This window comes from uncultured Solobacterium sp. (genome assembly GCF_963517755.1).
In the GTDB taxonomy this organism is placed as follows: domain Bacteria; phylum Bacillota_I; class Bacilli_A; order Erysipelotrichales; family Erysipelotrichaceae; genus Bulleidia.
Window position 1 is genome coordinate 1 of the sequence record NZ_CAUQGG010000003.1, and the last position, 177,658, is coordinate 177,658.

The following is a 177,658-nucleotide window of genomic DNA, read 5'->3' on the forward strand; positions in this document are numbered from 1 at the left end:
CTAAAATTGAAGATTTAAGTGCGGTATTACCACTAGAATCTGCAGGAGTATTAATTTTGATTAGTATCATAATTACTGTGATTGGAGGATTAATTCCTTCTCGTAGTGCGGCGAAAAAAGATCCAGTAGAAGCGTTACGTACCGAATAAACAAAGTCACCATATGAAAGTATGGTGATTTTTAGGTATTTTCTATGAAGGAATGAGGGGTTAATAGTATAATCTTTACGAAGAAATGGAGATCATCACATATGAAAAAAGGTTATATCAATTGTAATATCTGGCAAAATCCAGCAACTGCTTTTGCGACGAGTGATGAATATATTATTAAAGTTGGCACAAATCAAGAGATTGAAGAATTACTCTGTGGGGAAGGTGCTGAAATCGTTGACTTAAAGGGTATGTTCGTTGTCCCGGGTTTTGTGGATAGTCATATGCATCTGGCAGAACTTGGTATGTACTTATCCAATGTTGTATTGGATGATTGTCATTCCAATGAAGAAGTTATCGAAAAGGTGAAAGAAAAGCTTTCGACTACAAAAGTGGGTGAGTGGATTATTGGCCGTGGCTATAATGAAGAATCCTTCCCAGACCGCCAAAAGCCAACAAGACAAATGCTTGATGAAATTAGTACAGAAGTTCCAATTGCTTTAACACGTGCGTGTGGCCATGTTTTATCTGCTAATACGGCTGCCCTGAAAGCTGCTGGTATTACAGAACACACAAAGATTGAAGGCGGAAATATTGACTATGAAAATGGTTTTGTGGAAGAGAACGCTTTAAATAATATTCATAATGCATACCCACAACCAGATGCAGAAAAGATTCAAGAATACATCCACATCGGTGCAAGTTATGCAAACCAATTTGGTGTTACAACAGTTGGTAGTGATGATTTCTTGGCAGTTGCGCATGACTATAAACCTGTATTGAGTGCTTTTGAATCGCTGGCGTACAAACAAGATATGACGGTACGTGTCAATGAACAATGTGAGTTTAATAATCCAAAGGAATTCTCAAAGTTCTTGGATGATGGTTATACCTTTGATGTAGGTGATGACTATTTCCGTATTGGCCCATTAAAGTTAATTACAGATGGTTCATTAGGTGCTAGAACAGCATATATGAAGAATGCATATGCGGATGATCCAACGACGAAGGGAATTGCATCTTTGGAAGAAGATGTTATTGAAACTTACGTACGTTTAGCAAACCAATTTAATATGCCAACTATCGCTCATGCGATTGGAGATGCGGCACTAGATAATGTACTGCATGTATATAAAGATACTGTATTAGAAGGTAATCCTTTACACCATGGTATCGTACATTGCCAAATTATGAGACCTGATCAAATTAAACAGGTACTTAATCAGAAGTTGGCTTGTTATTTCCAATCTATCTTTATTGATTATGACGCACAGATTCTTGCTTCTAGAGTCGGTAGGGAACTTGCAAGTACTTCTTATCCATATAAGACGTTATTAGAAGGAACTTTAGCATCGAACGGTTCGGATGCACCAGTTGAAATGCCGAATGTTTTAAAGGGAATTGAATGTGCAGTCACAAGAAAATCAATCTCTTATGATGCATGCATGAATGAAGAGGAATGTCTAACAGTTGATGAGGCTATCGCTTCCTTTACAACAAATGGTGCCAAGATGTTATTTATGGATCATTGTATCGGTGCAATCCAAGAAGGATATTATGCAGATTTCGTTGTGCTAGAAAAAGATATTCGTACAATACCTGTTTCTGACATCCATCGTACAAAAGTTATGTTAACAGTGATGGATGGTAACACGGTGTACTCTAATGATTAGAAATATTGAAGAAAAAGATATACCAGTTATTCTGAATTGGTATAACTGGTATATCAAAAATAGTTCTGCAACATTTGAGACAGAAGAATTAACATTGGATGAATTTAAACAGCGAGTTTCATTTATCACAAAAAAATATCCATGGATTATTTTAGAAGAAGAGGATAAACCGGTTGGATATGCATATTATTCTGACTTTAATAGTCGTCAAGCATATGCATGTACGGTTGATTTAGCAATCTACTTGGATCCTAATGCATGTCATCGTGGCTATGGTAAAACTCTGATGAAAGAGATGATAGATATTGCTAGAAAATCTGGATATAAGAATATCGTTTCGCTTGTGACTGCAGGGAATATCGCAAGCGAAAAACTACATGAAAGATTTGACTTTGTCAAAAAGGCAACGTTTGAAGAAATTGGCTATAAACACAATCAATGGCTAGCAGTTAGTTATTATTACTTACAGTTAGAGAATCAATAAAAAGGAGGGCATGCATGCGGAAAATCATTCTTGCGGGTGTTTGTTTACAAGCAAATAGTAGTAGCTTTACAAGTGCAATGCAGGAATGTGTTGCACTCTGTGAAGCATGTAATCTAGAAGTACTTGGAACGATTACCCAACAATCAAAAAGTATGGACCCACATACCGCATTCCGTATGGGAAAATTAGAGACTTTGAAAGCGATGTGTGAAGAACTAGGGGCTGATGGTATCATCTTCTACAATCCCTTAAAGATACAGGTCAGTGAACGTATCTCTGCATATTGTGGTGTCAATGTGATTGATCGTACAGCGTTAATCTTAGATATTTTCTCCAAGCGTGCTCGTAGTCGTCAGGCAAAACTGCAGACAGAAGTGGCACGTTTACAGTATGATTTACCACGTGTACTACATGCAGATAATGACAACGAACGTTCACGTGGTGGTGCAGTCACAAACCGTGGTGCTGGTGAGATGCGATCATCCATCATTGCCGCAAGATACCAAAAGAAAATAAATGACTTAAAAGAAGAACTACGTAAGATTGAAGTACGTCGTTATCAGGATGAGCGAAGACGTCAAAAGACATTGTTGAAACGCGTAGCCTTAGTTGGGTATACCAATGCCGGTAAGAGTTCCTTGATGAATGCAATTCTTTCCATGCAGGATGCTGGGGGACAAGAAGTTCTAGAACAAGACATGTTATTTGCAACTTTGGATACAAGTGTTCGCATGGTCCAAAGTAAACATAAGAAATTCTTGTTGTATGATACGGTTGGCTTTGTATCAGATTTACCACATGGACTGATTGAAGCGTTCAAGAGTACTTTGGATGCCGCAAGAGATGCAGAATTGTTAATTCATGTGATTGATGTGGCAGATCCTAGTTGGCAAGAAAAGAGTGCTATTACCCAAGAAACTTTAAAAGAGATACATGCAGATGAGATTCCACAGATTCATGTATTCAATAAGATAGACAAGCTAGCACATCCAGAAAGAGTAGATGGTCTTACCATCTCTTGTTATACAAAAGAAGGCTTAGATACATTGCTGGAAGAAATCATTGAAATGATTTATCCAGCAGAAGAAAGCATTGTATGTAAACTAGGCTATGATAAAATAAGCATGTTCGATACATATAAAGCAATCCTAGATATGGATATTCTAGAGTACCACCAAGATGGTTTAATCGTTCGAATCACAGGTGAGAAAAAGATGTTACATGTCTTTGCAAAGTATCAGATAAAAGGAGAATAAAAATGGGAAACACAGTTTGGGAAAAACTCAATAAAACAGAGTTAAAAAAACTACATGCATTTAACGAAGATTACCGTGTATTCTTGAGCAACTCAAAGACAGAACGTACATTTGTGACTAATTCTGTTGCGTTTGCGGAAGCACATGGATTCAAACCAGTAGAAACAGCGAAGAAGCTAAAGGCTGGTGATCGTTATTACGCTGTAAACAAGGGTAAGAATGTTATCTTATTTGTAATGGGTAAAAAGCCATTAACAGAAGGTATGAATATCTTAGGTGCACATATCGATTCACCTCGTATGGACCTTAAGCAAAAGCCAATCTATGAAAAGGATGGCTTAGTATTAATGGATACACACTACTATGGTGGTATCAAGAAGTACCAATGGGTAGCACGTGCGATGGCACTTGTAGGTGTTGTATGCAAGAAGGATGGTACAACAGTTGAAATTAACATTGGTGATAAGCCTGGTGATCCAGTTGTGGGTATCTCAGACTTATTGATTCACTTAGCTGCTCAACAATTACAAAAACCAGCAGCGACTGTCGTAGAAGGTGAAAAGTTAGACCTATTAGTAGGTTCTATTCCTAAGAAGGGTGTTGAAAAGGATTCTGTTAAAGCATATCTTTTAGACCTCTTGAAGGAACAATATGATATTGAAGAAGATGACTTCCTCTCAGCAGAAATCGAAGTTGTACCTGCTGGTGAAGCGCGTGATTATGGTTTAGATCGTTCTATGATTTTAGGCTATGGTCATGATGATAAGGTGTGTGCGTACACATCACTTCGTGCTATTGCGGAAATTGATAAGCCAGAACGTACATCTGTATGTATCCTAGTTGATAAAGAAGAAATCGGTTCTGTAGGTGCTACTGGTGCACATAGTGACTTCTTCGAACATGTCGTTACAAAATTATTAGATAAGCAAGTTGGCGCAACACTTGTAAACTTACATGAGGCTCTTGAAAATAGTGCAATGTTATCAAGCGACGTATCTGTTGCGTATGATCCAAACTATCCAGAAGTATATGAACCAAAGAATTCTGCTTACTTTGGAAAGGGTATCTGCTTTAACAAGTATACAGGTTCTCGTGGTAAGTCTGGTTCTAATGACGCAAGTGCTGAATTTATGGCACAGATTCGTAAGTGCATGGATGATAACAACGTTATGTTCCAAACATGCGAATTAGGTAAGATTGACGTTGGCGGAGGCGGAACGATCGCTTATATTCTTGCCAATAAGAATATGAATGTTATCGATGCAGGTATCTGTGTTCAGAACATGCACGCTCCATTTGAAACAGTATCTAAAGCAGACGTATACGAAGCATATCGCGCATATGTTGCTTTCCTTAAAGATATGAAATAGTATTGATACAAGGGGGGTTGATTATGGAACTCAAAGAAACAGTATCATTAGATCAGTACCAAAACGTTGTAGTATTATATCGCGATGAAAACGGTGCGTTATTCATCGGTAATACATATGACTATCATGGACGTACTCCAGATAGCCGTTACCTCAGTATCATGTACCATGAAAGCCTAGATGAAACACTAGGTATCATGGGTGGTTGGAATTATTTGGATGATAATAGCCCAACAATTACACTTGTGCCTGTTCCAGAGATGTCACTTGGTGTAGATGACTTCTTAACTGCACACAATACAGGGTTAAAGTGGGATGAGATTGAATACCATGAGGTATCAAGCTATCCAAAGATTGAGACATATGTACGCTTATCACCTGTACGTCGCGGTACTGCAGTTGGCTTTGTAATGAAGTAATCCTTATTTAGACTAGAAGGACTAATTGTCCTTCTTTTTTATGCAAATTTGCGTAATACAATTACTATAATGAGTAGAAAATGATAGTATAAATGCGTTAGGAGAACAGACATGAAAATTACTTTTTATCTTGTTCGTCATGGAGAAACATTATTCAATCATTTAGGCCGTATGCAGGGAAGTTGTGATTCCCCATTAACAGAGCGTGGAATCGCACAGGCACATGAAACATCGAATCGACTCAAGGATGTTTGGTTTGATCATATTTATTCTTCCCCAAGTGAGCGTGCTTGGAATACTGCGGATATCATAGCGAAAGATAGAGAGATTCGACCAGTTCTACTTTCAGGATTGCATGAAATGAGCTTTGGTAGATTAGAAGCTGCTAGGCATACAGCACATGCTGAAGAAATCCGTCAATGCCGTGAAAGCTTAGATTATAGTTCGGCGGGTGGTGAATCCCCAGCGATGATGGAAACTCGTATTCGCAAGACGTTACAAATAATTATTGATGAGGCCGAAGATGGTGATCGTATTCTACTTGTGGGTCATGGCATGTATCAAATTTGTACCATGAAGTACCTATTAGGTGTTGACATTGATGCACTGCATCAAGAGTGTGATATGACAGGTCGCAGTATGATTCCAAATGGTGGAATTATGGTATTCACATACGAAGATGGTGAATATCAGATTCAACAGGTTCCAGTAGAGCCAAAGAACTTCGTATATAAGATGGAAGAAAAGACAGTATACCTCTACTATGTAAGACATGGAGAGACACTGTTTAATCACTATAATCGTATGCAGGGAAGAAGTGATAGCCCTTTAACTGCACAGGGAATTGAACAGGTAAAGTTATCGGGGAAAGCATTACATAATATTGATTTTGCGTTTGCGTATTGTTCGACTGCAGAAAGAGCACGTGATACAGCAGCGTATATCTTAGAGTCGCATGATATTGCGGCGATACCAAATCAAGATTTAAGAGAAATCAACTTTGGAACCTATGAAGCTAGAGTAAGAGAAGCTATCATGGATGAATTATATGAACGCTTTAACCCAAGTGTTGATTTTAGTGATGTCGGTGGGGAAAGCGAAGAACAGGTCATTGAACGTATTGATCGAATTTTAAAACTTGTAGTTTCACGAGCAAAAGATGGTGAGAATGTATTGCTTGTAGCACATGGCTCACTCTATATGACACTTCTCAAGCATTTATTTAATATCTATCGTGCAGATTTAACTGAACAAAAGAAGGCAGAAGGAAAACATATCATGCCAAATGGTGGGATTGCGAAGTTCACGTTTAGTCATGGCACATATCACTTAAACCAGCTCATGATAACACCAGAAGAATTCATGGAGGTGAAATAGTAAATGGGATTATTTGATATTTTTCGTCCAACGGACATCAATGAAGAACTAAAAAACATGAAGACGATTCCTGGTGCAGTATTGTTGGATGTCCGCGAAAAAGATGAATATGAAGAAGAACATATTCCTGATAGTGTAAATATTCCGCTCTCTGAGTTTGATCAAATTGAAAACATGCATTATGAAAAAGACACTCCACTATTTGTGTATTGCCATAGTGGTAGAAGATCTGGTTTGGCAGTCATGCGATTAAGAGAATTGGGTTATACAAACGCCAAGAATATTGGTGGTATTATTCATTATAAGAAAGCATAGAGGATAGAAATATGAAACCCTGTTTAATCATTGGTTCAACAGTTTGTGATGTGATTATTAACTTGCCAGCGATACCTGCATCTGCACAGGATGCGAATATCTATGGTCAAACATTACAGATTGGTGGTTGTGCATTTAATGTCGTATCAATATTACATCAGCTTTCCATACCATATACATTTCTTTCACCAGTAGGTACAGGTGTATATGGAAAATTTGTAGAATCAGAATTACAAAAAGCAGGTATTACTACCACAATTCGTACTGAGCAAGAAAATGGTTGTTGTTATTGCTTGGTTGAGGATAGTGGAGAAAGAACATTCCTTTCTTACCATGGTGCAGAGTATACATTCCAAAAGGAATGGGCGGATTCGCTTGATCTTTCTTCCTATGGATATATCTATGCTTGTGGAATAGAGATTGAAGACAAGGATGGTTCACGTATTGTAGATTGCCTAGCGGCATGTGATGGACAGGTCGTATTTGCGCCAGGTCCAAGATATGCACATATCTCTAAAGAAATCATGGAACGCATCTATGCACTCAAACCAGTCTTGCATGTCAATGAAATAGAATTGTTCGGTTTGAGTGGAAAGAACGATATCAACGAAGGATTACAGGAACTGCATACACGAACAGGGAATATTGTGATTGTTACGTTGGGTGAAAATGGGTCTACGAGTTATGATGGCTCAAATTTTGTGCATGTGCCATCAAAGAAAGTAACTGTAGCAGATACAATTGGTGCAGGAGATTCGCATGTAGGTGCTGTGATTGCAGGATTATGCATGCATGCGGATATGAAGGATATTCTGGGGTTCGCAAATGATATAGCGGGAGCGGTTGTATCTAAAAAAGGAGCAGGCTTAGAACCTGCAACCGCATTAGATATCTATTATCAATACTTTAAAAAAAGACCATAAGGTCTTTTTTACATTTTTGTTTTTTCGAAACGTTCTAGCGCAGAAGAGAATGTGCCATGCATTAGAATCGCAACTCGATCAACAATCTTTTGTGGATTTTCATGCATACCTTTTTCAATCCAGTCAAATATTACACCGGCAAAGCTAAATCGATAGAAGGATGCCATAAAATGAATTGTTTCATTAGAAACCTTATAATTTTTCGCAAGTTCACGAATTACATTTAATAGTAAGTACTCCGCCGCATCTTCTAGCATACGCATGATGTGGGATTGTGAACGAGAGTGAATTGTATTTAAGATAAAGTGTTTTTCTTTCTCAATAATCTTGAAGGCAGATAAAAGTCCATCTTGCCAACTATCATAACTACGTTGAGTTCCGATGGCCTCTTCGCCCTCCGCAAGATAAATCCAATCAATTAAATCATATATATCATGGAAGTGATAATAAAATGTTTGGCGGTTAACACCGCAATCATTTGTAAGGTCAGTAATCGTAATCTTTTCGAGAGGCTTCTGTAATAAAATCTTCTTTAGAGAAGCGCCTAATGCTTTCTTTGTCAAATCGCTCATTTTGTATAACCTCCAGTATGTTTATTTTACGTGGAAAGTTAAATTATTTCTACATTAATACTTTATTTTTTGAATAATAATTGGTATTATAATTCATGTCCTATGAAAACTTTGCAGGAATACCCAAGCGGTTGAAGGGGCAGGCTTGGAAAGCTTGTAGATCGGTAACACGGTGCCAGGGTTCAAATCCCTGTTCCTGCGCCATAGTTAAAAAACCCGCATAAATAGCGGGTTTTATTATGCAGTGGTCAATAATTGGTCAACTATTGAAATAGAATAAATACAGAGTAGGGGATACTCTGTATTTATATTTGTTATTTATTGTTGTTTTGCTCGCCTTGGTTAGGGAGAGTTTGTTGGTTGTTATTTTGGGATTGTGTTGTTTCTAGTGTGCCTGTAAGAGTAACTGTGACTTGGATCTGGTTACCATCTCTATCAATTGTTAAATCAATTGTATCACCAGGTTTCTTTGTCTTTAGAATTGCGGATAAATCTGGATAGCTAGAAACTTCCTTGCCATCTGCACCTACAATCTTATCATAAGCCTTTAAGCCAGCAGCTTGTGCACCACTACCGTCGATAACATTTGTGACATATACACCAGGAGTGTAGTTGCCTTGTTGGGTAGTAAGAGTCTGTAAGTAAACACCTAATGTTGCACGGTCTGTAACTTTACCGTTCTTAATTAATTGTTCCGCAACCTCCATTGCGTCATTTACTGGGATTGCAAAGCCGATACCTTCGATTGTTGCGCCAGATGAAGATGTACCAGAGTCTTTAGACTGTACGATACCAATCAAATTACCGTTACCATCAAATAATCCACCTCCTGAGTTACCAGAGTTGATCGTGGCATTTGTTTGGATAAGCTTCATAGATTCGTTGTTAACAACAAGTTCACGAGATGTTGCAGAGATGATACCATCTGTAACGGTTCCACCAAGTGTACCTAATGGGTTACCAATTGCGATTGCGGTATCACCTACAGAAATCTTGGATGAATCACCAAGTGTAGCAGGTGTTAAGTCATTTGCGTCAACCTTTAATACTGCAATATCGCTCTTTGCATCGGTACCAACAAGTTTTGCGTCATACTCTGTTCCATCACTAGTCTTAACTGTAATCTTTTGGGCACCATCAATTACATGGTTGTTTGTAACGATATAACCATCTTTACTGATGATGACACCAGAACCAGCAGCATTTGTTGTGTATGTACCACCGAACATGCCATACGATTGTTGTGTGATTTCTGTTTGAATTTCTACTGTAGAAGGAGCTGCTTTTGCGGCAGCTTCTGCAACTGTTAAACCGGAGCCATCTTTTTCGTTAGAAACGGAAGTTGTTTTACTGCTACCAGATTCTGTTGTTTGATAAACTACTGTTTTACCAGTACTTCCACTTTGTGCTGAATATAGCCAAGCACCACCAAATCCACACAGTACTGCGAGTGCACCTTTACCGATAGTCGCAATGACTTTTGAGCCGATAATATTTTGCTTTTTGGTTGGTGTTGTCATAACAGTTTGGTTAACTGTTTCTACTTTTGCTTGTTCGCTAGATTCTTTAGCATCTACATTAGCTGCTTGTTGAGTAGCTTCTGTTACATCTTCTGTATGTTGTTCTTCAACAGTTTCTGTTTTGTTTTCAACTGTTTCAGATTGATTTGATTCATTAATTTCGTTGTTTGTTTCATTTAAGTTATCTGACATATTTCAATCCTCCTTGTTACTACGTCTATTATCTTAGAGCACAAATGTGAAGAGAGTGTGAATGATAATCGAATTTCATGTGCAATTTCATAGAATATATACAAATTAAAAAGCTAGATTCCGTAGAATTCTAGCAATTTTAGAATTAAATTATCGACTCTTACGTAGTGTCATACCAAAGACGCCACCAATAATACCACCGATAATATGAGTTAACTGTGATACGTTATCGATATTGAATACACCTTCATAAATCTGTGTTCCAATATATAGTACTGCAACGATGATGAATGTAAGTGGGATACCTTCTTTAGAACCAGTTACTGCTGATAATAGAATGAAGGCAAATACAACACCACTAGCACCCAATAACATTGTATTTGGAGCGATAATGATATGTGCAATACCCGTTACAAGAGCGACCACCAAGATGACTATAAGTAAACGATTACTGCCGTACTTCTCCTCTAGCATTGGACCTACCAATAAGAATAACAACATGTTATTCATGTAATGTGATAAGTCTGCGTGTCCTAATACGTGTGTGAATAAACGCAGATAGAAAAGTGGATTGAGTAATGATCCTCCATATACAGAGAATATAAGATAGTTTGTAGTGCCGTTTGTTATAGTGTTCAGTCCTAATGCGATTAAGCTAATTAGGGCAAACGATAAGATGACAGGTGAATTCCAAGTTATTTTTTTCATATATGACTCCTTAAAATCTTCTCTATTATAATACGTTATGGTTTGATTTCTTCTTTAGATGAATGTGAGTTTTCCAAAAAAGGATTTACTAGTCTTATCCACTCTAAAGGTAAATAGATGGATAGGTATCCATGATTACAGCCTTTTGCTTCATATAGAGTGCAGTTTGGATGCATTTGTTTAAAGCGTTTTGCGGATTCCTTCACACAGCGCATTTCTTTTTCGCCATAAATATATAAGACCTCGGCATTGCTTTCAGAGATAGAACGTTTTAGTGTATATTCTCCCATATATGTTTGGTAGATAGTTACCAGTGTTTCAATAGGAAGCCTTGGCATATCTTCTATATAATAGTTATCAAGTACTTCTGGAAATGCCATGTTAGGATATATTTTTTTCATCAAGCTTAACTGCATCTTGCATATGGATTTGTTAAGCATGAGTTTGCCAAATACTTTTATAACTCCTACACAAATTTTAGCTAATTTAGGTTGAGGAATACAGATACTTCCATCGATAATCGCTTTTTGGGCAATATTACGATCTAGTGATAATAGTTCGATAACTATTTGACCACCCAATGATACACCACCTAGTGCAAATACCTTTCCGCCACAATTACTTTTTATGTACTCTAAAATCTTTTGTGCGGAAGCTTCAGTTGAAATATATTCTTTTTGGTATTCTTCGCCATGTCCATCAAGCGTTGGTAAAATAACGTGATATTTTTCAGATAACACTTGTGCTTGTCGAAGATAATTCCACCATGAATTACCACCACCGTGTATTAATATAATATGTGGTAAACATTTATCACCAAATTCATGAAAGATCATAGTTCAATACCTCTATCACTTCTGATTTACTGCAATGGATATGTATAATATTTAAATATTTGATTTTATGTTTGTCAAATCTCACTGTACATCATTCTTTCTGTGAATATGATGTAATCTAGTGAATGATAGCGAAAAAAAGGGTATAATTACTAAGAATGTAAAGGAGTACATCATGTCAGATAAGAAAGCAAAAATCCAGCAGGGAACGATTGCCCCTGTTACGAATCCAGAAGTAAAGAAAGCAATCAATGATTTAAAACAAGGAAGTACCCCTGAAAGACAAGAAGCATTATCAAATGCATTAAAGAAAGCAAGATTACTAGCACCTTGTAATTTTGATGTAGAACTAAAGCCAGATCATAATGGTGTTTTACCAACTGTAAATCCATCACAGATTAAGTTCTTCCTCATTAATACAAATGATGGGAAAGCTTTCTTCCCTGCATTTACAGATGTTGAAGAATCCACAAAATTTAAGGTGGCTGGTGAGAAGGATGATACGCCAAAGAATATCGTAAGAACAATTCAAGAATACGATGCATTATTATCCGATCCAAATACAAAGATTCAAGGTGTTATCATCAACCCAGGAACAGATAATATCGTTATTCCTAAGCCACTTATTGCAATCCTTGCAGGTAGAGAAAGACCAAAGCCTGTACAGCCAACAGCACCTATGAACATCACATATTCTGAACCAAATGTATATCCAACACGCTTGGTAAATGCTGTATATGACTATTGTGAAACAAATGATGCCATTAGCAGAGTTTGGTTAAAGGCAAAACTATATGGTCCAGCGATGGCATTCTTCTTAGTTGTAGAAGCTGAAAAGCCAGAACAGGATATCTTAACAAAGATTCATGATGCGGCTGTGCCATATGCAAAGGATTTACCAGTTGAAGTTGTATTCATCAATGATGAACTGCGTAAGAATGTTATCAAAGAGGCGGTTGCGATGTATGACCGTAACATCAGTTTCTAATGGATATTAGAATATTAACAGCAGCAGAACTTGATGAAGCAATTAGTCTTGCCAAAGAAGTGATTCTTTCTGAGATAGATGTTTCATGGAGTAAAGAAGCTGCTAAGAGTATTAGTGAATTTATGGCAGAACGCCTTAAACAATTTACAGTTTATGGCTTATACGAAGAAGGTTTAGAAAGCATCTTAGCTTATGATCTTGATAAGATGCATATTATTCTGTTACTAACAAAACAAGCCTCCCGTAAAAAGGGGTATGCAACGGCACTGTTAAATCGATTGAAAGAAGAGGCAGATGAGAATCGTCTTTCAAAGATTACCGCTAACGTTGTGGATTCAGCAGCGGACTTCTATCATCACTATGGATTTGAGAATGTTGGAATATCTACAGAAGCAGGTGGAATGAACTACACACCAATGGAATATCTTGTGGGTAGAGAATGGCTGGGTAAAACTGTAACAGTCATTATCGATCATGCATATGGAAGCTTCCATCCACATATCGCAGATTTAACGTATCCTGTAAATACAGGCTATGTTGAAGAACTATTCCAGAAGAATGGAGAGTTCCAAGATGCTTATGTCATTGGTCCAAAAGAGCCTTTAGATACATTCGATGGAGTTGTGAGTGGGATTATCTACCACAAGGATGATCATCGTTCGTATTTCATCGTCACTCGCGTTACAGAAAATATTGATGAAAACGAAATCATTCAAGCTGTTGGCTTTGAACAACAGTTCTATGAGACAAGAATCCTATGGAAATAACAAAGCAACAGTTTGCTAAACATCTTCTGATTGAAATTGCTGGTTTGATTCTTGTAGCGATAGGCGCTGCTGGAATTATGAAGGTGGCGTTAGGGACAGGGGCTTATGATGCCTTAGCACTTAGTATTAGTTCAATCACCGCAATTGAGGTAGGGACAGTTGGATTAATTGGTAACTGTATCTGTATTGCTATACAAATACTAATGTTACGAAAGAAATATCGTCTGATGTTTCTGTTACAGATTCCAGTTTCATTCCTGATGGGGATAACAATTAACTATTTTTATTACATCGTATTTGCAGGGATGAATTCAGATTTCTATATTGTGCGTCTTGTTTTGTTAATGGTATTTATCGTCATCTGTACTTTTGGAGATGCGATGATGACTGCAAGTGGGATGATAGGACTTGCAGTTGAAAGTACATGTGTACTTTTCGCAAAGAAATTCCAAATGGAGTTTGGCAAAGTAAGACAGCTAGCAGATGTAGTCTTTATAATACTGATATTAATTTGTTGTTTCTTCTTCCATGCAATATTCCCAATGCGTGAAGGAACAATCATCCTGGCATTTACATTTGGACCGTTATTAGGATACTTTACAAAGAAACTCCAGCCACGTATTCATAAATGGGTATATCAAACAACGAACTAACTCAGCCAAAATTGGTTGGGTTTTTCTTTTTGCATCTATTGACGAAAATATAATAACTGTATATATTGTATATATACAGATAGGTTGGAGGTTGATAATTATGAAACTAATTATTGACAACAGGAGTGGACAACCGATTTACGACCAAATTTATAATCAATTACGAGATCAAATCATTAATGGTACCTTAGCAGAAGATGAAAGTTTACCGTCTATTCGCACACTTGCTAAAGATCTACGTATCAGTGTCATTACCACAAAACGTTCATATGAAGAACTGGAGCGAGAAGGTTATATCTATACCATTCCAGGCAAAGGAAGTTTTGTGGCAGGAAAGAATGTCCAACTCATTCAAGAACAAAATCTTCGCATCATTGAAGAACATCTAGCAGAAATTAAAAAACTATCCACTTCTTGTAATCTAACACAAGAGGAAGTAACCAAAATGATGAAAGTCATTTGGGATGAAAATGAATAATTGGGGGGAATCTTTATGAATGCAATTGAAGTAAAAGATATTACAAAAAAGTATGGTAACTTTCGTTTGAATCATGTGTCTTTGCAGATTCCTGAAGGAACAATCTATGGCTTGATTGGTGAAAATGGTGCAGGTAAAACAACACTTATCAACTGTATCCTAGGACTTGTACAACCAAACTATGGGGATGTTGTAGTACTAGGAAGTAATAATTTCATCAATGAAGTAGAACTCAAAAATCAACTAGGTTTTGTAATTAATGATATGGGTATTCCTAATATCCTGACAGTAGATAAGATTGAAGAAATCTTTAGTAAAATCTATAGACATTGGGATCATACACAATTTGTAAAACTATTAAAACAGTTTGAAATTGATAAAGACGAAAAATATGAAACACTATCATTAGGTAATAAAATGCGTATCGCAATTGCGATTGCGTTAAGTCACAACGCAAAACTCTTAGTATTAGACGAACCGATGAATGCACTAGATCCTGCAATTCGTGCGGAGGTTGTAGAACTTCTCATTGAATATACACGTCAAGAAGATCATACAATTCTTATCTCTTCCCACATCGTTACAGATCTTGAAAAGATGTGTGATTACATTGGATTCATGCATGCAGGTGAATTAATAATTAATGATGAGAAAGATAATATCTTATCTAACTATGGAATATTGAACATAGCACCAGAAGAAATCACGAATATTCCAGAAGGCGCAATTGTCGCAAAGAAAGAGACACCATATCAAGTAAAACTTTTAATTGATCGTAAACACGCTCCAAATCTTGAAGGTCTACATCCAGCGACGTTAGAAGAAATTTTCGTTGGTATCGTAAAAGGAATTATTTAAAAATCATATAATATTAGAAAGGAATTTCTAAGCATATGAAAGCACTGTTAATAGCTGAGTATGAAAGACTTGTTAAAAATAAGAGATACATAGCATATATCATATATCTATTACTTTGTGTTATTAATGGGGTTTACGCGAGTAAAAGTTTGAATCCTCAGGATAAATTCCCATATTTGATATGCATATTTTTGTTTATTCCTGATTTTGAAAAAGGAAATTTGATCAATTCACAGAATATTAGATTATTACCAGTTAAACCACAATCCTATGTGAGAATTTTATTCCTGGAAGTAGGAATATATAATCTTATTATTATTCTAGGTTGGTTTATCTATTGCACAGTTCTTGGAAGATTAATTTTTCCAGATTTGATAGAGACTGGTTTTTTAATCTTTTTAGAAAGTTTGTTAATTCCGACCGTATTACCGAAGAAAAAGATGACCCAACCTTATTTTGAGCATACGTTAATGGTAGGACTTCTTACGTGCTTTTATTATGGAGTTATCCTAACTCAAACAACACTGGATAAGAATATCGGTTTTCTGTTCTTTATTGTTATCTTATTTGTAATGACATACTTTTCTTCCATTCGTATTCTCAAAGAAAAAGGATGATTTTTAACGAAGTGAACTCGTCAATTGTAAAGGGGGTGTTAAGAATATGAAAGTACTGTTGATAGCTGAGTATGAACAAATTATTAAGGATAAACGATATTATGCGTATATTATATGTTTTATAATAAGTTTTATTAGTGGAATAATTTCCCGCGTTAATCATGCCCAACCTAATAGTTACCCGCTTCTTCTGTACTCTTATGTTGTTATAAATGATTTTTCTAAAAATCATTTCATAAAGTCTAATAGTATAAGACTACTGCCAATTAAACCTCAATCTTGCTTACTAATAGTTTTCTTGGAATTGTGCATCAATAATTTGGTTCTTGCAATAGGCTGGTTGATCTACTGTGCAATGGCAGGCAATTTCTATATACCAGAAATGTTCTGGTTAGAGCTTATTCTTGTGTTTGAATGCATGTTTATTCCAAATGCTTTCCTGAGTTATAAATGGCCCAAACATTATCTTGAACATATTTTTATCATACTTACAGTTGCAGGAATTTATTGGACAGTTGTAAATAAGACAATGATAAATCACGAAGTGTGTTTTCTTATATTTATGGTTGCACTATTTGTAACAACCTATATCTCATCCATTCGTATACTAAAAACGAATAATAATTTTTAACAAAGCATAATAATCTATTTTAGAAAGGGATTTCTAAGAATATGAAAGCACTATTATTACTGGAGTTTGAGACATTCATAAAAAAGAAACAATACATCTTTCCGCTTTTATATATTGTATATTCAATCTGCTCATTAGTTTATACCGTGAAAGTAAAGGCAAACAATGAAAACATCCTTATGGTAATTCTTTCGATTCAGTTAATATGTGAATTTGCGAAACGCGAACAACCAATGAAGAGAATTGTAAGATTGTTTCCCGTTAGTGCGAAAGAAAGAATCAATACTCTTTTCGTAGAAACATTTATTTTAAATGCGATTGTACTTGTAGGACTATCTATTTCTTTTTTTCCATTTCATGGAATGGGTATGCTATGGGGTATTTTAAATATAGTCGTGTTTGTTGAGACTTTAGAAATTCCAGCTATTCTTTCAATAGTAATGTGGCATCGAAATTATTTTCAACATTTGTTGATGATGTTAATTGTGATTGGTATGAGTGTTCTTGTTTATATAAAAACAGATATTCATCCTGTCATTCAGTTTTTGGGATATGCAACTGTTCTTTATACACTAGCTTATATTTCATCGATTCGTATCTTAACTAATAAAGATTGGTAGAAGGGAAAAGATTATGCAAGGTCTATATACACTATATCGGCATCGTTTATTTAACTTCGAAAATGTCGCAATAAATTTTGTGATATTTCTTATATATATTTCATTCATGCAGATACCGATATATTCTTTTCAAGAAATACTTGGAATGATTTTCTTCTTCATTTTTCAAGTACAACTGATTACGATTTTGATTGATGAAAACTGGAATCCGATCTTACAAATTCTTCCAATTCGTAAGAAGGATTACTTCAATGCATATATGAAAATAACTTTTGTGTTCTACGTTCTATATGTGTTGTGTACGATTTGGTTTCATACTTTAATTTCAAAATTGAATGTACTATTTGTGGTAGCTCCCATTGGTTGTTTGTATTACTGTTTACGAAATTTCAAAACGATGACTACTGTAAAATCAAATCATATGATTATCCGATACGTTTTGTTTATAATTGCTGCACTTGTGTTTACATGGATTAGAAATAATACGGAAATTACTAATTCAATTGTTGTATTTGGAAATTTAATATGTCTTGCGATTGTTTCCATTCTTCTATTTGCATGTATGCATGAAATTCGCAAAGAGGAATCGATATGAAGAAATTATCATTTTATCAGACTTATACTTTAATTGGATTGATAGGATTTGTAATTGTTGTTCCGTGCTTATATTACTCTCTTGGTGCAGAACGTAGTTATAGTATCTTGATAGATTTATTTCCATACGGAACAGGATATGTAGCTGGATTATTGTATCAAATGCAGCTAGATTTAGAGAATATTTCTCTTTATCCACTGTCTATCAAAGAGAAAATATTACCACGCATCAAGCGTATCCTATTGGCATTGCTCAGCAGTAATATACTATATTCATTATTTTCTAACTTTCTTCATCGATTTAGTCCTGTTGACTTAGAAAACCTTGTAGTATCACTGCTGATATTATTTGTGTTAGAAGAAACATTTTTATATCAAATTGAAAAATATAAACTAGCATTGGTTCTGGGTATCTTATTCTCTGCGGTTGTCATTGGCTTAAGAGTAGTGATTCCTGAAATATTACAGCTTGTGATTATCTCTTTATTCATAACTTGTTTCTGTATCTTTTGGATGTATCATCAAAGTACCAGAAGAAAATCATGAGTGAAAGCTCCGCAAGGAGCTTTTTCTTTCTGAATATAGTAATTACAAGTATAATATGGGGTAGATAAAGGAGGTTTCTATGGATTTATTTGGGTACGCAAGCGAAGGGACAAAGAAAAATGAAGAGCCTTTAGCGGCACGTATGAGACCTTCTACTTTAGAGGAAGTTGTTGGTCAGGAACATATCATTGGTAAAGATAAATTGTTATATCGTGCAATTAAAGCGGATAAGCTTGGATCATTAATCTTTTATGGCCCTCCAGGAACTGGTAAGACTACACTAGCACAAGTGATTGCAAATAGTACCTCTGCTGATTTTCAACAAGTCAATGCGACAATTGCAGGTAAGAAAGATCTTGAAAAGGTAATTACACATGCGATGGATTTGATGTCGATGTATCAAAAGAAAACAATCTTATTTATCGATGAGATTCATCGATTTAATAAAGGACAACAGGATTATCTACTACCGTATGTGGAAGATGGCACAATTATCTTGATTGGTGCGACTACAGAGAATCCATATTTTGAAGTGAATCAAGCGTTGATTTCACGTTCTCGTATCTTCCAGTTAAAGTCACTTACAAAAGAGAATATTGTGACTCTTTTAAAGCGTGCTGCAGAAGATGCGATAAAGGGTATCGGCAAAGACAATGTTATCTTAGATGAGGAAGCTGCTGAATTTTTAGCAGAGATTTGTGATGGAGATGCACGTGCTGCGTTAAATGCGTTAGAACTTGCAGATCTTACAACAGATCGTAGTGATGATGGCTACATTCACATTACCTTGTCTGTTGTGGAGGAGTGTATTCAAAAGAAGGCAATTCGTTATGACAAGGATGGAGATAACCATTATGATACGATTTCTGCATTTATTAAATCGATGCGTGGTTCTGATCCAGATGCGACGCTATACTACCTTGCACGCATGTTGACGGCGGGAGAGGATGTTCGTTTCATCTCTCGTAGAATTATGATTGCGGCAGCAGAGGAATGTGGCAATGCAGATCCAAGAGCGTTACAGATTGCGGTTGATGCTGCGTTAGCCGTTGAAAGGGTAGGAATGCCAGAAGGAGCCATCATACTCGCAAATGCGGCTACTTATGTTGCCAATGCACCTAAATCTAATGCATCATCAAATGGTATTTTTATGGCAATGGATCTGGTTGAGAAAACAGGTAATCTTCCGATTCCGCCATATCTAAAGGATGCTCATTACGCAGGTTCAGAGAAGTTAGGCAATGGTGTAGGGTATCAATACGCACATGATTATCCAAATCACTATGTAAAACAACAGTATCTACCAGATGCGATTAAGAACGAAAGACTGTATCACTTCTCAGATGTGGCTTATGAAGCCAAGCTCCAACAATACTTCAATTCGATTGGTAAGACTGATTATCAAAAGGAGAAAAAATAATGCAAGGAAAATACAAAGTAATTACGCTTTGTGGTAGCACACGCTTTAAAGATGAATTCATGAAAGCGCAGAAAGATTTGACACTTGCTGGAAACATTGTAATTAACGTTGGATTATTTGGTCATAGTGGCGATAATGAAGTTTGGGAAAATATGGATGAGGGTACTTTAACAAAGACAAAAGAGATGTTGGATGATATGCATAAACGTAAAATTGACATGGCTGATGAAATTTTTGTTATCAATGTTGGTGGCTATATCGGCTCTAGTACAAAGTCTGAAATTGAGTACGCAAAGACAACTGGTAAAGCAGTCCGTTATCTTGAAACAATGGAATAAAATATCTGAGTGCTAAATATTAGCACTCTTTATTATTAAGTGCTAAAATACTTCTATACTCATGAGGAGGTATACAATAATGGCAATTATCGTTCCGATTTATAATACGGTATTATTACCAGACACAAATATTTATCTGACCAGTGATAGTTACAAAAACGCAACTGGACAGGAACCTGCTGTAGGTGATCGTATTATCTTTGCGATTGAAAAGAAGGCTTTATCTACAGATGAATTTCGTCCTGAAAACTTTTATCCATTAAGCGTATCAGGAACTATTACAGAAGTTAGTAATAGTGGTTTTGTGGTAATTAAGACAGAATCACGTATCAATATTGAAGATATCGTTGTACATAGTGATAAAACCCTAGAAGTTTTGTCTATCATCCGTAAACCGATGTCCAATGACTTAGATCCAATGGATGAAAAGAAGCGGGTTGAACAACTTAAGAGTGCACTTGTAAAGGCAACTGCGAACTATCAATGGGCTCTGGGTGCGCGTAATTTCATCTCTCAATTAAAGGGGATGGAGGATATCATCAGTGCCATGGCACAGTGGTTAAACATTACGGATGAAGAAAAGTATGCATTACTTGAAGAAAATCTTCGCTCAAATCTATTAAATAAGATTGAACAGTATATCTATGAATATACAGAGATGACGGATGTAACTAACGAAGCTTCTGCTGCACAAGAAAATGACAATAAGAAAGCCTATCGTGAGATGGCTATCAAGAAACAAATCGAATATCTTCAAAAGGAACTCGATGACATGCATCCAGAGAATGTTACAGATATTCGTAAGATGGAGATGAAGATTCAATCATCTGGCATGAATGAAACTGCTCGTCGTGAAGCGGATAAGGTTTTAAGCCGTCTAAAACAAGAAGGCAGTAACTCTCCAGAATATGGTAATCTTTACAACTATCTAGATTTTTTAACAAGTATCAGTTGGAAGAAAGAACGTACAAAGAAGATTGACTTCCAAGCTGCAGAGAAGATTTTGGATGAAGACCACTACGGTCTAAAGAAAGTAAAAGAGCGTATCTTACAACAGATTGCGGTAATGGATCTTAATAAGCGTCAGTCTGGTTCAATTCTTTTATTTGTCGGTGCTCCAGGTACTGGTAAGACAAGTATTGGTCGCTCCATCGCAAATGCACTCAAACGTAAATATGTACGTGTTGCGCTGGGTGGAGTACGTGATGAAGCAGATATTCGTGGTCATCGTCGTACTTATATCGGTGCAATGCCAGGAAGAATTATGGATGGTATTCAGAAAGCTGGCACATCTAATCCGGTAATGGTACTCGATGAAATCGATAAGTTGAGTATGTCTTACAATGGTGATCCTGCAAGTGCACTTTTAGAAGTTCTTGATCCTGAACAAAACAATACCTTTACGGACCATTACATGAATGTTCCATATGATCTTTCTGATGTACTCTTTATCTGTACCGCAAATACATTGGATTCTATCCCTGAACCTTTACTAAACCGTATGGAAGTGATTGACTTCCAAGGTTATACAGCAAGTGAAAAGTACCAGATTGCGCAAAGACATTTGATTCCAAAAGCAATTGAGAAGATGGGTATTCCAAATGAACAGTTAGAGTTTAGTGAAGATGCGGTACGTTCTATGATTGTGGACTATACGATGGAGGGTGGTGTACGTGGACTCAAGAAGAGAATTGATTCTGTATGCCGTGCTATCGCTGTGAAACTTGCAAGAGGTCATCAAGAAAAGATTGTGATTCAGGCAAGTGATTTCCCAACACTGCTAGATATGAAACCACTTCACCATGAAAAACTCATAGTTCAAAAGAATCCTGGTATCGTAACCGGTCTTGCATGGACTGCAAGTGGTGGAGAGATTTTGTTTATCGAAACCCTACTAACAAAGGGGAGTGGACAGTTAATTGTGACTGGACAGCTTGGGGATGTGATGAAGGAATCTGTACGGATTGCATTATCTCTTGTGAAGTCGAAATTCCCAGAAGCAGATAAGATTCTAAAGACGCATGATATTCATATCCATGTTCCACAAGGTGCTGTTAAAAAAGATGGACCTTCTGCAGGCATTACTTTAACAACTGCTTTGGCTTCACTGATTACCAAGAAGAAGGTTTCCCCATTAATTGCGATGACAGGAGAGGTATCCTTACGTGGTGGTGTGATGCCAATTGGTGGTTTGCCTGAAAAACTGATGGCGGCTGCTAGAGCTGGTGTTAAGACGGTTTATATTCCAAAAGAGAATGAAGATGACCTAAAGGATATCGCACCAGAAGTGAAAGAAAAGTTAACAATCATTCCAGTTGAGCAGGTAGATGAAGTCTTAAAGGCAGCTGGTATTCTGGCGAAAACAACAAGAAACTCAAAGCAGAAATAGGCTGAATCACCTCGTGATTTGTTACAAAAGTCGGTGAATTGTACCGACTTTTTTTCATTTGCGTGAAACATTCGTGAATTGCTTTGCGTAGAAAGAAATGAATATTTATAATGCATGTAGCTTAAAAAGCAGGAGGTCGCGATGAAGTATAGAATTGTATCAGATTCATCTTCAAATGTATTTCACATTGAAGATATTGACTATAGAACGGTTCCTCTAAAAGTTATTATGAATGAGGGAGAGTTCTTTGATGATGAACGCACGAATGTAGAGCGTTTCTTATCCGTACTCAAACATACGAAGGGAAAAACATCCACTTCATGTCCAAATGCCTATGAGTGGGCAAGTTCATTTGATGGTGCCGATACGATTTTTGCGGTAACAGTTACAGGTGGATTATCCGGTTGTTATTCTGCGGCGATGCAGGGTAGATCACTCTTCTTGGAAGAACATCCAGAAGCGAATATCTACGTCATTGACTCATTATCCGTAGGACCGGAAATTCTATTAATTATTGAAAAGTTAAAGGAGTTAATTACGCAGGGATTAAGTTTTAGTGAAATCTGTGATGCGATTAATGAATATAAGAAACATACACACTTATTATTTAATATCGCAAACTTAGACAATTTGGCGCGTAATGGTCGTGTGAGTCCAGCAATTGCCAAGTTATCTGGATTATTGGGTATTCGTTGTGTTGGTAAGGCATCTGATCAAGGTACACTTGAGATCTTGCATAAGTGTCGTGGTGAAAAGAAGGCCACAAATAAGATTTTTGAGGAGATGATTACACAGCGTTATAACGGAAAGAAAGTTCATATTGCTCACTGCAATAATGAATCTATGGCAAATGACCTTAAGAATTTAATCCTACAGTCTTTCCCAGAAGCGAAGGTTGATATGATTCCATGTACAATTGTGTGTTCATACTATGTATCAGACCAGGGTCTGATTGTTGGATTTGAAGATAGTGATTGTTAAACAAAAAGCCGCAATCTTAGTTGATTGTGGCTTTTTATGACTTTTTCTTTTTGTATAATTCTGGGAATAAGAATTCCAACATGATAGGGAAAATACCTTCCCAAGATTTTTCGCTGTGTGTACCATTTACTACAAGATTTGGATAAGTAACGCAACCACCTTGGGTAAAGAGATGATTGATATTCAATAACATATCTAACTCTCTTACAAGGCCTTTCTTTGTGCGTTCTTCATCAGATCCAAAATCAAGATAAATATGAGTTTCTTTAAACTTCATCTTTTGAATGTGATTACATAGCACATGGTAGTTAAAGATATTGGCAGGGGATACACAACCTGCTTTTGAGAAATAATCGTTATATTCGCTGATCATAAACTCAGACATGATTCCACCCATGGAAGAACCAGCGATACCTACGTGTTTACGATCTGTATGAATGCGATAACGTTTTTGACAGTATGGTAAGAGTTTTTCGATAAACCACTTACCAGTAATCTGTCCACAGGATTGAATTTGAATTCCTGTGAAAGTCTTTTCTGCGGTGAATGGGCAGTATTCATCGAGGCGCTCATCACCGATGTGATTACAATCTTGACCAATAATGACGATATCTAGTTTCTGCTTATCTAAATATTTCTTGATACCCCAACATTTACCATAAGTAGCTGTTTTATTATAGAAGAGGTTATGACCATCAAACATATATAAAACAGGATACTTCTTTTTACTTGTATCATAACTATCTGGTAGATATACCCAGACTTTACGAGGACTTTGGTGTAAAGGCTCAATTGGTAATGTGAATTTTTCTATTTTTCCCATAATGATTTACCCATCCATTTGATTTTACTCTCTGTACCATTTTTTATACGCTCGATATTTGCACGATGACGATATACCACAAATAGCCATAATACAAAGACGGAAAGTGTAATTGATAGTGGATTTCTAATAAAGAAACTAATGAGAATACTAGAACCTAAGCCAATCATGCTGGATAAGGAAACCATACGACAAAGATAGAGACTTACCAAGAATACAAGGAGTGGTAAGAAGAACTGAAAGAAGTATTGGTGATTGATAAATGTAGCGATACCTAAAAAGAAACCGAAGGAAGTCGCAACAGCTTTACCACCTTTAAACTGTGCAAAGATAGGGAAGCAGTGCCCAATACAACAAGCTAGTCCTGCGTAAATTATGGCATCCTTTGCGATGTAGCTAGCTAGTAACATTGAGAAGAATGCTTTGAGTGCATCTAGGACAATGACGATGATACCAACTTTCTTACCTAATACGCGACCTGCATTGGTACCACCAAGATTGCCTGAACCCTCGGTACGGATATCCTTATGGAAGAACACTTTTCCGATGACAAGTGACCATGGAATTGATCCAAATAAATAACTTAATATAATAACGCCAATGAAATTTAGCATAGATTAAATCCCCCTGTTGATATATTACCACATCAGTATTTTAGATATAAAATCAAATTGATTTAAAACCCTTTGGTTGTGACAAAATCAAGTAAAATGAACGTGTAGATTGTCGTAGGACAAGGATATTAAAGTGACCTAATTATGATATAATACATAGGTTATTAGGAGTTTTTGCATGGCGAATAGATATGATGATAACAGTATTCAAATTTTAGAAGGTTTAGAGGCAGTTAGAAAGCGTCCTGGTATGTATATCGGCTCTACCGATACAAGAGGATTGCACCATCTGATTTGGGAAATCGTTGACAATTCCATCGATGAAGCGTTAAACGGTTATGGTAAGAAAATCCAAATTACGTTAGAGGCAGATGGTAGTGTCACTGTTCAGGACGAAGGTCGTGGTATGCCTATCGGTCAACATGCCAGCGGTGTGAATACATTGCAGGTTATTTTTACCGTGCTCCATGCTGGTGGTAAGTTCTCTAGTGAAGGAGGCTATAAGACAGCGGGTGGTTTACATGGCGTAGGTGCCTCTGTTGTAAATGCGTTAAGTGAATGGCTAACTGTAGAGGTTGCACATGATGGGGAACTCGTCCGTATGGAATTTGCAGATGGTGGTAAGAAGATTGGTAAGCTAGAACATCTCGGTAAGACCAATCGTACTGGTTCTACGGTACGTTTCAAACCAGATCCACGTATCTTCTCTACAACTGAATACAAGTATGATGTTGTGTGTGAAAGAGCACGTGAAGAAGCTTTCTTGTTAAGTGGAATTGCGATGGTCGTTAGCGATAAACGCAATAAGAAAAATGAAACAGAAACATATCTATACGCAGATGGATTAACAGCTTTCTTAGAATACTTACATGAAGATCGCAATGTCTTAATGAACCCTGTGAAGTTTAGTGGGGAAGCCAATGGTATCCAGGTAGAAGCTGCTTTCCAATATACAGATGATTATCAAGAGAATACTTACAGTTTCGTTAACCTTGTTCGCACTGGTGATGGTGGTACACACGAAGCTGGTTTTAAAGGTGCTTTTACAAAAGCTATCAATGACTATGCAAGAAAATATGGTCTATTAAAGGTGAAGGATAAAAACCTAGAAGGTGGAGATGTACGTGAGGGTCTTACAACAATTCTCTCTGTATCTGTCCCTGAAGAATTATTACAGTTTGAAGGACAGACAAAGAGTAAGCTTGGAACTCCACAAGCCAAGACTGCAGTAGAAGCAGTTGTCTCGGAGAAGTTATCCTTCTGGTTGGAAGAAAATCGAAATCAATCTGACACGTTAGTACGTAAGATGTTAAAGGCATCCCTTGCCCGTATCGCTGCACGCAAGGCAAGAGATGAAATCCGTAAGGGTAAGCGTGTTGGTAAGGGTGAAAAGGTATTATCTGGTAAGCTAGCACCTGCACAGACAAAGGATGCTCGTGTGAAAGAGTTATTCTTAGTCGAAGGTGATTCTGCCGGAGGTTCCGCAAAACAAGGCAGGGATTCTCACTATCAAGCAATCTTGCCACTACGTGGTAAGGTATTAAATACGGAGAAATGTACACTCGCCGATATTGAAAAGAATGAAGAGTTAAATACACTCATTTATACATTAGGCGCAGGTGTTGGTCCTGACTTTGACTACAAGGAATCGAATTATGGCAAAGTTATCATTATGACCGATGCGGATGATGATGGATCTCATATTCAGATTTTATTACTAACATTCTTCTATCGCTATATGCGTCCACTGTTAGAGCAGGGAATGGTATATATCGCCTTACCTCCACTCTATAAAGTGACAAAGGGTAAGACGACAGAATATGTCTACAGTGATCAAGAATTAGATGCTTTACGTCGTAAACTTGGTAAAGTTGAAATTCAACGTTACAAAGGTTTAGGTGAAATGAACGCTACGCAGTTATGGGAGACAACAATGGATCCATCCCAACGTACACTGATTAAAGTGGGTATCAGTGATGGTGTAAAGGCTGAACGTCGTGTAACTGTACTGATGGGAGATAAAGCGGAATTACGTCGTAAGTGGATTGAAGATAACGTTTCATTTACATTAGAAGATACATTTGACTTGGAGGGCTAATGGTTAAGAAGAAGACAATCGTTGACAATACAAAATATAGACCAGAGCTACTCGAAGATATTATGGGAGCTGGCTTTGGTAGATATGCCAAATATATTATTCAAGAGCGTGCATTACCAGATGCGCGTGATGGTTTAAAGCCAGTACAGCGTAGAATTTTATATGCGATGTACCATGATGGAAATACATGGGACCATGCATACCGCAAGTCTGCTAAGACAGTCGGTCTTGTAATCGGTAACTATCACCCACATGGTGATACTTCTGTATATGATGCGATGGTACGTATGTCCCAAGATTGGAAAGTACGTCTACCACTGATTGACATGCATGGTAATAACGGTTCTATTGATGATGACCCAGCAGCTGCGATGCGTTATACCGAAGCTAGACTTGCCAAGGTTACACAAGTCATGGAAGAAGACTTGGATAAGAATACCGTTGAAATGGCACCTAACTTTGACGATACAGAACATGAGCCAACAGTACTTCCTGTACCGTTTCCTGTAATGCTAGTGAATGGTGCGACAGGTATTGCGGCAGGTTATGCGACAAACATGCCACCACATAACTTAAATGAAGTGGTGGATGCGACAATCTATCGTATTCAAAATCCAGAGAGTGCTTTGACAGACGTGATGGATATTTTAACTGGTCCTGACTTTCCAACTGGTGGTATCGTACAAGGTGAGGCAGGTATCCGTGATGCCTTTACAACAGGTAAGGGTAGAATTGTTGTGCGTTCTAAGTGTGAAATTCATGAGGAGAAATCTTGCCAACAAATCATTATCACAGAAATTCCTTATGAAGTTGTCAAAGGACAGCTTGTTAAGAAGATGGATGAAATTCGTGTTTCGAAAGATATCGATGGTATCTTAGATGTACGTGATGAATCTGACCGTGAAGGGTTACGTATTGTCGTTGATGTTCGTAAGGATATCGACGCCAATATGATTCTCAATTATTTCTATAAGAATACAGACTTACAGGTCTACTATAACTACAATAACGTCGCAATCATTGATAAGCGTCCTGTCCAGGTAGGTTTACTTGGACTATTAGATGCGTTTATCGCATTCCGTAAGGAAGTCGTATTGCGTCGTTCTCGCTATGAGTTAGATAAGATGGAAGCCCGTTGTCATATCATTGAAGGTTTGATGAAAGCTGTTTCAATCTTAGATGAAGTGATTCGTATTATTCGTGCTTCGCAAGATAAGGGTGATGCGAAACATAACTTGATGAATGAATTTGGCTTTGATGAACCACAGTCTGAAGCTATCGTTTCCTTACGTCTATATCGTTTATCCAATACGGATATTATTACATTACGCGAAGAGTTTGCGGAACTTGTCAATCAGATTGAAGAGACAAAAGCAATCATTGAAAATGAAAATGTATTGCACTCCGTAATTATCAAGGAATTACGAAATGTGAAGAAAGAGTATGGTCAAGAACGTCGTACACGTATTGAAGCTGAAGTTGAAGAAATCAACTATGATAAGACTGCGATGATTGCAAATGAGCGTGTTGTAGTGACTGTCAGTCGTGATGGTTATCTCAAGCGTGTATCTATGCGTAGCTATAATGCAGTAGGTGATCAAGAAACAACTATCAAAGATGGAGATGTACTGATTGGTACAACAGAGTGCGATACACTCGATACATTATTACTATTTACATCCAAAGGTAATTACGCATCTATTCCAGTTTGGCAAATTGAAGAAGGCAAATGGAAAGATGTCGGTATGCATCTAAATAAAGTTGTACGTATCGATGGTGAAGACAAGATCAAGAATGCAATTCTTATCAAGAGTTTCGATACGTATGCATGGATTGTGACAGTAAGTTCTGCTGGTCAAATCAAGAAGACTCCAGTGAATAGCTGGCAAGTAGAGCGTAACAATAAAGTTATGACTGCGATGAACCTTGGTAAGGATGCAGAGATGATCAATGCCTTTATCGCCTATAGTAACCAACAGATTTTGATGGTAAGTAAAGATGGTTATTCTTATCGCTTTGCGATTGAAGATATTCCAGCCACAGGTGTTAAGTCTAAGGGTGTTAAGGCAATGAACCTTGGTAAGGGGGATGCTCTTGCTTGGGGTTGTGTGATGAACGCAGAAGATCCAGCTGTGCTCTATATGACAAACGTTGGTCAGATGAAGCGTGTTCATACGGAAGAAATTGTCTTTGGTAATCGTCCGATGAAGGGTAATCTCATTTGTAAACGTCTAAAGACAAACCCAAGTATCGTAACACTTGCTAAAGCAGTTAGCGCAGGAGAAGAGTTAATCTTCAAGGATCCAGAAAGACAAGTATTGCGTGCATCTGAAGTGCCACTCAAACCACGTGAAAGTGGATTTGGTTCGCCACTTGTTTTGAAAGATGGATGGAATCTATACCGCGGTATCGATGAATGTCGTATCATTGATATACCAACAAACGCAGATAACGAAGTACATGAAGATGTAGAACGTTTGAGTTTATTTGATGAAAAGGAAGGCTGATCATGACAGTATGTAAAGGTTGCGGTGCAGTATTACAGACAACTGATTCAAAAGCGATTGGTTATAGTCCAAAAGCGGACGCAGAATATTGTCAAAGATGTTTTCGTTTGATTCACTATGATGATTTAACAATCTCTATGAAGACAGGTATCGATCCTGATGCGGTCATCGACCGTATCGCAAAGATGGATGCACTAATTCTTTGGGTAATTGATCTATATGATTTTGAAGCAGGAATTATTAATGGGATTAATCGCAAACTTGCCGATAAAGATATTGTAATGATTGCGACTAAGAGAGACTTATTGCCTGCATCTTGTGGAGAAGAGAAGATTGCACATTTTGTCTTTGGACGACTCAAAGATTTGGGTATTCGCATTGAACGGTTAATTCTTGCGTCCAAAGAAGAAAAGATGGGTGTCGAAGAAATTAAAGAATGCGTTGATGAACTTGCAAATGGTAGACAAATTGTTGTAATGGGTAAGGCTAACTCTGGTAAGAGTACTTTAATCAATAACTTGATGTCTACACAGGTTCTTACCGCTTCTAGATATCCGGGTACTACCCTAGATTTCAATGAGCTGGAAATTGATGGACATACCTACATCGATACACCAGGCATCGAAATTGGTAATAGTATGTTAATGGAAGTGAGCGAGGCAGATTTAAAGACAATCATGCCAAGCAAGAATGTGAAACCACAGGTATTCCAATTACGTGGTGAACAAAGCTTCTTTATAGGAGGCTTAGCACGCCTAGATTTATCTAGCTGTCATCATGCAAGCTGTGTATGGTATCTAAGTGATCGTCTCAACGTTCATCGTACCAACGGCAACTACGCAGATGAAAAATGGAATACACATGTTGGAACATTATTTGTGCCAACAGCCATTGAAACAGAAATGAAGAAATATACAATCCGTAAAGACATGCCAAAGGTAGACGTCGTAATTGATGGATTAGGATGGGCATGTGTGAGTGGAGAGGTCAGTACAATTACAGTACATGTACCAAAGAGTGTCAGTGTGACATTCAGAAAGGCAATGTTATGAGTTTAACAACAAAACAAAGAGCGTATCTAAGAGGACTAGCACAAACAGAACGTGCAATTTTCCAGATTGGAAAAGATGGCTTAAGTGATAATCTTGTAGAAACTGTCAATAACGGTTTACGTACAAGAGAGTTAATCAAGATTTCGGTATTGAAAACAGTTACGACAGATCTTAAGGAACTAGCATTCGATTTAAGCATGCATACAAAGTCTGAACTTGTACAAGTTATCGGAAGACAGATTGTTCTCTATAAGAAGGCAAAGGAACCAAAGATCGTTTTACCATGATCGTATATACAGCACCCTTTGATCCAATTACAGATGATGAACTACAACAGTTAAAAAATTATCACAAAGAGACTGGCAAGCAGATTGCGCTTGCGGTTGTGGGTGATGGTATCCTAAACTATGACAAGCGTAAAAAGTTATGTATGCGTGCATGTAATCCGTATCGCTATCTACATGTCGTAGATATCAAACAGGATGATACATGTATCGCGCTTCAATCTGAAACAGAAAGTGAAGTGCGAAAAGGATACTTTTACCTAAGCGCAAAAGGAATACGCAAGATACTACTAGAGTATGGTTACTACTTTGAAGAAGTAACGAAAGCGCAATGTAACCCTAAGCGTGCAGCACATTCTGTTCGTGTTGCGCATACTGCGTTTAAACTTGCAAAAATTCATCATTTGGATGAACAACTCGCATATCAAATGGGTTTATTACACGATGTCACAAAGAAAATGAGTGATGAAGAAGGAAATCAACTTCTATCACACTTTCGACCAGAAGTATTAAAACTCGATCCGGCAATCTGGCATAGCTATACTGCAGTCATCTGGTTAAAGCAGAATCTCTGTTGTTATAATAAGAAAATCTTACAAGCAATCCAACACCATACTCTTGGGGATGGAAACAGTGCATATGATCATATCTTATACATCGCAGATAAGATTGAACCGGGTCGTCAGTATGATGTGACCATGCATACAAAGATTGCAGAGAGAAATCTTAAGCAAGGAGCGGAGTATGTCCTTGTGGATGCGAAAAAATATATACTTGAAAAGGAGGGAAAACATGTCTGAATTACTGAATTTAGTACGTCATACATTAGATGGAAAATTGGCAGAGAATATCGTGACAATTGATATCCGCAATGTCAATGCTTATACAGACTATTATGTCATTTGTACTGCAAAGAATCCTAGACACGCAAATTCTCTTGTGGAATTTGTAGAAAAAGAAGTAACGAAGAATGGCTTTGATGTACGTCTTCGTGAAGGTGAAAGGGAATCGACTTGGGTACTCATTGATATGAATGAAGTGGTTGTACATATCTTTACAGAAGATGCTAGAAATACGTATCGCTTAGAAGCTTTATGGGCGGATCAACCACAAGAAACGCTCTAACAAACACGAAGATGTTTTCATAACATCTTCTTTTCAAACGAAAGGTGATAGACCAATATGATTAAGACAATTCTGTGGGATATCGATGGTACGATATTAAATTTTCAAAGCGCAGCAGAAAACTCATTGAAAAATACATTTAGAAAGTTTGGCTATGGTGAAATTACAGATGAGCTTTTACACATGTATGAAGGAATCAACGATGTATACTGGTGCAAGCTTGAAAAAGGGGAAATCACAAAAGAGAAACTACTCGTAGAACGTTTTGTGGAGTTCTTTACTAAGATTGGTGTTGAAACCACCCGTGTAAAAGAATTCAATCAAGCGTACTTAAATGGATTATTAGATACGGTAGTCTTTATGCCTGAAGCATATGAAACGGTGAAGAAACTACACCCACAGTACAAACAATACATCGTTACTAACGGTGTAAAACAACTACAACGACAGAAGATTGCTAAGGCAAAGATTGAAGAATTCTTTGATGGTATCTTTATCTCTGATGAAATTGGACATGAAAAACCACAGATTGAATTCTTTGACTATGTGTTTGATCGAATTGAAACACAAAATCGTGATGAAATAATGATTATTGGAGATTCTTTGACGAGTGATATTGCGGGTGGAATCCATGCAGGAATTCGTACCTGTTGGTATCATCCTAGCAATGAAGAAAATCACAGTGACATAAAACCGGAGTTTACAGTCACTTCTCATCTTGCGTTCCAAGAGTTATTAAAGCAGTTATAAGGGAGTAAACGTATGAAGTGGTATGAACAAAAATATGTAAATCATCGAGATTGGATACTTGATCAGATGGGCTTGCTTGGCATGGAGAGTGCAGAGTTAGTTGTTGTTTTACTGATTGATTTTATGAATCAAAATCATATTGAAATCACGATGGATGCTCTTAAAGAAAAGACGGGAATACAAGAAGAGGAATTGAACCGTGTGATATCCGCACTTTGTGCGAAGAAGTATTTAGATATTAAAGCTTCCGCAAGAGCGGTTGTCTTTGACTTGTCAGGACTCTTTGAAACGGATGTCGCAAGAGTTGAAAATATCCTAGATCGTTCACTAATTGATACTTTTGAGACTGAATTTGGTAGAACATTAAGCCAAAATGAAATGCAGAAAATTAGTGATTGGAATAAGGTAACAGATAAACGTTTGATTATTGCGGCACTACGTGAAGCAAGTGCGTACCAACATTTAAACCTAGGCTATATCGAAAAGATTTTATCTGATTGGAAACAGAAGAAGATTACTGCAGATTCTGTAGGAGTGGAGAAGAAATAATGGAGCGTTTATCAGTACCATTTATTTTGGAATATCTACAGAAATTACATCCAAATGCACATTGTGAATTGACACATCGTAATCCTTATGAATTATCTGTTGCGGTAATCCTTTCTGCACAGACAACAGACGTGTCCGTCAATCGTGTAACTCCTGCGCTATTTGAGGCTTATCCATCTCCATATGACTTGGCCAAGGCACCAACGAAAGATGTTGAGAAATATATCGCATCCCTTGGTTTATATCGCAATAAGGCAAGACAAATTGTTGGTTTTGCCAAAGGCGTTGTAGAACAGTTTAATGGGGAAGTGCCACATACGATGGAAGAGTTAACAACTCTACCGGGTATCGGTAGAAAGTGTGCGAATGTCATTATGGCTGAGTGTTTTAATATTCCAAGCATTGCGGTAGATACACACGTTGCACGTATTTCTAGAAGGCTTGGACTTTGTTACCAAAAGGATGATGTGGAAAAGATTGAACGTAAACTAATGCGGAAAATTCCACGTGATTGTTGGATTAAAACCCATCATCAGATGATATTCTTCGGCCGCTATCTGTGTCATGCGCGTAATCCTGAATGTTATCGTTGCCCATTCGTGAATGGATGTCATGAAAAACAAAAGAACTTAACACCACCTAAAACAAAATAAGAATCAATTGATATCATTAATGGAGGACCACAAACAATGAAATCATATGTTATATCAGCTTGTTCACCAGCTGATTTGAATAAAAAATATTTTGAAGAACGAAATATTCCATATTTATGTTTTGAATATGAACTGGCAGATACCACCTATACAGATGACTTATTTGAATCTGTATCTGCTAGTGACTTCTATCAAGCAATGGTAGATGGCGCAATGACACGTACTTCACAGATGAACCAGATTGGTTACGAAGAATTTTTTGAGAGTATTTTAAAAGAAGGAAATGATTTATTGCACTTTACATTATCTTCTGGAATCTCTGGTACTTATAACTCTGCACGCATGGCGGCAGAAGCAATGCGCGAAAAATATCCAGAACGTAAAATCTATGTTGTGGATTCTAAGAACGCTTCTTCAGGTTTTGGGTTACTTGTAGAAAAGGCTAGGGAACTTCAGGAATCTGGCATGGATATTGATACACTTCATGAGTGGATTGAAGCACATAAGTTAGAATGTCATGCATGGTTTTTCTCAGGTGATTTAACTTTCTTTATCCGTGGTGGAAGAATCTCAAAGACTGCAGGAACCATTGGTAATATGTTGCGAATTTGTCCTTTAATGCAGGTAGATTCAGAAGGGAAACTTGTTGTACGTCAGAAAGTTCATGGCAAGAAAAAAGTAATACGTGCCATCGTAGAAAAGATGGAAGAATACGCCGAGAACGGTCATGATTATCATTGGAAAGTCTTTATCTCTCACAGTAATTGTTTAGAGGATGCGAATGCAGTAAAAGAGTTGGTTGAAGAAAAGTTTCCAAATACAAAAGGAAAGATTACTATCTTTAATATTGGACCGGTTATTGGTGCACATACGGGTCCTGGAACAGTTACATTATTCTTCTGGGGTAAAGATCGTTCTGAGATTGAAAAAATTGCATAATACATTTTCAATGATAGGGAAACCTATCATTTTTTGAATTCAAACTTGTGAAAATGGGCCTTGTAAGGGTGGTTGTAACTGAAGCAGTGAAATGTTAAAATGGTATGGCTTATGAGGTATAACTCATAACAGGGAGGGAAAATGAAAAAGTTAACAGCATTATTAGCTAGTGCAACAATGGCTTTGTCACTTGTAGGATGCTCAGCAGGAAAAACATATACTGGTGAAGCATACGGACATGACAAGGAAAATCCAGTTAAAGTTACTTTAACAATCAAAGACAAGACAATCACTAAGGTAGAGGTTGATGCGTCTCATGAAACAAATGGTATTGGTTCAAAAGCAGCAGAGACAATGCCAGGTGCAATCGTCGCAGCTAACTCTTTAGATGTTGATGGAGTATCAGGTGCTACACAGACATCTAAGGCAATCATCGAAGCAGCTACAGCAGCTTTGAAACAAGCAGGACTAGAACCATCTGACTTAGTAAGTAAGAATACAAGCACAACAAAGGCAAAGGATATTGAAGAAACAGTAGACGTTGTTGTAGTTGGTGCAGGTGGAGCTGGTATGACAGCTGCTATTACCGCGACAGATGCAGGTAAGAAAGTTATCGTAGTAGAAAGCCAACCAATTGCTGGTGGTAACTCTGTACGCTCAACTGGTGGTATGAATGCGGCTAAGACACCATACCAAGATAAGAATGAATTTAAGGAAGCTGCAGGTGTTGAAAAGACATTAGCGACTGCTGCAGAGAAGTTCGCAGATAATGAAACAATTACAGCTTTAGCAGCTACAGTTAAATCACAATGGGATGCATACCAAGCAAACCCACAGGGCTATTTCGATTCTGTTGAATTAATGGAATTAGATACAATGATTGGTGGTAAGGGTAAGAATAACCCAGAGCTCGTAAAGGCCCTTGCAGAAAATTCTGCAGATGCTATCGAGTGGTTAGCATCTATCGGTGCTGAAGTTAAGAATGTTGGAGCGTTTGGTGGTGCTTCTGTTAAGAGAATCCACCGTCCAGTAAACGCTGATGGCAAGGTAACTGCTGTTGGTGCATACATTGTTCCTATTTTAGAAAAGAACCTACAAGATCGTAATGTACAATTCTTATTTGATACAACAGCGAACGAAATTATCATGAAGGATGGTAAGGCAGTTGGTATTAAGGGTACAGGTAAGGATGGTCATAAGGTCACAATTAATGCGAAGTCAGTTGTTATCGCAACTGGTGGATTCGGTGCTAACGCTGAAATGGTTGAAAAGTACAAGCCAGAATTAAAGGGCTTTGCGACAACAAATGCAGAAGGTGCACAGGGTCAAGGTATTGATATGGCTACAGCAGCAGGTGCTGCTACAGTGGATATGAATCAGATTCAGATTCACCCAACAGTACATATCGAAGAAGATGGTAATGCACACCTAATCACAGAAGGTCTTCGTGGAGATGGTGCTATCTTAGTTAACGCTGAAGGTAAGAGATTCTACGATGAAGTTTCTACACGTGATAAGGTATCTGCTGCAATCATCGAACAAACAGATAAGAGCGCATGGTTAGTTGTTGACCAGGCAATGGTTGATAAGTCCGCAGTTATCGCAGGTTATATCAAGTCTGGTTACACAGTAACAGGTGCTACATATGAAGAACTCGCAAAGGCTATGGGTGTTGATGAAGCTACATTTACAAGCACAATGAATACTTGGAACCAAGCAGTAGAAGCTAAGAGTGACGCAGAATTTGGTCGTACAAGTTTCGCAAATCCATTGACGACAGCTCCATACTATGCAATTAAGATTACACCAGCGGTTCACCATACAATGGGTGGTATCGTAATCAATCCTAAGGCAGAAGTATTAAACGAAAAGGGAGAAGCTATCTCTGGATTATACGCTGCTGGTGAAGTAACTGGTGGTGTTCATGGTGCTAACCGCTTAGGTGGTAATGCAGTAGCTGACTTTGTAGTATTCGGTAGAATTTCTGGACAAAGTGCAGCAGACAACGCTAAATAATCACATTTACATAAGGGATACCGATGAGGTATCCTTTTTGTATACATGGGAGAACATATGAAACTAAAAGACGTATTACGTCAGTACGACAAACAATCATTATATTTTTATGCTAGAGATTTAGGAATCCAAGCTGCAAATAAAATCGCAATGGAAGAACTATATGAAAAGATGGTCGAAACCATTCTCTTGCATCATCATATCGAAAATCGACTTTCTATATTAGATGATGAAACGTATCGGGTATTCATGCAAGTATTTAGAGATGAGGAAGTTAGAGAAGAAGATAATCTACGTTTAGAGCGCTTATTGGATTATGATTTGATTGCATTTGAAGGAGAAGAACTCTTTGTTGTGGAAGAAGTAAAAAATATCTTTTTGCGCTGCCAAAATGATTCAACCTTCCAACAACAACGTTTACAGAAAGTATGGTTATTACAGTGTCAACAGGTGTTAACGCACTATTGGGGCGAGTGTTCTATTGAACAGTTTTGTAAGGTACTCTTGTTAAAAGATTACTTTGTGGAAGATGTTGATATCCAAGCTCTTTTACAACAACTTCCAGTAGGAGAGGTACAGATCGCAATAAAGGAGAACCAAGTTTATTGGCGCTCACTTTTAAACTCCTCCATGTTGAAGGAGTATCGAAAGTCTCAACAACGCTTTGATTATTATCTTCCTACAGTTGATGAAATTAAGATGTTGTTTGAATATGATTACGATATACAACAAGAAGGCATACAAAGATTGAGAACAATACTATTATTGAAAGAGTTAGAGGAGAAAGATGTTGATCAACTTCTTCATGAGGTATGGAATGATCTTTCCTATGGCTTAGACTATGAGGGAATCTATGCACGTTGTTTAGAGAAGACGGGGTTAACATCTGCAGAATTACCGCTATCCTTCATGAAGGATATTGATAAAAATTGTCGTAAGTTTATCTATCGTGGACATACATATCTTGAAACAATCAATTGAACAATTGGGTATATGGATCACGTGGAATATTGATTGGTGTTATAATTCCGTATAATTTGAGGAAAGAGGATTATATGTTATTGAGTACAACAATCGGTATATTAATACCATTTGTCGGCACATCTTTAGGTGCCGCAATGGTATTTGTCTTAAAAGATAAAATGAGTGAGAAACTGCAGAAGGGGTTAACTGGATTTGCGGCAGGTGTCATGGTAGCTGCATCGTTTTGGAGTTTATTAGTTCCTGCTTTAGAACAATCTTCTTCACTTGGAAAGTTATCCTTTCTTCCTGCCGCAATCGGCTTTTTGGTAGGAGTAGGTTTCTTGTTATTCTTAGATGAGGCAACACCACATATGCATCTGGACAATACAGAAGAAGGTCCAAAAGAGAACCGTCTATCACGCTCGATGAAGTTAATTCTTGCGGTCACACTACATAATATTCCAGAAGGAATGGCAGTCGGTGTTGTCTATGCAGGTTGGTTAAATGGAAATAGTTCTATTACATACTTTGGCGCACTAGCCTTAGCACTTGGTATCGCTATTCAAAACTTCCCTGAAGGTGCGATTGTATCAATGCCACTTAGAGCTGAGGGAATGCCAAAGTGGAAGACCTTTGTGTATGGAGTCTTATCTGGGTTGGTAGAACCAATTGGTTCAATTATAACCATCTTATTTGCGACACAGGTCGTACCATTACTTCCATACTTCTTGAGTTTTGCGGCAGGTGCGATGATGTATGTTGTTGTAGAAGAGTTGATTCCTGAGATGTCGGAAGGAAAACATACAAACATTGGAACAGTTTTATTCTCATTAGGCTTTGTGACAATGATGATTTTAGATGTAGCGCTTGGATAAAAATAAAACGATTCTTCACAATGAAGAATCGCTTTTTATATTTGTCTCTTTTTTAGAGTATTTGTTTGGGTTAATTATGCAGAAACTTCTGCATAAGATTCATAGCGGTACTCATTAATAATATTGATTGTACCGGATTCAGCTTCACGGACTAGTTCAGCTTGTCTGCTGGCATCTGCGTATTCAATGACTGTACTACCGTTGCTGTTTGCTGTGTATTCAATTCTATAGCTCAATATGAAAACCTCCTTTTCTTTCTCTTTGATAAATGAAATGTATTGTTACAACTTCTTTATCTGTGGAAGATTATAGGGCAGAATAAAAAATTTTGCAAATTGAATGCATAGAAAAAAGTCTTCCGAAGAAGACTTTTAGAAGTAAATGTAGACTGTAACAGTAGAGCCTTTCTTGACTTTCTTGCCAATTACGCTATTACCATTACTATCACGTACATCCTGAACTCTACCACTCATGGATGCGATAGTATCTCCGACAGCACGGTTGATTGTGATACCATTTGCGTTACCCCATTCAACATATTGACGAGGGTCACTGTAACTTGGTACTGCAACTTTCGCTACTGGTGTACGGAAGGTTACGCAGACTTCATTTGAAGCGACTGTATCATTCTTTTCGTATCCATAGTAGCCACATACTTGTGTATCTGTATCTGGCTGTAGACCATCGATAACTTTCGATAATTGATCAGCAGTGTAGTTGATTGTTGCGACTACGGCACTATTCTGTACGATACGAGCCTTGTATGTAATTGGACCAGTGATCCATGAGATATCGAAGGTCTTATCATCGTGACTTTCTTCGACAAGCTTCGATGCATCTGGATAAGGTGCCCAAGCAAAGTTTACAGTATCGTTATTATCATCATACGCTGCTGTAAAGGATGATAGGTTTTGAGGAGTCGTAATAAGGTTTGTATATGTACCAAGTTTTGCGTACTCCGTCTTTACAAGACCTGTTGCTACATAATCAGATGGGATTGTATCATCTGGTGCGACATATGGGTATAGGCCTTTGATATGGGTAATCTTACTAATACCTTCTGGCATTGCAAGTTCACCAGGAGTACCATAGGCACTTTCTAGTGTGTCTAGAACAGTACTGATAATAGCACCAGGGATATTCATATTTAACTTCCATCTTGAGAAGTATGTATCTGCACCAGCGATGGCCTTTTCATAACCAGACCATACCGCAATTGTGAACTTCGTTGTTTGACCAACCATCCATTCATCCTTAGCGGCTCCAACTGGAATGCCATACTCAAGACCTGCATCACCCCAGTCACTTGTACCTGTCTTACCATATACTGGATAACCCTTACGAATTGCGTACATGTAGTTACCCCAGTCTTGGTCAACTGCGTTACGCATCAAGTAAGAGGCGAGATAAGCAGCTTGAGGTGATAAAACGGATGTTCCGGTTGTAGGAGCAACATATGGGTCCTTTTGACCGTTACGGTAGAAGATTGTGTTAATTGTATGAGGCTTGATATAGTTACCACCATTGATGAGTACACCTGTAGCAGCTGCGAGTTCTTGTGCTGATACACGCATATTACCACCACCAATAGCGAAGCTAATATCAAATAACTCTGGTTTAAACTGACTAAATCCTAGAGAAGTTAAATAGTTTGTGACACGCTGTACACCAGATTTATCGATGACAGCTTGTAATGTGTTAATTGCGACAGTATTTAGAGAAAGACCAACAGCCTTAGATAGGTCAACAACACCCCATTTTGTATTGTCGAAGTTATTGAATGTCCAGTTACCATACGTAACAGGCTTATCGACAATGGTATGAGAAGTTGCCCAACCTAGATCTTCAAACGCTAATGCGTAATCAAGAACTGGTTTGATTGTGGAACCTGGCTGGTTGAACTGTTCGGTAGCGTGATCTAATAACATCGATCCGCCACTTGCCCAGTTTCTTCCACCCATGATACCAACGACTTCACCGGTTTGGTTATTGATAACGATAGAACCTAATTCATATAAATCATCAGGGAAATCGATACCACCTGTACCAGCCTGAATACTTTCAAGCTGTGCTTGTACAGTAGGGTTCATGTTTGTGTGAATTTCCATTGAAACGTTCATTGGATCAAGACCAGTCACTTCACGAGCCTCTTTGAGGGCTGCATCGATATATGCCTGATAAGTATAATCGGTATTGATTGTTGATTTGGCGTCAATCAATAAGTCTTCAACTTTGATAGATTTGGCAAGGTCACATTCTTCTTGGGTAATGTAGCCGTGATAAACCATCATATCCAATACAGTATTACGACGTGCAGTCGCTTTATCGAGGTAGTTATGTGGGTCAAATGTATATGGTGAGTTAATAACACCTGCTAGCATTGCACATTCCGCAAGATTCAACTCCCAAACATTCTTACCGAAATACTGTAAGGATGCTTTCTGTACACCACGGATATTACCAACACCACCGAAATTCATCTTATTTAGATACATTGTAAAGATATCTTCTTTGGAGGAATTTTTTTCAAGTTCCATCGCTAAAGCAATCTGTTGTACCTTATACTGGATGTTCTTGGTTTTAGAAGTTCCCGCTTCATCATCTACGAAGTAAGTTAGCTTAACTAGCTGCATCGTAAATGTAGAACCACCCTGCATAGAACCATGTAAGACAGTTTCAATAATGGACTTTGTAAAACGTGGGATATCAAATCCGTTATGACTAAAGTAACGGGAATCTTCAATAGATAAGAAGGCATCCACCATTGCTTCAGGAATCTGATTGTAAACAATGTTTTCACGCAATGTTTGTCCTACGTCCGCAATCTTTGTGCCATTTGCGTCTAATACAATCGTAGATTGGAAGTTTGTAAAGTCATCCAACTTGAACTGTGGGGTTCCTTTTAAAAGCGTACTAATTGCAATAGCTCCAACGGCAGTTCCAACGAATTCAAAGCCAACGATGATAGCCATAAATAACGTTAGAATTCTAAAACCATGTATCTTACGCTTTACGCCTGGTTTTTTAGTTTGTTTATTTGTCATTGTTTCCTCCTGAGTTGAAGTATAACTGATCGATAATCTTTAAATAATCAATCGGGGTTACGTATGTGCTGGGAATCAAGTGCCCATTGTCTTGAAACCATCGATAGGGAATAGAGTGACGCTTGCTTTCTTTCACGAAGCAAATCACATCCTCTGCCTTTACATAATAGGTTTCGTTAAACAATGTCCATTTTACAATTAAAAAGGCAATTGCACCATGGTTGATTACATTTTGTAGATGCTGAACCTGGTGAGCATGTAATGATTTTAAGGGAAATGAGGTATGTGAAGCACATTCCTTGGCCTCAAAATCAACGTATTTTCCACGATAAATACCGTTGTAGTCCGTCGTAGAAGGAAGTTTAAAATAGGCTTCCGTAATTTTAGCAGCACTTCGTGCTGGATAATCTACTTTTACAATCGTAACCGGTGTTGGTTTCTTATGAATGACAGCTTTATCAATACTGAGATAAAACATATTCGTTACGTTAATGTCTTTTTCAAGAACCATACCTCTACCACCGGCAGAAGTAGGGTTTGATGTATATGTTTTTTTCTTTCCGTTTGGATAATTGACCATACAAAAATTCCCATTTATATTATACAGATGTTCACATAAATAAGGAAGTTTTATTGCTTTTAGGATAGTGAAATGAGATAATAAATAAGCATTCATAGGAGGGTAGTTATGGCTGGTAAATTAAATCTAGATCCGCAGAAAATTGTTGATAAAGAACTTGATATTGATTTTAAGGGATATAATCCTGATCAAGTTGACCATCTTTTAGATGAAATCATTCAAGACTATCAGACATATGAAAATATGATTGCAGATTTGACAAAGAAGGCTGAAGAGTTGGAACGTACAAATGCTTCCTTACGTGCAAAGCTTATCGAAGTAGAAGGTAAGATCAAAGCACAAGAAGACTTAGATCCAATCTCACAAGGTGCTTCTAATGTTGATATTCTGAAACGTCTGAGTCGTCTTGAAAGACAGGTATTCTCAAACAATAACGAATAAGAAAATGATATACGTACATGAGGCAGTCGCTGGCACCTATGGTGTTAGAGGAAAGTCCATGCTCGCACCATCTGCGATGATGGTAGTGTTTGTGCCGGCCCAATCAATAAGACCGGGTATCGAAAGATAACGGCGGAGCGAGAACCTAAAACTTTGGTCATGGTTTAAGCCCTTAAGGTGTCACAGTGACGTAGCCGATGGGGAAACCTATCGGGTGGAACGAGATAAACCCCGCAAGCGAGAAACTCAAATTTGGTAGAGGAACTGCAGAAGGCGAACTGAAGCGTGATGCAGGTGTGAAAGCACAGATAAATGGCTGCCCCTGGAAACAGGACAGAACATGGCTTACTATTGTACGCATTTATGGAGGATGAATTTCCTCCTTTTTCTTACGTTCATACAGATATAAACAAATGATAGAATATGGTATACTAAAGGACAGTAAAGAGAGGGAAAATCATGAATCTTCCAAATCGATTGACATTATTCAGAATCGTACTGATTCCAGTTATTATTCTGGTTTACTTATTTCCATATAGTGCTTTTGGAATTACACCAATCAGCTTCTATGTACAGCATGTATCTATCTCTGTGATTGATATCGTTGCGTTATTAATTTATATCTTAGCCGCAATCACAGATGCGATTGATGGCCATATTGCTCGTAGTAGAAATATGATTACTACATTCGGCAAGTTTGCAGATCCTATCGCAGATAAACTACTTACAACGACAATGTTCCTATTGTTTATCTCTCGAGGTATTATTCCAGTTATCCCAGTCATCATTATGATTGCACGTGATACGGTCGTTGATGGCTGCCGTATGATGGCAAGTGCCAATGGTAAGGTTGTTGCGGCTGGTATGATGGGTAAGCTAAAAACAGTGTTACAGATGGTTACAGTTGCGTTAATTCTATTAAACAATCTGCCATTTGAACTATTAGGACTACCAGTGAGTATGATTATGTTGTGGTTCTCTGCACTAGTAAGTTTCATTTCTGGTGTACAGTACTTCATGCAGATGAAAGATGATATTTTAGAATCAAAATAATCGTGGAATTATTTTAAAACAAACATACATATAATCAGGAGGAGTAATTATGGCGGCAGAGAAAAAAGAAAAGACAGTTACCGCAGATAAGCGAGATCAACTACTTGCGGATGCACTCAAGGCAATTGAAAAAGAATATGGAAAAGGCAGTATTATGCGCCTTGGAGATCGTGCGGATGTTTCGGTAGACGCAATTCCATCCGGTTCTTTAGCACTAGATAGTGCGTTAGGTATCGGTGGTTATCCAAAGGGAAGAATCATTGAAATTTATGGACCAGAATCTTCTGGTAAGACAACACTTGCATTACATGCAATCGCAGAGTGTCAAAAACAAGGTGGTAGATGTGCATTTATCGATGCAGAAAACGCAATCGATCCACTCTATGCTAAAAAGTTAGGCGTAGATATTGATGAGCTCATATTATCGCAACCAGACTCTGGAGAACAGGCATTAGAAATTACAGAAGTATTGATTAAGTCAGGTGCGATTGACTTAGTGGTTATTGACTCTGTAGCTGCGCTTGTCCCACAGGCTGAATTAGATGGTGAAATGGGAGATGCATCTGTAGGTTTACAGGCACGTTTGATGTCAAAGGCTATGCGTAAGCTAGCAGGTGTTATGAACCGTTCCAATACAACCGCAATCTTCATCAACCAGCTACGTGAAAAGGTTGGTATCATGTTTGGTAACCCAGAAACAACACCAGGTGGGCGTGCGCTGAAGTTCTACTCATCCGTACGTTTAGATGTACGTAAGGGTGAAGCGCTCAAGGAAGGTAGCGAAGTAATCGGTTCTGCCACAAAGGTAAAGGTTGTTAAGAATAAGGTAGCTCCTCCATTTAAGGTGGCAGTAGTCAATATGATTTTTGGCCAAGGTATCTCTCATATCGATGAAGTTATCAGTTTAGCAGTAGAAAACGACATTATCGAAAAAGCAGGTGCTTGGTTCTCTTACAAGGGAGAAAAACTTGGACAAGGCTTCAACTCTGTACGTGAGTATATGAAGAACCATCCAGAATTTGATGCAGAGATTACAGAACTTGTAAAAGCAAAGTTATTCCCTACAGCAGAAGCTGATTCCACAGAAACAACAACAGAATAATCTAAGGTACTCTTACTGAAAACGTAAGGGTATCTTTTTTACTTAATAAGCATGATACAGAAAAGATATTGAATTTGTTGTATGATGTTACTGTATGAAAACAAATTATCTAAGGTTCTATGAAGAACTTTCAAAAAACTATCAAACAGACGTAAAACGAAATCAATTACGTCTGTGTAATAAAATTGTGACAAATATATATTATGTTGTATATCCGTTACTGTTGGTATATCTATTTGTAAAACAGAGTGAGACGTTATTACCGACAATTCTAATTCCACTATTTTCAATTGTCGCAATAACATTGTTACGGAAAGTTCTAGCACGTCCTCGTCCTTACGAAGAATATCCTATTGATCAAATCCTAGAAAAAGAAACACAACATAATGCAATGCCTAGTCGACATGTATTTTCAGCCACAATAATTGCAATGATGTGTTTCACGGTTTCTCCAATACTTGCATGCATACTACTAGTGCTAGCTGCACTAGAAGGATATATCCGTGTAGTAGGGGGAGTACATTATCCACGGGATGTAATTGTTGGATATCTTCTAGGAGTAGTATTCGGGCTATTTGTTTTATAAACTGTTTGTACTATGTAAGTTTTGTGATATAACTTACTAGAAAGGTCACATCATTTGATGTGTGGTGATTGAGAAGAACATGCGCCTTTAATCCGATTTTAAACATATGAAAAGAGAATATTTAATAAATATCTTTTCATGCGTAGAAACGGATTAAAACCTCTATACAGAGAATTTTTGTCTGCTTTTTTCGCGTGAAAAGAGCAGATTTTTTGTAGGAGGTCATCAAATGATAGAAATTCATAATTTAACAATATGTCATCGATATGATTTACGTAAGATTGTCGATAATCTTACACTTACAGTTAAACCAACTGATAAAATTGCCATCATTGGCGAAGAAGGAAATGGAAAATCTACATTACTCAAATGTATCGTAGACTCACAACTCATAGAAAGTTATTGTGAAGTGCAAGGGACAATACGTTCGAAGAACGAAAGAATAGGGTATTTACCCCAAGAGCTTGAACATAAGCATGTAGAGAAAACTGTATATGAATACTTCTGCGAAAGCGATGCTTTTTCACTTGCGACGCCATCACAGTTACATGACATTGCACAAGCATTAGGAAATGACGTGGAGATGTATTATCAAACACAGCCAATGTCTACACTTTCTTGTGGAGAAAAGATTAAGTATCAACTCGCGGCAATCCTTCTAGAACAGCCTAGTATTTTGCTGTTAGATGAGCCATCCAATGACTTAGATATCAGTACGCTTGCATGGTTAGAGAATTTTATCAAAGAGTCTAATATTCCAATCATTTATATCTCACATGATGAAACATTACTGGCTAATACTGCAAATTGTATTGTCCATTTAGAACTCGTCAAGCGAAAAACAGAAGCACGACATACAATCATGCATATTGGCTATGATACATATAAAGAACTGCGTGATAAACAATTTGATAAGCAGATGATGGATGCACAAAATGAGCGTCGTCAAGATAAGTTACGTATGGAAAAATACCAACAGGTTTATGAACGTGTCCAGCATGAATTGCGTGTTGTATCGCGCCAAGCACCGCAGACTGCCGCAAATCTCAAGAAAAAGATGAGAAGTGTCAAAGCGATGGGAAAGCGTTTTGAAAGAGAACGTGAGAATATGACGGAGATTCCACTTCGTGAGGATGCGATATTCTTTCACTTTGATGTGGAACCATTTCCCAGTGACAAACAGATTCTTGATTATCATTTAGATAAGTTGATGACAAAGGATGAATCAAAAATACTAGCGAGCGATATTACATTGCAAGTATTCGGTAATCAAAAGATATGTATCATCGGTAATAATGGCTGTGGCAAAACTACACTATTGCATAAGATTCATGACTCGATATCTGAAAGGGAGGATATTCATATTGGCTATATGCCACAAAATTATGACGAAATCCTAGATGCGTATGAATCACCAATCGATTTCTTGACAACCGTAGGGGATAAAGAGGATATTACACGTATTCGACAGTACCTTGGTTCAATGAAGTTTACATCTGATGAGATGGAACATTCTTTAACAGAACTATCAGGTGGACAGCGAGCCAAGGTATTCATGTTAAAGATGCATCTAGAGGGTGCCAATGTCTTATTGCTGGATGAGCCTACACGTAACTTCTCTCCATTATCCGCTCCAGTTGTAAGAGAAGAATTAAAAAACTTTGGTGGAGCAATCATCGCTGTATCTCATGATCGGAAGTTCATTGAGAAAGTTTTTGATGATATCTATTTGTTGAATTCGACAGGATTACATCGTGATACGATAGTAGCTAAGTAAAACGCTTTCATTGTTTTGTGTGTCTATTGTGAAAATGTGAAAAAAACCGTATAATACTAGAGAGAGAAATCTCTAAGAATAATGGAGGATTAAAAATGGGGTATATCATTCATGACCCTGTAATTCCTGTCATTTTAGCTCTTATTGTAGGTATCTTTGTCGGCATTGGTATTATGAAGGTTGCTGGCAAACACGGTCTTGATCGTGCGATTACAAAATCGCAAGATATTCTTGAAGAAGCAAATTCAAAAGCAGAAACAATTACGCGCCAAGCTACATTAGACGCGAAACAACAAACTTACGAATTAAAACTACAGGCAGAAAAAGAGATTAAGAATCAACAAAATAAATTATTACAAGTTGAAAATAAACTCATGCGCCAGCAGGATAGTTTGAATTTCCGTGAGGAGAATCTTGCCCGAAAAGAAAAGAAAATTGACGAAAAAGATCAGCAGATTACTGGAAAACTTGCAGATATCACTAAAATGGAAGAGGACTTGCAGGCTAAGATTGATCAGCAATTAGTTGAACTAGAACGTGTGGCAAATATGTCACAGGCAGACGCAAAGGTAGAATTGATGGAGGCTGTTGAAAAGAAGACAGAAGCCGAAATCGCTACTTACTTACGTGATAAACAAGAGGAAGCAGAAGCAGAAGCCTCTTCTGTTGCACGTAATATTATTTCTTTAGCGATTCATCGCTACTCACAAGAGGAAACAATCGAGCGTACCGTTAGTACGGTAACTCTTCCAAGTGAAGAGATGAAGGGGCGTATCATCGGTCGTGAGGGAAGAAATATCAAAGCAATCGAACAGGCTACAGGTGTTGATTTGATTATTGATGACACACCAGATATTATTACTGTTTCTTGCTTTAACCCAATTCGTCGTGAAATTGCACGTCAGTCATTAGAAATTCTGATGAAGGATGGACGTATTCAACCAGGACGTATTGAGGAAGTTGTTCAGAAGGTTACAGATGAACTTGAAGAGACAATCTTCAAGATTGGTAATGAAGCAGTATTCAAACTTGGTATCGGTAAGATGAATCGTGAACTCATCAAGTTGGTAGGACGTATGAGATTCCGTTATAGCTATGGCCAAAACGGTTTATCACACTCTGTAGAAGTTGCACACTTCGCTGGTATGATGGCTGCTGAATTAGGACTAAACCAAGCACTTGCGAAGCGTGCAGGTTTATTACACGATATTGGTAAAGCACTAGACTTTGAAACAGAAGGAACTCACGTTGAGTTAGGTTCCAAGGTTGCCAAGAAGTATGGTGAAAATCCTATCGTTATCAACTCGATTGAAGCTCACCATGGTGACACAGCGCCAACAGATATTATTTCTGTACTTGTCGCTGCAGCAGATACCATCAGTGCTGCTAGACCTGGTGCTCGTTATGAATCTATGGAAGGCTACATTCAACGTCTAGAAAATCTTGAGAAGATTGCATTAGACTTTGAAGGAGTTGAAAAAGCATTCGCAATCCAAGCTGGACGTGAACTACGTGTTATGGTACAGCCTGAGAAGATTGATGATGTACGTATGGTGAAGGTAGCTCATGATATTCGTGAACGAATTGAAAATGAGATGACTTATCCAGGACAAATCAAGGTAACATTGATTCGTGAAGTACGTGCACAAGAATTAGCGAAATAAGAACCGGTTCACGGTTCTTTTTTTGAAAAGAGGGAGATACACATGAGAGTACTATTTCTAGGAGATATCGTCGCAAAGAGTGGACGAGATGCAGTTTTATCTAAGTTAGACGCATTAAAAGAACAATATCAACCAGATTTCATCATTGTAAATGCAGAGAATTCTGCACATGGCAAAGGGATTACATTTAAAATCTATAATCAATTACTCCTAGCAGGTGTCGATGTTATTACACTTGGTAATCATGCCTTCTCCAAAACAGAGATTCTAAATCATCTTCCTTCAATGAATCATGCAGTACGACCTGCCAATATGGAACCCTTCCATATTGGAAAAAGTTATGTGATCAAAGAAGTGAATGGAAAACATATTGCGGTAGTAAATCTAGTTGGGAAAGTATTTATGGATGTTTGTCGTGAAGACCCTGTCATCACGATGGAAAAACTCTTGAAAGAAATTGATGCAGATATGATTTTTGTTGATTTACATGCAGAAGCGACTGCTGAAAAAATGACCTTCGCAAATTACTTTGCGCCAAGAGTGACTGCCGTTATTGGTACACATACGCATGTACAAACTGCGGATGAACAGATTATTAACGGTTGTGCATATATCACAGATGCAGGGATGTGTGGAGTATATGCATCGATATTAGGGAGAGATACTGAAGAAGTCATTGCTAGAAGTATTTACAATGAATCCACACGTTATACACCTGCGCAAGGTCCAGCAGTCATCTCTGGTGTCATCATCGATATCGATGAAAAAACAAATCGAGCAAATCGAATTGAGCGGATTCAAATTCGTCCGAAAGGTTAGCATTTACTAACAAAATAGTGGGGTGCTATACTTTAGGTGTTCATAAAGGAGGACTCGAATAATGCCAGTTACAGTTGATAAGGATACTTGTATCGGTTGTGGTGCTTGCGTAGGAGTTTGCCCAGTAGCAGCACTCGCTTTAGATGAAAATGGAAAGTCCGGATGCGATGAAGACACATGTATTTCATGCTTCTCATGCATTCCAGTTTGCCCAGTTTCAGCTATCACAGAAAAGAACTAAATATAAGAAAATCGGTGCCCACCGATTTTCTTATATTCATAGGTGATTGACAAGTTGTTCTGCTTTGCTATGATATGTATAACAAAAGCGTGTTACTGGAAAGCAGGCATTAGCTCATTGGAAAAACATTTTTTCTGATGGGCTTTTTTCGTGGGAGGTACTTATGTTCTTATTTCATAAAAAATCAATGATCTATTCACCATGCGATGGTACATTTAAACCATTAAGTGAAGTAAAGGATGAAGTATTCTCTAAAGAACTGATGGGAAAAGGTTTTGCGGTTGTCCCAACAAATGGAGATATTCACTCACCAGTTGATGGTAAGGTCACAATGGTATTTCCAACCAAACATGCGATTGGGATTACAGATAAAAACAAGATTGAATATATTTTGCATATTGGCATCGATACTGTACAGTTAAAAGGGGCAGGCTTTGAGGTATGCGTACAAGAAGGAGACAGTGTAAAGGCTGGAGACTTACTTGTAAATTGTGATTTAGCTATGCTAAAACAAGCGGGCTATCAAACAGATGTTCTTGTAATCGTTACTAGTCATAAGGATGTACGCATTAAACAAGCACGTACCCTAAAAGTAAAGGATGAGATAGCATATTGTGAAAACATATAATATTGCAAAAATACTAAATCATAACGTCGTTGTATGTCGTAGTGATGAAGATTCTAGAGAGTATATTATCTTTGGAAAGGGTATTGGTTTCCAAAGACGAGAAAACGATATTGTTCCTGCAGAACAGATTCAAAACGTATATGAACTTGTTGATTTAAAAGATCGTAGACGTTATGAAGAGTTAGTAAATAGTGCGGATGATGAAGTGGTAGAAGTTACAGAAGAAGTGATCAGTGAGATGACTAATAGCTTTGGTGCATATGATAAGCGAATTCACCTTGCACTGCTTGATCATATTCAGTTTAGTGTAAAGCGTTACCGTGAAAAGATTACGGTTAAGAATGTATTCACGGATGAAATTCGATTCTTATATCCAAAGGAATTTCAATTTGCAAAAGAAGTACTTGCGAAGATTAACGAACGTTTGGGTATTCATTTAGATGACAGCGAGATTGGTTTTATATGCATGCATATTCACGCTGCTTTACAGGGTGAAAGTGCCAGTCTTTCTACGATGATTGCACAGATATTGACAGAAACAATCGCAATCATCGAAAGAGAAATGCAAATCAACCTCAATGATTATGAAGTGGCGAAGCAGCGTTTGATAACACACTTGAAGTTTGCGATTAAACGCTCGTTAGATGGGGTTGAAATTAATAACCTAATTGGTGATCTTGTTCATGATAAGTATCGTAAATCGTATCAGATTGCATGCATGATAGGAGATCATATTGAAAATACATATGGCATCAATATCGGAGAAGGAGAAAGATGCTATCTAACGATACATTTACAAAATATTGTAATGTATCGCAAATAATGGTTCGTACATGTGTAGTAAGGGGTATTACATATGTGGAATATAAGGAGGATATTTATGTTTAAGATGCTTCAAAAGATTGGTAAAGCATTTATGTTACCTATCGCAATTTTACCAGCTGCTGGTTTATTGTTAGGTATTGGTGGTGCTTTATCCAACCCTACAACAGTGGCGACTTATCCTGTATTAAATAATCCAGTATTACAGGGTGTCTTCACAATTATGAGTGCTGCGGGAACAGTTGTTTTCGCAAATCTAGCAATGTTATTGTGCGTAGGTCTATGTATTGGACTTGCAAAGCGTGATAAAGGAACTGCTGCCTTAGCGGGTGTTGTTGGTTTCTTAGTTATGAACGCTACAATCACTTCTTTATTAGGTATATTTAATCCAGATGGTGCTTCCATTGATACTGGTGTTGTTGGTGCAATCGTTGTTGGTTTAGTTGCCGTAACATTACACAACAAATATCAAAATATTGAACTTCCACAGGTACTTGGATTCTTTGGTGGTTCACGTTTCGTGCCAATCGTTACTTCATTCGCAAGTATCTTCATTGGTGCAGTGTTCTTCTTAGTATGGCCACCATTCCAACAGTTATTAGTATCTACAGGTGCATTCATTGCACAAGCAGGTCCAGTTGGAACATTCTTCTATGGATTCTTAATGCGTTTATGTGGAGCGGTTGGTTTACACCACATGATTTATCCAATGTTCTGGTACACAGAGCTTGGTGGTGTTGAAACTGTTGCAGGTGTTGCTGTAGCAGGCGCACAGAAGATCTTCTTTGCACAGTTAGCAGATCCAAATCATGTAGGTCTATATACAGAAGGAACACGTTTCTTCGCTGGTCGTTTCTCAACAATGATGTTCGGCTTACCAGCCGCATGTCTTGCGATGTACCACTGCGTACCGAAGGAAAGAAGAAGCAAGTACAAGGGCTTATTCTTAAGTGTTGCCTTAACATCCTTTATCACAGGTATTACAGAACCAATCGAATTCATGTTCTTGTTCGTAAACCCAATTCTTTATGTTATTCACTCATTCTTTGATGGTGTAAGTTTCTTTATCGCAGATATTCTCAATATCTCTATTGGTAATACTTTCTCTGGTGGTGTGATTGACTTTACACTCTTTGGTATCCTACAAGGAAACGCAAAGACAAACTGGATTTTAGAAATTCCATTTGGTTTGGTATGGGCATGTCTATACTACACATTCTTCAGATGGTACATTACAAAGTTCAACGTTATGACTCCTGGTCGTGGCGAAGAAAGTGATGATGCTGAACCAGTTGTAGAGACAAAGTCTACACTGAAGGAAGATAGTCATAAGATCATCGCTGCTTTAGGTGGTAAGGAAAATATCGAAGACGTTGATGCGTGCATTACACGCTTACGTGTAAGTGTGAAGGATGTTAAGAAGGTTGATAAGGATGCACTAAAGAAGTTAGGTGCTACTGACGTTCTTGAAGTTGGTGGAGGAATCCAAGCTATCTATGGTGCAAAGGCTATCCTCTACAAGAATAACATCGTAGAAATCTTAGGTATTGATGAATAATCAAGAAGTTATCGCTGCCTTAAAGGGTAAACTTGTCATCTCTTGTCAAGCGCTGCCAGGAGAGCCGCTCTATACAGAAGCGGGTGGAATTATGCCGTTAATGGCATATGCGGCAGAACTAGCAGGAGCCAGTGGTATCCGTTGTAACTCAGTACGAGATATTAACGAAATTCGTGCGAAAGTAAAACTTCCAACAATTGGAATTATTAAGCAAGATTATTTGGACTCATCAATTTATATAACCCCTACATTTGAAGAGGTGAGTGCACTTGTACAAACAGGCACAGAGATTATTGCCTTAGACTACACAGATCGCATTCATCCAAATAACGTCAAGCGCGAAGAATTATTCCATCAAATCAAACAAGTATATCCAAATCAACTACTCATGGCAGATATCTCAAATTTTTCAGAGGCGAAAGCTGCAGTAGAAATTGGCTTTGACTTTGTAGGTACAACACTAAACGGTTACGTTGGCGATGAAAAGACAGAAGGGCCAAACTTTGATTTGGTATCTAGAATCGTCAATGAATTAGACTGTCGTTGTATTGCGGAAGGAAGAATCCATGAACCATCACAAGCTCGTAAAATGCTAGAGATTGGGGCCTTTGCGGTAGTGGTTGGTGGGGCGATTACACGTCCACTAGAAATTGCGACAAGATTTATTAAAGAAATCAAAAAGGACCGCTAAAGTGCGGTCTTTTTTCTTGTGCATAAGAGGTCAGTATTCTGTATAATAGTACCGATAGAGGTTGAAGATGAAAAGAGAAGATTTTATCCTTCCGGTTCATGCGGAAGAAAGAAAACGAACAAAGAAAAATACAGAGAGTACTTTTAGTAACTTTCAGATAAGCGACGATATCGTAAATCTTGGTTATGGTAAGAAGTACTTTATACATACTTATGGCTGTCAAGCCAATGTACGTGATGGGGAAGCACTTGCAGGGATGATGGAAATGATGGGCTATACAAGTACCAATGTTCCAGATGATGCGGATGTATTATTCTTTAATACTTGTGCTATCCGTAAAGCGGCAGAAGACCGTGTATTATCCGATGTAAATAAGTTACGTTACTTAAAGGATGAGCGTCCAACAACGGTATTCTGTATCTGTGGTTGTATGGCACAAGAAGAAGAGACAGTCAAACAGATTTTATCAGTATCTCCACATGTGGACTTGATTTTTGGTACCCATAACATTCACCGTATGCCAAATCTTTTAGCAGAGGTGATTGAAAGTAATGAGCGTAAAGTAGAAGTATTCTCCCAAGAAGGAGATGTCGTCGAAGATGTACCGGTAAAACGTTCTATGGACTCCAAGGGCTTTGTAAATATTATGTATGGTTGCGATAAGTTCTGCACGTATTGTATCGTCCCTTATACACGTGGCAGAGAGCGCTCACGTCGCATGGAGGATATCCTAAGAGAAGTCGAAGAACTAAAAGCCAGTGGACGCAAAGAAGTTGTTTTACTTGGGCAAAATGTTAATGCCTATGGCAAAGACTTAAAGATGGAAGATGGCTTTACACAACTGCTTGTGGCAGTTGCCAAAACTGGTATTGAACGTATTAGTTTCTATACGAGTCATCCAAGAGATTACAGTGAAACAACCATCGATGCGATGCGTGACTATCCAAACATCATGCCATTCTTACATCTACCAGTACAATCTGGATCAGATGAAGTATTACGTCGTATGGCACGTGGATATACAGTCGAAAGATACAAGCAGTTATATGATGATCTGAAGAAGAAAGTACCACACATTGCATTTACAACAGATTTGATTGTCGGTTTCCCAAATGAAACCGATGAAGAATTTGAAGCGACATTAGATCTTGTGCGTTATTGCCGATTCGATATGGCATATGCATTTATCTATTCTCCAAGAGCAGGCACACCAGCCGCAAATATGGAAGATAATATTCCGCTCGAAGTAAAGAAGGAAAGACTAGCAAGACTCAATGAATTACTCACTGAGATAGCGGAAGAAAATAATCGTCACTTCTTAGGAGAAACAGTCAGTGTTTTATGCATTGGCACTTCCAAGAGAAATAGTGAAGTCTATAGTGGATATAGTGCAGATAATAAACTAGTAAACTTCACAAGTGAAAAAGATTGTGTCAATCAAATCGTGAATGTCGAAATTACTGCAACACATAGCTACTATCTTGAGGGTAAAGTTCTGTAAAATCGCCAGTGTTTGTTCTATAATAAAATTGGATTAAAAGTATTACTGGAGGATATAATTTATGAGTAAAGTACGCATATTTGCACTCGGCGGCCTTGATGAAGACGGCAAAAACATGTATATCGTTGAAAACAACGAAGATATATTTGTCATGGAATGCGGATTGAAATATCCGGATGGTGATCAGTTAGGAATTGAAATGATCATTCCTGATTTCCGCTATTTACGTGAGAATCAATCACGCATTAAAGCAATCTTCATTACCCATGGTCATGAAGATGTCATGGCAGCACTACCAAACCTATTAAAAGAAATTCCGAATATTCCGGTGTATACAGCACCATTAACAGCGATGATGCTAGAACGTAAACTAAAGAAGGCAGGTATCAAAGAATTAAACTTACATCGCATTCGTCGTAATGCGAAGTTTAAGATTGGTAATACTGAGATTCGCACCTTTGGTACAATGCAATCAATCGCAGATGGCTTTGGTGTCGCAATTAAGACAGAAGATGGATATGTAGTATATTCATCAGAGTTTATCGTTGACTACGATACAAAGAATGCGGCATTCAAATTTGATATTACCAATATTACAGATCTAGGTAGTGAAGGAGTACTTGCGTTATTAAGCGAATCAGTAGGTTCTACACGTGCTGGTAGCAGTAGCCCACACCACCGTATCACCGAACAAATCGAACAGTACTTTGAAGATACGAAGAATCGTATGTTTATTACTGTGTTTAACCAGAACTTATATCGTGTCATTGAGATTATCGAACTTGCAACGAAGTATAATCGTAAAGTTGTCATTTTTGATGAAGAACTAAAGAGTTTAATGGCTGATATGGCAAAGCTTGGATACTATCATATTCCAGCAGGATTAGAGGTAGCACCATCTGCTTTCAGCAATGACATGGAAAATATCTTGGTTATTGTTTCAGGTACAGGTAAGTCCATCTTCCGTAAGATTCATAAGATGGCAACGAAAGAAAATGACAGAATTGAGTTACGCCCAACGGATACAGTGATTATCGCTTCTCCTGCCGTACCAGGTACGGAAAGAGAAGAGGCATCCATGGAAGATGACCTCTACAAAGAAGCAGGTCGTGTACTTATGATTGACTCACGTCGTGCTTATAGCATGCATGCAAGTATTGAAGATCTTAAGATGATGATCTACTTGATGAAGCCAAAGTACTACGTACCAATCAAGGGTGAATACCGTCAACTCATCGCCAATGCGAATATCGCATTAAACATGGGATATAACGCAGATAAGATTATCGTTATGGATAATGGTCAAGTAGCTGTGCTTAATGATGGTGTGATGGCGAAGTCTTTTGACAAGGTAGATGTGGATGATGTCATGGTAGATGGTAACGATAGCTTAGATGCTAGCGGTATGGTCTTAAAGGATAGAGAAATTTTAAGTACAGATGGTACAATTATCATCGGTGTCGTAATGAATCACGTCACAAAGGAAATCATTGGTGGACCAGATGTACAAAGCCGTGGTGTAATCTACCTTAAGGATGCAGATTACATTATTAAAGAAGTTGGCAACATCATGGAGAAGACTATTAATGATGCGGTCAAAGAAAAACGCTATGACAATATGTCTTGTCGTAGCGAAGCACGCGAGAAGATTAGTCGCTATGTCTTGAAAGAAACTGGCAAACGACCTATGATACTTCCAGCGATTATCGAAATTAACACAAAGGATTAGTGAGGGAATACGTGGCAAGAAAGACAAAAGCACAACAACAAGCAGAACAAAACCAGCTCATCGTTAGAGTGATCACGATTGTAATCCTCTTTGCTTTTGCCATTTTAGGCTTTACCAAAGCAGGCATCGTTGGTCTATTCATCTATAACTTATTAGGTTACCTAGCAGGTAACCTTTACTGGTTTGTGATAGCGATGGTAATTATTGTTCTACTAATCAATATCATCAGAAGAAAACAGAGTGAAGAAGAAATTAGTTGGATACCAATTATCCTGTTAATCTCTGCGCTATTACTCTTAGAAGCATACATTGCAGTACCAAATGTAACCGGTATGGATGCCTTGTATGACTATATCAATCACACAGTTGATTACTTTATGCCAGATTCAACTCTGAAATTCAGTGGAGGAATCTACGGTATCTTCCTATATGCAATTTCTTCGATGATGTTTAATCGTATTGGTACAGTGTTAGTCATCATCGTACTCTTTATGATAGCGATGTTATTACTTGTAGATATAGAAGTTTATAAAAGGGCATTCCGTTCTATCTTCGCATTCTTTAAAATGCCAGAAGTAGAAGAGACAAAGCAAAAGGAAGAACCTGAGGAGCCAAAAGAACCAGCAAACCTTTGGAAGATGATTGATAAAGGGAAAGAGAAAACGGGTTCCCTGTTTCAAAATATCAAGGTAGATGGTAAGACAGAAAGTCTGCCAGTTGTGCAAGAAGAACAGCCAAGAACAGCTAGGGTTATCAATCGTATTCATCCAGATGATCCAACCCAGGAAGTACCAATCATCGTACTACCAGGAGAGACAATCTCACAGAAGGATTCTGTATTCATCGATGTGGATGATTTAAGTGATGACCATGCTCGCATGGAAGAAAAGACAACGTTAATACAAGATACGGGGGTACATCAACCAGAACAATCACACTTTACGCCAATGACAGTCGATAGAGAAGAAGAGGGAGATTTATCCGCAACAGAAGAATATGAAACAGTTGTGGAAGACCATCCTGATCAAGAAAGCAATATCTATCCGCCATCCGAGGCACCAAAGCCAAAGAAACGTACACGTCCATATCAATTACCAAAGATTTCACTCTTAGATCCACTTCCTCCAAAGGGTAGTAATCCAGAAAATGAAGTGGCCGCAAGAGAGAAATCACAATTATTACTACAGATTCTAAATAACTTTGATATCGAAGCACAGTTATTAAATATACATATTGGACCATCTGTTACACAGTTTGAGATTCGTCCGGATGTAAATGTTAAGGTATCCAAGATCCTTGGCTTAACAGATAACATCAAGATGCAATTAGCCGCAAGAGATGTTCGTATAGAAGCACCAATTCCAGGCCGCAATGCGGTAGGTATTGAAATACCAAACGTGAAGAGTACGCCAGTTAAGATGCGTGAAATCATCAATGACGTAGGTAGTGATAAATCACAACCATTACTATTCTTCCTTGGTAAAGACTTGTTAGGAAAAACAGTAACATGTCGTTTAGATAAGATGCCACACATGTTGATTGCCGGAGCGACAGGTTCAGGTAAATCAGTATGTATGAACTCTATCATCTGTTCATTGTTGTTACGTACCAAACCAGATGAAGTAAAGATGTTACTAGTCGATCCAAAGAAGGTAGAATTTACACCATATCGTAATATTCCACACTTGATTGGACCAGTTATCAATGATCCAAACAAGGCAAGCAATGCCTTAAAGGTCATTGTACGAATTATGGATGAACGTTATAACATGTTCGCAGCTGCAGGTGTTAGAAACATTGAAGTCTACAATAACATGGTTGAACAACAGGGTGGAAGACCAAATCCAGATGGTTCACCAGCACCGAAGAAGATTCCATATATCGTTGTCATTATCGATGAGTTGGCAGACCTAATGGCAGTTGCTGGTAAAGAAGTTGAACAATCCATTCAACGTATTACACAGTTAGCACGTGCTGCAGGCATCCACTTAATTGTCGCAACTCAAAGACCTTCTGTAGACGTCATTACAGGTATTATTAAGGCAAATATCCCAAGCCGTATCGCGTTTGCGGTATCCAGTGGTATGGACTCACGTACAATCTTAGATCATGTAGGTGCAGAACGATTACTAGGTTATGGTGACATGCTTTACATGCCTATTGGACAAACAGGTTCAACCCGTGTGCAGGGTGTATTTGTGACAGATGATGAAGTACAAAGAATTACAAGCTTTGTATCCTCAGAAGCTTCTCCAGTTTATGATGATTCCTTCGTACAGTTGGATGGAATCGAATCCGGAGAAGGTGGTATCGTGACAGAAATCAGTGATGATCCACTCTTTAAGGAAATTAAAGAATACGTTATCGAAGCACAAAAAGCTTCTACATCCTTACTCCAAAGACGCTTCGGCATCGGTTATAACCGTGCCGCGAGAATGATTGATGCTCTCGAAGAACATGGCATCATCGGACCAGCACAAGGTAGTAAACCTAGAGAAGTATATATTAAAGAATAAAGACGCCTGATGGTGTCTTTTCTTTATGGATTGCAAATAGTTATATACTGTTATATAGTGTTATATGTAAGGAGACACAATGAAAATCATTCTAATAAACGGAAGTAGTACTCCACTATATGAGCAGATTAAAAATGCAATTAAAGAAAACATTGTTGGAAATACAGTATCATCAGATGCACAATTACCATCTGTACGACAACTATCCAAAGAACTAGGGGTAAGCATATTAACTGTCAAAAAAGCATATGATGAACTAGAGCGAGAAGGATTTATTATCATCAGGCAAGGATTAGGTACATTTGTTGCGACAATGAATCAAGACCTTTTAAAAGATGAAAAACAAAAAGAGATAGAGTCCCATTTACTAGAAGCATGCAAGATTGCAAAAACAATTAATCTGAACAAATCGGAACTAACAGAACTATTCAATTATATTTATGAAGAAGGTACAGAAGATGAATAATATTGAAATCAAAAATCTAAAGAGAGACTATCAAAACTTCTCATTAAAGGATGTAAATTTCTCTATTCCCGAAGGATTTGTTACGGGATTTATTGGAAGAAATGGTATGGGTAAAACGACAACCATCAAATCAATATTATCCTTGATTCAGTATCAAGGAGATATTTTATCCATACATGACGATAAGAAAACCAAGTTGGATAATCAAAAGATTGGTGTAATTATGGATGACTCATTTCTCGCAAAAGATTGGAATATGGAACTTGTCAATCAAGCAATGAAGGTCGGATATGAAGCATGGGATGAGTATGCGTATTGGAAGTTTCTAGAGAAATTTAATATCGATAGGAAACTGAAAGTAAAAGAATTATCACGTGGGATGAAGATTAAACTCATGTTATCGATTGCTTTATCCCATAACGCAGAACTCTTAATCTTGGATGAGCCAACGAGTGGATTAGATCCAAGTATGCGTGAAGAGTTTGTAGAAGTAATCTCTGACTACATGCAAGATGATAACCACACAGTATTATTCTCTACACATATTACACAAGACCTTGAAACAATCGCAGATTACATTGTCTTTATTGATAATGGGAAAATTGTACTATCGTTAGAAAAAGAAGAATTCATAAACTATTTCATGATTTTAAAGTGTGGTTTAGAAAGTCAAAATATACTTGATTCATCCGCAATCTTAGGAAAAAAGAAAACAAAATATAATATCGAATACTTAGTAAAGCGCGATGCGATTCAAAAGATACCAAATGAATATGTAGAAGATGAAATTACAATTGATAAGATTATGATTTTATATGGGAGGGAAAAATAATGAATGCAATCAAAGTATTGAAGTTAGATTTATTATCCATAAAACCATATTTAACAATTAAAAATTTAATAATCCTAATAGGACTTGGAACTCTCTATGGTGTACTATCAAAAAATCCAGCTTTTGTTTTAGCTACAGTACAAATGTTTGCAGTATTATTCTCTGGATATCCTTTTATGGTAGGTGAAGAGTCTGGGATTGATCCTTTATATAAACTGTTTAGTATCTCTTCAAAAGATGTAGTAAAAGGTAGATACTTACTAGCAACAGTATCTGTGGTAATCATGTTGGTGGCTGGTGTTGTTATGGCAATGCTTATCGGAATTGCATATCCTATGGAAGATTTATTCTATAGCTTACTACTAGCGGCACCATGTATAGGACTAATTTCGTTAATCATTATTTTCATTGAGTATCCAATCTATTTTAAATATGGATACAAAAAGGGAAAAACATTAACAGCAGTACCAATGTTATTACTTGCGATTGGTGCAGTATGTTCTACATACTTTCATGAATCTCTAAAATCTATATTACAATTTCTAATGATGAATCCATTTGTTGCTATGGGAATTATTTGTATCATTTTCTTTGTCATTGTAGTTGTTTCATTAAAACTCTCTAATAAACTATACGCAAAAAGAGATTTTTAAATGAATAAAAGTAATTGACAAAAGTAACTGACTATCATACTATTTCAACATAACAAACCGATGATTGGGAAATCAAACATACAAAAGCAACTTCTAGAGAGCGGGGATGGTGGAAACCTGCAGGCATGCGGTATGCAAATGGACCCATGAGGGCTTAAGGAACGCTTATGCAAGTATTTAAGACGCAATGTCAGCGTTAAAGGACAGAGAATGTGATTGCATTTTCAAAGAGAGAATAGTCAAAAGACTATTAAAAAAGGTGGTACCGCAGGTTAACGCTTGTCCTTTTGTGGGCAGGCGTTTTTGTATGTTATGACTGAAAATGCAGAGAGAAGGAGGATATATCACATGAAAAAGTTAGTACAGGTAATTTGTGTTTTATTATGCAGTATGATGATTGGGTGTTCTTTACCCTCTGCATCAAAAAAGGATGCGAAAAAGTATGTGATCGTAAAGCAATTAGATCACGCATCCATTGATGAAATTGCAGTCGCAATTGAAAATGAATTAAAAGAATTAGATAAAACAGCAGACGTAGAAATCTATTCTGGTCAAAATGATCAATCTACATTGATGCAAATTGGCAAGCAAGCAGTAACAGATGGGGCAGATGTGATTATTCCAATTGGTACACTAGCAGCACAAACAATGGTTGTGGCAAGTGAGGATACAGAGATACCGGTTGTTTACGCTACAATTAGTGATCCAGAAGCAGCTTCCTTAACGGGAATTGATAGAGTAACAGGTACATCTGATGCACTCAATACAAAACAGTTTGTTGATATGATGTTAAAACAAAATCCAAACTTACAGACAGTTGGTTTACTCTATTCAAATTCAGAAGCAAACTCACAAAAACCAATTGCAGAAGTAAAAAAGATCTTAGATGAAAAGAAAATTAAATATATTGAAGCAACCGCAAATACTAGTCAAGAAGTAATCGCTGCCGCATCATCTCTTATCGCAAGTAAAGTAGATGCAGTATTTACACCAACAGATAACGTGATTATGTCTTCTGAACTTGCTATCTATGAATCATTCATGAATGCAAATATCCCACATTATGCAGGAGCCGATTCCTTTGTTCGATCAGGTGCATTTGCGACTTGTGGAGTGAATTATACAGATGCTGGTGTAAAGACAGCTAAGCTTGCATATAAAGTCTTACAGCCAGGATTCAAAAAGACAGAAGATTTTATCACACTAGATGGTGGTATTATCACTGTAAATACAGAAGTAGCAAAGAAGCTAGGTGTAACCCCAGATATTTTCGCAGATTTTGGACAAGTAGTAACAGTTGAAACAACAGGAAAGTAAGGGATAGTATGCTAAGTATTTTGCAAACTACTTTAGAACTAGGTGCATTATATGCATTTGTATCAATCGCTTTATTTATTAGTTACCGTCTGTTAGATATCGCTGATTTAACAACGGATGGAAGCTTTGTCCTAGGCATGGCGATATCTGTATCTTGTGCATATGTAGGTCATCCAATTTTAGGTATCCTATTAGGCATGCTTGCAGGTGGTGCTGCAGGTTATGTTACAGCCTTTTTACAAACACGTATGGGTGTTCCATCTATTATTTCAGGAATCATTACAAGCACAGGACTATACACAGTTAATCTATTTGTCATGGGATGGTCAAGCCAAATATCACTTTTAAAACAAACAACAGTATTTACAATCCTAAAGAAAATAAATATTGGTGGCAGTTGGTATGCTAGCATATTTGTGATTGTCTTATTAGTTGTATGCATAATTCTCTTACGTTTATTTTTATCAACTAGACTAGGATTATCTTTACGTGCAACAGGAGATAACCGTGCGATGGTAACAGCGTCTAGTGTAAATGTTAAAAATATGATTACACTAGGACTAGTCATGGCTAATATGCTAGTTGGTTTAAGTGGAGCACTCGTTGGACAGTTCAATAAGACAAGCGATATCAATGCTGGTACTGGTATTGTAGTGGTTGGACTTGCTTGCTTGATTATTGGTGAATCACTAATACATGGTAGAAAATCATTATCAGGAAATTTAACAGCATGTTTTATAGGTAATGTTGTATATCGAATGATTTATGCGGTTATTTTACAGACAAAGATCATCAACGTACAATCATTAAAACTAGTGACAGCTTTGATTGTCGCACTTGCAGTAGCAGCACCGACAATCAAAAAAGAACTTTCTTTACATATGAGAAAGGGGAAATAACAAATGTTAGATATACAAAATCTTTCCGTTACATTCAATGCAGGAAGTATTGATGAAAAAAATGTACTTCATGATTTAAATTTACATGTTGAAACAGGTGAATTCATCTGTATCATTGGCTCAAATGGAGCAGGTAAATCCACTATTCTGAATACCATTGCCGGTAGTATCATCCCAGATAAAGGTAAAATTCTTTTGGATGATACTGATATCACTTATGTAAAAGAATATCAACGTGCTAGTTATATTGGACGCTTATTCCAAGACCCTCTAAAGGGAACTGCACCTAACATGACAATTGAAGAAAATCTAGCACTTGCATGTCTAAGTGCAAAGGAAAAGAAATCACCATTTTCTTGGATAACAAACAAAGAACGTGAACTATTCAAAGAACAGTTAAGAATGCTTGATATGGGACTTGAAGATCGCATGAATACACTGGTAGGAAATCTTTCTGGAGGTCAACGCCAGGCTCTAACATTATTAATGGCCACAATTGTACCACCAAAGTTATTACTACTAGATGAGCATACGGCAGCACTAGATCCAAAGGCAGCCGCAAAAATTATGCAACTTACTAAAGATATTGTTAAAAAGCATCATATTACATGCCTGATGGTAACTCACCAAATGCAGCAAGCTTTAGAAGTTGGTGATCGTACAATCATGATGAATGACGGACATATCGTAATAGACATCAAAGGTGAGCAAAGAGCGAATATGTCAGTATATGACCTAATGGAACGTTTCCATGCAAATACAGGAAGTAATCTAGCAGATGATCGTATCCTACTTGCAAAATAATGTAGATAGATAATAGTTAAAATAACGCAATAAGAAAAGACAGCAGGGAGATAATCTATGCTGTCTTTATGCTTAATGAGATTTAATATAGTAGGTTAGTTAAAAGAGAGTAGTATTACTATTTGATGCATGCATAAGCTGCTCCTGCCATATTTCGTATGTCAAATTATTATAGCGAGGGTCAATTTCCTCATTTTTTCTAAGGAAGAATTGAATATTTTTGCACAAGCTAGAGAATATCTGGACATTCTTTTTGGTGCAACAGGTGAAAAAAACTAATTTTACGTTTTGATTTTGCCAAGGAACTTCATTTTTTAATAGTATGATTGCACAAAAACTTTTTCCTGAAGGTTTTAGAATATGGGGTATAGCAGCTGATCTTCCAATATAAGTTGATGATGATAATTCACGCATATGGAATTGAGCCAAATCGTCAGTATGTAATAAGCCTAATTTAACAAATTCATTTCCATAATATTGAATAAATTCATTTTCGCTTTTATAACAGTTTTGGTCATTTATAAATAATTCTCTACTGAAGAATTTTTTAATTCGTTGATTTTGTTTTTCTGACAATAAGTCATCTATCTTTTTGATAGATTCTGTCGTAAAGAAATTTTCTATCAATATAGAATTCTTAATTGAAGGTAGTGGTATATTACAAATTACATAATCATACTTATTTGCTAATTCTGTTCTGAATGAATATAGACTTAATATATCAATATCTATTTCAGTTTTATATATACTGATAATTTTTTCCTTTAATAAATTAGCATAGCTAATTCCAACTTGACTTACTATTAAAAGGTCTAACTGGGATTTTTTTTGAATTCGTTGTAATGAACCACAGAAATGGATTGCAAGTAAAGTTATTTCTGAAGTTGGGACAAAAATATTGAATTTATTTTCGATCCGTAGTTTAGCAATATAAGCTAAACTATATGCAAGTATATAATTCTTTTTTAATTCTTCATCAAATTCATATTTGATTTCTATGCCACATAGTATTCTATTTACCATTGATATTAAGTGCATAGTCAAAGATTGAATCAATGTTGAATCATTTCTCAAATCAATATCAGTATTTAAAGCAATATCATTTAAAATTTCATTCGTTGTTATTTCGTATTCCCAATATTTCTCATAGTCTGTTTTAATTTCGAGAGAACCAGCATTACATATGAAATATTGCATAATTTCAATAACTTCATTTTCATCCAATTTATATTTTTTTAAAATCTTGCGATATATAGAAAGTGCTAAATCGTAGTTTGGATTATCTTCTTTAAATAATGTTGGATGTAATACATCAACCGTATGTCGCATAATAAGAATACATATATGAATGCATAAGTTATTTAGTATATCTTTGGTGATATAAAGATCATATTCCTTACATGATAGAGAGATACAATCTCTAATGAAATCTATATCGATTGAATCAATCAGAAAAGATGCTTCACCCTCAGTAGAAGAAGTTGCAGAATTGAATTTAATACGAGTAATAATAAAATTTCTAATATATTTTTCATCGCCTGTAATATGGTATGAGTTAGTTAACTTAGATATTGATAGGTTATAAAGTTCTAGTTCACTTGTTATTTTGCCAATATATTTATGGAAAGTGGCAGAAGATATATAACACTTTTTTATGCATTCAGCTTCGTAGAAGTGTGAGTCCTTTTTTAGTAATTTGGAGGCAATAAAATCTAAGATTGAATTAGAGATATCATTCATCTTTTTAAATTTAGACATATTATGTAATTGTTCTTCTAGTAATGCATGGTCTTCCTTACTGTTAAAGCATATATGATAACCATATCCTTTTTTAGACTTTATATTAAACATGTTTGATGTACTATTCATCTCTAGTATTTCGTTGCGAACAGTTTTCTCTGAAGATGAACATACATTTGCTAAAGTTAATGCAGTCATATATCCTGTAGCATGCATTAATGTTTTTAAAATTATTTGTTGTCGTTTCGAATAAGTCATAATTGTCTCCTACTAATAAATAGAAAAAATAATCTTATACGGAATACTATGTAAATATAGAATAACATTTATTTACTTTAATTATTTGTAGTGTAATTAAAAATAAAAATACTTTTACCATTGATAACGGTAAATCTGAAATAGGAATTTGTATTTTTGTATTGAAATTAAATATGCATGAAAATAATATTTGAATATAAAGTAATCGATTATTTTAAAAGAGAGAAAGGAATTGCACATGGAAGGTGTGTTTTATCGTGATCTTATATTGCATGATTTTAAAGTAGATAATAAAGATGATTGCTTTAAAAGACTTGCAGAGATCTTAAAAAAATTACAATACATAGACGATAAACGATTGTTTATAGAAAAGTTATACGAAAGAGAGGAAGAATATTCTACATCTGTCGGGAATTTTATTGCTATACCACACTGTGTATGTACTTCTGTAAATAAACCATTTATATCCTATGCACGCTTAGTATCTCCAATTGAGTGGAAGTCTAGTGTTTCAAATTGTAATGAAGTATTGCATGTATTCCTTATTGGTATTAATGAGAATAAAGAATCGGAACATTTACAAATGCTTGCATTTTTAGCCAGAAATTTAATGCATGAAGATTTTAGAGAAAAATTATTTGGAGCTAAAACAGAAGATGAAGTATTTGAGATGTTAAAAAAGATTCAGGAGGTTAAGTGAATGTATATCATAGGTATTTCTGCATGTCCAACAGGAATCGCTCATACATATATGGCAGCAGATGCAATTGAACATGCTGCTGCAAATATTGGAGCTGATTTTAAAGTTGAGACGCAAGGTAGCATTGGAATTGAAAATAGATTAAATGGTTCAGATATAGAAAAAGCAGATCTAATTGTAATTACTGCTGCAGTTGCTGTTAGAGAGTTTAATCGCTTTGAAAATGCAAAAAATAAAATTTTTGAAATATCATTAACAGATGTTATTACAAGTGGCGATGAACTTATTAAAAAAGAAATGGAAAAGAGAGGTATTCATTAATGAATAAGTCTAGTAAACTTCAGGAATTCCAAAAAAATTTAATGACAGGGATTTCATACATGATGCCAGTAATTGTTATTGCGGGTGTTACATTAGGTATAACCTCGCTATTAGGACAACAGATATTTGGTGTTAATATTGGAAGTAAAGAATTATTGGAAGAAGCAAAAGGTTTTCAACACCTTCTAGCATGGTTAAACCAAGTTGCTGGTAAAGGAATGATGAGTTTCATGTATCCTGTTATGGCAGGTTATATTGCTATGGCTATTGCAGATAGACCTGGACTTGCTCCTGGAATGCTCGGTGGGTATTTAGCTGTAACATTAAATGCTGGCTTTATTGGAGCAATTATTATGGGATTTACAGCTGGATATCTATGTTTATGGCTTAACAATATAATTAAGCTAAATAGAAAATATGTAGGTGTAAAATCATTATTTTTATTACCAGTTTTAGTAGGACTTGGATCAGCTATAGTAGCATATTTTATTGTCGGTCCGATTGGACAAGGTTTCTCTAATCTATCAAAACTATTTATTGATGCAATTGGAACAAGCGGAGGGGCTGCTCTATCTGCAGCACTAGGTGCAGCACGTGCATTTGATTTTGGTGGACCAGTTAATAAGATGGCGGGTACTATTGGTAAACAGCTATATTTTGATACAGGCTATTCATATATTGCGTTAATGCTAGGTGCTCTTATTCCACCAATTGGAATTGGATTATCTGCAGTAATAGCAAAGATGACCAAAAAAGGAAAAGAAGAATTTGATCAACAATTACTTGCTGGAGGTTTTTCAACATTAGTTCTTGGCTTGCTGGGAATTTCAGAAGGTGTATTACCATTCATTATCTCCGATCCAATGATCATTCCGATTAGTATGATTGGTGCAGGTATTGGAGGAGCGATAGGATTTAGTTTAAATGTAAATGTGTTCCCAGGTTCTTCATATGGATTCTTTATGTGGCCATTAGTAGAAAATTTTGGTGGATTTGTAATTGCACTTCTTGCGGGAATTATCGTAGTGATCTGTCTAATGTTTATCCATGAACATCGTAAATTCGTAAAAGGAAAGAAGGTTGAGGGATAAAATAATGTCATTCGTTAATCTGAAATCTGTATTAAAGAATACAACTAACAATAATTATTGTATTGGTGCATTTAATTTTAATAGCTTTGAAGATGCACAAGGAATTATCAATGCAGCAACAAAACTACATTCTCCGGTAATTCTGATGGCATCTAGTTCAGCAGTTAAATACCTAGGAATTAAACAATGTGTAGGAATGATTCGTGGAATGGCTGAATCAACTGATATACCTGTATGCTTACATTTAGATCATTCTAAATCGGTTGAATTATGCAAAGAAGCTGTTATTGCTGGATTTGGTTCTGTAATGATTGATGCATCATCATTTGATTATGATACAAATGTGAAGATGACAAAAGAAGTTGTCGATTTTGCACACCAATATGGTGTAAGTGTCGAAGGAGAAATTGGCCATGTTGGAGGAGTAGAAGATGATATTTCAGTTTCTGAAAAAGACGCCAATTATACAAGCGTAAAAGATGCGATACGTTTTTCCGAAGAAACAGGAATTGATGCAATGGCTGTTGCGATTGGAACAGCACATGGATTCTATAAGAGCGAACCAAAATTAGATTTTGAGCGATTATCGGAAATTCATAAAAAAGTTGTTCCATACCTCGTTCTACATGGAGGAACAGGTGTATCTGAAGAAGATTTACAAAAATGCATTACATGTGGAATTAGTAAAATTAATGTTGGTACACAACTGAAGAAGGTGTTCTCTGATACAATTAGAGAGCGTTGTAGCAATCTACCGGAAGATGTAGTGGACCCTAGAAAATATATTGAAAATGTTAAAATCAATATAGAATCTGCAGTATTAGAAAAGTTGAATGTTTTCAGAAGTGAAAATAAAGCATAATAAAGAATAATCGATTTTTATTACTAAACTTTATTCTTATTAAAAAATGTTCCTACACAGGAGCATTTTTTAGAATCATGATATAAAAAATAAGGATATCTTTGTCATAAAATTGATGACATTGATATCTTTTTATAATTTATTCAATTGTATTATGGTTTTTATTCGTTTAATGTATCAACTATTTATATAATGTTTTCACTCCGTTTTTAGTGCTTTTTTTTTGACAAACATAATCATGGTGATAAGTAATAGGATAGTTTTCAGCCATCTAGGGAATACTGTGCCAACGCGTGGAAATGCTATAAGTTTGTATATATCCGACAACAAGGACATATAGGATAAGTGTTATTTAGTTTAGTTTGAGACGTACATCTGTCATTTGATTAATAGGTTTCAAACGAAAAATCACTCTGCCACTTACATCATACAAAGTCAACAATAAAATTGTTAAAATAAGTTTAGAGACTCACATCAAAATATTCAATTATTTGCCAACGTTTGAAATAGTATATAAGTTTGAATATAGTAGCATACATCTATTTTTGGAGAGTATACTTATCATAAGTTAAAATGTGAGTAGTATATTCATGGAGTAGTGATAGAATGCTAATATAACTTCAAGAAAGGAAAAATATGGTTACGAATTTACCAAATATTTTATTTCAACATGAAGAATGGGTTAAACTTCTATCAACAGAATTATCTAGTTGGACAGAAATACCACTATCTCCTATTAGTGGATATGATAAGAATTCTGTTAGGCGATATGATGGAATAATTGGTACTCTACTTAGGGAAACTGAACTACTCCTTAAGAATTCGCCTAATAAAGTAAATAATAGCTTTTTTAACTCATGGATGTATAAAGGGAAATTATATAGAATTATTCATGAATCACCTGTTGAAGATGCAAGGGACAAGGATGATTTTAGATATGAACTTCCGAAAATTGATTATCATGGAATGATTGCACATTGGACAACCGATTATACCTTTAAAGGATTAATGTATAAGTTAAGTCCAGAAGTAGAAAGTATTATATTGGAAGCAGATACTGCTGAGCACATTGGTTTTGATATTAACAGGTTCAGAAAAACATATGGATTTGAAAATTCTTTTTTAACTAATGAGAATGAAGTTATTTTCCCAATGTACAAGAATTGTATAACGGAATATAAAATGTCAATAAATAATTTTATTCAAATAAAAAAGCAAAAATAATGCATAAATCAGTGGTGATAAAGCAAAAATGAAGTAGTCAAATTTTGCTAAAGTCGACAAGAACAATATTTAAAATATGATGTACTTAAAAATAGGCTTAATTAGCTTACCGTGGACTTGTAATTCATTCTTGTAATGAGAAACTAAATATATTGTGGTTTCGTAATGCTTTTGTAGTTATCACAAATGGATAACGTATCATCCATGCAAGCTTCTCATACAATTCATTAATGTTCATCTCCATAAACCTACGCATACATACAAATAATGCAGTATATCGGTTGATGTACTTCGTTACTACCCCTCGATACTGGGCTAGTTTATTTTTGATGATGGAGTGAATATGGTTTACAACGTTTAGATATTCTACTTGATTGTAACTTTGGTGTCCTTTTAGATGTACTACTTTACAATTCTTACATTCTGCCAAAGAGTTATAACAATCTGTTCAATCTGTGAAGGTGATAGAGTGTTGTGTAATGTTATTTTTGAAGGCTCGCCTCTATGGTGGGCTTTTCTGTGTTTCAAGGAAGAACCTTGGAAGATTCAAGAACGTATGTCTCATCATACTCTATCGTTCCAGATGGTTGTATCTTTTCTGATTCCAAATACTTTTCAAGCATACTAAGAAACTTATGACGATTTAGACGTGCTGCGGTCTTATGGATAGGAACCATCGTCAAAGTATCGATACAGATCTCCATAAACTCATCTAGATCGATCTTCAAAAAGGAAGTTATCGTATGAGAATCATAGGTAAACTTATGCTTGCACTCCATACAGAGATATCTCTATTTACCACGGGCAAAGCCTTTTTTGATCATCTTTGTCTTCTTGTGACAATCTATTACCACCCAAGCAATCATTTAGATTACAGAAATCGATGAATCCTCGTTAGATACGATCTTGTTGTGATTGTGTTAGTTTGTTAAAGTTAGTGATTAATTCTGTCTCATGCATAATAGATTTCTTCTTTATCATAAGACTAATCTATTATGTATTTTCAATATTGATATGCATATGAACGCTCATCAATGATATTAAGTCCACTATGAGTTTATTAAGCCAAGATAAATAAGATGATAAAAGAAATGGATGTTGATTTTGCAGGGGATTTATCAAATACTAGAGAATATAATTAATAGGATCAAGGTTAAAGAAATCCATGATGTTACTTTTTCATTTATTGATGGTAGCAAAGCAAAAAGCTATATATTTGAACTAGAAAAACAAGAGTAAAAGGTGTAAGACAAGATAATTAACATAACTATGGAAATAAAAGCATAAGACCAGAACCAAAGCATTTTGATGAATTTATTAAATAATTAAAAGAAGATAGTGGTCTATATGAATCGACTCAGAAAAGCATTAGAAAAAGATCTAGACTTGCTCATAGAATTTATAAGATAAATGATATTGAGGGATATATTGAGAAACTCGAAACTAAGGCAAAGTATAAGAAACTGGATGATGGTGTAAAGTCGAATGTGAAGTATGCGGTCAGAGTTCATTTTAGGTTTTTGGAGCAGAGAAAGTAATTTAAAATAAGGCTTTATAATGTTGAATTAGGCAACCAAATTTTTTTACATAGTCTTTCTTTTTATTAGCTTGAATACGAAAAATAAAACTATATAAAATCATATGAAATCATGCCAAATCATATGAAACTGATTGAATATTAAAGATATTAATGATAAAATTAGGTTAAACAGTTTTATGAGGGAGGTTACAAAGTGATAGATATAAACGATGATAGATGGATTAGCATAGAAGAAGCTGGTATTTACTTAGGAGTTAACAAAGATACTATCAGAAATTGGATAAAAAAAGAAAATGGCATTCCGGCTCATAAAATTGGTAAACTTTGGAAATTCAAGAAAAGTGAGTTAGATGCTTGGATAAAAAGTGGAGATAGTGCTGAATAAAAATGTGGAGGGTTTACTAATGAAAACTATTTTGCTGAGTTTGAATCCGGGAGTGTTTCAAAATGTACAGTCTGGTAAAAAGATATATGAGCATAGAAGGGTATTTCCTAATGAACCCGTTAAAGCATATATTTATATTAGTAGACCAATTCAGGCTTTATCAGGAATTATGTACTTAGGAAATAAAGTTTATATTGAGGAATGGAAAGAAAAGTATAAAGAAGATGCTGATGTACAAATTAGAATTGAAGATTATTTAAAGCATCATAAAGTTGCAATGGAAATACAAAGATTTCAAAACACATCGCTTATAGAACTTATGGACCTAAAAACCGATTTTCCAAATTTTCTTATTCCACAAATGTATTATTATTTAGATGACCATCCTTTATTGCAATATTTAGAGAATAATTTGGTGCCAATCGGAGAACCTATTACTCACACATTTGAAAATATTAAAAGTGAACAAATCTGTGTTTACTAATTTGAGGAGGCTAAAATATGAATGAAAAGAAAAAAGTTCTATCGCTGTTCAGCGGATGCGGTGGAATGGATATAGGATTTGAAGGTGGATTTAAATGCTTAAAGAGATCTATCAATACAGAAATCCATCCTAATTGGATAGAAGAAGACTATGGTGATTGGGTGAGAGTTGCTAAAACCGGCTTTGAAACTGTATTTGCAAATGATATCAGACCAGATGCAAAAGCAGCATGGGTATCTTACTTTTCTTCAATTTATAGCAATGCGAACGAAATATATCATATTGAAAGTATTGTAGATTTGGTGAAAAAAGCACATGCTGGTGAAAAAGTGTTTCCGGAGGACGTTGATATAGTTACTGGAGGATTTCCTTGCCAAGATTTTTCTGTATCAGGAAAAAGAAAAGGTTTCAATTCTGATAAGAGTCATAATGGCGGAAAACTTGAAGTTGATGAGCCAACAGTAGAAAGCAGAGGACAATTGTATATGTGGATGAAGGAAGTTGTTAGTTTAGTTCAACCATCCATTTTTGTTGCCGAGAATGTAAAAGGACTAACAACTCTTGAAGACGTAAAAGAAGTCATAGAACATGATTTTGCAACTGCTGCTGATGGTGGATATATTGTTATTCCGGCAAGGGTACTTCATGCTGCAAACTATGGGGTAGCTCAATCAAGAGAGCGTGTAATATTTTATGGATTTAAACGTAAAGCGCTGAAAGATAATGCTATTGGTGCGCTGTTAAATCTAGATAGTAATAAAGATTATGATCCATACCCAACACCAACACACTCCTTTAATATTGAAGGAGAAAGATTGTATCCGTTTGTAACTTGTAGGGAAGTTTTAGCGAACCTAGAAGAACCGGAAGTAACTAGTGATATTGCACAAACAAAATATTCTAAGGCTAAGTACATGCCTAAGGGACAAGGCAATATTGAAATAAAACTTGATTCAATATCTCCAACAATAAGATCGGAACATCATGGTAATATAGAGTTTAGAAGGCTCAGTAAAGAAAATGGAGGTACTCACCTAGAAGAACTCGAAAGTGGATTTGAGCAAAGACGATTAACCATCAGGGAGTGTGCAAGAATTCAAACTTTCCCAGACGACTATCAGTTTATTCTTGCAAAGACACCATATAATAAATCTGTTAGTGCTAGTGATGCATACAAAATTATTGGTAATGCAGTTCCGTGTGTATTAGGTTATAACATTGCAATGAGATTAACAGAAAATTGGGATAAATATTTTAAATAAAGATAATGGACACCTTATAGTAAAAATAAAGTGTCCATTTTATTTAGGTAGTCTCATAAATTACTAAGAGTGACCCACCGTTTTCATAATACATTTTTGCCTCTGGTGTACCATTAAATTGACCATGACTAAAACGGCATTCATTTCTTAAAACTAATTTTCTTCCGGTATTAGTATTTTTTATTGTTGTTAAAATATTAGCTTGTTTATCTGGGACTGAAGACTCTATAGATTCTATAATGATTGCGTTTCCAAAGGCTGATAATGCAGGAACTTTGAAAATATTTACACCAGATTTTGTGGTTTTTGCATAATAATATTCATCTTTATGAATCCTTAAAAATCGAGGAAGTCCCGCATTATAATTTAAATTATTTCTTAATTCATTTGCTAAGTTATTTGCTGCTATAATTGCACAATCTTTTTTAGCTTGGTTATATGTAGAGTTTGAATTAAGATTTTGATTTATGAATTTGGCAAAAACATGTTCTCTAATTTTTGAATCTGTATTTTTTTCATATTTGTCTAGCGTACAATCTATTGGTAAAGTTTTACTGGAAACCGTCTTACCATTAAATGAATACTCCAATATAATATTTGTTCCAATCAACTCAATGGTCGATTTCTTTTTCTTTTCTAAATTTATCAAATTCCATGTATTATTATGTGTAGTTAAATATTTAATTAGTTCTTTCCAAGTGATGGAGAACCAAGTTGAGTATTCACTACCAGCATAATCAGAAAAGATATGACGTTTTTTATAGTTAGATCCTGTATAGCAATTAAGCAATTTATATAATCCCATGTTTTCTAATATGAAACTTTCTTCTTTCAAAGAAAAACCGTATTTTCCTACGAAAATATCTACTGGGTCATCTTTTTGAGTATCATTGCCTAGCCATTGAATTTTATCGCTTTTTGAAATTGAAAAATAAGGATGATTAAATATTTCGATACCAAGCTTATATCCGTTATCAATAATATTTTTCAACTCGCCTGAAAAGAGGGAAATTGTATATAAATTATTAGCGTTTGATATGTCTCCAGAAATAACTTGCTTTGCTAATGATAGAAAAGTTGATGGGTTATAGAGATCTGAGCATGAGAAACTTATTCCATCTTTTAATAGGCCAATTGTTGCGGCTACACTAAGTTCTCTTAAGTGTGTTTTAATATCTGCCATTTATTTTTCCTCCTTTACTATCTCGGCAATATCACTTATATCATAGTCTAAAACTTTACATATTTAAATTAAAACTTCGATAGTGACATTTCCACAGCTGCCTAATTTTTGCCGCTGATGAAAAACTGATACCAGCTTCCTCACGCAATCTAGACTTATTCCAGCCTTTATCAATGAGCAACTTCCATAATTTGTTATAACTTAATTTCATAAGTAACCTTACATTAAAATAGGGGGGGGATTCAAAAAAATTATTTACTCACATGTGTCATATCATCTGAGTGTAGATGAGGTCAAAGAAAAAAATTGCAAAAAAAATTTGTATGAGAAAAGGTAAAAGGTGTAGTGTGAATTTAAATTAGACGTAAATGCGTAAAAACTATTATAAAAAACGAATAACGGCTCAAATTGTACGAATATAGGTTAATTTATAAGATATTATTGAAAATGATACGATTTAATGATAAAATAGGAACACCAAAAGGAGAGAGCTATGTACTATACAGAAATTACTAAAATTATTGAAGCTGGTATGAAAAAAGATACTGCTAAAGTTGCCAGTTATTCTAGATTACTTGCTCAAAAACTTACTGAGGATGGGAATAAGCGTGCTGGTAATCGTGTTTTAGCTGTTTTAGATAAAATAGGAAATGGATTATCAACTGCAGATGCATTTACTACACTTCCTGTCGATCAAGAAAGTAGACTTGATATCGCAGAAATTGATTATTCACCTACTACAGATAACATTATTTTACAAAGTTCGGTACAGAATACTTTGAATGATTTTATCGAAACAATAAAAAATAAAAGTGAAATGATGTCCGTAGGACTCGAAATAAGAACGACCCTGTTATTATATGGGCCTCCTGGATGTGGAAAAACCAGTGCAGCTAAATATCTTGCCTCGGAATTAAAAATGCCACTTATAACAGCTCGTTTTGATACTTTGATATCATCTCTATTAGGAAATACGGCGAAAAATATTCATAGGATATTTGATTTTGCAAAGCAGCAACCTTGTATTCTGTTTCTTGATGAATTTGATGCTATCGCTAAGGCTAGAGATGATGCTCATGAGCTGGGTGAATTAAAAAGAGTAGTAAATAGCTTATTACAAAATATTGATGACTTTTCACAGGACGGAATATTAATTGCAGCTACAAATCATCCACAAATGCTTGACTCAGCAGTTTGGAGAAGATTTCAAACTATAATAGAACTCCCAGCTCCTGAATCAGAGGAAATACGTAGATACCTGGAACAATTTCCAAAAGTGGCAGATTTAAATAGTATAACTGAATCTCAGTGGACCATGATTATAAACGAATTTAATGGAATGTCTTACTCCGATATAAAGGATGTAGTTCAAAATATTCTAAAAAAAGGTATCTTAAAAAGGAAGACTGAAATTGAGAGTTGTGATTATTTAGCGGAGATATACTTCTTCAAAAATCATGGAAACTATAGTCAAGAAGAAATTATTAAATATATTAATGAAAATGGAGTTTCTCAAAAACAAATCGCAAGATATTTCAACATATCTGAGAGACAGGTTAGAAATTATCTGGGAAAGGGTGTGATTAAATAATGGATAAGCTGCTTCCAATTAAGTTTTTTGAAAAAAGAAAAATTGATGAGCAATTAACAGAGCCTGGTGGTGGAAAGAATCTACCTAAATGGGTGTTAAAAGATGAAGAGCTAATTTCTCATTCAATGCACCTTATTGAAAATACCAATAGTATTTCTTCAAAATTTGAAAAATATAAGGAAGGAAATCATACTCTACCAATGGTTATTTCAACAGAGATGACAGAAGATGCGTTGGCAAAGAGCCATAGAAAACAAGTGGTTGATTTGTTAAATAGCGATAAGCATCTAAATGTAATTGGAATAGCTCCAAATCATAAAATAGAATATGTAGATGGAACTGAAAATGATAAATCTGAAATTAAGGAAACAAGAAAAATACTGTCTCTTGTAACAACAGATGAGCTTCTTGATAATCTTAATAAAGCTTTACAGGATACTGTTTCATCATCAAAGCTTATTTCTTCCATAGCTAATATAGAAGCATTCACATCTGCGTGTGTAGGATATAATCCAGAGAACACTTCATATAGAGTAACTTTAATTAATTATCAAAATGAAAATAACAACAAATTAGCACAAAAGTTATTTAAATATCAGTGTGGGTTAAATAATATTACAATCAATAGAGAAACTAGGTATTCAGAAGACATGAACTTATATCGTGTTACTCTTGATGGTATTGAACAAATGAAATTACTTCAGAGCTTTGAAGGAGTTTTTTCTATTGAAGAAGCAAAACCTATAACGGCAGATTTGGATTGCTTAAATAATAATTATATTCCTACTATAAAAGCTCCAATTGATGGAGAAAATTACCCTATTGTCGGTGTGTTAGATAGTGGAATTGAAAAGAATAGATATTTAGCACCTTGGATACTTCCCAAATCGGAGACTTATTATGAAAGTCATATGCTAGACAAAAGCCACGGTTCTATGGTCGCATCTGTTTTGGAATACAGCGATGAACTTAATGGTGAAAACAATACAGTTACTGAAGGTGTAATGATGCTTGAAGCAGCAATATTACCAGATTTAAGTAAAGAAAAAGTTTATCCAGAAGATATGTTAGATAACGTTAGAGATGCAATTGAACGTCATAAAGACATTAAAATATGGACAATGTCGGCAGGAACTTCGGAAGAGAGTGCTTTAGATACATTTTCTGAGTACGGTATGGCATTAGATAATATTGCAGATGAAAATAATGTTCTAATAATTAAATCTGCAGGAAATAGTGTTGCTTTTGTTAATTCCCAGAACGAAAGAATTGCTAAAATGGCAGATTCTGTGCGTTCACTTGTTGTAGGTTCTATAGCACAGGAAAAAGGAAAGTACGATTTAGCAGATGTTGGTATGCCTTCTCCTTTTACAAGAACCGGCCCTGGCCCGTCTCATATTATTAAGCCAGACTTAGTTGCTTATGGTGGAAACGCAGGATTATTACCTAATGGGAAAATAACGACAACAGGAGTAAAAACCTTTGACATTATGGGGAATCCTTCACAAGCCCCAGGGACAAGTTTTTCTACTCCTTGGATTGCTCGAATTGCAGCAGAACTAAACCACCTTTTAGATGGAGACTTTGATCCGCTATTAATAAAAGCACTTATGATTCATAACGCTGGCTATCCAGCTGGTGCAAATATGAAAATGGCAGATAAAAAGAAATTCATGGGATTTGGAATGCCTAATGGAACTAGTGATATATTATATAACTCAGAGGGTGAAATTACTCTCGTGTTACGTGATAAACTTCAAAGGGGAATGTTTATTGATGTATTAGATTTTCCTTTTCCAGATTGTTTAATAGGCGAGGATGGGAAATATCATGGGCAGATAACTTTAACAATGGTAAGTTCTCCTATTTTGAGAGCGGGAGAAGGACCAGAATATTGCCAATCAGATATTAATGTTGCGTTTGGAACAATGGATGGTATCCAAGAGAGAGATACTAATAAGAGGAATATTAGGAATCCTTATGGTGCTAAAAATGCAGAAAACCTAATGAAAGATAGTTTGTATAGCAAAAAGGTTTTTGATGTGCTTGAGGGTGTAAATTTTGGCACAGAAAGAACTTTGCTTAAGTTAGGACAGAAATTTTATCCAATAAAAAAATATGCTGTCGATTTAGATGAAATGACAGATGCAAACAAAAGAGATTATCTTGATAGTTCTAAGCAATGGTACATGAAAGTGGAAGGTCTGTTTAGAGAGGCCGTTGAGAGAGAAGCTAGAGATACTGGCGAAATACTAGAACAGGATTTTTGTATATTGATTACGATACGTGATCCAGATGGAAAAGCACCGATTTACAATGAAGTTACTCAACAACTTCAGCAAAAGGGATTTGTATATTATAATGTTCAGCTTAAGAATGAGATTAGAGAACATGTACGAATCGAGGGTGAAAATCAATTAAGTTAGATATTTGTTAAGGAAGGTGTAATATGAAAGGGAAAAATAGATTATTAATAAAATATAGGCTTAGTGATGGAGAAATTCTTGATGTGTATTATAAAGAACCTCGATTAGCTATTCTTTTAGATTTTGATGTTGTAAAAATAATTGATAATCATTTAGTTGCTAATTTGCCTAAATTTATTACGCCTAAAACAAATCATCTTACTAAATTAGCAAAAAGGAACTTGTCTTCGTGTTGCATTGGGGTGCAATACAAAGAAGAGTATACTTGTGATTCAGTTACAAATACTAGTATCTCTTGTAACCTAGATATACTTTTAAAGGCTTCGAGTTTTTTAGAGAGAGAGGATAGAGAAAATGGTGTGCAAAGTTTTGAAGAACAGAAAGAAGAATCCTCAATAATATTTAATGAAATTGAGCGCTTAAATAAAATTATAAATGAAATGCCAGGTAGTTTTTCGGGGTCATTAAAATACATTATGGAAAAGAAAGGATATACAGAAGAACTTCTTTCTGAAGTATCATGGATAAGTTTAAGCACAATCAAGCAATATAGACAAAAAGAGGAAAAAGAAAAAACATTAAAAACTGTTATAGCTCTTTGTATTGGACTTCATTTACATCCGTGGATTACAGAGGAACTCATTCGAAAAGCTGGAATAGTTCCAAAAGCAACAAAACAAGATGGAGCATATAAGTTTTTATACACTACCCATTATAAAGATTCTATAGAAGATTGTAATATTTACCTTCGCTCACAAAATCTACAGGAGTTTAAATTACGTGAAAAACTATCATAAACGAAAAAATAATATTGGTTTAGACTAGGGGAATTTCCTTGGTCTATTTTTTTACTTTTAGAGACATTTTTAATGTCCCTAAAAGTATTTGAGAACAAGCGGACTATAGAAAAAACTCGTTCATTGTTGATTTGGAAAATGTTGAAAACAAAGGATTTTATAACTAATAAGGGACATTTTTAATGTCTGTAGAGTAACAAACTTATAACTTATCATCTAAATATAAGGAGGTGATTTAAATGGCAAAGAATTCAAAACAGACTTCTAAACGAGTTGCTTCTAAAGCAAGTTCAATTCTTAGAGATGGTCGTTATGGAAGTAAATCAAAGTCTGTAGCTGGTAGTGCACTAGCACAAACCAAAAAAGGCAGGTAGGTGCCAAAAGTACTAGTAACTCTTTTATAAATTGTACTTTGCAAATTAGGGGGGTGGGTTTTAGAAAACTCACTTACTAAGCAGTGACTGATTAATAAATCGACCTGCACAACTAAATTATCACAGAGCCTTATTAGCTATAGGGCGATGGGATACATCATACGGCACTCACGGATTTATTCGTGGGGGGGCGCTATGTGAGGTGTCTCTATTTTCTATGGCTATTTTTAGGCAAGGAGTCGGTGATTCATATAGCATCGGCTCTTTTTGTATCCCTTCGTCCTAATGCAATCAGCAGAAAGGAAAGGGATTTTTATGAAAATCAAAATACGTTATGAAAAAGAGTTTACAACATTTGAACTAAATCTATCTGAAATCAAAGGTTGGCTAAATATTGACTTGCTGCCAGATGAATCTGAGGAGGAGTTTGAAAAGAGGGCACAGGAAGAGGTGAATAAAGAGTATATCCGTCTAGAATACAATGTCATGCATAAGCAAGAGCGTCATAAAGGATTTGCAGTTTCCACAAAGGATGAAGAAGGTGAAGAAACTGGAGATTTTGAATCAAGCAAGAGCGAAGTGGTGACTCCTTCTTTATTCCTTAAAGATGAAATTGATAAAGAAAGCAAAGAAAACTATGAAGCAGTTAAGGAGTTCATTTATTCAGTTTTGAAACCAGATGTTGCTGATTTATTCATGTCAGTACGAATTGATGGGGTGTCAATCAAAGAAAAAGCAGAATCAATGCTAAGCCGAGATGCCTTCGAAACAGTAGATGAAAATAACAAGGCAGTTTCAAGACTTGCCAACTCTATCACACAAAAATTAAAGAGAGCGAATAAAAATTTAGAAAAAGTTTTTCAAAAGCGTCAGATTTTGGACTCTCTCAAGGCTATAAAGTAGAAGGTAGTAGTTCCTTCAAAGAAAATTAAGGAGGTAGCTAATATGAAAGAGCTAATCAAAATTGACTACAACAGTGAACGCCCTACTGTAAATGTACGAGAATTACACGAGGCATTAAAAATAGGAATACCTTATAATGAATAGTTTCCTAGGGCGTGTGAGTATGGATTTTTTGAAGGAATAGACTTTTTGATATTTTTGTCTGAAGTACCGGAGGAAGACCAGCCACGAATCATCAGTTGACAATCGACATGGCTAAACAGTTATGTATGATTCAACGAACTGAGCTTGGCCAAATGTTTAGAAAGTATTTCATTCAAATTGAAGAGCAATGGAACTCTCCTGAAGCAGTAATGGCTAGAGCGTTACAATTTGCTAATGAGAAACTGGCTGTTGTTGAAAAGGAAAATTTGAAACTTCTAAATACAGTAGCACTTCAGTTGCAAAAAATTGCAGAGATGAAACCAAAGGTTAGTTATTACGATGTTGTCCTTAACTGTAAGGATCTTCTTTCCATGAGAGCAATAGCAAAAGACTATGGGAAATCTGCTCAATGGATGAATAATTTCTTACATGATTTGGGAGTTCAATTTAAGCAGTCAGATATTTGGCTATTGTATCAAAAGTATGCAGAGGAAGGTTATACCAGTACTAAGACTCATAACTATCTAGGAACTGACGGATCAAATCATTCTAAGGTTCATACTTACTGGACTCAAAAGGGCAGACTATTCATCTATGACCAAATGAAACAAAACGAAATCTATCCACTTGTTGAATAGGAGGCACAGGATGAGTAAGACATATAAAAAACACCTTGAAAATCCAAATTTCAGACCGCTTGCATATATCTGTGAGCCGTATAGTGGTGATAAAGATTTGAACATTAAAAGAGCCATTCACTATGCGGAACTTGCCTATAAGAATGGGGCAATTCCTGTTACACCACATCTCTTGTTTCCTTTTATGGATGATATAGATTTTGAACAAAGAAAGGATGCACTTTTTATGGACATCATACTTCTTAGCAAATGCTAGGAAATATGGGTGTTTGATAGTGAAATTACAGAAGGCATAAAAAGAGAAATTGAAGTCGCTGAAAAAAGAAAACAGGTGATTAAGTATTTTACTAGTGAGGGTTTGGAGGTTAAGACAAATACTAAATTTTAATTGTTATGATGCTACTTGCATAGGAAATAAGAATAACTGCCTTTATCCTAATATGGTCACAGTATATGATAGAGGCTGTAACGCATAACAGTCTAAAAAATAAACCTGTTATTCGCTTTTTCATTTCTGATGAAAACTAATCTATCCATTTGTCCAAAAAAGACAAATTGTAATCTTTTGTATTGTGATACTTTTATCAAGTAAACAAAGGGAGAGAACTATGAATAAACGTTTATTTGCAGCATGCTTAAGCGTAGGTATGCTACTGGCTGGATGCTCAGCCAAAAAGAGTACTACTGTAAAAGATGGTACTTATGAGGAAACAGTTGATGGACGTAACGGAAAGGTTACAGTTAGCACAACAATTTCTTCGGGAAAGATTACAAATGTAGAAGTTAAAGATAATAAAGAGACACCTGAGATTGCTGGTACTGCAATCACAGAGTTACCAAAGAAGATTGTTGAAAAGAACAGTCCTAATGTAGATGGGGTAACTGGTGCGACAATCACTTCTGATGCGATTAAGGAAGCAGTTAAGAATGCGATTAAGACTGCTGGTGGTGATCCTGATTCATTTGGTAGTGATAGTACACAAGCATCTGAATTAAAGACTGAGAAGTTAACTGCTGATGTAGTTGTTATTGGTGCGGGTGGCGCAGGTATTACTGCCGCATTAACAGCTCAACAAAATGGTGCAAAGGTTATCTTGCTTGAAAAGTCAGCGAATATTGGTGGTGTATCTGTTATTGCTGGTGGACCAATGGGTATTAACTCTAAGGAACAACAAGAAGCAGGTGTAGCTGGTACATTTACAACACAAGAAGTACTTGCATATTGGCAATCCTATAACTGTTGGATGGATGATGGACAGTTATTCTATAACATCGCTAATCGCTCAGGTGAAACAATTGACTGGTTAGAAGAGAATGGTATGGACCTTGTATATGTTGGTAACGAACAGAAAGCACATGCAAATGGCTTTCCAACATATCATGCATATGCAGACCAATCCAATAAGCTTGGCTACTATCAGGCTCTATTAAAGCAGTTTGAAAATGCTGGTGGTAAGATCTACTATCAAACTCCTGCAGTAGAACTAAAGTCAGAAGACAATAAGATTACTGGTGTTGTAGCGAAGTCTTCTGATACAACATATGAAATTTCATGTGATGCGGCAGTACTTGCGACAGGTGGTTTCGGTGCTAATGCAGATGTGATTGAAAAGGAAGTTGGTTTCCCACTCGTTACATTTACAACAGGTACACAAACAGGTGATGGCGCAACAATGTCACAAGCAATTGGTGCTGGTAAGGGTAAGACAATCCAACAGTACCATGGTGTAACATCCTACTCTGGAATCGAACCTGGTTCTGGTAAAGATGAAATCGCAAAGGCAATCTATCTTGCGACAAGTATCTGGGTTAACCAACGTGGTTCTAGATTTGCTCCAGAAGATTTAAACTATGATACAGCGCTATCTTCAAATGCTGCTGCGACACAAGGTGAATACTATTTCTCAATCATGTCAGATGATATGGTAAAGAAAGTAGAGCAGGGTGGTTCTAAGGAATTGAATGTAGATACAGCTGTTGGATACCAACCATCCTTACCACTATTTAGTGTGAATGAACCATGGACAGAGTTTAGATCCGCACTAGAAGATGGTGTTAAAAACGGTACCGTGTTCAAGGGCGATACAGTGGAAGATCTTGCAAAGGCAATGGGTGTTGATGCCAATGCATTAAAGAAGACAATTAGTGCATACAACGCAGATTGCGCAAATGGATTAGATGCAGTATACGGCAAAGATTCTAAGTATATGTTATCTCTAGGTGATGGTCCATACTATGCTGTTAAGGCAAGACCAGTATCCTTAGGTGGTATTGGTGGAGTACTTGTTAACTCTAACCTAGAAGTTATCAAGCAAGATGGAACAGTTATCGGTGGTCTATACGCTGCTGGTAATGAAATTGCAGAAATCTATAACAACTCATATCCACTCGTTGAAGGTGTTACATTAATGACAGCTCTAACAGGTGGAAGAATCTGTGGTGAAGCTGCAGCTGAATACGCAACAAAATAATCCCACTCGGGAGAAATCGTAAGATTTCTCCTTTTTCTTATGGGGAATAAAAGAAATCAATATGTATATACTCTTTAGAGTATCAAACTAAAAGATTCTTTAAGTAATATGTAATTGAAATATGCACCCAAAAGTATATAATTTTGGGTGCATGGAGGATGTGTGTATGATTTCGATTGTTAATCAAATAGAAAATTTATTCTCGAAAAATCCAGGTAAAATCTATTCAATAAATGATTTCTACTATTTGGGTACAAAGAATACGGTTAAATCAGCAATTTATCGATTAAATGAGCAAAATAAGATTACAAGAATACTTGATGGGTTATATACAAAACCTAAGTACAGCGAAGTCTTAAATGAGTATTCTTTTCCTGATAGTAATTTAATTGCGGATAAACTTGCCGATAAGTTTTCTTGGACAATAGCGCCTACAGGAGATACTGCATTAAATGTCACAGGATTATCCACACAGGTTCCAAATGAATATATTTATATTTCAGATGGTCCATACAGGGAATACTTATACAGAAATAAGAAGATTATTTTTAGACATACAACAAATAGGAATATCACATGCTATTCAAAGGAATTATCTATTTTAATTCAAGCAATTAAAGCACTTGGTAAAGATAATATTAGAGAGAATGAAATAAAAAGACTTTCCATATATTTGCGTGGAATTCAAGAGAACTTTAAGTTTGATATTTTAAAATTACCCTTTTGGATACAAGGGGTTTTAAAGAGAATAAAGGAAGTTCTAGATGAATAAATTACTTGAATTATCAAATGATCAGTTAGACCTAGTTATACAGAATACTGCGGATAAACTAGAAATTTCGAGAACTATTGTTGAGAAGGATTTTTGGGTTTGCATCATTCTAAACTATTTATTTAAAGAATTTAAATATAAAGATTCAATAATTTTCAAAGGAGGGACTAGTCTTTCTAAAGTATTTAACTTAATTCAAAGATTTTCAGAAGATGTTGACATTGCCTTGGATTGGAGAGTTTTAGGATATAAAGCTTTAGAGCCCTATAAAGAAAGAAGTATTACTCAGCAAAGTAACTTTAATAAAAAGATTAATGAAGATACTAAGGTATTTCTCAAAGATGTATTTCTACCTATTTTACAGTCAGATTTTGAAAAGATACTAAAAGATTGTACTCAGAGATTTTATATAGATGAAACAGATGGTAATACGATTTGTTTTGATTATCCTAAGTATCATAATTTTGATGGTGGTTTTATTTTACAAATAATTCGTTTGGAAATTGGTTGCTTGGCTGAACCAATTCCTAAAAATAGACATAGAATAAGAACATATATAGAAGAAGTGTATCCTGATATTTTTGATGAAAATATTTATGTAATTGCAGTGGATAGTTTAAGAACTTTCTATGAGAAGATTACGATACTTCACAGGGAGGCAAATAGAAAAAATGGTCATTATCCACTTCGATACTCAAGGCATTATTATGATGTTTATAAAATGATTCTTACAGATATTAAAGAGAAAAGTTTAACCCACTTAGAAATGCTGAAATCTGTTATACATTTTAAAAAGAAATTTTATCGTTGTAATTGGGCAAAATACGACGAAATTATGGAAGGTAAAGTAAAACTTGTTCCTTCTAACGAAGGAATGAATGTTTTCTTAAATGATTACCGAAGAATGGAAAATATGTTATTTGGTGATTTAGTTCCATTTGATAGGATTATTAGAAAAATTCAAGAGTATGAGTCAGAGTTAAATATGAGTATAAAAAAATATATCTGTAACTCTACAAAACAGTGCTACTAAAAACTATTGCATTATTCATGGTAAAATAAAACTATGAAAAAAGATGAATTATTTGATTTGGTTAGTGAGTGTGCAACACTTGAAATATTTGTGGCAAAGGCTGCGAAGTTAATTCAAAATCCGATTTGGATTATGGATGATGCATATCAATTAGTAGCCTGCTCTAAGGTACCAGATGCTTACGTATATTTATCGTTTTTACAAGACACAAAACTAAAACGCAGCTTTGTAAATCGATTGATAGAGCGAGGATTACTCAATGAGAATGGTATTCAAAAACCATTGCGTATATTCGATTCAGAGTATCAAAGAGATGTTTATGTAGTCGATATTTTTGCAAAGAAGAAGTCGATTGGAAAACTAACGGTTGCGGTGGAGAATGAAATTAGTGAAGAGAATGTTAAATTGCTTGCGGATGCTGCATCTATCTACTTACGTAATCAATTAACGAATCATGGTTCCAAACGTGAACAAGCATTTACCTTACTGCTACAAAAGGATGAAGAGAGTCAATCATTAGGACTTCAATTACTACAAGAGACTGGTTATCTTGTTAAAGGTACTTACATGCTTGCATATATCGATACTACGATTGCAAATCGTATTACTGTATTGCGTTCTTTCTTAAGTGAGATACAGAAAAGTGATGTAAACCTATTAGGTGGCATTGTGAATGAACAGTGTTATCTTTTATTGGCGAGCACGAAGCATATTGATTTGAAACAATATCCAAATATTCATGTTGGATATAGTATGCAGTTTGAAAAACTTTATCATCTTGATGGATATGCTAGACAGGCAGAATATGCAGCTAGTAAGGCAAAGGGAAAAGAGGCAAACTTCCAGAATCTAATTGATTCCTATTTGCATAGCCAGTTAGAAAAACAATTACCACTAGATACATTGGTTGACTTAAAAATACAAAAACTCATTGCGTATGATTGTAAGTATGAGACGAAGTATTACGAGACATTGTGTATGTATGTTAACTCACAATACTCAAAACAGAAGACTGCAGAAGGGCTCTATATTCATCTGAATACCGTTAAGTATCGTCTACAGCAGATTGAAAAATTATTTGATATCGATTTTGAAAAAGACGAGAAATTGATACGTTTGGCAATGTTAGTGCATCACGTTTAATTTCTTTTTGCGTTTGACTTTTCAAATTAGAAAAAAGAAGTATACTATTAATGTGTTAGTTATAGTTAACTAAAGGAGCGTTTATATGAATATTTCAACATTCTTAGTATTAATGGTCGTTGTTGTAATCGTTGCATTCGATATTCGTTATGTAATGAAGAACGGAGTAAGCTCCTGTAGTGGAGATTGTAGTTCTGGCTGCCATTCTTCCTGTAGATGGGTAGGAGACATCAAAAAGGCACAACGCAATATCCGTATTCAAAATAAGATTAAGTCCTTGTTAGGATTATCGAAGTAATCTATAAGTCACTAAGGTGGCTTTTTCTTTATATTTAATGTTGCAAATATACGTACTAAATAATATGATGTAAGCATATTTACAACATTAAATGGAGGTAAAAATGGATTATAAAAAGAAAATACTAGAAAAGATTGAAAAAATGGGTGGATTTATTACAAGTGGTGAACTTGTGAATTCTAATATCCCAACTATATATTTAACTAGAATGGTTGAAGCAGGAGAATTAGTTCGCGAAGAAAGAGGAGTATACCTTTCAACAAAAGGTGATTATGACGAATATTACTTCTTTCAAAATAAGTATAAAGTTGCAATCTTCTCGTATGTATCTGCTTTGTATCTATTTCAATTTACAGACATCATTCCTTCAGAATTAGAAGTAACAGTATACAAAGGATATAACGCAAGCCGTATTCAACGTGATAAAAGAGTGCATTATGTGAATAAAGATATATATGAACTAGGTATTACTCAATGTAAAACGATTTATGGAAACAAAGTAAATGTCTATGATCTAGAAAGAACGATTTGTGATTTTGTGAAAAATAGAAATAAAGTCGAGGCTGAGTTATTTTCGAAAATAATAACAAGATATGCTCGTTATCATAATAAAGATTTTAATAAGTTGTATACATACGCAAAAAAGATGAATATCTATGATAAAGTGAAAGATATTTTTGGTGTTATTTATGAATAAATATAAACTTAGATCGATTTGTAAGAAAATATCAGATGAAACAGGACTTAGCTATAATGTAATTCAAACACACTATTTTTTGGAAACAATTCTTGAAAAAATATCTAAGAGTGATGAAAATCAGAATTTTATTTTTAAGGGTGGATTTCTGCTTGCGAGTTTTATTGGAATTAAGCAACGTAGTACAGTTGATATTGACTTCCTAATTAGGAAGTTCACGCTGACAAAAGAAAATATTAGTCAAAAATTAGAAAAAATTCTTAAGCATGAGGTATACGAGGATATTAACTATGAGATAAAAAAGGTAGAGGAAATTCGAAAAGATGATGAGTATGGAGGATTTAGAATTGCCATTGAATGTAAATTAGATAATATTCGACAGATAATTCTGCTAGATATTGCAACAGGTGATCCGATAACTCCAAAAGAAATTATTTATAAATATAAGAGTACTTTTGATGATAAAATTTATGAAATTTATTCATATAATATTGAAACAATTTTGGCAGAAAAAATTCAAACAATCTATCAACGTGGAGTGTTTAATACTAGAAGTAAGGATTTTTATGATGTATATATTTTATTTCATCTAAAGAAAAAAGAGATTGATTATGAAAAACTAGGTGTTGCATGTCGTAATACGTTCAAACATAGAAGCAATAAATTTAATGTGGTAGATATTCTAAATGTTCTAGGTACATTGAAGGGTGAGAATGATATGTTGAAGTATTGGAGCAATTATCAGGATAGATTTAGATATGCAAAAAATATTAGTTTTCATGAAGTGATTGATACGATAGCTGAATTAATGATGAATCTGATTGAATATGATTGAGAATTATTATCCTCAGACAATGTGCTTTCTTGAAAGCTATCATAGATGGGTGTAGGCTATAAGTAGATGTTTCAACGACAATCATTACCAACCAATATTATTCATAATTTTTAGTGGGGAAGAAAATGAAACAGAATACAAAGTTATTGCACGGTTACACCGTATTAGACCAATATACTGGTGCTGCCAGCATACCAATTTATCAAACGTCCACGTTTCATAATACAGAGTTGTATTGTGATGAGCAGAAGTATTTGTACACCCGTTTCTCCAATCCAACGATTGATGCTTTAGAAGATGGTCTTCGTTGTATTGAGAATGCCAAATATGCATTGAGTTTTAGTTCTGGTATGAGTGCGATATCGAATGTTTTGATGTTGTTAAATGCTGGTGAACATGTCATCCTTCCAAAGGAAGTGTATGGTGGTACTTGTCAGTTTGCGACGAAGATTCTACCGCGTTATCAAATCTCAGCAAGTTTTGTAGATATGGCAAATCTTGATGAAGTGGAAAATGCGATTACGGATAGAACACGTATGATTTATATTGAGACACCATCCAATCCTTTGTTAAAGGTATGTGATGTTGGCGCAATCGTGTCCATTGCGAAAAAGAATGGATTGATTGCGGTAGCCGATAACACCTTTATGACAACATTATTCCAAGATACACTTGCATTAGGTGTTGATATCGTTGTAGAGAGCGCTACGAAGTTTATCAATGGTCATAGTGATGTAGTGGCTGGTGTTGTTGCGACAAATAATGAAGATTACTACAAGCAGTTAGTTCTATTCCGAAAGAACTTTGGTGGTATCTTAGGTGTTCAAGATGCGTGGTTAATTATGCGTGGTATGAAGACAATGGGCTTACGTATGAAACAGTCATCTGAAAATGCACAAGCAATCGCAGAATTCTTGTACAACCATCCAAAGATTAAACAAGTGTATTATCCAGGTTTAGATTCTCATCCTGGTCATGATATTCATATGTCACAAGCTAAATGTGGTGGTGCAGTATTATCCTTCTCTCTTGCGAGTAAAGATGATTTGATGTCTTTTACAAGGAAGGTAAAGATTCCAATTTTGGCAGTTAGTTTAGGTGGTGTGGAATCAATTTTATCTCACCCTGCAACGATGTCTCATGCTTGTTTAAGTGTAGAAGAGCGCTTAGAACAGGGAGTAACCGATGAACTGTTACGTTTGTCTTGTGGCATTGAGGATATTACAGATTTACTGGAAGACTTCAAGCAAGCATTAGAATAATGGAGAAATATACATCGTATTTTGTATGCGTGATAAGATGTAAATATCAACTTTTAAATCGTTGAATCATTCAACGATTTTTTTTCGTGGAATAGACAATAGAACAGTGTACATAGTGAATGGGGGGTGGATTATGTTAAATACATTTGTGCTATTAGGAAAGGTACATTCGTTACCTTTGATACAAGGGACGAATCTTTCAGAGAATCAATCGACGATAGAGATTGAGTGTCAACGTGCATTTACGGATAATGGAGTGATGTCGGATATTTTTACTGTGCGCTTGTGGCGTGGGATTGCAGAGTCTTGTAAGGCGGCGTGTAAGATTGGAACTGTCATTGCGATTAAGGGAAGGGTGGAAGTAAATCTACAGACAAAAGCGATGGAGCTAATTGCAGAAAAGGTTGAGTTTATTCGATAAGTAGAGAATTGGGATACTTCACTATATGTAAAGCAGAGATAACTATGATAAAATAAGGACGTTTGATAAAGTGAGGTATAAAACATGGCATTTGATTCCTTAAGTGACAGACTGAATAAAGCGTTGCGTAATGTGGCCGGTAAGGGTACGTTAACGGATAATAACATGGAAGATATGCTGAAAGAAGTGCGTTTAGCATTACTTGAAGCAGATGTAAACTATCGTATTGTCAAAGAATTCTTAGATGAGATTCGTACAAAGTCCAGAGGCGAAGAAGTACTACAGAGCGTAGAACCTGGACAACAGCTCGTTAAGATTGTTCATGATCAAATTATTGAATTACTTGGTACAGAAGAAGCTGGTCTCAACTTTGTAGAAGATGGCATTACTAAAATTATGCTTGTCGGTTTACAAGGTACAGGTAAAACAACCAGCGTAGCTAAGATTGCGCGTATCTGCAAAGAAAAGTTCAATAAGAAGGTATTGTTAATTGCGGCCGACGTCATTCGTCCTGCGGCGATTGATCAGTTACAGACATTAGGCAAGGAAATTGATACTGAAGTATTTACCTTAGGGGTTGAAACTCCAGCGGTTGAAACAGTTCGTCAGGGTATGGAATACGCTGAAAAGAATGGTTTCGATACAGTATTTATCGATACTGCTGGTCGTTTACATATCGATGAAGCGTTAATGAATGAGTTAAAGGATATCAATGAACTCGTTCATCCAAACGATATTCTCCTTACAGTCGATGCGATGACTGGTCAAGATATCGTAAACGTAGCGCAAGCCTTTAAGGATGCGTTACCATTAACTGGTTTAGTTGTAACGAAGTTTGATGGTGACTCTAGAGGTGGTGGTGTTCTTTCTGTTAAGAAGATCACAGGCGTTCCTATCAAGTTTGTCGGTGAAGGTGAAAAGATTGAGGATATGGATATCTTCCATCCTGATCGTATGGCTGACCGTATTCTTGGCATGGGTGACGTTGTTACTCTTGTAGAAAAGGCACAGGAGAAGTTAGACCTTGAAGAAGCCAATAAGATGGCTGAACGTATGCTTGCAGGTCAATTCACAATGGATGATATGTTAAAGCAGTTTGAACAGATTCAAAAGCTTGGTCCTCTTGGTGGCATTATGAAGATGATTCCAGGTATGAATCAATACGCTGGTATGTTAGATGAAGCCAAGGCAAGTGACTCGATGCGTCATATGAAGGCAATCATCCAATCCATGACATTTGAAGAGCGTGCACATCCAGAAAAGATGCGTGGCACAATGAAGAAGCGTGTAGCACGTGGATCTGGTCGTAGTGTAGATGAAGTGAATAAGCTCATCAACCAGTTTGGTAAGATGAAGAAGCTGATGGACTCCATGGGCAATATGCAAAGAAATGGCTCTTTAAACCAAGAAAGTCTTGAAAAGATGATGGGTAATGCACAAAAGCGTGCAGGCCAAAACTTCCCAAATGGCTTTGGTGGAAAGAATCCATTTAAATTTTAATGATGTAAAGGTTTTTTACTTGACAGTGAATTTCGAATCAGTATAATAAACATGTAAGAAATAGGAGGTATTTATACCATGGCAGTTAAATTACGTTTAAAGAGAATGGGTGCCAAGAAGGCTCCAAGATATCGTATCGTTGCGGCAGACTCACGTTTTGCTAGAGATGGACGTGAAATCGAAACAATCGGACATATCAATCCAACAACAGAACCTGAAACAGTAGTAGTAAATGAAGAAAAGGCTCTTAATTGGTTAAGAAACGGTGCTCAGCCTTCTGATACAGTTAGAAACATTCTTTCTCGTCAAGGTATCATGAAGAAGTTCCATGATGAGAAGGTAGCCGCTAAGAAGAAAGCGTAAGCATCATGGCAGAGCTGGATAAGGTACTTCTAAATCTAGTTAAGCCAATGGTTGAAGACAAAGAATCTTTGGATGTACGTCTGATGCCTAGCTTAGATGATAAAGAAGTTTTGTTACATGTTTATGCAAAAAATGATGATATTGCTCGTCTGATTGGCAGAAAGGGCAGTATGGCAAGCGCATTACGTCAAGTAATGTCCGTTGCTTCTCATAGTAATAACAAGAAAGTAACAATCAAGTTCGAACAGATTTAAGGATGCTATGGCATCCTTTTTTTGAAAACAAAGGAGAAGGAAGATGGCATATATTTGTATTGGCAAAATTATCAATACGCATGGTATCAAAGGAGAAGTAAAGATTGAAAGTTACTCTGACTTTGATGAAGAAAGATATACCAAGGGTAAACAAGTATATATTCGTGTCGATGAGAAGTATCTACCAGTTAGGGTAGCTTCCTATCGTAAGCATAAAGGCTTTCCACTTGTATCCTTTGTGGACTTGCAGAATATCAACTTTGTAGAGCAGTATAAGGGATGTGAAATCTACATTGATGAAGCAGATCGTAAACAACTCAAAAAGGGTGAATACTATCGCAAAGACCTCGTTGGTTTAACGGTTGTGGATGAAGAAGGCATTACATTAGGTACAATCATCAGTGTTGAAGAAACACTCGGTGCCCAAAATAATTTACGTCTTCGATTAGAAGACGAAAAAGAAGTGCTAATCCCATATATTCCAATGATTGTAAAGAACGTAGATTTAGAGAAAAAAGTGATGACGATTCATCGTATGGGAGGCCTACTATGAGGATTACCGTATTAACACTATTTCCAGAGATGTATCGTGACTTTGTCAGTACTTCAATCATTGGCCGTGCCATCGAAAGAGGACTAGTTACAGTAGACTTTGTTCAGATACGTGATTTTGCCCATGACAACTATCGCCATGTAGATGATAAGCCATTTGGTGGAGGACTTGGACAAGTAATGAAATGTCAACCAGTACTGGAAGCACTCAACTCTGTAAAGACTGAAAATAGCTACAGTATGATGATGTCACCAGCAGGTAATGTCTATAGCCAATCTAAGGCAAGAGAGTTATCTCAAAAAGACCACTTGATTCTATTATGTGGACATTACGAAGGTTTTGATGCACGTATTAACAAACATGTAGATGAACTTGTAAGTATTGGAGATTACGTCTTAACGGGTGGGGAAATGGCTTCTATGGTTATTATGGATAGCGTCATTCGTTTGCTGAATGGTGTGATTCGTGAAGGTTCTACTGATGATGAATCTCATGAAAATGGATTACTTGAATACCCACAATACACACAACCTGCAGATTACCAGGGAGATAAGGTACCAGATATATTACTGAGTGGTCATCATGCTAAGATCCAAGAGTGGCGTACACAACAATCATTACTACTTACAAAGAAAGTCAGACCAGACCTTTTTGAAAAACATCAATTTACAGAATATGAAAAAAAAGTCTGGAAAAAACTATGTGATCAAGAGAGCGAATAACGCTCTCTTTTTGTATATAATGAGTTTATATAATCGCTTGTGCACTCTTTTGGAAATATCAATCAAAACCCTATTGTAAAAGTAAAAAAGTTCAATTATAATATCGAAGATTTAAGTAGTTGGCTCTAGAAGGGGTTTCATATGAAAACAATCTTAAGAAACGCAACAGTCTTTACGCGAAAGGGTTTTGAGAGGATGGATATCGCTATCTCTGGTGATAGACTTCTTGTCCCATTTGATGTTTCAGACATTGTTCAAAGTGACGACGTTGTTTTTGACTTCAATCATAAATATATTTTACCGGGGTTCGTTGATGTACATGTACATTTCCGAGAGCCCGGTTTTTCTTATAAAGAAACGATCGGCACAGGTTCAATGGCGGCAGCACACGGAGGATTTACAACTGTATTTACGATGCCTAACTTAAATCCACCTCCTTGTGATTATGCAAGCCTTAAACAACAACTCGATATTATTGAAAAAGATGCAGTGATTAAAGTCGTACCATTTGGTGCTATCACAGAAAATCAAAAAGGTCGTGGAAAGCTTTCGAAGATGGATGAGATGGCTGCCTACGTAGCGGGTTTCTCTGATGATGGAGTTGGTGTACAAGCAGACTTTACGATGGAAGATGCGATGGTAAAAGTCGCAAGCTTAGGTAAAATCATTTCTGCCCATTGTGAAGATGAAAGTTTGAATACAATCCCATACACTGGCACAACTTCCGCAAGTGAAAGTGTACAAGCCGCAAGAGATATCGAACTATCTGCTAAAACAGGTTGTAAATATCATATTTGTCATGTCTCAGCGAAGGAAACCTTAGATGCGGTAAGAAAAGGAAAGGCAAGAGGAATCAATGTAACCTGCGAAACTGGACCACATTACATTGCCTTTAATTCCAATACAATCAAGCATGAAGGAAACTTCAGAATGAATCCTCCAATTAAGTCCCCAGTGGATCAAAAGGCAATCATAGAAGCCATCAAAGATGGAACGATAGATATGATTGCGACAGATCATGCACCACATAGCTTAGAAGAAAAATCGAAAGGTTTTGATAAGTCGTCCTTCGGAGTTGTAGGACTAGAAACATCCTTTGCGGTGTCATATACAGAACTTGTGAAGAAGAATGTGATTTCCTTTGAGCGACTTGTCGAATTAATGAGTGTTAATCCAAGAAAGCGATTTGGCTTACCAGGTGGTTATATTGAAAATGGAGAAGTCGCAGATATCTGTGTTGTTGATACGGAAACTACGTGGAAAGTTAATCCAGAAGAATTCTTAACCAAAGGAAGATCGACACCGTTTGATGGAATAAATCTTACGGGCAAAGTTATTGCAACTTTTGTGGATGGAAAACTCGTCTATCGTAACGAGCAAGAAATATAGATTGTTGTGGAGGGAAAAGAGTGAGAATCATTGAGAATGTAAAGATTGCGCTAGATACATACAAGATGGTATTACAACCAACTGGTCCAGAATCTAAGAAGTTAAAAACTTTAGTACCAGGGCAGTTTATTAATATCAAAATTGAAGACTTCTATTTACGAAGACCAATCTCCATTGCAGATTGGAATGATGAAAGTCTAACTATTATCTACAAGGTAGTGGGTAAAGGCACAAAGGCACTCAGTGAAATGGAAATAGGAATTGAATTAGATATTCTTTGGCCTTTGGGCAATGGATATAACCTAACATGGATTCCTACTTCCGCGATATTGATTGGTGGAGGTGTCGGTGTTCCACCGATGTATGGCTTAGCGAAAAAGCTAGTTGAAGTAGGAAAGAAGCCAAGAATTATTCTTGGGTTTCGAGAGAGAAATCAGGTTTTCTATGACGAAGAATTTAGAAAACTTGGTTTAGAAGTCACAGTGTATACAGAAGATGGCTCTTATGGAGAGAAGGGCTTTGTCACAGATGGGTTTCATCAAGCAGAATATGTTTGTGCCTGTGGTCCTGAACGCATGTTAGAAGCGATTTACCGCAAAGCACAGGATGGTCAATATAGCTTTGAGGCACGTATGGCGTGTGGCTTTGGAGGCTGTATGGGATGTTCATGCGAAACACTTGTAGGAAATAAGCGTATCTGTAAAGAAGGACCAGTTCTTGTACATAAGGAGTTGTTATGGAAGTAAATACAAAAGTAAATTTAAGTGGATTATCACTAGATAATCCAGTGATTCCAGCCAGTGGAACCTATGGGTTTGGTAAAGAATATGTAGACTTTTATGACATCAATATTTTAGGCTCAATTTCCATCAAGGGAACTACGGTTCAAAGACGTAAGGGAAACCCACAACCTAGAATTGCGGAATGTTATTCTGGATTGATCAACTCGGTAGGTCTTGAAAATCCAGGCATGGATAATGTCATTCAGAAAGAACTTAAAGATTTAGAGAAAATCTATCGAAAACCAGTTATCGCAAACATCAGTGGTTTTTCTGTAGAGGAATACGTCACGTTAGCTAGAGAAATGGATAAGGTTGATAACGTTGGTATCATTGAGGTCAATATCAGTTGTCCAAATGTAGATCATGGTGGACTCGCATTTGGCACAAATGCGGATAACGTTAGAGAACTAACAAAGAAAATCAAAGAAGTAACGACAAAACCTATCTATATGAAACTTAGTCCAAACGTAACAGACATCAAAGAAATTGCACATGCAGCTGAAGAAGGTGGTGCAGATGGTATTTCACTCATCAATACCCTGATGGGGATGCGTATCGATATCAATCGCAGAAAACCAGTCATCGCCAATAAAAAAGGTGGCTTCTCTGGTCCTGCAATCTTCCCGATTGCGTTAAGAATGGTATATGAAGTATATGAGGCAACAAATCTTCCAATCATTGGTATTGGTGGTATCTCAAGTGCAGAAGATGTCATTGAGATGATGATGGCAGGGGCTACTGCTGTACAGATCGGTGCCGCAAATCTCATCAATCCAATGGCATGTAAAGAAATCATTGAAGAATTACCACAGGTAATGGAAAAAATAGGAATTAATTCGCTTGATGAAATTATAGGGATTGCACATAAAGACTAAAGGGAAAGGAGAATTGTTCAACGATAAATCAGAATTGATAATAAGACGTTTGTTTGAAGATTTAGGAAACAACTGTAGTGATGAATCATTGATGAAAGGAAATCATAATGGAAATTAGAAATTTAATCAGCATCACAGATTTTTCGGTAGAAGAAATCGATAAAATGATAAAAGTTGCGGGAGATATCATGACAAACCCTGACAAATACATTGATATTTGTAAGGGCAAGAAACTGGCAACGCTATTCTTTGAACCAAGTACACGTACAAGACTCAGCTTTGAAGCAGCGATGTTAGAACTTGGTGGTTCTGTATTGGGCTTCTCTGAAGCTTCCTCAAGTTCCGCTTCAAAAGGGGAAAGTGTGAGTGATACGATTCGAACGGTAGGTTGTTATGCGGATATCATTGCCATGAGACATCCAAAGGAAGGCGCACCTATCGTAGCCGCAAGACGAACAACAGTACCTATCATCAATGGTGGTGATGGTGGACATCATCATCCAACCCAAACACTAACAGACCTTCTTACCATTACAAGAGAAAAGGGAAGACTCAATAACCTTACAGTAGGGTTATGTGGCGACTTAAAGTTTGGAAGAACCGTTCACTCCTTAATCGAAGCGATGTTACGGTATGAGAATGTAAAGTTTGTACTAATCGCTCCACCAGAATTACGAGTACCACAGTACATTATTGATATGCTTGAAAAGGCAGGGGCTGAATATAAGCAAGTAGAAACGATGGAAGCAGTTATGCCTGAGTTAGATATCTTATATATGACAAGAGTACAGCGTGAAAGATTCTTCAACGAAGAAGATTACATTCGCTTAAAGGATACTTATATCTTGAATATGGATAAACTTGCAAATGCAAAGAAAGATATGGCAATCTTACATCCACTTCCAAGAGTAAATGAAATATCAGTCGAAGTCGATGATGACCCACGCGCTGCCTACTTTAGACAAGCACTCTGTGGTAAATACATTCGCATGGCTCTAATCTTAAATCTTCTCAACATCGTTAAGGAGGTCCAATAATGAATATCGATGGTGTAAAAACAGGTATTGTACTAGATCATATCAAGGCTGGTAAATCAATGGAAATCTATAGCTTATTACAATTAGAAAAACTGGATTGTTCCGTTGCGATTATTCAAAATGTAGTATCTAGAAAATATGGTAAGAAGGATATTATCAAAATCGATTCTATGATTGATTTGGACTTAGATATTCTTGGCTTTATTGATCCAAACATCACAGTTAATAAAGTTGTCGATGGGGTTCTTTCTAGCAAGGATCATCTACAACTACCAAAAGAGCTTGTCAATGTAATCAAATGCCAAAACCCAAGATGTATTACATCTGTAGAACGTGAGATACCACATGTGTTCTATCTAGCAGATGAAACAAGTGGTAAATACCTCTGCAAGTATTGTGATGTAGAAAGTAAACAGAATAAATAATTGTTTCAATAAACAACGATAGTTCACACAGGAAGAGAGTAAATGCTACTCTCTTTTTTGGGGATTGACGTATAATAGATAAAAAGGGGACCATATATATGAAATATACTTCACGTAAAAAAACACCACTAAAGTGGCTGAATTTTCTAAAGTTTTTCATTTTACCAGTACAGATTCTATTTTATATTTTTATATTTGTTAGTATCTTGATGGAACTGTTTGGAACGGATATGTTACCGCATTTACTAGCACCTATTCTCAATATCTATGGCTATTCGGCAAATCATTTGGGTTCTGCTTTCTGGCCAATTCTTTCTGTTTTGTTAGCACTAATTATCTTAGTGTATTGGGTATTTGAAATTGAAAGAGGACTCATCAAGTGGGAAGGATTTTCCACAGTATTATGGAATCTTTACTTAGTTATCATGTATGTCATCTGCGGTGGTGTGATGGTTATGGCACTCATGTACCTACCACCAAGTACAGTATCAACGGTTGTATTGGGATACCTAGTAAACTTTGGAATTAAAGTTCCAGCAAGTTTTGTGTCCTACATTCCTTTACTTGTATTTGTGGTTGTATGGCTTATTGCAGTTATTATCTATATCTGTTTAAATATTATCTACTTCGTACGTCGTAAGGCACTTTTTGCGAAAGACTACACTGAAGAAGTGGAAAAGGAAACATCTACAGTCGAGGAAGTAAAGACAGAGGAAACAGTTCCTTCTGAAACTGGAGAAAAATCTGAAGCAGAAGCAACTCCAACTAATACAGTTGAAGAAACACAAGGCGAAGAAAGTTCAGAAGAAAAGGTGGAAGAAACAACTGAAGAAGAACCAGTTGAAACAGAACCTGTTCTAGAAGAAGCACCAAAGGTAGATCCTGTAGAAACAGAAGGATATACGCAAGTAATCTCAACTGCAATCGAAAATGATACCGCAGAAGTAAAAGAACCTGCTCATAAAGTTTGTAAGGAATGCGGTGCAGAAGTCTTAGAAGAAGACGCAATCTTCTGTACAAATTGTGGTAAAAAATTAGATGTATAAAAATATACATAGTGTGAAGTAGTATAATAATTTGGAGATAAAAAAGATAGTCATATCTTAACGTATGCAGTTAATAAAATAATTTGAGACTAAAAGAAGTCGTATGAGTTTTGATTTATGTAAATATAATTGAGAAATCAGCCATTGAACATAAAGTTAAAGAGGTGACGGTTTATGGAACTGATTGATATATTTAGAACTGTAAAAAAGAATGTAATCTACTGCATTATTCTAAATATGATCGCTGCAATATTTTCTGTTGCGGCTTCTTTGTCATTAACGCTATTTGTACAAAGAATAATAGATGGAAAGTATATAGAAGCGATGTATATGATTTTATTAAATTTGGGATTATATATAGTTGCATATTCTTTTAAATATATTTATTCAATCAAAAAAAACAAAGTAAAGATGCTTGGCACTTTAAAATATCGCGAATATATTACACAGATAATAAGAAATTCAGAATCTAGGATACAAGAAAGTGAATATATTTCAAAGCTAAATAACGATGGAAACCAAATTGAAAACGCAATAGAATTAATCTTTAACTTGATAGATGCAATTTTATATGTTATTTCAGCTTTTGTTGGACTAATGATATTACATTGGGGAATTGCAATAGCAAGTTTAGTGATTTTTTCCTTAAACCTTATTTTGCCTAGATTACTAAAGAAAAAATCAGAAGAAAATGAAAGGTTAAGATCGCAAAATTCAGAAAATTATTTAAGAAACTTAACTGACTTTTTAGAAGGATATTCTGTATGGAACTTATATAACAAAAAAGGAATTCTAACTAGGTTATTAGATAAAGAAAATCTTATATATGAACAGAAGAAAAATAAGATAAATAATACTACAAGTCTAATTGAGACTATCCCAAGTTTTGGTAGCTTAATAGGACAAGACTCGCTAATGCTTTTAGCAATAGTATTAATATATTTTAAGATTGTTATACCAGGTGTGATATTATCGGTGGGAAATTTATCTGGAATGTTATTTTCTCATTTATCAAAATTCATAAATAACATAGTAAAGGTCAAAGGGATTAATAGACTAGTAAAGGATAATTGTGTTCTATTTGAAAAGATTGATGAAAGTAATAAAGAAATAGAAAATTATGATATTAAAATAAAAAATCTTAGTTTTTCATATGGTGATAAAAAGGTATTAAACGATATTAATTTAGAATTTAAGTTTGGGGAGAAATATATCATAATTGGACCATCAGGAACAGGCAAAACAACTCTATTCAATTTGTTAAGCAAAAGTATAGAAAATTATTCTGGGGAGATTTATTTGGGTGACCATAACTATAAAAATTTAAATGCCTACACTATACATAAGTCTATTGGATATGTAACTCAAAAAACACATATATTTAATGCTAGTTTAAAAGATAATATTACATTATTTGATAATGAATACTCTGAACTACACTATAAGAAAGCAATTAAAAATAGCCAAGTTGACGAATTTATAATTGATGATGACCAAGTAATTGAAAAAAATGGAAATAATTTATCTGGAGGTCAAAATCAAAGAATAGCAATTGCCAGGGAGATTATCCATGGTCATAAAATTATCTTATTTGATGAATCTACAAATTCGTTAGATAAGGCAAAGAACCTAGAAATAATAAAATATTTAACATCTCTAGATCAAACGGTTATATTTATTGCGCATAATGTGAGTGAAGAGATAATTAATAATTTTGAACATGTCATTGATTTTGAAGATGGTGTTGTTCAGGTAAAATGATTATTACATTATTCGAAAAATAAACCTTCAAAGCTCAAGTGAACTTTGAAGGTTTATTTATGCATAGTAGACCATTAATTCTTTTTTAATGATGCGAAGTATCTTTCTAGATACATTTTATGTGCAACAGCGGTAATGATATTGTTTAACATTGGGTGCTTGTCATCATGAAGGATAGGTGTTTCACTTTGTTCATGATGATAGAAAGAGGATAATGTACTCATAAGAGATTCGCTACAGTACTGATATAGTTCTTCCATTGTATCATTTCCTTCATGGAAATCATGCAGTGCTAAACGAATATTTTCAATCGATAATACGGTTTTTGCACAAACAATAAATAGTAAGATTGAGATTTGATTGCGTGTATAAGTTTTCTTGTTAACACGGTCAAAGAGTTTTTGTTTTGCATAGTTAGAAATCATGGAAGGAGTAACTTGCATCTCAGGAAACTCTATGAAATAACTATTGATGAATTTTGCGACTTGCTCTAGATAAAGACCGACATCAGGTATTTCGTTATATGCTGGTAAACGAAATTCGTGAAGGGTGCTTTCAATATTTGTATTTGTTTTCATAATTTAAGTTTATATGTAAGTAAAGAACTCGTCAACGATATACTATAACTCTTGACGGGTTTTTGAATAACCGATAATATGTATATAGGTTAATGAAAAACCGATTATCAGTTTTTGAGAATGGAGGTGCTGATGTATGACATATAAAAATATGACAATCAGCCAGGAAAAAGAAATATTTGTATTTCGTATTAAGGATTTTTGGAGTGCAGTAACACACTTTATTGGAATGGTGGTTGCGATTATAGGCATGCCAATATTACTAATCAAAGCAGCATCCTATCAAGCATCATTTCTTTCGATGATCAGCTTCATGATTTTTATGTTAAGTATGATTTTATTGTATGGAGCCTCTGCCAGCTATCATAGTTTCCATGTATCAAATCATGTAGATATGATTCTAAAAAAGATTGATCACTCTTCCATTTTTATCTTAATTGCTGGAAGCTATACACCAATTTGTTTAACAGCCTTAAAGGATACGGTAGGGCCAATGTTATTGACGATGATTTGGATTATCGCAATTGCAGGGATTGTCTTTAAGGTATTCTGGGTAACTTGTCCGAAGTGGGTATCCTCAGTGATGTATTCGCTAATGGGTTGGCTTTGTATTATGTTTTTACCACAGATATTAAGTGCAGTATCTGCACATGCATTTGCGTGGTTACTAGCAGGTGGGATTGCCTATACGATAGGTGCAGTTATCTATGCGTTAAAACCAAAGCTTTTAGCTAGTAAGTCTTTTGGTAATCATGAGATTTTCCATTGTTTTGTATTACTGGGAAGTCTTTGTCACTATATCTTTGTTTTAAACTATCTGACAATGTTTCATTAAAGTGCATTTATGTACACAACAATAATCCTCCTGCCAGTTACGATAATGCCAGGAGGATTTCTTTATGAAACAGAAAACATTACACACTGCATTACGAGAGTTTGCCTATGAACAATATCACAGTGAGAAAAATAATCTAAGCCCAGAACAGTGGGTTGCGTTGTTAAATGGGTATTACTATAACAAGGAAGCCGCAATGCTAGCACAACAGATTGGATTAAATGAAGTCGATGTGCAAATTTGGTATTGCCGTTTTGCCTTAGCGGTGACTGCATATGCACTCAAGCTTTGTAACAAAGCAAAACAAAAAACATACTTCCGTTTATCACCACAGAAGAATGTCACAACATCTATTCCAGTATTTCTTGTAAATTGAGTATAATAGAACAAGAATAGGAGAACTTTATGGAAATTCGTTTTGAAGAAAATGGCGCAAAAGCCTATAACGATGAAGGCAAAGAAGTAGGTCTTTGCGAGTATTATGAAAAGGATGGGAAGTGGGTATTAAACCATACTGTTGTTGATCCATCTATGAAGGGGCAGGGTATTGCTGGTAAGCTTTTAGATTGTGTATTAGAACATGCAAGAGAAAAGAAGGTAAAGATTGTACCTGAATGTTCTTATGTGGCACATGCATTTGAAAAGAACCCTGCATTAAAAGAAGAATTTGAATAAAAAATAAGGTCCTAATACTAGGACCTTATCGCATTTTTGCGGCTAATTTTCTGGCTTCTTTTTCACCAAGCCAAGTTAATGAACCATCTTCTAAACGCTTCATGATAATCGCAACACCATGAGGGTCATCTTCCAAATGACCGAGAATTGTAATAAAATCGTCATGTCGTTGAGATGGAATTTCAGCTTCATTGTAAATGACACAATATCCTGGGCCAAGCTGTGGCATTGGCACTTCAACGAGTTCACGCTTACCGTTATATGGATCGTCTAAAGACTCTCGAATGACTTTATTTGTTTCGTAAAATACCGCATCCATTACGTACTCAGAAGTGTGATCAATATCAACATTTTTCTTCGTATCATCTGTATAATAAGTACGTAGAACTAGGTTGCCAACAACGACCAATGGGTTGTTGGTGCCATATAAGGCAACTGTCGCTACGCGATGATGTAGGTAATCAAATGGGTAAATGAGCTTTTGTTCGTTCATTTTGCCATCTCCTTTATTCAATATAATATCCTTGATAACTATATTTCGCAAGCACCAGCTAAAAGGATTGGAGGAAATTAAAATATGGAAATTCAAATCTTACCACTTGTAACAGGCGCACAGAAAGCTACTGGCTTAACTGTCATCATTGATGTCTTTCGTGCATTTAGTTTAGAAGCATACATGTACGCAAGTGGCGCAAAGAAAGTAATACCTGTTAAGACGGTGGAAGACGCATTAGCACTGAAGAAAGAGAATTCATCTTATATCCTTGTTGGGGAAAGAAAAGGTATTAAAGTTGAAGGTTTTGACTATGGTAATTCTCCAAGTGAGTTTGTAGGAGTAGACCTTAGTGGAAAGACCTTAATACATACAACCAGTGCTGGTGTTTTAGGACTCGCTTCCGCAGTGAATGCAAGCCAGATTGTAACAGGAGCTCTTGTTAATGCGAAGGCGACCGCAAAGTATATTTTTGAACAAAATCCAGAGGTGGTATCAATTGTACCGATGGGTTGGGAAGGAAAGATTGAGACGGAAGAGGATGCCTTGTGCGCCGACTATCTAAAGGCGTTATTAGAAAATCGTACGCTTGATGACTTACAAGAAAGAGTGGATCTTCTGAAACAACAAGAAGGTGCCAAGTTCTTTGATCCAAATAAACCGCAATTTCCAGAAGAGGATTTCTGGCTATGTACAAAGGTTGATATTATTGATGGTGTCAATGTTATTTCTAAAAATGAAAATCAAATTCAAAGTGAGTGGATAAAGTATGAGTAATCAAAAGAAATACTTCTTCTTTGATATCGATGGCACATTAACGGATGATGCAACACATCGCATTGTACCAAGTGCGAAGGTTGCACTACATCAATTAGAAAAGAACGGTCATTTTGTGTCAATCGCAACTGGTAGAGCACACTACAAGACAGTTTCGTTTACCAATCAGATAGGGATTCATAATATTGTATGTGCAGGTGGTGGATGCCTTGAATATCAACATAAAATCATAAAAAATGAGCCACTTCCGTTTGAAAAAGTACAGGAACTATTAAAACATGCGGACAAAGAGAATATCGGTTGGCTTTTGATGTTAGAGGATAGTGATAAAGTATACATGCGTGACTATCGTTTCCTTGAACAAGCAGGCTTACGAAAGGAACTTACAACCTATATCTATGAACCAAATTTGGATTATACAAAGATTCCAAATATCCTAAAGGTATACTTAGCATTTGATGATGCGTATGAACGAGAAAATCCATGGGTAGACGAGATTGGTCATTTACGTATGGCTAAAACATATTGTGTATTCCAGCATGATAAGAAAAAAGATGGAATCTTAGATATGATGCAGTATCTACATGCAGATCCAAGTGATGTTGTTGTGTTTGGAGATGGAAAAAATGATATAGTTATGTTTGATAAAAGATGGACTTCCATCGCTATGGGAAACGCATATCCGCCATTAAAGGAACTCGCGAATTATGTGACGGATTCAAATGTTAACGATGGAATCTATAAAGCATGTGTCCACTTTGGGTGGATAATGGAGGAAGAGCAATGAATTTAACGGTTCCTGATTTAACCATTGCATGCATGATTGTTTCATGTGTGATTGCATTTGGCTTACCAATTCTTTTGGTGTTGTATTTTCACAAGAAGAAGGGGGAGTTTATTCCGATGATTGTGGGTATTGCGGTGATGTTTGTGTTTGTATTTACACTAGAAGCAGCAGTCAATCAAACAATCTTTAAGAGCACAATTGGCGAAACTATTCGTAATAACAAGGTTTTATATGCAGTCTATGGAGGTTTAATGGCGGCTGTATTCGAAGAATGCGGAAGATGGATTGCATATCGTACGATATTGAAGAACCGTATGGGAAATGATTCTAATGCACTCATGTATGGTGTAGGTCATGGTGGATGTGAAGCAATCATGATTGTAGGTTTCATGATGTTAAACTACATTACAATTTCTATCATGATGAACAAAGGCACAATTGGTGATACACTTAGTCAATTGGATTCTACTACACTTGCAAAGATGCAGTTAGCGATGCAAACACTATCGACTACACCATCTTATGTATTCTTATTAAGTGGCGTAGAACGTATATCTGCCTTAATGGCACAAGTGTCTTTGTCTGTACTCGTTTGGTTTGCAGTGAAGTTTAAGCACAAGAGATATTTCTTTCTGGCATTACTCTTCCATTTTGTGATGGATGCAGGAACTGTTCTTTTACGTAGTCAAATTGAAAGTATTATTCTAGTAGAGGTATTTATCTTTATTGTGGCCGCAATCATCGTCTTTGTGGCATATAACGTTTGGTGTCATTTTCATACAACTTCTGTAAAGAAATAAAATCTTGCGAAGAATTGCAGCTTATGGTATCATTTAACGGCACATGTAGTGCGTCACTGTTCCGCTGATATGGTTTAGGTTCATGAGCAGCTGATCAATCGTAAAAGGAGAAAAGAAAATGAAGTTGAATTTAGTAGAAAAGATTACAAAGAGTCAGCTACGTACAGATGTTCCTGATTTCAAGTCAGGTGACACAGTTAAGGTTAACGTACGTATCAAGGAAGGTCAGAAGACACGTATTCAGGCTTATGAAGGTGTTGTAGTTGATCGTTCTAACGGTGGTATCGGCGCAACATTCACAGTTCGTAAGATTTCCAACGGTGTAGGTGTACAGAGAACATTCCCAGTTCATTCACCAATCATCGAAAAGATTGAAGTAGTTCGTTACGGTAAGGTTCGTAGAGCTAAGCTTGGCTACCTCAAGGGATTATCTGCTAAGAACGCTCGTATCAAGGAAGATCGTCGTAAGTAGTCTACAAAGAGAGAAATTATTCTCTCTTTTTTTGATATAATACTCAATAGTAGGTACATGATATGAATACGGATATGAATAAAGATCAAGAAATGCTTGATGAAACAAGAGTTATGGAACGATTGACAGATGAGACAACTGTCATCGATATGGAAAAAATCAGAAATGAACAAAACCAACCAAAGAAGAAAGATGATAAGGAAGAAAGTACACTTTTTTCATTCTTGAAAGAAGTATTTATTTCTTTTGCGGTGGTATTAATTGTTGTGAACTTTGTTGTAAGACCAATACAGGTAAAGGGAAGTTCCATGTATAACACGCTAGAAGATGGTTATTTTGGCTTCTCAGATTTACTTGGTTATCGCTTAACTGGATTAAAACGTTTTGATATTGTCATTGTTTATTTAGCAGAAAAGAAAGAATATCTCATCAAGCGTGTCATTGGCTTACCTGGTGAGACAGTCGAATATCGTAATAACCAACTATATATAAATGGAGAACCGGTAGAAGAACCGTTCTTAGATAAGTCTTATACGAGTACTTATCCTGGTACATTCACTAGTGATTTTAAGACAGAGAAACTTGGAGAGGATGAATATTTCTGTATGGGAGATAATCGTCCGCATTCTTCTGACTCTCGCTACTATGGCGCATTCCACAAATCTGACATTGTATCTAAGGGTGTGTTTGTAATCTATCCATTTAAGGCATTTGGAGTATACACATGGTAAAGATTCAGTGGTTGATTATAATTAATTTAAACCCCTTTAGAAAGCATTGCAAAATAAGGGAAAACTCAAAATGACATCTTACATGTTTTATATAAAAATATGTTAAAATAGATAAAAATTAATTAAAAATGACTATTTTTAGTGAAAAATAGTATAAGAATTAATAAGGCGGTTACAGAAGTTAACCCCCCCTAGAAATAAATGAGTTGAAAAAATGATATATGTTAATGATTTTGAAACAGGTAAGAAAGTAATAGTAGATAGGTATCCTGAATTAGTGAATAGTCAATTTAAAAGTGATAACTCTGGTTGGACTAATTTTGCAATTAAAGTTGATAATAAATATCTTTTTAGATTTCCAAGAAATGATGAAGCTTATAAAGCAGTTAATAAAGAATATAAAATATTAAAAATACTAAATAAAAAATTACCAATTAATATAAAAGTTCCAAAATATATCTATAGTAGTTTAAATGATGATTATCCTTTTGTTGGATATGAAATGATTCAAGGTAACTTTCTAACAGAAGATGTATTTAATTCATTAGATGAATCAAAAAAAGATAATATATTAAATAACATGGCTATATTTTTAAATGTATTACATAGTGTTGATTATAAAGAATTAGGATTAGAACCAGTTAATTCAATTGAGTGGTATAAAGATTTGTTTGATAGAGTACAAAAGATATGCTTTAAATATTTTGATCATAATTTGAAAGAGAAAACAATTCAATTATTCAACATTTTTTTCAATGATGAATCAATGCATAATTACGGACCAACATTAGTACATGGAGATTTGAGTGAAGATCATATAATTATTACAAGTGATGGAGTAGGAATAATTGATTTTGGAGATTTAATGGTATTTGATCCAGCATATGATTTAATTTGGGCTTATATATGCGATGTTGATTTTTATAATAAATTATTTAAAAAATATACAGGACATAAGGATAATTATTTTGAACATAGAATAAGAGATTTTCATATTATAAGACCACCTTATGATGGAATAATATATGCTGACGAAATACATGATAATGATATGATAAATGAACAAATAAAAAAATTAACGCAAATCTTTGATAAAAGAGGTGAATAATATGATTAGATATGCTAATGAAAATGATATTGAAATAATATCAAAATATGACAAACATATTTCTAAAGAAGAATTAGCGAATATAATTAAACTTAAAGAGTAATAGTAATGTATGAAGACGATAAATTTGTTGGATGGCTAAGATATAATTTGTTTTGGGATAATACACCATTCATGAATATGTTATATCTTCTTGATAATGAAAGAGGTAAAGGGACGGTAGTCGATTAGTTATATTTTGGTAAAATGAAATGAAACAAAAAAACTACGAATTTGTTCTTACTTCAACTCAATCAAACGAAGAAGCACAATTTTTTTTATAGAAAAATAGGATATGTTGATAGTGGTGCATTATTATTACCTAATGAACCATTAGAAATAATTTTATACAAGAAATTATAAAATAAAAATGATTGTAATGTTTTAATATTATGATTGGCCATATGACCTAGCGTTTATATAAAAAATTGATTACGTAGGATTTAAACCCCTAATAATTGACATAAATTTAGACAGATTAGTACAAAATCTGCCTTTTTTATGCCATAATTTTAATAATTTTAAAAAGGAGTTGATCCAAATGAACGAAGAAAAAGGGTTTAATAAAACAGTAATCAACTGGTATCCAGGACATATGGAGAAAGCTCGTCGTGAGATGACGGAGCGTTTGAAGTCAGTTGATATGTTGATAGAGTTGCGCGATGCTAGAATTCCTGAGGCATCTGTCAATCCGATGTTAAAGCAGATGGCACAGGGGAAACCTCGCTTAATTGTTCTATCAAAAATTGACATGGCAGACCCAGTTCAGACAAAAAAATGGGTAGAATATCTAAACCAAGGCGAAAATGCATGTCTAGCATTGGATTTAATGAAAGATTCACAGTGTGGTAAAAAGATTATCCGTGAAGCGATAAAATTAATGGAAGAAAAACGTCAGAAACAGATTGCGAGAGGAATACGCCCACGTGCAGTCCGTGCGATGGCTTGTGGTATTCCTAATGTTGGTAAGTCTACGATGATTAATCGTATCAATGGAAAGAACTCATTAAAGGCAGCAGATAAACCGGGTGTCACACGCTCCTTAACGTGGTTACACGCTGATCCAAACTTAGATTTATTAGATACACCAGGTGTACTATGGCCTAAGTTTGATGATGAAAAGACAGGTTCCTTGCTTGCGGCACTTGGTTCTATCAATGATGATATTTTAGACCGCAAGATGGTAGCCATGGATGCCATTCACTATATTCAAGATCTTTATCCAAATCTATTGGAAGATATTTATGAAAGTGGTGAAGTGAATCCAAATGGCATGTTAAAAGCGATCGCAAAAAAGAGGAACTTACGCAAAGCAGATAACGAATTGGATGTAAAGCGTGCTGCGGAGTTATTCTTAACAGAACTACGCCATGGAAAATTGGGTAGATTAACATTGGAGAGAGTAAATGAAGAGTCAGAAAGTCTGTCCGAATGAATATGAACATCAATATTGGCTGTTAGAAAAATTGATAGTTGGGATTGATGAAGCGGGAAGAGGCCCGCTTGCTGGACCGTTAACAGTTGCAGGTGTCATCTTTCCAATCGGATATGAAAATCCAGATATCTACGATTCCAAATCCATCAGTGAAAAGAAACGAGATACGTTATTTGAGCAGATTCAAGAGGATGCGCTTTGGTTTGAAATCATCCAGGTATCACCAGAAGATATTGATAAATACAATATATATCGTGCAGACCAACTCGCAATGGAACAAATTGCTATCCATTCTAACGCGGAAGTTGTTTTAACAGATGCGATGCCATTGCTGATTGAAGGAAGAGAAATCATTCCACTGGTAAAGGGCGATCAAAAATCTATCTCTATCGCAGCCGCAAGTATCCTTGCGAAGGTCACAAGAGATCGTGCAATGCAAGAGTACGATAAAGAATATCCAGAGTATGGCTTTGCTAAACACAAAGGCTATCCAACTAAGCAACATATGGAGGCCTTACATACTTATGGAGTAACCAAGATTCACCGCAAGAGTTTTGGCCCTGTTAGGGAAGAATACATGAAGATAAAATTGTTCTAGGGAACAATCAAGAAACTCTTCTATAAATAGGTAGGAGAGTTTTTGTATGGACAAAAGAAAAAAATTAGCTACACTATCAGTAATGTACCAAGGAGATTGGGATAAAATTGCGAAAGCTTTACAAGATGATGTACAAGCAATTGACATTCCAATCAAAGACTCGTATATTACAATTTACGACAGTGAGTATCCCGATAGTTTACGAAAATTACGCTTTCCTCCATGGGTTTTATTTTATTGTGGAAATATTTCGTTGTTGCGTAAACCTATGCTAACGATAATCGGTAGTCGTGAGATGAACAGTTACGCAAGGTGGTTAGTCGAAGAAAGTGTAACGCACTTAAAAGATCGTTTTGTGTTAGTTTCTGGACTTGCCAAAGGTGTCGATGGATATGTACATACTATGGCAATACAAGGTGGTCATACGATTGCGGTTATCGGTAGTGGCTTAGATATTCACTATCCATATGAAAATGAACATCTCTATCAGCAGTTACAGAAAACAGATTTAATATTAAGTGAATATCCATCTGGTACTGGTGTACGTAAGCATCACTTTCCATGGCGCAATCGCATTTTAGCAGCACTTGGGGAAAGTGTGATTGTGATTGCAGCTAAGATACGTTCTGGTACGATGTGCACTGTAAATGAAGCTATCTCATTAGATAAAGAGATCTATGTTTTTCCACATCTTTATCGCAGTGAACAAGGGATGGGTTGTAACAAATTAATTGCGGATGGAGCACAGATTTTATACGATACGATACAGATAAAAGAGATGATTCCGAAAAAAGATGATTGAAAAATCAGAATTTTTCGGCTATTCTTGGAAAAGAATTTTGCACAAGGAGGAACAAACATGAAAAACTTAGTGATTGTGGAGTCACCATCAAAGTCAAAGACAATTGGCAAATACCTAGGAAAAGACTATACCGTTATTTCTAGTAAAGGACATATTCGAGATCTTGCAACACGAGGAAAAGAAGGTCTTGGTGTTGACGTTGAAAATGATTTTGCGCCAACTTATGAGATATCAAAGGATAAAAAAGAAACCGTCAAAGAACTGCGCGCAGAAGCTGCCAAAGCAAAACGTGTCTATCTAGCAACCGACCCGGACCGTGAAGGAGAAGCTATCAGTTGGCATTTGGCTCAAGAGTTAGGACTAGATGAAGACGCAATCGATCGTGTTACGTTCCATGAAATCACAAAAAATGCAGTACAAGAAGCGTTCCAATCTCCACGTGCAATTGATATGGACCTTGTGCACTCCCAAGAAACAAGACGTATCTTAGACCGTATTATCGGTTTTAAGTTATCAAAACTATTACATAATAAGATTCGCTCTAAGTCTGCTGGTCGCGTACAATCAGTAGCTTTAAAGTTAGTTGTTGAACGCGAAAAAGAAATCCAAGCATTTGTTCCGGAAGAATACTGGACATTGGATGCGAAGTTTAACAAGGATAAAATTGATTTTTTCGCAAGCCTTGCGAAGATAAATGGTAAAAAAGCAGAATTAAAAACACAACAAGATGCCCAGAAAGCATATGATGCATGTCAGGGTAATTTCATTGTGTCGAATATCAAGTCTACTACACGTAAGCGTGAAGCACGTCCACCTTTTATTACAAGTACACTTCAACAAGAAGCTTCTACAAAACTTTCATTCTCCGCAAAGCGTACAATGTCAATTGCGCAAAGATTATATGAAGGTGTAGATGTAGGAAATGGTCAAGAAGGTTTAATCACTTATATGCGTACAGATAGTACACGTCTATCAGATGTATATGTAAATGGTGCAAGAGAACTGATTCAAAATGAATATGGGAAACAATATTTAGGTACCTACCATGTAAGTAATGACGCAAATTCTCAAGACGCTCACGAAGCAATTCGTCCAACCAATCTTGCCAATACCCCAGAAAAGTTAAAGGCACACTTAACAAGTGAACAATATAAGTTATATGCATTAATTTATGCGCGTGCTTTATCATCCTTGATGTCTGCAGCGAAGTATGATTCACTTACATTAACACTGAGTCAGAATGGTTATGACTTTACTGCGTCTGGAAGTACGATGAAGTTTGATGGTTACCTAAAGGTATATGGTGAATATGAATCTGGTAAGGATGTTGTGTTACCATCTTTTGAAGAACAAGAACAAATCGCTGCGAAGGAACTCAAAGCGAACCAACACTTTACAGAACCACCAGCAAGATATACAGAAGCCAAGTTAATCAAAGCACTGGAAGAAGATGGAATCGGTAGACCTTCTACATATGCGATGATCATCGATACAATTCAAGCAAGGGGCTATGTTACATTAGAGAAGACTTCTGAAAGCAGTCGTACAAAAGTATTTAAACCAACGGAACAGGGTATCCTAACAACAGAGAAACTGGATGAATTCTTCCAAGATATTATCAATGTTCGCTATACCGCAAAGATGGAATCTACACTAGATGAAATTGCGGATGGTACGGCAGAAGAAGTCACAACACTAAAAGAATTCTATAATCGTTTCCAACCACTCCTAGAACATGCATACGAAAACATGGAAAAGAAGGAGTTGGAAAAAGTTGGTGAAACTTGTCCAGATTGTGGGGGTGAACTTGTCTATCGTACCGGTAGATTTGGTAAGTTTATCTCTTGTTCAAACTTCCCTAAGTGTCGATATACAAGACAAATTGATAAACCAGAAAAAGAAAAGCCAGAACCAACAGGTAAGATGTGCCCTGATTGCGGTAGTGAACTACTAAAACGTAAGAGTCGTTATGGAACATACTTCCTAGGTTGTTCCAACTTCCCTAAGTGTCATTACATGGAGAATCTAGATGGGGAACGTATCGTTTCCAAGAAGGATAAAGTCAAGGCAGAAAAGGAAACAAAGACATCTGTTAAAAAGACGACAAAGAAGACGACTACAAAGAAAGCAGCCACTAAGAAAACGACTGCTAAGAAGACAACCAAAAAGACAACAACAAAACGTACAAAGAAAAACGAGGAATAACCAATGGATGTAACAGTGATCGGTGCAGGCTTAGCAGGATGTGAAGCCGCATATCAATTAGCCAAAAGAGGATTTCATGTTCGTCTCTATGAGATGAAGCCAGTGAAACATTCACCAGCGCATCACAGTGACGATTTTGCGGAATTAGTTTGTTCAAATTCATTACGCTCTGACGCACTTACAAATGCGGTCGGTGTTTTGAAAGAGGAAATGCGTCAGATTGGCTCATTGATTATGCAAGCAGCTGATAACAATAAGGTGCCAGCAGGTAGTGCTCTAGCAGTAGACCGTGAAAAGTTTGCTAGGGAGGTTACAGAGATTGTACGCAATCATCCAAATATTGAAGTGATTGCGGAAGAGGTAACGAAGATTCCTGATGGGCCAACTATTATCGCAACAGGACCATTAAGTTCAGAAGGAATGATGAAAGCCATCGGTACTTTAATTGATGATCGTTATTGTTATTTCTATGATGCGGCAGCCCCAATCGTAACAGCAGAATCTATCAACTTTGATAAAGCCTATAAGAAGTCACGTTACGATAAGGGTGAGGCAGATTATATCAACTGTCCTATGACACGCGAAGAATTCGATGCTTTCTATATGGAATTAATCCAAGCAGAAACAGCCGAAGTACACGCCTTTGAGAAAGAAGTATTCTTTGAAGGATGTATGCCATTTGAAGTCATGGCAAAACGTGGAAGAGATACCTTACTCTTTGGTCCAATGAAACCAGTAGGACTTGAACAAGAAGGTAAGAAGCGTCCTTACGCAGTTGTACAGTTACGTCAAGATAACGCACAAGCATCCTTGTACAATATTGTCGGTTTCCAAACACACCTAAAATGGGGAGAACAAAAACGTATTATTCAGATGATACCAGGACTTGAGAATGCAGAAATTGTACGCTATGGCGTTATGCATCGAAATACATATATCTGCTCACCAATCTATCTACGCGAAACTTATCAGTTCAAAGATAGAGATGACTTGTTCTTTGCAGGACAAATGACAGGTGTCGAAGGATATATAGAATCCGCTGCATCAGGAATGCTAGCAGGTATTAATATGGCCCATGTACTAAAGGGTGAAGAACCAGTGGTACTTGGTGTAAATACAATGATGGGCGCAATGGCACATTATATTACGCACGCAGATCCAAATCACTTCCAACCAATGAACGCAAACTTTGGTATTATGCATCTAGAAGGTGAAGTGAAGAAGAAAGATCGTAAAGCTGCCTACGCTCCACAGGCTTTAAAAATCATTCAGGAGTTAAAAGAGAAGAATGGACTTTGAGAAATCATTGGATCGTTTCTTGCGACAGATTGCCCGTGTTCGCACGGGATCGAAAGATACAGAAAATGCATATCGTCGTGATGTAGAGAGATTTCTAGAATATCTTCGCGAACATCACATCGATTCTTTTGAGCATGTCACAAAAACAGATGTCAGTGATTACTTTACACAATTAAGAGACGGCGAAATTGGTGGTAAGCCACTTTCCAATAGTAGCTATGCTCGAAATCTCTCTTCTCTAAAATCTTTTTATCGATACTTGAATCGCTTTGAAGGAATCAAAGCCAATCCAGTACGCATCTTTAAGGGAGGTTCTATCCGTCGTAAGCTACCTGAATTTTTAACGTTCGACCAAATGGAAACAATGTTAAATCAATTTGATTTACATAATCCTGTACAGATACGCAATCGATGTATCATCGAAGTCATGTATGCATGTGGTTTACGTGTCAGTGAATGTGCAGGTTTAAAAATATCATCCATCAATCTAGCGGAAGGTTTCTTAACGGTACTTGGTAAAGAGAGTAAAGAAAGAATGGTTCCATTCTATCCAAGATGTAAACAGCTCATCCAATACTATTTGAATAATGCAAGAGGGATATTCATGGAGAAGACTGCGGAACACGATATTCTCTTTGTGAATCAAAATGGTAGACCAATCTCTGCTAGAAGTATTCAGCTCATCTGTGAAAAAGCAGGGGAAGACGTAAATCTTTCGATTCATATCCATCCCCATATGATACGTCATAGCTTTGCGACACATATGTTGGATAATGGTGCAGATTTACGTATCGTACAAGAATTACTCGGTCATGAAAATCTTGGTACAACACAAATCTACACCCACGTAACACAAGATCGACTCCGCAAAGTTGTGGATGAAGCACATCCACACTCCAAGAGTGCAAAATAAGAAAGAGGTAAATATGATTACAGATTCATTTGATACTAGCGATGTATTCATTTCGCCAGAAAAATTGTTACCAAGAAGTTCGGTAACGTTAGATGTTTGTATCGGTATCTTCTCGCACAAGGTGATGAATGAATTAATCTCTTCTGGAGATTTAACTAAACTGCCTATGGAAAAGATGCCAGGATCTGCCAGTGGAAAGCATGCGGTATACCGTTATAAAGATACAACTATCGGTATCTATCAAAATGAAGTAGGTGCAGTTGGCGCTAGTGGACTCATTGAAGAAATTTCAGTTATCTTCGGTGTAAAGAAGTTTATTATCTTTGGCTCATGTGGTGCACTAGTACAAATCCCAGAGGGAGATTGTATTATTCCTACGCATGCCTATCGTGATGAAGGTGTCAGTTATCACTACGCTCCAGCAAGCGATTATATTAGTGTGAAGAATGCAAATGTAATTGCAAAACTATTCGATGAACTAGGTGTTGATTATATCTTTGGTAAAACATGGACAACAGATTGTTTCTATCGTGAGACAGTGAATCAGAAAAATAAGCGTGTTGAAGAAGGTTGTATCTGTGTAGAAATGGAATGTGCAGCGTTACAGGCGGTAACAGATTTTAGAGGATATGAGTTATATCAATTCCTCTATACTGCAGATGATCTAAGTAAGTTAGAGTGGGCACCACGTATCCTTGGAAATAACGAAAGTAATGCAAGATTCCTATATTTCGATATCGCAGTAAAACTAGCGAAGAGTTTGTTGTAAGAATATATTGTGATTCGATAGAGATGACTATAGAATACTGATACTAGTATTTAGGTATAGTCATCTTTTTTGTAATAAATTATAGGGTCTCACTATTCTTAAAAATATCAAATATCCTTCAAAATATATCGATAATAATGAAAATATTTTCAAATATTAAGTAAAAAATTTAATATTTTTAAAAATAATATTGGAAAATATATATATATATATATATAAGATTTGGTACTAAAATCTTTTATAAAGAAGGGTTGCTAGATAAAACTAATTTTGAATAGTGTTTAGGGGGAATATTTTTATGAAATTGAAAAATGTATTTCGGCTAATTAAGGATAATGGTAGATATGTTGGTGTAATTACAATTCTTGTTATTATTCAAGCCTTATTAGCATTCGTACTACCAATTACAGTTTCGAAGGTAATTGATGGCGATTTAGAAATCAAAAAATATCTGATTATTTTTGTGATTATCGTTGTTACACTGCTAATTAATCTACTAATCATTCAAATTAAGAAAAGTGCGATTATAAAATATAAGCAGAATATCAACATGGAAATTTTCAATGAATTAACAATGGTAGTATGTCAAAAATACAATGAAAAAGGTGCTGCATACTATATTGAGAGAATTGGTACAGCAGTATATCAGTTTGCTGATTTTATCCTTACGACAATTCCATATTATATTAAAACAATCTTAACGATTATTTTGTGCTTGGTATTGATTGGTAAAGATAGTTTATTATTAATCGGAATACTGGGATTGTTGCTAGTAATTCAGTATAACGGATACAAAGTTCTAAATATTCAGCTATCTAAGAAAAGTAAGATACTTCAAGATGTGTGTGCTTCACGCTTTGCAGATAATATTTCTATTTTTAATAACGTTGAATTTATTAAACATTTTGGTAGTTCGAGCAAAATACAAAGTATCCTAAATCAAAATGTACATGATATTCATCGTGTAACAACAGATATCAATACATATGCAGGAAATTTCTATTATGTTTTAAATAGTATTATTACAAATCTTCAGTATGTCATGTACTTGGTATTAGCAATCTTACTTGCGAATAATAGTATAGATATGTCAATGTTCCTGTTTGATATCATGATTATTGTTATTTGTTTTGAAGCATTTAATGATTTGATGTCATTAAATGTAAATATGAAAGATGTGAATGCTTCTTTTGAATTCTTGAAAAATGATATTGAAAATAATTTAGAGAGAATGGGTGGAGATGAAATTGATCATATTAAAAACATTGAATTTAAAGGAACAACAATTCAATACAAAAAGAATATCTTGATCCAAAATATAAATATGACATTTAACCAAGGAGATATTGTATTTATTTCTGGAGAAACTGGAACTGGAAAATCAAGCTTTGTAAAATCATTAATGGGTTTTGTGGATGCGGACAATATTTTCTTCAATGGTATTGAACAAAAGAAAATCCTTTTATCTTCACTGCGAAAGAGAGTGGCATATATATCACAAATGAATTCCATTTTTAATGGCACGGTAAAAGATAATATTGAATTAAATGGTGATGCAAATCAAGAATACGAAAAAATGTCATTTTTTGATAAATTTGTCGGCAAAGAAAATCTAAAACTCACGTCTGATGGAACAAATCTATCTGGTGGTGACAAGCAGAAAATTGTATTAGGAAGATTAATTTCTAATTGTAAAGATATGGATGTTATCATCTTGGATGAAGTAACAAGTTCGATGGACGCTGATACAGAGACGAAAGCTTTTGATGAAATTTTACCAGTACTCAAAAATAAAATAGTATTAATTATTTCACACAATAAAAATCTTCAACGTTATGCGAACAGAATAGTAAAGTTGAAAGATAAGACTATTGCGTTAGAGGAATAATTGAGGGAATAAGCAGGGATGCTGTTTATGATAGAAAAATTGTATAAAACCCTATACTTCTATAGGGTTTTATGCTAATATCATGAATGGCATCTTTTGTACTTTTGTTATGCAAAAGGAAGATGTACTTCTCACACAGTGAATTCATTATCCCGTGCATATGGGTTCGCTATGAACATGCCGTATGTTGATGATGTTCGAAATTGTGGTGGAAAACAACGGAAAGGTAGGTAAATAGAAAATATGACTGTTGTTTCAATGAGGAAAATGTTAGAGAACGGCGTACACTTTGGTCATCAGACACGCAAGTGGAACCCAAAGATGAAGCAGTTCATCTACACAGCTAAGAACGGTGTATACATCATCGACTTAGCAAAGACACAGGCTAAATTAGAAGTAGCCTATAACGCTTTAAAGAAGATTGCTGAAGATGGTGGAAAGATCTTATTCGTAGGAACTAAGAAGCAAGCTCAGGCAACAATTCTTGAAGAAGCATTAAGAAGTGGAAGCTTCTACATCAACCAGAGATGGTTAGGTGGAACAATGACTAACTTCCGTACAATCCAAAAGTCAATCAAGAAGTTATTAGAGATTGAAGAAATGGAAGCAAACGGACAGTTAGCAGTTTACACAAAGAAGGAACAAGCAGTTCTCTTACAGAAGAAGGAAAGACTTGAAAACTTCCTTGGCGGTATCAAGGGAATGAAGAAGTTACCAGATGCAATCTTCGTTGTAGATCCATTAGAAGAGCACAACGCAGTAGCTGAAGCACGTAAGTTAAACATTCCTGTATTCGCTTTAATCGATACAAATGCTGATCCAGATTTAGTAGACTTCCCAATTCCTTCAAATGACGATGCAGTACGTTCTATCAAGTTAATGGTAGGTGTAATTGCTGACGCTATCTTAGAAGCTAAGGGTGGTGTATTAGAAGTTGCTCACCAAGAAGATGAGACAGCTGAAGACATTACAATGAAGGATGTAATCATCAACGTTGAACAGCAGGCTGCTGAATATGAACGTAAGAGAAGACAGAAGTTCGAAGAACGTCGTGCTCAGATGGCTCAACGTCGTGGAAACTACAATGGCGAACGCCGTGTATTCCGTAGAGACGCTAACGGAAACCGTCAGACAACACGTCCAGCTGCTGAAGCAGAAGCTACAACAGCACCAGCTACTGAGGAGGCTAAGTAAAAATGGCAATCACAGCTGCTCAAGTAAAAGAATTGCGTGAATTAACAGGCGCAGGAATGATGGACTGTAAGAAGGCTCTTACAGAATGTGAAGGCGATACAAAGAAGGCTATTGACTGGCTTCGTGAAAAGGGTATTGCTAAGGCTGCTAAGAAGGAAGGCAGAATTGCTGCTGAAGGCTTAGCTAAGATCTTAATCGAAGGTAACAAGGCTGTTGTATTAGAAGTTAACTCTGAAACAGACTTCGTTGCTAAGAATGATCGTTTCTTAGCTTTATTAGATGAAGCTGCTAAGACAATCTTCAATTCTAACGCTAAGACTGTTGAAGAGGCATTAGCTCTTCCTACAGCAGAAGGCACATTGAATGATTCATTCATTGGTGCAGTTGCTGTTATCGGAGAAAAGATTACATTAAGAAGATTCGAAATCGTTGAAAAGAGCGATGATGAATTATTCGGTTCTTATACACACCAAGGTGGACGTATCGTTGCTGTTACAGTTGTTAAGGGTACTGCAGATGCTCAAGTTGCTAAGAATATGGCAATGCAGGTTGCTTCTATGAACCCAACATATGTATCACGTAATGAAATGCCACAGGATGTAGTAGCTCATGAACGTGAAGTTCAAGAAGGAATCATGGCAAATGATCCAAGCCTTGCAAATAAGCCTGAAAAGGTTAAGGCTGGAATCATCGAAGGTCGTGTATCTAAGTCATTACAGGATATGTGCTTAGTTGACCAGGAATACTTCTTAGACTCAAACCTCAAGTGCGGTCAGTACTTAAAGGAAAACAACGCTGAAGTTGTTAAGTTCGTTAAGTACATCGTAGGTGAAGGTATTGAAAAGAAGCAGGACGACTTCGCTGCTGAAGTAGCAGCAATGGCTAAGTAAGAATTGCTCAATTTGGGAGAACAACAAGAATGTTGTTCTCTTTTTGTATTTAAAATTGAATATAACAACTATTAATATTGTTTTAATATTGATAGAGTAAAACAAATTTAATTGTATACAATGATAAAATTATACACGTAAGAAACGAACTTTTTGTTAAAAAATGAAGTTTCATACATCAACAAATCAGTAATATTTATTACAAGAATCAACTTATTATAAGAAAATCTTAAGATTCAATTTTTACAGTGTACAGAGAAAATATTACAAAGTAGAATATTGAAGATAAATTATTGGGTATTATGTATGACTTTGTTTCTTTTACTGAATTGTAGGTATATTTAAGGGAATTATTTGTAAATATCAATTTGTAAATGGAATTAAGGGTGTATACACTCATTGATGAAAACAGGGGAGGATATATCGTATGAGTATGAGAAAACTTCAAAGGATATTTGTAATCTTATGCACTTTTATAATGTTATTGAGTGTTAACAATTCTGTTAATGCGATTGATACGACTACACCAGCACCTACAACAACTACAGCTGCTGGTACAATAACTCCTACAACACCAATCAATCTAAATGAAAAAATAGAGATATTATTTAGAAGTCGTTGGACTGGCAATGATAGGCTATCTGCTCGCGTGCATTTGTTCGCCAATGGTGAAGAATTAGATATTCAAACAACGAATCCATCTACTGGTCAACAAAGAGATGGAATCATATTAGATTATCAGAATGCTTGGGAATATAGACAAGCAAATTTACCAAGATACGATCAAGATGGAAATGAGATTACTTATACGGCTACACAAGAAATCATAGATGAAGATCTCTTTGCATTTCATGGTTTCAGATTTAAGACTGTTACTACCGGTTCTAGTGAAGAAAGATCTTTTATCTTTAATAATATTTCTATTATCAATATTAAAGTAGGAAAATCTTGGAATGAATATCCTAATATTGTTATTCCAGGAACGCCTAGTCCCGCATATCCACCAGTGATGTTGAATGTTAATACATTGGATTCAGAAGATTCAGTTTCCTATGATGAAGAGGAATTAAATGAGCTCGTCGCTGAATCTGATGCGTTAGATGCAGATAACTTGAACTATGTGACATATGCATCGGGTCTTGATGAAGTTGATACTTCTCTTGAAGAAGATGCTCAAGCTACTACAGTACAGCAATCATCAGTCGCAATACCGGATTCTATTACCGTAAATCTTTTGGCAGATGGAGTTGTTGTAGGTACAATTCAAGTTACAAAAGAACAGGATTGGGAAAGTGAATTTGTAGGTTATCCAAGATTTGATGAAAATGATGGACACGAGATTAACTATACGATTGAAGAAGTACCTGTAAATGGATATAAGACAGAATATGTTCATACAAGAGTCATTGATATGATTATCAACCGTTCCATTATTGATATTCCAGTTGTAAAGAAATGGGTAGGTAAGATGCAATCATCAGTACAAGTTACTTTACATCGGAAATATACAACTACATATTTTGACTATGCTACATCTAGAAATGTTACTGACAATCATGATGAAGTAGTAGAAACAGTTGAATTAAATGCAGCGAATAATTGGAAATATATATTTAGAGAACAATATGAATTTTATACTGTAGCAGGACAGGATCCTTCGAAGTATGAGTATTATATAACGGAAGATAGTGTTGCAAACTATGCTACAGATATTACTGGTAATCAAGATGAAGGTTTTACGATTATAAATACAAATACTACTGATTTAATTGATATTCCTGTCGAAAAGAATTGGGATGGGGATACTGCAAATAGTACAAAGATTACTCTATTTGCAAATGGTAATGAAGTAGAAACAGTTGAATTAAATGCGACAAATAATTGGAAACATACATTTGCACATCTACAAAAATACAACAATGATGGTTCTGACGTTGCTTATGCTATCAAAGAAGTAGGTGAAAATGGAAATATCATTGAATTAGATGGTAAAAAGTTTGATGTAGAGTATTCAGGTGACATAACCCAAGGCTTTAAAGTTACAAACAAAAAGCCACTGGATCCTCCAACACCAACACCTACACCAAAAACAACTGATAATAATCATGTGAAGTTATACGGATTATTAACACTATTATCTACAATATTGGTAGTAGTTGTCGCATCAAAGCGTATAAAATATTCAAATTAGTAAGATAAAAAACTCTTTACAGATTTCTGTAAGGAGTTTTTGTATGTGGATTACTTAATTCTCTAATTCCTTTTCTTCTAGTCGGATTTTAAGGAAACCTTCACGGATACCTGTTTTTGATATGAGTATGCGCTTTGCTTGATAGATTCTGGCAATCTCTAAAATCATGTGTAGACCTGGTAAGAAGACTGGCTGTCGACTAGGGTCAACATTTGCCTTCATAACTTCTTCAAAGATAGAATCATGCATGCATAGTTTATCGAAAATTTCTTGAAGTTTGGTAACTTCAATGATTAACTCTTCTTGAAAGAGAGCTTGATATACTTTGCCTGCTGCACGCATTGTTCCACCAATACCAATGAGTTCTTCACATGTAGTATTTAAAGATGGATATCGTGTGCGTGCAGAAAGAATTTCTTTTGCACATTCTGATGTATCGATTGGTAGATGCCTTAAACGTACACATCCAAGTGGGAAACTCATCGCATCGATTGGTTGTCCGTTTATAAATGAAATTAATTCAGTAGAACCGCCACCAACATCAAATGCGATGCCGTTTGTAAGATTTGGATATGAATACTTTGTACCTAAGAAATCGTAGAGTGCTTCTTCATTTCCGCTAAGTGGGTAGATGTCCCATCCTGTTGTTTGAAGAGATGCTACAAGTTCTTCTTTATTTTGGATACGGCATGGTTCTGTAATATCCGCAAAGCGGTATTGTACGTGCATTTCATCAAGCTTATCTGCATAGGATTGTAATACTTCGGTTGCTTTTAGAATACCTTCTTTTGACATGATTCGATTTCCATCAACATAGTCAATGAGATGTGCTGGAGTAGAAATATGTAGGATAGGTGTTGGGTAATGATTGACCATCTCATAAACTAATAAGACGATGGTATTAGAGCCGATATCGGCAATTGCGTACTGTGTCATAGAATAACCTCGCTGTTCTCATTTAAACATATATAAAAAGGAATGAAAACTCTTTCTAGCAATGCTATAATACTATAGAAATACATATGGAGGAAAAACATCATGTATAAACGAGTTCTGTTGAAACTAAGCGGAGAAGCTTTGGCAGGGAATGAAAAGAACTTTGATCCAAGCATTTTACAAAATCTTGCCTTGGAAATCAAAGAAGCACAGAAATTAGGAATTCAAATTGCTATCGTTGTTGGTGGAGGTAACTTCATCCGCGGTAAAGTAGTTGAAGGATTAGGAATTGATCGCGTACAAGGCGACAATATGGGCATGTTAGCAACCGTTATTAATGCTCTGGCAATACAATCATCTCTTGAAGGTATTGGTGTTGATACAAGAGTGATGACAAGTATCGAAATGTCTAAGGTTGCTGAACCATTTATTCAGCGTAGAGCGATTCGTCACTTGGAAAAGGGAAGAGTTGTTATTTTCGGTGGAGGAACTGGTAGCCCATACTTCTCAACCGACACGACCGCAGCTTTAAGAGCGAGTGAAATTAAAGCAGAAGTTATCTTAATGGCAAAGAATAGTGTAGATGGCGTATATAGTGCAGATCCTAAGAAGGATCCAAATGCGAAGAAGTATACACATTTAACATATATGGACCTATTAAATAAAGGATTACAGGTCATGGATTCCACTGCCACAAGTATGTGTATGGATAATGACATGGAACTCATGGTATTTAACATGAATGAGAAAGACAATATCGTCAAAGCAATGAAGGGCGAAAAGATTGGAACAATCATTAATAAGGAGGAGAAGTAATAATGGCATACGCAATCGTTGATTCCAGCGCAGTAAAGATGGACAAAGTTATCGAACATCTACAATCAGAATTAAATACAGTACGTACAGGGGCAGCTAACGTTAAGATGTTAGATCGTGTTGAAGTGGACTACTATGGTTCCCCAACACCACTCAACCAGATTGCGGCGTTATCCGTTTCTGAAGGTCGTACACTTGTTATCAAACCTTATGACCCAAGTAGCTTAAAGGCTATTGAACATGCATGTAATGAAGCAGACTTAGGTATTGCTCCATCTAACGATGGAACAGTTATACGTTTAACAGTTCCACAGTTAACAGGTGATACTCGTAAGGAAATGACAAAGAAGGTTGATAAGATGGGGGAAGAATGTAAGATTCAAATCCGTAATATCCGCCGTGACGCAATGTCTGTTGTAAAGAAGGATAAGACAATGGATGAAGATACTCAGAAGGATTGCGAAAACGAGATTCAGAAGCTTACTGATAAGTATGTTAAGAAGATCGATGATTTAGCAGCTGCTAAGAGTGCTGAAGTGTTAAAGGTTTAATCGCAAAGTTATACTTTATGATCAGTCTGTGTACAGGCTGATTTTTTTGTAGTAAAAAGGTATAATAAGATAGTTAGTGGAGAATTGATATGAATACATGTAAACACTTAGCAATTATCATGGATGGCAATGGTAGATGGGCCAAGGCACAGGGAAAACCTCGTACAGCAGGACATCTTGTTGGAAGTGATAATGTTCGTACCATCGCAATTGCAGCAGATGAGATGGGAATTGAATATCTTACACTCTATGCTTTCTCAACTGAGAACTGGAAACGAACAGCTGATGAAGTAAACTACATTATGAAATTACCAGCATTCTTCTTCAAGAAGTATATGCAGGAGTTCTTAGATAGGGGCTTCCGTATGCGTATTATTGGAGAATTGGATATGTTACCAAAGGCAACACAAAAGGTATTGCGTGATGCGGAGGAAGAATCAAAAGATAATCATGGCTTATCGCTTAATATCTGTATGAACTATGGTTCTAGAAGAGAAATCTTACTTGCGGCTAGAAAGTATGCCCAAGATGTTGTGGATGGAAAGGCTGCACTGGATATCGAAGAGGAAGATTTTGATCAATATATGATGACCAAAGATTTCCCACCTGTTGACCTTTTAATCCGTACAAGTGGCGAACAGCGGATTTCGAACTATTTATTATGGCAGATTGCGTATGCGGAGTTAGAGTTTGTACCAGAATCATGGCCAGAGTTTACACCAGATGTATTAAAGCGTTGTTTAGAGGAATATCAAAATCGTGATCGACGATTTGGAGGAGTTAAGAATGTCTAAAATGAAATTAAAAACAATCGTTGCGTTTGTGATTATTCTTGTTGTAGCACCACCGCTCTATTTTGGTGGAAACTTATTACAGGCACTTTTGATTCTTGTAAGTGCATTAGGTTCTCTTGAGATTGCGTCTTTAACGGATCAAAAGAAACATTGGTTTTTATCTTTTATGACATTAGCTGCTGTAATGGCAATGTACTATATCAACCGTTCAATGTTTCCAGCAATCCTTGCAATTTGGGTGATTGTGCTATTTGTTACAGAGTTATTACGCAAAAATGAAAGCAGCGATTTAACAGCGTATACATTATTGATGTCTATCTTGTTAGGCTTGGGTTTACGTTGTATTTCAGTCATTTATCAAGATGGTGCCAAAACAGGTTTCTTAACAATTATCTTTGTGTTAATTGGTTGTTTCTTCTGTGATACGGGTGCTTATCTTTCTGGTTCATTATTTGGAAAGCATAAGTTAATTCCGCATGTTTCACCAAATAAGACTGTGGAAGGTGCGATTGGTGGATATCTTGTTGGTGCGATTGGTGCCTTGTTATGGGGACTACTAGTAACTACATATCTACCAAAAGAACTTGTGATTACTGCTAGTTTGATTATTCCTGCAGTTGCACAGATTGGTGACTTAAGTTTCTCATCAATTAAACGTAGATTTGGTATTAAAGATTTCTCAAATATTTTGCCAGGACACGGTGGTATCTTTGATCGTATTGACTCACTGATTTTCTGCCTGATGGCTTTTAATGGTTTGATGATCTTATGGGGTATCTAAAATGAAGCATTTGATGTTATTGGGTGCCAGTGGTTCTATTGGTACCCAAACAATTGATGTTGTTTTACAACATCCAGATGAGTTTTCAATCGTTGGATTAAGTGTGGGTCATCGTATCGATACCTTAAAAGAAATTCTAAAGAAAATTCATGTGTCACACGTATGTGTATGTGAAGAAAAAGATATGAAGGAGTTAGCTGCTCAATATCCAGATATTCATTTCTACTACGGAGATGATGGCTTGATTACACTTGCTAAGATGAAAGAATATGATCTTTTAGTAAATGCACTTGTTGGATTTGTTGGTTTTTTACCAACGCTAAATGCAATCCAAGCAGGTCATCATATCGCACTTGCCAATAAGGAAACACTTGTTGTTGGTGGAGAATTAATCGAAAAGGCAATCAAGGAGTATGGCGTTTCTTTGTATCCAATTGATAGTGAACACTCTGCCATCTTCCAGGCCTTACAGGGAAATGAGCATAAAGAAGTAAAACGACTTCTGATTACTGCTTCAGGTGGTTCTTTCCGCAATAAGACAAGAGAAGAGTTAAAGGATGTTACGGTAGAACAAGCACTTGCGCATCCTAACTGGGCAATGGGTGCTAAAATTACAATCGATAGTGCAGATATGATGAATAAGGGATTTGAAGTGATTGAAGCACATTATTTATTTGATATTGATTATGACCATATTGATGTGGTGATGCATCCGGAGTCGGTCATTCATTCTATGGTGGAATATGTAGACCACAGTGTGATGGCACAACTTGGTGCACCTGATATGCGTTTGCCAATTCAGTATGCATTAACTTGGCCTCATCGTTATCCGCTTGATTTAGAAAAGCCATTAGATTTAACAGAGGTTGCGTGCTTACATTTCGCAAAGCCAGATTTAGAAAGGTTCCCATTACTAGCACTAGCGTATGAAGCTGGTAAAAAGGGAGGGAATCTTCCAGCTGTCATGAATGCCGCAAATGAAGTCACAAATGCTGCATTTAGAAAGAAACAGATCCCGTTTTTAGCGATTGAAGACATCGTTATCAATGCAGTGCATACTGTAACCTATCAACCGGTCAATACAGTACAAGATTTAATTGATGCGGATCGTTGGGGAAGAGACTTCGCATATCAACAAATACAAGGAGTAAACCAATGACAGCAGTTTTATTTATCGTATTACTTTCCATTATTGTAACGATTCATGAATTCGGACATTTCTTAGTTGCCAAAGCATTTGGTGTCTATTGTTTTGAATTCTCAATCGGTATGGGACCAGCTATCTTTACACGGAAAGGAAAAGAGACACAGTTCTCTATCCGTGCACTACCTATCGGTGGTTATGTTGCAATGGCAGGTGAAACCGAAGGAGATGAGGCGTATCCGAATGTAAAGGTTCCTGAGGGAAGAAGAATTACAGACCAAAAGCCATGGAAGAAGATTTGTATCATGCTTGCAGGTGTTGCAATGAACTTCCTACTTGCATGGGTAATCTTCTCTATGTTCTTGTTACACACTGGTACATTTACAAAATCAAGTGAACCGGTGATTGCGACGGTATTAGAAAATAGCCCAGCTGAACAGGCAGGTTTGCAGGCTGGAGACCGTATTATTAAAGTTGTTAAAGAAGATGGCTCATCCGTTGAACCAAAGACATTCCTAGAATTCCAAGCGTTCAACGGTGATAATAAGGGTACAGAAACTTTCACTATCTTGCGTGATGGAAAAATAGTAACAGTTGAGGTTACACCAACCTACAACAAAGAAACAGACAGCTATATGTTTGGCATCAGTGCAAAAGCAGGAGAACAGGTTAAGATTAATCTTCTAAACTGCTGGTATTATGGCTTAGTTGAGATGCAGGTTATTACATCAATGACCATACAGGCACTATTAAATCTTGTACGAGGTAAGGGCTTGAACCAATTATCTGGTCCTGTCGGAATTTATCAGGCTACAGCGACCTATGCAAGTCTTGGCTTTGGGGCATATATGATGTTAGTAGCACAAATTAGTTTGAATGTCGGTATTTTCAATCTATTACCACTACCAGTATTAGATGGTGGGCAGGTTGTTATTACAGTACTTGAATGGATTACAGGGCGGCAGTTTAATGAAAAATTAAAGACAGCTATCATGATTATTTGTTGGCTACTGTTAATCAGTGTTATGATATTTGCGACATGGAACGATATTTCCAAATTATTTATAAAGTAGAGGAGAATAAATAAAATGAAAACAATTCTTGTGACGGGAGGTACTGGCTTTATTGGTTCAAATACTTGTGTATCTTTAATGAATGCAGGTTATGACGTCGTTGTGTTAGATAATCTTTACAACTCAAAAGAAGTTGTATTAGACCGTATCGAAAAACTAACGGGTAAAAAGCCAAAGTTCTACAAGACAGATATCTTAGACCGTAAGGGATTAGATCAGATTTTTGCGGAGAATAAGATTGATGCGGTCATTCACTTTGCGGGTTATAAGGCAGTTGGTGAATCTGTAGAAATTCCACTAACATATTATGAAAATAATATTACTGGTTCTTTAAACCTATATATGGCAATGAAGGAAGCTGGATGTAAGACACTTGTATTCTCATCTAGTGCAACTGTTTATGGTTCACCAGAGTCTTGCCCAATTCGAGAAGATTTCCCAGTATCTACAACAAACCCTTATGGTTCTACAAAGTTAATGAATGAAATGATTTTACAGGATTTAAGTAAGTCAGATCCTGAATGGTCTATCATGTTATTACGTTACTTCAACCCAATTGGAGCACATCCAAGTGGATTATTGGGAGAGGTTCCAAATGGTATCCCTAATAACTTAGTACCTTATATCGCTCGTGTTGCGATTGGTACAAGCGAAAAGGTTCGTGTATTTGGAAATGACTATGATACAGTTGATGGAACAGGAGTTCGTGACTACATCCATGTATGTGATTTAGCAGATGGTCATATCGCAGCTGTTAAATATGCACTAGAGCATAAGGGTGTTGAAAAGGTAAACCTTGGTACAGGTAATGGATATAGTGTATTACAGGTTGTTCAAGCTTATAGCAAGGCATGTGGTAGAGAATTACCATATGAAATCTTGCCACGTAGAGCAGGAGATGTTGCGGAATGCTATGCTGATCCAACAAAGGCATTAGAATTATTAGGTTGGAAGGCACAGTATAATATTGATCAGATGTGCAGAGATTCATGGAATTTTACCCAAATGAATCCAAATGGAATCGAGTAGTACTATGATTGGACTGATCATTACTGGTAATGGTAAATTTCCAGAAGGTGTAAGTAGTGCAGTTGAGATCCTTTCTGGAAAGTTAGAAGACTATACCACCGTATCCTTTCTATTAGAAGAGACTGTAGATCAATTCATTAATAGACTACGTACTGCAATTGAATCTATGAAGCAAAGTGGCAATATCCTCATCATGGCTGATGTACAGGATAGTACAACTTATCGTGAAGCTTGCACACTTGCCAAAGAGTATGCGGCTGAATGTAATATCGATGTAGTTGCTGGATTGAATGTCGGAATGGTTCTACAAGCAAGTATGGCTAGAAGTTATATTCATAACGTTAATGACCTGGCTGCTTTAGCAGTAGAAGCTGGTCATAGCCAGATTGTAGACTTCGATGAAAAACTTCCAGACGAAGATATCGCTTAAATTAAATAATGAAAATCTTGTTTGTATATACAGACAAGATTTTTTCATTTGTCTCTTCAAAATATTTTATAAAACTTGTTTTCCTCAACAATTACTTAAAAATCATATAGTTATAGGCTATACTATATTTAGTAAATGATAAATATTTTACGTAATGGTAAATAGAACTACATCACAGAAGGGGGGATATCATGATTCTAGGAATGTTGAAGAAAAAATATCGGTGGTTCAAAGCTATTATGGTAGCACTTTTAGTGTTTTCAGTTGGTGCTTCATTACTATTAGTACATGCTGAGGATGAAGGTATAGAAGAAACATCAGATTCTTCAGAAATCACTCTTACATTACTGCGAGCACCATCAACAACTGAAATTTATCTAGATGGTGTTAGTGGAGATGACACAAACGATGGCAGTACTGCCACAAATGCAGTAAAGACATTTGAAAAGGCTAAGGAAATCGCAACTGCAAATCAAACCATTACCACAATCTGGGTAACTGGTACCGTTTCGGTTTCTGGAGAGATATCATTAGCTGGAACAAATGCAATCTTAAAGCGTGAGTCTGCATTTACAGATTATCTGTTAGAGACCCAAGCAGATACTATCTTCCATGATATTACAGTTGATGGAAATAAAGATAATATCACTGCAACTGGCCCCATCTATTCTTTAATTAGAGTAGCGAATGCGATTGCAACAATACAGGATGGAACGGTCCTAGAGAATAATGAAGTAAGACATTCCAATATCGGTACTGGTGGTGCGGTGACTATTGAAGCTGGTACTTTAAATATGACAGGTGGATACATCCACGATAATCAAGCAAACTGGGGTGGTGCGATTTACCTAGGTGGTAGAGCTAACTTTAATATGTCTGGTGGTGTGATTGAAAACAATCATGCAGTTAGTGATGGTAATAAGGTTGCGGCAGGTGGAGGTATCGCTTCTTGGTCTGCATATCTTGATGGCACAAATACTACAACGATTAGTGGTACAGCTATGATTCGTCATAATCGTTCTGATGAGATGGGTGGAGGGATTTCGCTTGGTACTAATTCCGCATCCAATGGAAAAGATAATCTTGTCATGACTGGTGGAACGATTGATGATAATCGCTCTGGTACTGGTGGCGGTGGAATCTTTGTACAAGCTGGTTTTATTGGAAAAAATGCAACTGCCACAATTTCTGGTGGATATATTACAAATAATATAATGACAGGAACAGGACAGGGTAATTTCGCTTTTGGCGGTGGTGGTATCTATGTCAATGGATTTAATAGTATGGTCCCATCATTTCAAAATGGTGAATTAAAGTTAACCAATGCCTTAATAACAAATAATACGGCAGAGATGGAGGGCGGTGGCTACGCTTCCTGCCCAATTTCAAAGACTAAGATTTATTTGAAGAATGGTGTTGCGTTATATGCAAATACGGCAGAAAGCGCAAATGAAATCTATATTCTGGCAAGTAACTATTATGGAGCACATAGTGGAGATCCTACTTATGAAATATCACCACTGATGCTTGGTGGTACAGCTTATAACTGGAAAGATGATGATGGAAATGAAGTTCCACTCAATCATTTATCTGGACAACTACTCGCAATCAATGACGAATACCTAGGTCTTCATACCGATGTGGTGCAAGATACAAATGCACAAACACTTGCTAGAGTTATTATTTCTGGTAACTACTCCTTAACAAGGGGTGGAGGTATTGGATCAAATGGTACAGTAGAAATGGGAGAAAGTGATTTAACTTCCATTAGTGTTAGAAAAGAGTGGAAAGATATTCGCTCAAGTGGACTTCCGGAGAGTATCGATATAGAACTTTACCGTGCTATTGCAGGTGAACTACCACAATACGTAGGATATGAGACTATCATTCCAGATTCTAGTGGCAACTGGGTGATAACATTTGAGAATCTCCCAAAGAATGATGCAAATGGTAATACATTTATATATACGGTAAAAGAACGCCCTGTAGAAGGATATATAGCACTGGTGACAGGTGATCAAGATAATGGATACATCATTACAAACTCCATTCCAAGAACACCTCCAACAGCTGATTATTTTCATGTATGGCCACTTATTGCAGTACTCTCAATCTCTCTAGTTACACTTTTGTTCTTAGGATTGTATAGAAGAAAAGAGTAAAACCGATACAAAAAATAACGAATAAAGGAAGTCTTATTGGACTTCCTTTATTCATGATTTTCCAAGAACTATATCGATTGATTGGAAGTGCAACTTATTTTTTGACGAAAAAATTGAAAATATGGGAAAAAGTAACAAATTTCACATTTTTTTACAGTTTTTGTAACAAAATCAAAAAAATTTTTAAAAATTAAAAATGCGGAAAAATAGCATAAAATAAGGATATTTAACACTTTTCGTAAATTTAAAACACGAAAAACACTTGAATATGATTGCAAATGAAATAGGAAAGTGGTTAGAATACAGCCATGATGAAAAATACTATCAAAAAACAAATGGGAATGATTGTGACTGGTGCATTATCTGCAGTATTAGTTGCAGGTTCTGTATCAATAACACATGTAAAGGCAGAAGAAGCTGCCAATCCGTTTACAAGTAATGCGTTACCAGTTATTACTGTAGACGCACAGGAAGAAGATCCTTATACAGCGATTAAGAACGAAGTTATCAAGCAACGTGCTTTACTCGGTGGATATGATTTGAACTATATCTCACTTGATAAGAGTGTAGCTGATATTACTGGTTTTGATCGAAACGCAACAGGTATTCAAACTGTTACAGTAAAAGTCAACTTAGCAAGTACAGGGGATAAGGAGGTTGAAAAGAGGCTTGGATACTCCTTTGTACAGAAGGTTGTTGTTAAACTGAAACAAGACAGTGCACCTGTAGTACAACTTAAGAGTGATGCCGTTACAGTAAATAACGGTGATACATTTAACGCTTCTAGTTATATTTCCTATATTAATGATGATTCTGGTATCTTACCTGTATTATCAGTAAGTGGTGAAGTAGATATGGATAAAGATGGTGAGTATCCAGTAACTTATACAGTTTCTGATACAGCTGGTCATACTTCATCTGCTGTATTAACTGTTACTGTAAAGACTCCTGTCGAAGTAGCAGTAGCGAAACAAGCTGAAGCAGAAACAAAAGCAGCTGAAGTTACAGCTCAACTTGAGGCTGTAAAGGCATTAACCGATTCATCAACAAGCACAACAACTGATGCAGCTACAACTGCTACTACAAATAGTTTGGAAACACAGTTAGCTGAACTTCAGAAGGAAATTGATTCCATTAAGGAAATTGGTAATAACGCAAATGCTGCAGTGGGTAATAACGAGACAATCGATGTTCCTGCTACACCAGCAGCTACTGAGACACCTGCAACTGTTGAAACACCTGCAGTAGAAACTCCAGCAGCTACAACAGTTACTGAGACACCTGAGCCTACACCCGCAGCACCAGCTGTAGTAGAGACTCCAGTAGCTACACCTACACCAGTTCCTACACCAACAAAGACAATGTATCCTAATGTACGTCTTAATGTTCGTACAGCTCCAAGTACATCAGGTTCAATTATTACAACATTAAATGTTAACGATCCTGTTTATTGTACAGATACAGTTTCTAACGGATGGCAAGAAATCGTAATCAACGGACAAGTTGGTTGGGTATATGCACAATATATTCAAAGTGAACAGTATGTAGCTCCAACTCCACAATATGGACAGTATGGTGCATATACTGATGCAATTAACCTTGCATTATCATTCGTAGGTAACACACCATATGTATGGGGTGGTGCATCTCCATCTGGATTTGACTGCTCAGGTCTTGTTAAGTACTGCTATGGTATTTCACAAAGAACTACATATACACAGCAGACATTAGGAACACACCGCTATGACGTATGGAATGCTCCAGCAGGTGCTCTATACTTCTGGGGTTCTGAATCTGCACCTTACCACGTAGCTATCGCTCTTGGTGGAGGTCAAACAGTACAGGCAATGAACGAAAATGATGGTATTCAGGTCATTGGTATTACATACTTCATGCCTTCCTACTATGTAATTATCGGACAATAAGACTCCTGAAAAGGAGTTTTATTTTTGCAAAAAATTGTGAAAAAATACCTAAAAATGCTATAGTTTTTTGAAAAACTTGTGAAATTGTGTGAAATGCAGTCTAAAAAGTTGCATAATTAGCACGAAAAAAAGTAAAATAGAATCATGGTAAAAAATAAATTTAACAAAAAACTCGGAAGAGTAGGTGCTGGATTATTATCCGCATTACTCATTGCCGGTACATATTCAACAAAAACAGTATATGCAGATGACAACAAAGTTACTACAGTTGAAAAGGAAAACACATTACCAGTTATTGAAGTAAGTCAGCAGGATTTAAATCCTCTTGATACTATCAAGAGCTTGGTAATCCAAGAAAGAGCTGCTTTTGACGGAACATATGATCTTACAAATATCTCAATCGAGAAGAGTGTTGCGGATATTGAAGGATTCAATCGTTCTGTAACAGGTATCCAAACAGTTACTGTTAAGGTTACACTTGCAAGTACTGGTGATATTGAAGCTCAAAAGACTTTAGGGTATTCCTTTATTCAGAAAGCCGTTGTAAATGTTGTCAATAGTACAGCACCTGTCATCAAGTTGAAGAATTCATCTGTTGTGGTAAACAATGGTGATACATTTAATGCATCTAGTTATATTTCTTATATCAATGATGATTCAGGTATTCTTCCTGTATTAACAGTGGAGGGTGCTGTAGATATGAATACAGATGGTGATTATCCAGTTACATATACAGTCGTTGATACTGCAGGTAATAAGTCTACAGCGACTATGATAGTTTCTGTTCGTACTCCTCAGGAAGTTGTTGACGCAAGAATTGCGGCTGAAGAACAACGTCAAAGAGAAGAAGCTGAAAGAGCGGCTGCTGAAGAAGCTGCTAGAGCTCAACAAGCTGCGAACACTGCTAGATCTGCTACTACATCTACATTTGATCCATCTAAGTATGATTCAAGTTTATATGCTGGTGGTATCGCTGCTGCGTTATCTCTTGTTGGTACTCCATATCAATGGGGTGGTACAACTCCAGCAGGATTTGACTGCTCTGGTTTAGTTCAATATTGTTATGGTTTAGGTGCTCGTACAACATATGCTCAACAAGCACTCGGTACTCACCAATATGATGTATGGAACGCTCCAGCTGGTGCACTCTACTTCTATGGTTCTGATTCAGCTCCATATCATGTCGGTATCGCACTTGGTAATGGAACAATGGTTCATGCCGCTACATATGGTATTGGTGTAACAGTTCAAGATATCTCTGGTTACTTACCATCCTATTACGTAGTGCCAGGACAATAAAATGATGTTTAAGACTCACTGATGTGAGTCTTTTTTGGCTTATTGGGAAAAGAAAAAGTCCTTTCGGACTTTACAGAATTTGGAATATGAAATACTTTAGATAACTTGTTTCGTCCATCGTCCAAAGGATAGGGTGGTCAGGATTTTGTTGAGTAACAGAAATCTGACGTAGTGTAACTCCACATTCCTTGGCACTTTCAAGTAACATTTGCTCAAAGAGTTTTGTTTCCATGAATCTTGAACATGAACAAGTAATCAAATAACCACCATTGCATAATACATTCATAGCTTTCATGTTAATGTTTTTATATCCATAGTAGGCACTGTTCACTGTCTTACGAGATTTTGTGAATGCTGGTGGGTCTAAGACGATAATATCAAACTCGTTATCTTTGAGATTTTCAAGATAGTCGAATACATCGGCTTGAACAAATTGGATTTTATCTTCAAGGTGATTAAGTTTGGCGTTTTGGTAGCCTTGTTGTAAGGCAACGTTTGAAACATCGACAGCAGTGACTGCTTTTGCGTTACCATAGGCTGCATTTAACGCAAAGCCACCGGTATGGCTAAAACAATCGAGTACACGTTTGCCACGTGCGATATTACGTAATAATACACGATTTGATTTTTGGTCTAAGAAGTAACCCGTTTTTTGACCATTTTCAATATCTACCTGGAGTTGAATGCCATTTTCATTGATAATCGTCTGTGTAGATACATGATTTGGATTGTAGAAAAAACCCTTGTAGGTTGTTAATCCTTCTTTTTCTCTGACTTTGATATCGTTGCGTTCATAGATTGCCTGGATGATGTGATCGTTTTCTTTGAATACTTCTAGTAAGATATCGTAAATCATTTGTTTGTGTTGTTCCATACCAGTATTCGAGATTTGTGTCACTAAGATATCGTTATAACAATCTACAACAAGACCAGGTAATAAATCAGCTTCACCAAATACATAACGACAATTGGACAAGTTATTTGGTTCTACTGTCTTACGATAGTCATACGCAAAGCGAATACGTTTTTCAAAGAATGCTTGATCAATGGTTTCTGATTCATCTTTGGTTAAGATACGACAAGTGATATGACTGATAGGAGAGTAGAAACCTGTACCGTAGTAAGTTCCATCGTTAGAGATGATATTAACGATACCACCATCAGGAATCTTTTCATTTGCTTGTACTAAGTTATTGCGATACATCCACATTTGACCTTTTTGAAGCCAAGTTTCTCCTTCGTTTGAAATTGTGATAGTAGGATAGTTATTTTTCATAGGAATACCTCGGGATAATGATAAACGATATTGCGTCAATTTACTAATCTTTCCATGGAATTTTTGGAATGATTTGTAATAAAGAGTAGGAGGTTTTGAGAAATGATTATTCGTGAAATGCCGAGTACAGAACGACCACGGGATAAGGGTCTAAGATATGGTGTAAGGTCTCTTAGCTCAAGAGAATTACTTGCATTAATATTACGCACTGGTTCACAAGGAGAGTCTGTTTTAACAATGGCAGATAATTTATTACAGATGTCGAAGGGGATTAAGGGGCTCGTACGTATGTCCAATGAAGAACTGTGTAAAATCAAAGGAATTAGTAAGGTAAAGGCTCTACAATTGCAAGCCATCTTTGAAATTAGTCGAAGAGCATCTTTAGAAACTGCTTATGAAGAGGAAATTATCGATAATCCAGAGCGTATTATCGATTGGCTAAGAAATGAAATTGGTACGGGTAGCCAAGAAAAGTTTTTGGTTGTTTATCTAAATACTGCACATCGCATTATCTCCGCAAAGACATTATTTGTAGGAACGATTAACGCAAGTGCGGTATATCCCCGTGAAATCTTTAAAGAAGCTTTACTGATTGGTAGTACGGATATTATGTTGGCACACAATCACCCTAGTGGTGTTTTGACACCAAGTACACAAGATTTAGTTGTAACGGGAAAGTTAATGGAATGTGGCAAACTGATGGGTGTAAGAGTGTTAGATCATCTTATTGTATCCCAAACAAATTTTCTCAGTTTTGCTAGAGAAGAACTCTTTGAAACTTGTATGGAAGCTTACCAATGTGCACATGGAATCACAACCTAATACATGATAAAATATTAAAGATACTTTGAAGGGTAAATAGGAGTCATATTGCGGTATGAAAACCAAAATAGACTATAATAAAAGAAAGTCTTTTACGACGATTGATAAGAAGAAATAAACCTGATTTTATACAGGCGGGAGAATATGAAATGAAGAAATTATTACTGACTGATGGTAACTCAATGTTATTTAGAGCGTATTACGCTACAGCGTATGGTAGACCGATGAATACATCTGATGGAACGCCAACAAACGCTGTATTTGGTTTTGCGTCTATGATACAAAAAGCAATTGATATTATTCAACCAGATGCAGTTTTAGTTGCCTTCGATGCCGGGAAGCATACTTTCCGCCATGAACTTTATGCAGACTATAAGGGTGGTCGTAAGCCGGCACCTGATGACTTGGTGCCACAGTTTAAACTCGTTCGAGATTTCTTGGATGCTTTTGCGATTACTTGGGTGGAGATGCAAGATATTGAAGCTGATGACTTAATTGGAACAATCTCCAAAAAAGCAAAGGACTATCAAACCTATGTACTAACAAGTGACCATGATATGTTACAGCTAGTGGATGATACGACTTCTGTATTACTGATGAAGAAAGGTATTACAGAGATGGATGTCATGACACCTGAAAGTCTAAAGGAACAGATGGGAATTGAACCACTACAAATTATTGATATGAAGGGTTTGATGGGAGATAAGTCAGATAATATTCCAGGTATTCCTGGGATTGGTGAAAAGACAGCTCTTAAGCTCTTAGAGGAATATGGCACAGTAGAAAATGTCCTAGCTAACGAAGATAAACTCAAGGGTGCTTTACAGAAGAAAGTGATAGAAGGACATGATTCTGCATTACTTTCTAAAAAACTTGCGACAATTCGTCGTGATGTAGATGTAGAGATGAGTGAGAAAGAGTTATCCTTTACACCAAATTATCCACAACTTGTAAAGTTTTTACAGATGTTAGAGATGAACACGCTCGCAAAACGCTTCTCAGATAAGATTGTAGCAGAAGAGAATACACCTGAAGAGACTATTGTGACACCAAGTGAAGATAAACGGGTTACAAAAGTACCTACAGAAATACTAAATGAAGCATGTGCTGTGTTTGTAGATGATAACCATGATGCATTCATGCATGCGACAATCAATGGCTTTGCACTATTCAATGGTAAGCAAGCAGTATACATTTCCTTAGCGGATGCGAAAAAAGATGAAGACTTGCTAGCATATCTTTCTAGTGACATGCCACATAAATATGGATTTGATGTAAAACGAAATTTACATCTAGCAGAAAATGAAGGGTTAACTCTCAATTTCCATGATGATATGATGCTTGCGGCTTCTTTAGTAGATTCATCTTTAACAACAACCACAAAAATTATTGAGCATTATGGCTTTGAAAATACAGTAAGTTATGAAGATGTATATGGTAAACCAACAAAGCCAAATCTAATTATTGATGAAGAAAAACAATGCATGTATGCATGCGCATTTGCGAGAAATATATTTAGCTTGTATGCAGAAATTACCCCAAAACTAAAAGAATATAAGATGGAAAAGCTCTACTATGAAATGGAGATGCCACTAACGAGCGTTCTCTATCATATGGAAAGAGAAGGAATTCGTTGTGATATCGATATTCTTGATCGCATTTCGACAGAAACAATGGCGAAGATTAGCGAAGCACAGAAAGAAATTTATGCGATTGCTGGAAAAGAGTTTAATATCAATTCTCCAAAGCAATTAGCAGAAGTGTTATTCGATGATTTAGGACTACCTACAGGGAAAAAGAGAAGTACAGCAGCTGGTGAGTTAGAAAAACTACAAGGAAAATCACCAATCATCGATTATATTTTGGATTACCGTAAGCTATCTAAGATTTATAGTACTTACGCTGAAGGCTTGAAAAAGTACATTCAAAAGGATGGTAAGATACATACAATCTATAACCAATCCGCAACGCAAACTGGAAGACTATCTTCAAGTGAACCAAACTTACAGAATATTAGTGTTCGTGATGAGCAAGGTAAAGAGATTCGTAAGGCATTCTTGCCAGAAGAGGGTTGTGTATTAGTCTCCAGTGACTATCATCAGATTGAGTTACGTATGCTAGCGCATATGGCAAATGAAACGAGTCTGATTGAAGCGTTTAAAGAAGGAATCGATATTCATACAAAGACGGCGATGGATGTCTTCCATAAGCCACAGGATGAAATTACACCTCAAGATAGACGTAGTGCGAAGACAGTTAATTTCGGTATTGTGTATGGTATCAGTGACTTTGGTTTAAGTGAGCAACTTGGTGTAAGTCGTTATGAGGCGCATGACTTTATTGAACGCTATTATGCGGCGTATCCAAAGATTCGCACCTATATGGATCAAATCGTTAAAGATTGCGAAGAGAAGGGTTATGTAGAAACTCTCTGTGGTAGACGTAGAGAGATTCCTGAGATTCATGATAAAAATCACGCAACACGTGAATTCGGTAAACGTGCGGCGATGAACGCTCCAATTCAGGGTTCTGCTGCAGATCTTATTAAACTTGCAATGATTCATATCGATCAGATGATGAAGGATGCGAAAGTAAAGAGTAAGATGATTCTACAGGTACACGATGAATTAATCTTTAATGTACCAAAGGAAGAGGTAGATGCCATGAAGAAGCTCATCAATGATGGTATGGTCAATGCGATGCATCTTCAGGTTCCTTTGACAGCTGAATGTTCTATCGGCAGCGATTGGTACGAGGCTAAGTAATATGCCAGAATTACCAGAAGTAGAAACTGTCCTACGTACACTAGAACATCAGATTCAAGGAAGAAGAATCTTAGATGTGGATGTACGCTATCCAAAGATGATTGAAAATGACGTAGAACAGTTTAAACAACAACTAAAGAATCAAACATTTCATACATTCATGCGTCGTGGTAAATACTTACTATTTGGTTTAGATGACTATATTCTCATGAGCCATTTGCGCATGGAAGGAAGATATTATATTCAAGATCCAACGGAACCGACCAACCGTCACATTCATGTGATATTTCATCTAGATAACGGCAAAGAGTTACGCTATATGGATACACGTAAATTTGGACGTATGGAAATCCTTCCGTTGGATACGGATTTTAGCCATTTTCATGGCTTAGGACCTGAACCTTTTGATGAAGCGTTCAATGCGTCCTACATTCATGCATATCGTAAAGGAAAACGTACACCACTGAAGAGTTTGTTATTGGACCAAAGTTTTGTGGCAGGGATTGGAAATATCTATGCGGATGAAATTCTTGCGGCTTGCAATCTTAGACCAGGTAGGTCTTGTGCGCGTATCACGCGCAAGGATGAAGAAAATCTTGTACTGCATACAAGACGAATCATGAAAGCTGCGATTGCGGCTGGTGGTACGACGATTAGAACGTATACATCTAGCTTAGGTGTCACTGGTAGATTTCAGACGGAGTGTACCGTGCATATGCAGAAAATTTGCCCTCGTTGTAAAGGGGAAATTCACGTAAAATATATCGGTGGACGGTCAAGTTATTATTGTCCACATTGTCAGAAATAGGAGTTTTATGAAGATTGCGATTACAGGAACGATTGCGGCAGGGAAAACAACTGTTGCGATTCTATTTAGAAGAAGAGGAATACCAGTATTTAATGCGGATCAATACGCAAAGCGTTCCTTGTATCAAGGTTCTGTTTGTTATGAAAAAATTAAAGAAGTATTTGGTGAAGATGTGATTGGCGCCAGTGGTGATATAGACCCAAAGAAACTTGCAGGGATTATCTTTCAAGATAATAGTAAACGTGAACAACTAAACGCAATCGTTCATCCCTTTGTATTAGAGGGGATGCAAAAATTCTTTACAACAAATTCACAACAACCAATTATTTGTGCAGAGATACCACTATTATTTGAAACAGGTTGGAACCAATACTTTGATCGTACGGTAGTCGTAACCTGTAGTGAAGATATTGCTATTCAAAGAATGATGGAAGAAAGAAACTACACATATCAAGAAGCAAAGGCAAGACTATCAATGCAGATATCAGCTGAAAAACAAATTACCTTGGCAGATAAAGTGATTTATAACGAAGGTGATTTAAAAGAATTGGATTCACAGATCAACCGATGGTTAGGAGAACTTAGAAAGGACATCAGAAATGGAAAGAATGCCAACTAGTACATATCGTATTGATTTTAGTAACGGTATCTCTGAGGAAACTTTACTTTCATTGATGATGTTATACCAACCACTAATCGGTAAAGATGCGACAGTTTTATACTTAACACTTATTGCGGAAGGCAAAACCCAAAAGGGTTTTGAAAAACATCAACGCTTACTAGTGCTAGCAGATTTAGATATCAATGCGTTAGATAAAGCATGTACAAAACTAGAAGAATACATGTTGATGAGAACATATGTAAAGACGACAGAACTATGCGACCAATACATCTATGTTCTAAACAGTCCAATTCATACAAAAGATTTCTTAAAATCAAATGTATTTATGAATCGTTATGAACGTACTGTTGGAAAAGATGAGACATCTACTACAATGACTCATTTAAACGCAAATAATACATCCTTACGTGGTTATAAAGAAATTACAAAGGCAGTCAAATTCTTGCCAGAAGATCTTTTAGACCGTCATATTGAATTTGATGCACTACAGCCACGTTATCAATTCGCAATGGATGATCAAACGATTAACTTTGATTATGAAAAGTTTATTGCGACCACAAGTACACTAGTATTCCCGGCTGAACTACGAACGCAAGAAAACTTAAGTTTAATTGGTAAACTTGCGACAATCTATGGTTTATCTGTAGATAAGATGCGTATCTTAGTCAACCGTTGTATCAATTTACAGACGATGACATTTGATGGTGCAAAGTTAAAGATATACGCATCACGTGCAGAATCTGATGTAAAACCAGGAAGTGATCCATATTCCTTGCCACCTGTATCTTTCTTACAGGCAAAGCAAGGTGGGGCAAAAGTTACACAGTTAGAAAAGAGTATCTTAGAACATCTAGCAATCGATATGCATTTCAGCAATGAAGTGATCAACGTGATGATTGAACATATCCTAAAGATTTCGCAAAATCGTTTGAATCGTAATTTTGTGGATATGGTTGCGGCAGAGTGGGCTAGAGATGGTGTTACTACCAAGCAACAAGCCCTACAACAACGTAAGAAAATCATACGGCAAACCCCACAGGTTAACAGTGGTGTTAAGATTGGCATGCCAGAATATATACGTCAACAAGAAGAAGGCACTCTACCAGAAGGTACAGTCGCATCCGCAGAACTATTAGAACGATTACAAAAACTACAGAAGGGAGAAGACTAATTCATGGAAGCACTAAATATCAAGGAAATTCCGATGACAGAACAGCAGAAACAAGAAACGCAATCGCTCCAAGATGAATTACGTAAAGATCCTGTGGTTGTCGAGTTGTTTCAAAGAAACAAACTCGATGAAAGATATCTGAATACATCTCCATGGAAGATTCATGCATGGAGAAAAAGTTTTGAACCATGCTTGCACTGTACGGGTTTAAATCAATGCAAGCAGAGAGTAAAGGGATACTATGATGACTTAGAGGATAATGGTATCCTTCAAAATGTACAAACACCATGTAAATTCCAACGAGCATATATGGAAAAAACAGCACATCTAGAGAAGTTTAGTGTAAATGATATGCCATCTAATATGTATACAGTATCTTTTGATAAAATCAATTTACTGAAAGAGATGGAAGAATACTTACTTGTTTGGGAAGCTTGTAGAAGTGCTAGTATTCATAATCAAGGACTTTATCTACACGGTACAATGGGAAGCGGAAAGACATATCTTTCTGCTTGTGCCACAAATGATCATGCCCGAAAAAATGAAACAGTAGCTTTTGTACATTATCCGACATACTGTACAAGAGCCATTGCAACAATGAAGACTTCGGAATATAAAATCGAGCTTGGTCGATTGATGCGTGCAAAGTTTCTTGTCTTAGATGATATTGGTGCAGAGAGTGTAAACGAATGGAATCGTGATCAATTATTGTTGCCACTATTAGAGAAGCGATATACAGAAGGGCTACCAACTTGGTTTACATCCAACTGTGATATTGAATCACTCAAAGAGCACTTCCGTTATGTTGGAAAAGGTAAGGATGATGAACTGAAAGCAGCTCGTATCATAGAGAGAATTACGAGTATGGCAAAGATAAAAACGCTTACAGGAAAAGATAGGCGAAAAACATTGTAAAATGCTTTAATAATACGCTTTAATGGTATAAAATGATTAGGATTTGGAGGCCTTTACATGGTTAGAAAAATTGGCGTTTTAACATCAGGTGGTGATGCGCCAGGAATGAATTCCGCAATTCGTGCCGTAACCAGAATTGCGCTTAGTAATGGAATTGAAGTTGTTGGTATTCGCGATGGATATCGAGGACTTCTAGAAGAGAAGTTTCAAGTACTAGAACGTACAGATGTATCGGATATTTTAAACCGTGGTGGTACGACACTTGGATCAGCTCGCTTACCTGAATTTAAAGAAGAAGAAGTTCAAGATCAGTGTGTTGCCAATTTGCGAAAAGCAGGCATTGATGCGCTGGTAGTCATTGGCGGAGATGGTTCCTATCGTGGAGCACTCGCACTTACAAATAAGGGAATTAATTGTATTGGGTTACCTGGTACAATTGATAACGATATCTCTGGTACTGATTTCACAATCGGTTTTGATACAGCGTTACAGACTTGTGTAGAAAACGTGGATAAATTACGTGATACATCAAGTTCACATCACCGCTGTTCCATCGTAGAAGTAATGGGAAATCACTGTGGAGATCTTGCGCTATATACAGCGATTGCGTGTGGTGCAGAAATCGTCATTACACCAGAAACAGGTTATGATGAAACGGAAATTCTAGAGAAGTTACGCTATCTTGGAGATGCAGTGAAGAAGAATCACGCAATCGTCATTATCTCTGAAAAGATTTGTGACGTAGATGGCTTAGCAAAGAAAGTTTCATTACATACAAATTTCAGCGGTCGTGCAACGATTTTGGGACACATTCAGCGTGGTGGTTCCCCAACTCCGGTTGACCGTATGCTTTCTAGCAGAATGGGTGAAAAAGCCATTGATTTATTGATGGAAGGTATTGGTGGACATTGTGTTGGTATTATCGACAACGAAATTTGTTCAATGCCAATTCAAGAAGCACTAGAGAAACCTCGTAAGAGTAGAAAGAAACTATATCGATTGTTTGATCGTTTAGTATAAGAAGGAGATGATTGCTGTGGAAAACAAACATTTATTTAAGAAAACAAAGGTAGTATGTACGATTGGTCCAGCTTCAGAAAATGAGAAGACACTTACAGAACTTGTAGGTGCAGGTATGAACATCGCTCGTTTAAACTTCAGCCATGGAACACACGAAGAGCACTTAGAAAGAATTAAATTGGTTCGTTCTGTAAGTGCAAAGACAGGTGTAAACCTAGCGATTGCGTTAGATACAAAGGGTCCTGAAATCCGTTTAGGTACTTTTAAGAACGATGTTGAAAACTACGAAATCGGTGAAATCGTTTATTTGACAAAGGCAGAAATTGAAGGAACACATGAACGTTTCCACATTCAATGCCCAGAATTATTCGATGACTTAAAGCAAGGAAATTATATCTTAATCAATGATGGTAAGATGAAGCTTACTGTACTTGAAAACTATGGTCACGAATTAAAGTGCCGTGTTGATGTTGCAGGTCCTATCAGCTCACGTAAGGGTTGTAACGTACCAGGCGTTAAACTAAGTATGCCATTCTTATCTGCTAAGGATGAGGCTGATATCCGTTTCGGTTGCCGTAATGATGTTGACTTTATCTTCGCTTCTTTTACAAGAAGACCAGAAGATGTAAATGCAATTCGTGCAATCTGTGTTGAAGAGGGTAAGCCACATATTAACATTATTCCTAAGATTGAAAACCAAGAAGGTTATGACAATATTGATTCTATTCTTGAAGCAGCTGATGGTGTCATGGTAGCTCGTGGTGACTTAGGTGTAGAAATTCCTACAATGTTAGTTCCTATTTATCAGAAGCATATTATTCGTCAGGCAAACATTATTGGTAAGCCAGCCATCACTGCTACACATATGCTAGACTCTATGACACACAACCCACGTTGTACACGTGCTGAAGCATCTGACGTATGTAACGCTGTATTAGATGGTTCTGATGGTGTTATGTTATCTGCTGAATCTGCAGCTGGTGATTATCCAGTAGAAGCTTGCGAAACAATGTCAGAAATCGCTGAAGAGGCAGAAAAGATCATCAACTACCGTACAAAGTTAGATTGGTTGAAGCAATCTACACGTAAGACAGTACAGGATGCAGTTTCTATCGCTATCAGTGATGCGACATTAACACTAGACAACATCGGTGCTATCGTTGTATTCACACAGGGTGGTACAACAGCTCGTCGTATTTCTAAGTTCCGTCCAAGCGTACCTGTATTAGCAGTTACATTTACTAAGGACATTCAACGTAAGTTATTAAGCTACTGGGGAGTATTACCAGTTTATTCTGAAGTACAGAACCAGTTAACAAACGATGACGAACTCGCATCAACAGTTGCTAAGAACTTTGGTGTGAAGAAGGGTCAATTAATCATCATTTCAGCAGGTTATCCAACAGGTGAAGGATCTGCGAACATGATGAAGATCGTAGAAGTTAAGTAATCATCTAGAAAAGACGGTTAGCCGTCTTTTCTTTTTGTATACATGCATAAAGAAAAGAGTCCTTAGGACTCTTGTGTTTTCTTGGTTGTTCTTGGAGTACGTGTTGCGTTTGCTTTCATCTTTGCTTGAATCTCTGCAATCGCTGCTTTCTGATTCAAGATAACCGGAATCACAATTGGATTACGATTTGTTTTCTGGAAGAGGAAAGGTTCTAAGCAAGAACGGATGCAGTTCTTTAACTCACCAAAGGTTGTACGTTGTTGCATCTTCTTCTTAAGAGAATCATATACAAGTAACTCAGCTTCTTTGAGAAGGGTTTGAGAATCTTTGATGTATACAAAGCCACGAGATACGATAGATGGACGGCAGAGAATCTTATTGTAGCGAGAATCGATTGTGACGATAACTGCTACTAGTCCATTTTCTGCTAAGATCTTACGGTCTTTAATAACGGATGTACTTAGACCAGAGATATCATTACCATCAACGTAGATATCATCTGTCTGTACGCGTTCATTAGCGATAAAGCACTTGCCATCACGTAATACAACGACATCACCATTCGAACAAATCAAGCAATGATCTTCAGGAATACCTGTTTCTTGCGCTGTTGCGGAATGTTGTTTTAACATCTTGTATTCACCATGGTTTGGCATGAACCATTCAGGCTTAATTAGATTTAACATTAACTTCTGTTCCTCTTGAGGAGCGTGTCCTGTTGTGTGGAAGGAAGTTAGTGGTGAATTTGTAATAACGTTAGCTCCAACACGTGTTAATTGGTTGATAACACTACCAACAGAAGTGCCATTACCAGGAATTGGGTTGGATGAGAAGAGCACAGTATCACCAGGGATAATCTTGATGAAACGGTGTGTACCATTCGCAATTCTACTCAAGGCAGCCATTGGTTCACCTTGAGAACCTGTACAAACAATACAGATACGATTTGATGGTAGGGTATTTAACTCATTACCAGAGATAAAGCTACTATCAGGAATCTGGATAACACCCATCTTCTTACCAATCTCGCATACATTCTCCATTGAGCGTCCAAATACTGCAACCTTACGATTACATGCGACAGCTGCTTCTAGAATCTGATTCAAACGTAATACGTTAGAAGCAAAAGTAGAAACAATCATACGGCCTGGTGTTTTACGCATCTGTTCCATGATAGCGCGAGCTACAGTCTTTTCGGATATAGAAGAACCAGGAACAGAGGAGTTTGTGGAATCACTCATCAGAAGGGAAACACCAACCTGACCAATGTACGCCATCTTCTGGAAGTCAGCATTTGTGCCGACTGGTGTCATATCAAACTTAAAGTCACCAGTTTCAACGATACGACCATTTGGTGTATTAATTAATACACCAAGTGCGTCTGGGATTGAGTGAACGACATTGAAGAATCCAATTGAGAAATGTTTTGTCTTAATACTGGATTCTGAATTGATTTCCGTAATCTTACATACACGAGTTAAGCGATGTTCTTCTAATTTCTTTTCGATTAACGCTTTCGCAAAACGTGGAGCGTAAATCTGCTTCAATCGAATTGTCTTTAAGAAGAATGGAATACCACCAATGTGGTCTTCGTGACCATGAGTGATTACCATTGCGGCTATTTTGTTTTGGTTTTTTACCAGATAAGAATAATCTGGGATAACATAATCGACACCAAGTAAGGCGTCTTCTGGGAAGAGTACACCACAGTCTACAATGATGATTTCATCATCATGTTCAACGCAGTACATATTCTTTCCAACTTCACCTAAGCCACCAAGTGCGTAGACCATCGTATCTGTCTTATGATTAATTGCTAAATCGCTTAAATCAGGTTCAGTAATACGAGTACGACGAAGTGGGCGAGTCGTTTTCTTACTGCTATTATTTTCAGTCATTATAAAAATTCCTTTCATTTATTTAATTATTGGTAAAGGTAGTAGTTTTATTCGCCTACATTATAGCATTCTTCAATGAAAAAGAAAGAAGTCTCACTATAAAACAAGGGCACCTTCAATTGGTTTGTTTGGTTCTTTTTTGTTGATGTGATCATAGAACAAAATGCCATCCATATGATCTAATTCATGTTGTAATACAATGGCGATATAACCACGTGCACGGATTTCTACATCTTGGTTTTGAACTAGGTCAAATGCTCTGATTGTTACACGTGCATTACGTACAACGTAGCCTTCATGTTCATTTTCAACAGAGAGGCAACCCTCACCACTTTCTAAATAAGCAGGTTGTACGGAACGAGAAATAATTTTAGGATTTACTAACATAAATTCATATTTTACAACATTGCCATCTTTATCTGTTTCATCGAAAGCAACAGCGCACATTCTCTTTTTTACACCGACTTGAATTGCACTGATTCCAACAGCTGGGCGAAGATTGAACTTCGCAGCTTTTTCTTCATCGGTGGAATCTTTTACGTATTGCAACATATCACGTAATAAAGTTTCATCTTCCTTTGATAGTGGCAATGAAACAAGCTCGGATTTTTCTCGAATTAACGGGTCAGTATCTTTAATGATTGTGTCATTATTTATTAACATAATTTTTACCTCAGCATACATTTTAACATTCTAAAAGCGTAATTCAACTAACACGCATCGATGTAAGCGTTTAGCATAAAAAAATTTATGAAAATTAATGATATTTGTGATGTTCGATGTTTGGATTTCGTGCAGTATGTTAAAATAATACTCGTATGCAAATAAAGAAAAAGAAAATGAAAAAAGTTGAGCCAATTCAGATGAATACGTCAGCGAAAAAGAGAAAGTTCTTGAATCTACGTATGCCAAAATCATCGGACCATTTCTTACATGCGGCGATGATTATTTTGATGTTGTTTGGCATTATCATGGTTGGCAGTGCATCCATGGGTGTTGCTGGTGGCAATAACCGTTTTCTAGTGATTACAATTGTAAAACAGGTTATCTATGCTGTTGCAGGTTATATTGCCATGACATTTTTAGCAAATCGTTTCCAACTCAAAAAATTGAAGTCTTCAACGACTTTCTTGGTGATACTTGCAACTATCGCAAGTTTGTTATTGTGTTTATTATTTACGGAAACCAACGGTGCTAGAGCATGGATTCGTATTCCGCTTGGTGTAACGGAAGTGACCTTACAGCCTTCGGAGTTTGCGAAGATTATTGCAATTTTAGTTGTTGCCCTATATTTAGGTGATAATGTACATAGTTATAGTAAGAGATTTGATTTAATCAAACGACCACTCTTTATTGACGGTGTAATCTTATTTATCGTTTGGATTCTACAGTCTGACTTTGGATCAATGGCAGTTATCTTTGTGATTATCTGTGTTTGTTTCTTGGTTCCAAATCATCCGCAATTAAGAGGATATCAAAGAATATTAACAATCTTATTCTATGGTGTAGTTCTCTTGGGATTCTATATCTTATCTCCATCGGGAGAACACCTCATCATGAAAATGACATTCTTAAAGACATATCAGATTAAGCGTTTCGTATCTGCAATCAATCCATTTATGGACCAGTATGGTACTGGTTATCAGTTGATTAGTGGTTTGATTTCCTTTGCGACTGGAGGCTGGTTTGGTAAGGGTCTTGGTAATTCTGTACGTAAATATACAAACTTTCCAGCAGCTAGTACGGACTATATCCTCGCAATTGTAGTTGAAGAGCTTGGTTTTGTAGGGTTTATTGGCTTACTTGCTATCTATGGATTTATAATCTTTGTTTTGTTACGCTATGCAATGAAGATGCGCAGCGAGAAGGGACGTATTATCCTTGTTGGTACAGCAATGTATTTCTTGGTACATATGTTCTTTAATATCGGTGGTGTTACAGGATTAATTCCTCTAACAGGTGTACCGCTGCTCATGGTATCTGCTGGTGGTTCCTCTACGATGTCTATCATGGCTTGTGTTGGTATTTCTCAAGCAGTGATTGCCTCCTATAGACGAGGTGAGATTCGATGAGAATTATCGCTGGTGAATATCGCTCACGCAAGATAGAAACACGTTCTGGGAATCAGACGAGACCTACATTAGATAAAGTTAGAGAAGCTGTTTTTTCATCCCTAGGAGGGATGTTTGATGGTGGCACAGTATTAGATTTATATGCTGGTAGTGGTGCCAATGGCTTAGAGGCACTATCTCGTGGGTATGATTATGCAGTGTTTGCGGATATCTCTAAAGACGCAATTCAGGTTATCCGTAAAAATATAGAGTCATTACGTTGTAAAGAGAAGACGAAAGTCTTACATATGCCTGATAAGAAAGCATTATCACTGTTAAAAACGGAAGGGATTCGTTTTGACTTAGTATATCTAGATCCGCCATATGCAGGACAACGCAATAACGAAATTCTAGAATACTTACAAGAAAACAATATGATTACGAATTATGGTGTAGTTGTTATTGAATCCGCAAAAGAAGATGAATTTAAAAAAGAGTTTGGCTCTTTAAAACCATATAAAGAAGCAACCTATGGTATTACACGTATTACCTATTATCGAAATGAGGTGGAAGGATGAAGGCTTGTTATCCAGGAACATTTGATCCAATTACAAACGGTCATTTAGACATTATTGAGCGTGCATCACGTTTGTTTGATGAAGTTGTGGTATTGATTATGGTTAATCCACGTAAGACATGCTTGTTCAATAGTGAAGAAAGAAAACAGATGGTTATCGATAGTTTGAAGTCCATTGGTAACCCAGAAAATGTAACTGTAATGATTGGTTCTGGTTTAACCGTAGAGTTTGCTCGTAAGATTGGGGCTGCTGTTATTATTCGTGGTATTCGTGCTGTTAGTGATTATGAATATGAACTTGGACAAGCAACCGCGAATATGATGTTGGCACATGAGATTGAAACGGCATTCCTCATCGCCAAACCACAATATTCATTTCTATCTTCTTCTGTATGTAAAGAGATTGCCCTTAACGGAGGAGACTTGTTAAATCTAGTACCTCCGCAGGTAGAGGGACCTCTAAAAGAAAAGATGGCTAAAGTAGCTGAAAACTTAAGGGCTGCACAGGGGCAGATATGATACGTTGGGGAATTATAGGCGCTGGGAAAATTGCCCAGCGTTTTGTAAAGAGTCTAGCACATGAATCAAATAGTGAACTTTATGCCGTTAGTTGTCGTACACTTGCAAAAGCACAACAGTTTGCGGATACATATCACGCTTTAAAAGCGTATGGATCCTATGAAGAACTTTTACAAGATCCAAACGTAGATGCAGTATATATTACCTTGCCACATGGCTATCATTATATATGGTCGATCAAAGCCATCAAAGCAGGCAAGGCAGTACTGGTTGAAAAACCAGCAGGTATAAACGCTTTTGAGATTGAGGGAATCATGGAAGTATTAAAACAACATCCAGTATTATGGATGGAAGCCATGAAGCCTCGTTTTACACCATTGTATCAAAAGATACATAAGCTGATTGAAAAAGGTACTATTGGAGATATTCAGGAAATTCATACCATACTCAATTCTAAACAACCACAAGAAGTCATTGAGAATAGTTACCTAAGTAATCCAGTATATGGAGGAGCTCTTCTAGACTGTGGCTGTTATTGTGCAACATGGATTACAGAATATACCAAAGGTAAACTGCGCATCGATTACATTGATGTAGACTTAGAGGATGGATATGACTTACATACAAAGGTACAGATGCATATAGGCAATACATTAGCCACTCTAGAAACTGCAATCAATCAACCAGAAAAAAAAGAAGTATTGATTAAGGGTACAAAGGGAGAAATCCGTATTCGAGATTTGCATAGACCTATAAGTGCAGAGCTAAAGATTGAAGACAAAGTAGAAGTTATTGATTGTCCATATAAAGTAGATGACTTCTATGGAGAAATATCTCACTTTGTAAACTTACTTGAAAATGGGAAACATAGCTCTCCAGTTATGCCTATCCAAAGTAGTTTAGAAACTGCTATGTTACTAGATCGCATCAAGGATGCGATGACACCAAATCCGATTGAAATATAAGAGGGAAAAATATGGAACTGAAAGAATATTTGCATCAATATGTACGAATCACTAACGATGAAGGATATTCTTTTGATGGATATGTAGCAGAGTTCTTTCGAGGCGAAGATAATGAAGATGGTATCGATAGTATCGGCATTTCAAAGGATGCTGAACATCTTGGAGGAATAGAGATTAGTGAGAATAATATAGTATCTATACAGATAATTAAATGATGAATATTCTTGTTTAGAGCACTAAAAAATAAGCTGATATATAAGGCCGAAAATTTTCGGTCTTTTTTGTTAAAAATTAGCACTAAACTGTTGACAGTGCTAAAGTGTTGGTATACTATATTAGCAGACATTGAAAAAGAGTGCTAAAAAGGAGGTGCTGGAGATGTTGACACCAAGACGAATAGAAATCTTCAAGGCAATTGTTGATGAGTATATTCGTACGGCGGAACCAGTTGGTTCGCGTACATTACAAGAACAGTATGACTTACCATATTCCAGTGCGACCATCCGTAATGATATGCAGGTCTTAGAGGAAATGGGCTATCTGGAAAAGACACATACTTCCAGTGGACGTATTCCTAGTACGATGGGATATAAGTTCTATTGTGAGAACTTATTGAACATGACTGCTGGCATTGATAAACGTATGGAACTCGCAATTCGTAGTGCATTTGATGTGTCTAGTATGAACATTGAGGAGGCGGTTCATCAAAGCTGTGAAATCCTCAGTGAAATGACAAATATGACAGCTGGTGCAATCGGACCAGATTCCAATACGCAATGTCTAGAACACATAAAATTGTTTCCGATTGACACGCGTAATGCGGTATGTGTATTTATCACAAATACAGGACATACCGAAACTAAGAACTTCCACTTTGAAGATGATGTACCATTCAAAGATTTGGAAGCTTGTACAGATATCTTAAACAAGAGATTACAGGGTGTTCCACTTGCGGAAGTACCTGGTCGTATGGAAGATATCAAACCTGATTTATGTAGCGTTGTACATCGCCACGATCTACTCTTTACAGCGTTTGTTAGAGCGTTCGTAAAGTTTGCGAGTGAGAGTGTATACTTCTCTGGAAAAGATCGTGTATTATATCAACCTGAATTTGAAGATATCAACAAGTTGAAACAATTGATGTTGATGTTTGATGATACAAAGGTATGGCGTGGATTAGATTCCAGCGAAAATGCTGTTGCGGTAACTACAACAAAAGGCGCACAGTTAACTTGGTATAACGATTTAGCAGTTGTACGTTCCAAGTTCCATGTTAATGATACGGAAAGTGGAGAGTTGATGGTTGTTGGACCAAGCAGAATGAATTATGAAAAAGTCGTAAATCTAATTGATTATGCGGCACGTTTGATTGAGAAGATGTATAACTCAGGAGGTGAAAGTGGCAATGAGTGAAGATATCAAAAAAACAGAATCTGAAGTTGAAGAAGTAGTTGAAACTGAAACTCCTGAAGTAGTAGAAGAAGTTGATGAAGTTACAACACTTCAAGCAAAGATTACAGAGTTAAGTGAACAGGTAAATGTTCTCAAGAATGAATATGCAAAAGCGTATGCAGATACAGAGAATACAAGAAAACGTCTACAGGCTGATTTTGATAGCCGTACAAAGTTTATGATGAAAAACTTTGCATTAGAGTTGTTACCTGTATTAGATAGTTGCGAAAGAGCGTTAGCGCAAGCAACATCCGATGAAGCATATCGTAAGGGTGTCGAAATGATTTATGGACAACTACAGAATGCTTTAAGTAAAGAAGGTATTACAGAAATTGATGCATTAAACCAACCATTTGATGGTAATTGGCATCAAGCATTGATGACAGAAGCAAGAGAAAATGTCGAACCTGGAACTGTAATTGAAGTATTACAGAAGGGTTATCGTATAAAGGACCGTCTGCTAAGAGCAGCAATGGTCAAGGTTAGTGAATAACTAGGAGGAAGATAAACATGAGCAAGATTATTGGTATTGACTTAGGAACAACAAATAGCTGCGTATCCGTTATGGAAGGTGGCGAAGCAAAAGTAATTGCGAATCCAGAAGGAAACCGCACAACACCATCCGTTGTAGCATTTAAAAATGGTGAACGTATTGTTGGTGATGCGGCTAAGCGTCAATTGATTACAAATAAAGACACAGTATATTCCATTAAGCGTTTGATGGGTACAAATCAAAAAGTAACATTAGAAGGTAAGGAATATACACCACAGGAAGTTTCAGCAATGATTCTTACATATTTGAAGAGTTATGCAGAAGCTTATTTAGGTGAGAAGGTAGAAAAGGCTGTTATTACAGTACCTGCATACTTCAACGATGCACAGCGTCAAGCAACAAAGGATGCTGGTAAGATTGCTGGTTTGGATGTAGTACGTATTATTAACGAGCCAACTGCTTCTGCACTTGCGTTTGGTTCTGACAAAGAAACATCTAAGGAACAAAAGATCTTAGTATATGACTTAGGTGGTGGTACATTCGATGTATCTATCTTGGATATTGCGGATGGTACATTTGAAGTATTATCTACAAATGGTGATACACACTTAGGTGGTGACGACTTCGATGAAGCTATCATCAATTGGTTAGCAGATAACTTCAAACGTGAAAATAACATCGATCTAAGACAAGATAAGATGGCTTTACAGAGATTAAAGGAAGCTGCTGAAAAGGCTAAGAAGGACTTATCTGGTATGGTACAGACACAGATTTCCTTACCATTTATTTCCGCTGGTCCTGCAGGTCCATTACACTTAGAAGCTACATTAACACGTGCACAGTTTAATGAAATGACAAAGGGACTTGTTGAAAGAACATTGATTCCAGTTCGTCAAGCATTAAAGGATGCAGGTTTAACAGCAAATGATATTCACCAGGTATTACTTGTAGGTGGTTCTACACGTATTCCAGCTGTTCAAGAAGCAATTAAGAATGAATTAGGTAAGGAACCTAACAAGTCTGTTAACCCAGATGAATGTGTATCTTTAGGTGCTGCTATTCAGGGTGGTGTTATCGCTGGTGATGTTAAGGACGTATTATTACTTGATGTTACTCCACTTTCATTAGGTATTGAAACAATGGGTGGTGTTATGACAGTTCTTATCCCACGTAACACAACAATCCCAACAAGTAAGTCTCAGATTTTCTCAACAGCTGCAGATAACCAGCCAGCTGTAGATATCCATGTATTACAGGGTGAAAGACCAATGGCACAGGATAACAAGACACTTGGTAACTTCCAGTTAGATGGTATTGCCCCAGCAAGACGTGGTGTTCCACAGATTGAAGTAACATTTGATATTGACGTAAATGGTATTGTACACGTTACTGCAGTTGACAAGGCAACAAGTAAGAAACAATCTATTACGATTACAAACTCTTCTGGTTTAAGTGAGGAGGAAATTGACCGCATGGTTAAGGAAGCTGAAGCTCATAAGGCAGAGGATGACAAACGTAAAGAAGAAATCGAGACAAAGAATCGTGCGGAAGCTTTCATTCACCAGATTGATGAAACATTGCAGAATGAAAATGCAAATGTGACTGAAGAACAGAAGGCTGAAGTGAAGAAGTTACGTGATGAATTACAAGAAGCTATCGATAAGAATGATACAGAAGGCTTAAAGACTAAGTTAGACGCTCTTGAAAAGGCAGCGAATGATATGGCTCAGGCAATGTATCAAAGTCAGGCAGGTCAGCAGGCTGCTGGTGATGCTGCAGGTAATTCAACAAGCGCAAACGACGATGTTGTTGACGCAGACTTCCAAGAAAAGAAGTAAAGTTTGAAAGGAATGCGGGGCTTGTTTCCGCATTCTTTTAAGAGAAGAAAGGGCTAAAAGATATGGCTGAAAAAAGAGATTACTATGAGGTGTTAGGAATATCCAAAGGGGCAAGCGATGCGGAAATTAAAAAAGCCTATCGTTCGTTAGCCAAAAAATATCACCCTGATGTAAATAAAGAAGCAGATGCAGAAGCCAAGTTTAAAGAAATCAATGAAGCTTACGAAGTATTAAGTGATCCACAAAAGCGTCAGACGTATGATCAGTTTGGCTTTGCGGGAATGAACGGTTCCCAAGCAGGTGGAGGCTTCGGTGGTTTTGGCGGTGGATTTAACGCTGGTGGATTTGATGATCTCAACGATATCTTCTCCTCATTCTTCGGTGGAGGTATGGGTGGATTCAGCACTGGATCACGTCGTTCCAGTAATGGACCACGCAAGGGTGAAGACCGCTACATGCGCATGAATATCTCATTTATGGACGCATGTTTTGGTAAGACTGAGACCATCTCATTAACAGTTGAAGAACAATGTGACCAATGTCATGGTACAGGTGCAGCTTCTCCAAGTGATGTAGAAACCTGTCCAACCTGTCATGGTTCTGGTAGCGTTGTAACACAACAACGTACAGCGTTTGGTGTATTCCAATCACAGAGCGTATGTCCTGACTGTCGTGGTACTGGTAAGAAGATTCGTAAAGTATGTCCAAAATGTGGTGGAACAGGTTACGAAAAGAAGCGTATTAGCGTAGATGTAAAGATACCTGCAGGTATCCAAACAGGACAGCAATTACGTGTATCCGGTAAGGGTGAACGTGGCTATAACGGTGGTCCAAATGGTGACTTATACCTAGAGATCAATGTATTACCACACGAGAGTTTTGAGCGTGATGGCAAAGATATCTACCTTGATATTCCAGTCAGTGCAGTTGATGCGACATTGGGTGTTAGTATAGATGTTCCTACGATCCATGGTGATGTTACGATGAAGATTCCAGCCGGAACCCAAGATGGCACAAGAATGCGTCTAAAGGGTAAGGGTACTGCAGATCTACATGGTGGAAGAGATGGCGATCAAATCGTTACAGTACGCATCACAGTAGAAAAATCACTTTCACGTAAAGAACGTGAACTATATGAACAGTTACAAGAGTTACAAAATTCCAGCAAAGGTGAAACAGCCTGGGAAAAGTTTAAGAAGAAATTCATGTAAGTAACAGGCATCACCTATCAAAGGAGGTGTTACGATGAACATTGAGCAGATGACAGAAATCCTGCAAAATATCATCATGCAAGCAGTACAGCTTGCACAAGAAAAACAAAGTCCTGATATAAAACCTGAGCATATCCTCTATGCAATGGTCAATGACGATAGCCTAGAGGGTATTTGGCAAAGGTTACATATCAGTCAAGAAGAATTAAGAAGTTTCATCGAACAAGCACTAACAAGAATTCCGACAGTCAGTGGATCTACACAACCACAGCTATCAAATGATGTCATGCAAGCATATAATTATGCATTCAAACGCATGCAGAAACAAAATGATAGTTACATGAGTACTGTTACATTCTTACTTGGCTTGTTTGATACAAAGGCTACAATTATCGAGCAAATCAAACAACAATTCCATATCACAACAAGTGATATCGAAAATGCAGAAGAAGAAAGAAGAGGAGGGATGACAATGGATGAAAAGACCAACGAAAGCCAACTCGATGCATTAAGCAAATATGGACATGATCTAGTCAAAGAAGTAAAAGACGGAAAGATTGATCCAGTTATCGGAAGAGATGAAGAGATTCGTAGAGTTATCGAGATTCTCTCTCGTAAGACAAAAAACAATCCAGTCCTCATTGGTGAACCTGGTGTAGGTAAGACCGCAATCGTAGAAGGTCTTGCATGGCGTATTATGCAAGGGGATGTACCACTTGGACTCAAAGATAAGAAGTTAATTGAACTTGATATGGGTGCACTGATTGCTGGTGCGAAATATCGTGGTGAATTTGAAGAGCGCTTAAAGGGTGTACTCAAACAGGTACAACAGGCTGATGGTGGAATTATCTTATTCATCGATGAGATTCATAATCTTGTTGGTGCAGGTAAGACAGAAGGCTCCATGGATGCCGCAAACCTATTAAAGCCAATGCTTGCAAGAGGTGAACTCAAGTGTATTGGTGCGACTACATTCGATGAATATCGTAAGTACATCGAAAAGGATAGAGCTTTAGAGCGTCGTTTCCAGAAGATTATGGTACAAGAGCCATCTGTTGAAGATACAATTAGTATCTTACGTGGACTCAAAGACCGCTTTGAATCACACCATGGTGTTCGTATCAAAGATGAAGCGATTATCGCTGCCGCAACACTATCCAATCGTTACATCACAGATCGTTTCTTACCAGATAAGGCAATCGATTTAATCGATGAAGCTTGTGCAACGATTCGTGTTGAAATGGATTCCATGCCTGCAGAGTTAGATGAACTCTCTAGACGTATTATGACTTTACAGATTGAGGAAACATCTCTCAAAGAAGAAACAGACCCTAAGGCCAAAGATCGTCTTGAAGAAATTCGTAAGGAACTTGCAGATCTTAAGGAAGAGCAGACTGCAAAACTCTCTAAGTGGCAAGCTGAAAAGAGTGAAGCAGATGCTATTAAGAACTACAAAGAAGAACTTGAGAAAGCTAAGCTTGCTTTAACGCAAGCAGAAAACGCAGCCAACTATGAAACAGCTGCGAAGCTAAAATACGAAACGATTCCAAATCTAGAAAAGAAGATTAATGAAGCGGATGTTGAAAAATCAGATGCGATGGTACATCAGATTGTCGATGAAGATATGATTGCAAAGATTGTATCGCAATGGACGCATATTGAAGTATCACGCTTGATGAGTACAGAAAGACAAAAGATTCTACATCTTCCAGAAGCACTCGCAAAACGTGTTATCGGACAACCAGAAGCTTTACGTCTTGTATCAGACGCAATTATGCGTTCAAAGGCAAATATCCAAGATGAAAATCGCCCATTAGGTTCATTTATGTTCCTAGGTCCAACAGGTGTTGGTAAGACAGAAGTTGCTAAGGCATTAGCACAACAACTATTTGATGATGAATCCAAGATTGTACGTATCGATATGTCTGAATATATGGAGAAGTTCTCCGTATCTAGACTAGTTGGTGCGCCTCCAGGATATGTTGGATATGAAGAAGGTGGACAGTTAACAGAAGCAGTACGTCGTTCTCCATACTCAATCGTGCTATTAGATGAAATCGAAAAAGCACATCCAGATGTATTCAATATCCTATTACAGATTTTGGATGATGGACGTATTACAGACTCTAAGGGTGTAACAGTAGACTTCAAGAATACGATTATCATTATGACAAGTAACTTAGGTAGTCAATACGCCTTCGATGATGATCCAGAACATCGTGAAGAGCACTACATGAGTGAAGTACACAAGTTCTTTAAACCAGAGTTTATCAACCGTGTTGATGAAATCATCGTCTTTAATGCATTGGGTAATGATGTATTAGCACAGATTGCTGAGAAGTTCTTAGCACAGCTACGCAATCGTTTGAAAGACCGTGATATTAATCTTACTGTTAGTGATAGCGCAATGAAGCGTATCATTGCTTGTGGTGTAGATCCACTTTACGGTGCTAGACCAATGAAGCGTCATATTCAACGTGAAATTGAGACAGCAGTTGCCAAGGTGATTCTAGAAAACCCAGATATTAATGGCAAGACAATTCACGTCGACGCAAACGATGAGAAGTATATCGTTACAGTGAAATAAGATTCACAATACAAATAGTAGAGAATACTAGTTTAGATTGACTGGTATTCTCTCTTTTTGTATTATCTTTAATCATAGGAATTATGATCTAACTGAACTAACCCATATATAGTAAATACTAGGAGTATTGTATATGAAAAAACTGATTAAGCTGATTAGTATTATTGTAGTTGTAATAGGATTGATAGTATTCATCAGTTTTGTAAATCATAAGATAAAACTAAAAGATGAGGATGCTTTATTCAAGACGAACGGAAAGATTGTTGAAGTTAATGGACATCATATGAATGTTTATCTTTCAGGTAATCCGAATAGTGATTTTACGCTAGTGTTTATGTCTGGGGCAGGGACGTGTTCACCAACTCTGGATTTTAAAACTTTATATTCGCTATTTGAAAAAGACTATCAAATAGCGGTTGTTGAAAAAGCTGGTTATGGCTTTAGTGATATCAGCGATATAAGTAGAGACATTGATACAATCTTATTTGAAACTAGAGAGTCACTGAATCAAGCAGGGGTGACAAATCATAAATACATTTTATTTCCACATTCTATGTCAGGTATTGAAGCACTCTATTGGGCAAACAAATATCCAAATGAAATAAAAGGAATTGTTGGATTGGATCTATCTGTCCCTGCAGCATATCAAAACACAAAAATAAATACGTTCTTGTTAAGTGCAGCAAAGTTTGGCGCGGATATAGGACTTACTAGATTTCTTCCATATCTAGTTGATTCCTCTTCCGCAATTAAAGATGGAAACTTAACAGAGGAAGAAAAAGAATTATATAGAGTAATCTTCTATCGAAGAACCGCTACAACTTCGATGATAAATGAAGCGAAAACTATTAAAGCAAACGCCAAGAAATTAGAACAAATTGATGAGACTAATGCGCCTATGTTATTCTTTATCTCAAATGGAGATGGTACTGGTTATTCAAAAGAAGAGTGGAGAAGTTTTGGTGTTGGTTATTTAGCGAACAAACAGAATGGCAAATATCAGTTCTTAGATTGTTCTCATTATGTTCATAATATTGCATACCAACAGATTTATGAAGAGAGTATCAAATTTATAAATCAATTAAAGTAAAAAGCAGTAAAACAAATTTGATTTACTGTTTTGAGTTGCTACGCTAATTACTTTTATTTAATTTTCTACTTCGATAAAGGTAAATTTATCAATTTGTAAATCTTAATAAATACCCATTGGGATCTTGTATTAAGAACTCGGTTTGCGTTTCTTCTGTACCATTAACTTTATATATGCTTCTGTTTAGTTCTCTGTATATTTCCAAATTTAAAGTTTTCACTAATTTATACAGCCCTTCAATATCATCAACGGCTATTGAAAAATTAATTCCTCTTCCCAAAGGATATATTAGCTCGCCTATATTCCAACCATTGTCATGAATTTGTTCAAACATAAATTGACTATCTTGAAAAGACATGAAAACGAATTTTTCTTCAGGACGTTCGTATTCAATCTTAAATCCTAAGTCATTATAAAACCTTTTGGTCTGTTCAATATCAAAAACCGATAACTCGGGAATCATCTTATTAAAATCCATATTCACTCCTTAACAAAAGTCTAATTTTTTTCTCTAATTATTAAGTAATTTTATACCATTTTCAAGGCATTTTTTCCACTGGCAGATTTCCCACTTACTCGCTACTATTCTCCCTAGATTGTATTACCTTAAACAGTTTATCTTGAAATGTTTCCTTGCTCTTTTTATCAAAATATATCTCTGTTACAAAGGTTTTTCCATTTATCTTCTTTGTAAGAATGCCATCAGGCTTTTGGTGTTGTGCTTGTTCTTCTGTCTGTATTTCTTTAATATCTGTTTTCTCGTGTCTATATATCCCTCCTGTTCAGTTAATATTATGTAACCCAAGAGAAGAGTGGAGGAGCTTTGGGGTTAGTTATTTAGCGAACAAACAGAATGGCGAATATCAGTTTTTGGATTGTTCTCATTATGTTCATAGTATTTTATACAAACAGATTTATGAAGAGAGTATCAATTTTATAAATCGACTAAAGTAAAAAAATGCACTATTGTGCATTTTTTAGTACGTTTAGAATCTTTTCTGTTTCATAGATTGCGTCATCAACCTGCTGGCTAGCATTGTTGATTTTGGATTGAACATAGATATCTGAGACGAAGTTATCGAGAAGGTAGTCTGTAACTTTTGCAAAAGTATCAATCTCAATATCAACTGTAATATAATCTCCTACATCTTGTAATTCACGGGTTAGATTCTCTAAAGCAACCTTCGCATATCTGATTTCGTCTTGTGCATTTTCAATATGTTTGTGCTTGATGATAGAGGTGATAAGACCACCTGCGAAGATATCAAATAAACCCCAGTTTCTTGCTTTCTTGAGGAATGTTTTTGCTTGATACAAGTGTTGTAGTGCATCTTCAGCTGCGAAGATGGCTTCTGTAATATCGTTTTCTAATGTACTCATAATTTTAGTTTACTCCTGTTTATCAGAAAGTGAATCTTTTCTATAGTAGATTCTTACGAATCCAGTTTGCACAGCCTTCTTGGAAGTAGTGTTCTGCATGGTCAGTCGCAATTTCTTTTAGACATGGCATTGCATTGCCCATTGCAACCTTTACACCCGCAACTTCTAACATGGATAAATCATTTTCACCGTCGCCAATAGCACAGACTTGTTCCGGTAAGATATTTTCACGTTCCATAATCATACGAAGACCATTGCCTTTATTAATTCCGTGTGGCTGAACCTCTAACCAGTTTGAATTGACAAAGAAGACGGAGTACTTATCCGTAGGAATTTCTTTGGCCAGTCTCTTGAGTGTACCTGCAGTACCTGAGAAACAAATCTTGATAATATATTTGTTTTCGAGATTTTCGAGATTAAAATCGATTTCGGCATGATGGAAATGATGATATTGTATAAAATCTCGTATTTGCGAGCAAAGACGGAATAACATCAATGCAATGTAATTCTTCTTTGAGCCAGTTGTTAAAAAGTCTTTATCTGTCGATGCCATTAGGATAACAGGGTATTTTTCCGCAAGCGGTAGTAAGTTATGGATTTCTTCTTTTGTTAGAACAGGGAATGATATATGTTCCTTCTTGTTTACAAAGTAGATATCTTGACCATTATTAGAGACTATATAGTCATAGATATCTTTTGGAAATCCATTGAGGATGCGTTCGTAATGACGGCCAGTACAGATTGCGATACGTGTTCCTTGTGCTCGTAATGTACGCAGTGTTTCTGCAGCGTATTTTGTTAAGTAACCAGGGCGAGCAAATAATGTTCCATCTAAATCTGTCGCAAAGAGTTTAATATCTTTTTTTGTCATAGATGTATTTTAGTTTGTTCAAAGAAGATTAGCAAGTAATACTAAACTTATGTAAAATTCAAAAAATTTGATGATATGCTTATTCAGATTTGCTATGGTATAATGAAAATTGTTATTAGTATGTGAGGAAATGAAAATGAATCAGCCATTATTCTACGGAAACTTATTAGTTACATTAGCATTCGGCGCATTTGCGGGTTTGATGTTTTATCGCTTAGCCAATACAAAGGGAAAGATTAAGTATGCAGGAAGACAATGGGATGCGACTAAGATTACGCTCATTGTGATTGTAGGTTTAACTCTTGTTTCTTTAATTGGTAATACCATTACTGTTTTTGATATCTTACGTGTTATCGTGATTATCGTTGCGATTGTTGCGTATTGGTTAGCGAAAGATGGTATTGGAGAAGAGGGTTATGTAACCAATGGTAAATTCCATGCATGGAAGGAACTCAGTGGTTATGATTATAAGGATGATAAGAAGTTCTTCAATCTATATCTAACATCATCTTCAAAGAAAGAAAGCACAAATGTAGAACTTGTAGAGTATGAGTTCGAACAAAAAGCAGATGTACTTGCTTTCATGAAGGAAAAAATTGGTAATAAATATAAGCGTATGAAGAAGTGATTGTAATCAAACACAATCACTTTTTTTGACAAACAAGAAAAGTAGATTATAATATATATAGTCAAAATGACTATAAGGAGAAGCCATGGAAGAAAGAAATGAACGTGGTGAAACACTAGAGGAATTCCTTGCCCGCTATGATGAAACACAATATCGAAGGCCGAGTAATACTGTTGATATGATTTTATTAACAGTATTCAAGGGGAAGTTAAAGGTGTTATTAGTCAAACGTAAGGATCATCCATTTATTCATGATTGGGCTATGCCTGGTGGTTTTGTGAACTTTGATGAGGATTTGGATGCCGCGATGAAACGAGAATTAGAAGAGGAAACCAATCTTTTTGATTCTACATACTTTAGACAATTATATACATTTGGAAATGCGGACCGTGATCCACGTACACGTGTGATTACGACAGTTTATTTGTCTATGACACCGGCTGAAAATATTAAGATGACATCTGCTGGTGATGATGCGATGGATACAGAGTGGTTTACCATTCAAAAGATTACAACGACATCGGATGGGTATGAGCGTAAGAGTGTATTAATGTTAGATGAAGAAGAAAAAGGCATTCATCTACGTTATGAGATTTACGATACTGCCTGTGATAACTATGTACAGACAAGATCCAAGTTACTAGATAGTTCAAACGCAAAACTAGCTGCTGATCACATCAAGGCAATCAATATGGCAATTGATGTTGTACGTAATCGTGCAGCTTCTACAGGTATTATGTTTAATTTATTACCGAAGGAATGTACACTACGTGAGATTCAGGAAGTCTATGAGGCTATTGTCAATCACCCAGTTGATACAGGTAACTTTCGACGGGATATTAAAAAGATGCTAGTAGCTACAGCTAGTACAACGATTGTAAACGGTAGAAAAGTCGCGACCTATAGCTTTAATCCATTACTACCATTTGTAAAGGAGACATTATAATGAAAACACTTATCGCAATCGATATTCAAAATGATTTTGTATCAGGGTCTCTTGGCACAACAGAAGCAGAAGCAGCTCTTGCAAAGATGGTTGATGAGATCAATTCACCAAAATATGATATGGTATTCGCAACACAGGATACACATGATACAAATTATCTCAACACTTTAGAGGGTAAATACTTACCAGTTGTACACTGTATCAAAGATACAGAGGGTTGGAGATTTCCAAAGAGTATCGAAGAAGCACTTCATAAGCGTGGTACCAAAATATTTGAGAAGGATACCTTTGGATCACTCAATCTAGCAGTTGAACTACAGAAACTAGCTCCAGAAGAAATTGTATTAATTGGTATCTGTACAGATATTTGTGTTGTGACAAATGCATTACTATTACGTACATACTTACCAAACACAAAGATAACTGTTTTATCGCAAGCATGTGCTGCGACAACGATAGATAAACAAAAGGAAGCGCTCGATGTAATGGCTTCTTGTCAGATTGAAATAGAAAAATGAGGAAATGATATGAACAACATTCAAGTAGAACCATATATCCCAGATGAAGATTATGACAATCCAGCGATGGTCACAGACTTCTATGAATTCTCCATGGCAAATTCATTATTCATGCATGGATATAAAGATACCATCATGGTATTTAACATGTTCTTTAGAGATAATCCAGATGATGGTGGATATGCAATTAGCTGTGGTCAACAGAAGTTATTACGTTTCTTAAAGAACTATCACTTTACAGAATTTGATATTCAGTGGTTATTAACCAAGGGTATGAGCCCAGAATTTTGCGAGTATCTACGTCACTATCAGTGGAAGGGTGATGTGTACATGTTGCGTGAGGGTACTGTATGTTATCCTCAGGTACCAATGGTACGTATTGAGTGTGATATGGTAGGTGCAGTCCTAATTGAAACCTATCTATTACAGACAATGAACTTCCATTCCTTAATCGCCACAAAGGCAACTCGTATTACAGGACTAAGTAATAAGACACCAAGAAATGTCATGGAATTTGGAACACGTCGTGCACAGGGTATGTCTGCAGGTAATGATGGCGCCTATGCGGCCATCTTAGGTGGCTGTATCGGTACTGCTAACTGCCTTGCGGAGATGAAGTATGGACCTGATGTGAAGGCTGTTGGTACAGTTGCACATAGTTATATTGAATTCTTCCCAACCGAGATGGATGCCTTCCGTGCCTATGCGGAAACTTATCCTGAAAATGTCTCATTGTTACTAGATACTTACAGTATCTTTGATTCAGGACTTCCTCATTTAATTCAATTAGATGATGAGTTGATTGCGAAGTATCCAAATGATCCAAATAAGCGTGTTAAGAGTGCGCGTATTGACTCAGGTGACTTAGCTCGTGGTTATAAGCGTCTACGTCGTGCTTTGGATGAAGCAGGTAAGTCATATATTAAGCTTGTCGCATCTAACTCATTAGATGAAAAGAAGATGGCAAACATGGAACTCTATGAACATGCGAAGTTTGATTTCTATGGCGTCGGTGAAAAACTCATTACAGCTGCGACAGACCCTGTCTTTGGTGGTGTATATAAGTTAGTCGCTGTTAAAGAAAAAGATGGTAGCTATACACCAAAGATGAAGTGCTCTGATTCATCTAGTAAGGCAATCATTCCAGGCAAACTAATGGCTTGGCGCGTATTCGATGAAGAAGGAAAGGGACAGTGCGATATTATTTCTCTTGATACGGAAGTGATTGAAAATGGTAAGCCTGTTGAAGTTGTCAACCTTGACCCAGATGCCTTTGAAAGACATAAGACAATTATTCCTAGCCATGTTGAGAAGATTTTAATTCCTCATATGTTAAATGGTGAAGTTGTTCTCGATTTACCAGATATTCGTGCAAAGAAGGAATATGTAAAGGAACAACTACAATATCGTGTTTGGGAATCTGAATTACGTACAGAGATGCCTCATAAGCATTACGTAGACTTAACACCTGCAGTAGCGAAACTCAGAGAGGAGTTATATGAGAAACTCCATGGAGGCATCATTTGAGTTACCTGTTATTTGGTGGAGCCTTTAATCCACCAACAAAAGCTCATATCGAACTAGCAGAATATGCTTGCGAAAAGGCAGGTGCTACGATGGTTATCTTTATGCCTAGTAAGATGAGCTATATCGAACATGATCAAGCAAAGAACTTTGCCTTTCATGATACAGAGCGATTAGCGATGCTAGAAAGCATCTGTAAAGCACATCCAAAGCTAATGGTCAGTGACTATGAGTTAAAGGAAGAAAGTCAACCACGTACATATCAAACGCTCTGTTATCTAAAAGAGCAGGGATATGCATGTAAGTTATTATTTGGCTCTGATAAGTTACCGGAATTAAAAACCGGTTGGAAACATGTAGAGGAGATTGCGAAGGAATTTGGTATTGTATGTATGGCAAGATACGATGATAATTGTGAAAAGATGATTGCGGATGATTCTTATCTCTCAAGTCTTTCTCAATACATAGAAATTGTACATACACCAAAGGAATATCATCATATTTCTTCTAGCGAAGTACGTAAGCAGTTTCTCATCGCAAAAGATGCGATACAAATACTACAGGACACATTGCCAAAAGAATTACATGGTCTAAGTAGTTACCTTTTCAGTGAGGATAATCATGAAAAATAGAATGATAAAAGTCGGTACTGTTGTACCAAGGATGAAAGTAGCAAATGTCACTTATAACGTTGCACAAATCATCCAAACAATGAATGAAAATGCGGATGCAGGATTCTTGGTATATCCAGAATTATGTTTGACTGGGTATACTTGTGGTGATCTATTTGGACAGTTTACATTGTTAGATGCAGTAGAAGATGGACTATTTAAGATTGCGAATGCGTCAAATAAACTAGAAGGTCTAACGGTTGTGGTTGGTGCACCGTTACGTTTTGAAAACCATTTATATAACTGTGCAGTATATATCTCGGAAGGTGTCATTGTAGGTATTGTGCCAAAGATCAATCTTCCGACATACAGCGAGTTCTATGAAAGTAGATGGTTTACAAGTGGTAAGAATATCGTTAGCCAAATGATTCAATTAGGTGATGAGTTTATCCCATTTGGCAGAAACATACTTGCATGTGATAGTCGTAGTGGAGCTATTGTAGGTCTAGATATCTGTGAAGATTTATGGGTACCTGATAAGCCAAGTACGCATGCATGTCTTGCGGGTGCTAATATTATTGCGAATCTATCTGCTTCTGATGAAATTATTGGTAAGCAAGACTATCGTCGTACAATGGTATTACAGCAGAGTGCAAGTTGTTATTGTGCATATCTATATGTATCTAGTGCAACGGATGAAAGTAGTACGGACCTCGTATTCTCTGGTCATAGTATGATTGCCTGCAATGGACGCCTGTTAAAAGATTCCATATTCCCAGAAGATACAAAGGTTGAAACTGTAGTGATTGATTTAGAGTCCATTGAAAAGAATCGTCGTCACCAGACAACATTTGATCTAGAAGAAAATCATGATGATTATGTATATGTCGATGTTTCGATTAAACCAATCGCAAATCAAGATGAAATTACGGTAGATGAATTAGTAGATGCGTTACGCAAGGAAGACTATGTAGTCAATCGTAATCCATTTGTGCCAGTTGATGATGAAGAGCGTGGTCGTCGTTGTATGAAGATCTTAGAGATTCAAGCAAATGGTCTAGCAACACGGGTTCGTTCCACAGGAATTAAAAATCTTGTGATTGGTATCTCAGGAGGCTTGGATAGTACACTTGCATTACTTGTATGTCATCAAGCAAGAAAACTAGTACCTGATATCCATATTATTTGCTATACATTGCCAAACCATGGTAATACAACTTCATACACTTATAACAATGCTTTAGATTTAATGCGTGCATTAGATGTAGAGATGCATGAAGTTGCGATTGAAGAAGGTGTGCAAGCACATCTGAAACAGATTGGCCATCCTGGTAGTTATCAAGGGGAAGGTGATACAACCTACGAGAATGCACAAGCTCGTATGCGTACTTACATCCTGATGGATGCCGCAAACATGGCAAATGGACTCGTAGTTGGAACAGGGGATCTTTCTGAACTAGCACTCGGATGGTGTACATACAATGGTGATCACATGTCCATGTATGCGGTAAACGCATCTGTACCAAAGACACTTGTACAATATATCTGTAAAGCATATGCATATATCTGCAATCAAGAAGACCTCAAAGAAGTACTCTTAAAGATCTGTGATACACCAATCTCACCAGAACTAACACCACATGATGAAAATGGCAAGATTGCCCAAAAGACAGAAGATAAGATTGGTAAATATGATCTTAATGACTTCTTCTTATACTATGTATTACGCTATGGCTATTCACCAGAAAAGATTATGGTTCTAGCACTAACAGCATATCCAGAGTTAGAGAAAGAAGAAGTACGTGAAGCAATGTTACGCTTCTTCAAGCGTTTCTTCAGCCAGCAATTCAAACGTAGTTGCTTACCAGATGGACCAAAAGTAGGATCCGTTACACTTTCTCCAAGAGGTGATTGGCGTATGCCATCCGATGCTAGTGCTGAGCTTTGGTTAGAACAAGTTAAGAAAGCTTAAGTTACTTCCAAATGGGAGTAACTTTTTTTCATACTAGAATATACAAGAAAGACGAAAGCATATTTCCACAATTTTGTAGATGTATTTTCTATAATGAAATTACTAAGAAGAAGATTACTAGAAGGGAGGAATTTAATCTTCTTACACTTTGTTCATACAATCATTGGAGGAATAATAAAATGAAAAAATGTATTTCAAGGCTATTTAGCGCTTCAATAGCTATTTTAGTAGCCTCATCCAGCATCATTTCAGCGTATGCATGTACCGGTGTCATTATCGGCGGCGATTTAACAGAAGATGGTAGTACAATTTTTGGACGTACAGAAGACTTAGAAGTCAATCATAATAAGGTATATAGAGTACATCCAGCAGGGGAACATAAAGCTGGTGAAACTATCAAAGACGTTTCTGTAGATCCAGATAAGGGGTATTCCTTTACATTTGCACATGATTCTTATCGTTATACGTCCGTCAGCGATACAACACCAGAATATGGTAATTTTGACGAAACAGGATTTAATGAAAAAGGCCTAATTGCGGATATGACGGTTTCCGCTAGTGCAAATGAAAATGTATTGGGTGTAGATCCTTATTTGGATGGCACAGATACAACAAAGCCAATCGGTATTACAGAGGCTATCATCACAACAGCAGTATTAGGTAGTTGTGATAATGCAAGACAAGCAGTTGAATTTATCGCACAAGAAGTCGCAACAAAGGGTGCTGGCGAAGGCAATGGTCTAGTCGTAGCTGACCATAATGAACTTTGGTATATGGAAATTTATACCGGACACCAGTTTGTGGCGATGCGTTATCCGCGTGATAAGTATTCCGTATTCCCTAATTCATTCTGGTTGAATGAATGTAGATTAACCGTAGGAGAAGAAAAGGAAAACTATAACATTTCAGAAGATGGAAATTATATCTATTCCAAGGATATCTTTAAAGTCGCAACAGATGCTAAGACATTCAAGGGAGATGAATTAACTCGTACCATCGATTTATATTCTTCTTATGCATTACCTGAATTATCTGAAAGTACTGAATCACGCGTATGTTCTGGTATTAAGCAATTCAATCCGGATGCGAAGTTTGAGGGTGATGTATATCCATTTTTACAGACAACTTCAAAGAAGATTACATTAGCAGATGCAATGGCATTTACACGTAACCGTTTGGAAACCATTAACGAAGTAGCAGATGACTTAGGTCGTGGAAACTTATATCCAATTGGTAACCGTAACACAATGGAAGCACATATCTATCATCTTCCTGCAAACGCAACCGAAGAATATCCAGGAACAATGTGGTTAGCATTAGGTTCTCCATTAACTTCACCATTTGTGGCATACTATCCAAATCAGAATTCCGGTATTGCGCAGGCACAGAATGAAAACAATGAATTTAATGAAGATTCTGTATATTGGTTAGCAATGGATACATTATTCATGATTGAATACAATCGTGATGAATTCCAACCAATCGCTACTAAGAAGATTGAAGCACTGGAAAGTGAAGAAATTAAAAACGCTGTAACAACAATGTTAACAGCAGATGAAGCAACTACAAGAAACCATGAAGATGCGACAAAGGCATATGAGACAATGAAGGAAATCCATGCGGAAATCCTCGAGAAGTTTAAAAAGTATATCAAAGAAAATGACTATACAATCAAGTTCTTTGGAAAACGTGCTACAGCTGCTTTTTCAAAAACAGAAGTACTCGTTCCAAAAGATAGTGCAGATACAGGAATGAAGTTAAGTGTAGCTCCAAGCGAAGATATGATGTCTGGAGAACTCAATATTGTAGATCACTATGGAAATCCAGTTGAAGAAGTAAAACAAGACTTAACATATTCTATCCCTACATCCGCATTCAATGGCAAGCCTACATTTACAGATGGCACTAATGAAATTAATGCTGAAGTAAAGGATGATAAGTATGTATTTACTACAAAGGCAACACATATTTCATATACAGTATCTGAAGGCAAAGAAGCTACAACTGAGACAGAAACAAAGCCTAAGACAACACCGCAGTCAGTTGTATTACTTGTTGGAGCAGTCATTGTAGTAGCAATAGCGGCACAAGTCATCAGAAAGAAATTACGTTAATCATGAAAAGTCAGACGAATTGTCTGACTTTTTTATGGAGTGATTGATATGACTATTCATAGAAGAAATAGTTTTCATTTGTATTTGTGTATAATGCACTATAGTCTAAAATGTAATATTTCTTTTTCACTTTTTTAATGAGTTTTTCTTGGAGTAAACGATTCATGACACGAATAACTTGGCGATAGCTGATGGATAGTGTACGTGCACATTCTTGTAAATCTAAAGTAAACATTGTGTCTTGTGTGTTTTGTATAATCAGAGCACACATTTTTGTATATGCTGTCTCTGTTCTATCAACGATTACATCATCATCTCTTTTGGTTAAGCGGTAAGCCATTGTCTTACTGATATAACGTAAAAATGTATTATCATCCAAAAGACGATTCCGATATGTATCAAGTGAAATGCTAAAACATATGCATTCTGTAGAAGCGATAACGCTAGTCATTGGTTTCATTTTCCAAAGAGAGGAAACTTCACCGAGAACAGTAAATTCTTTACTGCCACCAAGATAGACTATTTTCCCACTATCACTCGTTACCAAAAACTTTACTTCACCATCTAAAAGGAAATAGATAAAGTCAGATATGATATCGGATTCGATGATTTGTTCTCCTTGGTGAAAGCGACACAATTTTATAATATCTTTGACAGGAAAACCGAAATATTGAGAGAACTTGGTTTTTTTAAAATATTCTGTAAATAAGTATCTGTTATCTATCCATTCCATGAACTTATTGTATATGACATATGTCACTTTCTGCAAAGACAATTTTTAATATTCGTTTAGAATGTTTGTATAAGGAGCTCCGAATAAGGAGATAGAAAGAATATGAAAAAAATATTTGTATCTGCAGTACTTTCTCTTTGCATGGCATTACTTGGTGGATGTGGCGCAACAGGGACAAAAGAAACTTCTTCTACAAGTGAAGATAAACCACTTGTTGTACAGTTTGTTCCAACAAATAACGATGGCTCAATGGAAGCGAAGACAAAACCATTTGCGGAGTATCTAGAGGAAAAGCTTGGACGTAAAGTTGAAGTAACACTCGCTACTGACTATTCCACGATTGTTGAAGCAATGGCATCTGGTAAAGTTGATTTAGGTATTATGCCACCAGCTGCCTATGTACAGGCAAAGAATCAAGGTGCCGCAAAAGCTCTCTTATCTTCCAAATTGGTGGATTACGATCAAGCAACAGAAATGCCAATTGAAGGTTCATCAACAAACTCATTTAAAGGAGAAGTGATTGTTAGAGCTGATTCAAATATTCAATCTCTCGCTGACTTAAAGGGCAAGAAGATTGCGACACTAAGTCCTAATTCAGCTTCTGGTTATATCTATCCTGTAGCAGAAATGAAGGATGCTGGTATTAATCCAACAAGTGATTGCACAATCGTAACAGTTAATGATATTCCATCTGAAATTACAGCAGTTTTAAATGGACAAGTTGATGCGGCATTTGTATTTGAAGGTGCACGTTATGTTTTCCAAAAGAAGTTCGAAGGAACAAATGATCTTTTCAAGGAATTAAAAGTTCTATATTTGACAAAGGGTGATATTCCAAATGATGCAATTGCGGTATTGCCAACAATGGATGAAAAATTACAACAGAAGATTAAAGAAGTATTCTTAAATATGAATCAAGATGAGGCCGCAAAAGATGCAATGTCATTATGGAACCATACTGGTTATGTAGAAGCAGATGAAAAGGCATATGACACAATGTCTAACTATATCGAAAAGGCAGCACAATAGGAAATGATTGAATTAAGAAATGTTTCAAAGACATACAAAAATGGGGTACATGCACTCGACCATGTAAATCTAACAATTCAGGATGCTGAGTTTGTTGCGATTATTGGTCTTTCTGGTGCAGGTAAATCAACATTATTACGCTCGATTAATCGTCTCAACGAAATAACAGATGGTGAAATCTTGATAGATGGTAAATCAATCACGAAAGCCAATAAGAAAGAATTGAAAAAGATACGAACACAGATTGGATTGATATCTCAATCATTTAACTTGGTGAAACGCAATACAGTACAGAAGAACGTATTATCAGGAAAGCTTGGAACCTATAGTACGCTCAAAAGTACACTAGGACTATTCTCTAACAAAGATTATCAATTATGTAATGAAGTTTTAGCCAAGGTAGGATTAGAGAATAAACTGCATAGTCGTTGTGATGAGTTGTCAGGTGGCCAACAACAAAGAGTATCTATTGCTAGAACACTCTTCCAAGAAGCAACCATCATCTTAGCGGATGAACCTGTCGCTTCCTTGGATCCTGTAACATCTAAAAAGATTCTATCTGATTTAAAGAATATTAACGAACAACTAGGCATCACAGTTATCGTAAATATTCACTCAGTCGAACTTGCAAAGGCATTTGCGACAAAGATTATTGCGTTGCAAGATGGCAAGCTAGTATTTGAAGGTACCCCGAGAGAACTTACGGATGAAAAATTAGATTATATCTACAAAGGTATCTCTAATCTTGAAGAGGAAGTTCAAGATGAAGCTTAAAGATACAGTTCATTATCAATGGTATAAACATGTAGGAACATTTGCGGTATTGGCAATATGCTTATATGCATGCATACGTATTACAAATGCAAATCTTTCTGAAGTACTTTCAAATACAAAACAGATGCAACTATTCCTACAGAAACTACTTCATCCAGATTGGTCGTATCTTCCATCACTAATAACACCAATTATTAAGACAATCCAAATGTCAGTACTAAGTACTTTACTGGGTGTACTTTTAGCGATTCCATTCTCGTTTCTTGCGACAACACTCATTACTAAAAATGCTGTACTAACAGGTTGTATTCGTTTTGTAATGAATATTATTCGTACAATTCCCAATACACTATTAGCAGCTATCTTAGTATCGATTGTTGGTATTGGTGAAGTTACGGGTGTGATTACCTTAACCATCTTTACCTTTGGCTTAGTATCGCAGCTACTGTATGAATCGATTGAAACGATTGATACACTACCTGTTGAGTCCGCTGAGTCTGTTGGAGCCAATAAGTTAAAGATTGCAGTATGGGCGGTTTGGCCACAAATATTACCAGCTGTAATTAGTTATACTTTTTATGCATTAGAGATAAATATACGGTCTTCAACAGTACTGGGCTATGTTGGTGCAGGTGGAATTGGTATTATCTTAAATACTTCATTAGCATTATTTAAGTATGATCGTGTATCCATCATTATCCTAATGATTTTGATACTAGTTATACTAGTAGATACAATCAGTGAATACGCAAGGAGGAAGTGTGTATGATGATGACTCTTCGAAAGTATTCAACGATATGGATTCTACTAGGAATTCTAGTATTGATTTTCTTATCAGGTTATGGCCTAGATTATTCAGCACTGAATAACTTTTCGCCTTCCATGGTGATAGACACAGTCAAAGGACTATTAAAACCTGATTGGTCATATTTCTTTGATGGTAGTGGGGAAGATGTATTCTCGCTGATGATTCTGACAATTGCGATAGCTTTCGTAGGAACACTCATCGGTACAATCTTTGCATTCCCGCTTATGTTACTAGCAAGTCATAATCTTTGGTCAAAAAACACGATAATACCAAAGATTACTAAAATCATCTTGGATATATTACGTAGTTTCCCGGAATTAATATATGCAATTATCTTTGTAAAGATGGTAGGCCCTGGTCCATTTGCAGGAGTACTAGCGATTGGTGTTCATCAAATTGGTATGTTAGGAAAACTGTTTACCGAGGAAATGGAGAAAATGAATGAAGATGCGATTGAAGCAATGCATTCAGTAGGCGCAAATTCAATCCAAACCTTCTTCTATGCACGACTTCCACAAGTTATGCCAGCATATACATCTTTGATTTTAAATCACTTTGAAATCGGTGTAAGATCTGCCGCAACCCTTGGTCTTGTAGGTGCAGGTGGTATTGGTGCACCATTAATCTTTGCAATCCAAGCAAGAAACTGGGATAAAGTAAGCATTATCTTATTAGTAGTAGTTGTGACTGTATTTGTATTAGATATCGCAAATGGATGGCTTAGAAAGAAGCTGAAGTAATGAGAATCTTGCAAATAAGTGATATACATTATCGTACACACTACACAAATGATAATGCATATGAAAGATTACTTGCTAAACTAGAAAGTCCATTGAAACACCTAGAACTCTGCTTGCAAGATGCTTTACAACATGGGGAATACGATTGCCTTTGTTTGACAGGTGATATTTGTGATAATGGAAGTGTTGATGATTATCAAACAGTAGAAAGTATTGTTAAAAAGTACTTTCCAAAGATTCCAATTATAGCGATTCCTGGAAATCACGATAATGAAAATTACCAACAAGTATTTGGGACAAAAAGTCATACGACGTATCAATTACAGAATTATACGATTCTTGCATTAAATAATTCTGAGTATGGAAATGCAAATGGGGAATTTGAAGATGAGGATTTTTCTTGGCTAGATGAAAATCTAAAGACACCTGAAAAGAAAATTATTTTGATGCATCACCCTGTCAGAAAATATCCAGGAATTCCATGTTTACCACAAGCTGAAAAGTTTATCCAACATATACAAAACACGAATACTATTTTGGTCATGCAAGGTCATGTACATTGGAGTGAGGACTATACAATCAATGATACACACTATAGTGTGGGTCCAAGTACATCCTTTCAAGGAAAAAATAATACTAAAAATGATAGTGTTTCATTCTATGATGTGGCAGGGTATAAAATATATGATTTGATTGATAATCATGTTTCAACAAAATCCTATACAATAAAAATGCCAACCAAAGTATGTAGTTGGAAATTTACAGAAAATAAGATTCAAGAAATCGATGTCGATATTAACCTAATGTAAAATAACTTGGGGTTTTAGAAAAATCCGCTTTAAAATTACATGGGG

At 36.4% G+C, this 177,658-nt stretch carries 176 protein-coding genes, 1 tRNA gene, 1 other RNA gene, 1 pseudogene and 1 other annotated feature; of the genes and pseudogenes, 154 read left to right on the plus strand and 25 right to left on the minus strand.

Annotation, left to right across the window (positions count from 1 at the left end):
• The first annotated feature begins 250 nt into the window (after window positions 1-250).
• The 8 genes from RWM19_RS02285 to RWM19_RS02320 all read left to right on the plus strand — a co-directional run bounded on the left by RWM19_RS02285 (window position 251) and on the right by RWM19_RS02320 (window position 7,966).
• Window positions 251-1,822: an amidohydrolase family protein gene (locus RWM19_RS02285; protein ID WP_313983165.1), complete on the plus strand. Its 1,572-nt coding sequence runs from the start codon at window positions 251-253 to the stop codon at window positions 1,820-1,822.
• Window positions 1,815-2,306 (plus strand): GNAT family N-acetyltransferase, encoded by a 492-nt coding sequence (locus tag RWM19_RS02290; protein ID WP_313983167.1) that lies wholly within the window; start codon window positions 1,815-1,817, stop codon window positions 2,304-2,306. Before RWM19_RS02285 ends, RWM19_RS02290 begins: the two co-directional genes overlap by 8 nt.
• A 14-nt stretch (window positions 2,307-2,320) precedes the next feature.
• Window positions 2,321-3,562, plus strand: a complete 1,242-nt coding sequence (gene hflX, locus RWM19_RS02295; RefSeq protein ID WP_313983169.1) for a GTPase HflX — start codon at window positions 2,321-2,323, stop codon at window positions 3,560-3,562.
• Between the two features lie 2 nt (window positions 3,563-3,564).
• The gene (locus RWM19_RS02300) at window positions 3,565-4,932 is read left to right on the plus strand and encodes an aminopeptidase (protein WP_313983171.1); all 1,368 of its coding nucleotides are present in this window, start codon (window positions 3,565-3,567) and stop codon (window positions 4,930-4,932) included.
• A gap of 23 nt (window positions 4,933-4,955) precedes the next feature.
• Window positions 4,956-5,351, plus strand: coding sequence for a hypothetical protein (locus RWM19_RS02305; RefSeq protein ID WP_294023070.1), 396 nt, complete (start codon window positions 4,956-4,958; stop codon window positions 5,349-5,351).
• Between the two features lie 111 nt (window positions 5,352-5,462).
• Window positions 5,463-6,728 carry a histidine phosphatase family protein gene (locus RWM19_RS02310; RefSeq protein ID WP_313983173.1) on the plus strand — a complete coding sequence of 422 codons (1,266 nt, stop codon included), beginning with the start codon at window positions 5,463-5,465 and terminating at the stop codon, window positions 6,726-6,728.
• Window positions 6,729-6,731: 3 nt separating this feature from the next.
• Window positions 6,732-7,043, plus strand: a complete 312-nt coding sequence (locus RWM19_RS02315) for a rhodanese-like domain-containing protein (protein WP_313983175.1) — start codon at window positions 6,732-6,734, stop codon at window positions 7,041-7,043.
• Between the two features lie 11 nt (window positions 7,044-7,054).
• Window positions 7,055-7,966, plus strand: a complete 912-nt coding sequence (locus tag RWM19_RS02320) for a PfkB family carbohydrate kinase (protein ID WP_313983178.1) — start codon at window positions 7,055-7,057, stop codon at window positions 7,964-7,966.
• Between the two features lie 8 nt (window positions 7,967-7,974).
• Here the strand turns inward: RWM19_RS02320 and RWM19_RS02325 are convergent, their stop codons facing one another.
• A complete protein-coding gene (locus tag RWM19_RS02325; RefSeq protein WP_313983180.1) occupies window positions 7,975-8,538 on the minus strand; it encodes a TetR-like C-terminal domain-containing protein in 564 nt (187 codons plus the stop codon).
• 113 nt (window positions 8,539-8,651) lie between these two features.
• Between RWM19_RS02325 and RWM19_RS02330 the strand changes: the two genes are divergently transcribed.
• Window positions 8,652-8,742 (plus strand) — tRNA-Ser (locus RWM19_RS02330).
• Window positions 8,743-8,852: 110 nt separating this feature from the next.
• On the opposite strand, the gene RWM19_RS02335 is transcribed toward RWM19_RS02330, so the two are convergent.
• From RWM19_RS02335 to RWM19_RS02345, 3 genes are all read right to left on the minus strand, one after another.
• A complete protein-coding gene (locus RWM19_RS02335; protein ID WP_313983182.1) occupies window positions 8,853-10,250 on the minus strand; it encodes a trypsin-like peptidase domain-containing protein in 1,398 nt (465 codons plus the stop codon).
• 150 nt (window positions 10,251-10,400) lie between these two features.
• The gene (locus RWM19_RS02340) at window positions 10,401-10,958 is read right to left on the minus strand and encodes a rhomboid family intramembrane serine protease (RefSeq protein ID WP_313983185.1); all 558 of its coding nucleotides are present in this window, start codon (window positions 10,956-10,958) and stop codon (window positions 10,401-10,403) included.
• Window positions 10,959-10,993: 35 nt separating this feature from the next.
• Complete coding sequence (locus tag RWM19_RS02345) at window positions 10,994-11,794, minus strand: alpha/beta fold hydrolase (protein WP_294024313.1); 801 nt, start codon at window positions 11,792-11,794, stop codon at window positions 10,994-10,996.
• Window positions 11,795-11,969: 175 nt separating this feature from the next.
• Here RWM19_RS02345 and RWM19_RS02350 point away from each other — a divergent pair, with 175 nt between their 5' ends.
• From RWM19_RS02350 to RWM19_RS02405, 12 genes are all read left to right on the plus strand, one after another.
• Window positions 11,970-12,782 carry an enhanced serine sensitivity protein SseB C-terminal domain-containing protein gene (locus tag RWM19_RS02350; protein ID WP_294024315.1) on the plus strand — a complete coding sequence of 271 codons (813 nt, stop codon included), beginning with the start codon at window positions 11,970-11,972 and terminating at the stop codon, window positions 12,780-12,782.
• On the plus strand, window positions 12,782-13,549 hold the full coding sequence (locus RWM19_RS02355) for a GNAT family N-acetyltransferase (RefSeq protein ID WP_313983188.1): 768 nt from the start codon (window positions 12,782-12,784) through the stop codon (window positions 13,547-13,549). Before RWM19_RS02350 ends, RWM19_RS02355 begins: the two co-directional genes overlap by 1 nt.
• Entirely contained in the window at window positions 13,540-14,202 is a 663-nt protein-coding gene (locus RWM19_RS02360; protein WP_313983190.1) for a hypothetical protein, read from the plus strand. Before RWM19_RS02355 ends, RWM19_RS02360 begins: the two co-directional genes overlap by 10 nt.
• Window positions 14,203-14,302: 100 nt before the next feature.
• Entirely contained in the window at window positions 14,303-14,680 is a 378-nt protein-coding gene (locus RWM19_RS02365; protein WP_028078309.1) for a GntR family transcriptional regulator, read from the plus strand.
• 15 nt (window positions 14,681-14,695) lie between these two features.
• Entirely contained in the window at window positions 14,696-15,538 is an 843-nt protein-coding gene (locus tag RWM19_RS02370) for an ABC transporter ATP-binding protein (protein WP_313983193.1), read from the plus strand.
• 35 nt (window positions 15,539-15,573) lie between these two features.
• On the plus strand, window positions 15,574-16,155 hold the full coding sequence (locus RWM19_RS02375; protein WP_313983196.1) for a hypothetical protein: 582 nt from the start codon (window positions 15,574-15,576) through the stop codon (window positions 16,153-16,155).
• A 672-nt stretch (window positions 16,156-16,827) separates the two neighbouring features.
• Complete coding sequence (locus tag RWM19_RS02380) at window positions 16,828-17,406, plus strand: hypothetical protein (protein ID WP_313983199.1); 579 nt, start codon at window positions 16,828-16,830, stop codon at window positions 17,404-17,406.
• Between the two features lie 591 nt (window positions 17,407-17,997).
• Entirely contained in the window at window positions 17,998-18,546 is a 549-nt protein-coding gene (locus RWM19_RS02385) for a hypothetical protein (RefSeq protein ID WP_313983202.1), read from the plus strand.
• A 79-nt stretch (window positions 18,547-18,625) separates the two neighbouring features.
• Window positions 18,626-19,966, plus strand: coding sequence for a replication-associated recombination protein A (locus tag RWM19_RS02390; protein WP_313983204.1), 1,341 nt, complete (start codon window positions 18,626-18,628; stop codon window positions 19,964-19,966).
• Complete coding sequence (locus tag RWM19_RS02395; RefSeq protein WP_313983206.1) at window positions 19,966-20,304, plus strand: hypothetical protein; 339 nt, start codon at window positions 19,966-19,968, stop codon at window positions 20,302-20,304. Before RWM19_RS02390 ends, RWM19_RS02395 begins: the two co-directional genes overlap by 1 nt.
• Window positions 20,305-20,383: 79 nt before the next feature.
• Window positions 20,384-22,693 carry an endopeptidase La gene (gene lon / locus RWM19_RS02400; RefSeq protein ID WP_313983209.1) on the plus strand — a complete coding sequence of 770 codons (2,310 nt, stop codon included), beginning with the start codon at window positions 20,384-20,386 and terminating at the stop codon, window positions 22,691-22,693.
• Window positions 22,694-22,834: 141 nt separating this feature from the next.
• Window positions 22,835-23,674 (plus strand): DegV family protein, encoded by an 840-nt coding sequence (locus RWM19_RS02405; protein WP_313983213.1) that lies wholly within the window; start codon window positions 22,835-22,837, stop codon window positions 23,672-23,674.
• A gap of 34 nt (window positions 23,675-23,708) precedes the next feature.
• On the opposite strand, the gene RWM19_RS02410 is transcribed toward RWM19_RS02405, so the two are convergent.
• Window positions 23,709-24,497, minus strand: a complete 789-nt coding sequence (locus RWM19_RS02410) for an alpha/beta hydrolase (protein WP_294023044.1) — start codon at window positions 24,495-24,497, stop codon at window positions 23,709-23,711.
• On the minus strand, window positions 24,485-25,111 hold the full coding sequence (gene plsY / locus RWM19_RS02415) for a glycerol-3-phosphate 1-O-acyltransferase PlsY (protein ID WP_294023043.1): 627 nt from the start codon (window positions 25,109-25,111) through the stop codon (window positions 24,485-24,487). Before plsY ends, RWM19_RS02410 begins: the two co-directional genes overlap by 13 nt.
• Window positions 25,112-25,289: 178 nt before the next feature.
• Here plsY and parE point away from each other — a divergent pair, with 178 nt between their 5' ends.
• From parE to RWM19_RS02480, 13 genes are all read left to right on the plus strand, one after another.
• A complete protein-coding gene (gene parE, locus RWM19_RS02420; protein WP_313983217.1) occupies window positions 25,290-27,209 on the plus strand; it encodes a DNA topoisomerase IV subunit B in 1,920 nt (639 codons plus the stop codon).
• Window positions 27,209-29,716, plus strand: a complete 2,508-nt coding sequence (gene parC, locus RWM19_RS02425) for a DNA topoisomerase IV subunit A (protein ID WP_313983219.1) — start codon at window positions 27,209-27,211, stop codon at window positions 29,714-29,716. Before parE ends, parC begins: the two co-directional genes overlap by 1 nt.
• A 2-nt stretch (window positions 29,717-29,718) precedes the next feature.
• Window positions 29,719-30,768: a ribosome biogenesis GTPase YqeH gene (gene yqeH / locus RWM19_RS02430; RefSeq protein WP_313983222.1), complete on the plus strand. Its 1,050-nt coding sequence runs from the start codon at window positions 29,719-29,721 to the stop codon at window positions 30,766-30,768.
• Complete coding sequence (yhbY, locus tag RWM19_RS02435; RefSeq protein ID WP_294020398.1) at window positions 30,765-31,055, plus strand: ribosome assembly RNA-binding protein YhbY; 291 nt, start codon at window positions 30,765-30,767, stop codon at window positions 31,053-31,055. Before yqeH ends, yhbY begins: the two co-directional genes overlap by 4 nt.
• Window positions 31,052-31,852 carry a bis(5'-nucleosyl)-tetraphosphatase (symmetrical) YqeK gene (yqeK, locus tag RWM19_RS02440; RefSeq protein WP_313983226.1) on the plus strand — a complete coding sequence of 267 codons (801 nt, stop codon included), beginning with the start codon at window positions 31,052-31,054 and terminating at the stop codon, window positions 31,850-31,852. The genes yhbY and yqeK overlap by 4 nt, the downstream gene beginning before the upstream one ends.
• On the plus strand, window positions 31,845-32,177 hold the full coding sequence (rsfS, locus tag RWM19_RS02445; protein WP_313983228.1) for a ribosome silencing factor: 333 nt from the start codon (window positions 31,845-31,847) through the stop codon (window positions 32,175-32,177). Before yqeK ends, rsfS begins: the two co-directional genes overlap by 8 nt.
• Before the next feature lie 57 nt (window positions 32,178-32,234).
• Window positions 32,235-32,927 carry a YjjG family noncanonical pyrimidine nucleotidase gene (locus RWM19_RS02450; RefSeq protein WP_313983231.1) on the plus strand — a complete coding sequence of 231 codons (693 nt, stop codon included), beginning with the start codon at window positions 32,235-32,237 and terminating at the stop codon, window positions 32,925-32,927.
• Window positions 32,928-32,939: 12 nt separating this feature from the next.
• Window positions 32,940-33,476 (plus strand): DnaD domain-containing protein, encoded by a 537-nt coding sequence (locus tag RWM19_RS02455; protein WP_294020393.1) that lies wholly within the window; start codon window positions 32,940-32,942, stop codon window positions 33,474-33,476.
• Window positions 33,476-34,129, plus strand: coding sequence for an endonuclease III (nth, locus tag RWM19_RS02460; protein WP_313983234.1), 654 nt, complete (start codon window positions 33,476-33,478; stop codon window positions 34,127-34,129). The genes RWM19_RS02455 and nth overlap by 1 nt, the downstream gene beginning before the upstream one ends.
• Window positions 34,130-34,165: 36 nt before the next feature.
• On the plus strand, window positions 34,166-35,068 hold the full coding sequence (locus RWM19_RS02465) for a DegV family protein (protein WP_313983237.1): 903 nt from the start codon (window positions 34,166-34,168) through the stop codon (window positions 35,066-35,068).
• Between the two features lie 141 nt (window positions 35,069-35,209).
• Window positions 35,210-37,084 (plus strand): flavocytochrome c, encoded by a 1,875-nt coding sequence (locus tag RWM19_RS02470; protein WP_313983240.1) that lies wholly within the window; start codon window positions 35,210-35,212, stop codon window positions 37,082-37,084.
• 57 nt (window positions 37,085-37,141) lie between these two features.
• Window positions 37,142-38,065, plus strand: coding sequence for a hypothetical protein (locus RWM19_RS02475; protein ID WP_313983243.1), 924 nt, complete (start codon window positions 37,142-37,144; stop codon window positions 38,063-38,065).
• A 74-nt stretch (window positions 38,066-38,139) separates the two neighbouring features.
• Entirely contained in the window at window positions 38,140-38,922 is a 783-nt protein-coding gene (locus RWM19_RS02480; protein WP_313983246.1) for a ZIP family metal transporter, read from the plus strand.
• A 74-nt stretch (window positions 38,923-38,996) separates the two neighbouring features.
• Here the strand turns inward: RWM19_RS02480 and RWM19_RS02485 are convergent, their stop codons facing one another.
• The 3 genes from RWM19_RS02485 to recU form a co-directional block, all read right to left on the minus strand.
• On the minus strand, window positions 38,997-39,158 hold the full coding sequence (locus tag RWM19_RS02485) for a hypothetical protein (protein WP_294020383.1): 162 nt from the start codon (window positions 39,156-39,158) through the stop codon (window positions 38,997-38,999).
• A gap of 135 nt (window positions 39,159-39,293) precedes the next feature.
• On the minus strand, window positions 39,294-41,966 hold the full coding sequence (locus RWM19_RS02490; protein ID WP_313983250.1) for a transglycosylase domain-containing protein: 2,673 nt from the start codon (window positions 41,964-41,966) through the stop codon (window positions 39,294-39,296).
• Window positions 41,956-42,546, minus strand: coding sequence for a Holliday junction resolvase RecU (gene recU / locus RWM19_RS02495; RefSeq protein WP_313983253.1), 591 nt, complete (start codon window positions 42,544-42,546; stop codon window positions 41,956-41,958). The genes RWM19_RS02490 and recU overlap by 11 nt, the downstream gene beginning before the upstream one ends.
• Before the next feature lie 108 nt (window positions 42,547-42,654).
• Between recU and RWM19_RS02500 the strand changes: the two genes are divergently transcribed.
• The 22 genes from RWM19_RS02500 to RWM19_RS02605 all read left to right on the plus strand — a co-directional run bounded on the left by RWM19_RS02500 (window position 42,655) and on the right by RWM19_RS02605 (window position 64,645).
• Window positions 42,655-42,987 (plus strand): DivIVA domain-containing protein, encoded by a 333-nt coding sequence (locus RWM19_RS02500; RefSeq protein WP_006526167.1) that lies wholly within the window; start codon window positions 42,655-42,657, stop codon window positions 42,985-42,987.
• 14 nt (window positions 42,988-43,001) lie between these two features.
• An RNA gene (gene rnpB, locus RWM19_RS02505) (RNase P RNA component class B) lies at window positions 43,002-43,339 on the plus strand.
• A gap of 107 nt (window positions 43,340-43,446) precedes the next feature.
• On the plus strand, window positions 43,447-44,040 hold the full coding sequence (gene pgsA / locus RWM19_RS02510) for a CDP-diacylglycerol--glycerol-3-phosphate 3-phosphatidyltransferase (protein ID WP_313983258.1): 594 nt from the start codon (window positions 43,447-43,449) through the stop codon (window positions 44,038-44,040).
• Between the two features lie 49 nt (window positions 44,041-44,089).
• Window positions 44,090-45,142, plus strand: a complete 1,053-nt coding sequence (recA, locus tag RWM19_RS02515) for a recombinase RecA (protein WP_313983261.1) — start codon at window positions 44,090-44,092, stop codon at window positions 45,140-45,142.
• A 94-nt stretch (window positions 45,143-45,236) separates the two neighbouring features.
• Complete coding sequence (locus tag RWM19_RS02520) at window positions 45,237-45,728, plus strand: phosphatase PAP2 family protein (RefSeq protein WP_313983264.1); 492 nt, start codon at window positions 45,237-45,239, stop codon at window positions 45,726-45,728.
• Window positions 45,729-45,957: 229 nt separating this feature from the next.
• A complete protein-coding gene (locus RWM19_RS02525; protein WP_313983266.1) occupies window positions 45,958-47,505 on the plus strand; it encodes an ABC-F family ATP-binding cassette domain-containing protein in 1,548 nt (515 codons plus the stop codon).
• Between the two features lie 95 nt (window positions 47,506-47,600).
• On the plus strand, window positions 47,601-49,169 hold the full coding sequence (gene rny / locus RWM19_RS02530) for a ribonuclease Y (RefSeq protein ID WP_294022003.1): 1,569 nt from the start codon (window positions 47,601-47,603) through the stop codon (window positions 49,167-49,169).
• Between the two features lie 42 nt (window positions 49,170-49,211).
• Complete coding sequence (locus tag RWM19_RS02535) at window positions 49,212-49,988, plus strand: TIGR00282 family metallophosphoesterase (protein ID WP_313983270.1); 777 nt, start codon at window positions 49,212-49,214, stop codon at window positions 49,986-49,988.
• 61 nt (window positions 49,989-50,049) lie between these two features.
• Window positions 50,050-50,229, plus strand: a complete 180-nt coding sequence (locus RWM19_RS02540) for a 4Fe-4S binding protein (protein ID WP_006525373.1) — start codon at window positions 50,050-50,052, stop codon at window positions 50,227-50,229.
• A 163-nt stretch (window positions 50,230-50,392) separates the two neighbouring features.
• A complete protein-coding gene (locus RWM19_RS02545; protein WP_294023914.1) occupies window positions 50,393-50,857 on the plus strand; it encodes a PTS glucose transporter subunit IIA in 465 nt (154 codons plus the stop codon).
• Window positions 50,844-51,680, plus strand: a complete 837-nt coding sequence (locus RWM19_RS02550) for a PRD domain-containing protein (RefSeq protein ID WP_313983276.1) — start codon at window positions 50,844-50,846, stop codon at window positions 51,678-51,680. Before RWM19_RS02545 ends, RWM19_RS02550 begins: the two co-directional genes overlap by 14 nt.
• Before the next feature lie 57 nt (window positions 51,681-51,737).
• Window positions 51,738-53,237 carry a PTS transporter subunit EIIC gene (locus tag RWM19_RS02555; protein ID WP_313983278.1) on the plus strand — a complete coding sequence of 500 codons (1,500 nt, stop codon included), beginning with the start codon at window positions 51,738-51,740 and terminating at the stop codon, window positions 53,235-53,237.
• On the plus strand, window positions 53,230-53,928 hold the full coding sequence (locus RWM19_RS02560; protein ID WP_313983281.1) for an N-acetylmannosamine-6-phosphate 2-epimerase: 699 nt from the start codon (window positions 53,230-53,232) through the stop codon (window positions 53,926-53,928). The genes RWM19_RS02555 and RWM19_RS02560 overlap by 8 nt, the downstream gene beginning before the upstream one ends.
• A gap of 67 nt (window positions 53,929-53,995) precedes the next feature.
• Complete coding sequence (gene miaB, locus RWM19_RS02565) at window positions 53,996-55,429, plus strand: tRNA (N6-isopentenyl adenosine(37)-C2)-methylthiotransferase MiaB (RefSeq protein ID WP_313983284.1); 1,434 nt, start codon at window positions 53,996-53,998, stop codon at window positions 55,427-55,429.
• Window positions 55,430-55,490: 61 nt separating this feature from the next.
• Window positions 55,491-57,158 (plus strand): ribonuclease J, encoded by a 1,668-nt coding sequence (locus RWM19_RS02570; protein ID WP_313983286.1) that lies wholly within the window; start codon window positions 55,491-55,493, stop codon window positions 57,156-57,158.
• The gene (locus RWM19_RS02575) at window positions 57,158-59,674 is read left to right on the plus strand and encodes a DNA translocase FtsK (protein ID WP_313983289.1); all 2,517 of its coding nucleotides are present in this window, start codon (window positions 57,158-57,160) and stop codon (window positions 59,672-59,674) included. Before RWM19_RS02570 ends, RWM19_RS02575 begins: the two co-directional genes overlap by 1 nt.
• Window positions 59,675-59,753: 79 nt before the next feature.
• The gene (locus RWM19_RS02580) at window positions 59,754-60,140 is read left to right on the plus strand and encodes a GntR family transcriptional regulator (protein WP_313983291.1); all 387 of its coding nucleotides are present in this window, start codon (window positions 59,754-59,756) and stop codon (window positions 60,138-60,140) included.
• Window positions 60,133-60,972, plus strand: coding sequence for an ABC transporter ATP-binding protein (locus RWM19_RS02585; RefSeq protein ID WP_313983293.1), 840 nt, complete (start codon window positions 60,133-60,135; stop codon window positions 60,970-60,972). Before RWM19_RS02580 ends, RWM19_RS02585 begins: the two co-directional genes overlap by 8 nt.
• The gene (locus RWM19_RS02590; RefSeq protein ID WP_313983296.1) at window positions 60,972-61,625 is read left to right on the plus strand and encodes an ABC-2 transporter permease; all 654 of its coding nucleotides are present in this window, start codon (window positions 60,972-60,974) and stop codon (window positions 61,623-61,625) included. The genes RWM19_RS02585 and RWM19_RS02590 overlap by 1 nt, the downstream gene beginning before the upstream one ends.
• A gap of 51 nt (window positions 61,626-61,676) precedes the next feature.
• Window positions 61,677-61,915 (plus strand) — a binding site (T-box leader).
• A gap of 58 nt (window positions 61,916-61,973) precedes the next feature.
• Window positions 61,974-62,942: an ABC transporter substrate-binding protein gene (locus RWM19_RS02595; protein WP_313983299.1), complete on the plus strand. Its 969-nt coding sequence runs from the start codon at window positions 61,974-61,976 to the stop codon at window positions 62,940-62,942.
• 8 nt (window positions 62,943-62,950) lie between these two features.
• Window positions 62,951-63,841 carry an ABC transporter permease subunit gene (locus RWM19_RS02600; RefSeq protein ID WP_313983302.1) on the plus strand — a complete coding sequence of 297 codons (891 nt, stop codon included), beginning with the start codon at window positions 62,951-62,953 and terminating at the stop codon, window positions 63,839-63,841.
• 3 nt (window positions 63,842-63,844) lie between these two features.
• Window positions 63,845-64,645 carry an ATP-binding cassette domain-containing protein gene (locus RWM19_RS02605; RefSeq protein ID WP_313983305.1) on the plus strand — a complete coding sequence of 267 codons (801 nt, stop codon included), beginning with the start codon at window positions 63,845-63,847 and terminating at the stop codon, window positions 64,643-64,645.
• 99 nt (window positions 64,646-64,744) lie between these two features.
• Here RWM19_RS02605 and RWM19_RS02610 read toward each other — a convergent pair whose 3' ends face one another.
• The gene (locus tag RWM19_RS02610) at window positions 64,745-66,643 is read right to left on the minus strand and encodes a PRD domain-containing protein (protein WP_313983308.1); all 1,899 of its coding nucleotides are present in this window, start codon (window positions 66,641-66,643) and stop codon (window positions 64,745-64,747) included.
• A gap of 238 nt (window positions 66,644-66,881) precedes the next feature.
• Between RWM19_RS02610 and RWM19_RS02615 the strand changes: the two genes are divergently transcribed.
• From RWM19_RS02615 to RWM19_RS02635, 5 genes are all read left to right on the plus strand, one after another.
• Window positions 66,882-67,343, plus strand: a complete 462-nt coding sequence (locus RWM19_RS02615) for a PTS sugar transporter subunit IIA (RefSeq protein ID WP_313983311.1) — start codon at window positions 66,882-66,884, stop codon at window positions 67,341-67,343.
• Entirely contained in the window at window positions 67,344-67,664 is a 321-nt protein-coding gene (locus RWM19_RS02620; RefSeq protein ID WP_313983314.1) for a fructose PTS transporter subunit IIB, read from the plus strand.
• Window positions 67,664-68,755, plus strand: a complete 1,092-nt coding sequence (locus tag RWM19_RS02625; RefSeq protein WP_313983317.1) for a PTS fructose transporter subunit IIC — start codon at window positions 67,664-67,666, stop codon at window positions 68,753-68,755. Before RWM19_RS02620 ends, RWM19_RS02625 begins: the two co-directional genes overlap by 1 nt.
• A 4-nt stretch (window positions 68,756-68,759) precedes the next feature.
• Entirely contained in the window at window positions 68,760-69,617 is an 858-nt protein-coding gene (locus RWM19_RS02630) for a class II fructose-bisphosphate aldolase (protein WP_313983320.1), read from the plus strand.
• Window positions 69,618-70,253: 636 nt separating this feature from the next.
• Window positions 70,254-70,841, plus strand: coding sequence for a hypothetical protein (locus RWM19_RS02635; protein WP_313983323.1), 588 nt, complete (start codon window positions 70,254-70,256; stop codon window positions 70,839-70,841).
• Between the two features lie 124 nt (window positions 70,842-70,965).
• Here RWM19_RS02635 and RWM19_RS02640 read toward each other — a convergent pair whose 3' ends face one another.
• Together RWM19_RS02640 and RWM19_RS02645 are read right to left on the minus strand one after the other, a co-directional pair.
• A complete protein-coding gene (locus RWM19_RS02640) occupies window positions 70,966-71,271 on the minus strand; it encodes a hypothetical protein (protein WP_313983327.1) in 306 nt (101 codons plus the stop codon).
• A 94-nt stretch (window positions 71,272-71,365) separates the two neighbouring features.
• On the minus strand, window positions 71,366-71,620 hold the full coding sequence (locus tag RWM19_RS02645; protein ID WP_313983330.1) for a hypothetical protein: 255 nt from the start codon (window positions 71,618-71,620) through the stop codon (window positions 71,366-71,368).
• Window positions 71,621-72,574: 954 nt separating this feature from the next.
• Between RWM19_RS02645 and RWM19_RS02650 the strand changes: the two genes are divergently transcribed.
• From RWM19_RS02650 to RWM19_RS02660, 3 genes are read left to right on the plus strand one after another with little or no spacing between them, the layout of a single operon-like run.
• A complete protein-coding gene (locus tag RWM19_RS02650; RefSeq protein WP_313983333.1) occupies window positions 72,575-72,766 on the plus strand; it encodes a helix-turn-helix domain-containing protein in 192 nt (63 codons plus the stop codon).
• A gap of 19 nt (window positions 72,767-72,785) precedes the next feature.
• Window positions 72,786-73,250, plus strand: a complete 465-nt coding sequence (locus RWM19_RS02655) for a hypothetical protein (protein WP_313983335.1) — start codon at window positions 72,786-72,788, stop codon at window positions 73,248-73,250.
• Between the two features lie 17 nt (window positions 73,251-73,267).
• Window positions 73,268-74,512: a DNA cytosine methyltransferase gene (locus RWM19_RS02660; RefSeq protein WP_313983338.1), complete on the plus strand. Its 1,245-nt coding sequence runs from the start codon at window positions 73,268-73,270 to the stop codon at window positions 74,510-74,512.
• 43 nt (window positions 74,513-74,555) lie between these two features.
• Here the strand turns inward: RWM19_RS02660 and RWM19_RS02665 are convergent, their stop codons facing one another.
• Window positions 74,556-75,695, minus strand: coding sequence for a hypothetical protein (locus RWM19_RS02665; protein ID WP_313983341.1), 1,140 nt, complete (start codon window positions 75,693-75,695; stop codon window positions 74,556-74,558).
• Between the two features lie 66 nt (window positions 75,696-75,761).
• Window positions 75,762-75,906 (minus strand): annotated as a pseudogene (locus tag RWM19_RS02670) (helix-turn-helix domain-containing protein); the annotation flags it as partial.
• A gap of 282 nt (window positions 75,907-76,188) precedes the next feature.
• Here RWM19_RS02670 and RWM19_RS02675 point away from each other — a divergent pair.
• From RWM19_RS02675 to RWM19_RS02810, 28 genes are all read left to right on the plus strand, one after another.
• Window positions 76,189-77,286: an ATP-binding protein gene (locus RWM19_RS02675; RefSeq protein WP_313983343.1), complete on the plus strand. Its 1,098-nt coding sequence runs from the start codon at window positions 76,189-76,191 to the stop codon at window positions 77,284-77,286.
• Window positions 77,286-79,712 carry a S8 family peptidase gene (locus RWM19_RS02680; protein ID WP_313983346.1) on the plus strand — a complete coding sequence of 809 codons (2,427 nt, stop codon included), beginning with the start codon at window positions 77,286-77,288 and terminating at the stop codon, window positions 79,710-79,712. The genes RWM19_RS02675 and RWM19_RS02680 overlap by 1 nt, the downstream gene beginning before the upstream one ends.
• Before the next feature lie 23 nt (window positions 79,713-79,735).
• Window positions 79,736-80,509, plus strand: coding sequence for a hypothetical protein (locus RWM19_RS02685; protein ID WP_313983348.1), 774 nt, complete (start codon window positions 79,736-79,738; stop codon window positions 80,507-80,509).
• A 239-nt stretch (window positions 80,510-80,748) separates the two neighbouring features.
• Window positions 80,749-80,883, plus strand: a complete 135-nt coding sequence (locus RWM19_RS02690) for a hypothetical protein (RefSeq protein ID WP_313983351.1) — start codon at window positions 80,749-80,751, stop codon at window positions 80,881-80,883.
• A 315-nt stretch (window positions 80,884-81,198) separates the two neighbouring features.
• Window positions 81,199-81,786, plus strand: coding sequence for a hypothetical protein (locus tag RWM19_RS02695; RefSeq protein WP_313983354.1), 588 nt, complete (start codon window positions 81,199-81,201; stop codon window positions 81,784-81,786).
• A gap of 251 nt (window positions 81,787-82,037) precedes the next feature.
• On the plus strand, window positions 82,038-82,568 hold the full coding sequence (locus tag RWM19_RS02700) for a phage antirepressor KilAC domain-containing protein (RefSeq protein WP_313983589.1): 531 nt from the start codon (window positions 82,038-82,040) through the stop codon (window positions 82,566-82,568).
• 10 nt (window positions 82,569-82,578) lie between these two features.
• Window positions 82,579-82,824, plus strand: coding sequence for a hypothetical protein (locus RWM19_RS02705; protein ID WP_313983356.1), 246 nt, complete (start codon window positions 82,579-82,581; stop codon window positions 82,822-82,824).
• 352 nt (window positions 82,825-83,176) lie between these two features.
• Window positions 83,177-85,039 carry an FAD-dependent oxidoreductase gene (locus RWM19_RS02710; protein ID WP_313983358.1) on the plus strand — a complete coding sequence of 621 codons (1,863 nt, stop codon included), beginning with the start codon at window positions 83,177-83,179 and terminating at the stop codon, window positions 85,037-85,039.
• A 166-nt stretch (window positions 85,040-85,205) separates the two neighbouring features.
• On the plus strand, window positions 85,206-85,811 hold the full coding sequence (locus RWM19_RS02715) for a DUF6088 family protein (protein WP_294021224.1): 606 nt from the start codon (window positions 85,206-85,208) through the stop codon (window positions 85,809-85,811).
• Window positions 85,804-86,844: a nucleotidyl transferase AbiEii/AbiGii toxin family protein gene (locus RWM19_RS02720; RefSeq protein WP_313983362.1), complete on the plus strand. Its 1,041-nt coding sequence runs from the start codon at window positions 85,804-85,806 to the stop codon at window positions 86,842-86,844. Before RWM19_RS02715 ends, RWM19_RS02720 begins: the two co-directional genes overlap by 8 nt.
• A 33-nt stretch (window positions 86,845-86,877) precedes the next feature.
• The gene (locus RWM19_RS02725; RefSeq protein WP_313983365.1) at window positions 86,878-87,987 is read left to right on the plus strand and encodes a helix-turn-helix domain-containing protein; all 1,110 of its coding nucleotides are present in this window, start codon (window positions 86,878-86,880) and stop codon (window positions 87,985-87,987) included.
• 85 nt (window positions 87,988-88,072) lie between these two features.
• Window positions 88,073-88,285 (plus strand): FeoB-associated Cys-rich membrane protein, encoded by a 213-nt coding sequence (locus RWM19_RS02730; protein ID WP_006525332.1) that lies wholly within the window; start codon window positions 88,073-88,075, stop codon window positions 88,283-88,285.
• A gap of 103 nt (window positions 88,286-88,388) precedes the next feature.
• Window positions 88,389-88,982, plus strand: coding sequence for a type IV toxin-antitoxin system AbiEi family antitoxin domain-containing protein (locus tag RWM19_RS02735; RefSeq protein ID WP_313983369.1), 594 nt, complete (start codon window positions 88,389-88,391; stop codon window positions 88,980-88,982).
• A complete protein-coding gene (locus RWM19_RS02740; protein WP_313983371.1) occupies window positions 88,975-89,817 on the plus strand; it encodes a nucleotidyl transferase AbiEii/AbiGii toxin family protein in 843 nt (280 codons plus the stop codon). The genes RWM19_RS02735 and RWM19_RS02740 overlap by 8 nt, the downstream gene beginning before the upstream one ends.
• Before the next feature lie 125 nt (window positions 89,818-89,942).
• On the plus strand, window positions 89,943-91,079 hold the full coding sequence (locus tag RWM19_RS02745; RefSeq protein WP_294024414.1) for a PLP-dependent aspartate aminotransferase family protein: 1,137 nt from the start codon (window positions 89,943-89,945) through the stop codon (window positions 91,077-91,079).
• Window positions 91,080-91,212: 133 nt separating this feature from the next.
• Window positions 91,213-91,500 (plus strand): single-stranded DNA-binding protein, encoded by a 288-nt coding sequence (locus RWM19_RS02750; RefSeq protein WP_006525329.1) that lies wholly within the window; start codon window positions 91,213-91,215, stop codon window positions 91,498-91,500.
• An 84-nt stretch (window positions 91,501-91,584) separates the two neighbouring features.
• On the plus strand, window positions 91,585-93,000 hold the full coding sequence (gene ffh / locus RWM19_RS02755) for a signal recognition particle protein (RefSeq protein ID WP_313983376.1): 1,416 nt from the start codon (window positions 91,585-91,587) through the stop codon (window positions 92,998-93,000).
• Between the two features lie 78 nt (window positions 93,001-93,078).
• Window positions 93,079-93,363, plus strand: a complete 285-nt coding sequence (rpsP, locus tag RWM19_RS02760; RefSeq protein WP_282893859.1) for a 30S ribosomal protein S16 — start codon at window positions 93,079-93,081, stop codon at window positions 93,361-93,363.
• A gap of 5 nt (window positions 93,364-93,368) precedes the next feature.
• Window positions 93,369-93,617: a KH domain-containing protein gene (locus tag RWM19_RS02765; RefSeq protein WP_006525326.1), complete on the plus strand. Its 249-nt coding sequence runs from the start codon at window positions 93,369-93,371 to the stop codon at window positions 93,615-93,617.
• Between the two features lie 43 nt (window positions 93,618-93,660).
• The gene (gene rimM, locus RWM19_RS02770; protein WP_313983382.1) at window positions 93,661-94,170 is read left to right on the plus strand and encodes a ribosome maturation factor RimM; all 510 of its coding nucleotides are present in this window, start codon (window positions 93,661-93,663) and stop codon (window positions 94,168-94,170) included.
• Entirely contained in the window at window positions 94,167-94,892 is a 726-nt protein-coding gene (trmD, locus tag RWM19_RS02775; protein WP_313983385.1) for a tRNA (guanosine(37)-N1)-methyltransferase TrmD, read from the plus strand. Before rimM ends, trmD begins: the two co-directional genes overlap by 4 nt.
• A gap of 141 nt (window positions 94,893-95,033) precedes the next feature.
• Window positions 95,034-96,281 carry a dihydroorotase gene (locus RWM19_RS02780; protein WP_313983388.1) on the plus strand — a complete coding sequence of 416 codons (1,248 nt, stop codon included), beginning with the start codon at window positions 95,034-95,036 and terminating at the stop codon, window positions 96,279-96,281.
• A 20-nt stretch (window positions 96,282-96,301) separates the two neighbouring features.
• Entirely contained in the window at window positions 96,302-97,027 is a 726-nt protein-coding gene (locus tag RWM19_RS02785; protein WP_313983390.1) for a dihydroorotate dehydrogenase electron transfer subunit, read from the plus strand.
• A complete protein-coding gene (locus RWM19_RS02790; protein ID WP_313983393.1) occupies window positions 97,018-97,938 on the plus strand; it encodes a dihydroorotate dehydrogenase in 921 nt (306 codons plus the stop codon). The genes RWM19_RS02785 and RWM19_RS02790 overlap by 10 nt, the downstream gene beginning before the upstream one ends.
• Before the next feature lie 107 nt (window positions 97,939-98,045).
• Complete coding sequence (gene pyrB, locus RWM19_RS02795; RefSeq protein ID WP_313983396.1) at window positions 98,046-98,975, plus strand: aspartate carbamoyltransferase; 930 nt, start codon at window positions 98,046-98,048, stop codon at window positions 98,973-98,975.
• Window positions 98,975-99,400 (plus strand): aspartate carbamoyltransferase regulatory subunit, encoded by a 426-nt coding sequence (locus tag RWM19_RS02800; RefSeq protein WP_313983399.1) that lies wholly within the window; start codon window positions 98,975-98,977, stop codon window positions 99,398-99,400. Before pyrB ends, RWM19_RS02800 begins: the two co-directional genes overlap by 1 nt.
• A 98-nt stretch (window positions 99,401-99,498) precedes the next feature.
• Entirely contained in the window at window positions 99,499-100,446 is a 948-nt protein-coding gene (locus tag RWM19_RS02805) for a zinc ribbon domain-containing protein (protein ID WP_313983401.1), read from the plus strand.
• A 174-nt stretch (window positions 100,447-100,620) separates the two neighbouring features.
• Window positions 100,621-102,207: an ABC transporter ATP-binding protein gene (locus RWM19_RS02810; RefSeq protein WP_313983404.1), complete on the plus strand. Its 1,587-nt coding sequence runs from the start codon at window positions 100,621-100,623 to the stop codon at window positions 102,205-102,207.
• Window positions 102,208-102,281: 74 nt separating this feature from the next.
• Here RWM19_RS02810 and RWM19_RS02815 read toward each other — a convergent pair whose 3' ends face one another.
• A complete protein-coding gene (locus tag RWM19_RS02815; protein WP_313983407.1) occupies window positions 102,282-102,785 on the minus strand; it encodes a DUF1836 domain-containing protein in 504 nt (167 codons plus the stop codon).
• A gap of 136 nt (window positions 102,786-102,921) precedes the next feature.
• Here RWM19_RS02815 and RWM19_RS02820 point away from each other — a divergent pair, with 136 nt between their 5' ends.
• From RWM19_RS02820 to RWM19_RS02830, 3 genes are all read left to right on the plus strand, one after another.
• Window positions 102,922-103,620: a hemolysin III family protein gene (locus RWM19_RS02820; RefSeq protein ID WP_313983410.1), complete on the plus strand. Its 699-nt coding sequence runs from the start codon at window positions 102,922-102,924 to the stop codon at window positions 103,618-103,620.
• Between the two features lie 64 nt (window positions 103,621-103,684).
• Complete coding sequence (locus RWM19_RS02825) at window positions 103,685-103,996, plus strand: hypothetical protein (RefSeq protein WP_313983413.1); 312 nt, start codon at window positions 103,685-103,687, stop codon at window positions 103,994-103,996.
• A 29-nt stretch (window positions 103,997-104,025) separates the two neighbouring features.
• On the plus strand, window positions 104,026-104,295 hold the full coding sequence (locus RWM19_RS02830) for a GNAT family N-acetyltransferase (RefSeq protein ID WP_006525621.1): 270 nt from the start codon (window positions 104,026-104,028) through the stop codon (window positions 104,293-104,295).
• Between the two features lie 25 nt (window positions 104,296-104,320).
• Here RWM19_RS02830 and RWM19_RS02835 read toward each other — a convergent pair whose 3' ends face one another.
• A complete protein-coding gene (locus RWM19_RS02835) occupies window positions 104,321-104,788 on the minus strand; it encodes a hypothetical protein (RefSeq protein ID WP_294021192.1) in 468 nt (155 codons plus the stop codon).
• 84 nt (window positions 104,789-104,872) lie between these two features.
• Between RWM19_RS02835 and RWM19_RS02840 the strand changes: the two genes are divergently transcribed.
• The 17 genes from RWM19_RS02840 to RWM19_RS02920 all read left to right on the plus strand — a co-directional run bounded on the left by RWM19_RS02840 (window position 104,873) and on the right by RWM19_RS02920 (window position 123,686).
• Window positions 104,873-105,565 carry a 2-phosphosulfolactate phosphatase gene (locus tag RWM19_RS02840; protein ID WP_313983417.1) on the plus strand — a complete coding sequence of 231 codons (693 nt, stop codon included), beginning with the start codon at window positions 104,873-104,875 and terminating at the stop codon, window positions 105,563-105,565.
• A complete protein-coding gene (locus RWM19_RS02845; RefSeq protein ID WP_294022777.1) occupies window positions 105,558-106,352 on the plus strand; it encodes a Cof-type HAD-IIB family hydrolase in 795 nt (264 codons plus the stop codon). Before RWM19_RS02840 ends, RWM19_RS02845 begins: the two co-directional genes overlap by 8 nt.
• Complete coding sequence (locus RWM19_RS02850) at window positions 106,349-107,152, plus strand: YhfC family glutamic-type intramembrane protease (protein WP_313983420.1); 804 nt, start codon at window positions 106,349-106,351, stop codon at window positions 107,150-107,152. The genes RWM19_RS02845 and RWM19_RS02850 overlap by 4 nt, the downstream gene beginning before the upstream one ends.
• 118 nt (window positions 107,153-107,270) lie before the next feature.
• Complete coding sequence (gene rplS, locus RWM19_RS02855; RefSeq protein WP_006525616.1) at window positions 107,271-107,624, plus strand: 50S ribosomal protein L19; 354 nt, start codon at window positions 107,271-107,273, stop codon at window positions 107,622-107,624.
• A 62-nt stretch (window positions 107,625-107,686) separates the two neighbouring features.
• A complete protein-coding gene (gene lepB, locus RWM19_RS02860) occupies window positions 107,687-108,355 on the plus strand; it encodes a signal peptidase I (RefSeq protein ID WP_313983425.1) in 669 nt (222 codons plus the stop codon).
• Window positions 108,356-108,569: 214 nt separating this feature from the next.
• Window positions 108,570-109,463: an aminoglycoside phosphotransferase family protein gene (locus RWM19_RS02865; protein WP_313983428.1), complete on the plus strand. Its 894-nt coding sequence runs from the start codon at window positions 108,570-108,572 to the stop codon at window positions 109,461-109,463.
• A 580-nt stretch (window positions 109,464-110,043) separates the two neighbouring features.
• Window positions 110,044-110,937 (plus strand): ribosome biogenesis GTPase YlqF, encoded by an 894-nt coding sequence (gene ylqF, locus RWM19_RS02870; RefSeq protein WP_313983431.1) that lies wholly within the window; start codon window positions 110,044-110,046, stop codon window positions 110,935-110,937.
• The gene (locus RWM19_RS02875) at window positions 110,909-111,535 is read left to right on the plus strand and encodes a ribonuclease HII (protein ID WP_313983434.1); all 627 of its coding nucleotides are present in this window, start codon (window positions 110,909-110,911) and stop codon (window positions 111,533-111,535) included. The genes ylqF and RWM19_RS02875 overlap by 29 nt, the downstream gene beginning before the upstream one ends.
• A 46-nt stretch (window positions 111,536-111,581) precedes the next feature.
• Window positions 111,582-112,337 carry a DNA-processing protein DprA gene (locus tag RWM19_RS02880; RefSeq protein ID WP_313983437.1) on the plus strand — a complete coding sequence of 252 codons (756 nt, stop codon included), beginning with the start codon at window positions 111,582-111,584 and terminating at the stop codon, window positions 112,335-112,337.
• A gap of 57 nt (window positions 112,338-112,394) precedes the next feature.
• Entirely contained in the window at window positions 112,395-114,542 is a 2,148-nt protein-coding gene (topA, locus tag RWM19_RS02885) for a type I DNA topoisomerase (protein WP_313983439.1), read from the plus strand.
• A gap of 3 nt (window positions 114,543-114,545) precedes the next feature.
• A complete protein-coding gene (gene trmFO / locus RWM19_RS02890) occupies window positions 114,546-115,841 on the plus strand; it encodes a methylenetetrahydrofolate--tRNA-(uracil(54)-C(5))-methyltransferase (FADH(2)-oxidizing) TrmFO (protein ID WP_313983442.1) in 1,296 nt (431 codons plus the stop codon).
• Complete coding sequence (locus RWM19_RS02895; protein WP_313983446.1) at window positions 115,831-116,754, plus strand: tyrosine recombinase XerC; 924 nt, start codon at window positions 115,831-115,833, stop codon at window positions 116,752-116,754. The genes trmFO and RWM19_RS02895 overlap by 11 nt, the downstream gene beginning before the upstream one ends.
• Before the next feature lie 13 nt (window positions 116,755-116,767).
• Window positions 116,768-117,523: a nucleoside phosphorylase gene (locus RWM19_RS02900; RefSeq protein ID WP_313983448.1), complete on the plus strand. Its 756-nt coding sequence runs from the start codon at window positions 116,768-116,770 to the stop codon at window positions 117,521-117,523.
• A gap of 298 nt (window positions 117,524-117,821) precedes the next feature.
• The gene (locus tag RWM19_RS02905; protein ID WP_313983451.1) at window positions 117,822-119,411 is read left to right on the plus strand and encodes an ABC transporter ATP-binding protein; all 1,590 of its coding nucleotides are present in this window, start codon (window positions 117,822-117,824) and stop codon (window positions 119,409-119,411) included.
• Between the two features lie 243 nt (window positions 119,412-119,654).
• Window positions 119,655-120,605, plus strand: a complete 951-nt coding sequence (rpsB, locus tag RWM19_RS02910; RefSeq protein ID WP_294022154.1) for a 30S ribosomal protein S2 — start codon at window positions 119,655-119,657, stop codon at window positions 120,603-120,605.
• 2 nt (window positions 120,606-120,607) lie between these two features.
• Complete coding sequence (tsf, locus tag RWM19_RS02915) at window positions 120,608-121,495, plus strand: translation elongation factor Ts (protein WP_313983454.1); 888 nt, start codon at window positions 120,608-120,610, stop codon at window positions 121,493-121,495.
• A gap of 427 nt (window positions 121,496-121,922) precedes the next feature.
• Window positions 121,923-123,686, plus strand: a complete 1,764-nt coding sequence (locus RWM19_RS02920) for a Cna B-type domain-containing protein (protein ID WP_313983457.1) — start codon at window positions 121,923-121,925, stop codon at window positions 123,684-123,686.
• 54 nt (window positions 123,687-123,740) lie between these two features.
• On the opposite strand, the gene RWM19_RS02925 is transcribed toward RWM19_RS02920, so the two are convergent.
• Entirely contained in the window at window positions 123,741-124,622 is an 882-nt protein-coding gene (locus tag RWM19_RS02925; protein ID WP_313983460.1) for a hypothetical protein, read from the minus strand.
• Between the two features lie 102 nt (window positions 124,623-124,724).
• Here RWM19_RS02925 and pyrH point away from each other — a divergent pair, with 102 nt between their 5' ends.
• The 11 genes from pyrH to RWM19_RS02980 all read left to right on the plus strand — a co-directional run bounded on the left by pyrH (window position 124,725) and on the right by RWM19_RS02980 (window position 136,626).
• Window positions 124,725-125,438 (plus strand): UMP kinase, encoded by a 714-nt coding sequence (gene pyrH / locus RWM19_RS02930; protein ID WP_294020938.1) that lies wholly within the window; start codon window positions 124,725-124,727, stop codon window positions 125,436-125,438.
• Window positions 125,439-125,440: 2 nt separating this feature from the next.
• A complete protein-coding gene (frr, locus tag RWM19_RS02935) occupies window positions 125,441-125,989 on the plus strand; it encodes a ribosome recycling factor (protein WP_294020940.1) in 549 nt (182 codons plus the stop codon).
• 89 nt (window positions 125,990-126,078) lie between these two features.
• Window positions 126,079-126,783: an isoprenyl transferase gene (locus RWM19_RS02940; RefSeq protein ID WP_313983465.1), complete on the plus strand. Its 705-nt coding sequence runs from the start codon at window positions 126,079-126,081 to the stop codon at window positions 126,781-126,783.
• Window positions 126,776-127,564, plus strand: a complete 789-nt coding sequence (locus RWM19_RS02945) for a phosphatidate cytidylyltransferase (protein ID WP_313983468.1) — start codon at window positions 126,776-126,778, stop codon at window positions 127,562-127,564. Before RWM19_RS02940 ends, RWM19_RS02945 begins: the two co-directional genes overlap by 8 nt.
• Before the next feature lies 1 nt (window position 127,565).
• Window positions 127,566-128,723: a 1-deoxy-D-xylulose-5-phosphate reductoisomerase gene (locus tag RWM19_RS02950; RefSeq protein WP_313983470.1), complete on the plus strand. Its 1,158-nt coding sequence runs from the start codon at window positions 127,566-127,568 to the stop codon at window positions 128,721-128,723.
• The gene (gene rseP, locus RWM19_RS02955) at window positions 128,720-129,781 is read left to right on the plus strand and encodes an RIP metalloprotease RseP (protein ID WP_313983473.1); all 1,062 of its coding nucleotides are present in this window, start codon (window positions 128,720-128,722) and stop codon (window positions 129,779-129,781) included. The genes RWM19_RS02950 and rseP overlap by 4 nt, the downstream gene beginning before the upstream one ends.
• Before the next feature lie 15 nt (window positions 129,782-129,796).
• The gene (galE, locus tag RWM19_RS02960; RefSeq protein WP_313983475.1) at window positions 129,797-130,810 is read left to right on the plus strand and encodes a UDP-glucose 4-epimerase GalE; all 1,014 of its coding nucleotides are present in this window, start codon (window positions 129,797-129,799) and stop codon (window positions 130,808-130,810) included.
• A 4-nt stretch (window positions 130,811-130,814) separates the two neighbouring features.
• Complete coding sequence (locus RWM19_RS02965) at window positions 130,815-131,240, plus strand: hypothetical protein (RefSeq protein ID WP_313983478.1); 426 nt, start codon at window positions 130,815-130,817, stop codon at window positions 131,238-131,240.
• Window positions 131,241-131,431: 191 nt separating this feature from the next.
• Window positions 131,432-133,402, plus strand: coding sequence for a Cna B-type domain-containing protein (locus RWM19_RS02970; RefSeq protein WP_313983480.1), 1,971 nt, complete (start codon window positions 131,432-131,434; stop codon window positions 133,400-133,402).
• 308 nt (window positions 133,403-133,710) lie between these two features.
• Window positions 133,711-135,327, plus strand: a complete 1,617-nt coding sequence (locus RWM19_RS02975) for an NlpC/P60 family protein (protein WP_313983483.1) — start codon at window positions 133,711-133,713, stop codon at window positions 135,325-135,327.
• Window positions 135,328-135,471: 144 nt separating this feature from the next.
• Window positions 135,472-136,626 (plus strand): NlpC/P60 family protein, encoded by a 1,155-nt coding sequence (locus RWM19_RS02980; protein WP_313983488.1) that lies wholly within the window; start codon window positions 135,472-135,474, stop codon window positions 136,624-136,626.
• Between the two features lie 70 nt (window positions 136,627-136,696).
• Here the strand turns inward: RWM19_RS02980 and RWM19_RS02985 are convergent, their stop codons facing one another.
• The gene (locus RWM19_RS02985) at window positions 136,697-137,902 is read right to left on the minus strand and encodes a class I SAM-dependent rRNA methyltransferase (protein ID WP_313983491.1); all 1,206 of its coding nucleotides are present in this window, start codon (window positions 137,900-137,902) and stop codon (window positions 136,697-136,699) included.
• Between the two features lie 102 nt (window positions 137,903-138,004).
• Here RWM19_RS02985 and radC point away from each other — a divergent pair, with 102 nt between their 5' ends.
• From radC to pyk, 8 genes are all read left to right on the plus strand, one after another.
• Window positions 138,005-138,724, plus strand: a complete 720-nt coding sequence (radC, locus tag RWM19_RS02990; protein ID WP_313983493.1) for a DNA repair protein RadC — start codon at window positions 138,005-138,007, stop codon at window positions 138,722-138,724.
• A gap of 149 nt (window positions 138,725-138,873) precedes the next feature.
• Window positions 138,874-141,489, plus strand: coding sequence for a DNA polymerase I (gene polA / locus RWM19_RS02995; protein ID WP_313983496.1), 2,616 nt, complete (start codon window positions 138,874-138,876; stop codon window positions 141,487-141,489).
• A gap of 1 nt (window position 141,490) precedes the next feature.
• Window positions 141,491-142,297, plus strand: a complete 807-nt coding sequence (mutM, locus tag RWM19_RS03000) for a bifunctional DNA-formamidopyrimidine glycosylase/DNA-(apurinic or apyrimidinic site) lyase (protein WP_313983498.1) — start codon at window positions 141,491-141,493, stop codon at window positions 142,295-142,297.
• A gap of 7 nt (window positions 142,298-142,304) precedes the next feature.
• Window positions 142,305-142,916, plus strand: a complete 612-nt coding sequence (coaE, locus tag RWM19_RS03005) for a dephospho-CoA kinase (RefSeq protein WP_313983501.1) — start codon at window positions 142,305-142,307, stop codon at window positions 142,914-142,916.
• The gene (locus RWM19_RS03010) at window positions 142,897-144,090 is read left to right on the plus strand and encodes a DnaD domain protein (RefSeq protein ID WP_313983504.1); all 1,194 of its coding nucleotides are present in this window, start codon (window positions 142,897-142,899) and stop codon (window positions 144,088-144,090) included. Before coaE ends, RWM19_RS03010 begins: the two co-directional genes overlap by 20 nt.
• 3 nt (window positions 144,091-144,093) lie before the next feature.
• The gene (locus RWM19_RS03015; protein ID WP_313983507.1) at window positions 144,094-145,005 is read left to right on the plus strand and encodes an ATP-binding protein; all 912 of its coding nucleotides are present in this window, start codon (window positions 144,094-144,096) and stop codon (window positions 145,003-145,005) included.
• 57 nt (window positions 145,006-145,062) lie between these two features.
• Window positions 145,063-146,025, plus strand: coding sequence for a 6-phosphofructokinase (pfkA, locus tag RWM19_RS03020; protein WP_294020962.1), 963 nt, complete (start codon window positions 145,063-145,065; stop codon window positions 146,023-146,025).
• A 7-nt stretch (window positions 146,026-146,032) separates the two neighbouring features.
• Window positions 146,033-147,475: a pyruvate kinase gene (pyk, locus tag RWM19_RS03025; RefSeq protein ID WP_294022744.1), complete on the plus strand. Its 1,443-nt coding sequence runs from the start codon at window positions 146,033-146,035 to the stop codon at window positions 147,473-147,475.
• Window positions 147,476-147,537: 62 nt separating this feature from the next.
• Here pyk and rnjA read toward each other — a convergent pair whose 3' ends face one another.
• Window positions 147,538-149,373 (minus strand): ribonuclease J1, encoded by a 1,836-nt coding sequence (rnjA, locus tag RWM19_RS03030; RefSeq protein WP_399553441.1) that lies wholly within the window; start codon window positions 149,371-149,373, stop codon window positions 147,538-147,540.
• A 96-nt stretch (window positions 149,374-149,469) separates the two neighbouring features.
• Window positions 149,470-150,036, minus strand: a complete 567-nt coding sequence (gene def / locus RWM19_RS03035) for a peptide deformylase (RefSeq protein WP_313983511.1) — start codon at window positions 150,034-150,036, stop codon at window positions 149,470-149,472.
• Between the two features lie 176 nt (window positions 150,037-150,212).
• On the opposite strand from def, the gene RWM19_RS03040 reads away from it, so the two are divergent.
• The 11 genes from RWM19_RS03040 to RWM19_RS03090 all read left to right on the plus strand — a co-directional run bounded on the left by RWM19_RS03040 (window position 150,213) and on the right by RWM19_RS03090 (window position 162,156).
• Complete coding sequence (locus RWM19_RS03040; RefSeq protein ID WP_313983514.1) at window positions 150,213-151,445, plus strand: FtsW/RodA/SpoVE family cell cycle protein; 1,233 nt, start codon at window positions 150,213-150,215, stop codon at window positions 151,443-151,445.
• Window positions 151,442-152,002, plus strand: coding sequence for a 16S rRNA (guanine(966)-N(2))-methyltransferase RsmD (gene rsmD / locus RWM19_RS03045; RefSeq protein ID WP_313983517.1), 561 nt, complete (start codon window positions 151,442-151,444; stop codon window positions 152,000-152,002). The genes RWM19_RS03040 and rsmD overlap by 4 nt, the downstream gene beginning before the upstream one ends.
• Window positions 151,999-152,520, plus strand: coding sequence for a pantetheine-phosphate adenylyltransferase (coaD, locus tag RWM19_RS03050; RefSeq protein ID WP_313983520.1), 522 nt, complete (start codon window positions 151,999-152,001; stop codon window positions 152,518-152,520). The genes rsmD and coaD overlap by 4 nt, the downstream gene beginning before the upstream one ends.
• A complete protein-coding gene (locus tag RWM19_RS03055; protein WP_313983524.1) occupies window positions 152,517-153,485 on the plus strand; it encodes a Gfo/Idh/MocA family oxidoreductase in 969 nt (322 codons plus the stop codon). Before coaD ends, RWM19_RS03055 begins: the two co-directional genes overlap by 4 nt.
• An 11-nt stretch (window positions 153,486-153,496) precedes the next feature.
• Window positions 153,497-153,700, plus strand: a complete 204-nt coding sequence (locus tag RWM19_RS03060) for a hypothetical protein (protein WP_313983527.1) — start codon at window positions 153,497-153,499, stop codon at window positions 153,698-153,700.
• A gap of 163 nt (window positions 153,701-153,863) precedes the next feature.
• Window positions 153,864-154,898: a heat-inducible transcriptional repressor HrcA gene (gene hrcA, locus RWM19_RS03065; RefSeq protein ID WP_313983530.1), complete on the plus strand. Its 1,035-nt coding sequence runs from the start codon at window positions 153,864-153,866 to the stop codon at window positions 154,896-154,898.
• On the plus strand, window positions 154,891-155,430 hold the full coding sequence (gene grpE / locus RWM19_RS03070) for a nucleotide exchange factor GrpE (RefSeq protein ID WP_313983533.1): 540 nt from the start codon (window positions 154,891-154,893) through the stop codon (window positions 155,428-155,430). Before hrcA ends, grpE begins: the two co-directional genes overlap by 8 nt.
• Before the next feature lie 17 nt (window positions 155,431-155,447).
• Window positions 155,448-157,268: a molecular chaperone DnaK gene (dnaK, locus tag RWM19_RS03075; RefSeq protein WP_313983534.1), complete on the plus strand. Its 1,821-nt coding sequence runs from the start codon at window positions 155,448-155,450 to the stop codon at window positions 157,266-157,268.
• A 62-nt stretch (window positions 157,269-157,330) separates the two neighbouring features.
• A complete protein-coding gene (dnaJ, locus tag RWM19_RS03080; protein ID WP_313983538.1) occupies window positions 157,331-158,479 on the plus strand; it encodes a molecular chaperone DnaJ in 1,149 nt (382 codons plus the stop codon).
• Between the two features lie 34 nt (window positions 158,480-158,513).
• Complete coding sequence (locus RWM19_RS03085) at window positions 158,514-161,066, plus strand: AAA family ATPase (RefSeq protein ID WP_313983541.1); 2,553 nt, start codon at window positions 158,514-158,516, stop codon at window positions 161,064-161,066.
• Window positions 161,067-161,199: 133 nt separating this feature from the next.
• The gene (locus RWM19_RS03090) at window positions 161,200-162,156 is read left to right on the plus strand and encodes an alpha/beta hydrolase (RefSeq protein ID WP_313983544.1); all 957 of its coding nucleotides are present in this window, start codon (window positions 161,200-161,202) and stop codon (window positions 162,154-162,156) included.
• An 88-nt stretch (window positions 162,157-162,244) separates the two neighbouring features.
• Here the strand turns inward: RWM19_RS03090 and RWM19_RS03095 are convergent, their stop codons facing one another.
• From RWM19_RS03095 to RWM19_RS03110, 4 genes are all read right to left on the minus strand, one after another.
• Window positions 162,245-162,634 carry a VOC family protein gene (locus tag RWM19_RS03095; RefSeq protein WP_288914391.1) on the minus strand — a complete coding sequence of 130 codons (390 nt, stop codon included), beginning with the start codon at window positions 162,632-162,634 and terminating at the stop codon, window positions 162,245-162,247.
• Window positions 162,635-162,728: 94 nt separating this feature from the next.
• The gene (locus RWM19_RS03100) at window positions 162,729-162,929 is read right to left on the minus strand and encodes a transposon-encoded TnpW family protein (protein WP_313983593.1); all 201 of its coding nucleotides are present in this window, start codon (window positions 162,927-162,929) and stop codon (window positions 162,729-162,731) included.
• Window positions 162,930-163,119: 190 nt separating this feature from the next.
• Window positions 163,120-163,536, minus strand: coding sequence for a hypothetical protein (locus RWM19_RS03105; RefSeq protein WP_288914393.1), 417 nt, complete (start codon window positions 163,534-163,536; stop codon window positions 163,120-163,122).
• A 40-nt stretch (window positions 163,537-163,576) separates the two neighbouring features.
• Complete coding sequence (locus RWM19_RS03110) at window positions 163,577-164,407, minus strand: HAD family hydrolase (protein ID WP_288914396.1); 831 nt, start codon at window positions 164,405-164,407, stop codon at window positions 163,577-163,579.
• Between the two features lie 136 nt (window positions 164,408-164,543).
• Here RWM19_RS03110 and RWM19_RS03115 point away from each other — a divergent pair, with 136 nt between their 5' ends.
• From RWM19_RS03115 to RWM19_RS03145, 7 genes are all read left to right on the plus strand, one after another.
• Entirely contained in the window at window positions 164,544-165,035 is a 492-nt protein-coding gene (locus tag RWM19_RS03115) for a DUF5673 domain-containing protein (RefSeq protein ID WP_313983551.1), read from the plus strand.
• Between the two features lie 85 nt (window positions 165,036-165,120).
• Window positions 165,121-165,981, plus strand: coding sequence for an NUDIX hydrolase (locus RWM19_RS03120; RefSeq protein WP_313983554.1), 861 nt, complete (start codon window positions 165,121-165,123; stop codon window positions 165,979-165,981).
• The gene (locus RWM19_RS03125; protein ID WP_294026261.1) at window positions 165,981-166,499 is read left to right on the plus strand and encodes a cysteine hydrolase family protein; all 519 of its coding nucleotides are present in this window, start codon (window positions 165,981-165,983) and stop codon (window positions 166,497-166,499) included. Before RWM19_RS03120 ends, RWM19_RS03125 begins: the two co-directional genes overlap by 1 nt.
• A 9-nt stretch (window positions 166,500-166,508) precedes the next feature.
• Complete coding sequence (locus tag RWM19_RS03130) at window positions 166,509-168,026, plus strand: nicotinate phosphoribosyltransferase (RefSeq protein ID WP_313983559.1); 1,518 nt, start codon at window positions 166,509-166,511, stop codon at window positions 168,024-168,026.
• Window positions 168,023-168,655 (plus strand): nicotinate (nicotinamide) nucleotide adenylyltransferase, encoded by a 633-nt coding sequence (gene nadD, locus RWM19_RS03135; RefSeq protein ID WP_313983562.1) that lies wholly within the window; start codon window positions 168,023-168,025, stop codon window positions 168,653-168,655. The genes RWM19_RS03130 and nadD overlap by 4 nt, the downstream gene beginning before the upstream one ends.
• Window positions 168,645-170,606 carry an NAD(+) synthase gene (locus RWM19_RS03140; RefSeq protein ID WP_313983565.1) on the plus strand — a complete coding sequence of 654 codons (1,962 nt, stop codon included), beginning with the start codon at window positions 168,645-168,647 and terminating at the stop codon, window positions 170,604-170,606. Before nadD ends, RWM19_RS03140 begins: the two co-directional genes overlap by 11 nt.
• A 179-nt stretch (window positions 170,607-170,785) precedes the next feature.
• Window positions 170,786-172,720 carry a C69 family dipeptidase gene (locus RWM19_RS03145; protein ID WP_313983569.1) on the plus strand — a complete coding sequence of 645 codons (1,935 nt, stop codon included), beginning with the start codon at window positions 170,786-170,788 and terminating at the stop codon, window positions 172,718-172,720.
• Between the two features lie 52 nt (window positions 172,721-172,772).
• Here RWM19_RS03145 and RWM19_RS03150 read toward each other — a convergent pair whose 3' ends face one another.
• The gene (locus tag RWM19_RS03150; protein WP_313983572.1) at window positions 172,773-173,357 is read right to left on the minus strand and encodes a cyclic nucleotide-binding domain-containing protein; all 585 of its coding nucleotides are present in this window, start codon (window positions 173,355-173,357) and stop codon (window positions 172,773-172,775) included.
• A 198-nt stretch (window positions 173,358-173,555) separates the two neighbouring features.
• Here RWM19_RS03150 and RWM19_RS03155 point away from each other — a divergent pair, with 198 nt between their 5' ends.
• Genes RWM19_RS03155 through RWM19_RS03175 form a run of 5 tightly spaced genes read left to right on the plus strand, consistent with a single transcriptional unit; the run spans window position 173,556 to window position 177,613 of the window.
• Complete coding sequence (locus RWM19_RS03155; RefSeq protein WP_313983574.1) at window positions 173,556-174,482, plus strand: phosphate/phosphite/phosphonate ABC transporter substrate-binding protein; 927 nt, start codon at window positions 173,556-173,558, stop codon at window positions 174,480-174,482.
• A gap of 3 nt (window positions 174,483-174,485) precedes the next feature.
• On the plus strand, window positions 174,486-175,256 hold the full coding sequence (gene phnC, locus RWM19_RS03160) for a phosphonate ABC transporter ATP-binding protein (protein ID WP_313983577.1): 771 nt from the start codon (window positions 174,486-174,488) through the stop codon (window positions 175,254-175,256).
• Window positions 175,246-176,025, plus strand: coding sequence for a phosphonate ABC transporter, permease protein PhnE (gene phnE, locus RWM19_RS03165; RefSeq protein WP_313983580.1), 780 nt, complete (start codon window positions 175,246-175,248; stop codon window positions 176,023-176,025). Before phnC ends, phnE (RWM19_RS03165) begins: the two co-directional genes overlap by 11 nt.
• A complete protein-coding gene (gene phnE, locus RWM19_RS03170) occupies window positions 176,022-176,804 on the plus strand; it encodes a phosphonate ABC transporter, permease protein PhnE (RefSeq protein WP_313983583.1) in 783 nt (260 codons plus the stop codon). Before phnE (RWM19_RS03165) ends, phnE (RWM19_RS03170) begins: the two co-directional genes overlap by 4 nt.
• Window positions 176,804-177,613 carry a metallophosphoesterase gene (locus tag RWM19_RS03175; protein ID WP_313983586.1) on the plus strand — a complete coding sequence of 270 codons (810 nt, stop codon included), beginning with the start codon at window positions 176,804-176,806 and terminating at the stop codon, window positions 177,611-177,613. Before phnE (RWM19_RS03170) ends, RWM19_RS03175 begins: the two co-directional genes overlap by 1 nt.
• The last annotated feature ends 45 nt before the right edge of the window (window positions 177,614-177,658 follow it).

What these genes read in the sequence shown, in the direction of transcription:
- RWM19_RS02285 (WP_313983165.1), top strand. Translation starts at nt 251, where the DNA reads ATGAAAAAAGGTTATATCAATTGTAATATCTGGCAAAATCCAGCAACT.
- RWM19_RS02290 (WP_313983167.1), top strand. Translation starts at nt 1,815, where the DNA reads ATGATTAGAAATATTGAAGAAAAAGATATACCAGTTATTCTGAATTGG.
- hflX (WP_313983169.1), top strand. Translation starts at nt 2,321, where the DNA reads ATGCGGAAAATCATTCTTGCGGGTGTTTGTTTACAAGCAAATAGTAGT.
- RWM19_RS02300 (WP_313983171.1), top strand. Translation starts at nt 3,565, where the DNA reads ATGGGAAACACAGTTTGGGAAAAACTCAATAAAACAGAGTTAAAAAAA.
- RWM19_RS02305 (WP_294023070.1), top strand. Translation starts at nt 4,956, where the DNA reads ATGGAACTCAAAGAAACAGTATCATTAGATCAGTACCAAAACGTTGTA.
- RWM19_RS02310 (WP_313983173.1), top strand. Translation starts at nt 5,463, where the DNA reads ATGAAAATTACTTTTTATCTTGTTCGTCATGGAGAAACATTATTCAAT.
- RWM19_RS02315 (WP_313983175.1), top strand. Translation starts at nt 6,732, where the DNA reads ATGGGATTATTTGATATTTTTCGTCCAACGGACATCAATGAAGAACTA.
- RWM19_RS02320 (WP_313983178.1), top strand. Translation starts at nt 7,055, where the DNA reads ATGAAACCCTGTTTAATCATTGGTTCAACAGTTTGTGATGTGATTATT.
- RWM19_RS02325 (WP_313983180.1), bottom strand. Translation starts at nt 8,538, where the DNA reads ATGAGCGATTTGACAAAGAAAGCATTAGGCGCTTCTCTAAAGAAGATT.
- RWM19_RS02335 (WP_313983182.1), bottom strand. Translation starts at nt 10,250, where the DNA reads ATGTCAGATAACTTAAATGAAACAAACAACGAAATTAATGAATCAAAT.
- RWM19_RS02340 (WP_313983185.1), bottom strand. Translation starts at nt 10,958, where the DNA reads ATGAAAAAAATAACTTGGAATTCACCTGTCATCTTATCGTTTGCCCTA.
- RWM19_RS02345 (WP_294024313.1), bottom strand. Translation starts at nt 11,794, where the DNA reads ATGATCTTTCATGAATTTGGTGATAAATGTTTACCACATATTATATTA.
- RWM19_RS02350 (WP_294024315.1), top strand. Translation starts at nt 11,970, where the DNA reads ATGTCAGATAAGAAAGCAAAAATCCAGCAGGGAACGATTGCCCCTGTT.
- RWM19_RS02355 (WP_313983188.1), top strand. Translation starts at nt 12,782, where the DNA reads ATGGATATTAGAATATTAACAGCAGCAGAACTTGATGAAGCAATTAGT.
- RWM19_RS02360 (WP_313983190.1), top strand. Translation starts at nt 13,540, where the DNA reads ATGGAAATAACAAAGCAACAGTTTGCTAAACATCTTCTGATTGAAATT.
- RWM19_RS02365 (WP_028078309.1), top strand. Translation starts at nt 14,303, where the DNA reads ATGAAACTAATTATTGACAACAGGAGTGGACAACCGATTTACGACCAA.
- RWM19_RS02370 (WP_313983193.1), top strand. Translation starts at nt 14,696, where the DNA reads ATGAATGCAATTGAAGTAAAAGATATTACAAAAAAGTATGGTAACTTT.
- RWM19_RS02375 (WP_313983196.1), top strand. Translation starts at nt 15,574, where the DNA reads ATGAAAGCACTGTTAATAGCTGAGTATGAAAGACTTGTTAAAAATAAG.
- RWM19_RS02380 (WP_313983199.1), top strand. Translation starts at nt 16,828, where the DNA reads ATGAAAGCACTATTATTACTGGAGTTTGAGACATTCATAAAAAAGAAA.
- RWM19_RS02385 (WP_313983202.1), top strand. Translation starts at nt 17,998, where the DNA reads ATGAAGAAATTATCATTTTATCAGACTTATACTTTAATTGGATTGATA.
- RWM19_RS02390 (WP_313983204.1), top strand. Translation starts at nt 18,626, where the DNA reads ATGGATTTATTTGGGTACGCAAGCGAAGGGACAAAGAAAAATGAAGAG.
- RWM19_RS02395 (WP_313983206.1), top strand. Translation starts at nt 19,966, where the DNA reads ATGCAAGGAAAATACAAAGTAATTACGCTTTGTGGTAGCACACGCTTT.
- lon (WP_313983209.1), top strand. Translation starts at nt 20,384, where the DNA reads ATGGCAATTATCGTTCCGATTTATAATACGGTATTATTACCAGACACA.
- RWM19_RS02405 (WP_313983213.1), top strand. Translation starts at nt 22,835, where the DNA reads ATGAAGTATAGAATTGTATCAGATTCATCTTCAAATGTATTTCACATT.
- RWM19_RS02410 (WP_294023044.1), bottom strand. Translation starts at nt 24,497, where the DNA reads ATGGGAAAAATAGAAAAATTCACATTACCAATTGAGCCTTTACACCAA.
- plsY (WP_294023043.1), bottom strand. Translation starts at nt 25,111, where the DNA reads ATGCTAAATTTCATTGGCGTTATTATATTAAGTTATTTATTTGGATCA.
- parE (WP_313983217.1), top strand. Translation starts at nt 25,290, where the DNA reads ATGGCGAATAGATATGATGATAACAGTATTCAAATTTTAGAAGGTTTA.
- parC (WP_313983219.1), top strand. Translation starts at nt 27,209, where the DNA reads ATGGTTAAGAAGAAGACAATCGTTGACAATACAAAATATAGACCAGAG.
- yqeH (WP_313983222.1), top strand. Translation starts at nt 29,719, where the DNA reads ATGACAGTATGTAAAGGTTGCGGTGCAGTATTACAGACAACTGATTCA.
- yhbY (WP_294020398.1), top strand. Translation starts at nt 30,765, where the DNA reads ATGAGTTTAACAACAAAACAAAGAGCGTATCTAAGAGGACTAGCACAA.
- yqeK (WP_313983226.1), top strand. Translation starts at nt 31,052, where the DNA reads ATGATCGTATATACAGCACCCTTTGATCCAATTACAGATGATGAACTA.
- rsfS (WP_313983228.1), top strand. Translation starts at nt 31,845, where the DNA reads ATGTCTGAATTACTGAATTTAGTACGTCATACATTAGATGGAAAATTG.
- RWM19_RS02450 (WP_313983231.1), top strand. Translation starts at nt 32,235, where the DNA reads ATGATTAAGACAATTCTGTGGGATATCGATGGTACGATATTAAATTTT.
- RWM19_RS02455 (WP_294020393.1), top strand. Translation starts at nt 32,940, where the DNA reads ATGAAGTGGTATGAACAAAAATATGTAAATCATCGAGATTGGATACTT.
- nth (WP_313983234.1), top strand. Translation starts at nt 33,476, where the DNA reads ATGGAGCGTTTATCAGTACCATTTATTTTGGAATATCTACAGAAATTA.
- RWM19_RS02465 (WP_313983237.1), top strand. Translation starts at nt 34,166, where the DNA reads ATGAAATCATATGTTATATCAGCTTGTTCACCAGCTGATTTGAATAAA.
- RWM19_RS02470 (WP_313983240.1), top strand. Translation starts at nt 35,210, where the DNA reads ATGAAAAAGTTAACAGCATTATTAGCTAGTGCAACAATGGCTTTGTCA.
- RWM19_RS02475 (WP_313983243.1), top strand. Translation starts at nt 37,142, where the DNA reads ATGAAACTAAAAGACGTATTACGTCAGTACGACAAACAATCATTATAT.
- RWM19_RS02480 (WP_313983246.1), top strand. Translation starts at nt 38,140, where the DNA reads ATGTTATTGAGTACAACAATCGGTATATTAATACCATTTGTCGGCACA.
- RWM19_RS02490 (WP_313983250.1), bottom strand. Translation starts at nt 41,966, where the DNA reads ATGACAAATAAACAAACTAAAAAACCAGGCGTAAAGCGTAAGATACAT.
- recU (WP_313983253.1), bottom strand. Translation starts at nt 42,546, where the DNA reads ATGGTCAATTATCCAAACGGAAAGAAAAAAACATATACATCAAACCCT.
- RWM19_RS02500 (WP_006526167.1), top strand. Translation starts at nt 42,655, where the DNA reads ATGGCTGGTAAATTAAATCTAGATCCGCAGAAAATTGTTGATAAAGAA.
- pgsA (WP_313983258.1), top strand. Translation starts at nt 43,447, where the DNA reads ATGAATCTTCCAAATCGATTGACATTATTCAGAATCGTACTGATTCCA.
- recA (WP_313983261.1), top strand. Translation starts at nt 44,090, where the DNA reads ATGGCGGCAGAGAAAAAAGAAAAGACAGTTACCGCAGATAAGCGAGAT.
- RWM19_RS02520 (WP_313983264.1), top strand. Translation starts at nt 45,237, where the DNA reads ATGAAAACAAATTATCTAAGGTTCTATGAAGAACTTTCAAAAAACTAT.
- RWM19_RS02525 (WP_313983266.1), top strand. Translation starts at nt 45,958, where the DNA reads ATGATAGAAATTCATAATTTAACAATATGTCATCGATATGATTTACGT.
- rny (WP_294022003.1), top strand. Translation starts at nt 47,601, where the DNA reads ATGGGGTATATCATTCATGACCCTGTAATTCCTGTCATTTTAGCTCTT.
- RWM19_RS02535 (WP_313983270.1), top strand. Translation starts at nt 49,212, where the DNA reads ATGAGAGTACTATTTCTAGGAGATATCGTCGCAAAGAGTGGACGAGAT.
- RWM19_RS02540 (WP_006525373.1), top strand. Translation starts at nt 50,050, where the DNA reads ATGCCAGTTACAGTTGATAAGGATACTTGTATCGGTTGTGGTGCTTGC.
- RWM19_RS02545 (WP_294023914.1), top strand. Translation starts at nt 50,393, where the DNA reads ATGTTCTTATTTCATAAAAAATCAATGATCTATTCACCATGCGATGGT.
- RWM19_RS02555 (WP_313983278.1), top strand. Translation starts at nt 51,738, where the DNA reads ATGTTTAAGATGCTTCAAAAGATTGGTAAAGCATTTATGTTACCTATC.
- RWM19_RS02560 (WP_313983281.1), top strand. Translation starts at nt 53,230, where the DNA reads ATGAATAATCAAGAAGTTATCGCTGCCTTAAAGGGTAAACTTGTCATC.
- miaB (WP_313983284.1), top strand. Translation starts at nt 53,996, where the DNA reads ATGAAAAGAGAAGATTTTATCCTTCCGGTTCATGCGGAAGAAAGAAAA.
- RWM19_RS02570 (WP_313983286.1), top strand. Translation starts at nt 55,491, where the DNA reads ATGAGTAAAGTACGCATATTTGCACTCGGCGGCCTTGATGAAGACGGC.
- RWM19_RS02580 (WP_313983291.1), top strand. Translation starts at nt 59,754, where the DNA reads ATGAAAATCATTCTAATAAACGGAAGTAGTACTCCACTATATGAGCAG.
- RWM19_RS02585 (WP_313983293.1), top strand. Translation starts at nt 60,133, where the DNA reads ATGAATAATATTGAAATCAAAAATCTAAAGAGAGACTATCAAAACTTC.
- RWM19_RS02590 (WP_313983296.1), top strand. Translation starts at nt 60,972, where the DNA reads ATGAATGCAATCAAAGTATTGAAGTTAGATTTATTATCCATAAAACCA.
- RWM19_RS02595 (WP_313983299.1), top strand. Translation starts at nt 61,974, where the DNA reads ATGAAAAAGTTAGTACAGGTAATTTGTGTTTTATTATGCAGTATGATG.
- RWM19_RS02600 (WP_313983302.1), top strand. Translation starts at nt 62,951, where the DNA reads ATGCTAAGTATTTTGCAAACTACTTTAGAACTAGGTGCATTATATGCA.
- RWM19_RS02605 (WP_313983305.1), top strand. Translation starts at nt 63,845, where the DNA reads ATGTTAGATATACAAAATCTTTCCGTTACATTCAATGCAGGAAGTATT.
- RWM19_RS02610 (WP_313983308.1), bottom strand. Translation starts at nt 66,643, where the DNA reads ATGACTTATTCGAAACGACAACAAATAATTTTAAAAACATTAATGCAT.
- RWM19_RS02615 (WP_313983311.1), top strand. Translation starts at nt 66,882, where the DNA reads ATGGAAGGTGTGTTTTATCGTGATCTTATATTGCATGATTTTAAAGTA.
- RWM19_RS02620 (WP_313983314.1), top strand. Translation starts at nt 67,344, where the DNA reads ATGTATATCATAGGTATTTCTGCATGTCCAACAGGAATCGCTCATACA.
- RWM19_RS02625 (WP_313983317.1), top strand. Translation starts at nt 67,664, where the DNA reads ATGAATAAGTCTAGTAAACTTCAGGAATTCCAAAAAAATTTAATGACA.
- RWM19_RS02630 (WP_313983320.1), top strand. Translation starts at nt 68,760, where the DNA reads ATGTCATTCGTTAATCTGAAATCTGTATTAAAGAATACAACTAACAAT.
- RWM19_RS02635 (WP_313983323.1), top strand. Translation starts at nt 70,254, where the DNA reads ATGGTTACGAATTTACCAAATATTTTATTTCAACATGAAGAATGGGTT.
- RWM19_RS02645 (WP_313983330.1), bottom strand. Translation starts at nt 71,620, where the DNA reads ATGGAGTGCAAGCATAAGTTTACCTATGATTCTCATACGATAACTTCC.
- RWM19_RS02655 (WP_313983335.1), top strand. Translation starts at nt 72,786, where the DNA reads ATGAAAACTATTTTGCTGAGTTTGAATCCGGGAGTGTTTCAAAATGTA.
- RWM19_RS02660 (WP_313983338.1), top strand. Translation starts at nt 73,268, where the DNA reads ATGAATGAAAAGAAAAAAGTTCTATCGCTGTTCAGCGGATGCGGTGGA.
- RWM19_RS02665 (WP_313983341.1), bottom strand. Translation starts at nt 75,695, where the DNA reads ATGGCAGATATTAAAACACACTTAAGAGAACTTAGTGTAGCCGCAACA.
- RWM19_RS02675 (WP_313983343.1), top strand. Translation starts at nt 76,189, where the DNA reads ATGTACTATACAGAAATTACTAAAATTATTGAAGCTGGTATGAAAAAA.
- RWM19_RS02680 (WP_313983346.1), top strand. Translation starts at nt 77,286, where the DNA reads ATGGATAAGCTGCTTCCAATTAAGTTTTTTGAAAAAAGAAAAATTGAT.
- RWM19_RS02685 (WP_313983348.1), top strand. Translation starts at nt 79,736, where the DNA reads ATGAAAGGGAAAAATAGATTATTAATAAAATATAGGCTTAGTGATGGA.
- RWM19_RS02690 (WP_313983351.1), top strand. Translation starts at nt 80,749, where the DNA reads ATGGCAAAGAATTCAAAACAGACTTCTAAACGAGTTGCTTCTAAAGCA.
- RWM19_RS02695 (WP_313983354.1), top strand. Translation starts at nt 81,199, where the DNA reads ATGAAAATCAAAATACGTTATGAAAAAGAGTTTACAACATTTGAACTA.
- RWM19_RS02700 (WP_313983589.1), top strand. Translation starts at nt 82,038, where the DNA reads ATGGCTAAACAGTTATGTATGATTCAACGAACTGAGCTTGGCCAAATG.
- RWM19_RS02705 (WP_313983356.1), top strand. Translation starts at nt 82,579, where the DNA reads ATGAGTAAGACATATAAAAAACACCTTGAAAATCCAAATTTCAGACCG.
- RWM19_RS02710 (WP_313983358.1), top strand. Translation starts at nt 83,177, where the DNA reads ATGAATAAACGTTTATTTGCAGCATGCTTAAGCGTAGGTATGCTACTG.
- RWM19_RS02715 (WP_294021224.1), top strand. Translation starts at nt 85,206, where the DNA reads ATGATTTCGATTGTTAATCAAATAGAAAATTTATTCTCGAAAAATCCA.
- RWM19_RS02720 (WP_313983362.1), top strand. Translation starts at nt 85,804, where the DNA reads ATGAATAAATTACTTGAATTATCAAATGATCAGTTAGACCTAGTTATA.
- RWM19_RS02725 (WP_313983365.1), top strand. Translation starts at nt 86,878, where the DNA reads ATGAAAAAAGATGAATTATTTGATTTGGTTAGTGAGTGTGCAACACTT.
- RWM19_RS02730 (WP_006525332.1), top strand. Translation starts at nt 88,073, where the DNA reads ATGAATATTTCAACATTCTTAGTATTAATGGTCGTTGTTGTAATCGTT.
- RWM19_RS02735 (WP_313983369.1), top strand. Translation starts at nt 88,389, where the DNA reads ATGGATTATAAAAAGAAAATACTAGAAAAGATTGAAAAAATGGGTGGA.
- RWM19_RS02740 (WP_313983371.1), top strand. Translation starts at nt 88,975, where the DNA reads ATGAATAAATATAAACTTAGATCGATTTGTAAGAAAATATCAGATGAA.
- RWM19_RS02745 (WP_294024414.1), top strand. Translation starts at nt 89,943, where the DNA reads ATGAAACAGAATACAAAGTTATTGCACGGTTACACCGTATTAGACCAA.
- RWM19_RS02750 (WP_006525329.1), top strand. Translation starts at nt 91,213, where the DNA reads ATGTTAAATACATTTGTGCTATTAGGAAAGGTACATTCGTTACCTTTG.
- ffh (WP_313983376.1), top strand. Translation starts at nt 91,585, where the DNA reads ATGGCATTTGATTCCTTAAGTGACAGACTGAATAAAGCGTTGCGTAAT.
- rpsP (WP_282893859.1), top strand. Translation starts at nt 93,079, where the DNA reads ATGGCAGTTAAATTACGTTTAAAGAGAATGGGTGCCAAGAAGGCTCCA.
- RWM19_RS02765 (WP_006525326.1), top strand. Translation starts at nt 93,369, where the DNA reads ATGGCAGAGCTGGATAAGGTACTTCTAAATCTAGTTAAGCCAATGGTT.
- rimM (WP_313983382.1), top strand. Translation starts at nt 93,661, where the DNA reads ATGGCATATATTTGTATTGGCAAAATTATCAATACGCATGGTATCAAA.
- trmD (WP_313983385.1), top strand. Translation starts at nt 94,167, where the DNA reads ATGAGGATTACCGTATTAACACTATTTCCAGAGATGTATCGTGACTTT.
- RWM19_RS02780 (WP_313983388.1), top strand. Translation starts at nt 95,034, where the DNA reads ATGAAAACAATCTTAAGAAACGCAACAGTCTTTACGCGAAAGGGTTTT.
- RWM19_RS02790 (WP_313983393.1), top strand. Translation starts at nt 97,018, where the DNA reads ATGGAAGTAAATACAAAAGTAAATTTAAGTGGATTATCACTAGATAAT.
- pyrB (WP_313983396.1), top strand. Translation starts at nt 98,046, where the DNA reads ATGGAAATTAGAAATTTAATCAGCATCACAGATTTTTCGGTAGAAGAA.
- RWM19_RS02800 (WP_313983399.1), top strand. Translation starts at nt 98,975, where the DNA reads ATGAATATCGATGGTGTAAAAACAGGTATTGTACTAGATCATATCAAG.
- RWM19_RS02805 (WP_313983401.1), top strand. Translation starts at nt 99,499, where the DNA reads ATGAAATATACTTCACGTAAAAAAACACCACTAAAGTGGCTGAATTTT.
- RWM19_RS02810 (WP_313983404.1), top strand. Translation starts at nt 100,621, where the DNA reads ATGGAACTGATTGATATATTTAGAACTGTAAAAAAGAATGTAATCTAC.
- RWM19_RS02815 (WP_313983407.1), bottom strand. Translation starts at nt 102,785, where the DNA reads ATGAAAACAAATACAAATATTGAAAGCACCCTTCACGAATTTCGTTTA.
- RWM19_RS02820 (WP_313983410.1), top strand. Translation starts at nt 102,922, where the DNA reads ATGACATATAAAAATATGACAATCAGCCAGGAAAAAGAAATATTTGTA.
- RWM19_RS02825 (WP_313983413.1), top strand. Translation starts at nt 103,685, where the DNA reads ATGAAACAGAAAACATTACACACTGCATTACGAGAGTTTGCCTATGAA.
- RWM19_RS02830 (WP_006525621.1), top strand. Translation starts at nt 104,026, where the DNA reads ATGGAAATTCGTTTTGAAGAAAATGGCGCAAAAGCCTATAACGATGAA.
- RWM19_RS02835 (WP_294021192.1), bottom strand. Translation starts at nt 104,788, where the DNA reads ATGAACGAACAAAAGCTCATTTACCCATTTGATTACCTACATCATCGC.
- RWM19_RS02840 (WP_313983417.1), top strand. Translation starts at nt 104,873, where the DNA reads ATGGAAATTCAAATCTTACCACTTGTAACAGGCGCACAGAAAGCTACT.
- RWM19_RS02845 (WP_294022777.1), top strand. Translation starts at nt 105,558, where the DNA reads ATGAGTAATCAAAAGAAATACTTCTTCTTTGATATCGATGGCACATTA.
- RWM19_RS02850 (WP_313983420.1), top strand. Translation starts at nt 106,349, where the DNA reads ATGAATTTAACGGTTCCTGATTTAACCATTGCATGCATGATTGTTTCA.
- rplS (WP_006525616.1), top strand. Translation starts at nt 107,271, where the DNA reads ATGAAGTTGAATTTAGTAGAAAAGATTACAAAGAGTCAGCTACGTACA.
- lepB (WP_313983425.1), top strand. Translation starts at nt 107,687, where the DNA reads ATGAATACGGATATGAATAAAGATCAAGAAATGCTTGATGAAACAAGA.
- RWM19_RS02865 (WP_313983428.1), top strand. Translation starts at nt 108,570, where the DNA reads ATGATATATGTTAATGATTTTGAAACAGGTAAGAAAGTAATAGTAGAT.
- ylqF (WP_313983431.1), top strand. Translation starts at nt 110,044, where the DNA reads ATGAACGAAGAAAAAGGGTTTAATAAAACAGTAATCAACTGGTATCCA.
- RWM19_RS02875 (WP_313983434.1), top strand. Translation starts at nt 110,909, where the DNA reads ATGAAGAGTCAGAAAGTCTGTCCGAATGAATATGAACATCAATATTGG.
- RWM19_RS02880 (WP_313983437.1), top strand. Translation starts at nt 111,582, where the DNA reads ATGGACAAAAGAAAAAAATTAGCTACACTATCAGTAATGTACCAAGGA.
- topA (WP_313983439.1), top strand. Translation starts at nt 112,395, where the DNA reads ATGAAAAACTTAGTGATTGTGGAGTCACCATCAAAGTCAAAGACAATT.
- trmFO (WP_313983442.1), top strand. Translation starts at nt 114,546, where the DNA reads ATGGATGTAACAGTGATCGGTGCAGGCTTAGCAGGATGTGAAGCCGCA.
- RWM19_RS02895 (WP_313983446.1), top strand. Translation starts at nt 115,831, where the DNA reads ATGGACTTTGAGAAATCATTGGATCGTTTCTTGCGACAGATTGCCCGT.
- RWM19_RS02900 (WP_313983448.1), top strand. Translation starts at nt 116,768, where the DNA reads ATGATTACAGATTCATTTGATACTAGCGATGTATTCATTTCGCCAGAA.
- RWM19_RS02905 (WP_313983451.1), top strand. Translation starts at nt 117,822, where the DNA reads ATGAAATTGAAAAATGTATTTCGGCTAATTAAGGATAATGGTAGATAT.
- rpsB (WP_294022154.1), top strand. Translation starts at nt 119,655, where the DNA reads ATGACTGTTGTTTCAATGAGGAAAATGTTAGAGAACGGCGTACACTTT.
- tsf (WP_313983454.1), top strand. Translation starts at nt 120,608, where the DNA reads ATGGCAATCACAGCTGCTCAAGTAAAAGAATTGCGTGAATTAACAGGC.
- RWM19_RS02920 (WP_313983457.1), top strand. Translation starts at nt 121,923, where the DNA reads ATGAGTATGAGAAAACTTCAAAGGATATTTGTAATCTTATGCACTTTT.
- RWM19_RS02925 (WP_313983460.1), bottom strand. Translation starts at nt 124,622, where the DNA reads ATGACACAGTACGCAATTGCCGATATCGGCTCTAATACCATCGTCTTA.
- pyrH (WP_294020938.1), top strand. Translation starts at nt 124,725, where the DNA reads ATGTATAAACGAGTTCTGTTGAAACTAAGCGGAGAAGCTTTGGCAGGG.
- frr (WP_294020940.1), top strand. Translation starts at nt 125,441, where the DNA reads ATGGCATACGCAATCGTTGATTCCAGCGCAGTAAAGATGGACAAAGTT.
- RWM19_RS02940 (WP_313983465.1), top strand. Translation starts at nt 126,079, where the DNA reads ATGAATACATGTAAACACTTAGCAATTATCATGGATGGCAATGGTAGA.
- RWM19_RS02945 (WP_313983468.1), top strand. Translation starts at nt 126,776, where the DNA reads ATGTCTAAAATGAAATTAAAAACAATCGTTGCGTTTGTGATTATTCTT.
- RWM19_RS02950 (WP_313983470.1), top strand. Translation starts at nt 127,566, where the DNA reads ATGAAGCATTTGATGTTATTGGGTGCCAGTGGTTCTATTGGTACCCAA.
- rseP (WP_313983473.1), top strand. Translation starts at nt 128,720, where the DNA reads ATGACAGCAGTTTTATTTATCGTATTACTTTCCATTATTGTAACGATT.
- galE (WP_313983475.1), top strand. Translation starts at nt 129,797, where the DNA reads ATGAAAACAATTCTTGTGACGGGAGGTACTGGCTTTATTGGTTCAAAT.
- RWM19_RS02965 (WP_313983478.1), top strand. Translation starts at nt 130,815, where the DNA reads ATGATTGGACTGATCATTACTGGTAATGGTAAATTTCCAGAAGGTGTA.
- RWM19_RS02970 (WP_313983480.1), top strand. Translation starts at nt 131,432, where the DNA reads ATGATTCTAGGAATGTTGAAGAAAAAATATCGGTGGTTCAAAGCTATT.
- RWM19_RS02975 (WP_313983483.1), top strand. Translation starts at nt 133,711, where the DNA reads ATGATGAAAAATACTATCAAAAAACAAATGGGAATGATTGTGACTGGT.
- RWM19_RS02980 (WP_313983488.1), top strand. Translation starts at nt 135,472, where the DNA reads ATGGTAAAAAATAAATTTAACAAAAAACTCGGAAGAGTAGGTGCTGGA.
- RWM19_RS02985 (WP_313983491.1), bottom strand. Translation starts at nt 137,902, where the DNA reads ATGAAAAATAACTATCCTACTATCACAATTTCAAACGAAGGAGAAACT.
- radC (WP_313983493.1), top strand. Translation starts at nt 138,005, where the DNA reads ATGATTATTCGTGAAATGCCGAGTACAGAACGACCACGGGATAAGGGT.
- polA (WP_313983496.1), top strand. Translation starts at nt 138,874, where the DNA reads ATGAAGAAATTATTACTGACTGATGGTAACTCAATGTTATTTAGAGCG.
- mutM (WP_313983498.1), top strand. Translation starts at nt 141,491, where the DNA reads ATGCCAGAATTACCAGAAGTAGAAACTGTCCTACGTACACTAGAACAT.
- coaE (WP_313983501.1), top strand. Translation starts at nt 142,305, where the DNA reads ATGAAGATTGCGATTACAGGAACGATTGCGGCAGGGAAAACAACTGTT.
- RWM19_RS03010 (WP_313983504.1), top strand. Translation starts at nt 142,897, where the DNA reads ATGGAAAGAATGCCAACTAGTACATATCGTATTGATTTTAGTAACGGT.
- RWM19_RS03015 (WP_313983507.1), top strand. Translation starts at nt 144,094, where the DNA reads ATGGAAGCACTAAATATCAAGGAAATTCCGATGACAGAACAGCAGAAA.
- pfkA (WP_294020962.1), top strand. Translation starts at nt 145,063, where the DNA reads ATGGTTAGAAAAATTGGCGTTTTAACATCAGGTGGTGATGCGCCAGGA.
- pyk (WP_294022744.1), top strand. Translation starts at nt 146,033, where the DNA reads ATGATTGCTGTGGAAAACAAACATTTATTTAAGAAAACAAAGGTAGTA.
- rnjA (WP_399553441.1), bottom strand. Translation starts at nt 149,373, where the DNA reads ATGACTGAAAATAATAGCAGTAAGAAAACGACTCGCCCACTTCGTCGT.
- def (WP_313983511.1), bottom strand. Translation starts at nt 150,036, where the DNA reads ATGTTAATAAATAATGACACAATCATTAAAGATACTGACCCGTTAATT.
- RWM19_RS03040 (WP_313983514.1), top strand. Translation starts at nt 150,213, where the DNA reads ATGAAAAAAGTTGAGCCAATTCAGATGAATACGTCAGCGAAAAAGAGA.
- rsmD (WP_313983517.1), top strand. Translation starts at nt 151,442, where the DNA reads ATGAGAATTATCGCTGGTGAATATCGCTCACGCAAGATAGAAACACGT.
- coaD (WP_313983520.1), top strand. Translation starts at nt 151,999, where the DNA reads ATGAAGGCTTGTTATCCAGGAACATTTGATCCAATTACAAACGGTCAT.
- RWM19_RS03055 (WP_313983524.1), top strand. Translation starts at nt 152,517, where the DNA reads ATGATACGTTGGGGAATTATAGGCGCTGGGAAAATTGCCCAGCGTTTT.
- RWM19_RS03060 (WP_313983527.1), top strand. Translation starts at nt 153,497, where the DNA reads ATGGAACTGAAAGAATATTTGCATCAATATGTACGAATCACTAACGAT.
- hrcA (WP_313983530.1), top strand. Translation starts at nt 153,864, where the DNA reads ATGTTGACACCAAGACGAATAGAAATCTTCAAGGCAATTGTTGATGAG.
- grpE (WP_313983533.1), top strand. Translation starts at nt 154,891, where the DNA reads ATGAGTGAAGATATCAAAAAAACAGAATCTGAAGTTGAAGAAGTAGTT.
- dnaK (WP_313983534.1), top strand. Translation starts at nt 155,448, where the DNA reads ATGAGCAAGATTATTGGTATTGACTTAGGAACAACAAATAGCTGCGTA.
- dnaJ (WP_313983538.1), top strand. Translation starts at nt 157,331, where the DNA reads ATGGCTGAAAAAAGAGATTACTATGAGGTGTTAGGAATATCCAAAGGG.
- RWM19_RS03085 (WP_313983541.1), top strand. Translation starts at nt 158,514, where the DNA reads ATGAACATTGAGCAGATGACAGAAATCCTGCAAAATATCATCATGCAA.
- RWM19_RS03090 (WP_313983544.1), top strand. Translation starts at nt 161,200, where the DNA reads ATGAAAAAACTGATTAAGCTGATTAGTATTATTGTAGTTGTAATAGGA.
- RWM19_RS03095 (WP_288914391.1), bottom strand. Translation starts at nt 162,634, where the DNA reads ATGGATTTTAATAAGATGATTCCCGAGTTATCGGTTTTTGATATTGAA.
- RWM19_RS03105 (WP_288914393.1), bottom strand. Translation starts at nt 163,536, where the DNA reads ATGAGTACATTAGAAAACGATATTACAGAAGCCATCTTCGCAGCTGAA.
- RWM19_RS03110 (WP_288914396.1), bottom strand. Translation starts at nt 164,407, where the DNA reads ATGACAAAAAAAGATATTAAACTCTTTGCGACAGATTTAGATGGAACA.
- RWM19_RS03115 (WP_313983551.1), top strand. Translation starts at nt 164,544, where the DNA reads ATGAATCAGCCATTATTCTACGGAAACTTATTAGTTACATTAGCATTC.
- RWM19_RS03120 (WP_313983554.1), top strand. Translation starts at nt 165,121, where the DNA reads ATGGAAGAAAGAAATGAACGTGGTGAAACACTAGAGGAATTCCTTGCC.
- RWM19_RS03125 (WP_294026261.1), top strand. Translation starts at nt 165,981, where the DNA reads ATGAAAACACTTATCGCAATCGATATTCAAAATGATTTTGTATCAGGG.
- RWM19_RS03130 (WP_313983559.1), top strand. Translation starts at nt 166,509, where the DNA reads ATGAACAACATTCAAGTAGAACCATATATCCCAGATGAAGATTATGAC.
- RWM19_RS03140 (WP_313983565.1), top strand. Translation starts at nt 168,645, where the DNA reads ATGAAAAATAGAATGATAAAAGTCGGTACTGTTGTACCAAGGATGAAA.
- RWM19_RS03145 (WP_313983569.1), top strand. Translation starts at nt 170,786, where the DNA reads ATGAAAAAATGTATTTCAAGGCTATTTAGCGCTTCAATAGCTATTTTA.
- RWM19_RS03155 (WP_313983574.1), top strand. Translation starts at nt 173,556, where the DNA reads ATGAAAAAAATATTTGTATCTGCAGTACTTTCTCTTTGCATGGCATTA.
- phnC (WP_313983577.1), top strand. Translation starts at nt 174,486, where the DNA reads ATGATTGAATTAAGAAATGTTTCAAAGACATACAAAAATGGGGTACAT.
- phnE (WP_313983580.1), top strand. Translation starts at nt 175,246, where the DNA reads ATGAAGCTTAAAGATACAGTTCATTATCAATGGTATAAACATGTAGGA.
- phnE (WP_313983583.1), top strand. Translation starts at nt 176,022, where the DNA reads ATGATGATGACTCTTCGAAAGTATTCAACGATATGGATTCTACTAGGA.
- RWM19_RS03175 (WP_313983586.1), top strand. Translation starts at nt 176,804, where the DNA reads ATGAGAATCTTGCAAATAAGTGATATACATTATCGTACACACTACACA.